General features: G+C 62.2%; 240 protein-coding genes, 1 tRNA gene, 1 other RNA gene, 3 pseudogenes and 1 riboswitch (1 of these 246 only partly in view). Of the genes and pseudogenes, 130 read left to right on the forward strand and 115 right to left on the reverse strand.

What is annotated here, in order from left to right:
• Positions 1–42 precede the first annotated feature (42 nt).
• The 13 genes and pseudogenes from NKH83_RS00810 to NKH83_RS00870 all read left to right on the forward strand — a co-directional run bounded on the left by NKH83_RS00810 (position 43) and on the right by NKH83_RS00870 (position 14,877).
• Positions 43–936: a dihydrodipicolinate synthase family protein gene (locus tag NKH83_RS00810; protein ID WP_352801634.1), complete on the forward strand. Its 894-nt coding sequence runs from the start codon at positions 43–45 to the stop codon at positions 934–936.
• Between the two features lie 48 nt (positions 937–984).
• On the forward strand, positions 985–2,235 hold the full coding sequence (locus tag NKH83_RS00815) for an NAD(P)/FAD-dependent oxidoreductase (protein ID WP_352801636.1): 1,251 nt from the start codon (positions 985–987) through the stop codon (positions 2,233–2,235).
• 28 nt (positions 2,236–2,263) lie between these two features.
• Entirely contained in the window at positions 2,264–3,265 is a 1,002-nt protein-coding gene (locus NKH83_RS00820; RefSeq protein WP_352801638.1) for a 4-hydroxyproline epimerase, read from the forward strand.
• A gap of 334 nt (positions 3,266–3,599) precedes the next feature.
• Positions 3,600–4,502 carry a branched-chain amino acid ABC transporter permease gene (locus NKH83_RS00825; RefSeq protein WP_254816418.1) on the forward strand — a complete coding sequence of 301 codons (903 nt, stop codon included), beginning with the start codon at positions 3,600–3,602 and terminating at the stop codon, positions 4,500–4,502.
• Positions 4,503–4,506: 4 nt separating this feature from the next.
• Positions 4,507–6,135 carry a high-affinity branched-chain amino acid ABC transporter permease LivM gene (gene livM, locus NKH83_RS00830; RefSeq protein WP_254816419.1) on the forward strand — a complete coding sequence of 543 codons (1,629 nt, stop codon included), beginning with the start codon at positions 4,507–4,509 and terminating at the stop codon, positions 6,133–6,135.
• Positions 6,135–7,277, forward strand: a pseudogene (locus NKH83_RS00835) (ABC transporter ATP-binding protein); the annotation flags it as partial. The gene livM and the pseudogene NKH83_RS00835, both read left to right, overlap by 1 nt.
• Positions 7,278–7,285: 8 nt before the next feature.
• On the forward strand, positions 7,286–8,014 hold the full coding sequence (locus NKH83_RS00840; protein ID WP_254816420.1) for an ABC transporter ATP-binding protein: 729 nt from the start codon (positions 7,286–7,288) through the stop codon (positions 8,012–8,014).
• Positions 8,015–8,032: 18 nt separating this feature from the next.
• Positions 8,033–8,380, forward strand: a complete 348-nt coding sequence (locus tag NKH83_RS00845) for a DUF6867 family protein (RefSeq protein WP_254816421.1) — start codon at positions 8,033–8,035, stop codon at positions 8,378–8,380.
• A 138-nt stretch (positions 8,381–8,518) separates the two neighbouring features.
• Positions 8,519–9,649, forward strand: coding sequence for a branched-chain amino acid ABC transporter substrate-binding protein (locus NKH83_RS00850; RefSeq protein ID WP_254816422.1), 1,131 nt, complete (start codon positions 8,519–8,521; stop codon positions 9,647–9,649).
• A gap of 231 nt (positions 9,650–9,880) precedes the next feature.
• Positions 9,881–13,339, forward strand: a complete 3,459-nt coding sequence (gene pyc, locus NKH83_RS00855; RefSeq protein WP_352801641.1) for a pyruvate carboxylase — start codon at positions 9,881–9,883, stop codon at positions 13,337–13,339.
• Positions 13,340–13,612: 273 nt separating this feature from the next.
• Positions 13,613–13,873: a DUF2312 domain-containing protein gene (locus NKH83_RS00860; protein ID WP_023719653.1), complete on the forward strand. Its 261-nt coding sequence runs from the start codon at positions 13,613–13,615 to the stop codon at positions 13,871–13,873.
• Between the two features lie 182 nt (positions 13,874–14,055).
• Positions 14,056–14,496 (forward strand): DUF4268 domain-containing protein, encoded by a 441-nt coding sequence (locus tag NKH83_RS00865; protein ID WP_254816424.1) that lies wholly within the window; start codon positions 14,056–14,058, stop codon positions 14,494–14,496.
• A gap of 66 nt (positions 14,497–14,562) precedes the next feature.
• Positions 14,563–14,877 (forward strand): hypothetical protein, encoded by a 315-nt coding sequence (locus tag NKH83_RS00870; RefSeq protein WP_254816425.1) that lies wholly within the window; start codon positions 14,563–14,565, stop codon positions 14,875–14,877.
• A 3-nt stretch (positions 14,878–14,880) separates the two neighbouring features.
• Here NKH83_RS00870 and msrB read toward each other — a convergent pair whose 3' ends face one another.
• The 7 genes from msrB to NKH83_RS00905 form a co-directional block, all read right to left on the reverse strand.
• Positions 14,881–15,285, reverse strand: coding sequence for a peptide-methionine (R)-S-oxide reductase MsrB (gene msrB, locus NKH83_RS00875; RefSeq protein ID WP_352489224.1), 405 nt, complete (start codon positions 15,283–15,285; stop codon positions 14,881–14,883).
• 109 nt (positions 15,286–15,394) lie between these two features.
• Positions 15,395–16,216, reverse strand: a complete 822-nt coding sequence (locus tag NKH83_RS00880) for an MBL fold metallo-hydrolase (protein WP_352801644.1) — start codon at positions 16,214–16,216, stop codon at positions 15,395–15,397.
• Positions 16,217–17,407, reverse strand: a complete 1,191-nt coding sequence (locus tag NKH83_RS00885) for a vWA domain-containing protein (RefSeq protein ID WP_352801646.1) — start codon at positions 17,405–17,407, stop codon at positions 16,217–16,219.
• 9 nt (positions 17,408–17,416) lie between these two features.
• Positions 17,417–17,821, reverse strand: a complete 405-nt coding sequence (locus tag NKH83_RS00890) for a type II toxin-antitoxin system HicB family antitoxin (protein ID WP_352801648.1) — start codon at positions 17,819–17,821, stop codon at positions 17,417–17,419.
• A gap of 9 nt (positions 17,822–17,830) precedes the next feature.
• Entirely contained in the window at positions 17,831–18,025 is a 195-nt protein-coding gene (locus tag NKH83_RS00895) for a type II toxin-antitoxin system HicA family toxin (protein WP_352479623.1), read from the reverse strand.
• Between the two features lie 61 nt (positions 18,026–18,086).
• Complete coding sequence (locus NKH83_RS00900) at positions 18,087–18,533, reverse strand: GNAT family N-acetyltransferase (RefSeq protein WP_352479624.1); 447 nt, start codon at positions 18,531–18,533, stop codon at positions 18,087–18,089.
• Between the two features lie 106 nt (positions 18,534–18,639).
• Positions 18,640–19,479 (reverse strand): AAA family ATPase, encoded by an 840-nt coding sequence (locus NKH83_RS00905; RefSeq protein WP_352801650.1) that lies wholly within the window; start codon positions 19,477–19,479, stop codon positions 18,640–18,642.
• 175 nt (positions 19,480–19,654) lie between these two features.
• Between NKH83_RS00905 and ssrS the strand changes: the two genes are divergently transcribed.
• The 4 genes from ssrS to NKH83_RS00925 all read left to right on the forward strand — a co-directional run bounded on the left by ssrS (position 19,655) and on the right by NKH83_RS00925 (position 22,275).
• A non-coding RNA gene (gene ssrS / locus NKH83_RS00910) (6S RNA) lies at positions 19,655–19,810 on the forward strand.
• Between the two features lie 137 nt (positions 19,811–19,947).
• A complete protein-coding gene (locus NKH83_RS00915; protein WP_254816432.1) occupies positions 19,948–20,535 on the forward strand; it encodes a 5-formyltetrahydrofolate cyclo-ligase in 588 nt (195 codons plus the stop codon).
• An 80-nt stretch (positions 20,536–20,615) separates the two neighbouring features.
• Complete coding sequence (locus NKH83_RS00920) at positions 20,616–21,440, forward strand: TIGR00282 family metallophosphoesterase (RefSeq protein WP_023678036.1); 825 nt, start codon at positions 20,616–20,618, stop codon at positions 21,438–21,440.
• Between the two features lie 70 nt (positions 21,441–21,510).
• Entirely contained in the window at positions 21,511–22,275 is a 765-nt protein-coding gene (locus NKH83_RS00925) for a TerC family protein (RefSeq protein ID WP_254816433.1), read from the forward strand.
• Between the two features lie 21 nt (positions 22,276–22,296).
• Here NKH83_RS00925 and NKH83_RS00930 read toward each other — a convergent pair whose 3' ends face one another.
• The 3 genes from NKH83_RS00930 to NKH83_RS00940 are packed head-to-tail and all read right to left on the reverse strand — an operon-like array spanning position 22,297 to position 23,656.
• On the reverse strand, positions 22,297–22,764 hold the full coding sequence (locus tag NKH83_RS00930; RefSeq protein WP_352479625.1) for an SRPBCC family protein: 468 nt from the start codon (positions 22,762–22,764) through the stop codon (positions 22,297–22,299).
• 29 nt (positions 22,765–22,793) lie between these two features.
• Complete coding sequence (locus NKH83_RS00935; RefSeq protein WP_352801653.1) at positions 22,794–23,156, reverse strand: VOC family protein; 363 nt, start codon at positions 23,154–23,156, stop codon at positions 22,794–22,796.
• 17 nt (positions 23,157–23,173) lie between these two features.
• Complete coding sequence (locus tag NKH83_RS00940) at positions 23,174–23,656, reverse strand: SRPBCC domain-containing protein (protein ID WP_254816435.1); 483 nt, start codon at positions 23,654–23,656, stop codon at positions 23,174–23,176.
• A 51-nt stretch (positions 23,657–23,707) separates the two neighbouring features.
• Here NKH83_RS00940 and NKH83_RS00945 point away from each other — a divergent pair, with 51 nt between their 5' ends.
• From NKH83_RS00945 to NKH83_RS00955, 3 genes are all read left to right on the forward strand, one after another.
• Positions 23,708–24,031, forward strand: coding sequence for an ArsR/SmtB family transcription factor (locus tag NKH83_RS00945; protein WP_352479627.1), 324 nt, complete (start codon positions 23,708–23,710; stop codon positions 24,029–24,031).
• Between the two features lie 233 nt (positions 24,032–24,264).
• Positions 24,265–25,014 carry a YebC/PmpR family DNA-binding transcriptional regulator gene (locus tag NKH83_RS00950; protein WP_023678028.1) on the forward strand — a complete coding sequence of 250 codons (750 nt, stop codon included), beginning with the start codon at positions 24,265–24,267 and terminating at the stop codon, positions 25,012–25,014.
• Positions 25,011–25,322, forward strand: a complete 312-nt coding sequence (locus tag NKH83_RS00955; RefSeq protein WP_352801655.1) for an Rdx family protein — start codon at positions 25,011–25,013, stop codon at positions 25,320–25,322. Before NKH83_RS00950 ends, NKH83_RS00955 begins: the two co-directional genes overlap by 4 nt.
• Positions 25,323–25,348: 26 nt before the next feature.
• On the opposite strand, the gene NKH83_RS00960 is transcribed toward NKH83_RS00955, so the two are convergent.
• A complete protein-coding gene (locus tag NKH83_RS00960) occupies positions 25,349–25,828 on the reverse strand; it encodes an anthrone oxygenase family protein (RefSeq protein ID WP_352465680.1) in 480 nt (159 codons plus the stop codon).
• Position 25,829: 1 nt separating this feature from the next.
• Positions 25,830–25,994: a hypothetical protein gene (locus NKH83_RS00965; protein WP_352801657.1), complete on the reverse strand. Its 165-nt coding sequence runs from the start codon at positions 25,992–25,994 to the stop codon at positions 25,830–25,832.
• A gap of 244 nt (positions 25,995–26,238) precedes the next feature.
• Between NKH83_RS00965 and NKH83_RS00970 the strand changes: the two genes are divergently transcribed.
• Positions 26,239–26,880 carry a TetR/AcrR family transcriptional regulator gene (locus NKH83_RS00970; protein WP_352649000.1) on the forward strand — a complete coding sequence of 214 codons (642 nt, stop codon included), beginning with the start codon at positions 26,239–26,241 and terminating at the stop codon, positions 26,878–26,880.
• 266 nt (positions 26,881–27,146) lie between these two features.
• Here the strand turns inward: NKH83_RS00970 and rpmE are convergent, their stop codons facing one another.
• Positions 27,147–27,368: a 50S ribosomal protein L31 gene (gene rpmE, locus NKH83_RS00975; protein ID WP_006327661.1), complete on the reverse strand. Its 222-nt coding sequence runs from the start codon at positions 27,366–27,368 to the stop codon at positions 27,147–27,149.
• A gap of 204 nt (positions 27,369–27,572) precedes the next feature.
• Between rpmE and NKH83_RS00980 the strand changes: the two genes are divergently transcribed.
• Entirely contained in the window at positions 27,573–29,375 is a 1,803-nt protein-coding gene (locus NKH83_RS00980) for an ABC transporter transmembrane domain-containing protein (protein WP_352801660.1), read from the forward strand.
• A 25-nt stretch (positions 29,376–29,400) separates the two neighbouring features.
• Here the strand turns inward: NKH83_RS00980 and NKH83_RS00985 are convergent, their stop codons facing one another.
• On the reverse strand, positions 29,401–31,428 hold the full coding sequence (locus tag NKH83_RS00985; protein ID WP_352801662.1) for a DUF3857 domain-containing protein: 2,028 nt from the start codon (positions 31,426–31,428) through the stop codon (positions 29,401–29,403).
• Between the two features lie 206 nt (positions 31,429–31,634).
• Entirely contained in the window at positions 31,635–33,119 is a 1,485-nt protein-coding gene (locus NKH83_RS00990) for a carboxypeptidase M32 (RefSeq protein ID WP_352801664.1), read from the reverse strand.
• 102 nt (positions 33,120–33,221) lie between these two features.
• On the opposite strand from NKH83_RS00990, the pseudogene NKH83_RS00995 reads away from it, so the two are divergent.
• Positions 33,222–33,362: pseudogene (locus NKH83_RS00995) on the forward strand (DUF1304 family protein); the annotation flags it as partial.
• 81 nt (positions 33,363–33,443) lie between these two features.
• Here the strand turns inward: NKH83_RS00995 and NKH83_RS01000 are convergent.
• The 7 genes from NKH83_RS01000 to NKH83_RS01030 form a co-directional block, all read right to left on the reverse strand.
• A complete protein-coding gene (locus NKH83_RS01000; RefSeq protein WP_352801666.1) occupies positions 33,444–33,839 on the reverse strand; it encodes a hypothetical protein in 396 nt (131 codons plus the stop codon).
• A 264-nt stretch (positions 33,840–34,103) separates the two neighbouring features.
• A complete protein-coding gene (locus NKH83_RS01005; RefSeq protein WP_352465687.1) occupies positions 34,104–35,135 on the reverse strand; it encodes a peptidoglycan -binding protein in 1,032 nt (343 codons plus the stop codon).
• A gap of 1 nt (position 35,136) precedes the next feature.
• A complete protein-coding gene (locus tag NKH83_RS01010; RefSeq protein ID WP_352476085.1) occupies positions 35,137–36,162 on the reverse strand; it encodes a MotA/TolQ/ExbB proton channel family protein in 1,026 nt (341 codons plus the stop codon).
• A gap of 115 nt (positions 36,163–36,277) precedes the next feature.
• Positions 36,278–36,985, reverse strand: a complete 708-nt coding sequence (gene trhA, locus NKH83_RS01015; protein WP_352476086.1) for a PAQR family membrane homeostasis protein TrhA — start codon at positions 36,983–36,985, stop codon at positions 36,278–36,280.
• 99 nt (positions 36,986–37,084) lie between these two features.
• Positions 37,085–37,885: an inositol monophosphatase family protein gene (locus NKH83_RS01020; RefSeq protein ID WP_352476087.1), complete on the reverse strand. Its 801-nt coding sequence runs from the start codon at positions 37,883–37,885 to the stop codon at positions 37,085–37,087.
• Positions 37,886–37,910: 25 nt separating this feature from the next.
• Positions 37,911–38,477: an elongation factor P gene (gene efp / locus NKH83_RS01025; protein WP_352476088.1), complete on the reverse strand. Its 567-nt coding sequence runs from the start codon at positions 38,475–38,477 to the stop codon at positions 37,911–37,913.
• Between the two features lie 135 nt (positions 38,478–38,612).
• Positions 38,613–39,470 carry a LysR family transcriptional regulator gene (locus tag NKH83_RS01030; protein ID WP_352476089.1) on the reverse strand — a complete coding sequence of 286 codons (858 nt, stop codon included), beginning with the start codon at positions 39,468–39,470 and terminating at the stop codon, positions 38,613–38,615.
• Between the two features lie 112 nt (positions 39,471–39,582).
• Here NKH83_RS01030 and NKH83_RS01035 point away from each other — a divergent pair, with 112 nt between their 5' ends.
• Positions 39,583–40,599, forward strand: coding sequence for a zinc-dependent alcohol dehydrogenase family protein (locus NKH83_RS01035; protein ID WP_352476090.1), 1,017 nt, complete (start codon positions 39,583–39,585; stop codon positions 40,597–40,599).
• Between the two features lie 43 nt (positions 40,600–40,642).
• Here the strand turns inward: NKH83_RS01035 and NKH83_RS01040 are convergent, their stop codons facing one another.
• The 3 genes from NKH83_RS01040 to NKH83_RS01050 form a co-directional block, all read right to left on the reverse strand.
• Positions 40,643–41,674, reverse strand: a complete 1,032-nt coding sequence (locus NKH83_RS01040) for a tetratricopeptide repeat protein (protein WP_352476091.1) — start codon at positions 41,672–41,674, stop codon at positions 40,643–40,645.
• 1 nt (position 41,675) lies between these two features.
• On the reverse strand, positions 41,676–42,323 hold the full coding sequence (locus tag NKH83_RS01045; protein WP_254816453.1) for a thiamine phosphate synthase: 648 nt from the start codon (positions 42,321–42,323) through the stop codon (positions 41,676–41,678).
• A gap of 105 nt (positions 42,324–42,428) precedes the next feature.
• A complete protein-coding gene (locus NKH83_RS01050; RefSeq protein WP_352476092.1) occupies positions 42,429–43,313 on the reverse strand; it encodes a DMT family transporter in 885 nt (294 codons plus the stop codon).
• A 132-nt stretch (positions 43,314–43,445) separates the two neighbouring features.
• Here NKH83_RS01050 and NKH83_RS01055 point away from each other — a divergent pair, with 132 nt between their 5' ends.
• Together NKH83_RS01055 and NKH83_RS01060 are read left to right on the forward strand one after the other, a co-directional pair.
• The gene (locus NKH83_RS01055; RefSeq protein ID WP_352801670.1) at positions 43,446–43,895 is read left to right on the forward strand and encodes an Lrp/AsnC family transcriptional regulator; all 450 of its coding nucleotides are present in this window, start codon (positions 43,446–43,448) and stop codon (positions 43,893–43,895) included.
• A gap of 94 nt (positions 43,896–43,989) precedes the next feature.
• The gene (locus tag NKH83_RS01060; protein ID WP_352476094.1) at positions 43,990–44,760 is read left to right on the forward strand and encodes a sulfite exporter TauE/SafE family protein; all 771 of its coding nucleotides are present in this window, start codon (positions 43,990–43,992) and stop codon (positions 44,758–44,760) included.
• A gap of 40 nt (positions 44,761–44,800) precedes the next feature.
• Here NKH83_RS01060 and NKH83_RS01065 read toward each other — a convergent pair whose 3' ends face one another.
• A complete protein-coding gene (locus tag NKH83_RS01065; RefSeq protein ID WP_352476095.1) occupies positions 44,801–45,352 on the reverse strand; it encodes a DUF2269 family protein in 552 nt (183 codons plus the stop codon).
• A 580-nt stretch (positions 45,353–45,932) separates the two neighbouring features.
• On the opposite strand from NKH83_RS01065, the gene rcdA reads away from it, so the two are divergent.
• The 17 genes from rcdA (at position 45,933) to ftsH (ending at position 60,705) form a co-directional block, all read left to right on the forward strand.
• Positions 45,933–46,460, forward strand: coding sequence for a protease adaptor protein RcdA (gene rcdA, locus NKH83_RS01070; RefSeq protein ID WP_352476096.1), 528 nt, complete (start codon positions 45,933–45,935; stop codon positions 46,458–46,460).
• A 308-nt stretch (positions 46,461–46,768) separates the two neighbouring features.
• Complete coding sequence (gene ruvC / locus NKH83_RS01075; RefSeq protein WP_254816459.1) at positions 46,769–47,281, forward strand: crossover junction endodeoxyribonuclease RuvC; 513 nt, start codon at positions 46,769–46,771, stop codon at positions 47,279–47,281.
• 56 nt (positions 47,282–47,337) lie between these two features.
• Complete coding sequence (locus tag NKH83_RS01080; RefSeq protein ID WP_352476097.1) at positions 47,338–47,607, forward strand: AbrB/MazE/SpoVT family DNA-binding domain-containing protein; 270 nt, start codon at positions 47,338–47,340, stop codon at positions 47,605–47,607.
• Entirely contained in the window at positions 47,585–48,007 is a 423-nt protein-coding gene (locus NKH83_RS01085; RefSeq protein WP_352476098.1) for a type II toxin-antitoxin system VapC family toxin, read from the forward strand. Before NKH83_RS01080 ends, NKH83_RS01085 begins: the two co-directional genes overlap by 23 nt.
• Before the next feature lie 13 nt (positions 48,008–48,020).
• Positions 48,021–48,641: a Holliday junction branch migration protein RuvA gene (gene ruvA, locus NKH83_RS01090; protein ID WP_352801673.1), complete on the forward strand. Its 621-nt coding sequence runs from the start codon at positions 48,021–48,023 to the stop codon at positions 48,639–48,641.
• Positions 48,642–48,708: 67 nt separating this feature from the next.
• The gene (locus NKH83_RS01095) at positions 48,709–48,993 is read left to right on the forward strand and encodes an AbrB/MazE/SpoVT family DNA-binding domain-containing protein (RefSeq protein ID WP_352476100.1); all 285 of its coding nucleotides are present in this window, start codon (positions 48,709–48,711) and stop codon (positions 48,991–48,993) included.
• Complete coding sequence (locus NKH83_RS01100; RefSeq protein WP_352476101.1) at positions 48,990–49,394, forward strand: type II toxin-antitoxin system VapC family toxin; 405 nt, start codon at positions 48,990–48,992, stop codon at positions 49,392–49,394. Before NKH83_RS01095 ends, NKH83_RS01100 begins: the two co-directional genes overlap by 4 nt.
• Complete coding sequence (gene ruvB / locus NKH83_RS01105) at positions 49,391–50,431, forward strand: Holliday junction branch migration DNA helicase RuvB (RefSeq protein ID WP_352801675.1); 1,041 nt, start codon at positions 49,391–49,393, stop codon at positions 50,429–50,431. The genes NKH83_RS01100 and ruvB overlap by 4 nt, the downstream gene beginning before the upstream one ends.
• A 129-nt stretch (positions 50,432–50,560) precedes the next feature.
• The gene (ybgC, locus tag NKH83_RS01110; protein ID WP_352476102.1) at positions 50,561–51,031 is read left to right on the forward strand and encodes a tol-pal system-associated acyl-CoA thioesterase; all 471 of its coding nucleotides are present in this window, start codon (positions 50,561–50,563) and stop codon (positions 51,029–51,031) included.
• Positions 51,032–51,325: 294 nt separating this feature from the next.
• Positions 51,326–52,036 carry a protein TolQ gene (gene tolQ / locus NKH83_RS01115; RefSeq protein ID WP_254816465.1) on the forward strand — a complete coding sequence of 237 codons (711 nt, stop codon included), beginning with the start codon at positions 51,326–51,328 and terminating at the stop codon, positions 52,034–52,036.
• Between the two features lie 9 nt (positions 52,037–52,045).
• Positions 52,046–52,504 (forward strand): protein TolR, encoded by a 459-nt coding sequence (tolR, locus tag NKH83_RS01120; RefSeq protein WP_352476103.1) that lies wholly within the window; start codon positions 52,046–52,048, stop codon positions 52,502–52,504.
• Positions 52,505–52,511: 7 nt separating this feature from the next.
• Complete coding sequence (gene tolA / locus NKH83_RS01125) at positions 52,512–53,678, forward strand: cell envelope integrity protein TolA (RefSeq protein ID WP_352801677.1); 1,167 nt, start codon at positions 52,512–52,514, stop codon at positions 53,676–53,678.
• Positions 53,679–53,706: 28 nt separating this feature from the next.
• Positions 53,707–55,017, forward strand: a complete 1,311-nt coding sequence (tolB, locus tag NKH83_RS01130; protein ID WP_352476105.1) for a Tol-Pal system beta propeller repeat protein TolB — start codon at positions 53,707–53,709, stop codon at positions 55,015–55,017.
• A 284-nt stretch (positions 55,018–55,301) separates the two neighbouring features.
• Positions 55,302–55,808: a peptidoglycan-associated lipoprotein Pal gene (gene pal / locus NKH83_RS01135; RefSeq protein WP_352476106.1), complete on the forward strand. Its 507-nt coding sequence runs from the start codon at positions 55,302–55,304 to the stop codon at positions 55,806–55,808.
• Positions 55,809–55,996: 188 nt separating this feature from the next.
• On the forward strand, positions 55,997–57,112 hold the full coding sequence (gene ybgF / locus NKH83_RS01140; RefSeq protein WP_352476107.1) for a tol-pal system protein YbgF: 1,116 nt from the start codon (positions 55,997–55,999) through the stop codon (positions 57,110–57,112).
• A gap of 54 nt (positions 57,113–57,166) precedes the next feature.
• Positions 57,167–58,675: a tRNA lysidine(34) synthetase TilS gene (gene tilS / locus NKH83_RS01145; RefSeq protein WP_352801680.1), complete on the forward strand. Its 1,509-nt coding sequence runs from the start codon at positions 57,167–57,169 to the stop codon at positions 58,673–58,675.
• 104 nt (positions 58,676–58,779) lie between these two features.
• Positions 58,780–60,705, forward strand: coding sequence for an ATP-dependent zinc metalloprotease FtsH (gene ftsH / locus NKH83_RS01150; RefSeq protein WP_352476109.1), 1,926 nt, complete (start codon positions 58,780–58,782; stop codon positions 60,703–60,705).
• Positions 60,706–61,112: 407 nt separating this feature from the next.
• Here ftsH and NKH83_RS01155 read toward each other — a convergent pair whose 3' ends face one another.
• Complete coding sequence (locus tag NKH83_RS01155) at positions 61,113–62,102, reverse strand: hypothetical protein (RefSeq protein WP_352737787.1); 990 nt, start codon at positions 62,100–62,102, stop codon at positions 61,113–61,115.
• A 534-nt stretch (positions 62,103–62,636) separates the two neighbouring features.
• Here NKH83_RS01155 and glmM point away from each other — a divergent pair.
• From glmM to serA, 5 genes are all read left to right on the forward strand, one after another.
• A complete protein-coding gene (gene glmM, locus NKH83_RS01160) occupies positions 62,637–63,989 on the forward strand; it encodes a phosphoglucosamine mutase (RefSeq protein WP_254816475.1) in 1,353 nt (450 codons plus the stop codon).
• A gap of 222 nt (positions 63,990–64,211) precedes the next feature.
• Positions 64,212–65,045, forward strand: coding sequence for an outer membrane protein (locus tag NKH83_RS01165; RefSeq protein WP_352801683.1), 834 nt, complete (start codon positions 64,212–64,214; stop codon positions 65,043–65,045).
• Positions 65,046–65,279: 234 nt separating this feature from the next.
• Positions 65,280–66,026 (forward strand): outer membrane protein, encoded by a 747-nt coding sequence (locus NKH83_RS01170; RefSeq protein ID WP_352801685.1) that lies wholly within the window; start codon positions 65,280–65,282, stop codon positions 66,024–66,026.
• 197 nt (positions 66,027–66,223) lie between these two features.
• A complete protein-coding gene (locus NKH83_RS01175) occupies positions 66,224–67,399 on the forward strand; it encodes a phosphoserine transaminase (protein WP_352801687.1) in 1,176 nt (391 codons plus the stop codon).
• Positions 67,400–67,466: 67 nt separating this feature from the next.
• Entirely contained in the window at positions 67,467–69,068 is a 1,602-nt protein-coding gene (serA, locus tag NKH83_RS01180; RefSeq protein ID WP_352801689.1) for a phosphoglycerate dehydrogenase, read from the forward strand.
• An 84-nt stretch (positions 69,069–69,152) separates the two neighbouring features.
• On the opposite strand, the gene NKH83_RS01185 is transcribed toward serA, so the two are convergent.
• Positions 69,153–70,055, reverse strand: a complete 903-nt coding sequence (locus NKH83_RS01185; RefSeq protein WP_352801691.1) for a DMT family transporter — start codon at positions 70,053–70,055, stop codon at positions 69,153–69,155.
• Between the two features lie 321 nt (positions 70,056–70,376).
• On the opposite strand from NKH83_RS01185, the gene NKH83_RS01190 reads away from it, so the two are divergent.
• A complete protein-coding gene (locus NKH83_RS01190) occupies positions 70,377–71,675 on the forward strand; it encodes an adenylosuccinate synthase (RefSeq protein ID WP_352801693.1) in 1,299 nt (432 codons plus the stop codon).
• Positions 71,676–71,749: 74 nt separating this feature from the next.
• A complete protein-coding gene (locus NKH83_RS01195) occupies positions 71,750–73,432 on the forward strand; it encodes a hypothetical protein (RefSeq protein WP_352801694.1) in 1,683 nt (560 codons plus the stop codon).
• A 31-nt stretch (positions 73,433–73,463) separates the two neighbouring features.
• Here the strand turns inward: NKH83_RS01195 and NKH83_RS01200 are convergent, their stop codons facing one another.
• From NKH83_RS01200 to NKH83_RS01215, 4 genes are all read right to left on the reverse strand, one after another.
• Positions 73,464–73,763 (reverse strand): CcdB family protein, encoded by a 300-nt coding sequence (locus NKH83_RS01200; protein ID WP_352801696.1) that lies wholly within the window; start codon positions 73,761–73,763, stop codon positions 73,464–73,466.
• Entirely contained in the window at positions 73,763–74,005 is a 243-nt protein-coding gene (locus tag NKH83_RS01205; RefSeq protein WP_254816484.1) for a type II toxin-antitoxin system CcdA family antitoxin, read from the reverse strand. Before NKH83_RS01205 ends, NKH83_RS01200 begins: the two co-directional genes overlap by 1 nt.
• Before the next feature lie 76 nt (positions 74,006–74,081).
• A complete protein-coding gene (locus NKH83_RS01210) occupies positions 74,082–75,902 on the reverse strand; it encodes an ABC-F family ATP-binding cassette domain-containing protein (protein ID WP_352801698.1) in 1,821 nt (606 codons plus the stop codon).
• Position 75,903: 1 nt separating this feature from the next.
• Positions 75,904–76,548 carry a thiamine diphosphokinase gene (locus NKH83_RS01215; RefSeq protein ID WP_352801700.1) on the reverse strand — a complete coding sequence of 215 codons (645 nt, stop codon included), beginning with the start codon at positions 76,546–76,548 and terminating at the stop codon, positions 75,904–75,906.
• A gap of 140 nt (positions 76,549–76,688) precedes the next feature.
• Positions 76,689–76,803, forward strand: a riboswitch (TPP riboswitch).
• Positions 76,804–76,846: 43 nt separating this feature from the next.
• Here NKH83_RS01215 and thiB point away from each other — a divergent pair.
• From thiB to NKH83_RS01235, 4 genes are all read left to right on the forward strand, one after another.
• The gene (gene thiB, locus NKH83_RS01220) at positions 76,847–77,860 is read left to right on the forward strand and encodes a thiamine ABC transporter substrate binding subunit (RefSeq protein ID WP_352801702.1); all 1,014 of its coding nucleotides are present in this window, start codon (positions 76,847–76,849) and stop codon (positions 77,858–77,860) included.
• Positions 77,861–77,985: 125 nt separating this feature from the next.
• On the forward strand, positions 77,986–79,605 hold the full coding sequence (gene thiP, locus NKH83_RS01225) for a thiamine/thiamine pyrophosphate ABC transporter permease (protein WP_352801704.1): 1,620 nt from the start codon (positions 77,986–77,988) through the stop codon (positions 79,603–79,605).
• A complete protein-coding gene (gene thiQ / locus NKH83_RS01230; protein ID WP_352476124.1) occupies positions 79,602–80,393 on the forward strand; it encodes a thiamine ABC transporter ATP-binding protein in 792 nt (263 codons plus the stop codon). The genes thiP and thiQ overlap by 4 nt, the downstream gene beginning before the upstream one ends.
• A gap of 254 nt (positions 80,394–80,647) precedes the next feature.
• A complete protein-coding gene (locus tag NKH83_RS01235; protein WP_352476125.1) occupies positions 80,648–82,117 on the forward strand; it encodes a M48 family metalloprotease in 1,470 nt (489 codons plus the stop codon).
• A gap of 13 nt (positions 82,118–82,130) precedes the next feature.
• Here NKH83_RS01235 and NKH83_RS01240 read toward each other — a convergent pair whose 3' ends face one another.
• Positions 82,131–82,988: an RNA polymerase factor sigma-32 gene (locus NKH83_RS01240; RefSeq protein WP_352476126.1), complete on the reverse strand. Its 858-nt coding sequence runs from the start codon at positions 82,986–82,988 to the stop codon at positions 82,131–82,133.
• A 325-nt stretch (positions 82,989–83,313) separates the two neighbouring features.
• On the opposite strand from NKH83_RS01240, the gene NKH83_RS01245 reads away from it, so the two are divergent.
• The 3 genes from NKH83_RS01245 (at position 83,314) to NKH83_RS01255 (ending at position 85,660) form a co-directional block, all read left to right on the forward strand.
• Positions 83,314–84,087, forward strand: a complete 774-nt coding sequence (locus NKH83_RS01245) for an amino acid ABC transporter substrate-binding protein (RefSeq protein ID WP_352454874.1) — start codon at positions 83,314–83,316, stop codon at positions 84,085–84,087.
• 122 nt (positions 84,088–84,209) lie between these two features.
• Entirely contained in the window at positions 84,210–84,890 is a 681-nt protein-coding gene (locus NKH83_RS01250) for an ABC transporter permease subunit (RefSeq protein ID WP_023721020.1), read from the forward strand.
• Complete coding sequence (locus NKH83_RS01255) at positions 84,887–85,660, forward strand: amino acid ABC transporter ATP-binding protein (RefSeq protein ID WP_352801706.1); 774 nt, start codon at positions 84,887–84,889, stop codon at positions 85,658–85,660. Before NKH83_RS01250 ends, NKH83_RS01255 begins: the two co-directional genes overlap by 4 nt.
• Before the next feature lie 76 nt (positions 85,661–85,736).
• Here the strand turns inward: NKH83_RS01255 and NKH83_RS01260 are convergent, their stop codons facing one another.
• The 5 genes from NKH83_RS01260 to NKH83_RS01280 all read right to left on the reverse strand — a co-directional run bounded on the left by NKH83_RS01260 (position 85,737) and on the right by NKH83_RS01280 (position 92,402).
• Positions 85,737–86,318 (reverse strand): CarD family transcriptional regulator, encoded by a 582-nt coding sequence (locus NKH83_RS01260; protein ID WP_006327799.1) that lies wholly within the window; start codon positions 86,316–86,318, stop codon positions 85,737–85,739.
• 368 nt (positions 86,319–86,686) lie between these two features.
• Positions 86,687–87,025, reverse strand: a complete 339-nt coding sequence (fdxA, locus tag NKH83_RS01265) for a ferredoxin FdxA (protein ID WP_352801708.1) — start codon at positions 87,023–87,025, stop codon at positions 86,687–86,689.
• 148 nt (positions 87,026–87,173) lie between these two features.
• Positions 87,174–87,560: an RNA-binding S4 domain-containing protein gene (locus NKH83_RS01270; RefSeq protein ID WP_352801710.1), complete on the reverse strand. Its 387-nt coding sequence runs from the start codon at positions 87,558–87,560 to the stop codon at positions 87,174–87,176.
• Between the two features lie 12 nt (positions 87,561–87,572).
• Positions 87,573–90,971, reverse strand: a complete 3,399-nt coding sequence (locus NKH83_RS01275) for a helicase-related protein (RefSeq protein WP_352801712.1) — start codon at positions 90,969–90,971, stop codon at positions 87,573–87,575.
• Positions 90,972–91,670: 699 nt separating this feature from the next.
• Positions 91,671–92,402 carry a TetR/AcrR family transcriptional regulator gene (locus tag NKH83_RS01280; RefSeq protein ID WP_352801714.1) on the reverse strand — a complete coding sequence of 244 codons (732 nt, stop codon included), beginning with the start codon at positions 92,400–92,402 and terminating at the stop codon, positions 91,671–91,673.
• Between NKH83_RS01280 and NKH83_RS01285 the strand changes: the two genes are divergently transcribed.
• Entirely contained in the window at positions 92,389–93,588 is a 1,200-nt protein-coding gene (locus tag NKH83_RS01285) for an FAD-dependent monooxygenase (RefSeq protein WP_352801716.1), read from the forward strand. The genes NKH83_RS01280 and NKH83_RS01285 overlap by 14 nt on opposite strands.
• Before the next feature lie 65 nt (positions 93,589–93,653).
• Here NKH83_RS01285 and phbB read toward each other — a convergent pair whose 3' ends face one another.
• Both phbB and NKH83_RS01295 read right to left on the reverse strand, forming a co-directional pair.
• Positions 93,654–94,379 (reverse strand): acetoacetyl-CoA reductase, encoded by a 726-nt coding sequence (gene phbB, locus NKH83_RS01290; RefSeq protein ID WP_352666211.1) that lies wholly within the window; start codon positions 94,377–94,379, stop codon positions 93,654–93,656.
• A 104-nt stretch (positions 94,380–94,483) separates the two neighbouring features.
• Positions 94,484–95,668: an acetyl-CoA C-acetyltransferase gene (locus NKH83_RS01295; RefSeq protein ID WP_254816500.1), complete on the reverse strand. Its 1,185-nt coding sequence runs from the start codon at positions 95,666–95,668 to the stop codon at positions 94,484–94,486.
• A 278-nt stretch (positions 95,669–95,946) separates the two neighbouring features.
• Between NKH83_RS01295 and phaR the strand changes: the two genes are divergently transcribed.
• Positions 95,947–96,555, forward strand: coding sequence for a polyhydroxyalkanoate synthesis repressor PhaR (phaR, locus tag NKH83_RS01300; protein ID WP_254816501.1), 609 nt, complete (start codon positions 95,947–95,949; stop codon positions 96,553–96,555).
• A gap of 109 nt (positions 96,556–96,664) precedes the next feature.
• Here phaR and NKH83_RS01305 read toward each other — a convergent pair whose 3' ends face one another.
• Positions 96,665–97,111, reverse strand: coding sequence for a hypothetical protein (locus NKH83_RS01305; RefSeq protein ID WP_352801718.1), 447 nt, complete (start codon positions 97,109–97,111; stop codon positions 96,665–96,667).
• Positions 97,112–97,212: 101 nt separating this feature from the next.
• Here NKH83_RS01305 and NKH83_RS01310 point away from each other — a divergent pair, with 101 nt between their 5' ends.
• Positions 97,213–97,866, forward strand: a complete 654-nt coding sequence (locus NKH83_RS01310) for a TetR/AcrR family transcriptional regulator (protein ID WP_352801720.1) — start codon at positions 97,213–97,215, stop codon at positions 97,864–97,866.
• A 42-nt stretch (positions 97,867–97,908) separates the two neighbouring features.
• On the opposite strand, the gene NKH83_RS01315 is transcribed toward NKH83_RS01310, so the two are convergent.
• Positions 97,909–99,057 carry a citrate/2-methylcitrate synthase gene (locus NKH83_RS01315; protein ID WP_352801722.1) on the reverse strand — a complete coding sequence of 383 codons (1,149 nt, stop codon included), beginning with the start codon at positions 99,055–99,057 and terminating at the stop codon, positions 97,909–97,911.
• A gap of 92 nt (positions 99,058–99,149) precedes the next feature.
• On the opposite strand from NKH83_RS01315, the gene NKH83_RS01320 reads away from it, so the two are divergent.
• The 6 genes from NKH83_RS01320 to NKH83_RS01345 all read left to right on the forward strand — a co-directional run bounded on the left by NKH83_RS01320 (position 99,150) and on the right by NKH83_RS01345 (position 107,409).
• Positions 99,150–100,238: a citrate synthase/methylcitrate synthase gene (locus NKH83_RS01320; protein ID WP_352801724.1), complete on the forward strand. Its 1,089-nt coding sequence runs from the start codon at positions 99,150–99,152 to the stop codon at positions 100,236–100,238.
• 199 nt (positions 100,239–100,437) lie between these two features.
• The gene (locus NKH83_RS01325; RefSeq protein ID WP_352801726.1) at positions 100,438–101,220 is read left to right on the forward strand and encodes a 3-hydroxybutyrate dehydrogenase; all 783 of its coding nucleotides are present in this window, start codon (positions 100,438–100,440) and stop codon (positions 101,218–101,220) included.
• Between the two features lie 26 nt (positions 101,221–101,246).
• Positions 101,247–102,377 (forward strand): patatin-like phospholipase family protein, encoded by a 1,131-nt coding sequence (locus NKH83_RS01330; protein ID WP_352476433.1) that lies wholly within the window; start codon positions 101,247–101,249, stop codon positions 102,375–102,377.
• 384 nt (positions 102,378–102,761) lie between these two features.
• On the forward strand, positions 102,762–103,973 hold the full coding sequence (locus NKH83_RS01335) for an efflux RND transporter periplasmic adaptor subunit (protein ID WP_352476139.1): 1,212 nt from the start codon (positions 102,762–102,764) through the stop codon (positions 103,971–103,973).
• Between the two features lie 2 nt (positions 103,974–103,975).
• The gene (locus NKH83_RS01340; RefSeq protein ID WP_352476140.1) at positions 103,976–107,152 is read left to right on the forward strand and encodes an efflux RND transporter permease subunit; all 3,177 of its coding nucleotides are present in this window, start codon (positions 103,976–103,978) and stop codon (positions 107,150–107,152) included.
• A gap of 98 nt (positions 107,153–107,250) precedes the next feature.
• Complete coding sequence (locus tag NKH83_RS01345) at positions 107,251–107,409, forward strand: DUF3309 family protein (protein ID WP_023678456.1); 159 nt, start codon at positions 107,251–107,253, stop codon at positions 107,407–107,409.
• 63 nt (positions 107,410–107,472) lie between these two features.
• Here the strand turns inward: NKH83_RS01345 and NKH83_RS01350 are convergent, their stop codons facing one another.
• Positions 107,473–108,435: an SDR family oxidoreductase gene (locus tag NKH83_RS01350; protein ID WP_352476141.1), complete on the reverse strand. Its 963-nt coding sequence runs from the start codon at positions 108,433–108,435 to the stop codon at positions 107,473–107,475.
• A 94-nt stretch (positions 108,436–108,529) separates the two neighbouring features.
• Between NKH83_RS01350 and NKH83_RS01355 the strand changes: the two genes are divergently transcribed.
• Positions 108,530–109,441, forward strand: a complete 912-nt coding sequence (locus NKH83_RS01355) for a LysR family transcriptional regulator (RefSeq protein WP_352476142.1) — start codon at positions 108,530–108,532, stop codon at positions 109,439–109,441.
• On the opposite strand, the gene NKH83_RS01360 is transcribed toward NKH83_RS01355, so the two are convergent.
• From NKH83_RS01360 to NKH83_RS01375, 4 genes are all read right to left on the reverse strand, one after another.
• Positions 109,399–110,580 carry an MFS transporter gene (locus NKH83_RS01360; RefSeq protein ID WP_352476143.1) on the reverse strand — a complete coding sequence of 394 codons (1,182 nt, stop codon included), beginning with the start codon at positions 110,578–110,580 and terminating at the stop codon, positions 109,399–109,401. The genes NKH83_RS01355 and NKH83_RS01360 overlap by 43 nt on opposite strands.
• Before the next feature lie 146 nt (positions 110,581–110,726).
• On the reverse strand, positions 110,727–111,188 hold the full coding sequence (locus tag NKH83_RS01365) for a cupin domain-containing protein (RefSeq protein WP_352476144.1): 462 nt from the start codon (positions 111,186–111,188) through the stop codon (positions 110,727–110,729).
• A 13-nt stretch (positions 111,189–111,201) separates the two neighbouring features.
• The gene (locus NKH83_RS01370; RefSeq protein WP_352476145.1) at positions 111,202–111,510 is read right to left on the reverse strand and encodes a DUF1244 domain-containing protein; all 309 of its coding nucleotides are present in this window, start codon (positions 111,508–111,510) and stop codon (positions 111,202–111,204) included.
• A 26-nt stretch (positions 111,511–111,536) separates the two neighbouring features.
• A complete protein-coding gene (locus tag NKH83_RS01375; RefSeq protein WP_352801729.1) occupies positions 111,537–112,334 on the reverse strand; it encodes an N-formylglutamate amidohydrolase in 798 nt (265 codons plus the stop codon).
• A gap of 268 nt (positions 112,335–112,602) precedes the next feature.
• On the opposite strand from NKH83_RS01375, the gene NKH83_RS01380 reads away from it, so the two are divergent.
• The 3 genes from NKH83_RS01380 to NKH83_RS01390 all read left to right on the forward strand — a co-directional run bounded on the left by NKH83_RS01380 (position 112,603) and on the right by NKH83_RS01390 (position 115,784).
• Positions 112,603–113,067 (forward strand): DUF1036 domain-containing protein, encoded by a 465-nt coding sequence (locus tag NKH83_RS01380; RefSeq protein ID WP_502894192.1) that lies wholly within the window; start codon positions 112,603–112,605, stop codon positions 113,065–113,067.
• Complete coding sequence (pyk, locus tag NKH83_RS01385; protein WP_254816515.1) at positions 113,064–114,494, forward strand: pyruvate kinase; 1,431 nt, start codon at positions 113,064–113,066, stop codon at positions 114,492–114,494. Before NKH83_RS01380 ends, pyk begins: the two co-directional genes overlap by 4 nt.
• A gap of 207 nt (positions 114,495–114,701) precedes the next feature.
• On the forward strand, positions 114,702–115,784 hold the full coding sequence (locus tag NKH83_RS01390) for an NAD(P)H-dependent flavin oxidoreductase (RefSeq protein ID WP_352650933.1): 1,083 nt from the start codon (positions 114,702–114,704) through the stop codon (positions 115,782–115,784).
• A gap of 102 nt (positions 115,785–115,886) precedes the next feature.
• Here the strand turns inward: NKH83_RS01390 and NKH83_RS01395 are convergent, their stop codons facing one another.
• Complete coding sequence (locus tag NKH83_RS01395) at positions 115,887–116,486, reverse strand: tetratricopeptide repeat protein (RefSeq protein WP_352801732.1); 600 nt, start codon at positions 116,484–116,486, stop codon at positions 115,887–115,889.
• 94 nt (positions 116,487–116,580) lie between these two features.
• Positions 116,581–116,706, reverse strand: coding sequence for a type B 50S ribosomal protein L36 (gene ykgO, locus NKH83_RS01400; RefSeq protein ID WP_006327841.1), 126 nt, complete (start codon positions 116,704–116,706; stop codon positions 116,581–116,583).
• Between the two features lie 235 nt (positions 116,707–116,941).
• Here ykgO and NKH83_RS01405 point away from each other — a divergent pair, with 235 nt between their 5' ends.
• The gene (locus tag NKH83_RS01405; protein WP_352801734.1) at positions 116,942–117,364 is read left to right on the forward strand and encodes a lysozyme inhibitor LprI family protein; all 423 of its coding nucleotides are present in this window, start codon (positions 116,942–116,944) and stop codon (positions 117,362–117,364) included.
• Between the two features lie 91 nt (positions 117,365–117,455).
• Here NKH83_RS01405 and NKH83_RS01410 read toward each other — a convergent pair whose 3' ends face one another.
• From NKH83_RS01410 to NKH83_RS01465, 12 genes are all read right to left on the reverse strand, one after another.
• Entirely contained in the window at positions 117,456–118,532 is a 1,077-nt protein-coding gene (locus tag NKH83_RS01410) for a 5-(carboxyamino)imidazole ribonucleotide synthase (RefSeq protein WP_352801736.1), read from the reverse strand.
• Positions 118,529–119,026 (reverse strand): 5-(carboxyamino)imidazole ribonucleotide mutase, encoded by a 498-nt coding sequence (purE, locus tag NKH83_RS01415; protein ID WP_352504988.1) that lies wholly within the window; start codon positions 119,024–119,026, stop codon positions 118,529–118,531. The genes NKH83_RS01410 and purE overlap by 4 nt, the downstream gene beginning before the upstream one ends.
• 124 nt (positions 119,027–119,150) lie before the next feature.
• Positions 119,151–119,984 (reverse strand): anti-sigma factor family protein, encoded by an 834-nt coding sequence (locus NKH83_RS01420; RefSeq protein ID WP_352801738.1) that lies wholly within the window; start codon positions 119,982–119,984, stop codon positions 119,151–119,153.
• Entirely contained in the window at positions 119,981–120,541 is a 561-nt protein-coding gene (locus NKH83_RS01425) for a sigma-70 family RNA polymerase sigma factor (protein ID WP_352801740.1), read from the reverse strand. The genes NKH83_RS01420 and NKH83_RS01425 overlap by 4 nt, the downstream gene beginning before the upstream one ends.
• Before the next feature lie 25 nt (positions 120,542–120,566).
• On the reverse strand, positions 120,567–120,914 hold the full coding sequence (locus NKH83_RS01430; protein WP_302893660.1) for a cupredoxin domain-containing protein: 348 nt from the start codon (positions 120,912–120,914) through the stop codon (positions 120,567–120,569).
• A gap of 11 nt (positions 120,915–120,925) precedes the next feature.
• Positions 120,926–121,873, reverse strand: coding sequence for a metallophosphoesterase family protein (locus NKH83_RS01435; RefSeq protein ID WP_352801742.1), 948 nt, complete (start codon positions 121,871–121,873; stop codon positions 120,926–120,928).
• 166 nt (positions 121,874–122,039) lie between these two features.
• Entirely contained in the window at positions 122,040–123,245 is a 1,206-nt protein-coding gene (locus tag NKH83_RS01440) for an aminotransferase class V-fold PLP-dependent enzyme (RefSeq protein ID WP_352801744.1), read from the reverse strand.
• Positions 123,246–123,271: 26 nt separating this feature from the next.
• Positions 123,272–123,730 (reverse strand): RidA family protein, encoded by a 459-nt coding sequence (locus NKH83_RS01445; protein WP_352504994.1) that lies wholly within the window; start codon positions 123,728–123,730, stop codon positions 123,272–123,274.
• 34 nt (positions 123,731–123,764) lie between these two features.
• Positions 123,765–124,559 carry an amino acid ABC transporter ATP-binding protein gene (locus tag NKH83_RS01450; RefSeq protein WP_254816525.1) on the reverse strand — a complete coding sequence of 265 codons (795 nt, stop codon included), beginning with the start codon at positions 124,557–124,559 and terminating at the stop codon, positions 123,765–123,767.
• 4 nt (positions 124,560–124,563) lie between these two features.
• Positions 124,564–125,214: an amino acid ABC transporter permease gene (locus NKH83_RS01455; protein ID WP_254816526.1), complete on the reverse strand. Its 651-nt coding sequence runs from the start codon at positions 125,212–125,214 to the stop codon at positions 124,564–124,566.
• 1 nt (position 125,215) lies between these two features.
• A complete protein-coding gene (locus NKH83_RS01460; protein WP_352714346.1) occupies positions 125,216–125,881 on the reverse strand; it encodes an amino acid ABC transporter permease in 666 nt (221 codons plus the stop codon).
• 68 nt (positions 125,882–125,949) lie between these two features.
• Positions 125,950–126,831, reverse strand: coding sequence for a transporter substrate-binding protein (locus NKH83_RS01465; protein WP_254816528.1), 882 nt, complete (start codon positions 126,829–126,831; stop codon positions 125,950–125,952).
• A gap of 128 nt (positions 126,832–126,959) precedes the next feature.
• Between NKH83_RS01465 and NKH83_RS01470 the strand changes: the two genes are divergently transcribed.
• Positions 126,960–127,763 (forward strand): IclR family transcriptional regulator, encoded by an 804-nt coding sequence (locus NKH83_RS01470; protein WP_352801748.1) that lies wholly within the window; start codon positions 126,960–126,962, stop codon positions 127,761–127,763.
• 32 nt (positions 127,764–127,795) lie between these two features.
• On the opposite strand, the gene NKH83_RS01475 is transcribed toward NKH83_RS01470, so the two are convergent.
• Positions 127,796–127,999 (reverse strand): YdcH family protein, encoded by a 204-nt coding sequence (locus NKH83_RS01475; protein ID WP_023678480.1) that lies wholly within the window; start codon positions 127,997–127,999, stop codon positions 127,796–127,798.
• A 239-nt stretch (positions 128,000–128,238) separates the two neighbouring features.
• Between NKH83_RS01475 and NKH83_RS01480 the strand changes: the two genes are divergently transcribed.
• From NKH83_RS01480 to NKH83_RS01510, 7 genes are all read left to right on the forward strand, one after another.
• Positions 128,239–128,418, forward strand: a complete 180-nt coding sequence (locus NKH83_RS01480) for a YdcH family protein (RefSeq protein WP_254816530.1) — start codon at positions 128,239–128,241, stop codon at positions 128,416–128,418.
• Between the two features lie 207 nt (positions 128,419–128,625).
• Positions 128,626–129,879: a flavodoxin-dependent (E)-4-hydroxy-3-methylbut-2-enyl-diphosphate synthase gene (ispG, locus tag NKH83_RS01485; protein WP_352801750.1), complete on the forward strand. Its 1,254-nt coding sequence runs from the start codon at positions 128,626–128,628 to the stop codon at positions 129,877–129,879.
• 4 nt (positions 129,880–129,883) lie between these two features.
• Complete coding sequence (locus NKH83_RS01490; protein ID WP_352476162.1) at positions 129,884–130,738, forward strand: lytic transglycosylase domain-containing protein; 855 nt, start codon at positions 129,884–129,886, stop codon at positions 130,736–130,738.
• 161 nt (positions 130,739–130,899) lie between these two features.
• Positions 130,900–132,096 carry a phosphoglycerate kinase gene (locus NKH83_RS01495; RefSeq protein WP_352476163.1) on the forward strand — a complete coding sequence of 399 codons (1,197 nt, stop codon included), beginning with the start codon at positions 130,900–130,902 and terminating at the stop codon, positions 132,094–132,096.
• 140 nt (positions 132,097–132,236) lie between these two features.
• Positions 132,237–133,262: a class I fructose-bisphosphate aldolase gene (locus NKH83_RS01500; protein WP_352476164.1), complete on the forward strand. Its 1,026-nt coding sequence runs from the start codon at positions 132,237–132,239 to the stop codon at positions 133,260–133,262.
• A gap of 151 nt (positions 133,263–133,413) precedes the next feature.
• Positions 133,414–134,151 (forward strand): DUF899 domain-containing protein, encoded by a 738-nt coding sequence (locus tag NKH83_RS01505; RefSeq protein WP_352476165.1) that lies wholly within the window; start codon positions 133,414–133,416, stop codon positions 134,149–134,151.
• 86 nt (positions 134,152–134,237) lie between these two features.
• Positions 134,238–134,969 (forward strand): SGNH/GDSL hydrolase family protein, encoded by a 732-nt coding sequence (locus NKH83_RS01510; RefSeq protein WP_352476166.1) that lies wholly within the window; start codon positions 134,238–134,240, stop codon positions 134,967–134,969.
• Positions 134,970–135,083: 114 nt separating this feature from the next.
• Here NKH83_RS01510 and NKH83_RS01515 read toward each other — a convergent pair whose 3' ends face one another.
• The gene (locus NKH83_RS01515) at positions 135,084–135,245 is read right to left on the reverse strand and encodes a hypothetical protein (protein ID WP_008873884.1); all 162 of its coding nucleotides are present in this window, start codon (positions 135,243–135,245) and stop codon (positions 135,084–135,086) included.
• A gap of 203 nt (positions 135,246–135,448) precedes the next feature.
• Between NKH83_RS01515 and NKH83_RS01520 the strand changes: the two genes are divergently transcribed.
• The 3 genes from NKH83_RS01520 (at position 135,449) to NKH83_RS01530 (ending at position 136,897) form a co-directional block, all read left to right on the forward strand.
• Positions 135,449–135,616 carry a hypothetical protein gene (locus NKH83_RS01520; protein ID WP_254816537.1) on the forward strand — a complete coding sequence of 56 codons (168 nt, stop codon included), beginning with the start codon at positions 135,449–135,451 and terminating at the stop codon, positions 135,614–135,616.
• A gap of 141 nt (positions 135,617–135,757) precedes the next feature.
• On the forward strand, positions 135,758–136,159 hold the full coding sequence (locus tag NKH83_RS01525) for a hypothetical protein (RefSeq protein ID WP_352476167.1): 402 nt from the start codon (positions 135,758–135,760) through the stop codon (positions 136,157–136,159).
• Positions 136,160–136,177: 18 nt separating this feature from the next.
• A complete protein-coding gene (locus NKH83_RS01530) occupies positions 136,178–136,897 on the forward strand; it encodes a helix-turn-helix transcriptional regulator (protein WP_254816539.1) in 720 nt (239 codons plus the stop codon).
• Between the two features lie 107 nt (positions 136,898–137,004).
• On the opposite strand, the gene NKH83_RS01535 is transcribed toward NKH83_RS01530, so the two are convergent.
• From NKH83_RS01535 to NKH83_RS01545, 3 genes are all read right to left on the reverse strand, one after another.
• Positions 137,005–137,700 (reverse strand): DUF1013 domain-containing protein, encoded by a 696-nt coding sequence (locus NKH83_RS01535; protein WP_254816540.1) that lies wholly within the window; start codon positions 137,698–137,700, stop codon positions 137,005–137,007.
• A 342-nt stretch (positions 137,701–138,042) separates the two neighbouring features.
• Entirely contained in the window at positions 138,043–138,183 is a 141-nt protein-coding gene (locus NKH83_RS01540; protein ID WP_023720976.1) for a DUF1127 domain-containing protein, read from the reverse strand.
• A 128-nt stretch (positions 138,184–138,311) separates the two neighbouring features.
• Entirely contained in the window at positions 138,312–139,322 is a 1,011-nt protein-coding gene (locus NKH83_RS01545) for an NAD(P)H-quinone oxidoreductase (RefSeq protein ID WP_352650790.1), read from the reverse strand.
• A 124-nt stretch (positions 139,323–139,446) separates the two neighbouring features.
• Here NKH83_RS01545 and NKH83_RS01550 point away from each other — a divergent pair, with 124 nt between their 5' ends.
• From NKH83_RS01550 to NKH83_RS01560, 3 genes are all read left to right on the forward strand, one after another.
• Positions 139,447–139,641: a DUF1192 domain-containing protein gene (locus tag NKH83_RS01550; RefSeq protein WP_352801755.1), complete on the forward strand. Its 195-nt coding sequence runs from the start codon at positions 139,447–139,449 to the stop codon at positions 139,639–139,641.
• Between the two features lie 95 nt (positions 139,642–139,736).
• Positions 139,737–140,984: an MFS transporter gene (locus NKH83_RS01555; protein ID WP_254816543.1), complete on the forward strand. Its 1,248-nt coding sequence runs from the start codon at positions 139,737–139,739 to the stop codon at positions 140,982–140,984.
• A gap of 31 nt (positions 140,985–141,015) precedes the next feature.
• Complete coding sequence (locus tag NKH83_RS01560) at positions 141,016–141,303, forward strand: ArsR/SmtB family transcription factor (protein WP_254816544.1); 288 nt, start codon at positions 141,016–141,018, stop codon at positions 141,301–141,303.
• A gap of 143 nt (positions 141,304–141,446) precedes the next feature.
• Here NKH83_RS01560 and NKH83_RS01565 read toward each other — a convergent pair whose 3' ends face one another.
• A complete protein-coding gene (locus NKH83_RS01565; RefSeq protein ID WP_352801758.1) occupies positions 141,447–142,103 on the reverse strand; it encodes a glutathione S-transferase family protein in 657 nt (218 codons plus the stop codon).
• Between the two features lie 49 nt (positions 142,104–142,152).
• Positions 142,153–143,004 (reverse strand): alpha/beta fold hydrolase, encoded by an 852-nt coding sequence (locus tag NKH83_RS01570; protein ID WP_352801760.1) that lies wholly within the window; start codon positions 143,002–143,004, stop codon positions 142,153–142,155.
• A 97-nt stretch (positions 143,005–143,101) separates the two neighbouring features.
• On the opposite strand from NKH83_RS01570, the gene NKH83_RS01575 reads away from it, so the two are divergent.
• The 3 genes from NKH83_RS01575 to NKH83_RS01585 all read left to right on the forward strand — a co-directional run bounded on the left by NKH83_RS01575 (position 143,102) and on the right by NKH83_RS01585 (position 144,462).
• Positions 143,102–143,626 carry a winged helix-turn-helix transcriptional regulator gene (locus tag NKH83_RS01575; protein WP_352801762.1) on the forward strand — a complete coding sequence of 175 codons (525 nt, stop codon included), beginning with the start codon at positions 143,102–143,104 and terminating at the stop codon, positions 143,624–143,626.
• 76 nt (positions 143,627–143,702) lie between these two features.
• On the forward strand, positions 143,703–143,933 hold the full coding sequence (locus NKH83_RS01580; RefSeq protein WP_023678501.1) for a hypothetical protein: 231 nt from the start codon (positions 143,703–143,705) through the stop codon (positions 143,931–143,933).
• Positions 143,934–144,030: 97 nt separating this feature from the next.
• Complete coding sequence (locus NKH83_RS01585) at positions 144,031–144,462, forward strand: GlcG/HbpS family heme-binding protein (protein ID WP_254816549.1); 432 nt, start codon at positions 144,031–144,033, stop codon at positions 144,460–144,462.
• 10 nt (positions 144,463–144,472) lie between these two features.
• Here NKH83_RS01585 and NKH83_RS01590 read toward each other — a convergent pair whose 3' ends face one another.
• The 3 genes from NKH83_RS01590 to NKH83_RS01600 form a co-directional block, all read right to left on the reverse strand.
• A complete protein-coding gene (locus NKH83_RS01590) occupies positions 144,473–144,874 on the reverse strand; it encodes a hypothetical protein (RefSeq protein ID WP_352801765.1) in 402 nt (133 codons plus the stop codon).
• Positions 144,875–145,074: 200 nt separating this feature from the next.
• The gene (gene rpmF, locus NKH83_RS01595) at positions 145,075–145,257 is read right to left on the reverse strand and encodes a 50S ribosomal protein L32 (protein WP_006203806.1); all 183 of its coding nucleotides are present in this window, start codon (positions 145,255–145,257) and stop codon (positions 145,075–145,077) included.
• Between the two features lie 139 nt (positions 145,258–145,396).
• The gene (locus NKH83_RS01600; RefSeq protein ID WP_352801983.1) at positions 145,397–146,155 is read right to left on the reverse strand and encodes a biosynthetic peptidoglycan transglycosylase; all 759 of its coding nucleotides are present in this window, start codon (positions 146,153–146,155) and stop codon (positions 145,397–145,399) included.
• Positions 146,156–146,234: 79 nt separating this feature from the next.
• Between NKH83_RS01600 and NKH83_RS01605 the strand changes: the two genes are divergently transcribed.
• Positions 146,235–147,152, forward strand: a complete 918-nt coding sequence (locus NKH83_RS01605) for a polyprenyl synthetase family protein (protein ID WP_352476173.1) — start codon at positions 146,235–146,237, stop codon at positions 147,150–147,152.
• Positions 147,153–147,325: 173 nt separating this feature from the next.
• Here NKH83_RS01605 and NKH83_RS01610 read toward each other — a convergent pair whose 3' ends face one another.
• The 3 genes from NKH83_RS01610 to tkt form a co-directional block, all read right to left on the reverse strand.
• Complete coding sequence (locus tag NKH83_RS01610) at positions 147,326–149,215, reverse strand: potassium/proton antiporter (RefSeq protein WP_352801767.1); 1,890 nt, start codon at positions 149,213–149,215, stop codon at positions 147,326–147,328.
• Between the two features lie 218 nt (positions 149,216–149,433).
• Entirely contained in the window at positions 149,434–150,444 is a 1,011-nt protein-coding gene (gene gap / locus NKH83_RS01615; RefSeq protein ID WP_023678507.1) for a type I glyceraldehyde-3-phosphate dehydrogenase, read from the reverse strand.
• Between the two features lie 157 nt (positions 150,445–150,601).
• On the reverse strand, positions 150,602–152,593 hold the full coding sequence (gene tkt, locus NKH83_RS01620; RefSeq protein WP_352801769.1) for a transketolase: 1,992 nt from the start codon (positions 152,591–152,593) through the stop codon (positions 150,602–150,604).
• Between the two features lie 260 nt (positions 152,594–152,853).
• Here tkt and NKH83_RS01625 point away from each other — a divergent pair, with 260 nt between their 5' ends.
• The 4 genes from NKH83_RS01625 to NKH83_RS01640 all read left to right on the forward strand — a co-directional run bounded on the left by NKH83_RS01625 (position 152,854) and on the right by NKH83_RS01640 (position 155,468).
• On the forward strand, positions 152,854–153,126 hold the full coding sequence (locus tag NKH83_RS01625) for a DUF4164 domain-containing protein (protein ID WP_006200774.1): 273 nt from the start codon (positions 152,854–152,856) through the stop codon (positions 153,124–153,126).
• A gap of 4 nt (positions 153,127–153,130) precedes the next feature.
• Complete coding sequence (locus NKH83_RS01630; RefSeq protein WP_254816554.1) at positions 153,131–153,496, forward strand: cell division protein ZapA; 366 nt, start codon at positions 153,131–153,133, stop codon at positions 153,494–153,496.
• A 287-nt stretch (positions 153,497–153,783) separates the two neighbouring features.
• Positions 153,784–154,443, forward strand: a complete 660-nt coding sequence (locus tag NKH83_RS01635) for a peroxiredoxin (RefSeq protein WP_352476179.1) — start codon at positions 153,784–153,786, stop codon at positions 154,441–154,443.
• Positions 154,444–154,595: 152 nt separating this feature from the next.
• Positions 154,596–155,468, forward strand: coding sequence for an MBL fold metallo-hydrolase (locus tag NKH83_RS01640; RefSeq protein ID WP_352801771.1), 873 nt, complete (start codon positions 154,596–154,598; stop codon positions 155,466–155,468).
• Positions 155,469–155,644: 176 nt separating this feature from the next.
• Here the strand turns inward: NKH83_RS01640 and NKH83_RS01645 are convergent, their stop codons facing one another.
• The 3 genes from NKH83_RS01645 to NKH83_RS01655 all read right to left on the reverse strand — a co-directional run bounded on the left by NKH83_RS01645 (position 155,645) and on the right by NKH83_RS01655 (position 158,710).
• Entirely contained in the window at positions 155,645–156,169 is a 525-nt protein-coding gene (locus NKH83_RS01645; RefSeq protein ID WP_352801773.1) for a hypothetical protein, read from the reverse strand.
• 401 nt (positions 156,170–156,570) lie between these two features.
• Positions 156,571–157,482, reverse strand: a complete 912-nt coding sequence (gene rpoH, locus NKH83_RS01650; RefSeq protein WP_023678514.1) for an RNA polymerase sigma factor RpoH — start codon at positions 157,480–157,482, stop codon at positions 156,571–156,573.
• A 187-nt stretch (positions 157,483–157,669) separates the two neighbouring features.
• The gene (locus NKH83_RS01655; protein WP_352801775.1) at positions 157,670–158,710 is read right to left on the reverse strand and encodes an RluA family pseudouridine synthase; all 1,041 of its coding nucleotides are present in this window, start codon (positions 158,708–158,710) and stop codon (positions 157,670–157,672) included.
• A 26-nt stretch (positions 158,711–158,736) separates the two neighbouring features.
• On the opposite strand from NKH83_RS01655, the gene NKH83_RS01660 reads away from it, so the two are divergent.
• The 6 genes from NKH83_RS01660 to NKH83_RS01685 all read left to right on the forward strand — a co-directional run bounded on the left by NKH83_RS01660 (position 158,737) and on the right by NKH83_RS01685 (position 161,123).
• Complete coding sequence (locus NKH83_RS01660; protein WP_254816559.1) at positions 158,737–159,120, forward strand: fimbrial protein; 384 nt, start codon at positions 158,737–158,739, stop codon at positions 159,118–159,120.
• Positions 159,117–159,524: a VOC family protein gene (locus NKH83_RS01665; protein WP_352801777.1), complete on the forward strand. Its 408-nt coding sequence runs from the start codon at positions 159,117–159,119 to the stop codon at positions 159,522–159,524. Before NKH83_RS01660 ends, NKH83_RS01665 begins: the two co-directional genes overlap by 4 nt.
• A 90-nt stretch (positions 159,525–159,614) precedes the next feature.
• Positions 159,615–159,689, forward strand: a tRNA-Glu gene (locus NKH83_RS01670).
• Between the two features lie 707 nt (positions 159,690–160,396).
• Complete coding sequence (locus NKH83_RS01675; RefSeq protein ID WP_352801779.1) at positions 160,397–160,555, forward strand: hypothetical protein; 159 nt, start codon at positions 160,397–160,399, stop codon at positions 160,553–160,555.
• A gap of 52 nt (positions 160,556–160,607) precedes the next feature.
• Positions 160,608–160,748, forward strand: a complete 141-nt coding sequence (locus tag NKH83_RS01680; protein WP_352801781.1) for a hypothetical protein — start codon at positions 160,608–160,610, stop codon at positions 160,746–160,748.
• A 150-nt stretch (positions 160,749–160,898) separates the two neighbouring features.
• A complete protein-coding gene (locus tag NKH83_RS01685) occupies positions 160,899–161,123 on the forward strand; it encodes a hypothetical protein (RefSeq protein ID WP_352801783.1) in 225 nt (74 codons plus the stop codon).
• A gap of 83 nt (positions 161,124–161,206) precedes the next feature.
• Here the strand turns inward: NKH83_RS01685 and NKH83_RS01690 are convergent, their stop codons facing one another.
• The 4 genes from NKH83_RS01690 to NKH83_RS01705 all read right to left on the reverse strand — a co-directional run bounded on the left by NKH83_RS01690 (position 161,207) and on the right by NKH83_RS01705 (position 163,742).
• On the reverse strand, positions 161,207–161,455 hold the full coding sequence (locus tag NKH83_RS01690; RefSeq protein ID WP_352801785.1) for a hypothetical protein: 249 nt from the start codon (positions 161,453–161,455) through the stop codon (positions 161,207–161,209).
• The gene (locus NKH83_RS01695) at positions 161,452–162,216 is read right to left on the reverse strand and encodes a hypothetical protein (protein ID WP_352801786.1); all 765 of its coding nucleotides are present in this window, start codon (positions 162,214–162,216) and stop codon (positions 161,452–161,454) included. The genes NKH83_RS01690 and NKH83_RS01695 overlap by 4 nt, the downstream gene beginning before the upstream one ends.
• 36 nt (positions 162,217–162,252) lie before the next feature.
• Positions 162,253–162,531 carry a hypothetical protein gene (locus NKH83_RS01700; RefSeq protein WP_352801788.1) on the reverse strand — a complete coding sequence of 93 codons (279 nt, stop codon included), beginning with the start codon at positions 162,529–162,531 and terminating at the stop codon, positions 162,253–162,255.
• 323 nt (positions 162,532–162,854) lie between these two features.
• Entirely contained in the window at positions 162,855–163,742 is an 888-nt protein-coding gene (locus NKH83_RS01705) for a hypothetical protein (RefSeq protein WP_352801790.1), read from the reverse strand.
• Positions 163,743–164,256: 514 nt separating this feature from the next.
• Between NKH83_RS01705 and NKH83_RS01710 the strand changes: the two genes are divergently transcribed.
• Positions 164,257–164,589: a hypothetical protein gene (locus tag NKH83_RS01710; RefSeq protein WP_352801792.1), complete on the forward strand. Its 333-nt coding sequence runs from the start codon at positions 164,257–164,259 to the stop codon at positions 164,587–164,589.
• A 298-nt stretch (positions 164,590–164,887) separates the two neighbouring features.
• Here NKH83_RS01710 and NKH83_RS01715 read toward each other — a convergent pair whose 3' ends face one another.
• The 4 genes from NKH83_RS01715 to NKH83_RS01730 form a co-directional block, all read right to left on the reverse strand.
• A complete protein-coding gene (locus NKH83_RS01715) occupies positions 164,888–165,649 on the reverse strand; it encodes a type I phosphoribosyltransferase (protein ID WP_352801794.1) in 762 nt (253 codons plus the stop codon).
• Positions 165,650–166,126: 477 nt separating this feature from the next.
• Entirely contained in the window at positions 166,127–167,035 is a 909-nt protein-coding gene (locus NKH83_RS01720) for a hypothetical protein (protein WP_352801795.1), read from the reverse strand.
• A gap of 1,662 nt (positions 167,036–168,697) precedes the next feature.
• The gene (locus NKH83_RS01725; protein ID WP_352801797.1) at positions 168,698–169,354 is read right to left on the reverse strand and encodes a hypothetical protein; all 657 of its coding nucleotides are present in this window, start codon (positions 169,352–169,354) and stop codon (positions 168,698–168,700) included.
• Complete coding sequence (locus NKH83_RS01730) at positions 169,354–169,674, reverse strand: hypothetical protein (RefSeq protein WP_352801799.1); 321 nt, start codon at positions 169,672–169,674, stop codon at positions 169,354–169,356. The genes NKH83_RS01725 and NKH83_RS01730 overlap by 1 nt, the downstream gene beginning before the upstream one ends.
• A gap of 65 nt (positions 169,675–169,739) precedes the next feature.
• Here NKH83_RS01730 and NKH83_RS01735 point away from each other — a divergent pair, with 65 nt between their 5' ends.
• Positions 169,740–169,925, forward strand: a complete 186-nt coding sequence (locus NKH83_RS01735; RefSeq protein WP_352801801.1) for a hypothetical protein — start codon at positions 169,740–169,742, stop codon at positions 169,923–169,925.
• Here the strand turns inward: NKH83_RS01735 and NKH83_RS01740 are convergent.
• The 13 genes from NKH83_RS01740 to NKH83_RS01800 all read right to left on the reverse strand — a co-directional run bounded on the left by NKH83_RS01740 (position 169,922) and on the right by NKH83_RS01800 (position 181,611).
• Positions 169,922–171,838: a hypothetical protein gene (locus NKH83_RS01740; protein WP_352801803.1), complete on the reverse strand. Its 1,917-nt coding sequence runs from the start codon at positions 171,836–171,838 to the stop codon at positions 169,922–169,924. The two genes, NKH83_RS01735 and NKH83_RS01740, sit on opposite strands and share 4 nt — an antisense overlap.
• Positions 171,839–171,939: 101 nt before the next feature.
• Positions 171,940–173,286, reverse strand: a complete 1,347-nt coding sequence (locus tag NKH83_RS01745) for a hypothetical protein (RefSeq protein ID WP_352801804.1) — start codon at positions 173,284–173,286, stop codon at positions 171,940–171,942.
• 195 nt (positions 173,287–173,481) lie between these two features.
• Positions 173,482–174,648 carry a hypothetical protein gene (locus NKH83_RS01750; protein ID WP_352801805.1) on the reverse strand — a complete coding sequence of 389 codons (1,167 nt, stop codon included), beginning with the start codon at positions 174,646–174,648 and terminating at the stop codon, positions 173,482–173,484.
• Positions 174,648–174,782 carry a plasmid mobilization protein gene (locus tag NKH83_RS01755; protein WP_352801807.1) on the reverse strand — a complete coding sequence of 45 codons (135 nt, stop codon included), beginning with the start codon at positions 174,780–174,782 and terminating at the stop codon, positions 174,648–174,650. The genes NKH83_RS01750 and NKH83_RS01755 overlap by 1 nt, the downstream gene beginning before the upstream one ends.
• 318 nt (positions 174,783–175,100) lie before the next feature.
• A complete protein-coding gene (locus NKH83_RS01760) occupies positions 175,101–175,316 on the reverse strand; it encodes a hypothetical protein (RefSeq protein ID WP_352801809.1) in 216 nt (71 codons plus the stop codon).
• A gap of 563 nt (positions 175,317–175,879) precedes the next feature.
• Positions 175,880–176,368: a hypothetical protein gene (locus NKH83_RS01765; protein ID WP_352801811.1), complete on the reverse strand. Its 489-nt coding sequence runs from the start codon at positions 176,366–176,368 to the stop codon at positions 175,880–175,882.
• 1 nt (position 176,369) lies between these two features.
• Positions 176,370–176,630 (reverse strand): hypothetical protein, encoded by a 261-nt coding sequence (locus NKH83_RS01770; RefSeq protein ID WP_352801813.1) that lies wholly within the window; start codon positions 176,628–176,630, stop codon positions 176,370–176,372.
• Positions 176,627–176,941, reverse strand: coding sequence for a winged helix domain-containing protein (locus NKH83_RS01775; RefSeq protein WP_352801815.1), 315 nt, complete (start codon positions 176,939–176,941; stop codon positions 176,627–176,629). The genes NKH83_RS01770 and NKH83_RS01775 overlap by 4 nt, the downstream gene beginning before the upstream one ends.
• Complete coding sequence (locus NKH83_RS01780) at positions 176,938–177,144, reverse strand: hypothetical protein (RefSeq protein ID WP_352801817.1); 207 nt, start codon at positions 177,142–177,144, stop codon at positions 176,938–176,940. The genes NKH83_RS01775 and NKH83_RS01780 overlap by 4 nt, the downstream gene beginning before the upstream one ends.
• A gap of 4 nt (positions 177,145–177,148) precedes the next feature.
• Positions 177,149–177,430, reverse strand: a complete 282-nt coding sequence (locus NKH83_RS01785) for a helix-turn-helix domain-containing protein (protein ID WP_352801819.1) — start codon at positions 177,428–177,430, stop codon at positions 177,149–177,151.
• A 35-nt stretch (positions 177,431–177,465) separates the two neighbouring features.
• On the reverse strand, positions 177,466–178,380 hold the full coding sequence (locus NKH83_RS01790; RefSeq protein ID WP_352801821.1) for a hypothetical protein: 915 nt from the start codon (positions 178,378–178,380) through the stop codon (positions 177,466–177,468).
• A gap of 98 nt (positions 178,381–178,478) precedes the next feature.
• On the reverse strand, positions 178,479–179,819 hold the full coding sequence (locus tag NKH83_RS01795) for a site-specific integrase (protein WP_352801823.1): 1,341 nt from the start codon (positions 179,817–179,819) through the stop codon (positions 178,479–178,481).
• A 724-nt stretch (positions 179,820–180,543) separates the two neighbouring features.
• Positions 180,544–181,611, reverse strand: a complete 1,068-nt coding sequence (locus tag NKH83_RS01800; RefSeq protein WP_352801824.1) for an adenylate/guanylate cyclase domain-containing protein — start codon at positions 181,609–181,611, stop codon at positions 180,544–180,546.
• Positions 181,612–181,720: 109 nt separating this feature from the next.
• On the opposite strand from NKH83_RS01800, the gene NKH83_RS01805 reads away from it, so the two are divergent.
• From NKH83_RS01805 to tolA (NKH83_RS01820), 4 genes are all read left to right on the forward strand, one after another.
• Positions 181,721–182,161, forward strand: coding sequence for an SRPBCC family protein (locus NKH83_RS01805; RefSeq protein WP_023678521.1), 441 nt, complete (start codon positions 181,721–181,723; stop codon positions 182,159–182,161).
• Between the two features lie 405 nt (positions 182,162–182,566).
• Positions 182,567–183,148, forward strand: a complete 582-nt coding sequence (locus NKH83_RS01810; protein WP_352801826.1) for a VOC family protein — start codon at positions 182,567–182,569, stop codon at positions 183,146–183,148.
• 27 nt (positions 183,149–183,175) lie between these two features.
• The gene (locus NKH83_RS01815; RefSeq protein ID WP_352801828.1) at positions 183,176–184,039 is read left to right on the forward strand and encodes a glutathione S-transferase family protein; all 864 of its coding nucleotides are present in this window, start codon (positions 183,176–183,178) and stop codon (positions 184,037–184,039) included.
• Positions 184,040–184,395: 356 nt separating this feature from the next.
• Positions 184,396–184,800 (forward strand): cell envelope integrity protein TolA, encoded by a 405-nt coding sequence (gene tolA / locus NKH83_RS01820; RefSeq protein WP_352801830.1) that lies wholly within the window; start codon positions 184,396–184,398, stop codon positions 184,798–184,800.
• Positions 184,801–184,834: 34 nt separating this feature from the next.
• Here the strand turns inward: tolA (NKH83_RS01820) and NKH83_RS01825 are convergent, their stop codons facing one another.
• Positions 184,835–185,050 (reverse strand): hypothetical protein, encoded by a 216-nt coding sequence (locus NKH83_RS01825; protein ID WP_352649246.1) that lies wholly within the window; start codon positions 185,048–185,050, stop codon positions 184,835–184,837.
• Between the two features lie 327 nt (positions 185,051–185,377).
• Here NKH83_RS01825 and NKH83_RS01830 point away from each other — a divergent pair, with 327 nt between their 5' ends.
• The gene (locus tag NKH83_RS01830) at positions 185,378–186,349 is read left to right on the forward strand and encodes a DUF2865 domain-containing protein (RefSeq protein WP_352801832.1); all 972 of its coding nucleotides are present in this window, start codon (positions 185,378–185,380) and stop codon (positions 186,347–186,349) included.
• Positions 186,350–186,433: 84 nt separating this feature from the next.
• On the opposite strand, the gene NKH83_RS01835 is transcribed toward NKH83_RS01830, so the two are convergent.
• On the reverse strand, positions 186,434–186,787 hold the full coding sequence (locus tag NKH83_RS01835; RefSeq protein WP_254816568.1) for a hypothetical protein: 354 nt from the start codon (positions 186,785–186,787) through the stop codon (positions 186,434–186,436).
• A gap of 653 nt (positions 186,788–187,440) precedes the next feature.
• On the opposite strand from NKH83_RS01835, the gene pstS reads away from it, so the two are divergent.
• The 6 genes from pstS to phoB are packed head-to-tail and all read left to right on the forward strand — an operon-like array spanning position 187,441 to position 192,649.
• Positions 187,441–188,499, forward strand: a complete 1,059-nt coding sequence (pstS, locus tag NKH83_RS01840) for a phosphate ABC transporter substrate-binding protein PstS (protein WP_352476192.1) — start codon at positions 187,441–187,443, stop codon at positions 188,497–188,499.
• Positions 188,500–188,558: 59 nt separating this feature from the next.
• Positions 188,559–189,548, forward strand: a complete 990-nt coding sequence (gene pstC, locus NKH83_RS01845) for a phosphate ABC transporter permease subunit PstC (RefSeq protein WP_352801833.1) — start codon at positions 188,559–188,561, stop codon at positions 189,546–189,548.
• A gap of 3 nt (positions 189,549–189,551) precedes the next feature.
• Positions 189,552–190,403 (forward strand): phosphate ABC transporter permease PstA, encoded by an 852-nt coding sequence (gene pstA, locus NKH83_RS01850; protein ID WP_023720929.1) that lies wholly within the window; start codon positions 189,552–189,554, stop codon positions 190,401–190,403.
• Entirely contained in the window at positions 190,400–191,203 is an 804-nt protein-coding gene (pstB, locus tag NKH83_RS01855) for a phosphate ABC transporter ATP-binding protein PstB (RefSeq protein WP_254816571.1), read from the forward strand. Before pstA ends, pstB begins: the two co-directional genes overlap by 4 nt.
• A gap of 32 nt (positions 191,204–191,235) precedes the next feature.
• Complete coding sequence (phoU, locus tag NKH83_RS01860) at positions 191,236–191,943, forward strand: phosphate signaling complex protein PhoU (protein ID WP_352476194.1); 708 nt, start codon at positions 191,236–191,238, stop codon at positions 191,941–191,943.
• Between the two features lie 16 nt (positions 191,944–191,959).
• The gene (gene phoB / locus NKH83_RS01865; RefSeq protein WP_031212149.1) at positions 191,960–192,649 is read left to right on the forward strand and encodes a phosphate regulon transcriptional regulator PhoB; all 690 of its coding nucleotides are present in this window, start codon (positions 191,960–191,962) and stop codon (positions 192,647–192,649) included.
• A gap of 9 nt (positions 192,650–192,658) precedes the next feature.
• Here the strand turns inward: phoB and NKH83_RS01870 are convergent, their stop codons facing one another.
• Positions 192,659–193,903, reverse strand: coding sequence for an ROK family protein (locus NKH83_RS01870; RefSeq protein WP_352476196.1), 1,245 nt, complete (start codon positions 193,901–193,903; stop codon positions 192,659–192,661).
• 284 nt (positions 193,904–194,187) lie between these two features.
• Here NKH83_RS01870 and xylF point away from each other — a divergent pair, with 284 nt between their 5' ends.
• From xylF to NKH83_RS01890, 4 genes are all read left to right on the forward strand, one after another.
• Entirely contained in the window at positions 194,188–195,228 is a 1,041-nt protein-coding gene (xylF, locus tag NKH83_RS01875; protein WP_352476197.1) for a D-xylose ABC transporter substrate-binding protein, read from the forward strand.
• Between the two features lie 142 nt (positions 195,229–195,370).
• Positions 195,371–196,735 (forward strand): sugar ABC transporter permease, encoded by a 1,365-nt coding sequence (locus NKH83_RS01880; protein WP_352476199.1) that lies wholly within the window; start codon positions 195,371–195,373, stop codon positions 196,733–196,735.
• Between the two features lie 15 nt (positions 196,736–196,750).
• Positions 196,751–197,551 carry an ATP-binding cassette domain-containing protein gene (locus NKH83_RS01885; RefSeq protein ID WP_352476200.1) on the forward strand — a complete coding sequence of 267 codons (801 nt, stop codon included), beginning with the start codon at positions 196,751–196,753 and terminating at the stop codon, positions 197,549–197,551.
• Positions 197,552–197,681: 130 nt separating this feature from the next.
• Positions 197,682–199,304, forward strand: coding sequence for a CHASE domain-containing protein (locus tag NKH83_RS01890; protein ID WP_352476201.1), 1,623 nt, complete (start codon positions 197,682–197,684; stop codon positions 199,302–199,304).
• A gap of 97 nt (positions 199,305–199,401) precedes the next feature.
• Here the strand turns inward: NKH83_RS01890 and NKH83_RS01895 are convergent, their stop codons facing one another.
• The 5 genes from NKH83_RS01895 to NKH83_RS01920 all read right to left on the reverse strand — a co-directional run bounded on the left by NKH83_RS01895 (position 199,402) and on the right by NKH83_RS01920 (position 202,719).
• Entirely contained in the window at positions 199,402–199,647 is a 246-nt protein-coding gene (locus tag NKH83_RS01895) for a YMGG-like glycine zipper-containing protein (RefSeq protein WP_006328050.1), read from the reverse strand.
• Positions 199,648–199,992: 345 nt separating this feature from the next.
• Positions 199,993–200,163 (reverse strand): hypothetical protein, encoded by a 171-nt coding sequence (locus NKH83_RS01905; RefSeq protein ID WP_352476202.1) that lies wholly within the window; start codon positions 200,161–200,163, stop codon positions 199,993–199,995.
• Between the two features lie 130 nt (positions 200,164–200,293).
• A complete protein-coding gene (locus NKH83_RS01910) occupies positions 200,294–201,328 on the reverse strand; it encodes a sensor histidine kinase (RefSeq protein WP_352476203.1) in 1,035 nt (344 codons plus the stop codon).
• Positions 201,329–201,520: 192 nt separating this feature from the next.
• Positions 201,521–201,685: a DUF1328 domain-containing protein gene (locus NKH83_RS01915; protein WP_023678541.1), complete on the reverse strand. Its 165-nt coding sequence runs from the start codon at positions 201,683–201,685 to the stop codon at positions 201,521–201,523.
• Between the two features lie 239 nt (positions 201,686–201,924).
• Positions 201,925–202,719, reverse strand: coding sequence for a response regulator (locus NKH83_RS01920; protein WP_352476204.1), 795 nt, complete (start codon positions 202,717–202,719; stop codon positions 201,925–201,927).
• Positions 202,720–202,933: 214 nt separating this feature from the next.
• On the opposite strand from NKH83_RS01920, the gene NKH83_RS01925 reads away from it, so the two are divergent.
• Both NKH83_RS01925 and NKH83_RS01930 read left to right on the forward strand, forming a co-directional pair.
• Positions 202,934–203,137: a NepR family anti-sigma factor gene (locus tag NKH83_RS01925; protein WP_023678543.1), complete on the forward strand. Its 204-nt coding sequence runs from the start codon at positions 202,934–202,936 to the stop codon at positions 203,135–203,137.
• Positions 203,138–203,140: 3 nt separating this feature from the next.
• Entirely contained in the window at positions 203,141–203,692 is a 552-nt protein-coding gene (locus tag NKH83_RS01930) for a sigma-70 family RNA polymerase sigma factor (protein ID WP_023678544.1), read from the forward strand.
• A 29-nt stretch (positions 203,693–203,721) separates the two neighbouring features.
• Here NKH83_RS01930 and NKH83_RS01935 read toward each other — a convergent pair whose 3' ends face one another.
• Positions 203,722–204,042, reverse strand: a complete 321-nt coding sequence (locus NKH83_RS01935; RefSeq protein ID WP_502895520.1) for a response regulator — start codon at positions 204,040–204,042, stop codon at positions 203,722–203,724.
• A 283-nt stretch (positions 204,043–204,325) separates the two neighbouring features.
• On the opposite strand from NKH83_RS01935, the gene NKH83_RS01940 reads away from it, so the two are divergent.
• Both NKH83_RS01940 and NKH83_RS01945 read left to right on the forward strand, forming a co-directional pair.
• Positions 204,326–204,652 carry an ElaB/YgaM/YqjD family protein gene (locus tag NKH83_RS01940; protein ID WP_254816582.1) on the forward strand — a complete coding sequence of 109 codons (327 nt, stop codon included), beginning with the start codon at positions 204,326–204,328 and terminating at the stop codon, positions 204,650–204,652.
• Between the two features lie 10 nt (positions 204,653–204,662).
• Entirely contained in the window at positions 204,663–205,142 is a 480-nt protein-coding gene (locus tag NKH83_RS01945) for a hypothetical protein (protein WP_352476207.1), read from the forward strand.
• 56 nt (positions 205,143–205,198) lie between these two features.
• Here NKH83_RS01945 and NKH83_RS01950 read toward each other — a convergent pair whose 3' ends face one another.
• Entirely contained in the window at positions 205,199–206,725 is a 1,527-nt protein-coding gene (locus NKH83_RS01950; protein WP_352476208.1) for a sensor histidine kinase, read from the reverse strand.
• A 143-nt stretch (positions 206,726–206,868) separates the two neighbouring features.
• On the opposite strand from NKH83_RS01950, the gene NKH83_RS01955 reads away from it, so the two are divergent.
• On the forward strand, positions 206,869–207,042 hold the full coding sequence (locus tag NKH83_RS01955; RefSeq protein WP_352476209.1) for a hypothetical protein: 174 nt from the start codon (positions 206,869–206,871) through the stop codon (positions 207,040–207,042).
• Positions 207,043–207,100: 58 nt separating this feature from the next.
• Here the strand turns inward: NKH83_RS01955 and NKH83_RS01960 are convergent, their stop codons facing one another.
• Positions 207,101–208,021: a diacylglycerol/lipid kinase family protein gene (locus NKH83_RS01960; RefSeq protein WP_352704336.1), complete on the reverse strand. Its 921-nt coding sequence runs from the start codon at positions 208,019–208,021 to the stop codon at positions 207,101–207,103.
• Between the two features lie 254 nt (positions 208,022–208,275).
• Here NKH83_RS01960 and NKH83_RS01965 point away from each other — a divergent pair, with 254 nt between their 5' ends.
• The gene (locus tag NKH83_RS01965) at positions 208,276–209,634 is read left to right on the forward strand and encodes a PRC-barrel domain-containing protein (protein ID WP_352476211.1); all 1,359 of its coding nucleotides are present in this window, start codon (positions 208,276–208,278) and stop codon (positions 209,632–209,634) included.
• Positions 209,635–209,685: 51 nt separating this feature from the next.
• Here the strand turns inward: NKH83_RS01965 and NKH83_RS01970 are convergent, their stop codons facing one another.
• Positions 209,686–211,278, reverse strand: coding sequence for an alkaline phosphatase family protein (locus NKH83_RS01970; protein WP_352649262.1), 1,593 nt, complete (start codon positions 211,276–211,278; stop codon positions 209,686–209,688).
• Between the two features lie 209 nt (positions 211,279–211,487).
• Between NKH83_RS01970 and NKH83_RS01975 the strand changes: the two genes are divergently transcribed.
• The 4 genes from NKH83_RS01975 (at position 211,488) to NKH83_RS01990 (ending at position 214,602) form a co-directional block, all read left to right on the forward strand.
• On the forward strand, positions 211,488–212,420 hold the full coding sequence (locus NKH83_RS01975) for a VOC family protein (RefSeq protein ID WP_352801840.1): 933 nt from the start codon (positions 211,488–211,490) through the stop codon (positions 212,418–212,420).
• 10 nt (positions 212,421–212,430) lie between these two features.
• A complete protein-coding gene (locus tag NKH83_RS01980; protein WP_352505036.1) occupies positions 212,431–213,066 on the forward strand; it encodes an alpha/beta hydrolase in 636 nt (211 codons plus the stop codon).
• Positions 213,059–213,358: a GNAT family N-acetyltransferase gene (locus NKH83_RS01985; protein WP_352476216.1), complete on the forward strand. Its 300-nt coding sequence runs from the start codon at positions 213,059–213,061 to the stop codon at positions 213,356–213,358. The genes NKH83_RS01980 and NKH83_RS01985 overlap by 8 nt, the downstream gene beginning before the upstream one ends.
• Positions 213,359–213,543: 185 nt before the next feature.
• On the forward strand, positions 213,544–214,602 hold the full coding sequence (locus tag NKH83_RS01990; RefSeq protein WP_352476217.1) for a dipeptidase: 1,059 nt from the start codon (positions 213,544–213,546) through the stop codon (positions 214,600–214,602).
• A gap of 42 nt (positions 214,603–214,644) precedes the next feature.
• On the opposite strand, the gene NKH83_RS01995 is transcribed toward NKH83_RS01990, so the two are convergent.
• Entirely contained in the window at positions 214,645–214,905 is a 261-nt protein-coding gene (locus NKH83_RS01995; protein ID WP_352801843.1) for a hypothetical protein, read from the reverse strand.
• 353 nt (positions 214,906–215,258) lie between these two features.
• Here NKH83_RS01995 and betI point away from each other — a divergent pair, with 353 nt between their 5' ends.
• The 3 genes and pseudogenes from betI to NKH83_RS02010 all read left to right on the forward strand — a co-directional run.
• Entirely contained in the window at positions 215,259–215,954 is a 696-nt protein-coding gene (gene betI, locus NKH83_RS02000) for a transcriptional regulator BetI (RefSeq protein WP_352801985.1), read from the forward strand.
• Between the two features lie 76 nt (positions 215,955–216,030).
• The gene (locus NKH83_RS02005; RefSeq protein ID WP_352801845.1) at positions 216,031–217,332 is read left to right on the forward strand and encodes a flavin monoamine oxidase family protein; all 1,302 of its coding nucleotides are present in this window, start codon (positions 216,031–216,033) and stop codon (positions 217,330–217,332) included.
• Positions 217,333–217,359: 27 nt separating this feature from the next.
• Positions 217,360–217,535 (forward strand): annotated as a pseudogene (locus NKH83_RS02010) (aspartate aminotransferase family protein); the annotation flags it as partial.
• 73 nt (positions 217,536–217,608) lie between these two features.
• Here the strand turns inward: NKH83_RS02010 and NKH83_RS02015 are convergent.
• The 3 genes from NKH83_RS02015 to NKH83_RS02025 all read right to left on the reverse strand — a co-directional run bounded on the left by NKH83_RS02015 (position 217,609) and on the right by NKH83_RS02025 (position 219,655).
• Positions 217,609–218,109, reverse strand: a complete 501-nt coding sequence (locus NKH83_RS02015) for a DUF6496 domain-containing protein (RefSeq protein ID WP_352476220.1) — start codon at positions 218,107–218,109, stop codon at positions 217,609–217,611.
• Between the two features lie 122 nt (positions 218,110–218,231).
• Positions 218,232–218,909: a dienelactone hydrolase family protein gene (locus tag NKH83_RS02020; protein ID WP_352476221.1), complete on the reverse strand. Its 678-nt coding sequence runs from the start codon at positions 218,907–218,909 to the stop codon at positions 218,232–218,234.
• A gap of 11 nt (positions 218,910–218,920) precedes the next feature.
• Positions 218,921–219,655 (reverse strand): phosphoribosyltransferase, encoded by a 735-nt coding sequence (locus tag NKH83_RS02025; RefSeq protein WP_352801848.1) that lies wholly within the window; start codon positions 219,653–219,655, stop codon positions 218,921–218,923.
• Between the two features lie 286 nt (positions 219,656–219,941).
• Here NKH83_RS02025 and NKH83_RS02030 point away from each other — a divergent pair, with 286 nt between their 5' ends.
• Positions 219,942–220,370, forward strand: coding sequence for a CBS domain-containing protein (locus tag NKH83_RS02030; protein WP_502895512.1), 429 nt, complete (start codon positions 219,942–219,944; stop codon positions 220,368–220,370).
• 76 nt (positions 220,371–220,446) lie between these two features.
• Here the strand turns inward: NKH83_RS02030 and NKH83_RS02035 are convergent, their stop codons facing one another.
• Positions 220,447–220,572 carry the final stretch of an Hsp20/alpha crystallin family protein gene (locus NKH83_RS02035; RefSeq protein ID WP_352801851.1) on the reverse strand. The gene runs 432 nt beyond the window's last position, so the window shows 126 of its 558 coding nt (coding positions 433–558); its start codon lies beyond the right edge, outside the window; its stop codon occupies positions 220,447–220,449.

Below are 220,572 nucleotides of genomic sequence, written 5' to 3' on the forward strand. Positions count from 1 at the left end.
CTTAAGAAATATACGACTGATATATCAGATGGAGCGATCGATATGTGGGCCGGAGTCTTCCCCGCCGTTACGACCAAATTCACCGAGGACGACGGCCTCGACCATGCCGAGATGGAGCGCTGCTTTGCGCTGCAGATGGAGGCCGGCTGTGACGGCATCATCGTCTGCGGGTCGCTCGGCGAAGGCCCGATGCTGTCGCATGACGAGAAGATCGCGGTGCTGAAGACCGCCCAGAAGATCGCCGGCAAAAAACCGGTGCTGTTGACGGTCAACGAGGCCGGTACACGCGAGGCGGCGGCGATCGCACGCCGCGCCGCCAAGGAAGGCGCCAACGGTTTGATGGTGGTGCCGAGCCCGATCTACCATACCAATGCCGAGGAGACGGTCGCGGCACTCAGCGCCGTCGCCGCGGCCGGCGACCTGCCGGTGATGATCTACTCCAACCGGCTTGCCTATCGCGTCGACGTCACCGTCGACCAGATGGAGGAGTTGGCCAAGGACCAGCGCTTCGTCGCCATAAAAGAGTCCTCGGACGACATCCGCCGCTCGACCGAGATCATCAACCGCCTCGGCGACCGCTACGACCTGTTCACCGGCGTCGACAATCTCGCCTTTGAGGCGCTGTCGGTCGGCGCCATCGGCTGGGTGGCGGGCTTGGTCACCGCGTTCCCGCGCGAGACCGTCGCCATCTATCAGTTGATGAGACAGGGCCGCCGCGAGGAGGCGTTGAAGATCTACCGCTGGTTCCGGCCGCTGCTCGACCTCGACGTCTCGACCTATCTGGTGCAGAACATCAAGCTCGCCGAAGTTTTGGCGATCAACACCAACGACCGCGTGCGCATGCCGCGCCAGCCATTGTCGGGCGAGCGGCGCAAGGCAGTCGAAAAGGTCGTCAGGGATGCGCTGGCCAAGCGGCCGCAACTGCCGGCATTCTGATCCAGTGCCTTCGAGGGTATTTACAGATGTGCAGCGCGGCGCATGGCAATGAATGATAATGCTACGCTCGATGTCGCCATCATTGGTGGCGGCATTATCGGCATTTGCGCTGCCGCATTTCTGGCCGAGGCGGGGCGAAACGTCACGATCTTCGATCGGACGGGGATCTGCGAGGAGACCAGTTCCGGCAATGCCGCCGCCTTTGCCTTCTCCGACGTGCTGCCGCTCGCCCACAAGGGCATGATCAGGCAACTGCCGAAATGGCTCGCCGACCCGCTCGGCCCGCTCAGCATCCCACCCGCCTATCTGCTGAAGCTGCTGCCCTGGCTGGTCCGCTTCTGGCGCGCCGGCCGAAGCGACCGCTATGAAGCCGGCCTTGCCGCACAGGCCGGGATGATGAAGCTCGCCGAGGCGGAATGGATGGGTTTGCTCGACCGTTCCGGCACACGGCCGATGCTGCACGAGGACGGCTCGCTCGAACTCTACGAAAGCGAAGCCGAGTTCAAGGCCTCACTGCCCGGCTGGGCGGCAAGGCACCGCTTCGGCATCGGCTTCAGCCATGTCGAGGGGAGCGCTCTCGCCGCCTTGCAGCCCGGTCTGTCGCCGCGCTTCGTCAAGGGAACGTTCGTGCCGGGGTGGAAAACCGTCGCCGACCCCAAGCGGCTTGGAAAGGCGTTATGGGCCTATGCCGAGAGGTTGGGCGCCGGGTTCGAAAGGGCCCGGATCGAGCGTGTCGAGGCGGGACAGGACGGCGCGATCCTGACCATGGCCGACGGCACGAGGCGACGGGCGAAGCATCTCGTCATCGCTGCCGGAGCCTGGTCGCATCTGTTGGCGAGACATCTCGGCGACGGAATCCCGCTGGAGACCGAGCGTGGCTACAACACGACGCTGCCGAAGACTGCCTTCGACGTAAGGCGGCAATTGATCTTTTCCGGGCATGGCTTCGTCATCACGCCGCTCGAGACGGGCCTGCGCGTCGGTGGTGCGGTCGAACTTGGCGGGCTTGAAAGGCCGCCCAATTATGCGCGCTCGAAAGCGCTGCTCGAAAAGGCGCAGAAATTCCTGCCGGGACTGGATCCGGCCAATGGGCGCGAATGGATGGGGTTCCGGCCGTCGCTGCCGGATTCGCTGCCGGTGATCGGGCAGTCGCAAAAAACGCCGTCGGTGGTGTACGGTTTCGGCCATGGTCACCTCGGCCTGACCCAGGCCGCGGCGACCGGACGCTTGATCCGCGAGCTCGTTCTCGGGCAGAGTCCATCGCTCGATCTCGGTCCGTTCAGCCCGCAACGATTTTGAGATCGAAGACATTCAGTTGGGAGCCGGCATGGCCAAGCATTCCTTCTTCTGCATAGACGGCCACACCTGCGGCAATCCGGTGCGGCTGGTCGCCGGCGGCGGACCGCTGCTCAACGGCTCGACGATGATGGAGCGGCGAGCGCATTTCCTGGCCGAATACGACTGGATCCGCACCGGCCTGATGTTCGAGCCGCGCGGCCATGACGTGATGTCCGGCTCGATCCTCTATCCGCCGACGCGCGAGGATTGCGACATCGCCATCCTGTTCATCGAAACCTCGGGCTGCCTGCCGATGTGCGGCCACGGCACCATCGGCACGGTGACCTTTGCCGTCGAAAATGGATTGATCAAGCCGAAGAGGCCGGGCGTGCTCAGGCTGGATACGCCGGCGGGCGTGGTCGTCGCCGAGTACAGCCAAGTCGGCGATTATGTCGAGGAGGTGCGCATCACCAATGTGCCGTCCTTCCTCTATGCCGAGGGACTGACGGTCGAATGCCCCGGGCTCGGCGAGGTCAGCGTCGATGTCGCCTACGGCGGCAATTTCTACGCCATCGTCGAACCGCAAAAGAACTATTGCGACATGGCCGACCATTCGGCCGGCGAGCTGATCGCCTGGAGCCCGGTGGTGCGGCAGCGGCTCAACGAGAAATATTCCTTCGTCCACCCGGAGAATCCCGGCATTGACAAGCTGTCGCACATATTGTGGACCGGGGCGCCGACCAACCCGCAAGCCGATGCCCGCAACGCCGTCTTCTACGGCGACAAGGCAATCGACCGCTCGCCCTGCGGCACCGGCACCTCGGCGCGGATGGCGCAGCTTCACGCCAAGGGCAAGCTTGGGGTCGGCAACGACTTCGTCCATGAATCGATCATCGGGTCGCTGTTCAAGGGCAGGGTGGAGAAAGAGGTCACCGTCGCCGGCAAGCCGGCAATCATTCCGTCGATCGGCGGGTGGGCGCGGATGACTGGATTGAACACGATCTTCATCGACGACCGCGACCCGTTTGCACACGGCTTCGTCGTCAAATAGAGAAAACGCTTACGCGAGGGAAGGAAGAGAGCGCAAACGGATTGCCTTCGACGGCGCAACGATCTCGCTCATCAACTTATTTTGACGGCGATTTCTTCGACATGGGGCGCATGCTGCGATTGAATCGTCAAAGACATTGCGTTAGGCCAATGGTAGGGTCCGCGATGGTCCAGGGGGCGGACGGGAACAAAACGGGCAATCGGACGACGTGCGGCGAAAACACGCGTAATGATCGAAAAATCACGTTGCAATCCGGGCTCGAAACTTTACGACTAGGGAAAATACGAAAAGGAATGCGTCTGCATGGGCGACATTCCAGGGGAGCCACGACAGCATGCAGTATTTTGTCCAGCAGCTTATCAACGGGCTGACGCTGGGATCGATCTATGGGCTGATAGCGATCGGCTATACGATGGTCTACGGCATCATCGGCATGATCAATTTCGCCCATGGCGACATTTTCATGATCGGCGCTTTCACCGCGCTCATCGTTTTCCTTATCCTCGGTGCGTTGTTCTATTCGCTGCCGATCGTCGTTGCGCTGCTGATCATGATGATCGTCGCGATGCTGCTGACCAGCCTGTATAATTGGACGATCGAGAAGGTGGCCTACCGGCCTTTGCGTGGTTCATTCCGGCTGGCGCCGCTGATCACTGCGATCGGCATGTCGATTGCGCTGTCCAATTTCGTCCAGGTGACGCAAGGGCCGCGCAACAAGCCGGTCCCGCCAATGGTGTCCACGGTCTACAACATCGAAGGCATCAGCGTCTCGCTGAAGCAGATCATCATCGTCCTGGTCACCATAGTCCTGCTCGCGGTGTTCTGGTACCTGGTCAACAAGACCTCGCTCGGCCGGGCGCAGCGCGCCTGCGAGCAGGATCGCAAGATGGCGGCACTGCTCGGCGTCGACGTCGATCGCACCATCTCGATCACCTTCATCATGGGCGCCGCCCTCGCCGCCGTCGCCGGCACGTTGTTCCTGATGTATTACGGCGTGGTGGTGTTTTCCGACGGTTTTACGCCCGGTGTGAAGGCGTTTACTGCCGCGGTGCTCGGCGGCATCGGCTCACTGCCCGGCGCCGTGCTCGGCGGCCTGATGATTGGCTTCATCGAAAGCATGTGGTCGGCTTACTTCTCGATCGACTACAAGGACGTCGCCGCCTTCTCCATCCTGGCGATCGTGCTGATCTTCCTGCCTTCCGGCATTCTCGGCCGGCCAGAAGTCGAAAAGGTCTGAGATCATGGCGGTTACCGTGTCTCCGGAAAGCACCGTCGTCGCCACCCCGGTCCAGCGCGCTTTTCGCGAAGCGCTCTATGCCGGCGCCATCTCGCTTGGCCTGTTCGTGCTCTTCATCGGCCTGAAGACCGACCAGAACATCTCCAACGAACTGATCCTGGTGCAGCGCTGGGGCTTGCTCGCCGGCGTCGTGATCGCCACCATGGCCGGACGCTTCCTTTATGTCGCCTATGGCCAGCCCTTCCTGGCGAACCAGAAGATCGTCGACGTCGCTACCGGCCTGCTGCCGGTCAGCCTGGCTTCGCGATTCTTCCGCCTTCCCGCGTTCATCGTGGCGCTCGCCGTCGCCGTTATTCTGCTCGCGCTCAGCGGCTTCCTGACCGAGGCTTTAGGGCCGGAACTTTCCGATTTTGTGCGGTTCCTGCGGGCACTTGCAATCATCTATGCGCTAGCCTGGCTGATATATCGGTTCCGGGCCTTCATTCATTCTCATTTCTCGGCATTGGGCATAACCGCACTGGCGCTCTACCCGATTATCGTGGTGTTGGTGCTGGCGCTATATGCCGGGTCCATGGCGGCCGGTTTCCAGGGTTCGCTGAAGTATGTCGACAATTTCGGCATCCAGATCCTGATCTACGTGATGCTGGCCTGGGGGTTGAATATTGTTATTGGCTTGGCCGGCCTGCTGGACCTAGGCTATGTCGCCTTCTACGCCGTCGGTGCCTATGCCTATGCGCTGCTCGGCACGCATTACGGCCTTTCCTTCTGGATCCTGCTGCCCGCCGCCGGCCTGATGGCTGCATTCTGGGGCGTGATGCTGGGCTTCCCTGTGTTGCGCCTGCGCGGTGACTATCTGGCGATCGTGACGCTCGCTTTCGGCGAGATCATAAGGCTGGTGATCATCAACTGGCGCGAAGTGACCAACGGCTCGGCCGGGATTTCCGGCATCCCGAAGGTCTCGTTCTTCGGCCTGATGTCGTTCAACGTCTCCGACCCGAACTACATCTCCAAGGTGCTCGGCATCGCGCAGTCCGGTGCCTACTACAAGATCTTCCTCTACTACCTGATCCTTGGACTCTGCCTGCTGACCGCCTTCGTCACGGTGAGGCTCAGGCGCCTGCCGGTCGGCCGCGCCTGGGAAGCGCTGCGCGAGGACGAGATCGCCTGCCGCTCGCTCGGCATCAACACCACCACCACCAAGCTCACGGCCTTTGCCACGGGTGCGATGTTCGGCGGCTTCGCCGGCTCGTTCTTCGCGGCGCGGCAAGGCTTCGTCAGCCCGGAATCCTTCGTCTTCCTGGAATCGGCGATCATCCTTGCCATCGTCGTGCTTGGTGGCATGGGCTCGCTGGTCGGCATTGCCGTCGCCGCCATGGTGATGATCGGCGGCACCGAAATCCTGCGCGAACTGGATTTCCTCAAGACCGGCCTGAGTTGGGGCAACATCAAGGTCATACCCGGGTTCGGCCCCGACTTCACGCCGGAGCTTTATCGCATGCTGTTGTTCGGCATGGCCATGGTCATCGTCATGCTGTGGAAGCCGCGTGGCTTCGTCGGCAGCCGCGAGCCGACAGCCTTCCTCAAGGTGCGCAGGGCGGTGTCCGGGTCCTTCACCAAGGAGGGACACGGCTGATGAACGCGAGCCCCTCCGTGAACGATGCCATCCTGCAGGTCGAGCATCTGTCGATGAAGTTCGGCGGTCTCATCGCCATCGGCGATTTGTCATTCCAGGCCAAACGTGGCGAGATCACCGCGCTGATCGGCCCCAACGGCGCCGGCAAGACCACCGTGTTCAATTGCATCACCGGTTTCTACAAGCCGTCGGAAGGCATGATCACGCTCAACCGGCGCGACGGCTCGACCTTCCTGCTCGAACGCCTGCCGAACCATGAGATCCCGGCGCGGGCCAAAGTGGCGCGCACCTTCCAGAACATCCGCCTGTTCTCGGGCATGACGCTGCTGGAGAACCTGCTGGTGGCCCAGCACAACAAACTGATGAAGGCGTCCGGCTATACCGTTCTCGGCCTGTTCGGTTATAGCGGATACAGACAGGCTTCGGCGGAATCGGTTGAACTCGCCGAGCACTGGCTGGAGAAGGCCGATCTCGTCGACCGCGCCGACGATCCTGCCGGCGATCTGCCATATGGCGCGCAGCGACGGCTCGAAATTGCTCGCGCCATGTGCACCGGCCCTGAGCTTCTGTGCCTAGACGAGCCGGCCGCCGGCCTTAATCCGAAGGAATCGGCGGCGCTCAATGCGCTGCTGATGGACATCAAGGACAACACCGGCACCTCGATCCTTTTGATCGAGCACGACATGGCGGTGGTCATGCAGATTTCAGACCATGTCGTCGTCCTCGAATACGGGCGCAAGATCTCCGACGGCAACCCGCAATCGGTACGAACCGACCCGCGCGTCATTGCCGCCTATCTCGGCGTCGAAGACGAGGACGTCGAGACGGTACTGACCGAAGTCGGCGACGAGGACGTCATCGAGCAACTGGATACGGGTCCGGATGCCGCGCATGGACCGGGCACATCGTCTTCCTATCTCGCCGGACCGGTGGCCGATACCGTCGGCCATAGCGAGGGCGAACGCGTCACAGTGTCAAAGGGCGCTTCGAAGGCCGGGCAGATCGATGCAAGGTCGAGCGCTGCTGCTGCAAAGTCCGGATCGCCGGCCAAAACCAAATCGGCCGCGAAATCTTCCACGGCAAAGCCGGGCAAGGCTCCGGCGAAGTCGAAAACTCCCGGCACCTCTAATCGGCGTGGGGGGCGGAAATAATGGCCGGCACAACGCTGCTCGATATCAAGGGCGTCCAGACCTACTACGGCAACATCAGGGCGCTGAACGGCGTCGACGTCACCGTCAAACAGGGCGAGATCGTGGCGCTGATCGGCGCCAACGGCGCCGGCAAATCGACACTGATGATGACCATCTTCGGTGCTCCGCGCGCTCGTGCCGGCACCATCACCTTCGCCGGCACCGATATCACCCAGATGCCAACCCACGAGATCGCGCGCATGCGTATCGCGCAGTCGCCGGAGGGCCGGCGCATCTTTCCGCGCATGACGGTGATGGAAAACCTGCAGATGGGCGCCAGCCTCGACGGTCTCAAGCATTACGACGAGGACGTCGAAAGGGTCTTCACGCTGTTCCCGCGGCTCAAGGAACGCGTCGGCCAACGTGGCGGCACGCTTTCGGGCGGCGAGCAGCAGATGCTGTCGATCGGCCGCGCGCTGATGGCAAGGCCGAAGCTGCTCTTGCTGGATGAGCCGTCGCTAGGCCTGGCGCCGCTGATCGTCAAGCAGATATTCGACGCCATTCGCGAGCTGAACCGCACGCAGGGACTGACCGTGTTCCTGGTCGAGCAGAACGCCTTCGGCGCACTGAAGCTCGCCACGCGCGGCTATGTCATGGTCAACGGCAATGTGACGATGAGCGGCACCGGCAAGGAACTGCTCGCCAATCCGGAAGTGCGCGCCGCCTATCTCGAGGGCGGCCATCACTGAGTTTCAGGAGTCTTCATCATGCAGGGCATTCTTTATGAGGAACCCTCGATTTGGCAGTTCTTTTTCGTCACCTGCCTGCTCGGCGGCTGGGCGGCCTGGATGACGGGCAAGGCGTGTGCCCAGACATGGCGCAGCTTCGCCCAGCTATTCGCCTATATGCTGGGGCTCGGCATCGGCGTAAGATTCATCCATCATGCGCTGTTCGGCGGAACGATGTTTTCGCTGCATTACTATGTGGTCGATACCATCGTGCTGATGATATTGGGCTTCATTGGCTACCAATACACGCGCACGAACCAGATGGTAACGCAGTATAATTGGCTTTACGAAAGAGCCTCTCTTTTGAGCTGGAAACCGAAAGGTTGACATTTATCATTAACGGCGTTTCAGGGATGAATCGGCGTGACAAGTGCCTGAAAATCGGCAAAGTACTCTTTCTGCGAGCAAGAGTGGGCATCGCATGAAAGCAACATCCACGCCCACTCGGTAAATGGGAGCGTTTCAATGAAAAAGTCACTTTTGTCCGCCGTCGCACTGACCGCGCTTGTCGCGTTCAGCGGCAACGCGTGGGCTGACATCCTGATCGGCGTTGCCGGTCCGATCACCGGTCCGAACGCAGCGTTCGGTGCCCAGCTTCAGAAGGGTGCCGAACAGGCGGTCGCCGATATCAATGCGGCGGGCGGCGTTCTTGGCCAGCAGCTCAAGCTTGAAGTCGGCGACGACGTCTCCGATCCCAAGCAAGGCATCTCGGTCGCCAACAAGTTCGTCGCCGACGGCGTCAAGTACGTCGATGGCCACTTCAACTCCGGCGTCTCCATCCCGGCATCGGAAGTCTACGCCGAGAACGGCATCCTCGAGATCACGCCGGCCGCGACCAATCCGAAGTTCACCGAACGTGGCATGTGGAACACCTTCCGCACCTGCGGACGCGACGATCAGCAGGGCAAGGTCGCTGGCGACTATCTCGCCGCGAACTTCAAGGATGCCAAGATCGCTGTCATCCATGACAAGACGCCTTATGGCCAGGGCCTCGCCGACGAAACCAAGAAGGCGCTCGCAGCCAACGGCGTGACTGAGGCCATGTATGAAGGCATCAATGTCGGCGACAAGGATTTCTCGGCCCTCATCGCCAAGATGAAGGATGCGGGCGTCTCGGTCGTCTACTATGGTGGCCTGCACACCGAAGCCGGCCTGATCATACGCCAGCTCGCCGACCAGGGCCTCAAGGCAACCTTCATGTCCGGCGACGGCATCGTCTCGAACGAATTGGCCTCGATCGCCGGCGACGCCGTCGAGGGCACGCTGATGACGTTCGCTCCGGATCCGCGCAAGAATCCGAACGCCAAGGAACTCGTCGAGAAGTTCCGTGCGGCCGGCTTCGAGCCTGAGGCTTATACGCTCTACTCCTACGCAGCGATGGAAATCATCGCGGCCGCCATCACCAAGACCGGCTCAGCCGATGACGCTCAGAAGGTAGCCGAGACCATCAAGTCGGCCGGCCCCTGGAAGACTGCGATCGGCGAGATCGGCTACGACGCAAAGGGCGATATCACCCGTCCGGACTACGTCATGTACACCTGGAAGAAGGGTGACGACGGCAAGTACACCTATGTCGAGAACGAACCCGGCAAATAACCGGACGTTGCTACATGAGAATGCCCGGCGCCTCGCGCCGGGCATTTTTTATGAGAGTTCCCGAAAGCCTGGATCGGAACTGCCCAGGCGTTGTCCGGATCGACACGCAATGCGTCAACGCGATAGATCAAACTAAATCGGTTTAATGCTCTTTTCGATTTTGTTTGCACTGCAGCATTTTCGCGCTAATCATGTCCGGCAGTTCCCTTCCCGGCGTCCGGAGCCCTGTCCTTGGCAATCTCGAAGATCCTTGTCGCCAACCGCTCCGAAATAGCCATCCGCGTCTTCCGCGCGGCCAATGAGCTCGGCCTTAAAACCGTGGCGATCTGGGCAGAGGAGGACAAATACTCCCTGCATCGCTTCAAGGCCGACGAAAGTTACCAGGTCGGGCGCGGGCCGCATCTGGCCAGGGATATGGGGCCGATCGAAAGCTATCTGTCGATCGAGGAGGTTATCCGCGTCGCCAGGCTTTCGGGCGCCGACGCCATCCATCCGGGTTACGGGCTGCTCTCGGAGAGCCCGGAATTCGCCGAGGCCTGCGCCAAGGCCGGCATCATCTTCATCGGGCCAAAGCCCGACACGATGCGCAGGCTGGGCAACAAGGTCGCCGCGCGCAATCTCGCGATCGAAGTCGGCGTGCCGGTAATTCCCGCTACCGATCCCTTGCCGGACGACATGGCGGCGGTAAGGGAACTCGCCAGGACGATCGGCTACCCGGTGATGCTCAAGGCATCCTGGGGCGGCGGCGGCCGCGGCATGCGCGCCATCCGCTCCGAGGCCGATCTCGCCCGCGAGGTCATGGAGGGCAAGCGTGAGGCGAAGGCGGCTTTCGGCAAGGACGAGGTCTATCTCGAGAAGCTGATCGAGCGCGCCCGCCATGTCGAGGTGCAGGTGCTGGGCGACCGCCAAGGCAACGCCGTGCACCTGTTCGAGCGCGATTGTTCGATCCAGCGCCGCAACCAGAAGGTCGTCGAGCGGGCGCCGGCGCCGTATCTCGAAATGTCACAACGCGAAGAGCTTTGCGGCTACGCGCTGAGAATTGCGCGCCAAACCGGCTATATCGGCGCCGGCACGGTCGAGTTCCTGCAGGATGCCGACACCGGAAAATTCTATTTCATCGAGGTCAATCCGCGCATCCAGGTCGAGCACACCGTCACCGAACAGGTGACCGGCATCGACATCGTCAAGGCGCAGATCCATATTCTCGACGGCTTTGCCATCGGCACGGCGGAATCGGGCGTGCCGGCGCAAAAGGACATCAGGCTCAACGGTCACGCCCTGCAGTGCCGCATCACCACGGAAGATCCCGAACATAATTTCATCCCCGATTATGGCCGCATCACCGCCTATCGCGGTGCCACCGGCTTCGGCATCCGCCTTGATGGGGGCACCGCCTATTCGGGCGCGGTGATCACCCGCTTCTACGATCCGCTGCTGGAAAAGGTAACGGCGTGGGCACCGACGCCGGCCGAGACCATCGCCCGCATGAACCGGGCCCTGCGCGAATTCCGCATCCGCGGCGTGGCGACCAATCTCACCTTCCTCGAGGCGATCATCAATCACCCGAGCTTCGCCGACAATTCCTACACCACCAAGTTCATCGACACGACGCCGGAACTGTTCGCCAGCGTGAAACGGCAGGACCGCGCGACCAAGCTGCTCAACTATCTTGCCGATGTTTCGGTCAATGGCCATCCCGAGACGCGCGGCCGGCCGCAGCCAAAGGCCGATGCGGCGCCGCCGGTGGTGCCATATCTCAACGGCAATGTGCCTCAAGGCAGCAAGCAGAAGTTCGACGTGCTCGGGCCGGAGAAATTCGCTGCGTGGATGCGCGAGCAAAAAGAGGTGCTGGTCACCGACACGACAATGCGCGACGGGCACCAATCCTTGCTCGCGACGCGTGTGCGCACCTATGACATCGCCGGAATTGCCGGCACCTATGCGCGTGCTCTGCCGCAGCTTTTGTCGCTCGAATGCTGGGGCGGCGCCACATTCGACGTCGCCATGCGCTTTCTCACCGAGGACCCATGGGAGCGGCTGAGCAAAGTGCGCGAGGCGGCACCCAACCTTCTTCTGCAGATGCTTCTGCGCGGCGCCAATGGCGTTGGCTATACCAACTATCCCGACAACGTCGTCCAGCATTTCGTCCGCCAGGCCGCTGCCGGCGGCATCGACCTGTTTCGCGTCTTCGACTGCCTGAACTGGGTCGAGAACATGCGCGTCGCCATGGATGCGGTCGGCGCCGAGGGCAAGCTGATCGAAGCGGCGATCTGTTATACCGGCGACATACTCGATCCGGCGCGGGCCAAATACGATCTGAAATACTATGTCGGCCTGGCCAGGGAATTGCACGCGGCGGGCGCCCATATCATCGCCGTCAAGGATATGGCCGGGCTTTTGAAACCGGCGGCGGCCCGCGTGCTGTTCAAGGCGCTGCGCGAGGCGACGGACCTGCCGATCCACTTCCACACCCACGATACATCCGGCCTGTCGGCGGCAACCGTGCTGGCGGCGGTGGAGAGCGGCGTCGACGCCATCGACGCGGCGATGGATTCGCTATCGGGCAACACCTCGCAGCCATGCCTGGGTTCGATCGTCGAGGCGCTGAAAGGCACCGAGCGCGACCCGGGTCTCGACCCGCAATGGATCAGGCACATCTCGTTCTACTGGGAGGCGGTGCGCAACCAATATGCAGCCTTCGAAAGCGACCTGAAGGGGCCGGCATCGGAGGTCTATCTGCACGAAATGCCGGGCGGTCAGTTCACCAACCTCAAGGAACAGGCGCGCTCGCTCGGGCTGGAGACACGCTGGCATGAAGTGGCGCAGACCTATCACGACGTCAATCTGATGTTCGGCGACATCGTCAAGGTGACGCCGTCGTCCAAGGTCGTCGGCGACATGGCGCTGATGATGGTCAGCCAGGACCTGACCGTCGCCGATGTCGAGAATCCGGCGCGGGACATCGCCTTCCCGGATTCGGTGGTGTCGATGTTGCGCGGCGATCTCGGCCAGTCACCGGGCGGCTGGCCAAAGTCATTGCAGAAGAAGGTGCTGAAGAGCGAAAAGCCGATCACGGTGCGGCCAGGTTCGCTGCTCAAACCGGCGGACCTCAAGGCCAGTCGCACGGAGGTCGAGGAAAAACTCGAGCGCAAGCTCAGTGAGTTCGAGTTCGCGTCGTGGCTGATGTATCCGAAGGTGTTTTCCGATTTTGCCGCCGCGCAGGAGACCTACGGGCCGGTCAGCGTGCTGCCAACGCCGACCTATTTCTACGGCATGAAGCCGGAAGACGAGATTTTCGTCGATATCGAAAAAGGCAAAACGCTGGTGGTGCGCTGCCTTGCCATGGGCGATGTCGACGAAAAGGGCATGGTCACCGTGTTCTTCGAACTCAACGGGCAGCCGCGCCGGGTGAAGGTGCCGGACCGGGCGCATGGCGCCTCCGCTGCCAAGGTACGGCGCAAGGCGGAGCCGGGCAATGAGGCGCATGTCGGCGCGCCGATGCCGGGCGTCGTCTCGGCGCTTGCGGTCGCTGCCGGCCAGGCGGTAAAGGCCGGTGACGTGCTGCTGTCGATCGAAGCGATGAAAATGGAAACGGCGTTGCATGCCGAACGCGACGGCACCATAGCCGAGGTGCTGGTCAAGGCCGGCGACCAGATCGATGCAAAGGATCTGCTGATCGCATTCGGGTAAGGTGTGTTGAGTTTCAGGTGATGCCGGCCTGTAAACGCCGGCTTCCTGCGCTTCCGGTGCTCACGCACTCAGGTACGCTCCGCTCCGGTTCTCGGCAGCCATCGTTTTCGGCTCGGCCTGACCTGAATCTCAACACACCTTAAGGCGTGCCCAACCCCTTCATGCCGCATCGATAGCACCTTGACCCGCCGCGCCCGGTCGGGCATCGAACCGCTGCAATTCGCCGCTCGGGTTACCCCGAGTCGCGGCGAGAAACGACGCGGAGAGAAGAATATGGCCGACGACATCACCGAGACCAGCCAGACTGTTGCCGCCGGCCAGCTGCGCGCCTTCATCGAACGCATCGAGCGGCTCGAGGAAGAGAAGAAGACGATTGCCGACGACATCAAGGAAGTGTTTGCAGAGGCCAAGGGCACCGGCTTCGACACCAAGGCGATGCGGTCGATCATCCGGCTGCGCAAGAAGGACCAGGCCGAGCGGCAGGAAGAGGAATCCATTCTCGACCTCTACAAGGCCGCGCTTGGAATGGTGTAGAGACTGTCTGGAAATTCTACTCCGGCGGCAATCCGATGGTGTTTTCGGCGCTTCCGATGTTCACGGACCTAAAAGTCCGCTGCGCTCCGGTTCTCGAAACCACCACCATACGACTCGCCAGAGCGAATTTCGAAACAGTCTCGGCAACAGTCTCGGCCTGATGCTGGAGCGAGCATCGAACGATGAGCGAATTCGATTTTGGCGCCCGCCGCGCCTCTGAATTCCGCCAACGCAGCTTCTGGACGCTGTTCGCGGAACGGCATCCGGATGAAAGGGCTCTGCTGGCGAGGCGCGGACCGTGGTTCTGGCAGCGTGGGCTGCCCGACTTCGCATTGGTCATTTCCATGTATGTCGCGCCTGCGCACAATCATGTCGGCGTCTTCTTCGGCCGCAACGAGAAGCTCGGTGCCACGCAAGCCTGGTCGCGGTTGAAGCCGTTTCAGCCGGCCATCGAAGACAGGCTGAAGCTCAGGCCAGAACAAAGTTGCGACGGCCTCGGCATCAATTCGATGTGGCGGGTGAATTGTTTTGCCGAAGACAATTGGCCGGCGATGACCGACTGGCTGGTGACGGAAGCCTCACGTTTCGAGCGCGCGATTGCCGAAGTTCTGGGTCAGGAATAAAGCAGGATTTCCAGACGCAATCCTTAGAACCGCTCTGGTGAGCAGAGCGAGGGAGCCGGTCGATCGATGACGATCATGTCGCGCGTTGCCGCCTTCTTCCGCTCACGCTGGCTGGGCGGCGTGCCGCTCGATCGGCTGTTCTGGCGCGACATGGTCGTTGTCGGCACAGCGATCAACGTCGCGTTGTCGGTGGCGGCGCTCATTCTGCTAGGGCTGAAGCTGCCGCTTGCGCTAGTCCTGGCGGTGCATTTCGCGCCGGTGCCCTATAATATCTTCCTGACCTTTGCCGTTTGGCGAACTGCCGGAAAATCGAGTGGTGCCAAGGCCTCGCTGATGACGCTTGGCGCCACGTTGTGGCTGATCCTGGTGGTTGTGGCCTGACGGTCAGGCGGCCGGCTCGAATTTGAGCGCCACGCCGTTGATGCAATAGCGCAGGCCGGTCGGCGGCGGGCCGTCGTCGAAGACATGGCCGAGATGGCTGCCGCAGCGGGCGCAATGGCACTCGGTACGGACCATGCCGTAGCTGCGGTCGACGGTGGTCTCGACCGAGCCCGGCACGGGATCATTGAAGCTCGGCCAGCCGGTGCCGCTCTCGAATTTCAGCTTGGATTCAAACAAGGGCTGGTCGCAGCCGACGCAGGAGAAGGTGCCGGCGCGCTTCTCGTGCAGCAGGGCGCAGCTTCCCGGCCGCTCGGTGCCGTGGTTGCGCATCACCGCATATTGCTCGGGCGTCAGCCGGGCGCGCCATTCGGCATCGGTGCGGGTAACGGGGTAGGTGTGGCTGTCCATTTTTTCCTCTTAGCTTATGTCGCTATTTGGGTTGCCTTCCCAACTTCGCCTGAAATAGGCATTTGTTACGGCGTTTGCTCGTACTTCCTATCCTGCTGCGACGAATTCCTCAGGCGATGGCCGCGAGATAGCGCGCAACCGATGCTGAAAATGCCGCCTTTGCGTCTCCGATGACATTCTGGTTCCACCATGCGCCGTAGATATGGTCGAACGTGAAAAGCTCCAGCGCGGCCTTGATGCCGAGCACTTTCGTCGCGTTGAGCGGGATATAGTTCGGATAGCTGTACATAAAGCTGACATGACGGCGCGTAGGCGTCACCTGCAGGATGTCGCCGGCCAGCATGGCATTGCCGCCGTCGCGCTTCCAGTGCAGCACCTGGCCACCGGCAAAGTGGCCGCCGCAGCGGATGAGCGTCAGCGACGGGTTGATGGCGCGCGTTTCGCCTTCCCAACTGATGATTGCCGGATGCGGCCGCATGATCCACTGACGATCATCGGCGTGCAGATAAATCGGCACGCCGCCAAACGCCTCGCTCCACTCGACCATTGCCGAATAATAATGGCAATGCGAAATGGCGATGGCGGCCAGGCCGCCCCGGCGGTTGATCTCGGCCACCGCCTCGTCGCTGACCATCGAGATGCAGTCCCACAGCACATTGCCGTGCGGCGTTTGCGCCAGCAACGCCCGCTGGCCGATGGCGAAGCGCGGCTCTATGCCGAAGGCGAGCACGCCGGCATCATCCTTGATCACGACCCGATGCCCGCCTGCGAGCTCTTCCGGCGTGATCCAGGCCTGGCCCTCCCAGCGCACATATTGCCGCTCGTCTTCGCAGATCGGGCAATGTTGCGGCGGCGTCGCCGTCGCCGCGAACTGGACACCGCATTGCAGGCAAAGGAAACAGGTCGACCGTCCTGTTTTGCGTGGATCCATTCAGTGCTTCCTTGAAAGTTGCTTCGTCGCGGCTTCGAGGCCGGCGAGCGTCAGCGGAAACATGCGGCCGCCAAAGATATCGCGGATCATGGCAATGGAATGGGTATAGCCCCAGTTCTTCGCGTCTTCCGGATTGAGCCAAATGGCGTTCGGCCATTGCTGCAGCAGCCTGCCGAGCCAGACGGCGCCGGCCTCCTTGTTCCAATGCTCGACCGAGCCGCCGGGATGGGCGATCTCATAGGGGCTCATCGAGGCGTCGCCGACGACGATCACCTTGTAGTCGGGGCCATATTTATGGAGGAGGTCGAAGGTCGGAATCACCTCGGCATGGCGGCGGCGATTATCCTTCCACACGCCTTCGTAGAGGCAGTTGTGGAAGTAGAAATATTCGAGCTGGCGGAATTCGGCGCGGGCGGCCGAAAACAGCTCCTCGACACTCCTGATATGGTCGTCCATCGAGCCGCCGACATCGAAGAACATCAGCAGCTTCACGGCATTGCGACGTTCGGGTTGTGTCTTGACGTCAAGATAACCGTGCTCGGCGGTGGCGTGGATGGTGCCAGGCAGGTCGAATTCCTCTTCGGCGCCTTCGCGCACCCAGCGGCGCAAGCGCTTCAGCGCGACCTTGATGTTGCGGGTGCCGAGTTCGACGGCGTCATCGAAATTCCTGAACTCGCGCCTGTCCCAGACTTTTGCCGCACGGCGGTTGCGACTTTCATGCTGGCCGATGCGCACGCCTTCGGGATTGTAGCCATAGGCGCCGAAGGGCGAGGTGCCGCCGGTGCCGATCCATTTCGAACCGCCCTGATGCCGGCCCTTTTGCTCCTCCAGTCGTTTCTTCAGCGTCTCCATCAGCTTTTCGAAGCCACCCAGCGCCACGACCAGTTTTTTCTCCTCGTCCGACAGGTGCTTTTCAGCGAGCCTCCGCAGCCATTCCTCCGGGATGTTTTCGACGTCGACCACGTTTTCGCCAGCCAGCGTCTCGACACCTTTGAAGATGTGCGAAAAGACCTGGTCGAAGCGGTCGATGTGGCGCTCGTCCTTCACCAGCGCGGCGCGGGCGAGGTAGTAAAAGCCCTCGACGTCATAGTCGACCAGCCCGGCTTCCAACCCCTCCAGCAGCGACAGATATTCGCGGAGCGAGACCGGAACCCGCGCTGCCTTCAGTTCGAGGAAGAAGGGGATGAACATGGTCCGATTTTATCTGTGTCCCTCGATCTTCTCCCGTGCGGCGCTGGCGATAAAGGCGGAACGCGTCAGACCACGCCGACGCGCTTCTTCGTCGATTGCCGCCAAAAGACCTGCGTCGAGCGACAGATTGGCCCGGACAGGCCGTCCGGAATCGATCAGCACAGGGATCATCACGGCGGATTCACCGGCAGCGCTGTCGACTTCGCCCAGTCGGAGCAGATCTGCCACAGTGCGCGCGGCGGGCAAGGGCAAGTTCTTCGCCATTCGTGTCTCTGCCCATTCGCGAACGGCAGAAGTCGCATCGGCTATCGCCTCTTCGGGACTTGCGCCACCGCCGTGACATCCGGGAAGATCAGGCACCCGCACTCCCCAGACTTCATCTGCGCCGTCAAGAATTCCGACATAGTGCGTCATGATTCGTCCTTAAATCCATCCAGCAAGCCGGGCGATCGACCGCGCAACACCCAGAGATTGTTCGCGATGCCGCGGCACGATAATCATGATCTCCGGCCTTTCCGGATGCTCGTACTTCTCGTGTTTGCCGCCGCCTACGTTCACCCAGCCGTCACGTAAAAGCCTCGTGACAATCTTGCGCGTGTTGGTCTCGATCCGCGGCACTGTCGCCCCTGATCGTGCGCAATATATTGCGCACAGGTGATTATTTCAATCGTTGGCTTCATCAGAGCAGATCATATTCGATAAAGCCGGTCCTGCGCGCCACGTGGTCGTAGAGCTTGCGTGCGGTGGTGTTGGTTTCGTGCGTCATCCAGTAGACGTTCTTGACGCCGATCTTGCCGGCTTCCTGCTTGACCGCTTCGATCAGGGCGGCGCCGACGCCCTTGCCGCGCACATCGGGGTCGGCGAACAGGTCCTGCAGATAACAGTTATTTATCTGCGACCAGCAGGAGCGATGGTAGAGATAGTGCGTCAGGCCGACGGCCTTGCCGTCGAGGGTGGCGACAAAACCCTTTGGCTCGAACTCGCCCGCCGTGAACAGCCGCTTCCAGGTGACGGCGTAAACGTCTTCCGGCAGCTTGGTTTCGTAGAAGGTGAGATAGGCGGTCCACAGACGCCGCCAGTCGGCATGGTCGGATTGCGCAAGCGGGCGGACGGTGATCTCGGTCATTTCATTTCCCTCTGAACTCGGCAACACGAAGCTGCCTTCACGCCTCGCTGGCGGCAACGGTCCAGCGACGGGAAAGCGCTGTCCGGCGGCTTTCGTCGACCGCCCCTCACCCTTGCCGTCTCGCCATGAAGGCCAGGCGCTCGAACAGATGCACGTCCTGTTCGTTCTTCAACAAGGCGCCGTGCAGCTTGGGCAGCGCGTTCTTCGCGTCGGCGCGCAGATCCTCGGGCGCGATGTCGTCGGCAACCAGCAGGCGGATCCAGTCGAGTGCCTCGGAGGTCGACGGCTTCTTCTTGAGGCCCGGCACATCGCGGATTTCATAGAATTGCGTGAGTGCGGCGCGCACCAGGTTCTGCTTGATGCCGGGATAGTGCACGTCGACAATTTTGTGCAGCGTCTCGACGTCGGGAAAGCGGATGTAGTGGAAGAAGCAGCGGCGCAGGAAGGCGTCCGGCAGCTCTTTTTCGTTGTTGGAGGTGATGATGACGATCGGCCGGACGGTGGCGCGGATGGTCTGGCCGGTCTCGTAGACAAAGAACTCCATCCTATCCAGTTCCTGCAACAGATCGTTGGGGAATTCGATATCGGCCTTGTCGATCTCGTCGATCAGAAGCACCACCTTCTTGCCGGCGGCGAAGGCGTCCCACAGCTTGCCGCGCTTGATGTAATTGCGGATGTCGTTGAAGCGCTCGTCGCCGAGCTGACTGTCGCGCAGCCGCGAGACGGCATCATATTCATAGAGGCCCTGCTGCGCCCGGGTGGTCGATTTGACGTGCCATTCGATCAAATCCAGGCCGAGCGCTGCCGCCACCTGACGGGCAAGTTCGGTCTTGCCGGTGCCGGGCTCGCCCTTGACCAGCAATGGCCGCTCAAGCGCGATCGCCGCGTTGACCGCCACCATCAGATCCTTGTCGGCAACATAGGCCGCCGTGCCTTCGAAACGCATTTTTGCTCCCGAGTTCATCGCGCGACCCTAAGGACGCGGCCTTCGCTGTGCAAGGCGTCGCTGGCGAAGCGGGGATCTACCGGCGCGGCCCTCGCCGAGGGGTTCTGCGTCGAATTACGCCTCGAAACATGTCGCCTCTCTGGCGCTTGGTCTGGCGTCAGCCTATATTGGGGATGACGGTCTGCGCTTCCCGGCAGGAGAACATTTTCCCCGGGGCCTTAATGATCCCTAGGGAGCTGTCCCTGGGAAGACCCGTGGGTTTTCTCATACGGCGCCCACCTACTTTGTAGGTTCCCGGGATCGCTCTCTCCACCGGTTGTGTGGATCGTCACCTATCGAAAAGGCCATCTGGCGGATCTTGTCGTCGCGCCGCTTTGTGCGGTGCTCACGAACGACAAGTTCGCCCCGCTCCTCCAAAACGTCGCTCGTAACACTCCATCCAAATCTGACCTTTTCTACCGTCGGCGCATGGCATCCCCAAAAGACCTGAAAAAAAATCTCCGCAACCAAGCCCTCGGGCGCCGCGATGCGCTCGATCCTTTCTGGCGTGTGGAGGCAGCACTCGAAATGGCCGAGACGGCGCGCGACCGGATCACGGTCGAGCCGGGCCAGATCGTCTCCGGTTTCTGGCCGATGCGCTCGGAAGTCGACGTCCGGCCGCTGATGTTTGCCCTGCGCGAGAAGGGCGCAAGGCTCTGCCTACCGGCCATCCTCGACAAGACCACCATCGTTTTTCGCGAACTGGTGCGCGGCGCGCCGATGATCGACATGGGTTTCGGCACAGTCGGGCCGCATGAGGAAGCCGAGGTGCTCGATCCGCAGCTTATGCTGGTGCCGCTTGCCGCCTTCGATGCGCGCGGGCACCGAATCGGGTACGGCGCAGGCTATTACGATCGGGCGATCGGGCGGCTGGCCGACAAGGGCCAGCAGCCGCGGCTGATCGGCATTGCCTTCGACTGCCAGGAGGTGGCCCTGGTGCCGGACGAGCCGCATGACGTGATCATTCCCGAAATACTCACCGAGAGCGGGTTGCGCCGGTTCGCGCCGAAATTGTAGATAAGTTCCTGGACGCATGGTCTTTTCCGAAAGTCATGCAGCTTTTGCTTCGCTGACCTTCGGTTCGGGATCGCGCTTATATGAGACTTCTCTTCCTCGGCGACATGGTCGGCAAGACAGGACGTACGGCGGTGTGGGAACAACTGCCCGGCCTGATCTCGGATTTCAAACTCGACTTCGTCATCGTCAATGGCGAGAACGCCGCCGGAGGCTTCGGCATCACCGAGGAGATTTTTCGCGAGACGATCTCGGCCGGCGCCGATGTCGTCACCACCGGCAACCATGTCTGGGACCAGCGCGATGCGCTGATTTTCGCGCCGCGCGAAGAACGCTTCCTGCGTCCGTCCAATTTCCCCAAGGGTACGCCGGGGCGCGGCTCAGGCGTCTATATCGCCAGGAACGGCGCGCGCGTGCTGGTCGCCAACATCATGGGTCGGGTGTTCATGCATCCCGAGCTAGACGATCCGTTCCAGGCCGGCGAGCGCGAACTTGCCGCTTGTCCGCTTGGCGAGCAGGCCGATGCAATCGTCATCGATTTCCATGCCGAGGCGACCTCGGAAAAAATGTGCTTCGCTCATTTCGTCGACGGCCGTGCCAGTCTTGTTGTCGGCACCCACACCCATCAGCCGACCGGCGATCACCAGATTCTCAATGGCGGCACCGGTTATATTTCCGATGCCGGCATGTGCGGCGATTACGATTCCTCGCTCGGCATGGACAAGGAGGAGCCGCTCAACCGGTTCTTGTCCAAAGTGCCGAAGGGACGCTTCGAGGCGTCGACGGGACCTGCGACATTGTGCGGTGTCGGCGTCGACATTTCCGACCGTAGCGGCCTGACCGAACGGATCGCGCCGTTTCGCCGCGGCCCGCGGCTCGAGGAAACGGCTCCATCCTTCTGGTCGTGACATTGATATAGACGCTTGCAATACCCAATTGCCGGCGAAACTGCTCTAGATCGTAGAGGGGACGACCTCCATGCAGCTAGTCGAATTCCTGGCGCCGCATTTCGCCTTTGTCTCCGACCCGACTGCGTGGGTCGCGCTGCTGACGCTGATCGTGCTGGAGGTCGTGCTCGGCATCGACAATCTGATCTTCATCTCGATCCTGACCAACAAATTGCCGGTAGCGCAGCGAGCCCGCGCCCGGCGGCTCGGCATCTCCGCCGCGCTGGTGATGCGGCTGATCCTGCTGGCCACCATCTCGATCATCGTCCAACTGACGACGCCTATATTCACCGCCTTCGGCCACGGGTTTTCATGGCGCGACCTGATCCTGATCGCCGGCGGCCTGTTTCTCGTCTGGAAGGCGACCAAGGAGATCCACCACACGGTCGATCTCGATGATCACCAGGACACCATGATGGGCGAGACGCTGCAGCTTTCGCTGGCCGGCGCGATTTTCCAGATATTGCTGCTCGACCTCGTCTTTTCGATCGACTCGATCATCACCGCCGTCGGCATGACCGACGAAATCGCGATCATGTACATCGCGGTGATCGTGGCGGTGAGCGTGATGATGCTGGCGGCCGGGCCGCTGGCCGATTTCATCGCCAAGAACCCCAGCATCGTCATGCTAGCGCTGGGCTTCCTGCTGATGATCGGCATGACCCTGATCGCCGACGGCATGGGTTATCATGTGCCGAAAGGCTATATCTACGCCGCCATGGGTTTTTCGGCCCTGGTCGAAGGGCTCAACATGCTGGCGCGGCGGCGGAAGAAGGCAAAGGGCGGCGGGCACTGAGGATGACCCACCGCGGCTGACCTAATGCCCCGGCACGCCTTTCGGATGGCGGTCGCCGATCAGGCCTAGCATCACGCCTTGCTCCAGCCACGCCTTGGCGCCGGCGAGCACCAGCGCAAAACCGCCGGTCGAATCGATCGCCTGCTTGACCTGCTCATCGAGGCTGCCGGCAAAGCCGAAATTGCGGACCTCGACAAAGGTCGTGGCGCCCGGCATCTCGGTAAAGGTCCACACCACCGTGGTCGGCGGATCGCTCCATTGCATCAAGATCTTCTTGTTTTCGACGATTTCACGGACATTGACCGTCGTCGAGACGCCATACATGCGCCATTCCCAATGGATTTCCTTGCCGCTGTCCAACCTGTCGCTGCCATGGGTGAACCAGAACTTCGTCGTGATCGCCGGATCGACGAAGGCTTCGAATACGTCGGCGACCGGCCGCCTTATCAGCATGCCGGCTTCGGCGGTCGGTGTTTCGCGGATTTCCATATCGTCCTCCTTTCCACGGTGCCGCCTGTTCACCAGGCATCGGGTTCGCGCACCAGGTGAATGATGTCGGCCGGGTTGGTGATCCAGCCGCCGCGAAAGCCTTCACCCAGTGCCTCGATGGCGTCGCAGCGCACGACACCGGCCTTGGCGAGATGCTCCGCTGCGGCCGGAAAATCATCGGTGAACAGTTCCAGCCAGATCTCGGCCTGGCTCATCATCGGCGCCTCGTCGATCCACAGTCGATTGGGACCGAGTTCGAAGCCGACGGCCGGCGGTTTGGCCGTGAATGGCTTCAGGCCGATGGCGTCGCGATAGAAGGCGATCGTTGCCTGGTATTGATGCGGCGGGACTTTCATCGCGATGTTGATGCCGCCGGTGATCTTCGCGGTCATTCTTACTCCATTTGCTCTCAGATGTTGTTCTCGTTGGCCGGCTCGCCCTTCATCTCGCTGCGGTAATAGCCGTCGCGCAGATTGATGCCGTATTCGACATAGGCCTTCATGCAGGCCAGCATCTGCGACCAGCCCTCGCAATTGAGGTAGGATTTCTTCAGGCCGACCGCGTCCTCGTGCCAGCCGGTTTCGGCGATGGTGACGAAGGTACCGCCGTCGTCGAGCGGCTCGAAATTCATCTCGATGCGGGTCTTGTAGGCGGGCTCGCCGTCGGCGTCGGTCGCATCCCAGCGCAGCACGATGCGGCTGTCTTTCTCCACCTTGTCGACCTCCACGGGAACCTTGCCCCACCAGATGACGGTGGCGCCCGCCAGCAGCGGTGCGCTGGCGCCGCCGATCGTGGTGAAGTAGCCGCTGAGCTTCTTCGGATTGACGACCGCATCGAAGACTTCTGCGACGGGTTTGCCGATGCGGCCAGAAACCCTGAATCCAAGAGACATATCCACAGCTCCTTCCTTGAATGCAACGGCATTATGTTATAAAAACATAACATGTCAAGCACGGCGCAGGACGACAATGTTTTCAAGGCGCTGGCGCATCCGCGCCGGCGTGCGTTGCTGGACCGGCTGAAGGATGCGCCGCAGACCACCGGCATGCTGTGCGATGCCTTCCCAGACATGGACCGCTGCACGGTCATGCTGCATCTGAAGGTGCTGGAGGAGGCCGACCTGGTCGTGGTGCGCCGCGAGGGGCGCGAACGCTGGAACCATCTCAACGCGCTGCCGATCAAGCACATCCACGACCGCTGGATCAGTCAATATGCCACGCAGGCGATCAGCATCCTCGACCGGCTGAAATCCGATCTTGAGGGATGAAAGGTTGCCGAAGCCTGCCACTTTCGGGCCTTGAGCCCCTTGCGTGTCCGACGCAATGGCGCGGCTGGACGAATTGAGCCGATTTATCTATAAGCCGGCCATTCCGACAGAGAGCGCCGTACGTCCGCCCGGACGCAGCAGGACGTTCTGAAGTTTTGAATTCGAGCATTTTGCAAGGCGCCGGGTGGTTCACCAGGCCGCAGATGCTCTAGCCGAGAAACGACAGGGGTGCCATGGCTGGCCATTCACAGTTCAAGAACATCATGCATCGCAAGGGCCGCCAGGATGCGGTGCGATCGAAAATGTTTTCCAAGCTGGCGCGCGAAATCACCGTCGCCGCCAAGAGCGGCACGCCCGATCCATCGATGAACCCGCGCCTGCGCCTTGCGGTGCAGAACGCCAAGGCGGTGTCGATGCCGAAGGACAACATCCAGCGCGCCATCAACAAGGCGTCGATGGGCGACGCCGAGACCTACGAAGCCGTTCGCTACGAGGGTTACGGGCCAGGCGGCGTCGCGCTGATCGTCGAGGCGCTGACCGACAACCGCAACCGCTCGGCGTCGAATGTGCGCGCTGCCTTCACCAAAGCCGGCGGGGCGATGGGCGAGACCGGCTCGGTTTCGTTCATGTGGGACCGCGTCGGCGAGATCTACTATCCGGCATCGGCCGGCAGCGCCGAGAAGGTGATGGACGCAGCGATCGAGGCCGGCGCCGACGATGTCCAGTCGGACGAGGAAGGCCACACGATCTATTGCGCCTTCGAGAATCTCGGCGAAGTGTCGAAGGCGCTGGAAGGCGCACTCGGCGAGGCTGAATCAGTGAAGCCGATCTGGAAGCCGCAGACCAATATCGCGGTCGACGAGGAGCGTGCACAATCGCTGATGAAGCTGGTCGCGACGCTCGAAGACGACGACGACGTGCAGAGCGTCTACGCCAATTTCGAGGTCGACGAGGAGACCTTGGCGAAGCTCAGCGCGGCATGATCCAACACGCGCTGCCCACAGTCCGCATCACCTATTGCACCCAGTGCCAATGGCTGCTCAGGGCCGGCTGGATGGCGCAGGAGCTGCTGTCGACCTTCGGCACCGATCTGGGCGAAGTGACGCTGGTGCCCGGCACCGGCGGCATCTTCACCATTTCCTGCAATGACACGCTGGTCTGGGACCGCAAGCGGGACGGCGGTTTCCCCGACGCCGCAAAGCTCAAGCAACTGGTTCGCGACGTCATCGATCCGGATCGCGATCTGGGCCATGCCGACCGCAAGGGCGATAAGTCAAAAGACCCTGCCTGAAGGCCTTTTACACTTCCGTCCTGCATTCACCGCCATGCGAAGATGAAGCAGCCCAGCGCCACGATGGCGGTGATGGTTCGGACATGGTTCCACATCACCCAGTCCCGGAGATAAGTGGCCCATACCGCGGCGCCGTTGGCGCTTGCCGGATCCACGGCGGCCAGGGCGTTGTTGAGCGGCACGTTGAACATCATCGTCACGATCGGGTTGCCGACGAGGTAGATCAGGGCGCCGGCGAGGAGCCAGAATGCACCCGGTTGGCTCCAGCCGATAAGAGCGCCGGCGGCAAGGACAAGACAGACCAGCCCGGTGCCGAAAAGCGCGGTCATGAATGCCGGCGTAATCACGGTGATGTTGATCGAATTCATGGCGGCGATGCCGCCTCCGGCAGGCAAGCGGGCGAGCGCCGGCATGATAAAGTTGGAGAAGGCGAAGAAAACGCCGCCGACAACGCCTGAGCCAATGGCAGCGACGAAGGTGAGGGTGGGAAGCAGTTTCATGATCATGTCAGTTGCTCCAGATGCCGGTTGAGGCGGTTTCGGTTGCGTAGGCGGAAAAGTCCTTTGGGGCGCGGCCGAGCACGCGCTCGATGCCGTCTGTCAGCGACTCGTTGCAGCCGTCGAGGACTTCGGTGAACAGTTCTTTGAGCAGCCACGCGAACTCGGCCGGCAACTCATGGGTGGCGTGCCCGAGCGCGAGCCTATCCGTACCGGCAGGCCCCGCGCCGTCAACCGCTCGGCAAGGCGACGGCCGGTCTTGCCGGTGCCGCCGAGGATCAAAGTTGGCTTCGCTACAATAGGGTTCATGTCGATTTTCCTCAATTGAAATGTGAGTAATCCTCACATTTGCGAAACGTGATAAATCCTCGTATTTTGCGAGTCAAGCCAATTTGTTGATTGTTCGTCGGGAGACAGTGATGGAAGGCTCTGCCGTATCGGATTCACAGGACGGCCAGATCGCATCGCCGCGCCGGGCACCGAGCCAGCAGCGCAGCCGCGAGCGGGTCGAGCGGATGCTGGCCGCCGCCTCGGCGCTGATCGCCGAGCAAGGCAGCGACGCCATGCGCATGGGAGAGGTAGCCGAGAGGGCAGGCGTGTCGATCGGCTCGCTCTACCAGTTCTTCCCGGACAAGCGGGCGATCATCTGGGCGCTGGCCGAGCGCTACACCGCGGAAAGCCAGGCCTGCATTGCCACGGCACTGGCGGAGGTCAATGACGCCGAAGGCCTGTGCAAGGCGTTTTCGGAACTGGTGGATACCTACTACGGAATGTTCCTGGCGGAGCCGGTGATGCGCGATATCTGGTCGGGCACGCAGGCCGACAAGGCGCTGCGCGACCTCGAGCTCGCCGACAGCCGGGCCAACGCCGAATTCCTCACCGCAGTGCTGAAGCGGCTGCGGCCTGACGCCGATCCGGCGGCGCTGGACGCGACGGCGTTTCTCATCTGGCAGATGGGCGAAGCGGCCATGCGGCTGGCGATCTCGGTCGGGCGAGAAGAAGGCGACAGGCTGGTTGCCGCTTACAAGCGAATGGCGCTCCGCGAGCTGGTGGACGGGTAGGCCGCCGTGCTCGTAGGGACAGGCCGTTAGGTGGTGGCGCTTCAACTGCGGAAGCGGGGCGCTGCCCCTCATCTGCTTGCCGGCACCTTCTCCCCGTTAGTGACGGGAGAGGGGAAACTCCAGCGCCGGCGACGCCGCTTCCCGTTCTTCACGGGGAGAGGGTAAGGGTGAGGGGCAACACCAAACCTGAGATGATTGCCGCTGAGGCCCAATCAACAAAAAACCCGCCACGAAGGCGGGTTTCTCGATCAGCGAAACGCTAGTGCCTAGAGGCCGAAACCTTCGAAACGCTTCTTGAACTTCGACAGGCGGCCACCGCGGTCGAGCAGGGTCTGCTGGCCGCCGGTCCAGGCCGGATGAGTGGTCGGGTCGATATCGAGGTTCATCGTATCGCCTTCCTTGCCCCAGGTCGAACGGGTCATGTATTCGGTGCCGTCGGTCATGACGACCTTGATGGTGTGATAGTCGGGATGAATGTCGGTCTTCATGGTTCTGTTCCTGGCTGCCGGATGCTGCCGACGGGCTGAAGCCTGCGTCGATGCGCCCCTTTTTAAAACTCGAAGCCGCAGCTATTGAGGAGCCACGGCTTCTAAAACGGTCGGCGAGCCTATACATCAGCCGGAATTGAATCACAAGGCCGCGGCAAGCGCATATTGATGGCGCGAACCTCAAAGGGCCAAAGGAAACGGGTCATGGCGAACATCAGCGGCGATGCAGACGAGCGCAGGCGCTCGCTGAGGCCGCTGCAGCGCCTGTTTCCCTATATCATGCATTACCGCAAAATGGTCATCGGCGCGATCGTCTCGCTGGCCGTGGCGGCGGCGACGACGCTGGCGCTGCCGTTGGCCGTGCGGCGGATGATAGATCACGGCTTTTCCGCTTCCGATTCCAGCTTCATTGCCGAATATTTCGCGATGCTGGTGGTGATGGCCGCCGTGCTGGCGGCGGCGTCTGCCAGCCGCTACTATTTCGTAATCACGCTCGGCGAGCGCGTCGTTGCCGATATCCGCCGCGATGTCTTTGCCCATGTCACCACGTTGTCTCCATCCTTCTTCGATAACGCCCAGTCGGGCGAGATCGTCTCGCGGCTCGCCGCCGACACGACGCAGGTCAAATCGGCCGTCGGTGCTACCGCCTCGGTGGCTTTGCGCAACGTCATCCTTGGCCTCGGCGCCGTGGCGATGATGGTCTTCACCAGCCCAAAACTGTCCGGCCTGGTTATCGCGGCCATTCCGCTAATCGTGCTGCCGCTGGTCGCCTTCGGCCGCTCGGTGCGGCGCAAGTCACGGCTGGCGCAGGATACTCTGGCCAATGCCACCGCCTACGCCAGCGAGCAGATCGGCGCGGTGCGCACCCTGCAGGCCTTCACCAACGAGAAGCTTGTAACCGGGTATTTTTCATCCGCCGTGGAAGCAGCGTTCGAAGCGGCGCGGGCGTCGATCTTTGCGCGCTCCTTTCTCACCTTCTTCGCCATCTTCATGATCTTTTCGTCGGTCGTGGCGGTGCTATGGTTCGGTTCGCGCGACGTGCTCGACGGGACGCTGTCGCCGGGCACGCTTGGCCAATTCCTGCTCTATTCGGTGTTCGCCGCCGGCGCGCTCGGCGCCCTGTCGGAAGTCTGGGGCGAACTGTCCCAGGCAGCGGGCGCCGCCGAACGGCTGACCGAGATACTGGCCGAGAAACCCGCGATCCAGGCGCCCGCCGATCCGAAGCCGCTGCCGGCAAAGGCGAGAGGCGCGGTCAGCTTCGACGATGTCTCCTTCTCCTATCCGGCCCGGCCCGACCGCGCCGCCGTCCATGGTCTGAGCTTTCAGGTCAAACCCGGTGAGACGGTGGCGATCGTCGGGCCATCCGGTGCCGGCAAGAGCACGGTGTTTTCGCTGCTTCTGCGTTTCTACGATCCGGAGGCCGGCAGGATCGTCATCGACGGGATCGATCTGCGCGAGGCCGATCCGGCCGCGATCCGCGCGCGCATCGCCATCGTGCCGCAGGACGTCACCATTTTTGCGGCGAGCGCGCGCGACAATATCGGCTTTGGCCGGCCCGGTGCCAGCCAGGCCGAGATCGAGGCAGCGGCGAAGGACGCGCTTGCCGACGAGTTCATCCTGAAGCTCGAAAAAGGCTATAACAGCCAGGTCGGCGAGCGCGGCGTGACGCTGTCGGGCGGCCAGCGCCAGCGCGTGGCGATCGCCCGCGCCATTCTGCGCGATGCGCCGATCCTTCTGCTCGACGAGGCGACCTCGGCACTCGATGCCGAAAGCGAGACGCTGGTGCAGACGGCGCTGGACCGGCTGATGCAGGGCCGCACCACGATCGTCATCGCCCATCGGCTGGCAACCGTGCTGAAGGCCGATCGCATCCTGGTCATGGATGGCGGCCGCATCGTCGAGGAAGGCACGCATCAGAGCCTGGTCGCCAAGGGCGGCATCTATGCGCGGCTGGCCAAGCTGCAGTTCGATACCGGTGCGAATGCTTTCAGGGGCGCGGCCGAGTAGGTCTGCCCGCGACGGCCGGGATTCTTCAGCTACCGAAAGCTCGGCGTTTGCCGCGTCGATAGGCGATGAACAGGGGAACGCCGACAAGCAACGACAACAAAAGCATGCTGGCGACGGTCTGTCGCTGCTCCTTTGCCGGATCGCTGAGCTGCACATCGGCCGGCGGCTCTTCATAGGTAAAATCGTACTGCCAGCGAATTTGGTCTGCGACGTCATCGAAGGTTTTCAGATAGTCGGCAATGGCCTTGGCCGGCACTTCGCTTGCCAGCGTCTGAAAGTTCCATTCAACTTGAAACTCAGTGGGCGTGTTGGACCAGGACGCCTTGAGAGACAGATAGGGCGTCACGACGTTTTTCATCGATTCGCCGGAAAATCTCGCCTTGAGGTTGCGCACGGTCACCTTGTGGCGGCGGTAGAACTGGGAGCCGAGGGAGACGGGCCCGGTTCGGTCGACGATTGTCGGGGTTGGAAGAGAGTTGTTGCCGAGATCGGCCGCGCGGATCGGGAAATTCTTTGCCAGATCGTTGGCCGCCAGCGCCTCCGCCGGCAAGCGATAACTTTCCTTCACGCTCACTATGTTGCCGTCGCGGCGATCCACGATTTCCGGCTTGGCGATGGTTTGGATGCCTGGATATTGCTTGTTGTAGTATTTCAGGTAGGCGTCCGACACCTCGCTCAGCGACCGGCTGGCGAAATTGCCGCGCATCCAATCGGCATCGGCGTCCTCATATGTCGAGAAGACCGTCAGCACGAGGGGATCGCCCGGTTTGCGCGGAAAGTCGAATTCCTCGGCGATCTGGATCGATGGGCTGGTGAGCACAGGACTCGGCATCTTCTCCAACCCGCCGGTGCTGGAAAGCGGCAGCGCGAAGCCGTAGTCCGGCTGTGCGAGATTGTGCGCCGTGCCGCCCTGAAGATAGTTCGTGGCGTCCAGCCAATATGTCTTTGCTCCGATCCTTGCCTTGACTATGGCATGGTCGAAATCGCGGAGCGCCGGCAGATGCTGGTCCAGGGCCCTTCCCTCGTCGAGATCGGCCAAGGCGACCTCGGCAGCAATGCCAAGCCGCACAAGCGACGAAACCAGCAGCAGGGCCTTGTCCTTGCAGTCACCGAACCCGCTCAGGATAACCGTCGCGGGATCACGCGGAACGTAGGAACCGGCACCCATCGACAGGCTTACATAGCGGATCTGGTCCTGCACCAACCGCATTGCCTCGACCATTCGGTCCTCCGGCACCGGATGCCGCAGAGCGATGTCGTCGAGCTTTGCGGCAAAAGCCGGGGGAAAAGTGGTCGCTGGCTTGTAATAGGGCGCAACGGCATCGACCACGCTTTGCCAATTCGCGGTAGACGCGACATCGACGGAGCCCCAGCCTTGATAGGTCACGGGCAGGTTATCCTCGACATTGACCGGTTTCGGGTTTGGAATTTCCCATAGATAAGTGCTGTCCGGCCCAGTCGGGGAGATTGAGGGCCTAAGTCGGGTTCCCCTTGTCTTGATCTGGAGCGGCTGGCCCGAAGGCCAAATGATGCTTGTGCGGAGAAGCGCTACCGGCTCTTCCCATTCGGTGGAGAAATTCTTGAAGAAAAGGTCCTTGCCGACCAGCGGTGTTACTTCGTAGGTCGACCCGTAATCGACGATGTCGCCGGCACGCACGTCATCGATGTTGACATGTGCTGTCAGCCAGCCGTCGAAGACGCCTTTCTCGGCGTCTCTTTCCCTGCGGAAGATGTCGAATTCGACGCCTTCCAGCCGGTCCAGAACGGCACCATCGCGGATGATGTGAAGATGGTTGAGCGTGACCTTGTGCCGGGACGGATCGAACTGCAGATCGATACTCGCGCCACGATCCAGGCCGGGACGGTCGACGATTTTATAGACGGTGCGCGAGTATTCGACATAGCCGCCGGCGCGATGCTTGATCTGGTCGTCCGAGAGCAGCCATGAAACGCCATTCTTGATTTGATCCGATCGGGCGGGATCGGCAGCCGGAATATCAAGCTGCTTTACCCAGCTTTCTGCCGGACCCTTGAAAACCATGTCGTCGGACATGGCCGGAGAACTCAGACCGATCAATAAGATGAAAAATACCAAGCGGGGCCAGAAAGACTTCACCCTATGAAAACTGTAACAGGCAGACATCTACGCTCGCCCAACTTGGAAGAACTCCTTTTTCAGAGGCTTTCCCACCAAAGTAAAGGCCAGTTTCGCGGATTTCTGCGGTCACCGCGGCAAGAGCCGGGAATAGACGGAGCGGCTCACTTCCCGTACCGCTTCTTCAGGTGATCGGTGAAATGCGCGGCATTGAGCTTTTCGCCGGTGGCGCGTTCGAGCAGTTCCGGCGTCGACCAGCGCGAGCCTTGCGACCAGATCCTTTTGCGGCGCCAGTCGTTGATCGCGGCGAAATCGCCCTTGGCGAGGTCTTCGTCGGCTGAAGGATGATCTCTGGTCAGCGCCGCCCATTGCTGCGCCGCCATCATGGCGCCGAGCGTGTAGGAGGGGAAATAGCCGAAGGCGGCACCCGGCCAGTGGACGTCCTGCATCGGACCATCAGCCGGATTGTCTGATGTCGACAGCCCGAGATAATCGCGCATCTTGGCATCCCAGGCCTCGGGCAGGTCGGCTGATTCCAGCCGTCCCGAGACAAGCTCCTGCTCCAGCTCGTAGCGCAGGATGACGTGCAGCGGATAGGTGACCTCGTCGGCATCGACGCGGATCAGGCCGCGCTCGACCCGGTGCACATGCGGCAGGATGTCGTCGATCGTCCACCTCTCGCCAAGGTGTCTTTCGACCACCGGCAGCGCCCAGCGCCAGAATTCTGGATTGCGGCCGATCTGCTTTTCGACGAACAGGCTCTGGCTTTCATGCACCGCCATGCCGCGCGCTTTGCCGAGCGGCCAGTGCGCCCATGCCTTCGGCAGGTTCTGCTCATACAGCGCATGGCCGGTCTCGTGCAGCACGCCCATCAGCGCCGACAGGAAATCCGAGGTCTTGTAGCGGGTGGTGATGCGCACGTCGCTCGGCACGCCGCCGCAGAACGGATGGTGCGAAACCGACAGCGAGCCGTGGGTGAGGTCGAAGCCGACTGCCGCCATCATGGCGAGGCCGAGCTCGCGCTGCTTGTCCAAGGGGTAGCTGCCGGAAAGCGGCTTCAGCGGATGTTTCACCAGCCGCTCTTCCTGCACGGCCAGTGCCTCCGGTACGAAGCCTTTCAGGAAGGCCTTCAACTCGGCAAACACAGGCGTGATGTCGGCGGTGCGATTGCCTGGATCATATTGCTCCATCAGCGCGTCGTAAGGCTCGAGCCCGAGTACCTCGGCGCGAAGTGCCGCCTCCTCGCGGACCAGCGCCACGACGCCTTCCAGCGCCGGCAGGAAGCCGGCCCAGTCGTTCTTGGCGCGCAGGTCGCGCCAGAGCTGCTCGGAGCGCATGCGCGCGGTCGTCTGGCGCTCGACGAACTCGACCGGCAGGCAGGTCAGGTTGGTGTATTGCCGGCGGAATTCCCTGACCGCGGCCTGCTGCTCTTCGTTCAGTGCTTCCTGCTCGGCCGCCGCGATCCAATCGGCAATCTCCGGTGCAGTCGCCCGGGCATGGTGCATGCCGGCAAGCGCCGACATTGCCTCCGCGCGCTTCTCGCCGCCGCCGACCGCCATATGGGTCGCTTCATCGGCGCCGAGGATGGCGAGGGCGTGTTCCAGTGCTTCGAGCTTGTGGCCGAGGTCGTCGAGTTTTTGAAAGGACATTGTGGGTTCCGCTGATTTGACGGCGAGAAAAGATATTAATGCAAAACTGTTGGCAACCCCGAAAGCCGCCCGCGACCGACGCATTGAATGCCGGCCGCAACGGCCGGTTTTCAGTTCAAAGCCTTCGTCCTGGTCTGCGTCGCCGTCGCCGGCCTTTACGGCGCGGCAACGGCGGGCCGTAAAATCCTGTTCATCCGAACAGTGCCGGCAGTGCTGGCGCTGATTGCGCAGGCGTTGGGCTAGCGCATGATCCCTGAACCGAAAGCTGGACAAGGATCATGCGCAAAAAATCAATTGCCACAGCGCCGGGCATTGCGGCCGGTTTCAGCCGCCTGGATAGATTGGGCCATAGCCGTTCGGATAGTATCCGCCATCGGCGCCGTTGCCGATGAGGAAGGCACTGCCGGTATCAGCGCGCAGCTTTTGGCTGACATCGTCGAGCTGCGCCAGCAACTGCTGATCTTGCGTGCTCGGCATCGTTCCCTCGCGTGCGGCCCTCTCGGCGGCCCGGTCGAGTTGAGCGACCTGCGTGCGCAAGTCACGCGCCTCGCCCGGCTCGAGCTTGTTCGCCTGGATGGCGCCCTGGATACCTGTCTCCACGCTCTGGATCTGATTGATCAAGGCCGTCTCGCGTGGGCCGGCGTAAGCGCCGGCAAACGGAACGAGGAGAAGTGTGGCGAGCGCAGCGGTCCTAAGATTCCTGGGAGCGAAGAAGCGCATGGTTGCGTCTCCTTTACTGGGGAAGGCGGTGGTTGGGAGGGCCCTGCCTTCCGGCCGCGGGCCGTCAGGTTCCGTCGCGTCGCGATCAGCGGTTCCACGCCGGCGGCTCTAGGCCCATGACCAAGGCCAAAAAGGCCACGGCGGCAAAATGTAATTAAAAAAAGGTAATTTTTTCAGCTCTTGCCGCTGCCGCACCAGTGCACTAAATGCCGCCGACTTGAGCCGGGTCGCCCTGGCGCATGATATAAGCCAAAGGCTTGCAGATCACCGCTCGGTCAGCTTCAGCTCGATACGGCGGTTCTTGTTGCGCGCCTCTTCGGTATCGGCGGGGTCGAGCGGCTGGAATTCGCCGAAGCCGGCCGCGACCAGCCGGTTGGCCGGCACGCCGTTCTCGATCAGGAACTTGACCACCGAGGTCGAGCGCGCCGTCGACAATTCCCAATTGTCGCGGTAGCGGCCGGTGCCGGAGAGCGGCTTGTTGTCGGTGTGGCCATCGACGCGCAGCACCCAGTTGATCTCCGGCGGGATTTCCTTTTGCAATTCGATGATGGCATCGGCAAGCTTCTTCATCTCGACCTTGCCTGCGTCGTTGATCACTTCGGAGCCGGTCGGGAAAAGCACTTCCGACTGGAAGACGAAGCGGTCGCCGACGATACGGATGTTCTCGCGATCGGCGAGAATTTCACGCAAGCGGCCGAAGAAATCGGACCGGTAGCGGTTCAGCTCCTGCACGCGTTGCGCCAGTGCGACGTTGAGGCGGCGGCCGAGATCGGCGATCTTGGTGTTGGATTCGCGGTCGCGCGTTTCGGACACGTCGAGCGCTTGTTCGAGCGCTGCGATCTGCTTGCGCAGCGCCGAAATCTGCTGGTTGAGGATCTCGACCTGGCTTAGCGCCTGCTGGCTGATCTGGCGCTGGCTGTCGAGTTCGCCGGAAAGGGCCGTTGCGCGCTGGTTGGCGGCATCGCCGGCACCGGCGCCTTGCGCCAGCAATTGCTCGAGCCGGCTTTTTTCGGCCTCCGATGCGGATAGCGATGCCTGCAAATTGGCAAGGGTGTCTTCCTTGTCCTGCGTCGTCGAGCGCTCCAGCGCCAGAAGTTGGGTCAGCTCGTTGATCTGCGAGTTGAGGCGGTTGAGCACCGTGTCCTTGCCAGAGATCTCGCGGCCGAGCAGGAATTGCGCCAGCACGAAAACCGTGAGCAGGAACATGATCGCCAACAGCAGCGTCGACAGCGCATCGACGAAGCCCGGCCAGTAATCGATGCGGCGGTCGGAGCGCCGGCCTCGCGCTAACGCCACGTCAATGCACTCCGGGCTTCTTCAAGGCGTCGGCGATCTTCTCCAGGGTGTTGCGCATCGCCTTCTGCTCGTCGGACTGGGCCTCGACCCAGTCGCGCATGATCTGCTGTTCCGAGCGCATGTTCTTGACCAGGCCGGAAATGCCGTCGGCGAGATTGGCCATGGCAGTGGCCACGCGCGGATTGGAGCCGCCGCCATTTTCCTGCAGAGTGCGCAGCTTTTCCGACAACAGCCGGATTTCCTCGGAGGGTTCGGTCCTCGCCGCGTCGGCAACGACGATGTCGGAGGACAGGTCGGTGACCGAGGACAGCCAGTTTTCGAGTTCGGTATAGAAGCGCGTCTGGGCGCGGCCGGCCTGCAGGTCGAGGAAGCCGAGCACCAGCGAGCCGGAGAGGCCAAACAGCGAGGACGAGAAGGCGGTGCCCATGCCGGCCAACGGCGCGGAAAGCCCCTGCTTCAGGGATTCGAGCACGGCGGCGGCATCGCCGGTGCCGGGATCGAGCGACTCGATGGTTTCGCGGATCGAGCCGATCGTGTTGAGCAGGCCCCAGAAGGTGCCGAGCAGGCCGAGGAACACCAGCAGTCCGACAAGGTAGCGCGACGTGTCGCGGCTTTCGTCGAGGCGGGTGGCGATCGAATCCAGCATGGTGCGCATCGAACTGGTCGAGAAGGCAATCGTCGAGGAGCGGCCGATCATCGCCTTCATCGGCGCCAGCAGCACCGGTTCGGTGGTTTCGGAACCGGCGCGGAACGAGTTGACCCAGCGCACCTCGCGGAACAGCCGGCCGACCTGGACGAAGGCCAGCAGGATGCCGACCGCCAGCACGCCGATGATCAGGCCGTTGAGGCCGGGATTGGTGACGAAGGCGGTCGAGATCTGGCGCGTCAGGATGGCGGCGATAAAGGCCACGATGAACAGAAAGATCACCATGGTCAGCAGAAACACCTGCGGGCTCGACAATTTGTGCGGATCGTAGATCAGAACGTCGGAGCGCCTGCCCATGCCGAAGGATCTGAGAAGAGTCATCCGTGCCCCGTTTCCGATGCCGTCGCCGCCGATCAATTTGTGTTTGCGACTCTAAACGGAATTGTGACGAAATTGAATGGCGCTTGGCAATATTGCCACTGTCCGCGACCGGAGGTCAAAGCCGGTTGATGACCAGGCAGTCGACCATGGCGGCCAGATGCAGGCCGGCGCCGGTGACGACAAAGCCATGCCACAGCGCATTGTGGAAGCGCAGGCCCTTCCAGGCGAAGAAGATCACGCCGCAGGAGTAGACGATGCCGCCGGCAACGATGAGCGCGATCGATGTCGCCGGTAGCGTCCGCACGAGCGGCTCCACCAGAACGAGACCGCTCCAGCCGATGGCTAGATAGAAGACGATCGCCAGCCGGTCGAAACGGCCGGGAAGAAAGACCTTGATGGCGATGCCGACCGCCGCGGCGGTCCAGACCAGGACGATCATCGAAACGGCCAGCGGCGAGCCGCCGAGCTGGGCCAGGAAAGGCGTGTAGGTGGCAGCGATCAGCAGGTAGATCGCGGCATGGTCGAAGCGCCGCAATATCCATTTTGCCGGCGACGACACCGGCCAGACATTGTAGGCCAGCGAAATCGACAGCACGGTGAGCAGCGAGACCACATAGAATGCGGCGGCGACATATTCGCCGGGGCCGGTTCGATAGGCGGCCAGTGCCAGCAGCGTCGAGCCGGCAGCGATCGCCAGCACGATGCCCACGGCGTGGACAATGCCGTCGGCGATGATCTCGGCGCGCGAGTAATGCCAGCGCCCCATAAAAGGAATGTCGAGCTGGGAGAATTCGCTCTCGGATTTGGGCCGGCTGTTCGTCATCGATGATCCTGCGTCGCCTTATCTGGGCGGCCGCGGGCGAGTATTTCAAGCTTTGGTTGCGGTTTTGCGACTGCGGCGCTTCAGCGCGGCGCGCCTCTATCAGCTGGCTGAGAGTGGCCTTTTTATGGTCTTCAACAACGCGCGCTGGATGAGTTCGTTGCCGGCAACCAGCGAACCGGCGTTCAGCGCGTCCTGTCCCCCGGCGAAATCGGAGACGAAACCGCCCGCCTCGCGGATCAGCAAGATGCCGGCGGCGACATCCCAGGCCGACAGGCCGGTTTCCCAGAACCCGTCCATGCGGCCGGCGGCGACGTAGGCGAGATCGAGCGAGGCGGAGCCGAGACGGCGGACGCCAGAAACCTCGGCCATGACATTGCGCAACTCGATGAGGAAATTGCCGTGCTGGCCACGCCCGAGATGCGGCATGCCGCAGCCGATCACCGCATCGACCAGCTTGGTACGGCCGGCGACGCGCAGCCGGCGGTCGTTCATGAAAGCGCCGCCGCCGCGCTCGGCGGTATAGAGCTCATCCATCGCCGGATTGTAGACGACGCCGGCGACGATCTGGCCCTGGCGCTCCAGCGCGATCGAAACGGCAAAGAGCGGAATGCCGTGCAGGAAATTGGTGGTGCCGTCGAGCGGGTCGACGATCCAGCGGTGCTGGCCGTCGTCGCCCTCGATCACGCCGCGTTCCTCCATCAGGAAGGCGTAGCCGGGCCGCGCCTTCGACAGTTCGGCAAAGACGATGTCTTCGGCCTTGCGGTCGGCCTGGCTGACATAGTCGCCTGGCCCCTTCATCGAGACCTGCAGGTTCTGCACTTCGCCGAAGTCACGCGACAGGGAGCGGCCGGCCTTCATTGCGGCCTGGACCATGACATTGAGGATCGCGGAACGCGGCATTGTGTTTCTTCCTGCTGCCCGCGCTTTAGTCGGCGCGGCGCACGTAAGTGATTTCGTTGGTATCGACGATGATGCGCTCGCCCGAGCCGATGAACGGCGGCACCAGCACGCGGATGCCGTTTTCGAGTATCGCCGGCTTGTAGGACGAGGCTGCCGTCTGGCCCTTCACCACCGGGTCGGCCTCGGAGATGGTCAAGGTGACATAGTCGGGCAGCGAAATGCCGATCGGCCTTTCGTCATAGAGCTGGACCGTCACCATCATGCCGTCCTGCAGGAAGGCGGCGCGATCGCCGACGAACTCCTTTTGCAGTTCGAGCTGCTCATAGCTTTCGGTGTCCATGAACACCAGCGCGTCGCCCTGCTCGTAGAGGAAAGAAAAATCCTTCAGATCGAGCCGGATCTGCTCGACCGTTTCGGCCGAACGGAAGCGCTCGTTGAGCTTGGTGCCGTTGATCAGGTTCTTGAGCTCGACCTGGTTGTAGGCGCCGCCCTTGCCGGGCTTGACGGTGTTGGTCCTGACCGCCACCCAAAGGCCGCCATCGTGCTCGATGACGTTGCCGGGACGGATTTCGTTGCCATTGATCTTGGCCATGGTGAGGTGATCCGGAAATGAGATGATCGCCGCAAACGGCAATTTGGCGCCTCCAAGACCACAAATCGCCAGCAGAGGCAAGGAGCGCCTTTCAGGTGAAGCGGGAAGCTGGCCCGGCAGCGCGGCGCGGCAGCCTCAGTCCGTCCCGACGGTTGCGGTGACCGCCCCGGTCACCGCGTCGGCAACCTTTCTCAAAAGATGCAGGTGCGGCGAACGCAGCACGACAATTCGCAGCGACAGCTCGAGGCCGGGAGCGTCGACCAGGGCAATACCCTGCGGCAGCTTTTCCCGCAGCAGCCGCTTGGGCAGCAGGCCAAGGCCTTGGCCTCGACGAACCCAGTCGATCTGCAGCGCGCTGTCCTGAATCTCGGCGCCGACGATCAATCTGTGGCCGCCCTCGGCAAGGGCAGCCGCCAGCCGCCGGCGCGCGTCGCAAGGTTCAGGGCTGAGGACCCAGGGCATGGTCTTGACGTCAACTTGCCGGCCGGTGTTTTCGGCAGCGATGATGCCGAGGGGCTCGGTTCCGACAACACCGTCGCCGGCTTTGGAATTGCTGCCGTCCAGGATGAAGGCGAGGTCGAGCTGTCCGCGCTTGTGCTGGTCGGCCAGCTCAAGACTCCAGCCGCTCTTCAGACGCAGCGAGACCTTCGGAAACCGCGCCACGGCATCAGCAATAGCGGCGGCCACAGCTTTGTCGCAAAGTCCATGCGCGAGGCCGAGCCGCAGCAGGCCCTCCGGTTCGTCGCCCTTGGCGAATGATCTCAGCGCGTCGACCGCAGCGAGAATGTGCTTGCCGCGTGCCAGCACTTCTACGCCGGCCGGGGTCAGTCGTGACGGTTTCAGCCGGCGGTCGAGCAATTCCGTGCCGAGCATTTCCTCCAGCCGCTGGATCTGACGGGTGACGGCCGGCTGCGTCAATGGCAGGCGTCGAGCCACCTTCTGAATCGAACCCTCCTCGGCAAAGAGGGCCAGTGTTTTCAGTTCTTCAAGCACGATACACCCGAACATGTCATAGAAGCATAATTATTCTGAACATTATGAATTTGAAATCGGATGGATGGCAAGCGATTTTCCTCCGGCAGGACCCAGCTGGAAAGGAACGACGATGAAAGCGATCGAATTGCGGAGCCCGGGCGGCCTGGAGAACCTCAAAATGGTCGAGCGGCCGATGCCTGAACCAGGGCGCCAGGAGATGATTGTGAAGGTCAAGGCCACGGCGCTGAACTACCGCGATGCCGAGATCGTCCGCGGCAGCTATCACACGAAGTTTGCATTGCCGCTGGTGCCGCTGTCGGACGGCGTCGGCGAAGTCGTTGCCATCGGCGCCGAGGTCAGCCGGTTCAAGATCGGCGACCGGGTCTGCGGCACGTTCTGGCAACGCTGGGTCGGGGGCAGTTTCGCGATGGCTGAGCCCTCCTATCAACGCGGCGGCCCAATCGACGGGCTGCTCAGCGAATTTGCCCGGCTCGACGAACAGGCGGCGGTGCTGGCGCCGGCCAATCTGAGCGACCTCGAAGCAGCGACGCTGCCATGCGCCGGCGTGACGGCATGGCACGCGCTGTTTACGGAGGGCAGCGTCAAACCCGGCGACACCGTGCTTTGCCTCGGCACCGGCGGCGTTTCGCTGTTTGCGGTGCAGTTCGCCGCCGCTGCCGGGGCGCGCGTCATCGTGACGTCGAGCAGCGACGAGAAGCTTGCGCGGGCAAAGCAACTTGGCGCGCAGGATGGCGTGAACTATCGCAGCGTCCCCGACTGGGCATCGGCCGTGCTGGGATTGACGGATGGCCGCGGCGCCGACCATATCATCGAGGTTGGCGGACCGCAGAGTTTTGCACAATCCCTGAGGGCAGCGGCGCGCGGCGCCCAGATCAACGTCATCGGCTATCTCGGTGGCAATGACGGCGCCATCAACCCGCTCGACATCTTCCGCCGGCAGGTCCGGGCGCGAGGCATACCGGTGGGCTCACGCGAATCCTTCGAGGCGATGAACCGCGCCATTGTCGTCAACCGGTTGAGACCGGTGATCGACCGGGTTATGCCGTGGAACCAGGCCGCCGAAGCCTTTCGGTACCTTGAACACGGCTCGCCCTTCGGCAAGGTCGTGCTCGATCATACGCAGTGAGCCCGCCTGACGAGCCCGGGTGCGATGAGTCGCGAGATCGCGATCAGGGCAGGCGGTTGGCCCGTTGCAGCGCCTGCTGTGTCTGCTCGTCGGTCAGGCCCTGCAGGAAATCGTCCATTTCTTGGTCGATGAGCCCGGCGCGGCGGGCGACAACATACCAGGCGCCGGCTAGGATCAGATCCGGATCGGTGCCGATGCCGTTCATGTAGAGCTTGGCGAGACGGTTCTGGGCAGCGACATTGCCGCCTTCTGCGGCCTGCTTCATCCAGTTGAAGCCGGATTTCAGGTCGCGTGCGCCGCCGCGCCCCTCGATCATCCAGGTGGCGAGATCGATCTGTGCGGTGTCGTAGTTCTGCCGCGCGGCCTGTGCCAGCAGGCCGCGGGCGCGGACATCGTCGCGCGGCTTGCCACCGGCGCCGTTGGCGTAGACCTGTGCCATCGCATATTGTGCGTCGGCAAGCCCGGTCGCGGCAGCGCGCTCGTAATAGGATACGGCTTTGGCAATACCGGCATCGCCGGGCTCCTGCTCGACCATCAGCTGCGCAAAATTGAACTGCGCCAGGCGATTGCCGGCCTCGGCGGCGGCCTGCATCAGCGCATAGGCTTCCTTTTCGTCCTTTTTGACGTAGCGGCCGTCGAGCAGCATCAGCGCATACTGGAATTGCGATTCCGGCACGCCCTGCTCGGCGGCAAGCGCATACCACTTCGCCGCCCCAGCCGCGTCGACCGGCACGCCGAGGCCGCGCGACAGTATCTCGGCCACCAACGTCTGTGCCGCCGGATCGCCGTTTTGAGCACGGGAAAGCGCAAGATTGTAGGCCGTCTTGTAGAGCCCGCGCTGAAAGGCGCCGTAGGCGGCGTCGGACGGCTTTGCGCCGAAGCGGTCGGGGTTGATGGTATCGGCCGACGGCAACGGGGCGGTGGTGGCGGGCTGCGGCAATTGTGCGGCGATCGGCTTATCGGCAGGTTCGCTGGAATCCGGCCTGGGCTGCGGTAGCGGAACGGGTTCCGCCGCTATCGCCTGCGTCACGGCCGTTGCAAGAAAGGCGCTGAAAAGGATTTTCCGCGAGAACACGTCAGTCCTCGAAGCGCGGCGCGGTTTCGTCGAGCAGCGCGTTGGCGGCGGCAACCGCCGTCTTCGGATCGGCGCCGTCGGCGAAGACGGCGCTGGACAGCGCAACGAATTCGGCACCAGTGGCGGCGACCGCTTCCACCGAGGCAAGATCGGATCCGGCCATGACGATGCAAGGGATCTGGATCACGTCCGCCCACCATTGCCCCAGCGACAGGTTGCGCGGGTGCGGCTCCGGCTTGTTGTCGTAACCGAAGCGGCCGAAGAAGATGTAATCAGGCCTGAGCTCGCCGAGTTCCAGCGCATCATCGCGGGTCTTGGCGCCGCCGGTGCCGACCATCATCCTGGCCTGGAAATGTTCGATCGTTTCGGCGAGCTCGTCCTTGCCGACCTCGACATGAATGCCGTCGGCCTGGACGCGGCCGGCGATGCGGGTGTCGCCGGCAATGATGACGGCAATGCCGGCCGCTTGCGCCACCGGCACGATCTGCTCGGCAAAGGCCTGGAAGGCGGCCTCGTCCATACCGTTTTCCGGCAGGATAAGCGAGGCGACGTCACCGCCGGCGAAGGCCGCGGCGATGCGCTCGGCGGGCACGTTCGGCGGCGCGATCAGCACGATACGGCAGCGGTTGGGCGGCGTTGCGTCATTCATTGGTGTTCGGTCCCGGTTATCGCCTATGCCGGGCGAAGATGGTTGCATTGCGGCATAGAGCAAAGTGCGGGAGTTGAACAGGCGGCAGGGGGTCGCTTGCGAGCTCTAGGCTGGCACTTTCGATTTCCACAGCGACCAGCCGAGGTTCATGCCGGCGGCGGCGACCAGGATGGCGGCGGCGCCGACGATCTGCGCCGGCTGCAGACGATGGCCGAAAGCGACCACGTCGACGAGGATGGCGACGACGGGATAGATGAAGGACAGCGATCCCTGCAGATGCGTCGGCAGCTTCTGGATGGCGCCGTACATGAGGATGTACATCAGGCCGGTATGGACGATGCCGAGTGTCGCCAGCATGACCCAACTCCGCGCATCGGCGGGAAGGTGGGTGAGATCGGCGAAGGGTGCCAGCATGAGAACGCCGACGCAGACCTGGATCAGGGCGATCAGGTGCGGCGGCGTGCCTTTGAGCTTCTTGGTGACGATAGCCGCAACGGCCCAGAAGAAAGCCGCGGCCAGCGCCATCGCAATGCCGGTAAAGTAATCGGTACCATGATCGCCTGCATCGGGCGCGGCCTGCACGATCAGCAGCATGCCGGCAAAGGCGATGCCGAGCCAGGTCAGCTTGGTCACCGTCAGCCGTTCGGAGAAGAAGAGCGCGCCAAAACCCACCAGCATGAAGGGCTGCGTGTTGTAGACAGCCGTGGCGATCGAGATCGAGGCACGCGAAAACGCGCTGAACAGCAGCAGCCAGTTGATAACGATGGCAGCACCGCCGAGAGCCGCGATCGCGACAATGCGAAGCGACAGCCTGCCGCGCAGCAGTCCCAGCGCCGCGCAGATGATCAGCAGCGTTACCGCCCCGAAAGCACAGCGCCAGAACACCACGTCCATGATAGGCTGGCCGGAAAGGACGACGAACCAGCCGATCGTGCCGAGGATCGCCATCGCCGCCGTCATTTCGATCGTGCCGCGTACCGTGTTGTCCATGGATGCTCCTGAAACCCGTTGCGATTTGATGATCCCACGGCGGATCGGGTCTTTCTATGACTTGTAGCTGGTGATATGCAGGGCAAACCTCATTAAATTAGGTAAACATCGCTCTTAGCCTGGAATTGTAAAATGCTGGACGATCTCGACAGAAAGCTCCTCGATATCCTGGTCAAGGATTCACGGACCTCGCTGAAGGAACTGGCGCTGCAGGTCGGGTTGTCGTCGCCAAGCGTTTCGGAGCGGCTTCGGCGGCTTGACGATCGCGGCGTTATCCGCGCGTTCACCATCGACGTCGATCCGCAGGCGCTCGGCTACGCCTTGCAGGCGATCGTTCGCATCCGGCCATTGCCGGGCAAGCTGCACATCGTCCAGAAGCTGATCGAGGAAATCCCGGAATTCGGCGAATGCGACAAGGTGACGGGCGATGACTGCTTCGTTGCCCGGCTGTTCGTCCGCTCGATCGTCGAGCTCGACGGGATTCTCGACCGCATCGCCGACAAGGCCGAAACCAGCACCGCCATCATCAAGGCGCAGCCGATCCGGAGACGCCCGCCGCCGCTCGACATGCCAAACATGTGACGGGTTTCGGTGCCGTGGTCCACATATTTGCGGTCGCGGTCCGATCATTTCTGGTCTATTCAGAGGTCACTTTCCCTCCAGCCTCCTTTCCCTCATGTCAGGCCTGCTCGTCGATCCCTGGTTCTATGCTGCGGCCATTCCGGCCGTCATCCTCGTCGGCCTGTCGAAAGGCGGCTTCGGCGGCGCCGTCGGTTTTGTCGGCGTGCCGTTAATGGCGCTGACCATGCCGCCGGTTCAGGCTGCCGCAATCCTTCTGCCAATTCTGTGCCTGATGGACATTGTCTCGGTGTGGACATGGTGGGGCATCTTCGACCGCAAGATGCTGGCCGACATGATGCCGGGCGCCGTGATCGGCATCGCCCTCGGCTGGCTGACGGCGGCACTTGTAACCGAAGAGATGGTGCGGCTGATCGTCGGCGCGGTTGCCTTTATCTTCGTGCTGCGCTGGCTCTATTTGCAACTCCGCCACGGTGCCGGCCACGCAGCGGAGCCCAACCGCGTCGCCGCCGGCTTCTGGGGTACCGTTGCCGGGTTCACCAGCTTCGTCGCCCATGTCGGCGGCCCGCCTTTTCAGGTCTATGCGCTGCCGATCAGGCTCGATCCGAAGGTGCTGTCGGGCACCGCGGCGATCTTCTTCGCCGTCACCAATGCGCTGAAGCTCATCCCCTATTTCGCGCTCGGCCAGTTCGACACCACCAATTTGACCGCGTCGGCGGTGCTGATGCCGCTGGCGCCGCTGTCGACAATCGCCGGCGCCTGGCTGGTGCGGCGGATGCAGCCGGAACTGTTCTATCCCTTTACCTATGCGACCGTAGCGGTCGTCGCGGTCAAGCTTCTGTGGGACGGCATCGCCGGCCTTCTGTAAGACGGCGGCCCCAGTCGGCCGCCGCCGGATTCCTTAAACCTCAGGCGGCACTCGGCAGCAGCGGCCGCGTCCTGCCAAGCGCCAGGGCAACGCCAGTTGCCAGCACGAACGCCATGCAGCCCAAAATGGTGATGTCGTGCAGCGTCGGCTTCAGCACCATGTCTGCGATGATCACCAGCATCACCGAATAGTCGAAGCGCGCGGCATTGAGGACGCGCTGGCCCTGGGCAAGCACTGCCGGCGTCACGCCATCCTTGGCGATCATGCCTGCCATGCGGTCGGCAGTCGGCTTGAAGACGAACATGCCGATGCAGAAGGTCGTCGCATAACCGGCAAGGCCGATCAGCACCCACAGATCGGAAAAGCCGACCCAGAAGCCGCACATGATGAGGCCGAAGAGCAATGTCAGCATCGACATCGGCGCGAAGAACCGGTTGCCGAGCTCGCCGGTGGCGCGCATCGCCTGCAGCATGCCTTCGACGTTTCCGGCACGGTCGGCGCGTACCGCAAGCAGCATCAGCGTGAAGCCGCCGCCGACCCAGAGGATCGCCGAGACGATGTGCAGAAATTTAACGACCGAGTACCAGTCCATTGTTTGCTCCTTGAGAGATTTTCATGATTGCCGGAGCGCAAGGTTTGCTCCGCCTCGTTGCGAGGAGCGCGGCGTTTAGCGCGCCGCCTGTTTCGGAACGATGTCGTGCGCAGTGCCGCTTTGTTTCGGTATGTCGGTCACGATCTGGAGGAACCATGGCGCAAGCGGGTCGCCCCCGCTTCCAGCCAGTGGTGTGAACGCCGCCCTGGCCGGTCAGCTGTGCTGTTACGGCACAGATGCCGGGCCCTTGATCGAAAAATATGCGCTGCGTTAAGGCTTCGTTAAGCTTTACAGGCGTTTACTATGTCCATCCAGTGATCTGGATTCTTACCGAGTGGTTGGAGCCACTTTGTTTGACGCCTCCCTGTTAAACTCCTGAGAGCCGCCTTATCCGCGGCTCTTTTTTTGTTCGCAGGCATGGACGTCTAGCGGCTAAATGCGGCCGTTAACCGTTTGTTAAACATGTGCTTGCCTTCACCGGCAGCGAAGCGCATTTTCAAGCTTCAGTCGTTTAGGCTGCCGGATGTGGCAGACCAAGAGCCGAATCGGCCGGCTTTGAGGCAAGTGCAGGGGCGTAGCAATGAACGAGCCTTCGAAGGCTGGCGCGAAAACCATCAAACTGGCGGAGCGCCGGGTTTTCTCCCAATCCTTCAAGCCGCTCTATCAGGAAGGCATGGGCCTGGTCGAGCAGGCGGCCGAGTATCTCGACGGCAAGGGCCGCGCCGAGGCCAAGAAGCTGTCGAGGCCGGCGGCGACGCTTTATGCCGCCGAATCGATGCGGCTGACCACCAGGCTGATGCAGGTCGCCTCTTGGCTGCTTTTGCAGCGGGCGGCGAATTCCGGCGAGATGACCCGCGATCAGGTGGCCTCAGAAAAATCCAAGGTGCGTCTCGACACCGCCTCGGCGCATGAGGAGGCGCCCGGCTGGGCCGAACTGCCGAACGATTTCATCGACCTCGTCAACCGCTCGCTGCGCCTGCAGGCGCTGGTGCGCCGCATGGACGAGGAGATCTATGGCGGCCTCGCCGAGGCGCCGCCGTCGGGCCGTCGCCTCAATCCGGTGTCCGACCAAATCACGCTGCTCAACACGGCTTTCGCCCGCGGCTGAGAGACCGTTTGGAAACTCTACCAGCGGTCATCTGGCGGCGTTTTCTCCGCTTACCTGCAGCGCCGCGCGTCCTTTTGGACGCGCAAAGGACGCTGCAGCAGTTCAATTGCGCATGATCCCCTCGGGATCACGCGTGGGCTCACGGACCCAAATGTCCGCTGCGCTCCGGTTCTCGAAACCACCACCATATGACTCGCCGGGGCGACTTTCGAAAACGATCTCAGAGGCTCTCTGGACATGACGAGCCCTCGTTTCTGGTTTGTTCACATTTCGCTGGCATCGCTGTTCCCCGAAGGTAGACTTGACGGATGGGGGAAGCGATTCGCATCATCGGCATCGATCCAGGGCTGAGGCGCACCGGCTGGGGCATAGTCGAAAGCCTAGGCAATTCGCTGCGCTTCGTCGCTTCCGGCACGGTGCGGTCCGACGACAAGGCCGCCCTGGCGATGCGTCTTTGCCAATTGCACGACGGGCTCGCCGAGGTCCTGCATGCCGCGATGCCGCACGAGGCGGCGGTCGAGCAAACTTTCGTCAACAAGGACGCCGCAGCGACGCTCAAACTCGGCCAGGCACGCGGCATCGCCATGCTGGTGCCGGCGCGTGCCGGCCTTGTAGTTGCCGAATACGCGCCAAACGCCGTCAAGAAGGCGGTGATCGGAGTCGGCCATGGCGACAAGAAGCAGATCCACATGATGGTCAAGGTGCTGATGCCGAAGGCGACTTTCGACAGCGACGACGCCGCCGATGCGCTGGCCATCGCCATCTGTCACGCACACCACCGGCAGAGCATCGCCTACAGGCTGGCGGCGCTGGTCGGATAAGTTTGTTCTTGACTTGTTCTCAGGTCGGCAATAAGTAATACCGACGAGGTATTACCATGCGCGTTACCACCAAGGGTCAAGTGACCATCCCGAAGGAGATACGGGATCATCTGGGTATCGGCCCAGGTTCGGAGGTGGAGTTCGTTCCCACCGAGGACGGCGCTCGTGTCATTGCGGTCAACGAAAACATGTCGCAGGAGGAAGCCTCGCGCAGATTCAGCCAGACGCTCGATCGTATGGCCGGTACGCTGGACCTAGGGGGCATGACGACGGACGAATATATGGAATGGCTGAGGGGCCCGCGTGAAGACCTCGACATTGATTGACACAAATGTCTTGGTCGACGTTTGGGGTCCTGCCGGACGGGAGAGGAAGTGGTCGGCGTCGGCAATTACCGCATGCCGGCGCGACGGCGCGCTTGTCATCAACACAATCGTCTGGTCCGAACTCGCGCCGCTGATTGCAACGGAGAAGGCCCTTCGCCAGGCAGCCGACATGCTCAAGATCGAGCGTGAATTCCTGCCGTGGGAAGCAGCCTTCCTGGCCGGTGTTACGCATTCCCGCTATCGCAGCGCCGGCGGCCTCCGCGAACGAACGCTGCCGGATTTCTTTATTGGAGCCCATGCAGTTGTTGCCGGGCATCGCCTGCTGACGCGCGATGCCGCGCGCTATCGCAGCTACTTCCCGGACCTCGATATCATCTCTCCGGAAACCCACCCGGCATGATCGGCAAGCTCAAATGATCGGCAAGCTAAAAGGCACGCTGGACGAAATCGACGAGGATTTCTGCATCGTCGACGTGCATGGCGTCGGCTACGTCGCCTATTGCTCGGCGCGTACGCTGGCGGCATTACCGCAGCCGGGCGAGGCGGTGGTGCTGTTCATCGAGACCTACGTACGCGAGGACATGCTGCGGCTCTATGGGTTCCAGTCGGTGCTGGAGCGCGAGTGGTTCCGGCTGTTGATGAACAATGTGCAAGGCGTCGGCGCCAAGGTGGCGCTGGCCATCCTGTCGACGCTGGCGCCGGCCGATCTCGCCAATGCGATTGCGCTGCGCGATATCGCCATGGTCAGCCGCGCGCCCGGCGTCGGCAAGAAGGTCGCCGAGCGCATCGTCACCGAGTTGAAGAACAAAGCGCCGGCCTATGCGGGCACCGCCTCCGGCACCATCGGCTTGAAGCACGAGCTCGGTGAGGGCGTTGCCTCGGCGCCGATCACCGACGCCGTCTCGGCGCTGGTCAATCTCGGCTATTCGCGCGACACCGCCGCCAATGCAGTCGCAGCGGCGCTGAAGACGGCAGGTGAGGAGGCGGACGCATCGAAGCTGATCCGCTTCGGGCTGAAGGAGCTCGCACGGTGAGACGTTGCTGGAAAGTGAAATTCCAACTACTATGTGATCGGTAAGAATTTTCTCCAGGAGTAAGAATATGGGCGCATATGCCAGTCTGACCTCCAAGGGACAGCTCACGATTCCAAAGGACGTCCGCGACGCCTTGTCGCTCAAGACGGGCGATACGATCGCCTGGACGGTCATGGATGGTTACCTGATCGGAACGCCGCGCAACCTCGGATTTGCCGATCTCGCCGGATTCTTGGGTGATCCGCCTGGCGGTCCCGCTACGCTGGAGGAAATCGACGCCGCTGTGCGGGATGCCGTCGGCCGGCATGTTGTCGGGGATAGATCAAATGACGGACAAGAGGGTCCCGCTTGACGTCGATCGGCATCGATACCAACGTTCTGCTTCGCATGGTGCTCAATGATGATCCGGAGCAGCGGGCAAAGGCGCTTGCGTTCGGCAGCGGCCTTAGTGTGGAAATGCCCGGCTTCGTGAGTTTGATCGTGCTGGTCGAATTCAGCTGGTCGTTGGCTTCGCGCTACAGGCAGCCAAAGGAACAAGTATTGGCCGCAATCCAGAGGCTGCTCAAGATCAAGACGCTGGAGTTCGAAGACTTCGATGCCATCGTCATCGCGCTCGAGCGATCGAATTCAGTGCAGGTCGACTTTGCCGACGCGTTGATTGCGGAACACAATCGAAAATTAGGTTGCTCGCACACGGTCACCTTCGATCAGCGCGCTGCCAAGGCCATTCCCGGTATGGAACTGCTCGCATGAGCCTTTCGCCACGCCTCATTGCTCCCGACAGACGCGGCGAGGACGCCGAGCAGACCTTGCGGCCGCAGACGCTCGGCGACTTCGTCGGCCAGGCGGCGGTGCGGGCCAATCTCAAAGTCTTCATCGAGGCCGCCAAGGGCCGCAGCGAAGCGCTCGACCATGTGCTGTTCGTCGGCCCGCCCGGCCTCGGCAAGACGACGCTGGCGCAGATCATGGCGCGCGAGCTCGGCGTCAATTTCCGCTCGACCTCGGGTCCGGTCATCGCCAAGGCCGGCGATCTGGCGGCGTTGCTCACCAATCTCGAAGACCGCGACGTGCTGTTCATCGACGAGATCCACCGGCTCAACCCGGCGGTCGAGGAAATCCTCTATCCGGCGATGGAGGATTTCCAGCTCGACCTGATCATCGGCGAGGGGCCAGCGGCGCGTTCGGTCAAGATCGACCTGGCCCGCTTCACGCTAGTCGCCGCCACCACCCGGCTCGGCCTGTTGACCAACCCGCTGCGCGACCGTTTCGGCATTCCGGTGCGGCTCAATTTCTACTCGGTCGAGGAACTCGAGCAGATCGTGCAGCGCGGCGCCCGCATCCTTGCCATGCCGCTCGGCGACGACGGTGCCTTGGAGATCGCCCGGCGGGCGCGCGGCACGCCGCGCATCGCCGGCCGGCTGTTGCGCCGGGTGCGCGACTTCGCCAGCGTTGCCGGCGACGGTCATGTCGACCGCAAGGTCGCCGACGAGGCGCTGACGCGGCTGGAGGTCGACGGGCTCGGCCTCGACGCGCTCGACCGCCGTTATCTGTCGATGATCGCCCGGAATTTCGGCGGTGGGCCGGTCGGCATCGAAACCATCGCGGCCGGGCTTTCCGAACCACGCGATGCCATCGAGGACATCATCGAACCCTTTCTGATCCAGCAGGGCTTCATCATGCGCACGCCGCGCGGCCGCGTGCTGGCGGCCAATGCCTGGCGGCATCTCGGCCTCGACGCGCCGAAGGACCTGGCGCAGCAGCAGATCAGCCTGTTCCAGGAAGAGCCCTAAGTTCCGCTACTTATGGCTTTGCTGCTGGCAGTTCCCCGGCCCAGCCCTCCAGGTCTTGATCATCGCCGGTCTATGCGCAAAACAGGTGGTGCCAAAACAGATGCTCGTCGGGAACAAAAGGACAGCGCAATGGACGATCAAGGTGAATCGGCATTGTCCGCCGGGCTCTCCGGCGCGCTGACGGAATTCGGCCATCGATTGATGGCGCGGGTCTATTATGCAGACACCGATTTTTCCGGCGTCGTCTACCACGCGCGCTATCTCGAATTCTTCGAGCGCGGCCGTTCCGACTATCTGCGGCTGGCCGGCGTCCACCACACCGAGCTTGCCGACGGCAAGCATGGCGAGAGAATAGTCTGGGTGGTGCGGCGCATGGAGATCGACTTCCGCGGTTCGGCTCGCATGGACGACATCCTGACCATCGATACGCGCACCGACGGGATTTCCGGCGCCCGCATCGTCATGGCGCAACAGTTGAAGCGCGGCAGCGAAGTGCTGGTCGAGGCGCGTGTCGAAGCGGCGATTGTCGGCGAGAACGGGCGGCCGCGGCGCTTTCCCAAGGACTGGATCGCAGCCTTCATGCCCAGAACGCGCAAATAAGGGCTCAGAGGCGGACGATCCGGAACTCCTGATCGGGCGAGGATCGCCGGGCGGCTCGTCGGGGCGCGGCAATGCGCCGCGCTGTACGTCATAACCCATCCTTAACCATAACGGTCCATTAAGGGATTGGTTAAGATTGGGAGAATCCAAGCGCCTTCCTTTCACCAATATTTGCCCCGAAAAGGCCGCCAACGGTGCATTTGGGGTTATTCCGCAAGCTTAACGCGAACGGACCACAAGGGATGCCCATGGGCCAGCCGCCAGCCACGCCCGGAAAATCTTTAAGGACGTAACATGGAAAACATCGCTCTCGCCGAACCGGGCGCGCATTTATCGATTTGGGCCTTGTTCATGCAGGCCGGTTGGGTGGTCAAGCTGGTCATGATCGGCTTGCTCTGCGCCTCGATCTGGACCTGGGCAATCATCGTCGACAAGCTCGTCGCCTATGCCCGCATGCGGCTGGCGCTCAACCGCTTCGAGCAGGTGTTCTGGTCGGGACAGTCGCTGGAAGAGCTTTACCGCACGCTCGCCGACCGCAAGACGACCGGCATGAGCGCGATCTTCGTCGCCGCCATGCGCGAATGGAAGAAAAGCTTCGAGAAGGGCGCGAAATCGCCGCTCGGCCTGCAGACCCGCATCGACAAGGCAATGGATCTGGCGTTGACCCGCGAAATGGAAAAGCTGGAAGGGCGGCTCGGGTTTCTCGCCACCACCGGCTCGGCGGCGCCCTTCATCGGCCTGTTCGGCACGGTTATCGGCATCATGACCTCGTTCCAGGCGATCGCAGCCTCGAAGAACACCAGCCTGTCGGTGGTCGCGCCCGGCATCGCCGAAGCGCTGCTGGCGACGGCCATCGGCCTGCTCGCCGCCATTCCCGCCGTCATCGCCTATAACAAGCTGTCGTCGGACGCGAGCAAGATCGCGGTGCGCATGGAAGGCTTCGCGGATGAGTTCTCCGCCATACTCTCGCGCCAAATCGATGAAAAAGTCGCGCAGAAGGCCTGAGGAACGATCATGGGAATGTCCGTAAGCGCAGGTGGCGGAGGACGCGGCGGGCGCGGCCACAGGCGGCGCGGCCGCCATCACGCCTTGATATCGGAGATCAACGTCACGCCGATGGTCGACGTGATGCTGGTGCTGCTGATCATCTTCATGGTCGCGGCGCCGCTGCTGACGGTCGGCGTGCCAGTCGACCTGCCGGAGACGAAGGCCAAGGCGATGAACGCCGATACCCAGCCAATCACGATCACGATCGACGGCATGGGAAAGATTTTCCTGCAGGAGACCGAAATTCCGCAGGAGGACTTGATCGCCAAGCTGCAGGCGATTTCCAAGACCGGCTACGAGGAGCGCATCTTCATCCGCGGCGACAAGGCTACCAACTATGGCGCCGCGATGGAAGTGATGGGTCTCATCCAGGACGCCGGCTACAAGAATTTAGGCCTGCTTTCGCTGCCGAAACAGGATCAATAGACGCAAGATGAAGACCGGCCTCACCACATCGGTGATCTTGCATACGGTGGCAATCGCCTTCGGCCTGTTCACGCTGTCGGCGCCGGCTGCGCTTCCGTCGTCCGATGTCGAGTCGGTCGCAGTGGACATTGTGCCGATGGAGGCCGTCTCGCAGGTTTTGCAGGGCGACAAGAAAGCCGTGATGCACGAAAAACCGGCGCCGCTGCCGACACAGCGTCCCGACATCGTACCCGATGCCCAGAAAGTCGGAGAAAACAGCGTCGATACCGACAAGCCGCCGACGCCTGAGGCCAAGCCCAAGCCGGTCGATATGACGGCGGCTCCGCCACCCGCGCCGACCCCGGTCGAGAAGCCGAAGACCGAAGACGTGCCGAAGCCGCCGGAAAAGCCGAAGCCTATTCCCGCAACGGAGGTAGCGCCGGTGCCGCAGCCGAAGGAAGAGGTCAAACCCGAACCGGTCAAGCAGACCGATCCCAAGCCGACGCCGGCCAAGGAGCCGACGCCCACGCCGCCGCAGGACAAGACCGCCGCGATCGATCCGCAGCCTGAGGTCAAGCCGGATGCCGTCGCCGAGGCGATTGCCAAGCAACCGCCGACCGAGGAGGCGCAGCTTCCGGACTCGGCGCCGGCGCCTGAGGCCCGGCCGAAGCCGCAGCCGGCCCAGGCCGAAAGCGCGAAGGCGCCGGAGCGCAAGGACACCAACAAGCCGGTCAAGGAAGCCTCCTCCAGGCCGAAATCGGACGACAAGCAATTCAATGCAGATGAGATTTCGGCGCTGCTCGACAAACAGAAACCGTCCGGCGGCGGCGCCAAGCGCTCGACCCAGCAGGCTTCGCTCGGCGGCGAGAAGAACCAAGGCACCAAACTCTCGCAGAGCGAGCTTGATGGCCTGAAGGCCCAGATCAAACGCTGCTGGAGTGTGACACCCGGCACATTCGATGGCGACAGCCAAAAAGTCACCATCAGGATGAAGCTCACGCAAAATGGCGAGATCGACGGCGCTCCGGAAGTCGGATCCGCGGGCGATGGCTCAATGGGCTCCCGAGTCGCCTCGGAAGCAGCCCGGCGCGCAGTGCTGCGATGTGCGCCCTACAATCTGCCCGTCGCAAAATATGACGGCGAGGTGGGATGGAACGAGGTCGAGGTCAATTTCATCCCCAGCGACATGTATTGATTGCCGAGAGAACAACGAGGCTGAACGAATGAAGAAGTTGCTTACGACGCTGATACTGATCGGCACGATTGCGACCGCCATGAGCGGGCTCGCCACGCTGCCGGCAAAGGCGTTGGTCCAGCTCGACTTGACTCAACCCAATATCGAGCCTCTGCCGATCGCCATCACCGACTTTCAATCGGGCGACGCATTGGGCGCGGAGATATCGGGGATCGTCATCGACGATCTGAAGCGCTCGGGCCTGTTTGCTCCGATCGACAAGAGCGCTTTCATTGAAAAAATCTCCAACCCGGATGCCACGCCCCGCTTCGAGGACTGGAAGGTAATCAACGCCCAGGCTTTGGTCACCGGCAGCGTCGGCAAGGAAGCCGACGGCCGCATCCGCGCCCAGTACCGGCTGTGGGACGCCTTTGCCGGCCAGCAGCTCTCGGGCGAACAGTTCTTCGCCAACGACGCCAATACCAGGCGCGTCGGCCATATCATCGCCGATGCGATCTACGAGCGGCTGACCGGCGAGAAGGGCTATTTCGACACGCGCGTCGTCTTCATCGACGAGTCCGGTGCCAAGAATGCGCGCAAGAAGCGGCTTGCCATCATGGACCAGGACGGCGCCAACGTCCGCTATCTCTCGAACGGCAAATCGATCGTGCTGACGCCGCGCTTTTCGCCGAACCGGCAGGAAATCACCTACATGTCCTATGAAAGCGGTCAGCCGCGGGTGTACCTGCTGCAGATCGAGACGGGGCAGCGCGAGCTGGTCGGCAATTTCCCCGGCATGACGTTTGCGCCGCGCTTTTCGCCGGATGGCCAGAAGGTAATAATGAGCCTTCTGCGCGACGACGGAAATTCCAACATCTTCGCCATGGACCTGAGAAGCCGCTCGACGACCAGGCTCACCAATTCGACCGCCATCGATACCTCGCCATCCTACTCGCCTGACGGCAGCAAGGTGGTGTTCACGTCGGACCGCGGCGGCCGCGCGCAGATCTATGTGATGGGCGCCGACGGCTCGGGCCAGACCCGCATCTCGTTCGGCGACGGCGTCTATTCGACGCCGGTGTGGTCGCCGCGCGGCGATCTCATCGCCTTCACCAAGCAGACCGGCGGCGAATTCCAGATCGGCGTCATGCGCACCGACGGTTCGGGTGAGCGCATCCTGTCCACCGGCTTTCAGCAGGAGGGGCCGACCTGGGCACCCAACGGCCGGGTGCTGATGTTCTTCCGTGATTCCAATGGCGGACCAAAACTTGTTTCGGTCGATCTCACCGGCCGCAACGAACAGCCGATCCCGACGGCGAACTTCGCCTCGGATCCGGCCTGGTCGCCGCTGCTGGAATAGTCCCGGGCAAGGATGTTCTACTTGAGCATCCTTTGTTCCCAGTTGCACGCCGGCAACGGTGCCCGAAAAGCGCCGTTTCCGGCCTTGTTTTCACCCCTTGGTCGCGTTTTGGCCGCATTTCCGCCTACGGTCCGCGCTCATTGTCGCCCTTGAGTAGCCCTCGGCAGAACGGTTGCGGACGGCAGCCGAAACCAAATTTTAACCGTGTTTCTTGAGCGTCGGTTAACCCAAACGTGGTTACTGGACGATCAATGAAATCACTCGAATTGCGAAGGAGAGGCGGCATGGGCCGTATCGCAGCACTTACCACAAACCCGGTCATGATCGCGCTGGTCGCGATACTCGCGATCACCGGTTGCGCCTCGAAGAAGACGCCGAACAGCGCCGCCGATCTCGGCCTCAACGGCGCCGGCGCGGCAACGCCCGGGTCGGCCCAGGACTTTACCGTCAATATCGGCGACCGCATCTTCTTCGACACCGATTCGTCCTCGATCCGCGCCGACGCGCAGACGACGCTGTCGCGCCAGGCGCAGTGGCTGAACCAGTACAAGCAGTATGCCATCGTCATCGAAGGCCATGCCGACGAGCGCGGCACGCGCGAATACAATCTGGCGCTCGGCGCCCGCCGTGCTGCCGCCACCCGCGACTTCCTGGTCGCCAAGGGTGTTTCGGCGCAGCGCCTGAAGACTATTTCCTACGGCAAGGAGCGTCCGGTCGCGGTTTGCGACGACATCTCCTGCTGGTCGCAGAACCGCCGCGCCGTGACCACACTGAGCGGCGCCGGCTCCTGATCGGCAAAAATGCAACACTTGATGCGAAAGGCGGCCGCAGGGCCGCCTTTTTCGTATCTGCTCGCTCCAAACAAAATTTGGCCGAAGTCTCACGTCCTGTTAAGAGCCGAGAGCGTCTGGCCAGTCCCCAGTTGGCTGGTCTACTTCGAGTGAGAGGCGCGCAACAATGGTTTCACGGCGAGAGGCACATGCATTTCAGATCGGTCTTGAGCGGCACGCTTGCGCTGCTGCTCGTATCAAGTATCGCGGCACTTGCTGACGGTATCGGGGCAAACGGCACCGAGCAGTCATCGCAAAGCGGTTTTTCCTTCCATCTGCCGACGATCAAACTGCCCGGCATTTTCGGCGAAAGGAAAAAGCCGGATCAGGTTCAATTCGCGCAACAGGATGGCACCGGCACTCCGGCGCTGGAGGAACAGCTCCGGCAGATGAACGGCAAGATCGAGGAACTCAATTTCCAGGTCCTGCAGATGCAGGAGCAGATCCGCAAGCAGCAGGAAGACAACGAATTCCGTTTCCAGCAGTTGGAAGGCGGTCCGCAAGGCGCGCAGCAGCCGGCCGGGCAGAAGAAGTCCGAGGCCGCGCCTAGCAGCGACAGCCCCAACGGCGACGGTAACATGGCGGAGGCGCCGGCAACGCAGGCTCCGGCCGACGCGGGCAAGGCAGCAGACGGCGGCAAAAGCGTCGAGGACGTCATCATCGAATCGCCCAACGGCGATCCCGGCAAGCTGATCCCTGGCGCGCCGCCCAAGACGTTCGGCACCATCACCGTCGACAAAAACGGCAATGTCGTCGAAGCCGATGGCAATGCGCAGGCGAACGCGCCGTCGCAGAATACGGCCCCAGCCAACGGCGCCAGCGCGGCTGGCAACAAGGCCGGTAAATCCGACGACACGGTGGTCGCGGCACTCCCATCGACCAACGACCCGGAGGAGCTTTACCGCAACTCTTACCAGTTCATCCTGTCGGGCGACTACAGCACCGCCGAACAGGGTTTCCGCGATCACATCGCCCGTTTTCCCCGGGACGCCAAAGCGGCGGATGCGCATTACTGGCTTGGTGAATCGCTGCTCGGCCAGCAGAAATACCGCGATGCGGCCGAGATTTTCCTCGCTGCCAGCAAGGACTATCCGAAGGCCAAGAAGGCGCCCGACATGCTGCTGAAGCTCGGCGTTTCACTGGTCGGGCTGAAACAGCGCGACGTGGCCTGTGCCACTTTCAGCGAGATCGGCAAGCGCTACCCTGATATTTCCGGCGCGCTCAAGGAGCGGGTCAAGCAGGAAAGGGCACTCGCGGCGTGCTAGTTTTTCCGTTGCGTGTCGTTGCCGCAAAACCGGGCCCACGCTTGGGCGACATGCATGACGCTCGACACCGAGCCTGACCTTTCGGATTTTTCGCGGATCGACTTTTCCAACGGCGCTGTTGCGGCCGTATCCGGCGGCAGCGACTCGACCGCCCTTCTCCTCCTCCTCAAAGCCCATCTCGACCGTAACGCCCCGGCAACGAAATTGCTGGCGGTAACGATCGATCATCGATTGCGGCCGCAAGCGGCAGCGGAAGCGCAAGCCGTGGCCAGGCTGTGCGCGGCGCGCGGTATTGCCCATCGCGTCCTCGCCTGGTCGGGGCGCAAACCATCGACCGGCCTGCCCGCCGCCGCGCGCGAAGCCCGATACCGGCTGCTCGCCGAGGCCGCCGAAGCGGCAGGCATCGGCCTGATCCTGACTGGCCACACCGCCGACGACCAGGCCGAGACCGTGCTGATGCGGCAAGCGCGGGACGAGCGGGCGCGGGACGAGTGGGCACGTGACGAGTGGGCACGTGACGAGCGGCCAAGTGACAAGCGGCCAAGTGATGGAGGGCAAAGCGACGACGGGCGGCGCGAGGAAGGGCGGGGTCTTGCCGGCATGGCGCCGGCAACCCTCTACGACTGGCGGCACTGGATCGTGCGGCCACTGCTCGGCGTAAGGCGTGAGGCACTGCGCGAATTCCTGCGGCGTGAACAGGTTGCCTGGATCGAAGATCCGACCAATGCCGACACCGCTTTCGAGCGGCCGCGCGTCCGCGCAGCACTTGCCGAAGGCGATGGTGCGCCTCGTGTGGCTGAAGCGATAGCGCTGGCCAGAAAGGTGGCGGCCGAGCGTGAGCAACTGGGACGCCGCGCGGCCATGCTGATCCGCAGCTTGGCCTCCAGGCCAGCCGCCGGCCTCGTCCGCCTCGACCGGGATTTTGCGACTGAAAGCGACAGCGGGGCGGCCATTTATGCGCTGCGCATTCTGCTGGCGGCGACCGGCGGCACAGCCTTCCTTCCCGACCAGGCCCGCAGCGAAGCCCTTTTCGGCCGGCTCCGCACCGGGCCGCTTTGTGCCACATTGTCGCGGACCGTGATCGATGCCCGGCGTACCGGTATCTTTCTGCATCGCGAATTGCGCGATCTGCCGCCCGCTGTCGAGGTTTCCGACAATGCGCTTTGGGACGGCCGCAGACGGATCACATTGGGCGACAGTTCAGGTGCATTGTTGATCGCGCCGCTGTTGGTAGCACCGCTCGGGGCGGCTCTTGCCGCAAAGCGGGCAATTGCCGGGCATGGCACGCCGGCAAGCCTTGTACGCGCGGCCCTGGCCGCCGAGCCGGCGCTATGGCGGGATGGCGAATGCCTTGGTCTGCCTGGGGAAGGCCCGGGTTTGCCCGGGGAAGGCCCGATGCCGGCTGCTGTCGCCGAATATCCGGCAGTCGCGCCCTTCGCCCGTTTCCTGCCGTCCTTCGATCTGGCGCCGGCCGATGCCGTCGCCGCCTTGCTTGGCGCGGCGCCGGTTCCAGCCTCGCCATTCGGCGGCCACAGTGCCGGCCTACCACGGGCGAAAGCTTAACCGAGACCTGCTGTTATGCTTGGCAAGGGGAGACGCTCTCCCTATGTTAGGCCAAGTTTCCTCTCACGACGCGTGTCCGCCCAGCGGCGCCAACGGGACAATTGATGAATCCGAATTATCGCAACCTCGCGCTCTGGGCGATCATAGCGGTCCTGCTCATCGCTCTCTTCAATCTTTTCCAGACGCCGCAGACGCGTGGGGCCTCGAGCGATGTCCCCTATTCGCAGTTCCTGCAGGAAGTCGCCGCCGGACGGATCAAGTCGGTGACCATCGCCGGCGCCCGTATCTCCGGCAATTACACGGACAGCTCCAACGGTTTCCAGACCTATTCGCCTGGGGACCCGTCACTGGTTTCGCGTCTGCAGGACAAGAACGTCACCATCAATGCGCGTCCTGAATCCGACGGCTCCAATTCGCTGTTCGGCACCCTGATCTCCTGGCTGCCGATGATCCTCATCCTCGGCGTCTGGATATTCTTCATGCGCCAGATGCAGTCCGGTTCCGGCCGTGCCATGGGCTTCGGCAAGTCGAAGGCCAAGCTGTTGACCGAAGCGCATGGCCGCGTCACCTTTCAGGACGTCGCCGGCGTGGATGAAGCCAAGCAAGATCTGGAAGAGATCGTCGAGTTCCTGCGCGACCCGCAGAAATTCCAGCGGCTCGGCGGCAAGATCCCGCGCGGCGTGCTGCTCGTCGGTCCTCCCGGAACCGGCAAGACGCTGCTCGCCCGCTCGGTCGCCGGTGAAGCCAACGTGCCGTTCTTCACCATTTCGGGCTCGGACTTTGTCGAGATGTTCGTCGGCGTCGGCGCAAGCCGCGTCCGCGACATGTTCGACCAGGCCAAGAAGAATGCGCCTTGCATCATCTTCATCGACGAAATCGACGCGGTCGGCCGCCATCGCGGTGCCGGCCTCGGCGGCGGCAATGACGAACGCGAGCAGACGCTGAACCAGCTGCTGGTCGAGATGGATGGCTTCGAATCCAACGAAAGCATCATCCTGATCGCCGCCACCAACCGGCCCGACGTGCTCGATCCGGCGCTGCTCAGGCCGGGCCGCTTCGATCGCCAGGTGGTGGTCCCGAACCCCGACATCGTCGGCCGCGAGAAGATCCTGAAGGTGCATGTGCGCAACGTGCCGCTGGCGCCCAACGTCGACCTCAAGGTGATCGCGCGCGGCACGCCGGGCTTTTCCGGCGCCGACCTGATGAACCTGGTCAACGAGTCCGCCCTGATGGCGGCGCGGCGCAACAAACGCCTCGTCACCATGGCCGAATTCGAGGACGCCAAGGACAAGATCATGATGGGCGCCGAGCGCCGCTCGTCGGCGATGACGCAAGCCGAGAAGGAGCTGACCGCCTATCACGAGGCCGGCCACGCCATCCTGGCGCTCAACGTGCCGTCAGCCGATCCGCTGCACAAGGCGACCATCATTCCGCGCGGCCGGGCACTCGGCATGGTCATGCAGCTGCCGGAAGGCGACCGCTATTCGATGAGCTACAAATACATGATCTCGCGCCTCGCCATCATGATGGGCGGCCGTGTCGCCGAGGAGTTCAAGTTCGGCAAGGAGAACATCACCTCGGGCGCCTCCTCCGATATCGAGCAGGCGACCAAGCTGGCGCGCGCCATGGTGACGCGCTGGGGCTTCTCCGACAAGCTCGGCCATGTCGCCTATGGCGACAACCAGGAGGAGGTGTTCCTCGGCCATTCGGTGGCGCGCACGCAGAACATCTCGGAAGAGACGGCGCAGATCATCGACGCCGAAGTGCGCCGGCTGATCGACGAGGCTTATTCGACGGCAAGGTCAATCCTGACCAAGAAAAAGAAGGAATGGATCGCGCTGGCGCAAGGCCTGCTCGAATACGAGACGCTGTCGGGCGAGGAGATCAAGCAACTGATCGCCGGCAATAAGCCCGCACGCGACCTCGGCGATGACACGCCGCCGAGCCGTGGCTCGGCCGTACCAAAGTCTGGCCGCCGCAAGAAGGGTCCCGAGCCCGAAGGCGGCATGGAACCCCAGCCGTCAAGCTAGGGACAGGACAGATCGACTTCGAAACGCCGCGGGCTCTAGCCGCGGCGTTTCCTTTTGATGTTCGCGAGGCGCAAAAGCTGCCGATCTCCCTACTTGTGGGCAGGGCTATCGCAGGTGGAAAGCCGAGGCTTTCGCCCTACGATGACCCCTAACTCCTCCTCACAAAGAGAGGGAGACTTGGCGCCGACCCTGGGCAAATTGCCTGCCGTTCGGCGCAAGGGCTCAACGGCGCCGACGACCCGCCCTCCGAGGCGGGTTTTTTGCTTCCGGCGGCGGACAGAGGGAGCGAAGGAACGCGATCTGACAGTTGGTCCTACCTCGGAAGGCCCTCTCACTTGTTCGGTAATAACAAAAAAGCCCGCGAACCTTGCGGCTCGCGGGCCCCTATCGTCAGATGATGGCGCCGGTCAGCTCTTCAGCTTGGCGTTGCAGAGGCTGTAGAAGCCGCCGCCCTTCTGGATCCACCTGAGGCCGCCCAGCGTGTTGGCGTCCTTGTTCGCGTAATAGAGGTCGAGGCAGGTGTGCATGCGGCCCTTGGCCGGGGTCTCGGTTGCATACTTCTTGGAGATCGCCGTCGGGAATTTCACGCCCTGGGGGGCGGTGATGGTCGGCGGCTGCGGATCGCCGGTATACTTGGCATCGGGAGCCGGCAGGGTGTCGTCGTCGGCTGCGCCGGCGCCGCATTGGCTCTTGCGGAAGTCGTTCCACTTCATGCCGTTCAGCGTGTTGCCGGCCTTGGCAGCCTGATATTTGGCGCTGCAATCCGCCATGCTGAGGCCTTTGCCGGAATCGGTCGCCGCGGCCGTCGCCGCCTCGGCAGGTGCCGCGGCAGGCTGTGCCGCTGCAGTTGCGCCGGCGGCGCATTCACTCTTGCGGAAGTCGTTCCATTTCATGCCGTTGAGGGTGCCGGCAGCCTTGGCGGCCTGGTATTTGGTGCTGCATTCCTTGGCCGTCAGGCCCGGCGCAGCGTCATCGTCGGCGGCTGCCGCAGCCTTGGTCGTGGCGGCGGGTTGTGCGGCTGCCGTCGCGTCGGCGGCGCACTGGGTCTTGCGGAAATCGTTCCACTTCATGCCGTTCAGCGTGCCGGCGGCTTTTGCCGCCTGGTACTTGGTGCTGCACTCCTTCGCCGTCAGGCCCGGGGCCGCATCGTCGCCGGCGGCTGCCTTGGTGGTGTCAGTGGCCTTGGCCGGGGCGGTGTCGGTCGTAGCGGCGGTGGCATCGGTGCCGCATTGCGCCTTGCGGAACTGGTTCCAGTTCTGCCCGCCAAGCGTTCCCGCATCCTTCGCCGCGTTATACTTGGTGCTGCACTCGGCCATGGTCAGCGCATTGGCAGGCGCCGCCAGGAACAAGGTCGCGACGGCAAGACCCGTCAAAGTGGCAAGTCGGTGGATGAGCATGCGTTTTCTCCCTGTGGCAGTTCATGATATGTCCCAGTGCAGCAATAGCGCTCAACGGCTGGTTGCGCCAGATGCTAAGTAGCGTAGAGACAAATTTAGAAGTGCATTCTTTTCTTTAAGGTGATGAATTCGTTGCCGGGACCGTCTCCCAGCCAAGTTCGTCCGGGTGCATTGCACGGAAAGCGCGCATATGGCTGGTTCCCAGCGAGGCCACTGCGTCACATGAGGGACGGTCAAATCGGCAGGTGCGGCGGACCTGAGCCTACCGCTGTCTGGAGCCGCACGATGCGGACGCGGGTTCAAGGCCACACTGTCACAGACCAAAGGATCCAGATGAGTTTGAGTTGACGTTTCTGATGCTGCTGCCGCAACAAGGGCTCGGAACTTGAAAATCAACATACTAGCGTGGCGCAAAACACACAAAACAACAATTTTCTAAGGATTGGTCGTCCATAATCATACAATGTGATGACGGGGCTTGGGCCATTTTATGGCATGAGATGCTCGGAAAGAACCATCGGGAAGCTGGCGAACATGGCAGGACATTATTTCGGTACGGACGGCATTCGTGGGCGAGCCAACAAGTTTCCAATGACCGCGGAGGTCGCCATGCGGGTCGGCATGGCCGCCGGCCTCTCGTTCCAGCGCGGCAGCCACCGCCACCGCGTCGTGCTCGGCAAGGATACCAGGCTTTCCGGCTACATGATCGAGAACGCGATGGTATCCGGCCTGTGCGCCGCCGGCATGGATGTCTTCCTGCTCGGCCCGATCCCGACGCCCGCTGTTGCCATGCTGGTGCGCTCGCTGCGCGCCGATATCGGGGTGATGATCTCTGCCTCGCACAACCCCTATTACGACAACGGCATCAAGCTGTTCGGCCCCGATGGCTACAAGCTGTCCGATGAGATCGAGGAGCGTATCGAGGGGATGCTCGACAAGGATATCGAATTGGCGCTCGCTGATTCCGATGGGCTCGGCCGCGCCAAACGCGTCGACGGCGTGCATGACCGCTATATCGAATTCGCCAAGCGCACACTGCCGCGCTCGATGTCGCTGTCGGGCCTGCGCATCGTCGTCGATTGCGCCAACGGCGCCGCCTACAAAGTGGCGCCCGACGCGCTGTGGGAACTCGGCGCCGAGGTCGTCGCCATCAATGTCGAGCCGAACGGCTTCAACATTAACAAGGAATGCGGCTCGACTCATCCGGCCGGCCTGCAAAAGAAGGTGCACGAGGTGCGCGCCGATATCGGCATCGCGCTCGACGGCGATGCCGACCGCGTCGTCATCGTCGATGAAAACGGCGCGATCGTCGATGGCGACCAGATCATGGCGCTGATTGCCGAGTCCTGGCACCAGAGCGGACGGCTGGCCGGCGGCGGCGTCGTCTCGACGGTAATGTCCAATCTCGGCCTCGAACGCTTCCTCGGCGACATGAACCTGCAGTTGCATCGCACCAAGGTCGGCGACCGCTATGTCGTCGAGCACATGCGTGCCCATGGGCTCAATATCGGCGGCGAACAGTCGGGTCACATCGTGCTGTCCGACTTTTCGACCACCGGCGACGGCCTTGTTTCGGCGCTGCAGGTGCTCGCCTGCATCAAGCGGCAGAACCGGCCGGTGAGCGAACTGTCGAAGAAGTTCGAGCCGGTGCCGCAGTTGTTGAAGAATGTGCATATTTCCGGCGGCAAGCCGCTCGAGGAGGCGCCGGTCAAGGCAGCGATCGAAGATGCGCGCAATCGCCTCGGCAAGGCCGGGCGTCTGGTCATCCGGCCATCCGGCACGGAGCCGCTCATCCGCGTCATGGCGGAAGGCGACGACCCACAACTTGTCGAATCCGTCGTCAACGACATCGTCGAGGTCATTTCGGAAACGCGCAGCGCCGCCTGATCCCTTTTGCCAGCTTGAAAAGCCCGCCTTCCGGCGGGCTTTTTCGTGTGTCCGCACGCCAAATCATTGGCGGAAATGAGGTGAAAATCCTGAAAGATTTGGAGATTCATGGTTAAGCGATAGGGTTAAACGCGTTTTAACTTTTCCAAATCATTATCCACGACTGAAGCCAATCAGATTCGGACGCGTTCGCTGTGCCGAGGGTTCTCAGGGGTGACAAGCATGTTCAATACAACAAGAATGGCCGTCTTTGCCGCGCTACTCGCGGGCGTGGCCGGACCAGTGTTCGCCGCCGACTTCGTCGAGCCGCCCGTGGTCGAGCCGGCCCCGCCGCCGGCCGTCTACGAGCAGCCGGTCGAATATGGCGGCTGGTACATTCGCGGCGACATCGACTACCACTGGTCGAAGTTTCGAGGCGGCGACTACATCACCTACGGGGCGGATCCAGGCACCGGCCGCTTTGACAGCGGCGAGCTGGATGGCGCCTTCTCGGCCGGCGCCGGCGTCGGTTACCAGATCAACCGGCACTTCCGCACCGACCTGACCGCGGACTGGATGAGCAAATCCGATTTCCGCGGCTCGACGACCGGCATCTGCCTCGATGGGGATCCCTGTACTTCGACCGATAGGTCGTCTTATACGGCGCTGCTGCTGCTCGCCAATGCCTATGTCGATATCGGCACCTGGCACGGCATCACGCCCTATGTCGGCGCCGGCATCGGCGGCGCCTGGGTCAGGTGGGATAAGCTCCACAACACTATTGAAGACGGCGAATTCTCCCACAATGGCGGCAAGGGCTGGCGCTTTGCCTATGCGGCGATGGCGGGCGCCTCCTACTGCCTGACCGATCGCGTCAAGCTCGATCTCGGCTACCGCTTCAGCCATATCGAGGGCGGCAAGATGTTCGACTTCGCCAGCAATGTCGGTCCCGGCCGTGACGAGGGCTTCAATGTGCACGAAGTGCGCGGCGGCCTGCGCTACCAGTTCGGCAGGTCAGATTGCGCTCCGCCCCCGGAGCCGTATGTTCCGGAACCGGAGCCTGTTTACACCAAGTAGTTGTTTCTGAAATCCAGGAATTCGTCGACCGCCCGGCTGATGCCGGGCGGTTCCGTTTTGGCTGCCTACAGATCCTGCGGCGCTCTGGAACACCGCCCAACTCGAGAAGCGAAAGCGGATCAAATCAATTGCTAACGCCTTGTTATCCTTAACCCGCACTTAACCACTATGGTTAACAATGCTCTCTGAAACGGCGCGCGATTGCGAATGCGCCAAGTTCGGGAGCCGAGGACCATGACATCCAAATCGCCTGTAGCACTGGCGCTAGCAGCAGTCGTCCTGATGCCGCTGACGCCGGCGCTTGGTGCCGATTACGAACCGCCGGTCTATGTCGACCAGGCGCCCGACTATGTACCGGTCGAGGTTGGCTCGGGATGGTATCTGCGCGGCGATGTCTCCTATCTGGTGCAGAAGAGCTTCAGGGATGAGGATTTCGCCTTCACGCCCGCGAGCTTCGACGAAAAGGAAGATCCCATCTTCGCCAGCATTGGCTTCGGCTACCATTTCAACGACTATCTGCGCGCCGATCTCAATGCCGGCTATCTGCCCGGCAACAAGATCGAGGTCGGCTATAACGGAACGACCGTGGCATCGGCGACCCTGAAGAACTATGCCTTCTCAGGCATACTCAATGGCTATGTCGACCTTGGCACCTATGTCGGAATCACGCCTTATCTCGGCGCTGGTGTCGGTATCCTCCAGAGCAAGCGCCGCCTGTCGGCGAGCTACTTCACCGCCAACGCCGACCCCACCGACGATTTCGTCCTGCGTGACAACAAGACCCAATACTCCTTCGCCTACACGCTGAATGCCGGCCTTGCCTACCAAGTGTCCAAGAATGTCTCAGTCGATGTGGGCTATCAGTATTTCTCCGCACCCGACGCCGAATATGTGACGGCCGAAAGCCTGACTTCTTATCCGATCCGCAAAGGGATCAATAATCACCAGGTCAAAGTCGGACTGCGATACGACCTCTGGTAGGCTCGATCGAAGCTGAGGCGTGAACAATGGCGGGTCTTTGGCCCGCCGTTTGCGTTGTGGCACTTTTTTGCCAAAGGCAGCCGGTATCCCGACAGCGACAAAAACTTTCCCCTTGACGCCGAAAGCCTGAACGCATATCGCCGTCCGTGGGCCACCCCTCCCCAACGAGGGGCCACTATCTGGAAGGATAGACCACGATGCCGACGCATACTAAGCCCGGACTCCGTCCGGCAAATCCCAATTTTTCCTCAGGTCCCTGTGCAAAACGCCCCGGCTGGTCGGTCGAGGCGCTCAAAAATGCCGCGCTCGGGCGCTCGCACCGTGCCAAGATCGGCAAGACCAAGCTCGAACAAGCGATCGAGCTGACGCGGGAAATCCTCCAGGTTCCGGCGGATTACCGCATCGGCATCGTGCCGGCCTCGGATACCGGCGCGGTCGAAATGGCGCTGTGGTCGCTGCTCGGCGAACGCGGCGTCGACATGGTCGCCTGGGAGAGCTTCGGCTCCGGCTGGGTCACCGATGTGGTCAAGCAGCTGAGGCTCGCCGATGTTCGCAGGTTAGAGGCGGACTACGGCGTGCTGCCCGACCTGACCAAAATCGATTTCGACCGCGACGTGGTCTTCACCTGGAACGGCACGACGTCGGGCGTGCGCGTGCCGAACGGCGATTTCATCCCGGCCACCCGCAAGGGCCTGACCATCTGCGACGCCACTTCGGCGGCCTTTGCGCAAAAGCTCGATTTTCAGAAACTCGACGTCGTCACCTTCTCCTGGCAGAAGGTCCTGGGCGGTGAAGGCGCGCACGGTATGCTGATCCTCAGCCCGCGCGCCGTCGAACGGCTGGAAAGCTACAAGCCGGCCTGGCCACTGCCGAAGATCTTCCGTCTCACCTCGGGCGGCAAGCTGATCGAAGGCATCTTCAAGGGCGAGACCATCAACACGCCGTCTATGCTGTGCGTCGAGGACTATCTCGACGCGCTGCGTTGGGCGCAGTCGATCGGTGGCCTCGACGCGCTGGTCACCAGAGCGGATGCCAACGCCGCTGTTCTCGATCGCTTTGTCCGGAAATCTTCCTGGCTCGGCCATCTTGCCGTCGACCCGGCGACGCGTTCGAACACATCGGTCTGCCTTTCATTCACCGATCCGGATGTCGCTGCACTCAACGCCGATGGACAGGCTGCGTTCGCCAAGACAATCGTCTCGGCGCTCGACAAGGAAGGCGTCGCCTACGACATCGGCGCCTACCGCGATGCACCGCCCGGCCTGCGCATCTGGTGCGGCGCGACAGTCGAGACCTCCGATCTCGAAGCGCTGCTGCCCTGGCTCGACTGGGCCTTTGCCGCGCAAAAGGCGTCGCTGAAGGCAGCCGCCTGAGTTTTCCTGTGGCGGCTCTCGGGCCGCCATCCCCAAGCGGATCAAATCATAATTGAAGGAGGCCGCCATGGCGCCCCGCGTTCTCGTCTCAGACAAGCTTTCCACCACCGCCGTGCAGATCTTCAGGGATCGCGGCATCGAGGTCGACTATTTGCCGGATCTCGGCAAGGACAAGGAAAAACTGCTCGAAGTGATCGGCCAGTATGATGGGCTGGCCATCCGCTCGGCGACAAAGGTGACGGAGAAGCTGATCAACGCCGCGACCAGGCTGAAGGTCGTGGGCCGCGCCGGCATCGGCGTCGACAATGTCGACATCCCGGCGGCGAGCCGCAAGGGCATCATCGTGATGAACACGCCTTTCGGCAATTCGATCACCACCGCCGAGCATGCCGTCGCCATGATCTTCGCGCTGGCCCGCCAGATACCGGAGGCCAACGCCTCGACCCATGCCGGCAAATGGGAAAAGAACCGCTTCATGGGCGTCGAGATCACCGGCAAGACGCTCGGCATCATCGGTTGCGGCAATATCGGCTCGATCGTCGCTACGCGCGGCGTCGGTCTGAAGATGCACGTCGTCGCCTTCGATCCGTTCCTGTCGGACAGCCGCGCCGAGGAACTCGGTGTCGAAAAGGTCGAGCTCGACGAGCTGTTCGCCCGTGCCGACTTCATCACGCTGCACACACCGCTTACCGACAAGACACGCAACATCATCGACGCCGCGGCGATCGCAAAGATGAAGACCGGCGTGCGTATCATCAACTGCGCCCGTGGCGGACTGATCGTCGAGGCCGACCTGATCGCGGCCTTGAAGAGCGGCAAGGTGGCCGGCGCCGGCATCGACGTGTTCGAGGTCGAACCGGCGGAGAACAACGCGCTGTTCGGCATGGAGAATGTGGTGGCGACGCCGCATCTCGGTGCCTCGACGATGGAGGCACAGGAGAACGTCGCGCTGCAGGTCGCCGAGCAGATGTCGGACTATCTGATCAAGGGGGCCGTTTCCAATGCCATCAACATGCCGTCGATCACCGCCGAGGAAGCACCGCGGCTGAAACCTTTCGTCAAGCTCGCCGAAGTGCTCGGCGCCTTTGTCGGACAGGTCACCGAGGATCCGATCAAGGAGGTCGAGATCCTGTTCGATGGCTCGACCGCGACGATGAATACGCGGGCGCTGATCAGCGCCACTCTTGCCGGGCTGATCCGGCCGCAGGTCGCCGACGTCAACATGGTGTCGGCGCCGATCATGGTGAAGGAGCGCGGCATCATCGTCGCCGAGGTCAAGCGCGACAAGTCGGGCGTGTTCGACGGCTATATCAAGCTAACGGTCAAGACCGAGCACAGGACGCGCTCGATCGCCGGCACCTGTTTTTCGGACGGCAAGCCGCGCTTCATCCAGATCAAGGGCATCAATCTCGACGCCGAGGTCGGTCAGCACATGCTCTACACGACCAATGCCGACGCGCCCGGCATCATCGGCCTGCTCGGCACGGTGTGCGGCGAGAACGGCGTCAACATCGCCAATTTCCAGCTCGGCCGCAACCGGCCGGGCGGCGATGCCATTGCGTTGCTCTATCTCGATGCGCCGTTCCCGGAAGACGTGTTGGCGCAGGTGCGCTCGCACAAGTCGATCGACTCGGCCAAGCGGCTGCATTTCGACGTCGGCGCGGCCTGAAATTCGATCGCCCCGTGTGCAGCAGCACGCAGGGCGCTTCCATGGTCGTTGACGGACCGCAGTGAACCGTCGCGGCAAGCGACTTCATTCAGCAGCGGATACCGCCATCTTCCGTCCGCTGTATTCGGCGAGGCTGATGCCGCCCAGCACCAGTGCGAGAGCCAGCGCCTGATAAAGCTGGAATGTCTCACCGACAATCAGCACCGACAGCAGCGTACCGAAGATCGGCACCAGATTGATGAACAGGCCGGCCCGGTTGGCGCCGATCAGCTCGTTGCCCCTGATATAGAAGATCTGCGAGATGACCGAAGCACCGATGGCGGTATAGAACGCGACAGCCCAGCCGCGGGCGTCGGGGACGATGACCTTGCCGGCGGCAATCTCCCACAGGAAGAAAGGCAGCGATGTGATGAGTGCGGCAACCGACAGCGCCAGCATCAGGCTCTGCCAGCGGATGACCGGCTTCAGCCGCAACCCCACCGAATAGAAGGAGTAGCAAAGCACGGCCACCAGCATGATAGCGTCGCCGAAGTTGAGATCCAGCTTGAGAAGCTGGCGCAGGTCGCCATGGCTCGCCGTCACCGCGACGCCGATGATGGTCAGCACGACGCCAGCGATCTGCACCCGGTTCACCCGCAGACGAAACAGCACGAAATTGGCGATGATGATCACGATCGGTATCGCCGCCTGCTCGATCGAGACGTTGATCGCCGTCGTGTAGTTGAGCGCCGTGTAGAAGATCGCATTGAAAAAGGCGAAGCCGCAAGCGCCGAGCCCGCCAAGCAGCAACCAGTGCCGACGCACCACTGGCCAGTCCTCGTGCAGCGTTCGCCAGCCGATCGGCAGCAGGATCAGAACGGCTAGAATCCAGCGCAGGAAGACCAGCGTCATCGGTGAAATGTGGTCGACCGCCAGCTTGCCGGCCACGGAGTTGCCGCCCCACAGCAAGGTGGTGAACAGCAGGAACAGGTAGGCGGCTCGATGCATCGTGACATTCCGGCCAGGCAGAGGGAATTTGACGTCGGTGTGGGACTATTGCGACCGCTAGCCCAAGTAAATGATGTCAAAGGCGAAAATTGTTGTGCCTCGGAGCGTTTTGGGCGGCAAAGAGTGGTCGCGCTCGCCGGGTCTTGACGCTATAGAGCGACGTGCGTGCAATTGGACGCTACAAGTACGCGTCGGAAGGCTCTAATCCTCGCGTCGTGCTTTTCCGAAAATCGATTTCGATTTTGGGGGCCGATGCGATAGAGGCCTGTCGTTTCGAACTGTTTTCAAGCTGCTCGTGCGGCGTCTCAAGGGAAAAGAAATATGGCCAATGTGGTGGTCGTCGGCTCGCAATGGGGCGATGAGGGCAAAGGCAAGATCGTAGACTGGCTGTCGGAGCGCGCCGACGTTGTCGTGCGCTTCCAAGGCGGCCACAATGCCGGCCACACGCTGGTCGTCGACGGCAAGGTCTACAAGCTGTCGCTGCTGCCGTCCGGCGTGGTGCGGCAAGGCAAGCTGTCCATCATCGGCAATGGCGTCGTCTTCGATCCGCACGCTTTCGTCGCGGAGGTTGCGAAATTGAAGGCGCAGGGCGTCGAGGTGACGCCAGACCGCCTGAAAATAGCCGAAAACACCGCGCTTATCCTGTCCTTGCACCGGGAGCTGGACGGATTCCGCGAGGACGCCGCGTCCAATTCCGGAACGAAGATCGGCACGACCCGCCGCGGTATCGGTCCCGCCTACGAAGACAAGGTGGGCCGGCGCGCGGTCAGGGTGATGGATTTGGCGGATTTGGAAACGCTACCCTTGAAGGTCGACAGGCTGCTGACGCACCACAATGGGCTGCGGCGCGGGCTTGGCCATGCCGAAGTCACGCATGAGGCGATCATGAGCGAGCTGATTTCCGTCGCTGACGAGATCCTGCCCTATATGGACCGCGTCTGGAAAATCCTCGACGACAAGCGCCGCGCCGGCGAGCGCATCCTGTTCGAGGGCGCGCAAGGCACGTTGCTCGACATCGATCATGGCACCTATCCGTTCGTCACCTCGTCAAATACCGTTGCCGGCCAGGCCGCTGCCGGGTCCGGTGTCGGCCCGGGCGCCATCGGCTATGTGCTCGGCATCACCAAGGCCTATACCACGCGTGTTGGCGAAGGCCCGTTTCCGACCGAGCAGAAGAACGAGATCGGCGAGTTCCTGGGCACGCGTGGCCATGAATTCGGCGTCGTCACCGGCCGCAAGCGCCGCTGCGGCTGGTTCGATGCCGTGCTGGTCCGCCAGGCCGTCGCCGTCAACGGCATCAAGGGCATTGCGCTGACCAAGCTCGATGTGCTCGATGGGCTGGACGAGATCAAGGTCTGTACCGGCTACCGACTCGACGGCGAGGCGATAGATTACCTGCCGGCCAGCCAGGGTGCGCAGGCCCGCGTCGAACCGGTCTACGAAACGTTGGAGGGGTGGAAAGGTACCACCGCCGGCGCGCGCAGCTGGAACGATCTGCCGGCCCAGGCGGTGAAGTACGTCCGCCACATCGAAGAGCTGATCGGCGCGCCGGTCGCACTCCTTTCCACCAGCCCTGAACGGGACGACACGATACTTGTGACCGATCCGTTTCAAGACTAGTTTCTCAGCCTTTCCGGGCATTGCGGCTGATTTGCGGGGGCCGGCCCAGAAACAAACTGCAGGTCGACTGAAGCATGGTAGATTTTGTTGGTGCCCTGAAAAAGACGCTAGACAAGCTTGATAAGCCGTCGGCGGAAGTGCGCGCCAAAGTGTATGACATGGCGCGTTCGACGATCGCGAAGAAAATTGCCGAACGCGATCCGCCGTTTGCGCCGTCGGATGTCGCCAGGCAGAAGCGCGCACTCGAAGACGCCATCGCAAGCGTTGAGCGAGAATATGCTAAACCGGCACCCGCATCCGATCCGCTGGCGGAACTGGAGGACATCTTCTCCTCCATCGACCGCAACAAGAACCAGCCCAGCCATGTCCGGCAGCCGGCAAAGACCGAGCCAGCAACGACCGGGCCAGCAAAGACCGGGCCGGCCCAGACTGGGCCGGCATGGCAGTCCACGCCCGCCAAGGCGGTGCCGAACTGGCAAAAGCCGCAGCCCGTCGCTCTTCCTCAAGAGCGCGCTGGTCCGCCGCCGTCCGATATGGATCTTCCGACGGCCGATGACCAAGACAGCGTTTTTCGGGGCGACGACTTTTCCAACGACGGCGGCCCCGCGGAGGACAGGTTCCAGCGACTCCATCCTGCCGAGCGCAGGCGCAGCTATGGCGGCGTGATCGCCGCCGCCATTGCCCTGCTGGTCATTGCCGGTGGCGGTTATGGCATCTGGCTGAACAAGGATGCGTTCGGCAGCATGCTCGGCCTCGACGAGACCAAAGCCGTCGCCACCGAACCGCTGGTAAAACCAGCCCCGGCCAAGCCGGTGGCCGATGCGGCCGTACCGGCCGCCGCGCCTCCGACGGAGGCCGGCGAGGGCGCGAAGTTCACGCAGCGCCTTACGCCCGAGGGCCACGAAGTCGATCCCGGCCCCGCGGCCGGGCAGGCGGGCATCGGCGAAGGCGAATCCGTCGCCGCACTGACCACGCCGCCGTCGGCCGCTCAAGCGCCGGCCACCTCGGCACCCGCCGCACCGGCACCGGCCGCACCCGCCGACACGCAAGGCACGGCCAATGCTCCAGCAGTCGATGGGTCGGCTGCGCCAACGCCCGCAACGCCGCCCGATGCTGCAGCTACTCCGCCAGCCCCTGCAACGGCCGCCCCACCGCCCGCGACGGCAGCGGCACCGACGGCAGTTCCGCCGCAAGCCGCGTTGGCCGTCGGCCAGAAGGCGATCTTCTACGAGGAGCGCACCAGCACCGCTCAAGGCTCGGCCGAGCCCGGCAACATCGTCTGGTCGCTGGTGCAGGAATCGCCCGGCGGCGACCTGCCGCCAGAGCCGGCGATCCGTGCCGAGGCAACCATTCCAGGCAAGGATATCCAGTTGCGCATGACGATCCGTCGCAACACCGACCAGACGCTGCCGGCCAGTCACATCATCGAGATGATCTTCCTGACGCCTAATGGCTTCGAGGGCGGCGGTGTCGACAACATCTTGCGTGTCGCCATGAAGGGCTCCGAGCAGGATGCCGGCAGCCCGCTGATCGGCATCCCGGCCAAGATCGCCGACGGTTTCTTCCTGGTTGCGCTCAACGACACCAAGGCGGATGAAGACGCCAATCTGACCTTGCTCAGAGGTCAGGACTGGATTGACGTGCCGGTCGTCTACAAGACCGGGCGGCGGGCGCTGCTCACCATGGAAAAGGGAATTCCCGGCGAGAAGGTGTTCGACGAGGCGCTGAAGGCCTGGCAGACAAAGACGGCGGGGTGAGGCCGGCTCACCAGCCCAACGCCTCCTTGGCTCAGAAGCCTTGGAACAGCATGTCGAGCGCGCTCACGATGTCTTCGTGATGCCTGGTCAGATTCAGTCGGCTCTCGCCCAATTCCGTCGCCGCAACCGTGGCGATCAAATGGGTGGCCATGACCAATTTCCGACCATTGATCTCGAAAACGGGATGGAGCCTTCGCATTGGTGATGGCGCCATCGCAACCGGCAGCAGCGGGACGACCACCCGGGTCTTGAAGTGGTCGAGCAGATCGGCCTGGACGTCGAGGAGATAGCCGCCTTCGATGCTACTCGCGAAGACGTCGTAGCGCGCCATCAGAATTGCCGATGTTCTGCCAGCGGAATACCGTGTTTTTCGACATATTCGTTCCACGCATCTATCGTCGCGCGGTTCTCAAGCTTCCACAGCCGCGTCTTCTCGGCGGCCACTGCCTCTGCGATGCCGGCTTCAGCGGCGCGCGAGACATTCACATCGAGCCCCTTGGCTTCCTTCATGAGCTTTGAGTCGATCGACAGATTTGCCGGCTGACGAACCGCATTCACAGCTATCTTGCGCATGATCACCTCCGCAGCATGCGCATAATATATGCGCACTCCTGTCTAGCCGCAACGACAAGGTGCTTGAACTCGCGAATTACCCCTCCATCTCCTCGCGCAGCATCTCGAGTTCCAGCCATTCCTCCTCGAGCGCTGCCAGTGTGACGCGCTCCTTGTCGAGCGCGGCAATCGTCTTCTGGAACGAGGCCGGGTCGCGCTCGTAATAGGCCGGATCGGCGATATTGTTCTCCAGCCGCGAGATCGAGGCCGACACCGCCTCGATCTTCCTGGGTAAGGTTTCCAGCGCGAATTTCTGCTTGAACGACAGTTTCCTGGCCGGGCCCTTGGGAGCGACCGCGTCGCTCCTGCTTGCACCCGTCGCCTCGCTGGTCTCTGCCTTCGGCCGCGCCTTGCGGTCGTCCAGCCTGGTGCCGCCGCGCTGCGCCAGCATGTCGGAATAGCCGCCGGCATATTCGATCCAGCGGCCGTCACCATCCGGCGCGATGATGCTGGTCACGGTGCGGTCGAGGAAATCGCGATCGTGGCTGACCAGGATCACCGTGCCGGCAAAGCCGGCGACCAATTCCTGCAGCAACTCCAGTGTCTCCATGTCGAGGTCGTTGGTCGGCTCGTCGAGCACAAGCAGGTTTGCCGGCCGCGCCAAAACGCGGGCGAGAATCAGCCGTGCCCGCTCGCCGCCCGAAAGCTCGCGCACCGGCGTGCGCGCCTGTTCCGGCTTGAACAGGAAGTCTTTCATGTAAGAGACGACGTGGCGCTGTTCGCCATTGATGACGAGGTTCTCGCCGCGACCGTCGGTGAGATACTGCGCCAGTGTCTCCTGCGGGTCGACGGCCTCGCGCTTCTGGTCGAGTGTGGCGATCTCCAGATTGGTGCCGAGCCGCACCGTGCCTGCGTCCGGCTTCAATTCGCCGGTCAGCATCTTCAACAGCGTCGTCTTGCCAGCGCCGTTCGGCCCGACCAAGCCAACGCGATCGCCGCGCTGGATGCGGGTCGAAAATCCCTTGACCACGATCAGATCGCCAAAGCTCTTCTCGATGTTCCTGGCCTCTATCACCAGCTTGCCGGATTCGGCGGCGTCGCTGGCTGTCATCGTCGCCGCACCCTCGGCGCCGCGATGACCGCGAAAGCGCTGGCGCATGGTCTGCAACTCACCGAGCCGGCGCATGTTGCGCTTGCGCCGCGCTGTCACGCCATAGCGCAGCCAGTGCTCCTCGCGCACGATCTGGCGACCGAGCTTGTGCTGCTCGCGCTCTTCCTCCTCCAGCACCGTGTCGCGCCATTCCTCGAAATAGCCAAAGCCCTTGTCGAGACGGCGGGTCTGGCCGCGGTCGAGCCAGATTGTGGCGCGTGACACGCGCTCGAGAAAACGGCGGTCATGCGAGATGACGACCAGTGCCGAGGAGGTGCGGGCAAGCTCCTCCTCCAGCCATTCGATGACCGACAGGTCAAGATGGTTTGTCGGCTCATCGAGGAGGAGAATGTCGGGCTCCGGCGCCATGACGCGGGCGAGTGCCGCACGCCTCGCCTCGCCGCCGGAGAGGTCGTTCGGCCGTTCTTCGCCGGTCAGGCCGAGATGCTCCATCAGATAGGTGGCGCGATAGGGATCGTCGGCGGGCCCGAGCCCCGCCTCGACATAGGCGCGGACGGTCGCAAAACCGTCCATGTCGGGCATTTGCGGCAAGTAGCGCACGGTTGCCGAAGGCTGGCGGAAGACTTCGCCGTCCTGCGGCTCGATCAGCCCGGCGGCGATCTTGAGCAGCGTCGACTTGCCCGAACCGTTGCGGCCGACCAGGGCGATCTTGTCGCCAACTGAGGCCGTCAGGGCGGCACCGTCGAGCAGCGGCGTGCCGCCAAAGGTCAGCTTTATCCCGTCGAGATTGAGAAGCGGCGGTGCCATGTCAGCTTTCAGGTAAGGGAAAAGGATGCGCGAGCAGCAGCGCGCGGCCGCTGGCCAGCGCGATTTCCAACCGGCCCCTGACCTCGTTGGAAATGGTCAGCGACGAGCCGAACGCAACCTCGACGTGGTCGAGCGGCCATTTGGCACCGGTGACGCTCAGGCCGGCGAGATCGGAGAAGCCGAGCACCGAAAACAGCGTGCCGTCGGCATAGTCGAAGCCAGCCTTTCCGGGCAGCAAGGGAATGCCTTCCTGTGCGCCGCTGGTCAAAAGCACTTCCGTCCCGCCTTCCGCCAGCCGGACGCTCAGCGCCATATGCAGGAAGATGTGGTCGGTGCGTTTGCCGCCGAAAGCGCCTGCGATCACAAGGCTGGTCGCACCGCGTTCGAGCGCGGCAGCGATAGCGAGTTCACCGTCGGTCTTGTCCTTTTCGGCGGGAAACACCTGCCGTGGTACGGCGGCCAGATCCTCCGGCAACTCGGCAGGCACGGAATCGAAATCGCCGACCCAGAGTTCCGGCCTCAGGCCCAGCATACGGGCATGGCCGATGCCGGCATCGGCAGCGATGACGCGCGAGCCTTCGACCTGGCGGTCGAGCAGCGGCGTGCGGATGAGATCGCCGCCAAGCAGGATGGTGAATTTGCTCATATCTCGTGGCCCTTACCAGCCCTGCCCCAGAAACGGAAGAATGAAACGGAAGATGAAACGGCAGACGAAACGGAAGGCTGGGCTTTGGATGCCCGGCAAACTTCCGCTTGCGCAGCACTTCGGCCGGGCCTATGTGTCGAAACGCTCTAACGGGGTGCCGGACGCGATCTTCGCGGACCGGCTGAGAGGCAAGACTGCCAACCCGCTGAACCTGATCCGGTTTGTACCGGCGGAGGGATTAGACGTTTCGGACAGCCCGACGCCTCAATTCCTTTCAACGCGAACGAAGGAGGCGCCGATGCGCAGTTTTTTCCACTCTCTTGTCCCGATTGTCCTGCTTGCGGCATCCGCGCTCGCCCTGCCAGGGCAGGCATCGGCACAGGATAGACTGACCGTCTATACCTATGAAAGCTTCACCGCCGATTGGGGTCCGGGACCGGCGGTGAAGAAGGCCTTCGAGGCCGAGTGCAGTTGCGTCATCGAATTCGTCTCGGTCGCTGACGGCGTGGCGCTGCTCAACCGTGTGAAGCTGGAAGGGGCCGCCACCAAGGCCGATATCGTGCTTGGCCTCGATACCAATTTGACGGCGGACGCCAAGGCAACCGGCCTGTTTTCGCCGCATGGCGCCATATCGGATGTCAGCGTGCCGGGCGGCTGGCGCGACGATATTTTCGTGCCGTTCGACTATGGCTATTTCGCCGTCGTCTACAATACCGAAAAACTGAAGAACCCGCCGAAGAGCCTCAGGGAACTGGTCGAGGGCGATGCCGGAGAGAAGATCGTCATCCAGGACCCGCGCACCTCGACGCCGGGTCTTGGCCTGCTGTTGTGGGTCAAGTCGGTCTATGGCGACAAGGCGCCCGAAGCCTGGGCCAAGCTCAAAGCAAAGGTGCTGACGGTGACGCCAGGCTGGAGCGAGGCTTACGGCCTGTTCACCAAGGGCGAGGCGCCGATGGTGCTGTCGTATACCACGTCGCCGGCCTACCACATGGTCGCCGAAAACACCGAGCGCTACCAGGCGGCGTCCTTCGAGGAAGGCGAATACCTGCAGATCGAAGTTGCGGGGATCACCACCAAGGGCGCGAAGAACCCCCTGGCGGAAAAGTTCATCGCCTTCATGACCGGACCGAAATTCCAGGATGTCATTCCCGAAACCAACTGGATGTTCCCGGCCGGCAAGACCGACAAGCCGCTCAATCCGGCGTTCGACAAGCTGGTCAAACCGACCAAGACCTTGCTGTTCAGCCCGGAGGAAGTCGCGGCCCACCGCAAGGCCTGGGTCGATGAGTGGCTTGCGGTGATGAGCAAGTAGCTTTGGCCGATTGATCGAAGATGATCGCTCTACGGCGCCCCCCTCTGTCCTGCCGGACATCTCCCCCACAAGGGGGGAGATCGGACGGCACGGCGGCTTTCGCCAGTCGCCGATGGTGGTCTAGCGTGCAACGCGCACCATCATCTGACTCCCGCATCACCGCCGGCATCCTCGCGCTTGCGGCAATAGCACTTCTGCTCGGCGGAGCATTTGCAGGGCTGATCATCGAAGCCACACGCGACCCGTCCGGTGTCGCCTCCGCCTTCGATTCGTATCTCTTGCGTATCGTCCGTTTCACGCTCTGGCAGGCTCTGCTGTCGACCCTGCTCTCCGTCGCGCCAGCGCTGTTCGCCGCGCGTGCCCTGTCGCGGCATCCACAGTTTTTCGGGCGAGGCTTTATCCTGCAGCTTTTCGCCGTGCCACTGGCGCTGCCGGCCATTGTTGCTGCACTCGGTGTCTTGGCGCTCTATGGCCGCGCCGGCTATTTTGCCGGCACGCTGGGCGCGCTAGGCGGCCAGAGCTGGCCCGGCATCTATGGCCTGTCGGGCATACTCGTCGCCCATGTCTTCTTCAACCTGCCGCTGGCGACGCGGCTGTTCCTGGAGGCGTTGCAGACCGTGCCGGCCGACCAATGGCGGCTGGCGAGCCAGCTTGGCATGGGTGCTGCGCCGGCCTTCCGGCTGATCGAATGGCCGCCGCTGCGTGCGGCCTTGCCGGGCGTTGCCGGGCTCGTTTTCATGCTGTGCATCACCTCCTTCACCATCGTGCTTACGCTCGGCGGCGGACCCAGCGCGACGACGCTGGAGGTTGCCATCTACCAGGCGCTGCGTTTCGACTTCGACCCGGCGCGGGCTGTGACGCTGACCCTGCTGCAGATTGCCCTAACCTTCGTGGTCGTGCTGGCCTTGACGCGGCTTGGCGCCAATATGACCGGCGACGCCAATCTGCCGGTGGCGCCGCGCCGGTATTTTTCAGCCGGTGCGGCCGAGACCGTCCTGAACGCGCTGGTGATCGGGCTGGCACTGCTATTTGTCGCCGGGCCGATGGCGGCCACGCTGGCGGCCGGGCTTGGCGCCGATCTCGGCCGCCTGGCCGGCGAGAGCGCGGTGCGGCAAGCGACGGCGACCAGTGCCGTGCTGTCCGTCTTATCGGCGCTGCTCTCCCTGGCGCTGTCGCTGTCGCTGGTCATGGCACGCCGGGCGCTGGCGCTCACCCGGCGGACAGGCCGACGGACGGTGCTCGAACATCTGGCCGACACCGGTGCGGGGTTCGTCCTGGTGGTGCCGCCCATCGTCATCGGCGCCGGCTGGTTCCTCCTCCTGCGCACTGTCAGCGATGTCTTTGCGATCGCCCCTGTCATGGTCGTTGCGGTCATTGCGGTGATGGCGATGCCGTTCGCCATCCGCGCCATCCGCCCTGCCTATGACGCAGCGAGCGAACGCCACGAACGGCTTTGCGCACAGCTTGGCATCTCGGGCTGGAACCGGTTGCGGCTGATCGACTGGCCGTCGCTGCGGCGGCCGCTCGCCACCGGCTTCGCTTTCGCCATGGCGCTGTCGCTCGGCGATCTTGGCGTCATTGCGCTGTTCGGCAGCGATTCCGTGCAAACCTTGCCCTACCTGCTGCTGGCCCGCATGGGCAGTTACCGCACCGAGGATGCGGCCGGGCTGGCGCTGCTGCTCGGCCTTGTCTGCCTGGCGCTGGTGCTGACCGCGGACTGGATGGGAAGGAGGGAGAAATCATGATGCCGATCGGCCCGGAACGCTCCATTTCGGTGGAAAAAGGCGCGGCCGTGCGGCTCGATAATGTCTCGTTCAGCTATGGTGAAACGCCGCTTATGTTCGATGTCGATTTCCCGGCATCGGAAATCACCGCCATCATGGGGCCGAGCGGTTCGGGAAAGTCGACACTGCTTAATCTGGTGGCCGGTTTCGAGGCGCCACGGTCAGGCCGCGTGCTCATCGGCGGCGCCGACGTCAGCACTGCGCCGCCATCAGCGCGGCCGGTATCGATGGTGTTCCAGGAAAACAACCTGTTTGCCCATCTGTCCCTCGAGCAGAATGTCGGGCTCGGCCGCTCGCCTTCGCTCAGGCTGGGCGAGGCTGACCGCGCCGCAATCGCCGCAGCGCTGAAGCGCGTCGGCCTTGCCGGCAAGGAAAGCCGACTGCCGCGCGAACTCTCCGGCGGCGAGCGGCAGCGCGTCGCGCTCGCCCGGGTTTTAGTGCGCGACCGGCCGGTGCTGTTGCTCGACGAGCCGTTCGCTTCGCTCGGACCGGCACTGCGCGACGACATGCTCGACCTGGTGGCCGACGTCCATTCGGAGCAGCGCATGACGGTGCTATTCGTCACGCACCAGCCGGACGATGCGCGCCGTATCGGCCAAAACATGGTTTTCCTGGACGGTGGCACGGTTGCCGCGACCGGCACCGCCGCCGATTTTTTCGTTGGGGCTGGACCGGAGGCATTCCGACGCTATATCGGCTCGGGTCCGTTTGCGGCTGGATCACGAGATGTTGCCCGGAAGCGGACATAATTTATGGTCAAACCGGCGGAAGGCGAAGCGGCGCTTGCTTGCCATGGTCGAGGTAGTGTGGCTAGGTCCGCCAGGAACTGGTCCGGCTTAGACCGTGATTTGCCCTTGCTGCCTCGTATCTGTCGGACGCACGAAGGACGCCGTAGAACTTGATTTTGCGCGTGATGCTTTCCGGAAATCGCGCCCGATTTTCGCGGTCACGTCCCAGGACTTGAAAGGAAGCCGACCTGCCGACCGGCATCGACAATCGGAGGGTGAAACCGCTGGCGCGCTTTCTGGCGCTGGCCGGTCTTGCCGTGGCGCTGGCAAGCTGCCAGATGTTCACGCCTCCCGACGTGCAGGAATCGGGCTTCCAGCCCTCCGACAAGCCGATTACGGTCGACAATGTCGCCGCTAACAGCAGGCTCGCCGAACTGGCGAAGGCGCAGCACCCGCGCATCCTCGCCACCTATGGCGGCGAGTATTCCGACCCCAAGCTCGAGCGCATGGTGGCCAAGGTCGTCGGCAGACTGACCGTGGTGTCGGCCAACCCGACCCAGACCTACCGCATCACCATCCTCAACTCGCCCAACGTCAATGCCTTCGCGCTGCCGGGCGGCTATCTCTACATCACCCGCGGCCTGCTGGCGCTGGCCAACGATTCGGCCGAGCTTGCCGCCGTCATTGCGCATGAGATGGGCCACGTTACGGCCAATCATGGTCTGCAGCGCCAGCAGCTGGAAGCCGAAGAGGGGTTGGCGACCAAGGTCGTTTCGGACGTGCTCGGCGACAACCCGACGGCCAAGGCGGCGCTGATCCGCGGCAAGCTGAGGCTGGCCCAGTTCTCGCGCAATCAGGAGCTGGAGGCCGATGCCATCGGCATCAAGTCGATCGGCGAAGCCGGTTTCGACCCCTACGCCGCCGGCCGCTTCCTGCAGTCGATGTCGGCCTATACCGATTTCCGCTCGATCAGCGGCGCCACCGACGCCAGCCTCGACTTCCTGGCGACGCACCCCAACACGCCGCAGCGTATCGATCTCGCGCAGCGCCACGCCCGCCAGTTCGGCGCGCCCGGTGTCGGGTCGCGCGACCGCGATTCATTCCTTGCCGGCATAGACGGGCTGCTCTACGGCGACACGCCGGAGGAAGGCTATGTGCGCGGCGAAACCTTCCTGCATCCTGGCCTCGGCGTGTCGTTCTCGGTGCCCAACGGCTTCATCATCGACAATTCGGCGGCGGCGGTGACGGCCACAGGCCCGGGCGACATGGCAATCCGCTTCGACGGCGTTTCGATCGACAAGGACCGCTCGCTGACCGACTACATCCGCAGCGGCTGGGTTGCCGGGCTCGACGACAGCAGCGTGCGCCAGGAAACGATCAACGGCAACGAAGCGGCAACCGCGCATGCCGGCGCCGATGGCTGGCAATTCGATATTGCGGTGATCCGCGCCGGCGGCCAGGTCTACCGCTTGCTGACTGCTGCACCGTCTGCCAGCACCTCGCTGGGCACGGTCGCGCGCTCGGTCAGCGGCTCATTCCGCATCCTGAGTGCTGCCGAGAAGGCAGCACTGAAGCCACTGCGTATCCGCATCGTCACGGTGCGGCCCGGCCAGACAATGGGCTCCCTGGCCGCACAGATGGTCGGCGTCGACCGCAAGCTGGATTTGTTCAGGGTGCTCAACGCGCTCTCGCCGGGTGCTGCGGTTTCGGCCGGCGACAAGGTTAAGATCGTCACCGACAAATAGCAGCCGACGCGATTCAGGCCGCGAGAAATTCCGGATTCTGCTTTACCAGCGCCGCCTTGAGCTTTTCCATGGCGCGCGCCTCGATCTGCCGGACACGTTCCTTGGAGATGCCGAGCGTTTCGCCAAGCGCTTCGAGCGTCGCGCCCTCGTCGCTCAGCCGGCGTTCCTCGATAATCCTGAGTTCTCGCGCATTGAGAGCGCCGAGCGCCGTCTTCAGCCACACCGAGCGGCGTTCGACGTCGATCGTGTCGCCGACCACCTCATCGGGCAGCGGGTCATCCGAAACCAGGAACTCCACCCGCTCGGTTGCGCCCGCATCGTCGGCAAGCGGCGTGTTGAGCGAGCTGTCCGGCGCCGAAAGGCGGGAATCCATCATCGCCACATCGGCCTCCGATACCCCGAGAGCCGCCGACACTTCGCGGTAGAGCGTGGCATTCGACGTCTGCTCGGCGCCGTTTGCCAGGCGGGCGCGCAGACGCCGCAGGTTGAAGAACAGCGCCTTTTGCGCGGAGCTGGTGCCGCCGCGCACGATCGACCAGTTGCGCAGGATATAGTCCTGCATCGAGGCGCGGATCCACCATGTCGCATAGGTCGAGAACCGCACCTCTCGCTCGGGCTCGAAACGGGCCGCGGCCTCCAGCAGCCCGACATGGCCTTCCTGGATCAGGTCGCCCAGCGGAAGGCCGTAGTGGCGAAACCGCGACGCCATGGAAATGACCAGCCGCATATGCGCGACGGTGATGCGGTGCAGCGCGTGCTGGTCATTGTTTTCCTTCCAGCGCAGCGCCAGGAGATGCTCTTCGTCACGTTCCAGATAAGGGGCTTTCATCGCCGCGCGAACCATGGTCCGTCCTGCACTGTCTTCCATCATGCCGCGCTCCTGCTTCAGGCGTTGCGGTGCGATCGAATCGTGAGTTGGCGCCGATGGTTGAAATGGCGGCGCCGCGCCCTACAACAGCGAAGAACGTGCCATGCGGGGGAATGTTCCCCCGGACTGTCATGTCGATTGCGCTGTTCCAGGCGATTCGCCACCGGCCTTGACTCAGCCGGATGGCCCCGGGAACTGCTGGTTGAGAATTGGATTTCAAGGGCGCGAGATTTTTGAAATTTAGTTTCTTATTCCGGCATCGCGCATCTGTCATTTTCCGGCACTCGCAATGACGCCGGACATCGGCCAAGGACGGGATCACAGAAAAATGAAATGGCTCAAATCGCTCATCATCGCCGGAACGCTGCAGGTTCTGGCCATCGCTGCCGGTCATGCCGGCGCCAATCTCGACCAGATCAAGCAGTCCGGCGTCTTCAAGGTCGGCACGGAAGGAACCTATGCGCCCTTCACCTATCATGATGCTTCCGGCGCGCTCGTCGGCTTCGACGTCGAGATCGCGCGGGCCATCGCCGAGCGCCTCGGCGTCAAAGCCCAGTTCCTCGAAGGCAAATGGGACGGGCTGATCGCCGGTCTCGACGCCAACCGCTACGATGCCGTCATCAACGAGGTCGGCATCACCGAGGCGCGCAAGGCCAAATATGACTTTTCTGATCCCTACATCGCCTCCAAGGCGGTGCTGATCGTGCGTGGCGACAACACCGATATCAAGAGCTTCGCCGATCTCAAGGGCAAGAAGGCGGCGCAGTCGCTGACTTCGAACTTCGGCAAGCTGGCTGAAACCAACGGCGCCGAACTCGTCGGCACCGACGGCTTCGACCAGTCGATCCAGCTTCTTCTTACCGGCCGCGCCGACGCCACCATCAATGACAGTCTGTCCTTCCTCGACTTCAAGAAGCACAAGCCCGACGCCAATGTGAAGATTGCTGCGCAGGAGGAAAACGCCGACTATTCCGGCGTCATCGTGCGCAAGGGCGATCCGGAACTGGTGGCCGCCATCAATAAGGCGCTGGCCGACATCAAGGCCGACGGCACCTACAAGAAAATCGCCGACACCTATTTCGGCCAGGACGTTTCGAAGTAAAACGGCTTTCTCGTGTGGGCCGAACGCCGGCCCGCGTCGTTCATACCGCGGCGAGCTGTCTTTTGACGGCCCGCCGCTTTCGCGTGATGTGAGCGACGGCAATCTGGCAAGGAGGAGCCTTCGTGCCGCACTGGCTGCAACTGATGCTGGAATCCCTGCCTACGCTGCTGTGGGCCGCACTGATCTTCACCGTGCCGTTGACGCTGCTGTCGTTTGCATTCGGTCTTGTCCTAGGCCTGGTTGTGGCGCTTGTCCGGCTGTTCGGTCCCAAACCGCTGGTCGCCGTGGTCCGCTTCTACGTCTGGATATTCCGCGGCACGCCGCTTCTCGTGCAACTGTTCCTGATCTTCTACGGCCTGCCATCGGTCGGCATCCTGCTCGACGCCTTTCCGGCAGCACTGATCGGCTTTACCTTGAACATCGGCGCATATTCGTCGGAAATCATCCGCGCCGTCATCGGTTCGGTGCCCAAGGGTCAGTGGGAAGCGGCCTATTCGATCGGCATGACCTGGGCCCAGGCAATGCGGCGCACCATTCTTCCACAGGCGGGGCGCGTCGCCGTGCCGCCGCTGTCCAACACCTTCATCTCGCTGGTCAAGGACACTTCGCTCGCCGCCGCCATCACCGTGCCGGAGATGTTCCAGGCGGCCCAGCGCATCGTCGCCACCACCTATGAGCCGCTGATCCTCTATGTCGAGGCAGCGGCTCTCTATCTGGTCATGAGCTCCGTGCTGTCGGCCTTGCAGGCGCGGCTGGAAACGCGGCTCAACCGTTATGGCGGCTTCCTGGAGGCGCGCGCATGATCGGCCTCACCAACATCGAAAAGCGTTTCGGCGACAATTTGGTGCTGAAGGGCGTGACCGTCACCATCGAGGAAGGCAGCGTTACGGCGCTTGTCGGGCCCTCGGGCGGAGGGAAGAGCACGCTTTTGCGCTGCATCAACCTGCTCGAGCTGCCGACTTCAGGCACGGTGCGGATCGGCGACGATGCACTCGAGTTCCACCCCGGCGGCAGGGTCTCGACCAGGGATATCCAGCGGCTGCGGCTGCAGACCGGCATGGTGTTCCAGAATTTCCAGCTGTTTCCGCATCGTACTGCGATCGAGAACATCATGGAGGGGCTGGTGACGGTGCTGAAATGGCCCAAGGAGAGGGCGCGCGAACGGGCGCTGGCCCTGCTCGAAAAGGTCGGCATGGCGCACAAGGCCGATGCCTGGCCGGCGACGCTGTCAGGCGGCCAGCAGCAGCGCGTAGCGATTGCCCGGGCTCTGGCGCCTTCGCCGAAAGTCCTGCTCTGCGACGAGCCGACCTCTGCACTTGATCCGGAACTGGCGCAGGAGGTGGTCGACGTGCTCGGCAAGCTCGCCAGCGAGGGCACGACCATGGTGATGGCGACGCATGATCTGCGGCTCGCCTCGAAGATCGCGCGGGAAGTGGTGTTCCTCGATGCCGGCAACATCGTCGAACAAGGGCCGGCCGCGGTGTTGTTCAGCAACCCCGAGCGCCAGCGGACCAAGCGGTTCATCGCCACGCTGAAGCAGGAGGCGGAAAGGGAAGGCGGCGGCAAGAGCTAGAATGGCCATTACCGGTCCGCCAAAACAAAAAACCCGGCGCGAGGCCGGGTTTTTCTGAATTCGAAGGCGAAAAGGCTCAGGCAGCTTCTTCCTGCTCGGCTTCCTCATTGTCGGCCTTGGCGCCGCGCTTGGGGCCTTTGTTGAGGTTCACCTCGATGAGGCGAACCGCTTCGGTCTCCGACATGCGGTTGACGGCCGCGATCTCCCGGGCCATGCGGTCGAGGGCCGCCTCGTAGAGCTGGCGCTCGGAATAGGACTGCTCCGGCTGGTTGTCGGCGCGATAGAGGTCGCGCACCACTTCCGAGATCGAGATCAGATCGCCGGAGTTGATCTTGGCGTCATATTCCTGGGCGCGGCGCGACCACATGGTGCGCTTGACGCGGGCGCGGCCCTGCACGACCTTCAGCGCGCGCTCGACATAATCCTCTTCCGACAGCTTGCGCATGCCGATCGAGGTCGCCTTGGCGACCGGCACCTTGAGGCGCATCTTGTCCTTCTGGAAGTCGATGACGAACAGCTCCAGCTTGTGGCCCGCGACTTCCTGCTCATCGATCGAGACGATCTGGCCGACACCATGCGCCGGATAGACGATGTACTCGCCGGTCTTGAAACCGTGGCGCGCTGCGGTGGACTTCTTCTGCGGGGTGATCGTTGCCATTACGCCCTGAACTCCTTGTTGTGGTACCGGCATCGTGCCGGCCCGAACTCGTGCGACCGGGGTGACCGGTCCTTAGCCACACAACGATGAACTCACCGGAAAGGCCAGGACCGGCAAATCGCAACATTGCGACCGCCTGCCCCAGATCGCTCTGGTCCGGATTGAGAAATTCACCTTTCAGTGATTTGGGGCGTTTGCGCCATAAATCGACGTTGTGTCACCGGCATGTTTGGCTGATATAACACAAAAAGTCGGAAGAATCAAGGTTTTGCTGCACGCGCGAAGGCCACGCGCCGTCGCCGCCTGTCAAGGCAGTTAATGTATCACGTCTGTTAAGCGGCGTCAGGCCGCCGCAGCTGGCCGGCTCGTCAGTCGCCTTCGCCGGGCTCGGGGGAGAAATATTTCTCGAACTTGCCAGTTTCGCCATCGAAAGTTTTAGCGTCGGCCGGCGGCTCCTTCTTGGCGGTGATGTTGGGCCATTTCTCGGCATATTCGGTGTTGATCTGCAGCCATTTGTCGAGGCCCGATTCGGTATCGGGCTTGATCGCGTCGGCCGGGCATTCCGGTTCGCAGACGCCGCAATCGATGCACTCGTCCGGGTGGATGACGAGCATGTTCTCACCTTCGTAGAAGCAGTCGACCGGACAGACCTCGATGCAGTCCATGTATTTGCATTTTATGCAATTGTCGGTCACGACATAGGTCATTGGTCGGCTCCGGGACGTCCCATTTTGTTGGGCTTTTTTGGTGAGGTAACGCCTTTGTCCGCTGGTGGCAAGGGCGGCCCCTGCCAGCGGTGCCGCGGTTTCCGGAATGAAATTCCGGAAGGCCGGCAAAGCGGGCGTTCGACCTTGCTCAATCGTCGCCGAGCAGGTGGTCGGTCCGGCGGCGCTCCTTCTTCGTCGGGCGACCGCTGCCGGCCTCGCGCAACGGCGGCACCGCATCCGGAAGCCCCTCGCCCTTGGGCGCGGCGGGCGGCGACATGTCCTCGTAGAGCAGGCGGGCCTCTTCTGCCGGGCCACGCCGTACGCCGGTGCCAAGGACTTTCCAGACGAAGATCCGCCGCTCCAGCGTGATGGTCAAAACGTCGCCCGGCCGGACCGTATCGGAGGCCTGCGCTGCTTTGTCGCGATTGATGCGGACGCGTCCGGCGAGGACCAGCCTGGCTGCCAGCGTGCGCGATTTTACCGCGCGCGAGAAGAACAGCCACTTGTCGATGCGCTGGCGGGCATCAGTGACCATTGGACGAGCAGCTTACTTCTTCAGCTGGTCGCGCAACGCGGCGAGCTTGGCGAAGGGCGAGTCCGGGTCGAAGCGGACCGGGCGTTCCTCACGCGGTTTCGGCTGGAAGGCGGGCTTTGCGCCTTGGGCGCTGCCTTTGCCGTCCTGCCGGCCAGCCTTCCAGTCGGGCCGGTTTTCGCGCCGGTCGGGGCGTTCACCTTGCGGCTTGCCGGCGTGCTGCTCTCCAGCCTCGCCTTGCGGTTTAGGCTTGAACTTGCTACGGTCGAAGCGCGGTTTGCCGGCGCCGACACGCGGGTCGTGGCGCCCCTGACGGGCGGGCCGGTCGCCTGGCGTCGGTTGCCCGCCGGCATCTACCGGCGCATCGCTGCGGCTGTCCGGCGCAGCTTGACCATTGCGCGCGCGATTGCCCCGTTGATTGTCCCGTGGGCGGTTGTCATGCTGGCGATGACGCGGGCGCTGGTCGAAACGACCCTGCCGCCACAATAGGATAGGTTTTGGCTCCTCCGCCTCCGGGGCAGCGTCGTCGGCGACTGCTTCCGCCGTCGCTGCAGGTTCGGCCGGCGATGCTTCCGTCGTTTCGAAGATCGGCGGCTCTGCCGGTGCCGTAGCCTCAGTTTCCGCCCCAAGTTCCGCCGCCCTTGGCTCAGCCGCTGGTTCTGCAGCCGCTTCGGCGGCGGGCAGGGTCTCTTGCGTGACTTCTGCCGCAGCTTCAGGGGCTGGAGCTTCCGCGACAGGCTGTGCCGCCGCTTCGGTCACAGCTTCAGCCGCCGCCTCCGCAACGGGAGCCGCATTCGACACGGGTTCCGAAGCCTCCGCCGGCGGCTCTGCCGCGGCAGATGCTTCCGCCATCCTCGCCTGCTCGACTCGCGCAGCCTCTTCCGCCGCCAGCTTTGCAGCAGCCGCTTCACGCGCGGCACTGTCCTGTGCTTCGAGCCGCGCCTTGACCTCGGCTGCCGGTTTGGCATCGGCGCGATAGCCGAGCCCCTTCAGGATTTCTTCCATGTCGTCGGCGGTGGCGCCGAGGATCGACATCATCGGCGGCGTCACCATGAAGGACTGGCCGTCATAGGCGCCGTCGGGGCGAGGCCCGAGGCCCGGCTTCCAGTTGGTCGCCGGCCGGATCAGGTCGGCCAGCCGCTCGAGAATATCGACGCGTACAGCACGCCGGCCAAGATTGCGGTAGCCGGCAAGCTTGTAGAAGGTCTTGTCGAACGTCGGATCGATGACCACCGAGGTGCGGCCGGAGGCCAGTGCGTGAACGACATCGCCGAAGCCGGGCTTGTCCTTGCCGTCGTTTCTCAGCGCCCACAGCAGCGTGATCAACCCGGCCGGCGCCGGCTTGATCAGCGCCGGCACAAAGACATGGTAGGCGCCGAAGCGCACGCCGAGGCGGCGAAGCGCCGCGCGGCCTTCCTGGTCGAGCGACTTCATCTCGTCGGCGATGTCGCGACGGTTGATGAGGCCGAAATGCTCGACAAGCTGGAAAGCGATGCCGCGGCCGATGCCGGTGATCTGCTCGGCATTCTTGAGGTCGACCAGCGGCTTCAGCAGGGATTCGATCTGGAAATTGACGAAGCGCTCGGCGCGCGCCGCAACCTTGTCGCGGGCCGGACCGGTGAGCTGCTCGTCGGCCAGCAGGACAAGACGCGGCTTCAAAGCGTCTTCGCCGGCGACCAGCGTGCCGATCGGCGCGCCGATCCAGCGCAGCGTGCCATCCGAACCCAGGGCGATGTCGCCATTGGCAGAGGCGCCGAAGCGCTCGGCCCGCGCCTCGAACTCGGCGGCAAGCGCCTTCTGCGCCGCCGCCCGCACCGCCTTGGCGTCCTCGCCGCCGGCGCTCTGGTCGGCGGTAAAGCGGAAACCCTGCAGCTCGCCGACATGATGGCCTTCGACGAGGACGGTTCCGGTTGGGCTGATTTCGGCTTCAGGCATCGTGTTTTCTCTAAGGCGCCGCATGAGGACGGAAGTCCTGCGGTCTACAAAACGTTTCGTCAACCGCTCATGCAGCGCATCCGACAATCTGTCTTCGATTTCGCGCGTCTTTTCCTGCCAGTGTGCCCGATCGGCCAGCCAGCCGGGCCGGTTGGAAACGAAGGTCCATGTGCGGATCTGGGCAATCCTGTGCGACAGCGTGTCGATGTCGCCTTCGGTGGTGTCGGCACGGCGCACCTGCTCGGCCATGTAGTTCTCGTCGACATGGCCATGCCTGGCAAGGTCCATGTAGATGGAGGCGATCAAGTCGGCGTGCTGGGCCGGCGCGATCTTCCTGTAGTCGGGCAGCGCGCAGGCTTCCCACAGCAGCGCCACGCGTCTGGCATCGGTGGTGAGTGCCCGGACGTCCTCGTCGCGCGACAGATGCTCGAGCGCCTGCGCGTCCACGGCCGGCAGTGCGCGCGTCAGGCCTTCGACCGGGGCGTTGGTCTCGATCGAGCGTTTCAGCGCATCGAGGTTGGCGAAATCGAAATGCGCGGTGCGCCACTGCAGCACTTTCACCGGGTCGAAATCATGCGCCTCGATTTTCTGGATCAGTTCCTCATCCAGCGGATCGACCTGGCCGGTGACGCCAAAGGTGCCGTCGCGCAGGTGCCGGCCGGCGCGGCCGGCAATCTGGCCGAGTTCGGCCGCCGTCAGGTTGCGGTACTGGTAGCCGTCGAATTTGCGGTTCTGGGCGAAGGCGACGTGGTCGAGGTCGAGGTTGAGGCCCATGCCGATGGCGTCGGTTGCGACGAGGTAGTCGACGTCGCCCGACTGGAACAGCGCCACCTGGGCGTTGCGGGTGCGCGGGCTGAGTGCGCCGAGCACGACGGCGGCACCGCCTTGCTGGCGGCGGATCAGCTCGGCAATGGCATAGACCTCGTCGGCCGAGAAGGCGACGATCGCGGTGCGCCGTGGCAGGCGGGTCAGCTTCTTCGAGCCGGCATAAGCAAGATGCGATAGCCGTGGCCGGGTCACCACCGACACGCCCCGCAGCAGGCGCTGCAGGATGCCGTGCATGGTGGCCGCGCCAAGCAGCAGCGTCTCCTGGCGGCCGCGCAGATGCAGGATGCGATCGGTAAAGATGTGGCCGCGTTCGAGATCGCCGGCGAGCTGGACCTCGTCGATGGCAACGAAGGCGGCGTCGGTCTCGCGCGGCATCGCTTCCACGGTGCAGACCGAGTATTTCGCGCCAGCCGGCTGGATCTTTTCCTCGCCGGTGATGAGCGCAACCTTATGGGCGCCGACCTTCTCGCAGACGCGCGCATAGACCTCGCGGGCAAGCAGCCTGAGCGGCAGGCCGATGACGCCGCTTTCATGCGCCACCATGCGTTCGATAGCGAGATGGGTCTTGCCGGTGTTGGTCGGGCCGAGCACGGCCGTCACGTCTCGGCCGGTCAGGATCAGCGGTTCAGTGTGTTTCGGATGGATGTTCATCGGCCTGGAAATAAGGCTCTCCGCCTCGCATTGTCGGGAGCGCGCCCATATTGGCCGCGTATGACAGGCGACACATAGGGATTTCGGGCGCGAAGCGAAAGCGGAATGTGCCGAGGGCAGGCCGATTGGTCGCTTCAAAGCCAGAAAATCTGTTTCCGATTAACAGTTGGAACGAGTCTGGAACGAATCAGCGACGAATCACTGACTCGCGCTGATTCAGGGTTTGTTCACGGCTACATCTGGGTTTTCTGCCGGCGTACCTCACCACATGCTGAATCACGGAAACTGGCCCGATTCATGCAGGCGGCATCCAGGCGAGCACCACGGTTAACCTTTGCCGGTGAATGGTCGTGGCTGGCCAATCTGCTTCGCACAACATTATGAAATTATTGATGTTTCCTAACGCGCTTTAATCATTCTGAGGTGTTTTCAGCTGTCGTCGTTAACGTTCCGCTCAAAGCCGGAACGAATCGGCGACGAATCAGAGATAGCCGAAGTTTCTTGGTTTGTTCACCGCAACATGTTGTGTTGTGAACATCTTTTCCACCGAGAATCCACAGGCTGCCGGGCGGTTTTTGCACAGGCTGCGCAGCGGCCATTAACCTTTGCGTGCTGGTTCGGCACACACCGCCGTCATGGCCATCGGTCGGCGCACTTGCCGCATGAGGCTCAGACTCGGCCCCACGCTGAACGGCTTGTTCAAGGCACATCCTCTCCGACGGCATAGCGCTGCAATGTAGGGCCGACGGTCTGGATGATTTCGTCGTGAGACAGGGCGACGACCGGTGGTAGGCGCAGCAGGTAACGGCACATCGCCAAACCCAGCAGCTGGCTGGAAATGAGCCCGGCCCGCCGGCCCGCATCGGCGGGATCAGCGACCGCCGCAACCAGTGTCCTTACCTGGTTGGCAAATACATCGCGCAACTTTTCGGCGGCGAATTCGTTCGACGTCGCCGACCGCAGCAGAATTGCCATGCCGGTACCGTTGGCCGGATCTTCCCAGATTTCGAGAAATCGCCTGATCAGTGTCTTGCCGATGGCGGTTCGATCGATCACGCGCAGTGCCGGCAATTTCAGGTCGACGACCGCCGCTCTGGCGAATAGCTCGTCCTTGCTGCGGAAATAGCGGATCACCATGGCCGGATCGATCGAGGCATGGGCGGCGACGTTGCGGATGGAGGCGCCGTCATAGCCGTGCTTGGCGAACAGCAGCCTCGCGGCTTCGAGGATCTGGGCGCGGGTGCGGTCCGACTTGCTGGTTTTCTTCTGCTGATTCTCGCTCATGAAATCCATATGCCAACGGCTGTTGACAAATGCAATGGCTTCGGCTAGAAAGTCAACATGTGTTGATAAATGGAGAGAGAAAATGTTGCCAGATAAAACGGAAGTCCTGATTATTGGCGCAGGCCCGACCGGCTTGGCGCTGTCCATCGTGCTGCACCAGGCCGGGATCGACCATGTTCTGATCGACAGGCTTGGGGAGGGCCTTCAAACCTCGCGGGCCGGCGTCATCCACGCTCAGACGCTGGAAGCGTTGGAGCCGCTGGGCGTCAGGCAGCGGCTGAGCGAACTTGCCCTGAAGCTGCAGAATTTCGCCATCCGAGATCGCAGCCGGGCACTGCTCAAGCTCGATTTCGGAAAGCTTCCGTCGAGGCATCCATATCTGATGATGCTGCCTCAGAATCTCACCGAGCAGGTGTTTGCCGAGCGGATTACGGCCCTGGGCGGCGTGATCCACCGCATGGTCGAGGCCAAAGCGGTGGTTCAGGACACTGACGGTGCGCGCGTGACGGTGGTCGAAAACGGCCGCGAGAAGATCATATCGACACGTTACGTCGTTGGCGGCGACGGCATGCACAGCCTAGTGCGCAACTCGGCCAGCATAGAGTTCGACGGCGCGGCCTATGAGGCGTCGTTCGTTCTCGCCGACGTTCGTCTCGACTGGCCGGTTGGGCCAACCGAAGTGTCGCTGTTCTTTGCGCCAGCCGGACTGGTGGTGGTGGCGCCGCTCCCAGACGGATCGTACCGCGTCGTCGCGACAATGGACGATGCACCGGAAAAACCCGCAGTCGCAGACATACAGGTGCTGCTCGACAGCCGTGGGCCGACCAAAGAAAGAACCCGCGTGCTCGACCTGTCGTGGAGCTCGCGGTTTCGCGTGCATCACCGCTTGGTCCGGTCATACCGCAAGGGCCGGTTGTTCCTGATGGGCGATGCCGCGCACGTGCACAGTCCGGCGGGAGGGCAAGGCATGAATACCGGCATCGTCGACGCGGTCGTGCTTGGCCAATTGCTTGGCGACGTGGTGAACGGCGTGCGCCCCGAAGCGGAGCTCGAACTCTATGAAACGCTGCGACGCCCGGCAGCCCAAGAGGTGCTTGACCTGGCTGGCATGATGACCGGCATGGCACTTACCCGCAGTCCGGTGAAGCGGTTCGTTCGCAACCTCGTACTATCGGTGCTGAACCTCACACCATTCCTGAAGCGCCGCATCGCCTTGAAGCTGTCGGGCCTCAGTCGGGCGCCGCTTGCCCGTCTGCCGGCACCCGCGTGCGAGGCAGGTTCAATTACCCGAACCCAGCCTGAAGCCAGCCCAGCGCTGAAGCTTGCCGCGTGACAGCCCGGTTATCTGCCCGTACCTGCCGTCGGGCCGGTACGGGGGCATCCGCGACATCCCAAGCCTCAGCTAATGTACTGGCCGCCATTGGCTGAAATGGTCGAGCCGGTGATGAAACCGGCATCGTCGGAAGCGAGGAAGACGACGCAGCGCGCGATCTCCTCCGGCTCGCCGAGACGGCCGACCGGGATGTGCGGGATGACACGCTCGTTGAGCACCTTCTCGTCCATCGCCTTGACCATCTCGGTGGCGATATAGCCGGGGCAGATGACGTTGACGGTGATGCCGGCGCGCGCGCCTTCCTGGGCCAGTGCCTTGGTGAAGCCGATGTCGCCGGCCTTCGAAGCCGAGTAATTGACCTGGCCGACCTGGCCTTTCTGGCCGTTGATCGAGGAGATGGTGATGATGCGGCCGAACTTGCGGTCGCGCATTCCACCCCACAACGGATGCGTCATGTTGAAGACGCCGGAAAGATTGGTGTCGAGGACCTCTTTCCATTGCTCGCGCGTCATCTTGTGGAACATCGCGTCGCGGGTGATGCCGGCATTGTTGACCAGCACCGAGACGGGACCGAGATCGGCCTCTATCTGTTTGATGCCGGCGGCGCAGGCCTCGTAGTCGGCGACCGACCATTTGTACACCGGGATACCGGTCGCGGCCTTGAACTTTGCCGCCGCTTCCTCATTGCCGGCGTAGTTTGCGGCCACCGAATAGCCGGCGCTCTTCAAAGCGACCGATATCGCCGCGCCGATGCCGCGCGACCCGCCTGTGACGATTGCAACCTTTGTCATGTGTCCTCCCGGGAAATGCAGATGACTGAGCGTTGAAGCGGTCGGGTTTGCCCTCCATTCCCTACTCGCTTTGCGCCAGTATCCTACTCGTATCGCTTATCTCATCACAATGCTTCCACGCACATGGCAACGCCCATACCGCCGCCGATGCACAGCGTGGCAAGACCTTTCTTGGCACTTCTGCGGCGCATCTCGTAGACCAGCGTGTTGAAGATGCGGGCACCCGAGGCGCCGACCGGATGGCCGATGGCGATGGCGCCGCCATTGACGTTGACGATCGCCGGGTCCCAGCCCATATCCTTGTTGACGGCGCAGGCCTGCGCGGCGAAGGCCTCGTTGGCTTCGACCAGATCGAGGTCGCCGACCGACCAGCCGGCCTTGGCCAGCGCCTTGCGCGAGGAGGGGATCGGTCCCGTCCCCATGATTTGCGGGTCGACGCCGGCGGTCGCCCAGGAAACGATACGCACCAGAGGTGTGATGCCGCGCCTTGCGGCTTCCGCTTCGGTCATCAGCACCACGGCTGCGGCGCCGTCGTTGATGCCGGAGGCATTGGCTGCTGTCACCGTGCCTTCCTTGTCGAACGCCGGCTTGAGTTTGGTCATGGCATCGATTGTCGCGCCGTGGCGGATGTATTCATCCTGGTCGACGACGGTGTCGCCCTTCCTGCCCTTGACTGTGAAGGCAACGATCTCGTCCTTGAATTTTCCGGCTTTCTGCGCGGCCTCGGCCTTGTTCTGGGAAGCCAGTGCGAACTGGTCCTGGTCGTCGCGGGTGATCTGGAACTGGCGAGCGACGTTCTCCGCGGTGTTGCCCATATGATAGCCGTAGAAGGCATCGGTCAGGCCGTCCTTGATCATGGTGTCGATCAGCTTGAAGTCGCCCATCTTGACGCCACCGCGCAGATGTTGCGCATGCGGAGCCATCGACATCGATTCCTGGCCGCCGGCAACGATGATCCTCGCGTCGCCCTGGGCGATCTGCTGCATGCCGAGCGCGATGGCGCGCAAGCCCGAGCCGCAGAGCTGGTTCAGGCCCCAGGAGGTAGCCTCCTGCGGCACGCCGGCGGCCATAGCCGCCTGCCGCGCCGGGTTCTGCCCTTGGGCCGCGGTCAGGATCTGGCCGAGAATGACCTCGTCCACCTCCTTGCCCTCGACGCCGGCACGGACAAGCGCTTCCCTGACGGCGACCGCACCCAATTCATGGGCTGGCGTGTTGGCGAAGGCGCCGTTGAAGGAGCCGACAGGCGTGCGCGCTGCACTGGCGACAACGATGGCGTTGGAAGCGGACATGTTCTTCTCCAGGCTTTCGGGGAACGATTTCGGGTGCCGTCGGGGACTTTTCTTGCCCTTTCCACAACCCGAGTCAAACCCGAAATAGGCATGGCGTCCCACTGCCGCAAGCATGCCGCCCGTCGCTGCAACGGCGGCCCGTCCGTGCTGCGCAGCATAAAATATTCCCGCACTGCACAAACTGCTTGGATTCATGACGCTTTTGCGCATATCCTTTAAAAAGGCGCAATCGTTACCGGCGGCTTACTTAAGCTGCCCGGTGTCCGGGGAGGATGCAGATGGCCGCAAAAGACGAACCTATTGTTATCAAGAAATATGCTAATCGCCGTCTCTACAATACGGGCACCAGCACCTATGTGACGCTCGAGGATCTCGCTGAAATGGTCAAAAAAGGCGAGGACTTTACTGTCCAGGACGCCAAGACCGGTGACGACATCACGCATCCGGTGCTGACCCAGATCATCTTCGAGCTGGAGAACAAGGACGGGCAGAACATGCTGCCGATCCCGTTTCTGCGTCAGCTCATCGCCTATTACGGCGACCAGATGCAGATGATCGTGCCGAGCTTTCTCGAGCAGTCGATGCTGGCCTTCTCTAAGGAGCAGGAACGCTTTCGCGAACAGATGAAAGATGCGCTCGGCAAGTCGCCGATGGACATGATGAAGATCGCCACGCCGATCAAGGTGCTGGAGGAGCAGACGCGGCGCAACATGGAAATGTTCCAGAACGCCATGCGGCTGTTCACACCGTTCCCGCCTGCGGGCTCTGCGCCGGCAGCAGCGCCGGCCGAACCGGCCAGGAAGGAAACACCGGAAAAACCCGACGACCTTCAGGAACTGAAGGAGCAGATCGCCGCGATGCAGCGCAAGCTCGACACGATGTCCTGACTGCCGGCTAGCGAAGTGCCGGCCGAAACTTCCTTCAGCAGACCGTGTGATAAAACATCTTCGTCTCGAAAGGCGGAGATGTCATCCATGCTATGCTTCGTGGCATGCTCTATTTCGTGGTCACCGTCACCAGAGCGGTAACAGGTTTGCCGTCTACTAGAATGGGCCGGTGATGATCATCGGCAAGAAGCACGCCGATTACGTGTCTGCCGGCGGCATTCTGGCAATGGCCGAAACGGGCCTTGATAAGGTCACCGCCAAAGTCGCTGTTCATGCTGTTGTACGGCTTGCCGGGGATGTTGCAGGTGTCTCCGTCGGGATCGATCTTCATATGCACGTGGCCGCATTGGCTGATTTCCCCACACTCACCCGCAGGGAGCAGCCTGAAGTTGCTCCTGACGACGACGCCTATCGCCTTCTCAGGAGCATTGCCCAGTTCGACAACTGAACCTGCGGTCGGCCAGGCGATTTCCAGGGTGGGCCGATCCTCGGCCTCGGCAGACACGAGCGACAATAAGGAGAAAGCGAGGGCAGTCGTTGCGGTGATGCGAAACATGGTAACCTCCGTTGCGATGTAAACATTGATTACATACGCAGCGCTCGAACGCAAGGGAAATAATCAGTGTTTACATTCCGCTCTCGTGCTATTTGGCTGAGATGACCAAGACTACTGATTCCGACGAAGCCGGACATGCCAAGCGATACCATCATGGCAATCTTGTCGAGGCCTTGATCACGGCAACCGTGGAGATCATCGAGGAACGGGGAGCCGAGCATGTCTCCGTACGCGAAGCCGCAAAACGTGCCGGCGTTTCACCCGGCGCACCATTCCGGCATTTTCGATCGAAAACAGCGTTGCTAACCGCGGTCGCCGAACAGGCCATGGATCGGCTGACAGAGGCTGTTGCCAAGGCGCAGTCGAAAATCGGCAGCGCAGATCCCATTGAGGCTTTCGAAGCAATCGGACAAGGCTATCTGGAATGGGCAATTACCAACCCCACGCATTTCCAGATCATCAGTTCCAGAACCCTAATTGATTTTGAAGCGTCGGACAGCCTTCGTCATCAGAATGAGGCTATTCGGCGGAGGATGATCGACTTGCTGACGCAAGCGCAACAACACGGTCGGCTTGCTCCCGACACCGACTTTGATCATCTTGTGCTTGCCGCGCGTGCACTCGTGTATGGGTTGGCACGCATGGCGCTCGATGGTCATTTCCGGGAATGGCATCCGTCCGAGCCGCCAGCCCTGGCCGCGCAGCGGGCTCTCCGACTTTTCATGAGCCGTATGACCATTCCATCTAAAGCTTAAATCCGCCAGCACCCAAAAAAGGGCCCGGGATTGCGCCGCCAGCTAATGGAACTCCGGCAGCGGTCCCTGGTAGCGGGCGCGTGGCCGGATCAGGCCGTTGCTTGTCACCTGTTCCACCGCGTGCGCGGCCCAGCCGACGCTGCGGCCGAGCGCAAACAGACGGAACGGCGCATCGGACGGCAAGCGGAGGCTGCGCGTCAGCGCAGCCAAGGCGAAATCGACGTTCGGGCGCATGCCCGTTGCCGCAAAGGCCGCATCGCAAAGCCGCAGCAGCCCATCATCGACATCGATAGCGGCCAGCAAAGGTTCGGCGCGCGGATCGCCTTCGGGATAAAGCGGATGGCCAAATCCGGGCAGTGGCATGTCGTGACCGAGCCAGCGTCCGACGGCCGCCTCCGGCCCCAATCTCTGCGCATCCTCACCCAATATCATGACGGCCTCCGCGGCGGCGCCATGGCGCGGACCGGAGAGCGTGGCGAGGCCGGCAAGCAGGCAGGCCGAAACAGGTGCGCCGGTGGACGCGGCGACCCGTGCGGCGAAGGTCGATGCGTTCAATTCGTGATCGGCCAACAGTACGAGCGAGCGGCGGATCAAGTCTGCGCCGGCCGCATCGAGCGACCATCCCCGCGCCAGCCTTTCGTGCACGGCACCGGTTCCGGGAATCGCGCCGAGCGCCTGGGCCAGGGCGGCGATGGCGCCGGCCGCATCGTGGTTGAGCGAAGCTGATCGGCGGCCGAGCGAAGGCCGGCCGTTGGCCGCCAACGCGGCCAATTCCACGAAGGCGGCCGGCCGGCCAGTTGCGCCGTTGCCGTCGCGGCTCGCCGAGACAAACGACACTGGTGCGTCAGATGCCCAAAGCAGGTTTGCGGTCTGCTCCAGCGTGGCAGCCTCGCAGAGAGCAACCGCATCCTGGCCGCGATAGATGAGGCGGCCGTGCAAAACGGTCGAGATCGTGGTGGCTATCGCCGGCTCACCCCAGGCAATTGCACTTTCGGCGATGGCCTGGGGATTTCGGCCGCGCGCCCGGCGGCTCGCCAGCGCCGCGATGTCATCGGCGCGATACTGGCTACGGCGTGGATCCGCCCCATCCGGCCGCATGCCGATGCGTCCGCGGCTGACATAGGCATAGAGCGTCTGGGCCCGCACCTTGAGACGCTCCAGGGCCTCGTCCCGCGTCAGCCACTCCGTCATGTGAGTCCTGTCATGTTGATTCTGTTGATCAAGATTGATGATCCAGCCGCCAACCCTTATCTACCGCGCGGAAAGGGTCAAGGAGAAAACCAATGGCGAATGGGCTCGATGATGTGGTGGCGGCGGAAACGGTGCTCTCCGATGTTGACGGTCTTGGCGGCCGCCTGACCATCCGGGGCCATTCGTTGCCCGAACTGGCAGGCCGCTGGAAATACGCCGAGGTGGTCCATCTGCTGTTCGACGGCTTTTTCGACGATTTTCCCGACGACAAGGAGCTGGCGAACGCGATCGGTCGGGCGCGCAGCGAAGTGTTCGGGCAGATCGAACCCTTGCTGCCGTTTCTCGCATCCCTCGATATCTACAGCGCGATGCGCGCCGGCATTGCGCTGCTGCCGGACGGCGGCAAATTGCCGGACGCGCTGCGGCTGGTTGCAGCACCTGCCGTGCTGACGCCGGCCTTGCTGCGCTTGCAGCGCGGCGAAAGCCCGATTGCGCCCGATAGCAAGGCCGATCATGCCGCCGACATGCTGCGGATGCTGACCGGCATTGCGGCCTCGCCCAAATTGGCGAAGGCGCTCGATGCCTATCTCGTGACGGTTTGCGACCATGGCCTCAACGCATCGACCTTCGCCGCGCGCGTGGTCGCTTCGACGCAGGCCGGGCTTACTTCGGCGGTGCTGGCCGGGCTCGGAGCGCTCAAGGGGCCGCTGCATGGCGGCGCCCCAGGTCCGGTGATCGAGATGCTGGATGCGATCGAGGCGCATGGCGACGCCGCCGGCTGGCTGCGTGACGAGATCGGGCGCGGCCGGCGCATCATGGGCTTCGGGCATCGCATCTACCGCGTGCGCGATCCGCGTGCCGACGTGCTGAAAGCGGTGGTGCGGCAACTCGGCGCCAAGGGCGAAGCCGGCCACCGGCTGGCGTTTGCCGAGAGCGTGGAGCAAGCGGCGCTCGAAGTGCTTCGCATCGCCAAGCCGTCGCGCTCGCTCCAGACCAATGTCGAGTTCTTCACAGCACTTCTGCTGGAAGCGGCGGGCTTTCCGAAAGAGGCGTTCACCAACGTCTTTGCTGCCGGGCGCGTCGCCGGCTGGATTGCCCATGCGCGCGAGCAGCAGACGAGCGGACGGCTGATCCGGCCGCAGTCGCGCTATATCGGGCCGGTCCCAGACCTCGTCGCCTGAGGATTTTTCCCTCGCATACTTGCGGAAACCGGTCGCAATAGTCGGTGCCGGACACCTCTCTCCTCGAGAGAAGAGAGGTCCTCATGACAAAAATTTCATGTCATTGCTCCACACATCCGCTGTTCTTGGATGGCAGAGAACCTATATGCTGCAGTGCAACATGGTTCCGCGGGAACCCACTTCAAAGGAATAGCCAGCCTTGACTACCAGAAAAACCGCCATAGTCACGGGTTCTACCTCGGGCATCGGCCTGGCCATTGCCCACGCGCTCGCGGCCGAAGGCTGCAACCTCGTCGTCAATTCCTTTTCCGATACCGCAGACGACCACGCCATCGCAGACGCGATCGCGAAGCACCACAAGGTGAAGACCGCCTATGTCAAAGCCGACATGTCGAAGGCGGCCGAGTGCCGGGCTTTGGTGGCGAAGACCGCCGAGGCATTCGGCTCGGTCGACATCCTGATCAACAATGCCGGCATCCAGCATGTCGCGCCGGTGGAAAGCTTCCCGATCGAGAAGTGGGATGCGATCATCGCCATCAACCTGTCATCGGCCTTCCACACCATCGCAGCCGCCATCCCCTTGATGAAACAGGCCGGTGGCGGCCGGATCGTCAACGTCGCCTCGGCCCACGGCTTAGTCGCCTCGCCGTTCAAGTCGGCCTATGTCTCGGCCAAGCATGGCATTATGGGCTTGACCAAGACCGTCGCTCTGGAGCTGGCGCGCGACAAGATCACCTGCAATGCCATTTGTCCGGGCTATGTGCTGACGCCGTTGGTCGAGGCGCAGATCCCCGACCAGATGAAGGCCAACAAGATGGACCGCGAGACGGTGGTCCGCGAGGTCATGCTCGAAAAGCAGCCGACCAAGGAGTTCGTTACCGTCGAGCAGGTTGCGGCGGCGGCAGTGTTCCTATGCTCGGATGCGGCGGCGCAGATCAACGGCACGCACATCTCTGTCGATGGCGGCTGGACCGCTCAGTGAGCCATCCAGCGGTGAAGGGCCACGCCATGCCGAAGAACGGCAAGGTGGAAGAGCCAAAGAAGATCAACATCGCGCTGCAAGGCGGCGGCTCGCACGGGGCGTTTTCCTGGGGCGTGCTCGATCGGCTGCTGGAGGACGGGCGCCTTGACATAACGGCGGTTTCGGGCACCAGCGCCGGCGCCATGAATGCCGTGGCGCTGGCCGACGGCTTTGTCCGCGGCGGCGTCGAGGGTGCGCGGCGCAAGCTCGACGATTTCTGGCGTGCGGTGGCGGCAAAGGGCCGCTTCAGCCCGGTGCAGCGCATGCCTTGGGACGTCGCCTGGGGCAATTGGTCGATCGAGAACACGCCCGGCTATTTCCTGTTCGATACGATGTCTCGGGTATTTTCGCCCTATGTCGCCAATCCGCTCGCCATCAATCCGCTGCGCGATGTGGTCGAACGTGAGATCGATTTCGACAATGTGCGCGCCTGCAAGTCGATTGAACTGTTCATTTCCGCTACCAATGTCGAGACCGGCCAGTTGCGGGTCTTCTCGGACGGCGAGATCGACCTCGACACGGTGATGGCGTCGGCCTGCTTGCCGCAATTGTTCCGTGCCGTCGAGATCAAGGGCGTGCCCTATTGGGATGGCGGTTATGGCGGCAACCCGGCACTGTTCCCGTTCTTCAAGACGGCGGCCACCGAGGACGTGCTTTTGGTTCAGATCAATCCGGTGGTCCGCGAGGGGACGCCGAAGAGCGCCAATGAGATTCAAAACCGCATCGACGAGATCACCTTCAATGCCGGGCTGTTGCGCGAATTCCGCTCGATCGCCTTCGTCAAGGAATTGATCGCCGCCGGCCGACTGCCGCACGGCGAATATCGCGACATACGCATGCACCGCATCGATGCCGACGAAGCGTTCAAGGATTTGTCGGCATCGTCCAAGGTCAATGCCGAATGGGCGTTCCTTGCTTATCTGCGCGACCTCGGCCGCACCGCGGCCAGTGACTGGCTGGAAGAAAACTACGACGCCGTCGGCAAGCGGCCGACGATCGATCTGTCCGGCGAGCTCGATGACGGCCTGAAGCCGGTACGCGGGCCCGCGCCGGGCCGGCGGGTCAAGGAGTTTCTTGCTGCGCGCAAGCAGCCCGAGGCCGCCCGCCGTCCGGCCTAGAACGGTCAATCCTTTCGGAAACGCCGAACCGCTCTATCTTTTTTCTTTTTGTTTGACGCAATTCCGGACGGAAACCGTTTCACACTTTCCTGGAATTGCTCTCGCTCCTCCGCAAAGCAGATGACATCGCAATCTGTCCGATCATCCTGACAATTGCTGCCATACCGCTGTTTTGGCGATCAACAGCCGATGCTGCAGCCGCATCTTTGCGGACAAAGCAACAATCCATCAACTTTTCTGACTATATTGCGCCGCAACTTTGAGGTAGAAGCGCGCTTCGCCGATCACGGCAATTTGAATACGGCCTCGCGCGCACCCATATCGGCGACGCGCCCCAAGTAGAAGATGCGGCTTGGCCGAACCCCGCGCACTGGAAAAATAACGATGCCGAAATTCAGGTTTCACAAGCTTGCAGCCATTGTTGTGCTCATCGGTTTCGCCGGCTGGATGGCGACAGGCGAGTTCTCGTCCGTCGGCAGCGCGTCCGCCGACAACAAGCCCAAGGCAGGAGAGGTCGAGCAGCCCAAGACAGCCGACGCAGGCAAGCCCCAAACTGGCGAACAGGGGGCTGCCAAGCCGGGGACTGCCGAGGCGGAACAGCCCAAGGCGCCGTTACGCACGGTCGCGGTCATAACCCCGCCGCGGCGCACCTATGCACGCGCTATCCGCATTTCCGGACTGACCGAAGCCGACAAGCGCGCCGTCCTGGCGACACGCGTCGCCGGCGTTATCGACAAGCTGCCGGTCAAGCAGGGTCAGCACGTCAAGACCGGCGACCTGATCCTGATGCTTGCCGCCGAGGAAAAAATCTCGGCGGTCGACAATGCCAAGCAGCTTGTCGTGCAGCGGGAGGCAGAGCTGGCTGCTGCCCTGCGGCTGATGAAAACCGGCAATCTGCCCAAGTTGCAGCTCGATACAGCCCGCTCCAACCTGACGCTGGCCAAGTCGCAACTGGACGCAGCGCAAGCCGAACTCGACCGCAACGAGGTGAAGGCGCCCTTCGACGGCGTTATCGACCGGGTGCCGGTGGAGCTTGGCAGTTCCGTGATGCAGGGCGGCGAGGTGGCTACTATTCTCAGCCTCGACCCGGTGATTGCGCGCGGCGAGGTCAGCGAACGCGATCTCGGCTATCTGAAGATCGGTGACAAGGCGAATGTGCGTCTGGTCAGCGGCCAGAACGTCGAGGGCATCGTGCGCTACATCAGCCGGGATGCATCTTCGGCAACCCGTACCTTCCGGGTCGAAGTCGCCATCCCGAATGCAGATGGTTCCGTACCGGCCGGCATGACGGCCGAAATCGCGCTCAGCGCCCAGCCGACCGACGCCGTCATGCTGCCGCGCTCGGTGGTGACGCTCGGCGACAAGGGCGACCTCGGCATCCGCGCCGTCGACAAGGACGACAAGGTCGTGTTCTTCCCGATCGACCTGGTCGACGACACGCCGACCGGCCTGGTGCTCGGCGGCATTCCGGCCGACGCCCGCATCATCGTCGCCGGCCAGGAGCTGGTGAAGGAAGGCGAAGTGGTCAAGCCGGTCGAAGCGGACCAGGCGACCATCCAAAAGCTGTTGGGCGAAGCGACGACCGGGACGCAGTAATCATGGACATCGTCAAACTTGCAATCAGCAATGCCCGGCTGACCATTTCGGTCCTGGTCTTTCTCATCCTTGCCGGTGCGGTTGCTTACCAGTCGACGCCGAAGGAAGCGGAACCGGACGTTCCGATTCCGATGATGTATGTCAGCCTGATCTACCAGGGCATCTCGCCGGAAGATTCCGAGCGCCTCTTGCTGCGGCCGATGGAAGCCAAGCTGAAGAGCCTGAAGGGCCTCAAGGAGATGCGCTCGGCCGCCTTCCAGGGCGGCGGTTATGTGCTGGTCGAATTCCAGCCACAGACGGATCTCGCCACCGCGCTGCAGGACACGCGCAGCAAGGTGCAGGACGGCAAGGCCGACCTGCCGCAAGCGGCCGAGGAGCCCGTGGTCTCAGAGGTCAACATCTCCGAGTTCCCCGTCCTGGTCGTGACGCTGTCGGGCGAGGTGCCCGAGCGCGTGCTGACGGCGGCGGCGCGCGAGTTGCGCGACCGCATCGAGGAAGTGCCTGGCGTGCTCGAGGGCTCGCTGCAGGGTGCGCGCGACGACCTCGTCGAAGTGGTCATCGATCCGATGAAGCTGTCTTCCTACGGGCTGCAGCTCGACCAGTTGATCGGTGCGGTCGGCGCTTCCAACAGTCTTGTCGCCGCCGGCAATATCGAAGGGTCCGAGGGCAAATACGCAGTCAAGGTGCCGTCGCTTATCGAGACGCCAGAGGATGTGGCGGCGCTTCCGGTCGTCGCCGGACCCAATGCCGTGGTGCAGGCCAAGGATATCGCCACCATCCGCTCGACCTTCAAGGACGCCGAGACGGTTACCCGCCTCGACGGCAAGCCGGCGATTGCCATCGAGGTGAAGAAGCGCATCGGCTCCAACCTGATCGATACGATTGGCAAGGTCAGGGAGGTGTCCGACGCCTTCATCAAGACGATGCCGGAGGGCATGCACGTCACCTACACGCAAGACAAGTCCGTTTTCGTGAACCAGTTGCTCGGCGACCTGCAGAACCACGTGATGATCGCCGTCATCCTGGTGTTCATCGTTATCCTCTACGCGCTGTCCGGCCGTGCCTCGCTGCTGATCGGATTGGCCATCCCCTCGTCCTTCCTGATCGGCATCCTGTTGTTGGCGATGATGGGCTACACGATCAACATGATCGTGCTGTTCAGCCTCATCCTGGCGGTCGGCATGCTGGTCGACGACGCCATTATCGTCACAGAATTCGCCGAGCGTCGCATGAGCGAGGGCATGCCGAAGCAAGAGGCGTTCGCGCTTGCCGCCAAGCGCATGGCCGGCCCGGTCATCGCGGCGACGATGACGCGCATTGCCGCCTTCTCGCCGCTGTTGTTCTGGCCGGGCATCATCGGCGACTTCATGAAATATATGCCGATCACGCTGATCGTGACGCTCTCGGCCTCGATGCTCTATGCGCTGGTCTTCGCGCCGACGCTGGGCGCGATATTTGCCAAGGCGCCGGCCCATCACCCCGACGACAATCGCGACGGCTGGTACATGGCCGTGGTCAAGCAGGCGGTGCACTATCCCATCACCGTGCTTGTCCTCACTGTGGCGCTGTTGTTCGGCGTCGGCTACGCCTATTCGAAATTCGGCGCCGGCGTCGAATTCTTCCCGAATGTCGAGCCTGACTACGGCCTGCTCTATGTCCACGCCCGTGGCAATCTTTCGCTTGCCGAAATGGACGCGGCCACCAAGACGGCGGAAAATCGGCTGCTCGGTTGGCCGGGCGTGAAGTCCGTCTATACGCGTGTAGGCAAGACGCAGGGCGGCGGCCAGGACGTTCCGGAAGATGTGGTCGGCGTGATCCAGTACGAATTCGTCGACTGGCGCGAGCGCAAATCGGCGAACTCAATCCTGGACGAACTGCGCGGCGTGATGGCCGGCATTCCCGGTGTCGACGTCGAGGTTCGCGTGCCGGAAGCCGGCCCGCCCACCGGCAAGCCGATCCAGATCAGGCTTTCGGCCGTCGATCCGAAGGGCCTTGACGACAAGGCCCGCGCGGTCGCCGCGCGCATTGCCAAGGTGCCCGGCGTCATCGATATTTCCGACGGTCTGGCGCCGCCCGGCGTCGACTGGGCGCTTGAAGTCGATCGCGCAAAGGCGGCGCAGTACGGCATCAGTCCGACCGCGGTCGGGACGGTCGTGCAATTGGTGACCAACGGGCTGAAGCTCAGCGAGTACCGGCCCGCCGGCGCCGACGATGCGGTGGACATCAGGCTGCGCCTGCCCGAAGATCGGCGCACGCTGTCGACGCTCGACGAACTCAGGGTGCAGACCGCGCAAGGCTCGGTGCCGATCTCGAACTTCGTCGTGCGCAAGCCGGAGCCGACGGTCGGTATCCTCAACCGCATCGACGGCGCGCGAACGGTGGTCGTCCAGGCCAACGTCGCTGCCGGCGCCCAGGTGGCTGCCGTCCAGCAGGAGGTCACCAAAGCTGTCGCCGACATGAACCTCGGCAGCGGCATTCGCTGGAAGCTTGCCGGTTCGAATGAGGACAGTGCGGAGGCCGGGGCCTTCCTCAGCAAAGCCTTCGGTGCGGCGATCTTCCTGATCTTCATCGTGCTTCTGGCGCAGTTCAACAAGTTCACCAGCGTCTGGCTGGTACTGTCCTGCGTGGTCATGGCGACGATCGGCGTGTTCCTCGGGCTGCTGCTGACGGGAGAGGCATTCGGCATCGTCATGTCGGGCATCGGTGTCATCGCGCTGGCCGGCGTGGTGGTGAACAACAACATCGTGCTGATCGACACCTATGACCGGTTGCGCGAAGAGGGCTGGGACAAATACGAAGCCGTTCTGCAGACCTGCCGCGAACGTGCCCGCCCGGTGGTGCTGACGGCAGTGTCGGCGATTCTTGGCGTGCTGCCGATCGCTTTCGGCCTCGGCCTCGAAATCTTCCACCACGAGACGACGATCAACGCGCCGTCGACGCAATGGTGGATTTCGCTGTCTTCGGCGATCGTCTTCGGGCTGTCCTTCGCCACCGTGCTGACGCTGGTGGTAACGCCGTCGATGCTGATGGTGTTCACGCGCGCCAAGGTCAAACCCGGTGCGCGCCGTGGCTGGTTCAGTAGCCTGTTGGGGCGTCGCAAGGCCGATATCCCGTCGAAAGGCCTGGACGCCGATCTGGGCGCCGAGCCGGCGATCGCCTTCCCGAAGGCCGCCGAATAGAGTCCGATTGCTGCCCTGATCAAGCAAAGGCCGCCCGGGAACAATGGGCGGCCTTCTGCATTGTTTCGTCATTGCAACCTCAAAGCGAGGATTTTCTGATGACGATCAGCACCATTCTCATCATTATTCTTATTCTTATCCTGATCGGCGCGGTTCCGGCGTGGCCGCATTCTCGGTCCTGGGGTTACGGCCCATCGGGCATCGTCGGCGTCATCCTGATCGTTGTCTTGGTGCTGCTGTTGATGGGCCGGATCTGAGCGCAATCATTGGTCCGGACAAGCGGCGGATGACCGTCAGACCATCCGTCTTTTTCAACTTCCTTATTGGGCAGCTTGCTGCACCGGCTTGGTTGTGGCGACGCCGATATCCTCAAGCGCTTCCGATACTGCATCTTCCAGCGGCGTGTGCGGGATCGTACCGATAATGCCTTCCAGCCGGGCTGAAGCCAGCCGGTGCGGCTCGAAGCGGAGATAGGACATCGAAACGATCTCGCGCCACATCGCCACGAACGGGCTGCCGGCGCGCAGCACCCACCACGGCATCTTCGTCAGCTTCAGCGCGCGCCCGAGCGCTTTCTCCGCGGCCGCCTTGATGTCCAGATCGGTCACCGCATGGCCAGGAAAATTCAGCGCCTCGTATGAGCCGAGCTTGTCGAGATTGTCAGCCAGCCCGACGAAGGCCTTGGCCAGGTCGGGCAGATAGGCCCATTCATGCACGAGATCGACCGGTCCCGGTGCCGTATAGATACCCTTGGTCATCTTGGCGGCGACAACCAGATCGAACCACGATCCGCTGCCGGTGCCGCCGAAGAAATCACCGGCGCGCAGCAGGATCGTGCGCACCCGACCCGCGTCGGCCTCGCGGCGAAACAGATCTTCCATGGCGACGCGGATGCGGCCCTTTTCCGTCGTCGGGCGAAACGGCGTGTCTTCGGCGATCACCGCCGGCATCGGCGAGCCGTAATTGTAGACGGTGCCCGGGAAGAGATGCAGTGCGCCGTTCGCCCGGCAGGCAGCCATGACGTTCTCCGCCATCGGCAGACACTTGCCCCAGTCGGTGTAGAGCGGGTTGAGGCCGTTGAAGATGATGTCGACGCCTTCGGTGGCGCGGATCAGCGCGTTGCGGTCGAGCGCGTCGCCGGCGATTGCCGTGGCGCCTTTGAGCTCGGCCGGCACCTTGCCGCCGCGGGTGACGGCGCGGACATCGTAGCCGGCATCGAGGAAGGCCTTGGCCACCGCACGGCCGAGCCGGCCGTTGGCGCCGAGAATTGCGATCTTGGTCATTGTTCGTCTCCGTGTTTGTGTTGCGACCCTGTTGTGGTCTCTTCGCAAGCGAATGAAAATTGACTAAAGCTGGCGATCTGATATTCAATTTTGAATGGATATCGATTGGAACCTGATCAAGAGTTTCGTCACGGTGGCGGAGACCGGCAGCCTGTCTGCCGCCGCGCGAAAACTTGCCGCAAGCCAGCCGACGCTCGGCCGCCACATCGCCGAGCTGGAACAGGCGCTCGGCGTCACCCTGTTCCGGCGTGGGCGGCGTGGCTATGCGCTCACGGAAGCAGGCAGCACGCTCTTTGAACAGGGTCGCGCGGTGAGCGAGCAGGCAAGCGCCTTTTCGCTGCTGGCGCTGGGATCGGTCGAGGCGATAGAGGGTACGGTGCGCATTGCCGCCAGCGAAGTGGTGGCCGCCTATGTACTGCCGGAAATGATGGCGAGGCTTGGTTTCGAGGAGCCGGGTATCGAGGTCGAGATCGTCGCCTCGAACCAGGTCGAGAATCTGCTGCGTCGCGATGCCGATATCGCCATTCGCATGGTCAAGCCGGCGCAGAATGAACTGGTCGCGCGCAAGGTGACCGACATTCCGCTCCGCGCCTGCGCGGCAAAATCCTATCTCGACCGGCGTGGCCGTCCGCGCGAGGCCCGCGATCTCGCCGGCCATGATCTGGTCGGCTTCGACCGCAGCGATGAGATCATTCGCGGCTTTGCCCAGTTCGGCGTCCCGCTTGCCCGCAATGCCTTCCGCTTCAGGACCGATAATCAGATCGTGCTGTGGGAAGCGGTGCGGGCGGGAAACGGCATCGGCTTTGGCCAGGAGCCGCTCGCCGACCGTGATCCGCTGGTCGAGACAGTGCTGCCGGGTCTTCCGCTGCCGACGCTGCCGGTGTGGCTCGCCATGCACCGCGACGTGCGTACAAGCGTCCGCATCCGCCGCGTCGCGGATTTCCTCTACGAAGAGTTCAAGCGCTATTCAGCCGGTGCTGCCTCGGCTGCGAATTCAGCGCGGTGAGCGAGGCCGGCCATCAACAGCACGACGATCAGCAGCCCGGACAGAGCGACGAAGATCGGGCCGAAGCTCGAGTGTTCGGCGATGAAGCCGATCGCCGACGGCGCCACCAGAATGCCTGAGTAACCCATTGTGGTGACGACGCTCATGCCGGTGCCGGACGCCATGCCCTCCTGGTTGCCGCCGGCCGAAAAGATGATCGGCACCATGTTGGCAATGCCGAGGCCGCAAAAGGCGAAGGCGGCAATGGCGAGCCACGGCGAGGGAGCCAGCCCGGCCACCAGCATGCCGGCAGCAGCGGCAAGAGCCGAGGCGCGCAACGTCGTAACGGCCCCGAAACGGTTGCGGACGCCATCACCAAGGAAGCGCATGACGGCCATGACACCGGAAAAGGCGGCGTAGGCCAGGCCTGCGATGGCAAGATCGGCGCCGAGCTCCTGCCTGAGATACAGCGCCGCCCAGTCGAGCACCGCACCTTCGGAGATCATCGTCAGCAGTGCCATCAGCCCAACCAGATAGACCAGCGGGTTTGCCGGTAGCGCGAATTTGTGGTGCTCGGCGACTGGGTGCTTGTCCTCGGCGATCAGGTAGCGGATCGCTACGGCGATGACGGCAAAGGCAAGAGCCGTCACCACCGTCGCATGGGCGAGGTGACCGTAGTTCTGGATGGCGAAACCGCCCAAAGCGCCGCCAGCGAAACCGCCAAGGCTCCAGAAGCCGTGCGAGGACGACATGATGGCACGGGACAGCCGCCGTTCGACTGCCACTGCATTGGCATTCATGGCGACGTCCATGCCGCCGATCGAACCGCCGAAGATGAACATGGCGATTGCCGCCAAGGGCACGTTGGGGGCCAGAGCCACGACCAACAGGCCGAAGCTGCCGGCAAGTCCGAACCAGCGCAGCACAGTGCGCGAGCCATGCTTCGAGATCAGATGGCCGCACCAGGTCATGGCGGTTACGGCCCCTGCCCCGAACAACAGAATCAACAGGCCGAGCGTGAATTTGCTGATGTCCAGCCGGGTGAGGAACACCGGGATCTGCGGCGCCCAGCTCCCGGTCAGGAATCCATTGGCGAGGAAGATGCCGGCCACTGCCCAGCGTCCACGAATCGCGGTCTGCGTCATTTTCTGCGCGTCCATCGGGTAGAATCCGGTCCGGAAATGGCTTCGCGCGGCAAATTAGATCGATTCAATTCACAGTCAAGCGCTCTTTGCCGAAAGTGCTTGGACCAGACGCGACGTCCTCTCGCGTCGGCCAACCATCTCGGCGGTCCACTCCGAAATCCTTACGGCTCGGGATAAGGCGCGCCATCCTTGTGCACAAACCGGCCATCAGCGTTGGCGCTCATCATGTCGATGTCGGAGCAGGTGGCGACGTCGTCGGGCCAGCGCGAACCGACTTCGAGATAGATCGCCATCGCGCCCGATTTATTAATCATGTGATGGCCGTTGCCGGATCCTTTCGGAAAGGCCGCGCAGTCACCGGCGCGCAGCACCGTCTCGCCGGCATCTTCGACGAGCATCAGCTCGCCTTCAAGCACGTAGACGAATTCGTCTTCGTGCGAATGCCAGTGGCGCTGGCTCGACCAGTTGCCCGGCGGCAGGCGCATGAGATTGATGCCGAAGTCGGTGAGCCCGCCCGCGTTGCCCAGCCGCTGCCGCACGCGTTCGGCACAGGGTGCATCGAACGGCGGTGGATAGGATGAGCCCTTGCGTCCGGGCACGTCGGCAACGTCAATCTTAGGCACGGCGTCCTCCCCCCTAGTGATTCCTGGGGCGCCTTGCCTCGAACTCGGCCTTCTTGGCATCGGAGGCTTCGATCTGGTTCAGTGCCTGCCACTCGGCATAGGGCATGCCGTAGATGATCTCGCGCGACTGTTCCTTGCTGAGTTCGACACCCTCGGCTTGCGCCGCATCGCGGTACCAGTTGGACAGGCAGTTGCGGCAGAAGCCGGCGAGGTTCATCAGGTCGATGTTCTGCACGTCGGAACGCTCGCGCAGATGCGCGACCAGCCGGCGGAAGGCAGCGGCTTCGAAATCGCGCTTTTGTTCGTCGCTGAGTTCGGTCATGTCTTTGGCGTCCCTTGGGCCTTTCGTCACACCGGTCCGGTGCGCGAGCCGAATATTTTCACCGCATGTATATCGGCACGTCGATCGATCGCGTCAACGATCGGCGCCAGCCGCTCGGCCCAGTCGAGGGCACCCTTAAGGTCGGCGATCAGGTCCTGGCGGATCTCGAGCAGCGCATGGGCAAATCCGTTGACGATGGCGTGCCTGAACATGGTGTCGCCGCGTAGTGCGCCGTCATAGGGTTCGTTGTCGCCGACGATGAGGCTCTTGTCCTTGGTGAGCATGTCGATCAGCGGCCGCGCAACGCGATCGTCGAGATCCCATAATATGCCGACGTGCCACGGCCGCACGAAGCCCTGCATGGTCGGCGTGAAGGAATGCACCGAAAAGATGAAAGGTGCCTGCGCGGACGCTTGCGCCACCGAGGCGATCATGGCGCCGACGGCATCATGATAGGGGCGGTAAAAGCGGTCCAGACGTCTTTCGCGTTCCTCCGGCGCCATGGGATAATTTCCCGGGATGATGGTGCCGTCATAGAGCTGGCGAATCAGCGTTGGATCGTCCTCGCCGCGATTGGGATCGATCAGCAGCCGTGAAAAATTGGCAAGCACCGCCGGAACGCCGAGCAGACTTGCGAGTTCGCGGGTTACAGTCTCGACGCCGATGTCGTAGGCGATGTGGCGATCGAACTCCGCCGCTGGCAGGCCAAGGCTGCCATATTCCTCCGGCAGGTCGCGGCGAGCATGATCGGCCAAAAGCACCATGCCGCGCTTGCGGTCGCCTTCGACGATGTCGAAAGGCGCGAAAACTGTGGATCGGGTCATCGGCGGGAAAGGTCTGTTCGCGGGCTTCCTGGGAGGGTGGTATCGTCATTCCACGAAGAGAACGCTTGCGCAATGCCGTTGTTTGGCCACGGTTTCTGCCAAAAAACTGAGCAGGGGCGATCGCAAGCGCGCCGGAGCCTTCTAAATCGATTGGAATTGGACAGATCGGCGCGTTGACATGCGTACGGACTTTTCCGAAAAGGGGCGTTGAGAGATGCAAATGTGGTTCTTGAGGGGTTTCAGGATGGGTTTCGCCGGCAGGCTGCGTGTGCGCCATGCCTTGGCCATGCCGCTCCTGATACCGGCAATGGGCCTTTTCGCGGTGATCACGGCCTCGCCGGCACGGGCCGATTTCCGGGTCTGCAACGCCACGCAGAACCTGGTCGGCGTCGGCATCGGCTATCGCGCCAAGGCCGGCTGGATCACCGAAGGCTGGTGGCACATCGAAGGATCGAGCTGCAAGACGCTCATCGAGGGACCGTTGTCATCAAGGTTTTACTATCTTTATGCAGAAGACGCCGAGCGCGGCGGACGCTGGGATGGCCCGATCAACATGTGCGTGGCCGAAAAAGAGTTCAAGATCGCCGGCGTTACCGACTGCGTCGCCCGGGGCTTTCAGCGCGCCGGATTTCAGGAATATGACACGGGCGAGCAGGCAAGCTGGATGGTCCAGCTGACTGACGAGCCCGCAACGGATGGCGCTGCAGCCGCCCCGGGAACAAACAGTCAATGAGACGTAGCCGCAAGGTCAAGATCCTCGCCACCATCGGTCCGGCCTCCTCGTCCGAGGAGATGCTGAAGAAGCTGTTCGAAGCCGGCGCTGACGTGTTCCGGATCAATATGAGCCACACCGACCATGAATTGATGCGGACGCTTGTCGGCCGCATTCGTGCTGTCGAGGAGGCGGTCGGCCGGCCGATCGGCGTTCTCGCCGACCTGCAAGGGCCAAAGCTGCGCGTCGGTAAGTTCGCCAACGGCAAAGAAGTGCTGACCGTCGGCCAGACCTTCACGCTCGACGACAATCCCGAGCCCGGCAATTCGAAGAGGGTCTACCTGCCGCATCCCGAAATCCTGCGTTCGGTCGAGGCCGGTCATCGCCTGCTGATCGACGACGGCAAGCTCGAGCTCAAGGCGGTCAGCAGCAACGGCAAGGCGATCGTCTGCACCGTCGTCGCCGGCACCACCATTTCCGACAAGAAGGGCGTCAGCCTGCCCGACACCGACCTGCCGGTCGGCGCGCTGACGGAAAAGGACCGCCGGGATCTTGACGCGGTTCTGGCAACCGGCGTCGACTGGGTGGCGCTGTCCTTCGTGCAGCGGCCCGAGGACCTGGCCGAAGCGCGCAAGATCGCGCGCGGCCGGGCGCTGATCATGGCCAAGATCGAAAAGCCGCAGGCCGTCGCCCGGCTGGCCGAGATCATCGAGCTTTCGGATGCGCTGATGGTCGCCCGCGGCGATCTCGGCGTCGAGATGCCGCTCGAAGCCGTGCCCGGCATTCAGAAGCAGATCACCCGCGCCGCCCGCCGCGCCGGCAAGCCTGTGGTGGTTGCCACGCAGATGCTGGAATCGATGATCACCGCGCCGGTGCCGACCCGCGCCGAAGTCTCGGACGTCTCGATCGCCGTGTTTGAAGGCGCCGACGCGATCATGCTTTCGGCGGAGTCCGCCGCCGGCGCCTACCCGGTCGAAGCGGTGGCGATGATGAACCGGATCGCCACCAAGGTCGAAACCGACCCGACCTATGCCGGCATCATCAACGCGCAGCGCTCGGAACCGGAAGCGACCGGCGCCGACGCCATTTCGCTTGCTGCCCGCGAGATCGCCGAGACGCTGAAGCTGTCGGCCATCATCACCTACACGGCCTCGGGTACAACGGGCCTGCGCGCCGCGCGTGAGCGGCCGCAAGTGCCGATCGTCGCATTGTCGCCGATCCTCAACACGGCGCGGCGGCTGTCGCTGTTGTGGGGCACGCATTGCGTCGTTTCTCCCGATGCCATCGACCTCGACGACATGGTCGATCGCGCCTGCCGCATCGCCTTCGACGAAGGTTTCGGCAAGCCCGGCGACCGCGTCATCATCACGGCCGGCGTTCCGCTCAGGACGCCCGGTTCGACCAACATGCTGCGCATCGCCTATGTCGGATCGGAAGTCGGACGCTAATGTCGGCGGCGGCTGCCGGATGGGCCGGCTGCATGGCGCGTCGTAAACACGGCGCCAGCCCGGTGCATCGACGGCAGTTGGGTTAGGATCGACGCCGAACTCCGCCAACTTGCATCGGTCTGCAGCCGGCGGTTCGAAGGTCCTGTCCGACTTGAGCTGGAAGTCAGTTAAGCTAATCTCTCCTGGGAGAAAGAGGAGGGTGATCCAATGTGGATGCGCACTGATCTTCTGGAACTCCTCGGCATTGAGCACCCGATAATCCAGGCGCCGATGAGCGGCGTCACCACACCGGAACTCGCGGCGGCGGTCAGCAATGCCGGGGCACTAGGCTCGCTCGGATGCGGTATTCTGCCTGCTGCGGCTATCCGCGAGCAGCTCACGGCGACACAGCACGCCACCAATCGTCCGGTCAACGTCAACTTCTTTGCGCACCCGGCGCCGGCACGCGATGATGCGGCTGCCCAAACTATGCGCGACCGCCTTCGCGGCTGCTATGAGGAGGTCGGCCTCGGACCGGTGCCCGAGCCGGGCGAGCCCTTCCCCACCTTCGATCGTGAGCGTCTCGAAATTGTGCTCGAGCTGCGCCCGAAGGTGGTCAGCTTCCACTTCGGCCTACCCGACACCGCAATTGTGCAGCAGTTGAAAGCGGCCGGCTGTACTGTCTTGTGTTCGGCTACCACCGTCTCGGAAGCGCGCCAGCTTGAGGCAGGAGGGGTGGACGCCATTATCGCCCAGGGATACGAGGCCGGTGGGCATCGCGGCACATTCACTGGCGACCCTGCGATCGGCACAGCCGGCACCATGGCCCTCGTACCGCAGATTGTCGATGCCGTGCGGGTGCCTGTAATTGCCGCCGGCGGTATCTTCGACGGTCGCGGCATTGCTGCCAGCTTTGCACTTGGTGCATCTGGTGTGCAGATCGGCACGGCTTTCCTGGCCTGTCCTGAAGCCAATGTGCAGCCAGTCTATCGCGCAGCATTGCGCTCGGCCAACGACGAGAGCACGTCGGTGACTCGCTGCTTCACTGGCCGCCCGGCGCGCGTGGTGCGCAACCGGTTTGTGATGGAAATGGCTGGTGAGGAAGATGCTGCGCTGGCGTTTCCGCTACAGGCGAGTCTGGTCATGCCGCTTTCGATGGCAAAGGATGAAAGCAAGCGGGCTGACTTCTTGCCCATTTGGGCCGGGCAGGGCGTTGCGAAGCTGCGGCAGATGCCAGCCGCCGCGCTTGTGGAGAAACTCGTCACGGAAGCAAGCGGCGTAGATCGGGCCTATAGGGGAGTAGGGGAGTAGGGGAGTAGGGGAGTAGGGGGGTAGGGGAGTAGGGGGCATGCGTTCCGCAGTGCAATCTACACCACTTACATACTGCCTTACTCCCCTATTGCCCTACTGGCTTCAAATGCCTTCGCCGGCAAGCTCCTCGGAAAGTGCGGCGACCTGGTCCTGGGCGCTGCGCATCATCGGGTAGATGCCGAGAACGCGCTGCCAGGCCTCGAGTGCCGACTGCTTGTGGCCGGTTTCGGCCATGATCTGAGCAAGGCCCGAAAGCGCGCCGAAATGGCGTGGTTCGAGCTGCAGGGTGCGGTCGATGTCCGCCATCGATTTTCCGTAGTTCTTCATCATGAAATGAACGGTGGCGCGCCGGTTCCAGCCTTCGGCATAGGTCGGCCGCAAAGTCACCACCTGATCGAGGAAATCGAGCGCGACATCGAATTTCTGGTTTTCGATTGCCTTCTGCGACCATTGCATCATCAGGTCGATAGAGGCACTGCCCGACTGGGACCACTCGCTGCTGATGCGTCCGGCAATGCGCTCGGCCGCCTTTTCATTGCGTTCGCGCTTGAGATCGGCAAACAGCTGATCGAGCCGCGCCTGTTTCGTCTTGACGACCGGAGGTGCTGTCGGCGGAGTTGTGGTCGGATCTTCAGCCCACGCCGGCAGCGAGACAGCGCCGGAAACGAGGAAAGCCGTGAAAAATGCAAAAAGAATCCGCATCGCGGGAATCTAGCCCCCGACGCCGGATCGTCAAACTGAATTTAGCGTGAGAGTCGTATCATGCGAACGGAGGCGCGCAGCCTCCGTCGAAAACTCAACCCTGGCGCGCCTTGTAGCGCGGCGCGGTCTTGTTGATGATGTAGACGCGGCCCTTGCGACGAACCAGCTGGTTGTCGCGGTGACGCGCCTTCAACGCCTTGAGCGAATTCTTGATTTTCATGGTCTTGCCCATCGGTCTGGGCCCGGTCACGGGCCGAACTATTAAGGCGCGCCCACAGACGCGCCTTTGAACTGTGCGTGGCTCATAGACGAGGAGCGTTGCCCGTGTCAACCGCAAGCGCGTTGCCTAAACGATACGGACCGTTTCGTATCATCAAATATCCGCCACTGGCGCCTTGCGGCATTGCGCAGGCTTGCGACGGCTGGAATGATGCGGTTGCGAATTGGAGATCGTCATGCGCCGAATTCTTGTGTCCGCCTGTCTTGTCGTCCTCGCGGCAGGCTCTGTTGCCCATGCGCAGGAATGCGACCGCAACGACGACAGCCAGCAGATGATGAACATCTGCGCCGAAGCGGACTACAAATCCGCCGACGCCAAGCTCAACAAGGCCTACCAGGATCTCATCGGCGGAAGTGACGCAAAAGCCAGGAAGCTGTTGCAGACGGCGCAGCGCGCCTGGATCGCTTTTCGCGACGCGGAATGCCGCTATTCCGCCGCGGACAGCGAAGGCGGCTCGATCTATCCGATGCTGATATCGGAATGCCTGACGCGGCTGACCGACGATCGCACCAAGCAGCTCACCGCCGATTCGACCTGCGCAGAAGGCGATGTGAGCTGCGCCAGCCCCGACGAGGACGAGAGCGGCGACATCCAGTAAGCTTAGGTTCTAACTTTATGTTTGAGCATGATCTTTTCCGAAACCGGATTCCAATTTTCGCTAGCGCGGACCTTCGGTTCGGGATCATGCTCTAGCTGCGGCGGCTCACGCGCGTAAAATGGCCCATCTTGCGGCCGGGCCGCGCCTCGGCCTTGCCATAGAGGTGCAGCATCAGATCGGGCTCGGCGAGCAGCTCAGGAACGCGCCGGATGTCGTCGCCGATCAGGTTTTCCATGACGCAGTCGAACTGCCGGGCGGGATTTCCCAGCGGCAGGCCGCCGACGGCGCGGATGTGCTGCTCGAATTGCGAGATGGTGCAGGCGGCCTCCGTCCAGTGACCGGAATTGTGGACGCGCGGCGCTATCTCGTTGACCAACAGCGAACCGTCGGCAAGGACAAAGAATTCGACGCCGATGACGCCGACATAGTCGAGCGCTGCAAGGATCTCTGCCGCCGCCGTTTGAGCCGCAGCAGCCGTCTCGGATTTTACTCCGGCCGGCAGCGTCGAGCTGTGCAGAATACCGTTGCGATGGACATTCCACGCTGGATCGTAGGCGGCGAGCGAGCCGTCGCTGCCGCGCGCGGCGATCACCGAAATCTCGCGCTCGAAGGTGACGAAGGATTCCAGGATCAACGGCACGTTGCCCATCGCCTCGCAAGTGCCGGCAAAGCCGCCTGTTTCCATGTTGCGGAAGACACGCTGGCCCTTGCCGTCATAGCCCATGCGGCGCGTCTTCAATATGCCGCTGCCGTTGAACTGTTTCAGCGCAGCCGTCAGTTCCTCGTCATTGTCGACGGGACTGAAATCCGCGGTCGGTATGCCGATACCGTTGAGGAATTTCTTTTCCGCCAGCCGGTCCTGCGCCACTTCCAGTGCGCGTGCCGGCGGATAGACCGGCACCGTAGAGGCAAGTGCCGCGGCAGCCGCGACCGGAACGTTCTCGAATTCATAAGTAACGACGGCACTGGCCGCAGCCAGCTCGCCAAGCGCGGCCGCGTCGTCGTAGGCGGCGACGATCTGCCGGTTGGCGACCTGTGCCGCCGGGCAATCCGGCTGCGGCTCCAGCACGACGATGCGATAGCCGAGGCGGGCCGCGGCCATCGCCAGCATGCGGCCGAGCTGGCCGCCGCCGATGATGCCGATGCTCGATCCCGCCGGCAGGCTCACGGCGCGTCCGTGGGCTCGGCGGCCACCTTGGCGGTCTGCGCGGCGCGCCAGCTATCCAGCCGGGCGGCGAGCTTTTCGTCGCTCAGCGCCAGCACCGCGGCGGCGAGAAGGGCAGCGTTGGCAGCGCCGGCCTTGCCGATGGCCAAAGTGCCGACCGGAATGCCGGCCGGCATCTGCACGATTGACAGCAGCGAATCCTGGCCCGACAGCGTCTTTGATTCCACCGGCACGCCGAGCACCGGCAGCGGCGTCATCGCCGCCGTCATGCCGGGCAGATGCGCCGCACCCCCGGCACCGGCGATGATCACCTTGTAGCCGGCCGCCTTGGCGCCCTTGGCGAACTCATAGAGCCGATCGGGCGTGCGGTGGGCCGAGACAATCAGCCGCTTGTGCGAAATGCCAAGCGCCTCAAGCGTTTCGGCGGCGTGGCGCATCGTCGCCCAGTCGGACTGGCTGCCCATGATGATGGCGACGTCGGCGCGGTGATCGTCCAAGCTTCTGCTCTCCGGCGGCAAAGGCGCGCATTAGCGGAAATCGAGGGGAGCCGCAAGGATGGCCGGAAACGGCAAAGCCGCTTGTGCCGTCTGCGTGGCTACGCACATGGACTTGGGCGGTCTGTCATCGGGCGGCCGCTGCTCGGAAGCGGTTGACGAAGTCGTCAAGTTCAGGCCGTTCGGTATCGGAAATCGCCCAGTAGGAAAAGGCGCTGTCGCTCCAGTGGACCAGCGAGAAGCCACCAGCAGAAAGATCGACCGGTCCGGCTGTCGAGCCGGTTTCCTCGGGCGCGGCGACGAGAGTGATCAGGTGCTCGCGGTGCCTGTAGACCAGTGCCGGCACTGGCTGGTCGGCGATCACCTCGACCCGGCCGCCGAGCAACGCGAAGCCGTCACTGGCAAGGTCAGGTGCCGGCGGCGACAGGCCGACCCTGCCATCCAGCCAGGGTTTGACCGTGTGCCGGTCCGACGAGACGACGTCCACCGGGCTGGCTGCCAGCAGGCTGCGACGGTGGCCGCTGGCGACCGCGGCAGCAAAGCTGTCGGGCGCCCTGCTCAGCATCATCCATTGCGTCGCGCCGCTGGCCAGCACGGCCGTAACGACGATCGACGCCGCCAGCGCGCGCCAGTCGAACGCGCCAAATCGGTGCATCGCCCTGTGCGCTGGCAGCACTCGAGCGGCGGGCGCCGGCGCCGGCAGCACTTTCTCCATACCGGCTGTCCCGATTGCAGCGATGCGAGCCTTGAAATCCTCACGGACATCGAGCCTCGTCAGCCCGCTGACGACCGTCTGCAGCGCAACGATGCGGGCATGCTCGGCGGCGAGCGCCGGGTCGGCCGCGATGCGTCGCTCGACAGCCAATGCTGCCGCTGCGTCGAGCTCGCCATCGACCAAGGCATGGATCATCAGCGCCACGCCCGCCGGGTCATCGGGCAGTCCATCGTTGTGCGCGCTCATAGCGCCCTCCCAAGTTGGGATATAAGCAGACCGCGCGCCCTCGCCAGCCGCGACATCACCGTGCCTAGCGGCACGCCAAGCAGCGTCGCGATCTCGCGATAGCTGAGGCCGTTGACGTCGCGCAGCACCACAGTCTCGCGAAATTGGTGCGGCAGCGCGGCGATCGCCGCCTCGAGTGCGGCCGTGTCGGCCTTGGCGATCAGGCTTGCCTCAGGATTATCCGTATCCGGCAGGCCGGCGACATATGCAGCCGTCACGTCATCGAGGTCGCTCAGGTCGCCGACGGCGACGACACTGCGCGGCCGGTTGCGCGCCAGCCAGGAGTAAGAGGCGTTGCGCACGATCGCCAGCAGCCAGGCGCGCGCATTGCCGCCGGCATAGCCGGCGATGCCCGCATGCGCCTTCAAACAGGCCTCCTGCACCACATCCTCCGCATCGGCGGCGTTGCCCGTCAGCCAGCGGGCAAGCGCAAGCGCATCCGCGAGATGGGGCAGAACCACCTCGCGAAAGCGCTCGGTCGCGGCCTCGTGGTTCAACACCGTCGCATCGCCCGGCATCCCGGGCAGAACCTTCCGAAAATCCTCACGGAGCGACGGTGATCCTGCCCTGCATGTGCGGGTGAAGCCCGCAGAAATAGGCATAGTCGCCCACTTTGGTGAAGGTGAAGGCATATGTGTCACCGGTGTCAAGCGCCTTGGAGCGAAACGAGGCATCGTTGGCGACCACCAGATGCGGGATGTCGTCGTCATTCTCGAAGGTCACGGTAGTGCCCTGCTTTATCGTCAGCACCGCCGGTGTGAAGGCAAAGTTCTCGATCTTGACCATTGGCTGGTCTGCTGCGTTCAGTGGCATGGCAACCATTATCAGGATCGCCGCCAAACCGAACGGGACAGGGGATACGACCAAGACGCGGGATGGGAAGCGGATCATCGCATTTCTCCTCAAGCCAGCGTGCTGTCGATGATGGCGAGGTCCTGCCCGCCTTGCTTGAGCGTCACGCTGCTCGTGCCGAGCAGGCTGCGCAACTGGCCGGCAGGTACCGTCATAGGCCCGGGTGAGGCTGCGGTGCCCGGCGCCGGTTGCGGGAAAGCGGTCGAGCGCGCGGTATGGAAGGTAACGTTGCCTTCGACCTTCTGCATGATCTGGTGGATATGGCCGTTGAGTACGGTGACAGAGCCGAAGCGCTTGAGCAGGGCCAAGGCCTGCGCCGCGTCGTCGGTGCCCCAGCCCCATTCGGGATAAACAGCCCATAGCGGGATGTGGGCAAAGACGACGATTGGCGTCGAGGCGGTGACCGCCTTCAGATCATCGGCCAACCATGCCAACTGGTCGGCGCCGAGATTGCCCAGCCCTCCAGCCTTCAGGTTGACGACGTTGACCAGCCCGATGAAATGGACGCCGTTCTGGTCGAACGAATACCAGCCGGCGCCCTTGGTGCCTTTGCCGTAGCGGTCGAGATAGGCCTGGCCATTGCCGTCATCGATCAGGTCGTGCTCACCGGGCACATAATGTACGTCGAAGCCTGCGCCGCCGATGATCTGGGCAGCGTTGTCGAACTGCGCGACTTTCGACAAATGGGTGATGTCGCCGGTGTGGATCATGAAAGCGGGCTTTTGCGGCAACGCCTGGATCTTGCCGATGGCCTCCTTCAGCGTGTCGATGGCGTGCGGGTTGGCAGCCTTGTCGAAGCCGATGTGGCTGTCGGAGATCTGGAGGAAAGTGAAGCCGGTGGCCAAGGCTTCTGCGGCTTGCGCCGCGCCGAGCAGGCTGAGCGAAACCGGCACGCCGGCCGAAATCGTCCACAGCACTCCCGTGCCGGCCCAGATCATGCATTCCAGTGCATGACGGCGGCTGATGCCGTCAGCTTCATTGTCGTGGTGGTGGGTCATACCGGTCTCCTGCAACGCCGGAAATGGCGTCTGCTTGGGAGACCAATGGGCGGGGTGGTTTATTCCGCCCGACGACCAAAAAGTCATTCACAGTGCCGTGATGGCGTAATGGCCCGATGCCAAGCCGGCGCTGGAAGGCACTGGCTCGACCACGTTCTGGCGATGTCTAGTCCGGCCAGCGCAAGGCCCCGGCGGACTGCTTGCGAGCGGGTTTCATCGCATCCGCGGGCCGATCGGCAGCACTCAGCACCGCCCGCAGGCTTTCGGCGACGATCTCCGCCTCGCCGGGATGAAGATTGCATGGGTCGAGGAAGAAGTGACCGCGCTCGACCTCGTGGTTGCGCACGATGATAGGGGGCGAGCCCGCGGCCAGCGCCGAGGCAAGGCCGGCGGCGGTGAACCTGCTTTCAGGCGTAACAAACACCTGCAGGCGGTCGAGCGGATTGGCAGTCGGATCGGGAATGATATGCGAGGCGATACCGGGCAGTCCATCCAATGCGTCTTTCCACAGACGCAAAGCCGCTTCCTCCCGCTTGCGAATGCCGGCATGGTCGCGCCGCTCCCAGGCTTCCAGGGCCGCCATGGTGCCGGCAATGCTTTCCTTGCCGACCTTCATCGCCCGCGCAACGCCACGATTCTGGAGATAGGCGGCCCGCACCAGATCCTTGCGCCCCGTCACGATGCCGCTTGTCGGTCCGCTGAGGAACTTGTGCCCGCTATAGACGACGATGTCGGCGCCGCGTGCGAGAAAGCCGCGCAGGTCGTATTCGGAGGCGGCGTCGACGATCACCGGCACGCCCTTGGCGTGGCAGATCTCGCAGAACTCCTCGAGCGAAAGCATGCCGTATTGCACCGTGTGATGCGCAACCACGTAGAGGCCGGCCGCGGTGCGGTCGCGGATCGCGTCGCGCACATGATAATCCTGCGTCACGCTGACCGTGCCGGCGGGTATTGTCTTCGCCCCGGCCAACCGGATCGACTGGTCGATCGGCGCGCCGTAATTGACGATGTGACCGAGCTGGACGATGACCTCCGACTTGACGCCCTCAATGTCGTCCGGCAGCCGCTCGATCGCAAGAAGGCTGGTTCCGGTCATCGCGCCGGCAATCGCCATGGTTATGCCGCTGGCGCAGCACGCGGTGATGAAGCCGGCCTCGCCGCCGGTCAGGCGTGCAATCACAGTACTTGCGGCGCGCTGCAGATCGTCCATCTCGACCCATTGCGAGGCGATTTCCGACATTGCGGCAATCGCTTCTGGCACGATAATCGAAGCGCCGAGCGCCGTCATCGTACCGGAAACGTTGATGATCGGGCGAAGGCCAAGCCGTTCGCGGATTGTCGTGTTGGAACGGTCAGCGGCATAGGTCGTCATCTCTGCAGATCCTGTTTCGAACGATTTCAGGCGATCTCGACGACCGCCTCGATTTCAACTGTGATGTTGCCCGGCAGCGAGCCGACACCGATTGCCGAGCGGGCATGTCCGCCGATCTTATCAAAGACGGCGGCGAAAAGATCGGAACAGCCATTCACCACCTTGGGGTGCTCGCTGAATGTCGGCGTCGCATTGACAAAGCCAAGCAGCTTGACGACGCGCACGATGCGGCCGAGGTCGCCGGCCGCCGCATGCATGACCGCGAGCAGGTTTAGGCCGGTCAGACGCGCATGCCCATAGGCCTCTTCAACGCTGACGTCGTCGCCGACCTTGCCGGTGCAGAGCGCGCCGTCGGCGCGCAACGGCCCCTGGCCGGAGAGGAAGATCAGCCGTCCGCTCTCGGCATAGGTGACGAAGTTGGCGATGGGCTTCGGCGGCTCGGGCAGTGTCAGGCCCAATTCCGCGAGCCGGATGTAAGGCGTCATAAAAGCTCCTTGCGACAGCTTTCGCCGTCCGATGTCAAAAATGCGAGGCGCGAAATCGCGCCAGGAAGCTGCGAAGGCGTTCATTGTCGAACCCCGCCGCCAGAATCTCGGCGGGTGGTCCGACGGCGCTGACGCCGCCGTCCGCCATGAAAACGATGCGGCTCGATGCATCGCGTGCAAAAGCCATTTCATGCGTGACCATCAGCATCGTCATGCCGTCTTCGGCAAGGCTGCGAACGACCTCGAGCACCTCGCCAACCAGTTCGGGGTCGAGCGCCGAAGTTATCTCGTCGAGAAGCAGTATCTTCGGCTCCATCGCCACGGCGCGGGCGATGCCGACGCGCTGCTGCTGGCCGCCGGACAACTCGGCCGGCAGGCTATCGGCCTTGTGGGCGAGGCCGACCCGGCCGAGCCAGTGCTCGGCAATGGTGCGGGCCTCGGCATTGCTCTTGCCGCGCACCTTGCGCAGGCCAAGCATGATGTTGCCGGCGGCAGTCAAATGCGGAAACAGATTGAAGCTCTGGAACACCATTCCGGTCTCGGCTCGCATCGCCGCCAGGTCGCGCTCGCTGCGTCGCTGGCGTGTTCCCGTCTCGCGATAGCCGACCTCCTTGCCATCGATACGGATCGAGCCGCTGTCGTAGCTCTCTAGGAAGTTGACGCAGCGCAGCAGCGTTGTCTTGCCGCTGCCGGAAGGGCCGATGACAGTCACCACCTCGCCGCGTGTCACCTTGAGACTGACGGAGCGCAGGACCTCGACGGATCCAAAGGCTTTGGAAACCTCGGAGACATCGAGAAGTGCCGGATTCTGGTGCGGGGCATTGGACATCTTGCTATTCCCGGATGAATGAGAAACGCTGCTCCAGCCGCCGGCTGGCCAAGGAGAGGGCGTAGTTGACGGCGAAGTAGACGAGCGCACCGAGAATGTAGAGCGGCATCGCCTCATAGGTGCGGCCGATGACCTGGTTGATTGCCTGCATCAGGTCGGTGATGCCGAGCAGCGAGACCAGCGCGCTGCCCTTCACCGCGTCGGTCACGCCATTTATCCAGGGTGGCAGGAAGCGTCTGAACGCCTGCGGAAAAATGACGTAGGCCAGCCGCTGGCGAAAGGTCAGTCCGATCGCCATCGCCGCCTCGGACTGACCCTTGGGAATCGAGCCGACGGCGCCCCTCAGATATTCGACCACCTGTGCGGTCTTGAACAGGGTGAGGGCGAGTACGGCCGCCCAAAAGGATTCCAGATGCAGCCCCACCGCGGGCAGGCCGTAATAGACGAAGAAGATCAGCACCAGGATCGGAATGCCGCGTATGGTGTCGCTGAAGATGCGCACTGCCCAGCGCAGCGGAGCCGGACCGTAGACAAGGCCGACGCCCATCAGCACGCCGGCGATGAGCGATAGCACCACGACCAGCAGCGACACCCACAAGGTCACGGCAAAGCCTTCGGCGAGGAACGGCAAGGCGTAAATGATCTGGCTCAGCATCTCAGCGCGCCGCCTTGAACCGGCGCTCGACCAGCCGCAACGCGAAAAGCAGTGCATAGCCGGTCAACAGGTACATCGCCGTCACCACCAGATAGACCTCGACAATGCGGAACGTGTTGAAGTTGATCCACTGGGCGCCGTAGGTGAGCTCGGGTACCGAGATGACCGATGCCACGGACGTGTCCTTGAAGAGCGATATGAATGTGTTGGAAAGCGCCGGCAGGGTTATGCGCAGCATCGTCGGCAGGCGCACGTGGAGCAGCCTTTGCCATGGCGTCAGGCCGATTGCCTTGCCGGCGTCGAGCTGTCCGCGCGGCACCGCCTCGAGCCCCGAGCGAAACACCTCGACCAGGTAGGCGCCGCTGTAGAGCGATAGCGTGGCAATAAATGAGGTTTGCGCACTGTAGGCAATGTCGACCACCGTCGGCAGGCCGTAGAAGACCAGATAGACGAGCAGGATCAGCGGCACGTTGCGGATGAACTCGACATAGCCCGCGATGATGGTCCGCACCGCACGTCCGGCCGATACGTACCAGACCGCCAGAACGAGCCCGATGACGATGCCGATCGCGATCGAGATGACGGCCAGTTCGAGGCTTAACAGCAGTCCGCCCCAGAGCTTGTCGAAATGCCGCCAGATCAGGTTGAAGTTGAGGGTATAACCCATGCATCCCCGTCATAGAGGGCTGTGATGAGAGGGGGGCGGAAGCACGTTTGTCCTTCCGCCTGCTTGCATCAGATGACCGGGAAACCGGGATGGCGGGCCGGCGGCTCCTGTCCGAAATAATCCTTGAACGCAGCGTCGTAGAGTGCCGTTTCATGGCCGAACATGGCGATGGTGAAGGTCTGGTTGACGAAGGTCAGCCAGTCGAGGTCGCCCTGCCGCAGTGCGGCGCCATAAAGCATCGAGAACCAGCTCTTGCCGGCATCGAAGTATTTGTCCGGATTGCGCGAGGCGAGCCAGCGGACCGTTGACAGATCGACCGCGGCAGCGTCGACGCGCTTCGATTCCAGGGCCTGCAGCACGTTGGCCTGCGTGTCTATCTGCATCACCTGCGACTCCGGCAGGACGATATGCACATTTGCCTCGGCATCGACGTTTTGCAGGATGGAAATCCGGGTCGCCGAACCGGCGGCAAGCAGCTTGTCGAAGGTCTTGTTTTCGGCGTTCGGAAGGGTCAGCAAGGCGATGCCTTCGACGTAGTAGGGTCTGGAGAAGTGGATCAGCTGCGAGCGCTGGGCGGTCATGGTCATGAACTGGATGGTGATGTCGACCTTGTTGGTGGTCACGTTCGGAATGCGCTGAGCCGGATCCTGCATGACGAATTCGACTTTGGTCGGGTCGTCGAAAAGCCCCTTGGCGAGAATGCGACCCATGGTGATGTCCATGCCCACCAGTTCGCCGGCGTCGTTCTCGAAATGCCAGGGCGCATTGGTACTGCCGGTGCCGACGATCACCTTGCCGCGCTCGAGGACGGTGCGCAGCAGGCTGTCCGGCGCTGCCTGGGCCGCCGCTTTCTGAACGTCGACCGCGGTAGCGGCGCTCATAACTCCGGCTGTTGCAAGCCCGGCCATTCCCAGTTTCAGAAATTCACGCCTTTTGGATGTGTCGTTCACGGCGACCTCCTTTCGTGTTGTGTTCCCCTTTGGACCAGCGATACAGGCATCGGTTGCAACTGATGTAATTGTCTCTTACAAGAGACGCCTGTACTCTGTACAAGACAGATTAACATCAGGGATCGATAATGCAAGATGGCAATGCATTGGCCGCTCGACCGGACGTCGGACTGGACGAAGACAAGACCTCAGGCTCTCGGGAGAAGGGTCTCAACCGGGTTCTCCAGATTTTGGAGTTTCTCCACACTAACCAGCGCGCGATCGGCGTTGGCGATCTTGCCAAAGGAGTGAACGCGCCGCGTTCGACGACTTATACGCTGGTGCGCTCGCTGGTCGACGCAGGCCTGCTTGAGATGGCTGGAGACGGCAATCGGGTCTATTTCGGAAAGAAGCTTTATCTCTACGGAATGGACTATGTGCGGGGCAACGACCTGCTCAGGCGAGGGCGCCAGGAAGTCGACCATCTGTCGCGCGAGACCGGCGAGACCTCGGAGCTGTGCACGCTGCAAAGCGGCCGCTACACCATCGTCCATTCAAGTCCGGGAACGAGGCCATTCAGGATCAGTTCGGCGACGGGTCTGCAAATACCGCTTCCCTGGACAGCTTCCGGGCGGCTGCTCCTCGCCGGGTTCGACAGGGCGGCGATCGAGGATATGGTCTCGGAAGACGATCTCGTGCTGCCGGACGGCCGCAGGTTGCGGCTCGACGATTTCATAGCCGACATCGCCGTCGCCAAGTCGGCCGGCTACTGCGTCACCTCCGGCCTTGTCGATGCCTACACGAAATGCCTGGCCGCGCCGGTCTTTTCCGCGCCGGGCAGGGTCGAGGCGACGATGTGCCTGGTGGTTCCCATCGATACCTCGACCGAAAAGACCGATGACCTGATAGCGCTGTTGCGCGAGCGCGCCGCACGGCTTTCGATCGCGGCATAGCGCTTTTCCAGCAGGCCGGCGCCGGCGTTCGTTCAAGCAATAATGTCTGGAATGATCTTGTCTTCCAGCGCCATCAGCCTGTCCTTCAGGAAAAGCTTCTTTTTCTTCATGCGCTGGATCTGCAGCGGGTCGCAATTCATGGCGATCATCGCATTGATGGCCGCGTCGAAATCGGCGTGTTCCTGCTTCAGCCGGGAATATTCGAGGCGGATATCCGCCTGTTCCTGATCGGACATTTTTACCGTCTGCACGTCTGCGGCGCCCAAACACTGGGCCTGATTGGGCGGGACCGGGGCCTTCTTGCACCGGCGCGCAGCCCATACCACATTTCACATTGTCGTGGAATGCTACCACGCAGCATTCGACATCGGTGCTCGATGGTGGCACACTGTCATTATGCCGTCACAGAAGCGAGCCTGCGGTGGACGTGCCTTGGCGGCTGCAATCGAGGAAACCATGAAAGGGAGAACCAATCATGTCTCTTGCATCCCATCTTGATGAGCTGCAGCGGAAACACGGCGACATCGAACGGGAAATCGACGATGCGATGGCGCATCCATCGGTAGACGACCTCGAAATCGTGAATCTCAAGCGGCGCAAGCTGGCGCTCAAGGACGAGATTGAAAAACTGAAGGCGAAACCGACGACGCACTGAAGCCCTTCCAGGACTAGAAGCGCGCGCCGCCCGGCGCGCGTCTCTTTCCGGTGGCATATCGCTATGCTGCCGGAAATGCATGTGGATTTGCGGCAAGCTGCCGTCTTGTCATTTCCGATTTGCTAGGCCTGCGCGCCAGTCGCCATTGACAAGCCATCTTTGCTCCTCCACCTCATGCCCGGACCTTCAAGATTAAAGGCAGCCGGCATGACCGGGTATTTTTCCTCACCCTTCCCACGCCGCAGGTCGATCGGTGTCGATGTCGGCGGCGTGATTGTCGGCGGCGGCGCGCCGGTCGTCGTCCAGTCAATGACCAACACCGACACGGCCGATGTCGATCAGACGGTCGCACAGGTGGCGGCGCTGCATCGCGCCGGCTCCGAGATCGTGCGCATAACCGTCGATCGCGACGAAAGCGCTGCCGCCGTGCCGGCCATCCGCGAGCGGCTGGAACGACTCGGCATCGACGTGCCGCTGGTCGGCGATTTCCACTATATCGGCCACAAGCTCCTGGCCGACCACCCGGCCTGCGCCGAGGCACTGGCCAAATACCGCATCAATCCCGGCAATGTCGGCTTCAAGGACAAGAAAGACCGGCAGTTCGCCGCGATCGTCGAGATGGCGATCCGATACGACAAACCGGTACGCATCGGCGTCAATTGGGGTTCGCTCGACCAGGAGCTGCTGACCCGGCTGATGGACGACAACCAGGCCCAGGGCTTTCCGCTGACCGCCCAGGAAGTGACGCGCGAGGCAATCGTGCGGTCGGCAATCCTGTCGGCCGAAATGGCTGAAGAGATCGGCCTTGCCCGCGAGAAAATCATCCTGTCGGCCAAGGTCAGCGGCGTGCAGGATCTGATCGCCGTCTACACCGAGCTTGCCACCCGTTCCGACCATGCGCTGCACCTCGGCCTGACGGAGGCGGGCATGGGCTCGAAAGGCATCGTCGCCTCGTCCGCGGCCATGGGCATCCTGCTTCAGCAGGGCATTGGCGACACCATCCGCATCTCGCTGACGCCGGAGCCAAACGGCGACCGCACGCGCGAGGTGCAGGTGTCGCAGGAGCTGTTGCAGACCATGGGCTTCCGGCAGTTCGTGCCGATCGTTGCCGCCTGCCCGGGCTGCGGGCGCACAACCTCGACCGTGTTCCAGGAGCTTGCCCAGAACATCCAGGCCGACCTGCGCAAGAACATGCCGGTGTGGCGCGAACAATATCCCGGCGTCGAGAACCTCAAGGTCGCGGTGATGGGTTGCATCGTCAACGGTCCGGGCGAATCCAAACACGCCGATATCGGCATTTCGCTGCCCGGCACCGGTGAGACGCCGACCGCCCCGGTGTTCGTCGACGGCAAGAAGGCGGCGACCCTGCGCGGCCCGTCGATCGCCGCGGATTTCGAGAAAATGGTTTCCGACTACATCGAACGGCGGTTTGGGCAACACGGCAAAGCCGCGGCGGAGTAGTTCGATGCGGCGTTTGCTTGGGGCGACGCTGGTTGTCATTTCCGGGCTGGGCTGGGCGGCGGCCGTCCAGGCCGATCCGCCGCGGCCCGCCAAGCAGAAGCTGATCGATCGAGTTTGCGATCTTATCGAGACGCATGCCGACCAGAACGGCCTGCCCCGGGATTTCTTTGCCCGGCTGATCTGGAAGGAGAGTCGTTTCGATCCCAACGCGGTCAGCCCCGTCGGCGCGGAGGGTATCGCCCAATTCATGCCGGGTACCGCCAAGATGCGCGGGCTCGCCAATTCGTTCGATATCGAGCAGGCTATCCCGGCCTCGGCAAAATATCTCGCCGAAATGAAGACCGGCTTTGGCAATCTGGGCCTCGCCGCAGCTGCATACAATGCCGGCGAGAGCCGGGTGACGCGCTGGCTGAATTCCGGCGGATTCCTCCCGATGGAGACCGAAAGCTACGTCCTGGACGTCATGGGCGAGCCGGCCGACAGGTTCACCGATGCCGCCTACGCCGGCGTCATCCGGCCGCTCGACAAGAAGGCGACTTTCGCTGCCGCTTGCCGCGAGCTGCCGGTGATCATGTCCAGAACCGTGCCGATGTCGTCGATCAACATCAAGCCGTGGGGCGTGCAGGTGGCCGGCAATTTCCGTCGCGCCGCGGCGCTCAATCAGTGGAGCAACGTCAAGCGCAGGTTTCCAGCCTTGCTCAGCGGTCGCGATCCGGTGGTCAGCCGGGTGCGCACACCGATCGGCAGGCGCGGCATCTATGCGGTGCGGATCGGCGCCGACACCAAAGCCAAGGCCGACGATATTTGCCAGAAACTGCACAGCGTGGGCGGCGCATGCATCGTGGTGCGCAATCGGTAAGCCATATGTCGGTGCGTTTTCGCGCCATTGCTGCCATCTTGCTCCCCGTGGGCACTTCGTCCTCGACACGTGAATCATATTTTTGGTGAACCGTTAACCAGGTCTTGCATCGTCGTCGATGCGGGGTAAGGTCCCCGCGATTTTTCGCGAAAGGGATCAGCATGGCCGGCTTCAAGACACTGGACGACATCGGCAATATCAGCGGCAAGCGTGTGCTGGTGCGTGTCGACCTCAACGTCCCCGTCACCCAGGGCAAGGTCACCGACACCACCCGTATCGAGCGCATTGCACCGACCATCGCCGAGCTTTCCGGCAAGGGCGCCAAGGTCATCCTGCTTGCCCATTTCGGCCGGCCCAAGGATGGACCGGTGCCCGAATTCTCGCTCGAGCCGATTGCCAGGGCGACGGCGGACGTGCTCAGCCGCCCCGTCGGCTTTGCCGCCGACTGCATCGGCGACAAGGCCGCAAATGCCGTTGCTGCCATGAACGGCGGCGACGTGCTGCTGCTCGAGAACACCCGCTTCCACAAGGGCGAGGAGAAGAACGACCCGGCCTTCACCGAAAAGCTCGCCGCTAACGGCGACATCTTCGTGAACGACGCCTTCTCTGCTGCGCACCGTGCCCATTCGTCGACAGAAGGGTTGGCGCATGTGCTGCCGGCCTTCGCTGGGCGCACCATGCAGGCCGAACTCGATGCGCTGGAAAAGGGGCTTGGCAATCCAGTCCGTCCGGTTGTCGCCATCGTCGGCGGCGCCAAAGTCTCGACCAAGATCGACCTGTTGATGAACCTGGTGAAGAAGGTCGACGCGCTGGTCATCGGCGGCGGCATGGCCAATACGTTTCTAGCGGCGCGCGGCACCGACGTCGGGAAATCCTTGTGCGAGCATGATCTCGCGACCACCGCCAAGCAGATCATGATCGAGGCGGCCGAGGCCGGCTGCGCCATCATCCTGCCCGCCGACGGCGTCGTCGCCAGGGAGTTCAGGGCCGGCGCCGCCAACGAGACCGTCGCCATAGCAGACGTGCCGGCCGACGGCATGATCCTCGATGTCGGCGCGAAAACCGTGAAGACCATTGCCGAATGGATCGACCGCGCCGCGACGCTGGTCTGGAACGGGCCGCTCGGCGCTTTCGAAATCGAGCCATTCGACCACGCAACGGTGGCGACGGCCAAGCACGCGGCAGCGCGCACCAAGGCCGGCAGACTGGTCTCGGTCGCTGGCGGCGGCGACACGGTGGCGGCGCTCAACCATGCCGGCGTCAGCGATGATTTTACTTATGTATCGACGGCCGGCGGCGCTTTCCTCGAATGGATGGAAGGCAAGCCGTTGCCCGGCGTCGACGTCTTGAAGCGCTGAGCGCGACCGCAAGAGCAGCGCGAAGGAGTGCGCCCGCGACTTTCAATCGATTCGCGCTCGTTTGACGAAATGGTTCGACTTGAACCTGCGTTGCTCTGGTGGTCTGCTGGGCACGGATCAATTCTTTCAGGAGAAGCACGATGAGCGAACGTCTCGAGGACATTGCCGCCGCGATGGTGGCCGATGGCAAAGGCTTGCTGGCGGCCGACGAAAGCTCCGGCACCATCAAGAAACGCTTCGACGTCATCGGCGTCGAGTCGACCGCCGACAGCCGGCGCGACTATCGCGAGATGATGTTCCGCGCCAGCGAGGCAATGACCAAATACATTTCCGGCGTCATCCTCTATGACGAGACCATCCACCAGAAGGCGGCCGACGGCACGCCGCTGGTCGACATCATCAAGGCATCAGGCGCCATCCCCGGCATCAAGGTCGACGCCGGTGCCAAGCCCCTGGCCGGCTTTCCCGGCGATACCATCACCGAAGGCCTGGACGGCCTGCGCGAACGCCTCGCCGACTATTACAAGCTCGGCGCCCGCTTTGCCAAATGGCGCGCGGTGATCGACATCGATGTCTCCAAGGGCGTGCCTTCCGCCACCTCGATCGGCTCGAACGCCCATGCGCTCGCCCGTTACGCCGCGCTTTGCCAGGAAGCCGGCATCGTGCCAATCGTCGAGCCGGAGGTGCTGATGGACGGCGCCCACGACATCGACACGTGCTACGAGATCAGCAAGGCGACACTGACAAAGTTGTACACCGAGCTCTATGCGGCCCGCGTCGCGCTCGAAGGCACCATCCTGAAACCGAACATGGTCCTTGCCGGCAAGAAATCGGGCAAGGTCAGCAGCCCCGAGGAAGTTGCCGAAAGGACCATAAAACTGTTCCGCGAGACGGTGCCGGCGGCGATTGGAGGCATCGCCTTCCTTTCGGGCGGACAATCGGACGAGGAGGCGACCGCCAACCTCAATGCCATCAACGCCGTCGGCCCGCATCCGTGGAAGCTGACCTTCTCCTATGGCCGCGCCTTGCAGGCCGCTCCGCAGAAGGCCTGGGGCGGCAAGGCAGCGAACGTCGCCGCCGCGCAGGCCGCCTTCGCCCATCGCGCCCACATGAACCATCTGGCGGCGCTTGGACAATGGCAGCCGAAGCTTGAGCAAGCCGCCTGACCGAAGACATCTTGCGTTTCTCCCGACCCGGGCCACGTGCCCGGGTTTTTGTTTGAAAGCAGCAAGGGCTGCAATTTCTTGCAACTGAAATGCAGCCGGGTGTCGGTATTGCTCGCTGCCGAACGTCCTCCGTGAAAAGAGGAGCAGACCTATGCCAAACAACAAGATCGTTTCGCAGGAAGACTGGTTTCAGGCGCACAAGGCGCATCTGGCGCGCGAAAAGGAATTGACGCGCTTTCGCGATCGTGTCGCCGCCGAACGCCGCGAATTGCCGTGGCTGAAGAGCCGCAAGGACTACGTCTTCGAGACCGAGCAAGGGCCAAAGAAACTGCCCGACCTGTTTGGCGGCAACAGCCAGCTGATCGTCTACCATTTCATGTTCGGGCCGGGCGCCGATTATCGCTGCGAAGGCTGCTCATTCCTTGCCGATCATATCGACGGCGCCAACCAGCATCTCAGGCACCACGATGTCTCACTTGTCGTGGTAGCGCGGGCGCCATTGGCCGAATTGCTGCCCTACAAGCAGCGTATGGGCTGGAAATTCGACTGGGTGTCGTCCTACGCCTCGGACTTCAACTTCGATATGCAGGTGTCATTCACGGACAAGCAGATCGCGGCCGGCGATACGACCTACAATTTCGAGCGGCGTGCGCGAAACTCGAAAGACCTTCCCGGCGCCAGCGTGTTCTATCGCGACGAGAAGGGCGACATCTTCCTGACCTTCGTCTTGCGCTCCCGAGGCGGCGATCCGCTGATCGGCGCCTATCATTATCTCGACCTGACGCCGAAGGGTCGCAACGAAACCGGCCCGCATCATAGCCTCGTCGACTGGGTGCGGCTGCATGACGAGTACGAAGATCAATCCGGGACACATGACTGCTGCCATTGAGGCGACAAGGGTGTCACTGTAAGGTCGTTCACCTCCAATGCAACATGCGCTAAGTGCTGTTCGCTATGCCCTAAAAGGGACTTGCCATGCGGCGCTTTCCGACCCTTCTCACCTGGTTCGCCTTTCCGGTCTATGTCTGGCAAGGACTTGGCGTGCGTCGCCGCACCACCCGCATGCTGCCGGCACAAGGTCCGGTCATGCACGAGATATCTGGCCTGACGCCAGCAATCTCGGTTCTGGTGCTTGGCGATTCCTCCGCCGCCTCGGTAGGCATCGGCAATTCCGAAAACGGATTGGCCGCGCAACTGGCCGTTCTGATTGCGCAACGCACCGGCCGCATCGTGCGCTGGCGGGCAGCCGGCTTCAACTCGGCAACCTCCGGCCAGATCCGCGATCATGTGCTGCCCAACCTATCGGCCGATCCGTGGACGCATATCGTGCTGGCGATCGGCACCAACGACACCAAGAATTTTCATTCGGTACCGCGGTTCAAGCGCGAGTTTGGCGGCCTGCTTTACGCGCTGCGCGCCAAATGGCCGGAGGCGCGCGTCGTGTGGTCGCCGGTGCTTGAGTTCACCCGGGCGCCGGCAATGCCGCCGCTGCTCGGCAAGATTCTCGAAATCCGTGCCGTCGAAATGAACCGGATGGGCGCGCGCCTTTGCCTCGAGCGTGGCGCCATACCGGCGCCCCGCCTGCCGATCACCGATGCTGATGCCGGCTTCGCATCGGATGGCTTTCATGCTTCGGAAGCCGGCTATCGAGCCTGGGCGGAACATCTGGTCAGCCTGGTGCTCGGCAACGAACCGGGCGTCGCGTAGCGGCCGCCGGCACCAAAGCGCGTCGCGTTCGACTGGCCTCATCCGACGTGCTTCAGGTCCTGTTTCTATGCATGTCGTTGTCGCAAAACCGCTGCACACTTTGCGCGACATGCATCACGTCCAGTGCCCGAGCACCGCCGTAATCGAAATCGCCGCCATCGCCAGCAGCGCCAGCTTCCAGAAATCGCTGCGCCGCTTCAGCCCGGGCCAGCCGAGCGGCTTGATGAGCTGGATGACCATCATGGCGATGATGACGAGCGCGAGAAGTTTCGACATGCCGCCTTTGATCAGCATCGCGGCTGGCTGTCAAAGCGGCTCCGCGATCGCCGTCTTTCCAGTGTGGCAGGCCTCTTTTCAGCACTGCCTGATCACTTCGGTCGACAAATCAAAACGCCGGTCAGGAGAGACGCACCCTCCTGACAGACTGCTGTCAGCAGGGGTGTGCGATAGTGCCTGCATCGAAAGAGAGGAGACCAGCCATGAACGGTTTTACCATTCTGCGTAGCGTGCAGCACTATGTCGGCAAGATCCGGACGATGCGCAATGAGATCCGCACCCAGCGGTTCATGAATACCCTGCCGGCGGACATCCGCAAGGATATTGGTTGGCCGGACATGTATGGCGACCGCCGCAATGGCGGCAATTAAGGCAAGCTTTCTGGGTGGCGTTTGGATGCAACCTGGCGACGAGCTGAAATGAGCATGCTGAAGCCTCCTGACAGTATGGTGTCAGGAGGCTCGTGCCATAGTGCGATGGCCGCCGGAGACGGATGGCTGAGAGGACGATCGATGAAAAGCTGGAGCGACAGGCTGAACATGCCTGGCATCAACGGCATAAAACCGTCGCCACGCACCATCGGCGACGTCGTCGAAGGGCAGCCGATGCTGGTTCCTACAGCTCGCCAGGTCGATGCATTCATCCGCTCCATCCCCGGAGGCATGGATATCCGCGCTTTGCGCACCGTTCTCGCCATCGAGCACGGTGCCGAGGTGACATGTCCGGTCACCATCGGCTATCATCTGCGCACTGTCGCCGAGGCCGCCAACGAGGATCTTGAGCGTGGCATGGCGCTGAGCGACATTGCGCCGTTCTGGCGGGTGCTCGACGCAAGCATGCCGACAACGAGGAAACTGTCCTTCGGCGCGGCCTTCGTCGCCGCGCAGCGCAAGCGCGAAGGGCTGGAACGATAGACGCCGAGGGTCCATACGATGCGCCGCGCCGACAGGCTCTTCCAGATCGTGCAGCATCTGCGTGGTGGCCGTCTGGTCACTGCCCAGAAGCTGGGCACGTGGCTCGAGGTTTCCGAGCGGACGATCTATCGCGACATCGCCGACCTGCAGTCGACCGGCGTGCCGATCGACGGCGAGGCCGGTGTCGGCTACATGATGAGGGAGGGTTTCGACCTTCCGCCGCTGATGTTCACGCGTGACGAGATCGTCGCGCTGGTCGCCGGCGCCCGCATGGTGCGCGCTTTTGGCGGCGCGGCCATGGCACGAGCCGCCGACGAGGCGCTGGTCAAGATAGGCGCCGTGTTGCCCGACGCCGAAAAGGACCGCATCGCCCGTACCGAGATCCACACGCCGATGTGGGTGGTAAGCGATGCCGCCCGCGAAGCCATCGACCTGATCGAGCGGTCCATCGAGAAACGTCAGGTGCTGACCATCGACTATTCGGATGAGGCCGGCCGCAGCACCGCGCGCGACATCCGCCCGCTCGGCCTGTGGTTCTGGGGCAAGGTGTGGACCTTGGTCGCCTGGTGCGAGATGCGCAGCGATTTCCGCGCTTTCCGCATTGACCGCATCGCCTCGGTGGTCATCGCCGGCCGCACCTTCAAGCCGGAGCGCGGCAAGCAGCTCGCCGATTTCTATCGCGCGGTGGAGCGCAGCGAGGATTACGGCATGGCGCCGGACCGGGCGGCGCGGAGCTGACACGGAAGATCACAAAAAAGCCCGCTTGAAAGCGGTCTCAGACCGCTGACAAACCCCGCCGATTCGGCCGGCTTGAAAGCGGGCGTTTTGTTTTGGATGCGAGATGCCTACTCCTCTTCGTCGGCATCCTTGTCCTTCGACTTTAGCGCCGAAAGCTTGGCGAAGACGGCGTTGGCGTCGAGTTCCTGGTCCTCGTCTTTCGGCTTTTCCGGCGCCGGCACCAGTCGTTCGGTCAAGGCGGCCGGCAGCAGCGTATCGCCGACCGGCTGCGCCTGCTCACGGCCGCGCGAGGCGCGGTTGATTTCCATATCGAGGTCGATCTGCGACGTCAGGCCGAGCGTCACTGGATCCATCGGCTGGAGATTGGCGGAGTTCCAGTGCTTTCTGTCGCGGATCTGGTCGATCGTCGACTTCGTCGTGCCGACAAGGCGGGCAATCTGCGCATCCTTGAGCTCGGGATGGTTGCGCACCAGCCAGAGGATGGCGTTGGGCCGGTCCTGGCGCTTCGACAGCGGCGTGTAGCGCGGACCCTTGCGCTTGGATTCCGGCACACGCACCTTGGGATCGGAGAGCTTCAGTCGGTGGTTCGGGTCCTTCTCGGCGCGCGCAATCTCGTCGCGAGTTAGCTGGCCGGTCATGATCGGGTCCATGCCCTTGATGCCTTGCGCCGACTCGCCGTCGGCGATCGCCTTGACCTCAAGCGGATGCAGTCCGCAGAACTGCGCGATCTGCTCGAAGGAGAGCGCTGTGTTGTCAACCAGCCAGACGGCGGTCGCCTTTGGCATCAGCAGCGTATTGGCCATCACAAAAATCCTTCTCGTTCGCCCGCGTTCCCGCGCGGGCGGTGGTTTAGAGCCACCAAAATGGGAAAATCGCGGTCTATATAACCGCTCGCTCGCCGTTTCGCAATGTTTTTGGGAGGCGCGTGTCAAGGACGGCCGGCAGACCGCGACGGGATCGGCAGATGACGCCATGCAGTCGAAAGCTTCAAAAAGACAAAGCCCGCCAGACCAAGGTCGGGCGGGCTCGGAACCGGCGACGGAAATCCGTCTGCTGCGGCTCTGGCTTCTAAGGCTTGATCCCGAACCGCGGGTCGGCGTTACGGAAAAGCAACGCCCGGTCTTCGGGCGGGATCGTGCTCGAGATCAAAGCCCTTGGCGGGCGATTCTCTCGATGTCGCCGCGGTTGATGCCGAGGTCGTTGAGCTGACGAGCGTTCAGCCGGTTCAGTTCGCGCACGGTTTCGTTGTACATGCGCCAGTTACGGAAAGCGCGGATCGGGTTCATGGTAGTCCTCCATCGTTTCGATGCCGCGTAAGTAGGCATCGGCGATGAAAAATTGAACAGACGCTTTTGCATGGCCGCAATGCGTTTGTTGCATTGCACCATTAAGCTTTCGTTCAGCCTGTTTGCCGTCAGGCGACATCGAGCACAATCTTGCCGATGTGCTCACCCTCCTCCATCCGCTCATGCGCCCGCCAGGCTTCCTTGAGCGGGAAGATCGTGTCCATCACCGGCGCAACCTTGCGCGTGCCGAGCAGCGGCCAAACCTGCGCCTCCAGTGCCGCCGCCACTGCCGCCTTGAACTCCACGGTGCGTGGCCTGAGCAGCGATCCCGTATGCACGAGCCGCTTTGCCATGATCTTGAAGAAATCGGCGCTCGCCACCGCTCCGCCCTGCGTCGCGATCTGGACGATGCGGCCTTCCATGGCTGCAGCCTCATAGTTCCGCGCCACATAGTCGCCGCCGACCATGTCGAGGATGACATTGGCGCCCTTGCCGCCGGTTGCCTCCTTGACTGCGGCGACGAAGTCCTCCTCGCGGTAGTTGATCGCCCGGTCGGCACCGAGCTTGAGGCAGGCGTCGCATTTCTCCTTGCTCCCGGCGGTGGTGATGACATAGGCGCCGAAAGCGGCAGCAAGCTGGATCGCCGTCGTGCCGATACCCGACGAGCCTCCATGCACGAGCAGCGTCTCGCCGCTCTTCAGGCCGCCGCGCTCGAAGACATTGTGCCAAACGGTGAAGTAGTTTTCCGGCAGCGCCGCCGCTTCGGTGTAGGTAAAGCCGGCGGGCAGCGGCAGCACGCTGCCGGCGTGCACTCTGACATATTCGGCATAGCTGCCGCCCGCGGTCAGCGCACAGACCCGGTCGCCGACGCGCCAGCGTGATATCTCGTCGCCGAGGGCGGCGACTTCGCCCGCCGCTTCCAGGCCCGGCAGATCCGATGCTCCCGGCGGTGGCGGATAGGCGCCCTTGCGCTGCTGCACGTCCGGCCGGTTGACGCCGGCGGCACGCACCCGGATCAGGATCTCGCCGGGACCGGGAACCGGCACGTCGCGGGTTTCCGGTTTCAGCACCCGCGGCCCGCCCGGTTCCGATATGGCGATCGCCATCATCTTGGCCGGAATTTTCTGTGCGTTCGCCATGAGTTTTCCCGTCGTGTTTCGCCGGTTTCTCGCGCCAGCTGTTGCCGGCCATTTGCATCCATACCCCTGCCCTATGTATGCTCATTGGCAAATCAGGCAAATGGGCAATCACGGAGCAGCGACGATGGCGGTCTTCGACGACGAACCCAAGAAGAAAGCGCGCCCGCACGAGATCGGGCAGGATCTGTCGCTGCTTTCCGTCGATGAATTGTCCGAGCGGATCGGCATCCTGCGCGACGAGATCGCCCGGCTGGAGGCCGAGCTCAAGACCAAGGGCTCCACCAAGTCGGCGGCAGAGGCGCTGTTTCGCCGCAGATAGTGCGGCGGGTAATTCCAAAAGCTCGGGCACGCCGCCGAAAAGCCCGAATGCCGCTGTCTCCAGACTTGTGCCTTAAACCCCAGCCGGATTGAAAAATGTTCGCAAGCTACAGACCGATTCTCTCGCTGCTGCGCGGCACCGCGTTCCTGCTGGCGGCATCCGGGCTGCACGGGCTGCTGTTGCCGCTGCGCGGCCAGGTGGAGGGCTTCTCGACAGCATCGCTCGGCCTGATGGGCACGGCTTGGGCCGGCGGCTTCGTCACCGGCTGCTTCTTTGCGCCACGCATCGTGCGCCGCGCCGGTCATGTCAGGGCTTTCGGCGCCTTTGCCGCATCTGGGGCGATCGTCGCACTCCTCACCGGCCTGATCATCGACGAATATACCTGGATCCTGCTGCGCGCCTTCACCGGCTTCACCATGGCCGGCGCCTTCATGGTCATCGAAAGCTGGCTGAACGAGAAGGCCACCAACGAAAACCGCGGCACCGTCTTCGGCCTCTACATGATGGTCACCTATGCCTCGATCATGGGCGGTCAAATGATCGTGGCCGGCGGCGATGTGAAATCGGCGTCGCTGTTCATGATCACCGGCATTCTGTTTTGCCTGTCGCTGATCCCGACGGCGGTCTCGACGGCGTCGCACCCCAAGCCGCTGCAGGACGTGTCGCTTGACGTCAAAGGTCTCTATGTCAATTCGCCGGTCTCGGCGATCGCCTGCGTGCTGATCGGCATCGCCAACGGCGCCTGGGGCACGCTTGGTGCCGTTTATGGAGCGCGCATCGGCATCTCGACGGCCGAGATCGCGCTGATGATGAGCCTGGTGGTCATCGCTGGCGCCGCCATGCAGCTTCCGGCCGGGCGGCTCTCCGACACGACGGACCGTCGTTTCGTGCTGGCGGGCGCGGCTTTCGGCGCTGCGCTGTTCGCCATCGCCATCTTCCTGTTCGAACCGCGCTCAGGCGTCTTCGTCATCGTCTGCACCGCCGCCTACGGCGCCTTCGCCTACACGCTCTATTCGATCGCGGTGGCGCATGCCAATGACCATGCGCGATCGGAGGACTTCGTCAAAGTGTCGGGCGGCCTGCTGCTGCTTTATGGCTTCGGAACGATGATCGGTCCGCTGCTGGCCGCCGGCCTGATGGGCTGGATGCGCCCCGAGGGGCTGTTCCTGGCCACTGCGCTCGCGCATCTCTGCCTGGCCGGCTACACGCTGCTGCGCATCAGCCGTCGCGCGCCGGTGCCGATCGAAGGCCGCGATGCCTTCAAGACCCAGCCGGCCGATCGCTCGGTAACGCCGGAAGCGTTGCGGCTCGACCCGCGCAGAAAAGCTGAAACCGACGGTTGAGATTCGAGGCGCTTTGCCCCACAAATAAGGCATGATGCTTTCCGACGCCTTCATGGCGATTGCCGATCCCAACCGGCGCCATCTCTTGGAAGAGCTCCGGCGCGGACCGAAGACCGTCAACGAATTGGCATCCGGCTTGCCGGTGTCCCGCCCGGCCGTTTCGCAGCACCTGAAGGTGCTGCTTGATGCCGGGCTGGTCAACGCCAAGCCGGAAGGCACCAGACGCGTCTATACGGTCAGCAACGCCGGCTTCCTGAAGCTCAACATCTGGCTCGACCAGTTCTGGGATGCGGAGCAGCTCGGTTCATCCGGAAGCTGAGGGGCGTCGTCAGCACGTCGGCAACTATGCAGCTTCAGGCCTAAAGCAATTCCAGGAAAAGTGTGAAACGGTTTTCCGTCCGGAATTGCGCAAAAAACAAAGAGATAGAGCGGTCCGGCGTTTCCGTGAAACGATGAACCACTCTAGCCATTGTTGTAGGGGAAGAGCTTGAAATAAGGCTGCGCTTCCTCGATCACACGGGCAACCGAGGGGCGTTGCAGCAACCGGTCGTGATAGCGCCTGACCGCAGGATATTCGTCTCCGAACGGCTCGACCTTGTTGGCGTAGAACAGCGCGGGGGCGGCAGCGCAGTCGGCCATGGTGAAGCTCGCGCCCACCGCCCATGTCCTCGACTGCATGTCCTGTTCAATGATGGCGTAGGAGCTGCGCAGCTGGGCGCGGGCCTGCTCGACGCCGAACGGATCGGTCTTGCCCTCCGGCCGCAGCCGGTCGCCAACGATCTTCTGCATCGGTTCCTGGACGTAGAAGTCATAGAAGCGGTCGGCGAGCCGGGTCTGGCGAGCGAGATCGAGATCGGCGGGGATCAGTTCGACCGGCCCAGGATAATACGCGTTGAGATATTCGATGACGATCGTCGATTCCGGCACGGTCCGGTCCAGCGCTTCATCGCGCAGCACCGGCATCTTGCCGAGCGGCCACAATTTCAGAAACGCGGCGCGCGACTGTGCATTGCCGAGATCGACAACGACGGATGTGAATGGCGTGCCGTTCTCATAGAGCGCGATCAGCGGTTTCCAGCAGAAGGAGGCCAGTGGATGAAGGTGCATAATTAGGGACATTGTTTGTCGTTCCTTGGGTGGTCTGTCTCGCGGTGTCGGGGTCGGGTAACTATCTGGCCTGGCTGTGGGCGACGATGGCATCGATGATCGCGGCCCAGTCGTCGGGATGCAGCTCGTGGCCGCTCCCCTCGATCCGGAGCAGCCTTGCACCGGCGACCGCGTCGGCAAGAGCGGCGCCATGCTCGACTGGAAAGATGGGATCGTCCGTGCCGTGGATAACAAGGAGCGGGATTTTCATGTCGCGCAGCCGACCCGTCCAGTCCTCGCCGCTCCCATCTTCGCCACTCTTGAGCATGAAATGATTGGTCGCACTTAGAAAACCGCCGGACCGGTCATAATCTTCTTCGACGAAAGCCCGTGTTCGCCGCTCGTCGAAAGAGTGCGCCGCACCGGTGAGCGCATGCGCGTCCTTAACGATGAAATCGACCACTTGGCCCCGGTCCGCCCAGTCGACCTTCGCGCCTTCGGCCGAATGTCTCCTATAGGCCTCGGTGGTTCCGGGCAGATGCGACGTATCGATGCCCAAGGGCGAGCTGCTGATCACCGTCAGCGAAGTGACACACGACGGGTATTTCAACGCAACGAGCTGCGCGATCATGCCGCCCATCGACATGCCGACCATATGCGCCTTTCGCATTCCATGGTCGTCAAGGACGCGGATAGCATCGTCCGCCATGTCGTCGAATGTATAAGGCGGCTCGCCCGGCGCGTATTTGGTCGAACGGCCGGTATCGCGATTGTCATAGCGGATCACGAAGCGACCCTCGCCGGCCAGCTTCCGGCAAAACGCTTCGGGCCACCAAAGCATGGAAGCCATCGCGCCCATGATCAACAACACCGCCGGATGGGCCGGGTCGCCGAAGGTCTGGGATACGATTTCGGGGTGTCCGGCGCTTTTCATGGCTCTCCTCCGTGGGCTTCCAATCTGATTGCAATTTGCAATCAGTTGCACGATATTAAAACCGATACAATAATGCAACCGGTTTTTGGAGATTCGCATGAACATCGATCGTCGGTCCGGATGCCCCATCAACCTGTCGCTCGAAGTGTTCGGCGACCGGTGGAGCCTGATCATCCTTCGCGACATCATCTTCGGCGGCAGACGCCACTTTCGCGAACTGCTCAACGGCTCGATGGAGGGCATCGCATCCAACATCCTCGCCGACCGGCTGAAGCGGCTGATGGAGCTCGGCATGCTGACCAAGACGGGCGATCCCTCCCACAAGCAAAAAGCGATCTACAGCCTGACCGAAATGGCGATTACGCTGGTGCCGATCCTGGCCCATCTCGGCGCCTGGGGCCGCGTCTGGCTGCCGGTCAGCGACGAGCTCTCGATCCGTGCCGAGCTTCTGGAAAAAGGCGGCCCGCCGATGTGGGAGCAGTTCATGAACGAGTTGCGCTACGAGCATCTGGGCACATCTCCCGCGCCAGCTGGACCCACTGTCCGCGCGATCTTGCAGGCGGGATACGATGCGGTGGTCGCCCGCAACGCGGAGCGAGTCGGCTGCGATCCGGCGCCATGACCAACTTATTTTCCCAATTGCGGGCTGGCTCTGCTATCAAGGGACTGAAGATAATTTACGGGATTGGATAACGCTCTTGGTCGAGAACTCTAAGGACACTGCCCGTGCGCGGGCCGATTTGCGTTTCAAGAAACAGGAAGAGGCAGCCACGGTGCGCCAGAAGGCGATGGCGGAATATGTCGCCGAGAGCGACGCCCGCCAAGCCAAAACCAACAAGCTGCGGGCGCTGCGCCTTGCCAAGGAAGCGGAAGACCTGGCCAATGCGCCTCCGGCGCCGGTGAAGAAGCCTCGCGCCAAGAAGAAATAAGCCGACGCTCCCTGGATCCCACTGCTTTCCTTTCGTACGCGAACAGTTTTACCGCGATCAGTTCTGCCGGTTGATAACTGGCGTTTAGGAGACGGCCATGACCGCACTGACGCTCGACAAAGCCCTTGAAATCATCGCCGCCGCCTTTGCCAAGGGTGCCGAGCTCAAGCTCAGGCCGCTTGGCGTCTCGGTGCTCGATGCCGGCGCCCATCTGGTCGCGTTCCAGCGTCAGGACGGCGCGTCGTTCCTGCGTCCGCAAATGTCGGCCGGCAAGGCCTATGGCGCGCTCGCTATCGGCATGGGCTCGCGCCGGGTGGAAGCCTTCGCCAAGGAGCGCCCGCATCTGATCGCCGGCGTCTCCGACGTGTCGGGCGGGCGCGTCCTGCCGGTCGTCGGCGGCGTGCTGATCCGCAACGAGGCCGGGACGATCATCGGCGCCGTCGGCATTTCCGGCGACACGTCCGATAATGACGAAACGGCAGCCATCGCCGGCATCGAGGCGGCTGGCTTTAGCGCCGACCCGGGCTGAGCCGGGATCCTTAATTCATATTGATGTCGCGGCTGGCCGACCGCATCGACACCGAAAAGCCGGCCAGTACGTCGATCAGCGCTATGACCATCAGTGTGAAGAAAACAGAATGGGCGGCTCCCTTCACCAGCAGGAACTCGACCAGATAGGCCACAAAGACGAAGGTCGACAAAAGGTGGTCCATGATCGAGGCGTTTGTCGTACGCGTCGACTTTACTACTTCGACGAACAAGAAGATCAGTGCGATCAGCACGATGAGATCGCCCAGGGTCATCGAGAACACGCCACCCGACATCATCCGGACCGAAAAGATTTCGGTCGCCCACGGATCGTCGCCGCTGCCGAATATTCCTAGAAGCCCGAGATTGTAGAGGATGAAAGGCACGATCAGCAGCGGGATGGCACCGAACATGTGGCGGCTCCGGTTGGACTGATCTTTGTAGAGTGCGCCCCGCGTTCGCCGTCAAGAATTTTCGTGCGACCGATAAACACGGACAAAGACGGCGTGAAACAACAATGTCAGGCCCGGCTGAATACGATCAGTTGTCGCAAACGCAAAAAGACCGGCCAATGGCCGGTCGTTTCGCAACCTGTAAGCCGTCGAAAGCTCTCTCAGCTTTCCTTCGGCTCCAGAACCTGGCGACCGCGATACATGCCGGTCTTCAGGTCGATATGGTGCGGACGGCGCATCTCGCCGGAGTTCTTGTCCTCGACATAGGTCGGGGCCTTCAGTGCGTCGGCGGAACGGCGCATGCCGCGCTTCGACGGAGAGGTTTTTCGTTTCGGAACGGCCATGGATATGCTCCACTACATGGTCAAAACGCCCCGGCGGCCCTCGTGAAAGGGCCACATCAGGGGCCGGAATCTGAGAAAGTCGGCTGCCTATACACGCCCGATGGCGTTTTGGCCAGCGTCGCCGTGTTTTTTTTTGACACTATCGCAGGCAACCGACATAGGCGCCGGCGCGGCCCGCACGCCGCTCGATCAACGCGGCAAGCCGCCTCAGTCCCGGCCCGGGCTTCGCTGGATTGCGCACGATCGGGTTCGGCAAGGTGACGGCAAGCAGCGCTGCCTGCCGGCGCGACAGCTGTTTTGCCGAGACGCCGAAATGATGCTGGGCGGCGGCCTCGATGCCGTAGACGCCCGGTCCCCATTCGGCGATGTTGAGGTAGATCTCCATGATCCGCCGTTTCGACTGCACCGCATCGAAATAGACGGCCAGCGGCAGTTCGACGACCTTACGGACCGAGCCCAACGGCCGCGACCATAGATAAAGGTTCTTTACCGTCTGCATGGTGATGGTCGAGGCGCCACGTGTCATCTCGCCGGCGAGCGCATCGTCGACAACGCCGCGCAACTCGCCCAGATCGACGCCGCGATGGAAACAGAACTGCCCGTCCTCCGACATGATGACCGAATATGCCAGCACCGGCGCGACATCGTCGATGGAAACCCAGCGCCGATCGTAGCCGGAAAACGTCGCCAGGTCCTTCAGCATCAATGTCGACACCGGATGCACGAATGACGGCAGGTACAGGAAGGTCAGCAGCACCGGCACCAGCGCCAGCACGACAGCGACGGCGATGCCGCGCCGGACCCAGCGTTGAAGACCGATGCGGCTGCCGCGTCTCGGTCTTGCCATGTCCAACCCTTCGGTTTCGTGATCGACGATCGGTTCCGCCAAGCCATCCAGTCCGCGCTACTCCCTGCCCCCGGCATAATGGCGCTTGGCTTCTTGCGCAACGTCTGAGTGTCGGCTACCGCTCCCGACCATGACGAAAGACGACCAAATGGCGTTCGAAGCCGCACTTATTGCCCGGGCAGTTCCACTCGAGGCGCTGCTGAGACGGTTGCTCGACGGACGCACGCTTTCAGGCGAGGTCGCGCGGCCCGAACGCCTGATGGCGGCAATGCGACATGGCGTGCTGAACGGCGGCAAACGACTGCGTCCCTTCCTGGTTATGGAAAGTGCTGCACTGTTTTCAGCCGACGGCGAGGCGGCGCTGCGCGTGGCGGCGGCGCTCGAATGCGTGCACTGCTATTCGCTCATCCATGACGATCTGCCGGCCATGGACGACGACGATTTGCGCCGCGGCCAGCCGACTGTGCACAGGGCTTTCGATGAGGCGACCGCCATTCTTGCCGGCGACGCCTTGCTGACACTTGCCTTCGACATCCTTGCCGACGAGGCGACAATGCTGCCGGCCGAGCGCAGGGCAGCGCTGGTGCTGGCACTGGCCCGTGCCGCCGGGGCGGGAAGCATGGTCGGCGGCCAGATGCTCGATCTCGAGGCCGAACAAAGCCGGCCGGACGAGGCGGGCATCATCCGGCTTCAGGCGATGAAAACCGGTGCGCTGATCCGCTTTGCCTGCGAAGCGGGAGCCATCCTTGCCGGCGCGCCGTCGGGCGACCGCGAAAGGCTGGCCGAATTTGGTTCGGCGATTGGGCTTGCCTTTCAACTTGCCGACGATCTGCTCGACCTGACCGCCGACGCGCATCAGATGGGCAAGGCCACGGGCAAGGATGCCGCGGCCGGCAAGGCGACGCTGGTCGCGCTGCACGGACCGGGCTGGGCGCGGGACCAGCTCCAGGGCCTCGTCGACCAGGCTCATGCGCTGCTCGAGCCTTTTGGCGCACAAGCCGCGCTTCTGAAACAAGCGGCGCAGTTCGTAGCGGCCCGCAACAATTAAAAGCGCCCCCATGGCGCCGTACAGTCACGGAGAATTGCCGACTGTTCGGCCAGATGCCTTGGAGCAGTCGATCGGGAACTCCGGCGATGTCGGACCATATGGCTCGCCACGCCAGTTGCCGGGCCATTCTTCAACCCTCGGCGGCAGGGTTCCGCGGCTAGCGTCGACAGCGGTCAGCCTTCGCCAGTTGCCTTTTCCGCCACGGGCTGCGGAACCGGTTCCAGCTCGGCCTCCGCCTCGACCGCCTGCGCTTCGGCCGGCTTGCGCCGGTTGCGGATGAAGGCGGCGATGCGGTCGCGGATTTCGCCGGCGCTGAGGAACACCGGAACGCGCGCCACCGGCGCGGTCGGCTCGAAGGACAGGCCAAGGCCGGTGATCCTGCCCTTGTCGTCGACGTCGCGAACGATCAGCTCGATCGGACCGAGCAGCACGCGGTCGGCGTATTCGGCGTGGCCGCCGAGCCGCGTAGTGACCAGGTCGCCGATGCTGAGCTTGCGTTCCGCTTCGGTCAGGCCCGGCGCATAGGCGGTCTCCAGTTCCTCGGCGGAGCGTGACGGATCGACAGCGAAGGCGCCGAAGAAATCCGCATCCTCGGGATCGACGACGGCGCGGCTGGCGAACAGCTTGTCGAGCAGGCGCGGATAGCGGTCCGGCACAAAGATGTAGACGTGGTCGCCGGCCGCCAGCCGGCCCATATCCTGGAAGCGCATCGAGCGTCCGTCGCGCAACACAAGCGATGGCCGCGCCCAGCGCGGAATGCGTTCGCCGCGCGCCACCGGGCTGCCGGGTGCCACGCGGTAGGCGAGAAGCTCATGATGGGCGGAGCCCGGCAGTTCCAATTCGACCTTGTCGAGCGGTCCCAGGCGGGCCGGCACGATAAGGCCGAGGCGGCGCGCCAGCGGCCCGACGGTCCATCCCTGGATGATCAGCGAGACCAGCACGATGATGAAGGCGGTGTTGAAGATGAGGCGGCCGTTGTCCAGGCCGCCGAGCAGCGGCGTGATGGCAAGCAGTATCGACACGGCGCCACGCAGGCCAACCCATGAGACAAAGGCGACTTCCGGGCGTGGCAGGCGGAACGGCACCAGGCACAGCCAGACCGCGATTGGCCGTGCCACAAATATCAGGAACAGGCCGAGCAGCACTGCCGGCACCAGGATCGCCGGAAATTGCGAAGGCGTCGCGAACAGGCCGAGGATCAGGAACATGATGATCTGCGCCAGCCACGACATGCCGTCCTGGAAGCGCTTGAGGATGGTGACGGCCCGGATATCGGAATTGCCGGCAATCAGGCCTGCGAGATAGACCGCCAGGAAGCCGGAGCCGCCGACGGCGCCGGCGGCAGCAAACACCATCAGCGACAGCGTCAGCACGAAGATCGGCAGCAGGCCGTGATCGAGATTGAGGCGATCGACAAGACGCACAATGGCCATGCCGCCGAGAATGCCGATGACCGCACCGAGGCCCATGTTGACCAGGAAACCGACGGCAAGATCGGTAACCAACACCTTTGCCTCGGGGTGGATGTTGGCGGCGATGACCTCGACCAGCGTGATGGTCAGGAAGATGGCGATCGGGTCATTGGTGCCGGATTCCACCTCGAGCGTGGACCGCACGCGCTCGCGCAAATTGATCTCGCCGGCGCGCAGCAGGAAGAACACCGCCGCGGCGTCGGTCGAGGCGACGGCGGCACCGAGCAGGAAGGATTCCAGCCAGGTCAGGTCGAGCAGATAATAGGCGGCGGCGCCGAACAGGCCGGTGGTCAAAAGGACGCCGAATGTCGCCAGCGACAGCGCCGGCCCGGCCGCCTGCCGCAAGGCGTTGAGCGGCGTACCGAAGCCGGAGTCGAAAAGGATGACCGCCAGCGCCAATGAGCCGGCAAAATAAGCAACTCGGGCGTTGTCGAAGTGGATGCCGAGACCGTCGGTTCCGGTAGCGAGGCCGATGCAGAGAAACAGCAGCAGGAGAGGGGCGCCGAAACGGAAGGCGATCAAGCTCGAAAACGCGGCGGCAACGACAAGTGCTGCTCCAACAAGCGTCACCAGATAGATACCATGCTCCATTCGTTGGTCGCCCCTAGTCGATATGCTCCGGCATCACGGGAGAGTGGGGCGAAGACATGGCCGCTGCAAGGCAGCAGCGTGGCTTTTTGCCCCACGCTGCCGATCGTCGAACGTTTTGGCATTCCCAAGCAGCAGAGCGTGCGTCAGCGGTTCGTGCTGCAACGAAAAACGCCCGGACTGAGCCGGGCGTTTTCCAGGTCGAGAAGATGATTCTGCGATCAGGCGATGGTCTTGCCGAAGGCGACGGCGGTATCGCCCATGCGGTTCGAGAAGCCCCACTCATTGTCGTACCACGACAGCACCGAAACGAAGTTGCCGTCCATGACCTTGGTCTGGTCGAGCGCCACGATCGAAGAATGCGGATCGTGGTTGAAGTCGATCGAAACATTGGGGTGACGGGTAACGGCGAGGATGCCCTTCAGCTTGCCGTTTGAAGCGGCGATCACCGCGTCATTGATCTCCTGGACGGTGGTCGGCCGCTTGGCGATAAACTTGAAATCGACGAGCGAAACGTTCGGCGTGGGCACGCGGATGGAGATGCCGTCGAGCTTGCCCTTGAGCTCGGGCAGTACCAAGCCGATGGCCTTGGCGGCACCGGTCGAGGTCGGAATCTGCGACAGCGCGGCGGCACGGGCGCGGTAGAGGTCCTTGTGCATGGTATCCAGCGTCGGCTGGTCGCCGGTGTAGGAATGGATCGTCGTCATCATGCCCTTTTCGATGCCGACCGCCTCATTCAGCACGGCCGCCAGCGGCGCCAGGCAGTTGGTGGTGCAGGAGGCGTTCGAGATGACGATGTGGTCCTTGGTCAGCTTGTCATGGTTGATGCCATAGACGACGGTGAGGTCGGCGCCCTCTGCCGGAGCGGAGACGAGAACGCGCTTGGCACCGGCGGTCAGATGGGCGACGGCCTTGTCGCGGGCGGTGAAGATGCCGGTGCATTCGAGCGCGATGTCGATGCCGAGCTCCTTCCAGGGCAGTTGCGTCGGATCCTTGATCGCGGTGACCTTGAATTTTTCCTTGCCGACGATGATCTGGTCGCCGTCAACCGTCACCTCATGCGGAAAGCGGCCATGCACGCTGTCGAAGCGCAGCAGATGCGCGTTGGTCTCGACCGGGCCGAGATCGTTGACCGCGACGACATCGATATCCTTGCGGCCGGATTCATGGATGGCGCGCAGAATGTTTCGGCCGATGCGGCCGAATCCGTTGATGGCAACTCTGACGGTCATTGTTCTCTCCCTGGGAGTTGGAGGCCGAAGATCAAGTCCGCAGCTTCATAACGGCGGACGGGCAAAGAATCCAGCCGCCGAGGCTTGGATTTAAATCGATTAATGCTCCACCGCCCGGCAAAACCGCTATGCCAGCCCTTGCCGGGCGGGCTCACCTTCATTTGCCGTGCAGACGGGCTTCCGCCGCCTTTACCGTTGCTTCGGCGGTAATGCCGAAATGCGGGTAGAGCTGTTCGATGGTGCCGGAAGCGCCGAAGCCGGTCATGCCGATGAAGATGCCGTCGGTGCCGATGAAGTGATCCCAGCCCTGACGGATGCCGGCTTCGATGGCAATCTTGAGCGGCGCATTGCCGATCGTCCTGCTGCGATAGTCGGCGCTCTGCTTGTCGAACAATTCGAAGCACGGCACCGAGACGACGCGGGTCGCATGGCCGTGCTTTTCCAACGCCTGGCGGGCGGCCAGCGCGATCTCGACCTCGGAGCCCGAAGCGAAGATCGTCACCGCGGCTTCACCGCTCGCGGCGGCAAGTTCATAGGCGCCGCGGCTGCTGAGGTTTTCCGCAACGAAGTCGTTGCGTACCGTCGGCAGGTTCTGCCGGGTCAGCGCCAATGTCGAAGGCGTCTTTTCCGACTCAATGGCCAACTGCCAGCATTCGGCGGTTTCGACCGCGTCGGCCGGGCGGAAGACATTGTGGTTCGGGATGGCGCGAAGTGCTGCCAGATGCTCGACCGGCTGATGGGTCGGGCCGTCTTCGCCAAGGCCGATCGAATCATGGGTCATGACGAAGATCGAGCGGATGCCCATCAGCGAAGCAAGCCGCATCGCCGGACGGGCATAATCGGAAAAGCACATGAACGTGCCGCCATAGGCGATAATGCCGCCATGCAATGTCAGGCCGTTGAGCGCGGCCGCCATGCCGTGCTCACGAATGCCGTAGTGGACATAGCGCTGGCCATAATCGTCGGCGGTGATGTTCTTGGTCTGGCTGGTCTTGGTGTTGTTGGAGCCGGTCAAATCAGCCGAGCCGCCGATGGTTTCGGGCACGGCGCCGTTGATGACCTCCAGCGCCATTTCCGATGACTTACGGGTGGCGACCTTCGGCTTGTCGGCGGCGAGCTTCTTCTTGTAATCGCCAATGACGGCGTCGAAGTTGGCCGGCAGCGTGCCACTGATGCGGCGTTCGAACTCTGCGCGCAATTTGGCGTCGGCCTTGGCAAGTCGGCTTTCCCAGTCGGTGCGCGCCTTGACGCCGGTCCGCCCGGCGGTACGCCATGCGTCGAGGATATCGGCCGGAACCTCGAAGGGCGGATAATCCCAGCCGAAGAATTTTCGGGCGCCAGCGATTTCCTCGGCGCCGAGCGGCGAGCCATGCGCCTTGTTGGTGCCGGCCTTGGTCGGCGCGCCGAAGCCGATCGTCGTCTTGCAGGCGATCATCGTCGGCTTGTCGGAGTGGCGGGCCGCTTCGATGGCATAGGCGATCGCTTCCGGGTCCTGGCCGTCGATATGGCTGGCATTCCAGCCAGACGCCTGGAAGCGGGCGACCTGATCGGTGTTATCGGCGAGCGACACCGGGCCATCGATCGAGATGTTGTTGTTGTCCCAGAAGACGATCAGTTTGTTCAGCTTCAGATGCCCGGCAAGCGCGATGGCTTCCTGGGATACGCCTTCCATCAGGCAGCCGTCGCCGGCCAGCACATAGGTGTAGTGGTCGACGAGATCTTTGCCGAAAGCGGCATTCATGATGCGCTCGCCGAGCGCGAAGCCGACCGAATTGGCAAGGCCCTGGCCGAGTGGGCCGGTCGTCGTCTCGATGCCGGCGGCATGGCCGTATTCCGGGTGGCCCGCCGTCCTCGATCCCAATTGGCGGAACTGCTTGATCTGGTCGATGGTGATGTCTTCGTAGCCGGTCAGATAGAGCAGCGAGTAAAGCAGCATCGAGCCGTGGCCGGCCGACAGGATAAAGCGGTCGCGGTCCGGCCAATGCGGGTTTTTCGGATCGTATTTGAGAAAGCGGGTGAACAGCACCGTGGCGATGTCGGCGCAGCCCATGGGCAGTCCGGGGTGGCCGGAATTTGCCTTCTCGACGGCGTCCATGGCGAGAAAACGAATCGCATTGGCCATCCGGTCATGTTGTTCGCGCGAGGTCATACTTCCTCCAAAATGGGGGTTTGGGCCTTGGGAAAGCCCTTGAAAAGGGTGCGCGACACATAGCAGGCGCGGCCTTTTAGTCAACAAATCGGTGTGCTTTTGCCGGTCTTGTGATGGCCATGCGCGACCTACATTAGCGTTAGCAGGGGACAGTCGCGACAGCTTTATTGACGTGCGGTTCACACGACGCGTAATGTTTCAGGGATAACGCGTTCTGAACGTGGATGATTCGGTGATGGGCAGGGCGCAGGACGAAAGCCATGACCGGGGAAACGACCCTCAAGGAAGTCATTGCCAGGCTGGGTAAGGCCATCGAAGGGCTGGAAAACGCCGTCGCGGCCAAGCTCGAGCATGAGCGGGACTATTCGGAAGCCGAGGCCGAAGTGCAGCGGATGAACGCCGACCGCTCGCGGCTGGCGCAGGAGCTCGACAATTCCGAAGCTCGCGCCGAACGGCTGGAAGATGCCAACAAAGAAGTGTCGCGAAGGCTGGTGACAGCCATGGAGACCATCCGCGCGGTACTGGACAGGTAGGCTAATGGCACAAGTCACGGTTTCCATCGACGGCAAGCAATATCGGATGGCCTGCGACGAGGGCCAGGAAGAGCATCTGATCGATCTTGCCGAGCGCTTCGACCGCTATGTCTCGCATCTGAAGGATTCTTTTGGCGAGATCGGCGACCAGCGGCTGACCGTGATGGCCGGCATCATGGTCATGGACGAGCTTTCGGAACTGCAAAAGCGCGTCAAGGGCATGGAAAGCGAAGTGCTGACGCTGCGCAAGACGCGCGACGATGCACTGACCAAGGCCGATAAGAACGATTCCGTGCTGACCGGGGCGCTCGGCGCGCTGGCCCAGCGCATGGAAGACCTGGCGACGACGCTGGCAGTGAACAAGGCGTAGCGCGTCGCGTCGCCTCATCGACCCGACGCCACTTAACGGCGGAATGGGCAGCATCTGAGCCGAACAATCGGCGGAAATGCCTGCGCGTTTAACCAACCTCCGGTGCTTTTTCGCCAGCGCGGAAATCACTGCTGTATTTCCCGCCTAAGTGACAAAAATTTTTTTGAGGCCGGCCACTATCCTAGCGTCAACAGCCACTTGAAGGATGACGCCGCAGTGTTAGAAATGCAAGCAACGCCGGTGGGGCGTTCAATGCCAGCGGCAAGCCAAACAGGTAGGGACACGCCATGAGCCTTCGCATCAACGACATCGCACCGGACTTCACCGCTGAGACCACGCAAGGACCGATCAGCTTCCATGAATGGATCGGCGACGGCTGGGCGGTATTGTTCAGTCATCCGAAGAACTTTACGCCGGTTTGCACGACCGAACTCGGCACGATGGCCGGGCTCGAAGGCGAGTTCAGGAAGCGCAACGTCAAGATCATCGGCATCTCGGTCGATCCCGTCGAAAGCCACGAAAAGTGGCAGAACGATATCAAGACCGCGACCGGCCATTCGCTGAACTACCCGCTGATCGGCGACAAGGATCTCAAGGTCGCCAAGCTTTATGAGATGCTGCCGGCGGGTGCCGGCGAGAGCTCGGAAGGCCGCACGCCGGCGGACAATGCCACGGTGCGTTCGGTCTACGTCATCGGGCCCGACAAGAAGATCAAGCTGGTTCTCACCTATCCGATGACGACGGGCCGCAACTTCGACGAAATCCTGCGCGCCATCGATTCCATGCAGCTTACCGCCAAGCACCAGGTGGCGACGCCGGCGAACTGGAAGCAGGGCGAGGACGTCATCATCACCGCTGCCGTCTCGAATGAGGATGCCATCAAGCGCTTCGGTGCCTACGAGACGATCCTGCCATATCTCAGGAAGACCAAGCAGCCTTCCGCCTGAGCAGGCAGGGGCGGCACGGAGAATTTTCGGTTTTCCCGGGCGCTATGAGCATGGGGTGCTTGACGGTGCCTGGTTGACGGACAACCATGCCTTTCATTTGCCGTGGCAGAGAAAATCCTTCCTGCCGTGGTGAGGGGCGAAGGAGGCTGGGATTGGACGCATTATCGGCCAGGTCGCAGGTCACCGGCTTCTATGACGAGCCGAGCGGGTCCGTCCAGTATGTGGTCGCCGACATGGCGACCCGCAAATGCGCCATCATCGATCCGGTGCTCGACTTCGACGAAAGGTCCGGTGCAACGGCAACGAAGAACGCCGACGCCCTGCTCGACTTCGTCAGGGAAAGCGGGCTGGAGGTCGAGTGGATCCTCGACACGCATCCACATGCCGATCATTTCTCCGCCGCCCATTATTTGAGGGGGAGAACCGGAGCGCCGACGGCAATCGGCGAAAAGGTCATCGACGTCCAGAAATTGTGGAAGGTGATCTACAACTGGCCGGAATTCTCCGCCGACGGTTCGCAATGGGATAGGCTATTCGCGGACGGCGCAACTTTTTCGGTCGGCGGCCTTCCGGCGAGAGTGCTGTTCTCGCCGGGCCACACACTGGCCTCGATCACTTACGTCATTGGCGACGCCGCCTTCATCCACGACACGTTGTTCATGCCGGACAGCGGCACCGCCAGGACAGACTTTCCGGGCGGCAGTGCCGAGCGGCTCTGGCGTTCGATCGAGGACATTCTGGCGCTGCCGGACGAGACACGTCTGTTCGTCGGTCACGACTACCAGCCGGGCGGTCGTGAAGCGCGGTGGGAAAGCACGGTCGCGGAGCAGAAAGCCGGCAACATCCATGTTGCCGGCGGCAAGACGGAAGCCGACTTCGTCGCGCTCCGCCAAGCCCGCGACAGGACGTTGCCGATGCCGCGGCTGATCCTGCACGCGCTGCAGGTGAACATGAACGGCGGACGCCTGCCGGAGCCGGAATCCAACGGGCGGCGCTATCTGAAGTTTCCGCTCGATTGCCTGTGAGGAGATGGGGCGCTGGCACTACAATGCCGTTCAGACTCGGCGCTGCGCTCATCGTCCCGCGATGGTCATCCAAGTTATTGATCCCGAGTCGATTTTTGCCATGTTTGAATCCGATGATCCATACGGGGACCGCGTCGGCAGCCGGATGAGGAGCGGCGCAGACGCCAGCTAGTCGCTTAGTCCAGCGTCAAGGTTTTTCGGCGGGCTAAATGTTCATACGTGATTTGCCAAGGGCCGCTCTCGGAAGATCTTTCCTCGCCGATCCAATGGAAGCTGCTGGCAGTGATCTCCGTGAAACGCCATCGAGTTTTCATCCCCCGTGAGTCATTGCCGAGCTGGACAATGTCCTTACCCTCGGCCCGGCCGATCTGGCACGAGTGATCCCGGTTGAGCGGGTCGTTCCATATGATATGCCAGCCCTCGATCCCAGGGTCGAAGATGCGCAAGGTCGTGCCATACATCGTCGACGGCGCAGGGCGCTTGGGCCTGATCCAAACGTCCTGAATCGCGCGGCCTTCGAGCACCCAGCCAAAATGGCATTCGCCATCCCATTTCTGGATTGTGCCGTCGTCGAGATAGCGGACCGAGTCCATTTCCCAGCTTCCAATTAGCCATCCATAGAGGGCCATGTCTTTCGCCCGATCGGCTGGGGGACCTTCGGATCCAAGAGCGGTCAGAAACGGGGAAATCGTCATCGTCATACTGCCTTTCGTTTCCAACAGACGAGCTCCAACTGCCTGAGGCAGCCCCAGCGGCCCGTTATCGGCGGCCCGTTATCGCGCCGCTTGCTGCGAGCGCCGGGTTGTGGAATGCGCCGGTCGGCGCCGGAATATCGACGCCACAGCTTGCAGCGTTACGGTCTTCAGGGCTTGGGGAAAATTGCTGTAATGCGTTATCAATGCGACCGTCTGCGGACGCCATAGCGGGGCTACGGCAGTTACGGCGGCGGATCGGACATCCACGTGCAGCGGTGTTGCGATAACGACATTCATAAACAAGGATCTAAGCGCATCGCACAAGGCCGGTCGAACGCGACGCGCTTTGGAAAAAACGGCGGCGCCAGTTACCTGACGCCGCCGTTTTTTTGGTTCTCTTGGAGGCCTTACGCCGCCGGCTGCGCCTCGATGGTGCGCAACGCCTGCGTCTGGCGCTTGGCCGCGGCCTTGACCGCGTCCTGCACCTTCTCGAAGGCGCGCACCTCGATCTGCCGCACGCGCTCGCGGCTGATATCGAACTCGGCCGACAGCTCTTCCAGCGTCAACGGCTCATCGGCGAGGCGGCGCGCCTCGAAGATGCGGCGTTCACGGTCGTTGAGCACGGCAAGAGCGCCCGACAGCATGCCGCGCCGGTTTTCCAGCTCGTCCTGCTCGATCAGCATCTCTTCCTGGCTTTCGTGGTCGTCGACCAGCCAGTCCTGCCATTCGCCGGACTCGCCTTCACTGGCCCGGATGGGCGCATTGAGCGAGGCGTCGCCCGACAGACGGCGGTTCATCGACACGACTTCCGCTTCCGAGACGTTCAGCCGGGTGGCAATCTCGGTGATCTGGTCGGGCTTCAAATCGCCTTCATCAAGCGCCTGGATCTTGCCCTTCACCTTGCGCAGGTTGAAGAACAGGCGCTTCTGGTTGGCGGTGGTGCCCATCTTGACCAGGCTCCACGAGCGCAGGATGTATTCCTGGATCGAGGCCTTGATCCACCACATCGCATAGGTGGCGAGACGGAAGCCGCGCTCCGGTTCGAATTTCTTGACGGCCTGCATCAGACCGACATTGCCTTCCGAGATCACCTCGCCGATCGGCAGGCCGTAGCCGCGATAGCCCATGGCGATCTTGGCGACGAGCCGAAGGTGGCTGGTGACGAGCTTGTGCGCAGCCGTGGTGTCCTCATGCTCGGCGTAGCGCTTGGCGAGCATGTACTCTTCCTGCGGCTGAAGCATCGGAAAGCGGCGGATTTCTTCCAGGTAGCGGCTGAGACCGCCTTCGCCGGAAACGATACTGGGTAATGACTGGGCCATGATAGCGCCCCCTCTCTATTGGAGTGATGCCCCCGAAACGCGGCGGGCATGTGGCGCGAATGCCAAAGGCACATTCGCGCCAACCGACATATATAGGAACAAAACCAGAAAGACAGGCATTTGTTCAGCACGAAACAGTGTGTCACGCTGAAGTGAACAACGCCGGTCAGGTTTTCAGATGGTTGGTTCAGAGCTTGCGGAAGCCGTCGACGAGTTCCTCCATGTCCCACGGTATCGCTGCTTCGAACCTCATCGTTAGATGGGTATCGGGATGGCGAAATGCAAGGAGGCGGGCGTGCAAAGCTTGTCGCGGAAACGCCTTTACCTTGCTCCTTAGCGGCTCGGGCAACCGGTTGGCCTTGGTTCGGAAAGCCTGGCCGTATTCGGGATCGCCGATCACTGGATGGCCGATATGGGCCATGTGGACGCGTATCTGGTGGGTGCGACCGGTTTCCAGCCGGCATTCGACCAGGCTCGCCGTGGCGAATTCCTGCTGCTGCTCGCCAAAGCGCTCGACGACGGTGAAATGCGTTATGGCATGGCGCGCATCGTCGCGGCCTTGCGGCACCACGGCACGGCGTACCCGGTCGGCGGCGCGGCCGAGCGGCGCGTCGACCGTCCCGGTCGGCCTTGCCGGTATGCCCCAGACCAACGCCAGATAGGCCCGCTCGAGATCGCCGGTCAGGCCGTGGTCGGCAAAGGCCTCCGACAACGCCTTGTGGGCGCGGTCGGTCTTGGCGACGACCATGACGCCGCTGGTCTCCTTGTCGAGGCGGTGGACGATGCCCGGCCGTCTCACGCCGCCGATGCCGGACAGGCTGTCGCCGCAATGATGGATCAGCGCGTTGACCAGCGTACCGGTCCAGTTGCCGGCGCCGGGATGTACGACCAGCCCGGCCGGCTTGTTGATGACGATCAGCGCGTTGTCCTCGTAGAGGACGTCCAGCGCAATATCTTCGCCTTGCGGCGCCGCCGGTTCAGGCTCCGGCATGTCGACCGACACGCTGTCACCTTGTGCCATCTTGCGCTTCGTCTCTTCGACCTGCCTGCCGCCGATCCTGACCGCGCCTTGCTTTATCAGCATCTGCACCCGGCTGCGCGACATGTCGGGGCCGAGCCTGGCCGCCAACCATTGGTCGAGCCGCTGGCCGGCGGCATCGGCGCCCGCCTCCAGCACGATCGATCCGGCCCCTATTAATTGTCTGACCTCTTCGTTATGAGCGCTCATCGAAAACAGTTCCGGAATCTGCTGCCATGGCCCGGCCGCTTGCCGACGAAGACGAGGAAAAGCCACTCGACCCCGAGGTCGAAAAGGTGCGGAGGAAGCTCGTCCGCTTCGTCGCCATCAATCTCGGCCTGCTGTTCCTCGCCCTTATGGTGGTGATAGCAGCACTTGTCTACAAAGCGCGCAACGCGCCGCCTGCCGCCCCGCCGTTGACCAGTGACTTCCAGGTGCCGATCGGCGAACCGGTCAACGGCGACATCGTGCTGCCGGTCGGCGCCAGGGTGATTAGCCAATCGCTCTCCGGCAATCACCTTTCGATCGACGCCGAGCTGCCCGACGGCAGCCGCGCCATCTTCGTCTATGACATTACCGAGCGCCGCATCGTCGGCCGTTTTGCGATCAGGAACAAATGACCGGTTTTGCCGAACACCGCAGCATTGCCACGGTCGCGCTTGTCGTCGCAAATTATGACGAGGCGATTTCCTGGTATGTCGACCGGCTGGGTTTTGTGCTCACCGAAGATATCGATCTCGGCGGCGGCAAACGCTGGGTCACGATCACGCCGGGCAAAGGGCAGGGCGCGCGGCTGCTTCTCGCCGAAGCATCCGGCGATGCGCAAAGGCACGCCGTCGGCAACCAGACCGGCGGGCGGGTCTTTTTGTTCCTCGAAACCGACGATTTTGCACGCGACCATGCGCTGATGCTCGAAAAAGGCGTCAAGTTCCGCGAAGCGCCACGCCATGAGGCTTATGGCACGGTCGCGGTCTTCGCCGACCTTTATGGAAATCTCTGGGACCTGATCGAGCCAAAACGATAGGCTTGCAGCGGATTTTTCGTCTGTGCGAGCAGTGGCCCTGAGCCTAGTTGCTTTTTCCCAGCCGTCAGCCTATATCGCCGGTTCTTGAACGCGCCCATCGTCTAGCGGTCAGGACACCGCCCTCTCACGGCGGGAACAGGGGTTCGATTCCCCTTGGGCGTACCAGCAATTTCAACTACTTAGCGGACCGGCACGTAAAACCGTCAAATAACGGTCAAATAAGCCATTCGTAGGAACCATTTTGAGGTGCCCAGAGCGCCGCGAGCCGCGCCGCTTTGGCAAGCAGTTGAGACAAGACCTTTGAGCAAGGATGGGGACCATCACTATGTGCCGCAGTTTCACCTCCGGCGGTGGGCCGACACTGCTGGCTATGTGACGCAATGGGGTAGGATCAAGCACAATGCAAAACTAACTAGAAAGGCGGTAGCTCCTGCTGCCACCGGATACGTCCCAGGTCTTTACGAGCTTCACAAGAGCATTGTCCGGCCGCTGCTATCGCCTACCTGCGACCACTATCGAGCGCTTCGCGCGGTCCATGAAACCCTGTTGAAATCGGTGAAGGACATTACCGGCAAGGATGCGGCTTTCATCCGATGGCACGGGACAGGGGCAGCGAACTAGCGGATAGCGGGGAGCGCTGCATTCAGGCCCGCTTCGCGCCGCCGTTGTGTCATACATTAGCAATCTCTTGACTAAGGCCGTGCCCGCCCCAGACTCAATCCATGGCGCGGGGAATAGGCATTGGAGACGAGGTAGCAATAACCGCAACTGTTCGGCGTAGGGTCACAGAAGGTATCGTAAGCGTCTCTCTCCCAAGCTACAATTTCCCGCATTCGATCCGGGATTCTTCCAAGGTCAAGCGAGGCCAGCAGATGGAGCTTCGAGGCGAGATCACGCGCATAGACGAGGAAGGTGGCAAGGTGACAATCGACCTTGGAACGCTTGTGACGGTCGATATGGACAAGGTCAGGCTAATCGAGAAGTACAGGCCGCCGAAGCGCAAGAGACCCCTGCGTGACATGGTGGACTAGCATGCAAGACCAAGAGACTGTCCGCGCCTGGGCTGCGCTAAAGTTGGTTCGAATGGCTATTGAAGAGACATGCCCGGCCGGCGTACTGCCGAGCGAGGAGGCGGTTTTGCTGCTCTATGGCCCCGAGCCGATCCATGAGGCAGAAGCCCTTGCCAAGGCCATCATTGAAACTGTCGAACGGCTGTCTCGATGATTCTGGCAGTTCCTCGCGAAATTCCGGAAGCGAGATTTTTTCATATAAGCCCCCACAGCGAACACTCAAAAGGTTCAAAAGGGTAGGCAGCCGTCGCTGTTCTCCGGCTGTTTTCAGCGGCGAGACCTTAGCCGGAAGGGAGAAAGGCATATGGGTCTGGTTTTTACTGGCGAAGAGGGAACCACTGAGCGGTTCGAGTTGGTGCTTGAAGCCTTTGACGGAACAGAGCGCGTCCTCGTCGTGACGTCGACTGAAGCGATCGAAGACTTCGGCTTGGATGCCGTCCGTGAAATGGCATCTAAAAAGTACGAGGCAGGGCAGTTGGACGAGGCCGGCCGCGTTAGAGTTCTGACTGGCGACCTGCAAGGTAAATAGCCCGCCACCGTGAGGCAGCGGGCTTTGGCATTCTTCAGTCGCGAAGGGCTATTGCAGGTCGTTGAGGTCGTCCGAAGGCGCGGTCATGACGCGTCCCACCCGAGCGCTTCATAGTAGGCTTTCCTGGCCGTTTTGGACATCGACATTGCGATGCTGGCAACGAAGAAAAGCTGATCGGCCTCGCCTTGGGTCAGCACATGATTGGAACCGGCCGGCTTTGCGGTTAGCCCCATACTGTCCATCATGTTTACGAGGACGCCGACCATGTTGACAGAGTCGCAGAGCAGCGGCTCAAGACCGAAGAAGGCTGCCTTTTCCTTGTCGGGGCTCATGATGATGCTCGCTCCCCCGAAGCCAACTGGAGAACCGATGCCGCCAACTGTGCAGCCCAAATCTCGCCATCCAAGGGGTATTTGCGCGCAATCGCCTTGTTGAAGGTGGTGACCGCCTGCGCCTTGATCAGCATCCCCTCCATGGTCGTTCCCGGCTGCTCCATGATAGCGGTCACCAGATCTGAAAGTGACTTCTTCGCAGCAGCCGCCCTCGCCTTCGCCAGGTCCATGCCTGAAATGTCCCGAAGGCGGGCGGTTTGAGCCTGATAGGCCTTGCCAATCTTGAGCTCTCTCTTGGCTCTAGCGAGCCAGTGCGCACGCCTAGCTCGCATGGCCTCACTCGCGTTGTGTCGCAGCGGGCGGTCGGTGGCCACTATGGCCGCGAGGTTTCTTACATCACGGACACAACGGACGCGCTCTTCTCCTGGACGTTTAAGGAGCCGCCCGGCGATATCGCGCTCGCCGTCTGTGTAGTCCCCTCGCGGCCAAGTGATTTCGTCGGGCGCAAGCGGCCAGCGGTGTTTCCATTCCGCAGCGATCCACTCGATTTCTTCGAGCGCGGCAAGGTATTCGGCGGAGGCGTCCGGCAGTTGGTTGCCGAGGCGGACCAGTTCTGGGTTTTCGACAGGTGCGCAGCCGGCAACCGAAGTCGCTGTGACAGCGGCGGCAGCGGTTGAGGCAGCCGCGAGCCCGAGCAGCATGCGGCGGCGGTTGATCGCGGGCAAACCTTCGGCGGCTGCCCAAACAGAGGTGTTCGGCATTGTCATTCTCCCTTGTTGATGAACGGTTGTGCCGGCCTATCCGGCGAGGGCTGCAAGCTCGGTTTCGAGTTGACGCCGACGGGGTTCGATGTTGACGCGCAACGACTGATATTTGAGGCGGTCAATCTCAACCACGATGCGATCAGCACGGCGTTCTGGCGCGGTCATTTGGGCCGCCTTCGCCTCACGCCAAGCGGCGGCGAGATAGAAACCGAAGTCGTCGCGGTTCAGCTTGCGCGTTAGGTAAGGGCGGGCATCGAAGTGGGCTCTCCACTTCGCCCAGGCTGTCTTCATGATTTCCGAAAGGTTGAACATAGGCGACTATCCCTTGCGCCAAACTCACTACACGTGTATTTAGTGGAAACAGATCAACTAGTCAATACGTACGTAGTGAGAAAGTGCATGGCCAAGTTAACGCCGGAAGCATGCCGGGCGGCGCGCGGAATCCTGAAATGGTCAGTTCGCGACCTAGCACAGCATGCCGGAATCGCGTTCTCGACTGTTCACCTATTCGAGAAGGGCGAGACGGTGAGAGAGGAGTCGAAAACGAAAATAGTGGCGGCTTTTGCTGCAAAGCACGTCGAGATTACCAATGGGGACGGGACCGGGGCGCGTCTAATGAGAGTTGGCATCACACGCTAGTCGAAATCACGGCGACGGTCCTGCCACTCCAAATCGGTCAGCAGCTCCGCTTCGACCGTGATGTCTTCGGCGAACTTGTCCGCGTGCGCAGCTAGAAGTCGTCGCGCAGCCGCCACCGCAGCGGCCTTTCCTTCGCACCGCTCATGATAATTGGAGATGCTTGTGCCGACGCCATCATCCCATCTGGTCACGTCCACTAAGGCGTACCAGGCGCCCTTTCCGACACGTCGGCGCCGCAGGATTTCCAAGCGGCGTTCGGCCATTTCTGCGATGGCGCGGAACAGGGACCCTTCCTCAGGATCCGCTTCCGAGCGTTGCCTGGCCTCGACTGCGAATCCCTTTAAGCTCGGCTCTTTCAGGCGCTCTATCGCGTGTCCGATTTTCCAGAAGCCTTCCGAGGCTTCATCTAGCGCTCGGCTCGCATCATAAGTCAGTGGCGCCTTTCGTTTCGCGACACCTTCTGCGGCTTTCAAACGATCCGCCTTGCGTTTTGGCCAGATGTCGGAAATTACGCGGTCGATTTCAGCCTTTCCCGGCTCCCAGCGAAATTCCTTCTCCAACTTCTGCTTTTTTGTGCGGGGCCGCAGCTCAACAACAGTACCGTCGCGCGGGCGGGTTGGTAACAGATCCATCGCGAGAGCTAACGCTTCATGCAAACCTTGCCGGATGCCACCATCTTGATCAAACACCCAAACTGAAGCTTCGGTTCTCAGAATGCGAACTGGCTTTTTAGCCTCGTTCAGTTCCAGAGTTGCGGAGAGAACCCGCTGCTTGGTGCCGGCAAATTGGGGCAGAGAGTCCTTGCCGAATATCAGACCTTGGACTAGCCGAAGCGACATGCGCAGAGGCTCCCCTTCATCGGGAAAAAGATAGTGTCGGGACATCAACGGCTCTCCATTCGAAGCGTCTCATCGAAACGTTAGAGCACGTGTTAGAGGAAATGAAGCCGCGCGATCGGTCCCGGTTGTCAACAATCTCACAGCAATGGTGCAGGCCATGGAGCGTCTTGGCGGAGTGCTTAGTTTGATTTGACTCGCGCAGTGCACCGGCAGTTAATCTCCCGTCAGGGCAAAGAGGGGCCACGAACTGGGAGCAAACGATGACTGTGCAAAAGGAAGACTATCGAACGAACAGAGCCGACTTTGCCATTGCTGCTATGCATAGCCGAGCGACCGCTGGAGACGATCCTGACGAGCTAGTGGCAAGAAGAAAGTCCCTATGGCTCAGAGATCGGCGATCTGCAAAATTGGCAGCAAACCCATCGGAAACCTCTCCTCAACCGAAGACCAAACCGCGCGGTTAGCGGAGTCCGGTCCCAGGCATTTCCTCCTGCTATCGTCAATTGCGCCCTTGCGAGGGCGAAGCTTTTGAAGTTCAGTGTGGCGGGGGGAAATCACATTGCGCAAACATCACACCTTCGCGGCGGCGGGGGCCGCGATTATCCTTTTGAGCGGCTGCTCCGGTTCGGGGCTTGGGATGCCTGGCTCACCGGCTTGGTTTGCCACCACACCGCAGGCGGAACAGGCCACCTATTTCCGGAACCGATGCGTCTCCTACGGCTTCGAGCCAGGAACGCCAGCCATGGCCCAATGCATCCAAAACGAATCCATTTCGTCTCGCGGCAGGGCATCTGCCAGAGCGAATGCGGCTTTTACCAACATGCAAAACAGTCAGCCGAAAACCACGACTTGCAACCGCTTCGGCAACACCGTGAACTGCACGACATTTTGAGTTGGTAGCGAGAGGCGGAGTGAGCACCCGCCTCTCTTATTGCAAACGCTCGACGGCAAATGTTGGCGCGTCATCACCTTCCGGCCTAGAGAATGGTGGTGGCGCCGGGGTGAGGCTAAGCAAGCAAGGTGGGAGCGGTTGAATGCTAGGAACGCTCGTTGTTGCGCTGGTGTCTGGATTGAACGTGAGGTCGATCAAGTCGCCCTCGCACGTGCTTCCGCCAATCGGCAGTTGGAGCGCGCTAGCGGTTTCCTAAAGCTCGTTCCGCTTAACGAGTTTCGGGCGGCCGTGAAGAATCCTACGCGCTTCTGCGTGCATGTCGCGCGTCACGCGCTCGTAGGATTTTCTTTCCGAGATCGACATAACCTGAACATCCTCTGACCGCATAGGCCTCACCATCCGTGAAACACTCGTGCGAAAATCCGAGATGGTCGTGGCAAAACCTTCCAAGGTCGTTCCCATAGAAACGCTCCAAGTCTGCCCGAATATCATCGCCCAACCTTATCTTTTGCGGACGGCCCTCGCGGGATGCGATAGCGCTGACAGCTATAACTGTTCCACCTTTACGGTGAATGAACGAACGCAGGTCTGCTAAAGTTCCACCAGTCGTAATGACGTCGTCCACTATGACATAAGAGGCCCCCTTGTCAATTTGGCCGTAAAACTCACAGCGATTGGCTATTCGCCTCCAAGTGGGGGACTTGTCTCTCGAAATGGTTTTCTGCTGAAATATCTCTGTTTCAACATCCCAATCGAATTCGTGAGAAAGCCATTCGGCGTAACCAATTGCCAACGCATTGTTCGAATCACCCGGTTGGCATGAGGGGCTGACGATTTTTGGCCTCCCGCCCAGACCTTCAACATAATCAACGAGGGACAGCACGCATTCTCGGCTGTAAAGATCGTCGACTATAGCGATAGCCGCCTCCAAATTCCGCTCACCCTTTGCGGACTGATAGAGTGCATGCGAGCTTAGAGTAGCGACCCGTTTGTCACCACTCGCCCACGGCGCATTTACAAATGCATCTGGAAAATCTTTTGTCCAAGGAACGCGTGTCATGAAACCGACTCTTGCAAACCGGCCCATATAGCCGATTCGTTTAGCCGATTGCTACGATTTGTCGCGTTCGCTTGCGGCAAATGCAACGCACTTGCCTGGGGCTTTGCCATCGCCTAAGGCGGAGGTGCAATGACAGGCGCACTGGCTACGCTACTCAACTGCGCTCGCGCTTCGACGTGCATCTGATATGAGCTCGGACAAGACCCGGCGATCGGCGATGGCCTCGCATGTGTAGCGACCATGTTTGTACAGTCCGTGAGCCGACCCGCTCGGAGCTCCACCGCCGGCCCCATGCATTCGGCAGACGCTCTTTCCTCGAACGGCCGGGGCACGACATCCAACGCCTGACCGGCGGCTGGGCGACCAGCTTGGGCTCCTGGAATGAACTTCACGCGGCCGCCGCTGCCGCGAACGTCCTGGCCAGTTTCCTGAATGATTTTGATGGCATTCTGCTGCGGTATAGTGGAAAAGCAACCTTCACTTGTTCTGAGGCATTGACTGAAATATAAGGCATGCAGTGTCGGTCTTTGTCTCGAATACTCTAAAAACCCCAAGAGCTGGCCGGAAAGCTCCCTTCCACGCCATCCGGAAGAAGCGAGTGCTTCTAGGTTTAAATGGAAGTTCGTCTTCGGGGGCGGGTAGGTCAAGCGCCTCAAGTTCACTTAACAGCTCCGGCAATACCTTTTCTATCGCCTCGGTAACAAACCCTTCAACAAAGTTAGTTAGTTGAGTCCCCCACGCTGGCCCGCCTATGATCGAAGCAAGAAACTGAGTTTCAGGCGAAACGTTCACCGACACCGAGCGAGCCGCCGTCACCTTTGGTTTGCCGTCTACAATCTGCGATGAGAGCGAAATCGCAATGTCGACGTGACCACTACCTGCTTTCGTTTTTACTTGTTCTCGACAATGCCTCAACGGCTGAGAAACTGTTGGGCATGGGTGTCCGGGCCAAGGCTCTAAGACACACGCCCACTGAGTGGCATCGACACCTAAACTGACGGCATAACGCCCGTTCACTACGTCCTGAGTAAAGCTGCTTACATTCACAAATCGACCGCACCCTTCTCTTGGAAACGATTGTTGAAGTTGGGTGACCCTTGCATTGATTGCAGGCACCAAGTCCAAGAAAATTACTCGGATGTCCTGTAATATCGCGGCAAGCTCTGGCGACGTTGATGTTATACGGTGATCAACGCTAACATCATAATTAACCGTCTTTCCAGCGACCTGGGTGGTCCCAGAAAATTCAACCGAAGCCGGATTATCTTTGAAAGCCGACTCGTCCTCGTTTTCATCTAGTTCTTGGGGTTGGCATGGCCAATCCGCCCGAACGGGAAATGCTCCCAAGGCTATGAATATCGCTACCAGTCCGTGAATTGCCTTCATGGCGACACCGTGTTACTATATTACCACGACGACTGTGAATGTCTACACCCGGGGGGCTCAATATGGGCGCTCATGCTAACTTCGCAGTCGCAGGGTGCATGCTCGTTCTGATCTCCTGCGGAAACTATGGCCCGTTCTTCAACTGCAGGACCCCCTGCGCTGATAGTCAAGAAGAACGAGATGCATTTTGCGTATGCCAGCACTTCGATCAGGGGGCGCCGCCACAAGGGAATACGGCCCCGCCCCTTCCAAATGTCGCCATTGAAACGAGTACATCCGGCGATGAAGCCTCATGTCAATGTCTGTCCACCCCACAGGCATACTACCTGAAGAGCTACTCGAACCATGATGTCACGTCCGTTATCCGCCGATCCGTAACGAAGAGTGATGGGTCACGTGCGATGCCGGACACGAGCGAGTCTAGAACGGTCGGGCCAAGCCAAAGTATTTTTCTTGGTTGCTCAACGATTTCCAGTGGCGTCTTTAACGATTGCAGCCTCACAGCCAGGTACTCCGTTGTCAATCTAGAGTTTGCGGGTATTTTTGATACTCTGAAGATATTGTACCGCGCAACGCTTGCTCCCATTAAACGACTGGTCAATGTCCAGACGATCCAAAGTTGCGAAGCGCATTGTAGCAGCGGGTCTCCGTTTTGCTTTATTCCGTCGAATGTTGGTGAGGTACCTGATCTTTTGGAGAAGTTTGACCAGCTAAGAATGCTTGCGCTAGATAGTAGCAGTAAAATCCGAACTGCCGACGTGATGAGTATTTTTGGCCTAAAAAGCGACCCTTGTGACCGAACTGACACTGCGTTGAGCAACAACCAAGTGGTGAATGAAGGAGCCCGGTGCTTGCTTCACGCCCGCCTCTCTGGAGCAGGGTCTTTGACGGTCGATGCATTAATGGAGATGCCTGGGAAGGTGTCCGCTCATATGACGAAAACAGGCAGCTCTATAAGGCTTTCTTTTAATTTACCGGAAGAGTCTCCAGTATTGTACCTTCAACCTGAGGCGCTTCAGGGCAACTGGGGCGGTAGAATTCGGGGGCTCTCTGGAATGCCGGGGCGGCTTGTAGTGAGTACAGACAACGGTTGTCTCGCGCTGAGCACAAATTGACTGGTCAAGTGGCGCAGTTTGCCGATCTCGTGATACTGATCAGCGAGTTGCTTGAAACGAAGGGGCTGGGGCGGACGGGATCGAACAAACCGTCGAAAAATCTTCTTTGAAACCGTTGCGGCAGCGCGCCAATTTTCGGGTTTGAAGTTCGAGCAAGCCGCGCCGCACCAACTCCGCAAATCGGTCGTAGTTCTCGCTCGAAACCAAATTTGGGTCTTTCTCCCGCCTTGGTCAGCAGCAACCAAGCCCAATCCACTCATCGGCGCGAAGATCGTCCGGATCGCGTAGGATCGAGATATCCATTTTTCATACCACCGCGGCCGCTGTTCGCCGCGCCTTGGCGATCAACGCGGCAATTTCTCTCCGCTGCTCGACGGCCTCGCAAGTGAACTGACCGTGCCTATAATGCCCATGCTTTGCACCTCTGGGTGCTCCACCGCCCGCACCATGAAAGCGACAGACGCGATGTCCACGTACAGCCGGCGCTTTGCAGCCAACCCCGCTGCGCTTGCTACGAGCCTGGCACCGTGGCGCGCGGTTCATGGGGTTATCGATCATTTTCTTCAGCTACCCCGCCCCCATGAGCGACGTTGCCGACGATAGCCTGGCCGCCCTTTTCAACGTTCACGCGCTCGACAATCACGCGCTGCTCTCCCTTGCTGCGATAACGCTTCAGGGCCTCGATCTGGGCCACGTATGTACGGGAGAGGCGGTTCAATGCCCGTTCGTGCGCCTCCCTCAGCTCCCACGTCTTGGCTTCTCCCATGCACATAGCAGAATTCATCGTGGCAATGTGGATGGCGGCCATCTGGACACCGAGAGTCGCTTCGATCTGGTCCTTCGGCCGGAGCCCGCACACCATGGAGAGGGCATAGTTCATGTCGCCCTCCCGCACCACGTTGCCGACCTGAGCAACCTTGGCCAGTGAATCGAGAGTGCCGGCAAGGAAAGTGCCGTTGTCGGCTCCTACCGCTTCGGCCAATAGCTCATAGCCTAGTGCCGGGTCGGGGTGGTCCACCGCGAGCGATGCGATGCGCTTGCCGCCATCTTCGCTCATCGAGACTTTCATCTGCGGAACCGGCCGCGTGCTCTCACGCCGCTTTTTGTAGGCGGCCTGGGAGGCAGTTTCCCGCGCGGTGGGTTCGTGCGGGTTTGCAACGGGGTTTGCTGTCTTGGCCCTTTTGGGCATGGGAACGACCGTCATCAGTGCCTCACCATACCTGCTTGCTGAATGCCGATCGCCATCAGATCCCCAAGCGCGTCCGCAGCCTTGCTGAGCAAGTCCTGGCCCATGGCATGATATAGGCCGGCGCTGGTGTGGTCGCCCCGCTGTCTGCATGCCTCCGCCAGAGCGTGACAACCCTGGCCGTAGGCGATGAAATTGAAGAGGTCGATTTCGGTTGCTGCGGTGCACGTGAAGACATCGGAAAGGCTCTGTGCGAGCTCGGCATCCATATCGCCGCATGCGGCTTCCATGCGGCCCTCTACGAATTGCATGTAGTCTGCCAGTGTTGGAATGGTCATCTCGCTTCTGCTCTCATTGGTTCGGTTATCTGGACAGCACGACTCGCCGGGCTTATGTTTTCTCGATGAGCAAGAGTTTTCGCGGTTTCCTCATTGCCACCGCCTTCATTCTGATGTCGGTCACGATGTTCGGGCTGCATTGGCTCATGACCGGCATCGACAAGAACTTCGGTCTCGGCGTGGCCGTTGGAGTTCTCCTTGGGGCCGGCGTCATCGGTTTTGCCTCCAAGGGCGTTCGCGAAGCGGACTAGCGAGACGTTAAGGCCTGGCGCTGCTGTGTAGCTGCCACAGCCGTCGACTGAATGAGTTCACGCGCCCTTTGCGCAGAGATATCCCCCCGGCGCTGCGCTGCCTGGATAAGCTGCACCTTGCGCGACATCATCGCCGGATCGTTCGATGTAAGCAGGCGCGCCAGCTCCGAGTTTGATGCGCGCTGAGACGCCGACTTGGCGCCCCCAATGACCTTATCCACCGCGTCGGCCGCAGTGTCGCCAAATCGAAGATTGAGCGCCGAGCGCACAATGCCCGGGCCGGTTTTGCCCGGAGCAATGTCCTGCATGGCAGCCGACCTTGCCGCCGTCTCGGAATTGCGCGTTACGATGTTACTGGTATCGGCAAACGTGCGCTCCCGGTCGAGAATGCCAATGATGCGGTCTGCCCGATTCTGACCAAACAGCGAAACCAGACGCTCCCGGTTCCAATCGCCTTCGCCTTTCACAAGCCGCTGGAGCGCAACCCTGTCATTCGCATTCGTGCCCACGATGCGGTCGATCTCAGCCCGAGCGCCCTGACGAAGACGGAGGGGAACAGCGGACGGCCCGAGCATGTCGCCTTGTGGCAAAGCACCGTTCGTAATATCGGCCTGAAGCTCTGCGGGCCTCGGGGCAGTGCGACCGCTATCGAGAGCCTGTTGGCCGCGTTGCAAAGCTTCATTCTGCCGAGCGAGTTCCGCGAAACGCGCATCAATCCTTTTGATGCCAGGAACAGAGGCCGCAAGACGGTTGTCGATGGCCTTGCGGGCTTCGGCGAGAACGGCGATGGCCTTCGGATTGGTCTCCGTCGCCAACATGCCGTCAATGGCCTGGCGCGTCTGAAATAGCGTCCCCGGATGCGGATCGAGCACATCGGTTCCGTTGACGTTCAGCATCTTGCGAACAGTCTGGGCCGCCTTCTGGGCATCGCCGCGAAGATTGACGATCTGGCTTTCGAGATTGTCGGCTATGGGGGCGGTGTCGACGGCGCGGGCTTTCTGGAATGCCTTGGTGTATTCGGGGCCAAGCGCTTCCATGTTGGCCTTGTTCTGAGCCTGGATAGCCGTCAGGTCTGGAGCTTTGCCGATAGTGCTGTCGACGCCCTGCCTGATACGGGCATTGGCTGCGGCGTCGCGCGCGGCGATTGCGTCGCGGACGATTGCCTGCCCTTCACCGGGCGTCGCAGCAAGGGCGCCAGCCTGCCTTTGAAGGTTTGGCCCCAGATCCATCGGCATGGCACTGTCGCCAAGAGCCTTGAGGCGAGGCGCCATGTCCAGAGCCGCATCCGACGCTGCTGCGCGACCGAACATGCGTTCAGCAGCAGATACTGCCGGGCCAGCATAGCGTTGAGCAACTGTGCCCACCCCCTTGCCGATCAATTGGCCGATGCCGGGGAACAGCGCACCAAGACCGGCACCCCACGCCGCGCCCTCGGGAACGGCTTCGAGCCCATTGCGAACGCCAGCATCAGCGCCACCGATTCCGGCGCCAGTCAGGGCGGAATAGAGCGAGCGGATGTAAAGCGGCGCCTGGCCTGCCCCGAAGGCCTCTGGAGCGGCCAGGACTGCTGGCATGGTGCCTGCCACAGCACCGGTCACGCCACCGGCAGTTGCTGTATGAGGGTTCTCGCGAATGACAGCGTCTCCGTAGCGATTGTTTTCATCATACAACTCGCCGAACGATCTATCAGAGAAGGGCATTTGCATCGCAGCAGCGAGGGCGCTAGACGCCTTGTCGACAGATGGGCCGAGGATGGGAATGCCACGCAATGCAGCTATGGAAAACGCCCCAAGCCGATCGTTTGGCTCACTGACGTTGCCAGTTTGGACGTTGTAGCCGGCAACACCAGGGTCATAGGCAGGGACGCCTGGCGGCTGATTTGTCGTCGGATCGACCGCTGTTGCGGGAACCATCTCAAAGCCTGGGGGCGGAGCGGGCATCGCATTAGCTGCCGGCTGCCGGCGAGGGTCATCCAAGACGACAAAGCCGGGCGGCGGGGGCGGTACTTGGCCGTTCATTGCACTGGCACCCAGTTGCTGCCGTCCCACTCTATGGTCTCGCCGGTCTGCCGGTTCACGGCTCGATTCCGGTATTTGCCGCCACCTGGAATGGCAGAGGGCGGATTCGGATTGTTCACCCGAGACGGCCCGGCATCGGAGCGTTGGCGCGTTGCATCGAAAATCTGATCGCCAGCGCTCTTGCCGTGAACGACACGGAGCAGGGTCCGCTCATAATCGTCTAGCTGGTCCTGGAAATACGGCGACTTCGGATCGAGCGCGCCGGACTTCGCGGCAAGCATTGCGCCTTCTTTTTCTGTCACACTGCCGAGCGCGCCGCCGGTCTTGGATTGCGCCCGCATAGCGTTGAGGTTTTCGACAGTGGCATTCGACTTCAGGACATCGACCTGGCGATAGACCTCCGCCGCCGGGGTGTTCGGGATATAAGAGGCGCCAGCGCCAACCAAGCCGGTTGCGCCTGGCTCCTTGGCAAGCGTCCTGATCTTATGGGCCGCGCCCGTGATGACATCGGTCGCAGTGGCGGCGTTCTCGCCCTTGGCGGCATTGGCCGATGATTCATCAGCAGGACCACCCGGAATAGGCTGCATGGTCCAAGCGCCTGTCGTCGGATCTTGCTTCGCCGCATAGCCGGGAGGAATGGTGCCGATATTCGGGGCGCCCGGCAGATTGACGTTAATGCCGCCCTTGTTGTCTTTCGTCCATTGCTCAAACGAGCCCCGATAGCCGTTTTGCTTGGCGAACTGGAAATTCTGAATGTCGCTGGTCGGCTTGTTTTCATCGCCACCAAGCTTCCCGGTCAGGATGTAATTCCTGCCCTCTGGCGTGGTGGGGTCGAGATTGTATTGCGCGGCCACCGCAGCCCGCTGGTCGTATTCATTCGGCTCCTGGCTTTTCGACCTCTGAACGATGTAGGAGCGCAATGCGCTCTTATCCGAGGCTAGAACTGTGGCCGTACCGGGATCGAGGCCCTGGCTTTGCAGCCACTTTGCCGTGACATTCTGGGCGGCACGATTGGGCGCGATGATGTTCTGCAGGAAATCACCAAGGCCGCCAAAGCCACCAGACGCGGGGGCTGTGGCGGGACGTGGCGAATTTTCCGGGGCCGGTGCGCCCTGCCTGAGCTGCGGAGGCGTTGCTGGCCGCATCTGGGCCTGCGGAGGCATCGCCTGCTGCTGAGGCGCTTGCTGTGGCATCTGAGGGGCAAACCCCTGCTGTGCCTGCCTAAGCAAAGCAGGGTTGTTGTGGTCGCTGACACCCTGTGAGGGAAAGCCTACGCTTTGCGCTGCCGCGCCCTGCATCCCGCCGGGGTTCAGGATAGCGGAAAGAATCTCGGTAAGGTCCATCTCAGCGTCCTTTCGCAGACTGCATGGCCGCAAGCGCTGCCGATGGATTGACGACGGCAAATCCGAAGCCGCTTTCGAGCGGTTCCACCCCGGCAAGTTTCCCGGCGCGAGCGTCAGCGACTATTGAGCCGATTGGGCGGCACTCGTCGCGGTGAAGCCGCCAGAATTGCATGAGGGTTGGCAGAGCCGCGGGGGTCATGCCCATGCCCTCACGACAAGTCTCCAGTTGGCATTCGTAAAGGCACCGTTGCCACCGCCTGTGGTCTTGTTCAGAATTGACATGGTGGTGCTGCCGAAGCGAACGTTTATATTTGTCGCGTCAGCTACCAGAGAAACACCCTTATTAGATGAGTTCTCGCTAGTGAGCGGAATTTCATCACCGATAGTGTATCCAAGTTCAGCTGTCGCGCATTGCAGGAACGCCATATACAGCTTTGGCTGCACACCAAGGCCATGAGCAAGGGTCAATGCCCCAGCATTCGTGATGGTCTGCTGTGCGCTTTCGAAGGACGCTGTAAAGGGCAGCGTCGTCCAAGCCGGGGCCGTCGCGCCCGCATTCATCAGAAGAGCCTGGCTCGCAGTTCCCTTAGCAAGACGAGCCTTGACCTTTGCGCCTGTGAAATACTCGATATCGCCGGCCGCCGTGCTTGCCGGGATCGGCAGGAACAGTTTCGTCGCCGCGCCGTCGCCGATCGCCAGAACGTTGTCGTCGGTATCCCACTGGATATCGCCTTCAGCCGTAGGAGTTGGTGTTGCGCTCTGCTTCAGGGTCAGTGTCGGCGTTGTGAGGATAGCTGTGGTCAGCGTCATGCCGCTGCCGGAGCCACCTGTGATGGTCGGCGTATTGATTGCCGGGCTGGTCAGGGTCTTATTGGTGAGCGTCTCGGCTCCGGCCTTGGTGGCAAGGCTGCTGAAATCCATTGTCGGATTAAGCAACTGCCACCCGCCAGCGGAGGCGTTGAGCACGCTCGAATACGCCAGCAGATAGATGCCGTCCGCTTGGATCTCTGCGCCTGAAAGAGCAGAGTCACCGCTCGCCGTCACTTTGCGGATCGACTTTGCTCCGATGCTATTCACATTGAGCGTTGCGGCTGCCGTGTTATCCGTAGCGCCTCGAAGACCTAGGATCAGCCCGTCTGTATAGGCAGTAAACGCCGAATTTGCAGCCACGGTCAGGACATTCGCGCTGCCTCCAGCCGTTAACGCACCGCCGATGTCGCCGAGGAACTCGGCTTGCCGTGCCATCATTTGTCGGGCGCTGCCATTGATCGTGCTTGGCGCCTGGCCTTCTGCCCAGTTGACAGCGCTATCGGCCGTCGCGTTGCTTGCAGCAACCTTGTTCCAGTCCCAGATAGACGACATTAGGCAGCAATCCCCGTTTCCTGGGCCGCAACCTGGCGGATGAAATCCGACAGGCTGAGCCCTCGTTGCATCGCAGCCGCGCGAAGGGCGCGCTTTTCCTCGGGCGAAACCCGGAGCTTGATGTTTTCAGCCATTGCTACCCGCAAGCGCATAAGGGTCGATCCTCGTTTGAAACGTGGATTGTTTTTACCAAAACCGGTGCCGGATAGCGTCACATATCATCGGCATTATCGGGCATCATCGGCAGCTAACTCGCTGTTCTTGCGAGACTTTCCTTACGCCACTGTTCTCAGTGCCTAACCCGCTGATTTCGGGACTGTTCGCAGCGCGGTGCAGTTCTTCCCTGTCTGTGCGCAAGAATGCTGCGTAAAAAGGCCAGTCTCACGCAATATTATTTCGTGCTTTTAAAATGGGACAACCCATTGAAAACGTAGGTTTGTGGAACAGTCTCGTTATTCCCGGCCGATCTTGGCTGCCTGATATGCTCGCAGGCCCTCCGCATCGCCTACCGACACGAAGCCGAGCGCGACAGGATCGACGCGCCAAGGGGCTTTGGAATGCATCTGCTTAGCTATGCCGTAGCGCTTTGCCCATCTGGCGATTGTTTCGGGGCTCACCTTGGCGAGGCCGGCGGCTTCCTTGAGGCTGATGAGCTTGGGGCTATCCATGAACGCCTCCGTTCTGCCCGTCCGCCTTTTCCGCAAGGTAGTCGGCCACGCTGATCGATCGAACCGGTGAAGCCGGCCCAAATGTTCCTGGCACCGCCTTTGCTGCTGTAGGGGCTGTCCGCTCGCCAGTCGGTACGGGGCAGAGGGTGCGCTGGATCTTCAGCAGAGCGGGGAACAGGGGAGCCAGTCTATGGGGCATCTGCTTACCCTGGCGGCCAAGCCTCTTCGCCAACCATAGCGCCTGCCGTTCGCTCTTGAGGGCGCCAACATCAACCCCGTGCCTTTGCAGCCAGCTACGGAGCCCGTGTAGAGCCTCGGGCCATTCGTAGCATCTGGAATCTCCCTTGGAGGCCTTGAGCCCGTAGGGCGATGGCTTGGGCGCTCTAGCCCCTTTCTTCCCTCCAAAGCCTCTTGCTGCCGGTGAGGGTACGCCATCGTTCGAGAAAATGACGGTGTGTGTTTCAGTCTTGTTTCGGTCTCGGTTTTTGTCTCCGTCTCGGTCTCTGTCTAGTTTCAGTCTCTGTCTCTGTATATCGGAGTGCTTCGAAAGGGCTTTCATAGCACTATCCCCTCCCGTTGCCAGAGAGGTAGTTTGATCCGGTTAAACGGTCATTCCCTGGGAGCTTCTCCCTTACGGAAACTACATTGTGCGAGGTCTGCGCCTTACTCTCCAAACTTTCTTCAAGTTCGGCCTCTGCGGCCTCTCGAACTGGGTCACTGTCCAGTTCGGAAATGAGCCGCATCACGCCTTGCAGATGCTTGGGATTTGTCGTCGGGTTATGGCGAAACCACCGCAGAATGAAGTACTCGAATGTTTCCGGGTCATGTACGACCAACTCGCAAGCCACTAGGGGCATCCGGGCCGCCTGCACTCGTTCGATCGGCCAATTAAGGTTCTCTGCGGCGTAGGCGTCGGGGAGCCTGAAGCACCCCGCGCTGGATTGATGCTCGCATGTGAGCAGATAGATGTAGAGCAGCCTGGAATCGTCTGCCTGGCTCCGAAACCTTGGAGAGCGCCACACCTTGGGGCTGATTTTGGAGTAATCGCGCACCTTAGTCTCCTCCAATCCGGTAAGATATGGATTTGAGGAATTGCAGCCGCTGCTGATAGCCCGCGCGGGCAGCCTGCCGCAGATCCGCAGCGGTTTCGATGGAGAAAACAGCACCACCGCCCATAATGGAGACGATGGTTGCAGCTACTTCCTCGATACCTTCCGGGGTCTGGATGATACCGGCGTGAGTATCGGAATCGGCTACAAGCTTGGCGAATGCGCGGGCTGCATCTTTCATGAAAGGGTCATCGGGAATCATCATGCCGCTGCCCTCGCCATGTCGCTGTCTTCGAGAATGACAACCGTCGAGCGGAGCACATAGCGGGCGTGCGAGCCTGCATATGGCCCTGTGTGGGCCTCATGAACGGTGTCGATCACCAACCCGAACTTATGCTTCAAGTCGTGTACGTACGCCGACCAGCGCGGGGCCGGCTGCTCTATTGGCGTACAGCCCCTTTCACCGGCCTCGATCAGTCGCCGAAGGCACCAAGCCTCACGGCCATAGATGGTCATCGGCTCGCCATCGGGCAGCACCTTGGCGCGAACCCAGACCTTATCCCTGGAGCGGCTCATGATGCAGCCCTCATGAAGAACGCCAGCTCACAGACGAGCCGGGCAATGTGCAAGGGCAAGCGGTGTTTGGCCGCGATGTGACGGGCCGCTATTTCATTTGATGCAACGGGCGGAATGCGATATTCAGAAGGGGTCCAGCCTTTACCGAATACCGATCCGCCGTTCCTGCCAATCAGGAGCGGCGTTTCGTTATGTAGATGCATGGCCTCATCCCTCCGCTTTCGGTAGGGATTCGACGTAGCTTTGGAGCTCGGAAACTAGTACGAGCGTTCGCTTGCCGTTTTTGCGGGGTGTAATTTTCCCGGCCTTGAACAGCTTATAGAGGCCGCTCCGGCTAATGCCGGACATGCTCACAGCGTCGGCGATATCGACTGAGATTGTGGTCATCTGCGCTTTGTCTCCATTTGGATGCACGGGGACGTTTGTGCATGGTATGAAGATGACAAAGAGCCGATTACATAAAAACGGGGGCGCGATTATTTCGCGCATCGATTAGGGAGGCGATTTTTCAAAGGTGGAATCGATTACCCCGCGTCGATTTCCTGAGCAGAGCGGCCCGCCCCCCTCCAAGCCCGCATTGTTTCCTCAGGATAGTCGTCCAAAACAAGTCCGCGGATACGGTCCACTTCCCTTTTCGATACCTGGTGGGCGAGCTTATAGAGAGCTTCCTTGGAATGAGTTCGGCGCGTGGGCGAGGCGTCCACAATGCGGCGAAACTCGCGTTCGAACGCTTTCGCTTTCGAGCCTGACACCTCGTTTGGCTGCTGCGCGGGGCGGGTCCCAGCCTTTGAGATGCTAGCCTTCAACCTATCAAGGCTCTCCCTGCCGAAATAGACGAACTGATAAGCGTCACCGCCAACACCAGAATCAAATGGCTTGTGTGGGTTCATCTGTCCCCAATCAAAGCGAACGGCGGCGCGTTCGGTATGCCACATGTGAGCGGGCAACGGATCGCTCATCTTGCCCCCTTCTTTGGGACGCAAAGCAGAAACCAGTTCTCCCTCTGCGCACGCTCTGACTATGTGCGCAACTGCGCCATCAAAGCGCGCCCGCAACGCAGTCAAGCTTTCGTCCGCTTGCTCTGCAAGATCTAAACCGGCGGACCATTCATCTTCTGAGAACACCAGGGGCTTTGGACCATAGGCTCTATACTCGACCGGCGTTCTTCCAAATTCGGGCCGGTGCTTTCGCAGGAGCGAGTTGATGCTTTCCTTTTGCCATGGTTTCGCGCTCGATTGGGTTAAGCGGCCAAGCTTGCCGCCGAGCAAGGGAATTCTTGGAAAGTTGAATGGATCGTTCGAAATTGGCTCGGCGCCAGTCCAAGCCTCGCCATAAACCGCTTTGCCCACTTCAGTAACGGCGCGCGCTGCAAACACGAAGCCGGGGACATTGACGGGCCACCGGCGTGGATCTCTCCAAAATTCAGCACGAGCACTCATCGCAGCACCTTCGCGACGCACCTTGAGGGCCGCAGGGAAACTGGTGGTGCGTATCCAGCTTGTCGGATGGCCGTCCTATCCCTGCGATCTATGAAGCTCTAGCCGACGCGCAAAGGGACCACCTTGCCGTCATCACTTTCGGGAGGCATCAGGGGCACCACCGCCCCGGCGGACAGTTCGTCCAGTGCGTCAATGATGGCCGATGAATAATGCGTCTCGATCATCCGCGCGCTTGTGTCGTGCAGCGCCGCCACAAGGCGAACCGGCAAACCATTTCGAAGATGGCGAACGATGGAAGAGTGCCGCAAAGCATAAGGGATGGTCCCGGCTGGAAGCTCTGCCAGCTTGACAATTTCAGCCCATGGCCGCGAGAGTTCCGAGGCGGTAACCCATGGTCCCCGACTGTCGCGGACCCAAACGGCTTTCTCCTGCCCCTTGTCCTGCTTATGCCGCCAGCGCTCTAGCAACGGCTCGCCGGGACGCCTACCGGCGACTACCGGCCGCAGCGCCGTCATGACATCGGCCCCCACTCGCACCGCGCTGTGAGACGCTTTCTTAACGCCGCGGCCCTTGTGGCTGGTCGGCACCATCAGCCGATTCTGCTGCACGTCGCCAACCGCTAGGCGCTTGACCTGGGAAAACCTCGCCCCTGTCGCGCTCAACACCAGGACGAGACGTAATAGATCCCCGTCCCATTCTTCGCGCTCGTCCACTGTCGCTGCGGCCAAAATGGCGCGGCGAATGTCCGAATCCGGCAAGGCCAACTTGTCGCGGGCGGTCGGGGTTTCCGCATGTGAAGCAGCGAGGCCATTCTTGATAATCAGCGGGATTTCAGCAGGGAGCCGCGCGCGATGCTTTGTCGCCGCTGCGTTTAGAGCGGCCTTCAAATCGTTGATGATGCGTTGAACGGTTGTTGCGGCCAAATCACTGGATAGGCCATCGCGCCATTTCGAAAGGTCACTCTCTTTCAGCAAATGAAGCATTTTGCTTGCTAGCGGAGACGAGAGAACATGGCGTGTCAATCTCAAGCGAGCGTCACCCCGGCTTGCCTTTTCCCCGTCCCTGGCTAGTTCGCGGGCTTCCTGTGCGACCAAATAGGCGTCGATTGCTAGCCCCACGGTGGGGGCGGGGCCATCAACTGCCGCCAGATCGTCAGCGCGTTTGGTCGAAACATGTTTTGCCGCCGCTGTCTTGGCTTGCTCGAACGTCAAGCACAACACGCCATCGGCTTCCAATTTGCCGTCATCCGCCGTGCCAAGCGTTTCCTGCTTGTACTTCTGATCGCCCTGATACCAACGCACCAGCCAGCGCCCGCCGCGTTTTTGCTTCCGGTATCCAAGATGAACGTCGGGGCTCAGCCCGCGCCAGTGCACACCCTGCGGAAGTCCGGCGCGCGCATTGCGGGTTGTTAGCGCCGCCTCCGTCAATGTCTTGGCCATGGGGGAATCACTAAACCGTCAAATATTCGTCAAATATACGCCCGTGCACGCCCTGACACAATGGGAGACGCTAGCTAATGTGTGCGTGAATCTTTAGCGAACAGAGACGAAACAGGCGTGGACAATTGAGAACAGACGGGGACGGGCCGTATAATATGCAATTGCCCTCTCACGGCGGGAACAGGGGTTCGATTCCCCTTGGGCGTACCAAGTCTCTCCAAGCTCTCGGCAAACCATCAATCCGATCCATCGCCTTAGGTCGCGGCGGGTTTGGCTCATTGCCGCTTCTGGCGCAGCGGAGCTGATTGCATTAGCATTGCATCATGGGTCTTGAGGCACCGCTTAGCGGCGCGCAGAACGTCGCGCTGACCAGGGCAGTCGATGCCACGCGGGGGGACCCAGATACAGAAACTACAATCGCAAGGCGTCCATCACGCTGGTCGGCACTGCCTGGAGCCGACCTGAGCTACAGCTGCCGGCGGCGGATCGTTTTGGCGAGCTCGGCGAAGGCGCCTCTCCCTTGAAGGGTGGATGCCGGGAATACTCGGCCCTTAGCACCGGCCAGCGAAGCTGCGCGCGACGCGCATGGCTGGGCTCTAAACCCGCCATACTCCAGTTGCAGTATCGTAGCTTCTTTGCCGTTCGAATTTCTCTCAGTCATGGCTTCGCACGATACTAAGATATGCTGCGAACGGCACATCCACGGCGCGCTCAACCATTCGATCTATTCCGGCAAGCCGAAAAGCGTTTGCGCGCCTGCTATTCCTCCGAGCGGATGACTGCCCATGGCGATCATCGGCTCGGTAGTTTCTGCCTCGAACACTGTCGACGCGAGCACCGTCCGTCCCAACGGCTTGCACAGCCCTTCGATGCGGCTGACAAGATTTACAGCCTTGCCGATCGCGGTGAAGTCCAACCTGCCGGCAGTGCCGATATTCCCCCAGAGTATCTCGCCGACATGCAGGCCAATGCCATATCCGAGCTCGGGGCCGCCATTGCGGCGCCGAGTTTGGTTGAGATGATCTATCCCGGCGCGCGTAGCCTTCACGGCTCGGACCGCAGCGTCACATGCGGCATTTGCATCGCGCTCGCCAATCGGGAAAATCGCGAGGACGCCATCACCTATAAACTTGAGAACCTCACCACCAAATGCGTGCACCGCGCCGGCGACGCAATCGAACCAGGCATCAAGTACCAATACGATCTCGTCTGCATCATAAACCTCGGATAGATCAGTGAAACCTCGAAGGTCCGCGCACAGAAGCGCAGCCCGTATCGTCTCTCCCCTTACTCGACGAGAATGACCGTTGAGCACATGTGCTGCACTGCGCTTTCCCAAATATGCTTCGAGCAATGCGCGTTTCGCGGACCGTTCTGCGAGTGCGGTCATCGGAGCCGCAGCAAACCGGGAGATTTGCCGCAGCAGCTCTGACTGCGCATCATCCGGAGTATGGTCGAACGCCCACACCAAAGTCGGTGCGACACCGCCCGCTCGCTCGTCGAACACGATCGCCCGCGTCGTGCCAAGCCACTCCCGCAGCACGAGCCGGGGATCGGCATTCTGGCGGTCGGCGCCTATCCCCAAAGCCTCGACCACTTCACCCCCAGGCGCTCGCCAGAGCCAGATGCGGCGTGAGATAATCGGGTCGGGAGCATCCTGCGCCAGTGCGCCGGCGATGATCGGCAAGCCGTCTTCCATCAAATGCGTTGAGAGCTGCAATAGAAGTCGGCCACCGTCGCCAATATGCGCGGCGTCGTCCAGAAGGAATGAAAGCGAGTTTGCGAGAAGCATCGGTAGAAGATCACTCGGCACCGGCTTATGCTTACGCCTCGAACATCTTCTTGCAACTCCCCATATTCGCTTGCACGGCATTCGATGCGGATGTGACCTGGAGTGAGCGATGGCGGAATCGGTTTACACAGAGATTGAGGTCGCGGCGCCACAAGCGACCGTGTTCGCGCTTTTGACGGATCCGGACCAGATCGTGCGATGGATCGGGACCGAAGCGAATTTGGATGCATCGCCGGGCGGTCTGTTCCTCGTCAATGTCGGTGGTCGCCACATGGCGCGCGGTGAGTTCACCGAGGTGATCCCGGTCCACCGTCTCGCCTACAGTTTTGGCTGGGAAGACAACGAGACCGTGCCGCCCGGCTCCAGCCATGTCGAGATCGACCTGATCGCGAGGGATGCGGGGACACTGATCCGCTTCACGCATAGCGGACTGCCGAACGCAAAGGAGCGTGACAGCCACCGAAGGGGATGGGAGCACTACCTCTCAAGGCTGAAGATCACTGCCGATGGGGGACATGTCGATCCCGATGTGCCGATGAAGAATATGTGATTTTCATCTAGGGCCACGGATGCCCGTAATCCGAACCAGGCGCGGCATGCGTCAACGAGGCCCCTTTGACCTGCCGTCGCCAAACCGGCCGCTCGGGAAACCCAGCGACCTGCGGGCAGCCGCACCATTACAGCTGCCGGCCACGGATCGTTTCGGCGAGCTCGGCGAAGGCGTCCGCGCTCTTGGCGCCTGCGTGGAGTTCTTGAAACTCAGCGCTTCTGGCGCAACGCCTCGGATTGAACTAGCATCCGTTCATCAAAGCTCCGGCCGCACTCCTGCAGGATGCGGAATGCGGAGCGAAGGCGAGCGAGGCCGGGCGCGATCACATGCCGGGCGCTGATCCAAGCGCGACTGGGCATCCGAACTTCCGTTCGGCTGCAAGACGGCGTGGCCGGGAGGAGTCAGATGCAGAAGCTGCAGTCACAAGGCGTTCATCACATCACGCTGGTCGGCGCCGGGCGTCAGACCTCGATCGATTTCTGGGAGGGCGTGCTCGGCATGCCTTTCATCTTCGAGCAGCCCAACCTCGACAAAGCCACCGAAAGCCATCTCTATTTCGATCCGGGCGATGGCCGGCTGATCACCGTCTTCACCGACGAGAGCCGCACGCCGGAGAAACGGCGCACGCCGACCGATACGGGCTGCGTGCATCACATCGCGTTTGCGGTGTCGCGCGTCACCTTCCTGCAGGCGGTCGCCCGGCTCGACGAGCGCGGCATCAAGCACAGCGGCGTCAAGGATCGCGGCTTCATGGACTCGATCTATTTCGAGGATCCGCTCGGCCTGCTGATCGAACTCGCCTCCTACCGCTTCGAGCCGCCGGCCGGCTTCAGCCATGCCGACGTGCTGATGGAGGCGCACAAGCTGCGTGTCGCGCGTGGCGACTACAACATCGCCGAGGTGCACCTTGCCGATGCGATCCAGGCGCTTGTCGAGCGTTCGCGCACGACCTTGTCGGAGGATCGCGCACCGAAAAATCCGTACTGACGGCACGCCGAACAAAGGGAGGATATAATGGCAAAGACAGCAACCATGAGTGCAAAGAAGCCCGCGGCCAAGGCAGCCAAGCCAGGAGCGAAGCCGGCGGCCGAAGCCGCCGCCAAGTCAGCGGCGAAAGTGGCAAAGCCGGCGACGAAGGTCTCCGCCAAAAAGGTCGCGAAGACCAAGGCGAAACCGGCGAAAAAGCCGGCGCTCACGCTCAGCATGCTGAAGCCGAGCGTCAACAATATGAGCGTTCGGGTGTTCGCGCGCGCGGCCGGGCTCGACCATTCCGAGACCGACGTATGGGGCCTCACGCGCTCGCCCGAATATATGGCGCGAAACCCGGCCCATTTGACGCCGATGATCGAGGACAAGGGCCTGCCGAGAGGTGTCTTGTGGGAAAGCTGCGCCATTATGCAGTACCTCGCCAACAAGCACGGCCTGGAGAAACTATATCCCAAGGCGCCGGCCAAGCGGGCAATGATCGACAGCGCCATGTTCTACGTGATCGGGACGCTCTACCCCTATGTGGCGCGCGCCACCTATCCTGCACTGAATTTCCCGCAATATGCCGGCGAGGTCGGCCACAGCGACGCTCATCCCGACAAGAAGTCGGAAGCCCAGAAGGCCGCTATGGAAGCGATAGCCGAGCCGCTGGAGGTGTTTCACTCCTTCTTCAGGAACGGCAAGCCGTTCATCGGCGGCAAGGACCCGTCGATCGCCGACATCCGTCTGGCGGCGACGCTCGAGTTCCTCGCCGTCATCGACTACGCGTTGCCCCAATGGGCAAAAGACTATATGGCGGCGATCGAGAAGAAGCTCGGCAAGGCCTATGCCGAGCCGGCCGGCGACGTGCGCGGCTATATCGCCTATGTGAGGTCGCAGGCCAACGCCTGAGGCACATGCCAATAGCGGTCGTCCGCACGTCTGCAGGAGCCGGTAATGAACTGGGGATTTTAATCTCCCCTGTTTGCACGATGTGGGGAGCTTAAGGTTTCGTTAACCTAAACCCTTTCTACTGAATCCACCTCCAGCCCGCGACCACGGATGTACTGGCGCGGAAGGGAAGCAAAGGTCGGCTGCGCGCCGGCCTTTTGCTTATTTCAGCCCCTGCCGAAGTTGCGCCAGACGGCGTTTCACGACGCCTGCATGGCTGATGAAACGCGTCGCCGCCATCTTGTCATCGCCGTTGTCGGCCCTACCATCGAAGTTCGTCCCGTCCTCGAGGGCGGTTCAAGGACAGAGGCCCTGCCATGAAAAGCATTGCTGGAATGATCGTGATCGCAGGCGCCATGCTGGTGGGCGCAACCGGTCAATCGAATGCAGCGACGCTCAACACCATGCCCGAGGTCGGGGCTGCCATCCAGGCGTGCTGGACCCCTCCGGCGAATGCCGGGAATTCCACCGTCACCCTGAGCTTCAGCTTCAGGCGCGATGGCACGCTGATCGGCCGGCCCAAGCCGACCGCCATCCGCGTCGCCGGCGAGGAGAAGGCGCGCCAAGCTTTTGTCGACGCGGCGGTCGCGGCCGTGGACCATTGCCTGCCGTTGAGCTTTTCACCGGCGCTGGCCGAAGGCATCCCGGGCAAGGTGTTCACTCTGCAATTCAACTCGCCCAAACAAGAACAGGCTGCACCGCGAGTGAAGGCTTCGCCTTGATCTTTTCCAAAAACCGGATTCCACTTTTCGGGATCTAGTGGCGGCTTCGTCTGGCCTCGACATGTCGCGCCAGTTCCGGCATCTCGAAGACATAGTCGCTCCAGGCCGATTCCGGAATCTGGCCGGCGAGATAGCACTCCAGCAAAAGCCTCTGCTCGTGGTCGAGTGGCCTTGGTACGCGTTCATGGTCCAACCCAAGTGAATGGAACAGATTCCTGGTCAGCCCCGCGACAGTGAAGTGGATCGACATTTGCGGTCTCCTCCGTTGGACGCTCAACGCCGAACCTGGGGCTAAGGTTTCAGCAACGGCCGGCCGGTAACGCCGGATTGATCGCGGTGCGGAACCAGCCGCGCGCTTCAAAGTTTCGCCGTGGCGGGCGTCGTTGCTGCCGGTTCGTCTCAATCTTGAAATAAAAATGTAATATTGAATTCACGCGAGTGGATGTACTACACTAGAACTTAAGTCTCCGATGGTCGTGTGGTCTACTTCAATTAGATAAAACTGATTTAGCCAGAACTTATCCATAGTCGACAAAGAAATCCTGTTCTCGGTGCAACAAGGACAATGGTCGTTCCAATGACACGCTTCTGGCTCCTCACGATTCTGATGCTGGTGTCGGCAATAGCCATTGCGCTCGGCACATCCTTCTCCTACGCGGATAGCTGCGGTGCTGTCAGGAGCCAATTGCTTTCGGCGGGGCGCAGCGGCGGGACCAGCCCCGAGCTTGCGCAACTGCGCCGGCAACTCGCCGCGATTCAAAGGCTGGAGAGACAGCGCCGATGCACGGCGAAAACGGCCGGCTTCTTCTTCAACCCCTGCGCCGACCTGGTCGCCAGCAAGGCGGAGGTGCAACGCCAGATCGCCAGACTGTCGAATTCGGGCAGGGACACGTCCGGATTGAAGGCCAGGTTTGTCGCGCTGGGCTGCGCCGCCCCCGCTGCCAAGAAACAGCCGGCGCAGCAGCGCACAGTAGCCAAACCCCAGTTCGCAGGCGCAACAATGGGCGGCAATCGGATGCTGTTTTGCGTTCGCTTGTCGGACGGATATTTCTTCCCCGCGCCAAAATCGCAGTTCGCCAAGAGCGACGATCTGAAGGAAACGGTCGATCAGTGCCGCTATATCTGCGACGATGCCGGCGTCGACCTCTACACGCTGAGCGACGCTACTCGCGAGACTGAAGAGATGGTCGCGCTCCAGTCGGGAAAACCCTATGTGGAGCTACCTGCCGCGTTCCGGTACCGCGACGACGCGAACTTCAAGGCCTGCGACGTCAAGCGCTATTATCGGCGCGTCGCCGAACTCAGGGCACGAACCGTGACACCGGCCAACATGACCAACGCCATCATTCCTTTGCCGACGGCAAAACCGGATTTTGGCATCGTCGCGGAAATTCCTGAATCCGGGATCGAAACCGCCGGTGCCGTTCCTGCAGAGGCAAAAACGCCGGTTGCCGAGGTGCAAGGCGCTGCCCAGCATCAGTCGATCGAAAGGGCGATCGGCGCGCGGCCGGTGAGAGTGGTCGGGCCGGCCTTTTTCCCGGCGAACTGACCTAGGCGGGCGATGTTCCGAGACGGCGAACTTTTGACCGGATAGCCGCTTCGAGGCGTAGGGCCGTCGACCGACGTCGGCTGGTTATTCGCAGACCATGCGGGCACGTTTGCCGGGCTCGCTGACGTTCCTGCAAGTTAGCGCCTTCGTCGGCTCCGGCGACAGCACGGGTGGGTTGTTGGTGGCCCTCCTCCGTGGCGCTGCAACGGAAGCTGCATTCCTGCGCATCGCCGGCCTTTTCGTCGTTTGCGGCGCCACTGGAAAGACGTCGGTCTCCAGTTGCGACTGTTCGGCTTGCGCCTGCGGCGAAGGCCGGTCCCAGAACCGGCGAACATCGAGCGGCTTGGGAATGATCACGGTGCCGTCATAGCTGCGAGCGCAGCCGCTTCCCAGAGGCAGCGCCAGGCACAGAAAGACAGGCAGAATCCGTCGAGACATCAGCAATACCCCTGCAAGCTTATAACGCCGCTTCGGCCTAACCGACAACCGGCGGAATAGGGCGAAGGGAGTAGATACCGTGAAGTAGAAGTCGTCGCGCTTCCCGTCGAAGGCCTTGCTCGAAGATCGAGCGCCGAGTCGGGCGCGAATGGGGATCCAGCGCGAGTTAGAAACTTGCGATTCGTCAACGCTTCCAGCGTAAGGCCATGGTGCGATCGCACCATACCAAAGCCGCGCTCAGTGGCGACAATGGGATGTTCGAAGTTCCGCTCCTCCAGTTACGGGCGGGAGCAGCGACCGCCGGCAAGAAACAGGGTCAGATTTACCCCAACGGACCTGTTTCGGCGATGGCGCGGCCATGACACGTTCTGGCTGCATGCAACGCGCTCCCGTCCGGTTTTTTTCTTTTAAAGCCGGTGGCTGCGATCGCCGAGCCGACGATGCCGGCCGGAAATCACGCAAGCTGCTGATTCCAGCGGCAAACCGCGGCCCATGCCGACAAAGCCCGCGGCCGCTCCTTCTTAACCCGGCTGGACGACGTTACCGGAGCGACATGAAACTGTCATGCGACTGTAATAATCGGGGGCTATTGGCCTCAGCGGGCGCCGGAGGAATGGCGCCGAGAGACCATATTCCGAACAGGAGCAGGCCACATGAGACATTTCATCCGCTCGGCGGCCGTTGCGATTGCAATGGCGGCGACGACCACCCTCACCCTGTCCTCCGCGCTCGCCGCGGACATCTCCGGCGCCGGCGCCACCTTCCCCTACCCGATCTATGCGAAGTGGGCCGACACCTACAAGAAAGACACCGGCGTTGGCCTCAACTACCAGTCGATCGGTTCCGGCGGCGGTATCAAGCAGATCAAGGCCAAGACCGTTACCTTCGGCGCTTCGGATGCGCCGCTCAAGGGCGACGAGCTTGAAGCGTCCGGACTGGCTCAGTTCCCGATGGTGATGGGCGGCATCGTTCCGGTCGTCAATCTCGAAGGCATCAAGCCGGGCGAGTTGGTTCTCGACGGCCCGACGCTGGCCGACATCTTCCTCGGCAAGATCACGAGCTGGGATGACGAGGCGATCAAGAAGCTCAATCCCGACGTCAAGCTGCCTTCGCAAGCGATCGCGGTCGTTCACCGTTCCGATGGTTCGGGCACGACGTTCAACTTCACCTATTACCTCGGCGACGTCAGCGCGGACTGGAAAGAAAAGGTTGGCGTCGACAAGGCCGTGGAATGGCCGGTCGGCATCGGCGCCAAAGGCAATGAGGGCGTTGCCAACAACGTCTCCCAGACCGGCGGCGCGATCGGTTATGTCGAATACGCCTACGCCAAGCAGAACAAGCTCACCCACACCGACATGATCAACAAGGACGGCAAGAAGGTCGAGCCCACCGCAGCCGCGTTCTCGGCGGCAGCGGCCAATGCCGACTGGAGCTCGCAGCCGGGCTATGGGGTGATCCTCGCCAATGAGCCGGGCGCCGAGTCCTGGCCGATGACGGCGGCGACGTGGATCCTCCTGTATAAGAAGCCGGACGACGCCGCGACCACCGGCGAAGCGCTCAAATTCTTCGCCTGGGCGTATGACAAGGGCGACGAGATGGCCGGCGAGCTGGACTACGTTCCGATGCCCGACAAGGTGGTTGAGAGCGTCAAGGCCATGTGGGCCAAGGAAGTCGTCGGCGACGATGGCAAGCCGCTCTACTCGGCTATGTAATCTCCTCCAGGGAGGGCGTCGACGGCGCCCTCCCTGTTGCCTTTAATCGCGAGGACCCAATGACCATCGCTTCCGATGCCATGCCATCATCTGCAGCAGCCCGGGCCAGGGACGCTACGGTGCGGCGCTTCGCGCTCACAGATGCCATATTTCGCGGACTCACCCGCGCTTCCGCAATCCTTGTGCTGGTCATCCTCGGCGGTGTCGCGATCTCGCTGTTTGCCGGCTCATGGCAGGCGCTGTCGTCCTTCGGCTTTTCTTTCCTGACGACTGAGAGCTGGAATCCGGTCACGGAAAAATTTGGCGCACTGGCGCCGATCTACGGCACCCTGGTAACGGCGGCCATCGCCATCCTGATCGCGGTTCCGATCGGCATCGGCATTGCTATCTTTCTCACCGAGCTCTGCCCGCGCCCGCTCAGGCGCCCGATCGGCATAGCGGTTGAGCTATTGGCCGGCATTCCCTCGATCATCTATGGTATCTGGGGCCTGTTCGTGTTCGCGCCATTCCTGCAGACGACGATACAGCCCTTCATCATCAACATCTTCCACGGCGTGCCGGGACTATCCAGCCTTTTCGCCGGCCCTCCTTACGGCATCGGCCTTCTGACCTCGGCGCTGATCCTCGCCATAATGGTGTTGCCCTTCATCACCTCGATCACCAAGGATGTCTTCGATACGGTGCCGGCGGTGCTGAAGGAGTCGGCCTACGGCATCGGTTGCACGACCTGGGAGGTGACCCGGCGCGTGGTCATTCCCTATACCCGCATCGGCATCATGGGCGGCGTCATGCTTGGCCTCGGCCGGGCACTCGGCGAAACCATGACGGTGACTTTCGTCATCGGCAACGCGCATCGCATCAGTGCCTCCCTGTTCGCACCGGGCACGACGATCTCGGCGACCATCGCCAATGAATTTACTGAGGCCGACGGCGACCTCTACACCTCCTCGCTGGTCGCGCTCGGCCTGATCCTGTTCGTCATCACCTTCCTGATCCTTGCCGCCGCCCGCTATATGCTGATGCGGATCGACGCCCGTACGGGAGCCTGACCGATGTCGACATCCTCATCGCTCCACAGCCGCCGCAAAGCCAGGAATTCGGTGATGATGGCGCTTTGCGTCGTCGCCGCCGGCATCGGGCTTGCCTGGCTGGCGCTCATCCTCGGTGCGTTGGTCTACAAGGGCACAGCCGGGCTTTCGTTCGCGGTCTTCACCGAGATGACGCCACCACCGGGCGAGGCCGGCGGCCTGCTCAATGCCATCGCGGGCAGCCTGCTGATGACGATCATCGCCGTTGTCGTCGGCACGCCGATCGGCGTGCTGGCGGGAACCTACATGGCCGAGTATGGACGCTTTTCGCGCATCACTACCGTCGTCCGCTTCATCAACGACATCCTGTTGTCGGCGCCGTCGATCATCATCGGCTTGTTCGTCTATGAATTGATGGTGCGGCCAATGGGACATTTCTCGGCCATTGCCGGCGCCGTGGCGCTTGCCATCCTGGTCATTCCGGTGGTCGTGCGCACCACTGAAGACATGCTCAACCTGGTGCCGAACGCGTTGCGTGAAGCCGGTGCCGCGATCGGCGCACCACGCTGGGTGGTGATCCGTTCGGTCGCCTACCGCGCCGCATTGTCCGGCATCGTCACCGGCATATTGCTGGCGATAGCACGCATTTCCGGCGAGACGGCGCCGCTGCTCTTCACCGCGCTCAACAACCAGTTCTGGAGCAGCAATATCAACGCGCCGATGGCCAGCCTGCCGGTGACCATCTTCCAGTTCGCTCTCAGCCCTTACGAGGAATGGCAGCAACTGGCGTGGACCGGCGCACTCATAATCACCCTGACGGTTCTGGGCTTGAGCATCCTCGCCCGCAGCCTTACCGGACGCAGAGAGGACAGATGACACAGATGTTGTCCCCAGACATGACGATGACCGAAACGGTCACCGAGAAGACGAAGATCGAGGTCAAGAACCTCAACTTCTACTACGGCCAGAGCAAGGCGCTGAAGGACATCAGCCTGTCGCTGCCCGAGCGCAGCGTCACGGCCTTCATCGGCCCTTCGGGTTGCGGGAAATCGACGCTGCTGCGCGTCTTCAACCGCATCTACGAGCTCTACCCGAAACAGACCGCCGAGGGCCAGGTGCTGCTTGACGGCAAGAACATTCTCGACCGGTCGCAGGATCTCAACCTCCTCAGGACAAAGATCGGCATGGTATTCCAGAAGCCGACGCCGTTCCCGATGTCGATCTATGAGAACATCGCCTTCGGCGTCAGGCTCTACGAGAATCTCGGCAAGTCCGAGATGGACGGCCGCGTCGAGCAAGCGTTGAAGCGGGCCGCGCTGTGGAGCGAGGTCAAGGACAAGCTAAACGCCAGCGGCTTGAGCCTGTCCGGCGGCCAGCAGCAGCGGCTCTGCATTGCCCGCACCGTGGCAGTGAAGCCGGAAGTCATTCTGCTCGACGAACCGGCTTCGGCCCTCGACCCGCTGTCGACGGCCAAGATCGAGGAACTGATCGACGAGCTGCAAGCCGACTACACGATCGTCATCGTCACCCACAACATGCAGCAAGCGGCGCGCGTGTCGCGCCAGACCGCCTTCATGTATCTGGGTGAACTGGTCGAGTTCGACCGGACCGAGAAGATATTCACGTCGCCCCGCGAGAAGCGCACGCAGGACTACATCACCGGCCGCTTCGGCTGAGCCGTTCCGATCATGCATATGAGGACAGGACCATGGGCGAACACACAGTCGCTTCTTTCGACGAGGATCTCGAGCAGATCAGCAAGCTGATCCGCGACATGGCCGACCTCGCCGGTTCGATGGTCGGCGGGGCGACCAAGGCCCTGTTGAATTCCGACAACGTGCTGGCGCAACGCGTCGTCTCCGACGACGCCATCATGGATGCGCGTCAACGCGAACTGGACGATCGCGCCATCACCCTGATCGCCAAGCGCCAGCCAATGGCTCACGATCTGCGCCATGTCGTCGGAGCGATCCGCATGGCCGGCGACCTCGAACGCATCGGCGACCTTGCCAAGAACATCGCCAAGCGTGTGAGCGCGGTCGGCCTCAGCGTCACGCCGCGCGACCTATCGCATTCCATCGATGCGATGGCGCAGCTAGTGCTCATCCAGGTGCAGGGCGTCATCGAGGAATATGCTGCAGGCGATGCGGCCGCGTTGGCCAAGCTGCGCGCCGCCGACGAGCGCATCGACGTCAAATACACGTCGGTGTTCCGCGAGCTGTTGACCTACATGATGGAAGATCCGCGCAACATCACCGCTTGCACGCATCTGCTGTTCTGCGCCAAGAATCTCGAGCGGATCGGCGACCATGTCACCAACATCGCCGAAAATGCGTATTATGTGCTGACCGGCGAGCAATTGCCGGTCAATCGTCCGAAGCAGGACGAAACGACAATGCCTGCACCGGTGACATGATGGGGGTGCCCAGCCGATGATCGCACCACGCATAATGGTGGTGGAGGACGAGGAGCCGTTGGGCGTGCTGCTCCGCTACAATCTCGAATCCGAAGGCTACCAGGTCGAGGTGGTGACACGCGGCGACGAAGCCGAGATCCGTTTGCAGGAAAATGTGCCCGACCTTCTGGTGCTCGACTGGATGATACCGGCGGTTTCCGGCATCGAGCTCTGCCGCAGGTTGCGCGTGCGCCCCGAAACCGAGCGGCTGCCGATCATCATGCTGACCGCGCGCGGCGAGGAGAGCGACCGGGTGCGCGGTCTTTCGACCGGCGCCGACGACTATCTGGTCAAACCGTTTTCGACACCGGAATTCATGGCCAGGGTCAAGGCGCTGCTGCGGCGCGCCAAGCCGGAAGTGCTGTCCAGCGTGCTGAAGGTCGGCGACATCGTGCTCGATCGCGAATCGCACCGGGTTTATCGCAAGAAGAGCGAGATCCGGCTCGGGCCGACCGAATTCCGGCTGCTCGAGTTCATGATGCGGCATCCGGGCCGCGTCTTCTCGCGTAGCCAGTTGCTCGATAATGTCTGGGGCGAGACGATCTATATCGACGAACGCACCGTCGACGTGCATGTCGGGCGGCTGCGCAAAGCCGTCAATAACGGCCGCATGCCGGATGTCATCCGCACCATCCGCGGCGCCGGCTATGCGATCAGGGAAGATTGACCCGCCTGGTCAGGCGACGTTCCTTCTGACGCCGGGCCTCATTTGCGCGCCCGGCGCGAAAATCTCCTGGTCGACGAAGCTTAACGCCCGCATCGCGCAGCCTTCGCGGATCAGCGGCAATTCGTTTGGCTCGGTGTCGAAGGAGATCGAGCCCGAATGCTGGCCACCGGCGGTCTGGGCGATGGCCTTGCGCAAGGCCGGCTCGATCAGATCGAAGGCAGCGGCACTGGCGCCGACCATCGCGACCGGTGCTGGATCGATCAGCGCGAACAGCGAGCCGAGACCGAAACCCAGCGCTTCGCCGGCCTTGCGGTAGGCCTCGCGTTCCGGCCCATCCTTCTCGCGCGCGCGGGCCGCCAGAGCGCGCATGTCGGCGTCGCTGACGTCGGCGATAGGTTCGCTGTCTTCGCTCATCTGCCTGGCGTTGCGCCAGATGGCATAGTTGCCGGCATAGGCTTCGACGCAGCCGCGCCGCCCGCAACGGCAGAGCGCTCCGCCCGGACGATGGATCATGTGGCCAAATTCGCCGCCCGAGGAATGCGTCCCGGTGAACAGTTCGCCCTTCAGCACAAGCCCCATACCGATGCCATGCGAAAGCAGGATGGCGATGAAGTCGTCGCGATAGCGATCCGGATCGCGCCAGCGCAAAGCCACCGCCATCATATTGCAGTCGTTCTCCACCGTGGCCGGGATACCGAATTCGTCCTCCAGCATGTCGGCAAAGGCGATGTCGGTCTGCGGCGTGATCGGCGACCACAGCATGGCGCGTGCAGGGGAGTCGGTAATGCCCTGAATCGCCAGGGCGATGCGGGCGACACTGCGGACGTCAAGGTCTGGGTCCTCAAGCCGGCGCCGGACGATGGCCCTGCATTCGCGGATCAGTTCGTCGCGCGGCATGGTCAGCGTGTCCAGCCGGCGCTGTTCCTCGGCGACCACCTGTCCCGCATAGTCGATAATGGCGGCCGACAGGAAATTCAGCGACAACACCACGGTCAGCACCGCCGCCGCTTCCGGGTTGAGGGCGAGGCCGACCTGCGGACGACCGCGTTTCAACGAAACGGGCTCACTTGCCTTGCTCTCGGCGAGGATGCCTTCCCGTATCAGGTCGGAGGAGATCGCCGATATGGTTGAATGACTGAGGCCGGTGGTGGCTGCGATCTCCGTACGCGATGGCTGGCCGGCCCGGCGCACCGCCGAGATCACCATCGCCCGGTTGCGCCGGCGCAAATCGTCGTGGCGGATTCCGACCGACATCGTTTTGCTTTCCTCCCGGTTGCCGCGGCCGCTCATGAACCGGAAGCCGTCGGTAATGTCCGACAAATAGTGTCAGATGCGGCAAATAGTGTCAGATGCAGGTGGCGCTGTCATCGTTTATTCCGACGCTCGAAAAAACTCGCAGAGTCATCAAAATCCATCACAATCGATGTTGACAGCAGCCGGAGATCGGGCCAGTATTTTTTCGAGGCTCGAAAAAATTAGAGCTTCCAAGCTGGTCGTTGAGCAATTGGTCACGCCGTACGCGGCGCAGGGAGGATATGATGAAGAGATTCACGACCGCCATTCTGGCGGGTGTCGCCATGACGCTGGCGCTGGCGTCGGTGGCGCAGGCGAAAGACAAGGTCATCGGCGTTTCCTGGTCGAACTTCCAGGAAGAGCGCTGGAAGACCGACGAGGCCGCAATGAAGGCGGCCATCGAGGCCGCCGGCGACAAGTATATTTCCGCCGACGCACAGTCCAACCCCGGCAAGCAGCTCACCGACGTCGAGAGCCTGATCTCGCAGGGTGCCAATGCGCTGATCATCCTCGCACAGGATGCCTCGGCCATCGGGCCGGCCGTGCAGAAGGCACTGGACGAAGGCATCCCGGTCGTCGGCTATGACCGGCTGATCGAGAACAAGGACGTGTTCTATCTGACCTTCGACAACAAGGAAGTCGGCCGCATGCAGGCCCGCGAAGTCTTCAAGGTGAAGCCGGAAGGCAATTACGTCTTCATCAAGGGTTCGGGTTCCGATCCGAATGCCGATTTCCTGTTTGCCGGTTCGATGGAGGTGCTGAAGGAGGCCATCGACAGCGGCAAGATCAAGAATGTCGGCGAGGCCTATACGGACGGCTGGCTGCCGGCCAACGCTCAGAAGAACATGGAACAGTTCCTGACCGCCAACGACAACAAGGTCGATGCCGTGGTCGCGGCCAATGACGGCACCGCCGGTGGCGTCGTCGCCGCGCTGACGGCGCAAGGGCTGGCCGGATCGGTTCCGGTCTCGGGCCAGGACGGCGACCACGCCGCACTGAACCGCATCGCGCTTGGCACACAGACCGTGTCGGTGTGGAAGGACGCGCGCGAGCTCGGTAAGAACGCCGCCGAGATCGCCTCGCAGCTTGCCGACGGCAAGCAGATGACCGACATTGCCGGCGTGAAGGATTTCACCACGCCCGGCGGCAACACGGTCAAGTCGCTGTTCCTGACTCCGGTGGCAATCACCAAGGATAACCTCAACGTCGTCATCGACGCCGGTTGGATCAAGAAAGAAGAGGTCTGCGCCGGCGTGGCGGCTGGCACTGTTGCGGTCTGCAACTGAGCCGACGTTTCCGAGAAGTCCGAACGCCGCGGCCGCTCGCCGCGGCGTTTTTTCAAAAAGAATTGTTTTTCCGCTTCCGGCGGATAACTTCTAGGCTGCTTCCGGCATCCGCGGCAGACGGCAACCCGGCGGGAGAAACATGATGACCGACACGACTTCCAACACGCCGGTCGACAGCACGGCAGACCGGGCGCGGGAATCCGAGCTCGGCATCGTTGCCCGGTTTCTCAAGGCAACCGAGATCGACACCCGCATGCTCGGCATGGTCGGCGCGCTGTTGGTCATCTGGATCGGCCTGCATGTCGTTTCCAGCGTACGGCTCGGCGTCAATCCGTTCGACTTCGACAGCCGGACCTTCCTGACGCCACGCAATCTCTGGAACCTCTCGGTGCAGACTTCCGCCGTGGCCATAATGGCCGCCGGAATGGTGCTGGTTATCGTCATGCGCAATATCGACCTGTCGGTCGGTTCCGCCGAAGGCCTGATTGGCGTGGTCATGGGCTTTGCGCAGGTGCATTTCCTGGTGCGAATGATCGGTCTGCAACTCGGCAACCCCTGGATCTGGATCCTGGCGCTGGCCATTGGCCTGGCGCTCGGCCTTCTTATCGGAGCGTTCCAGGGATACATCATCGCTTATCTCGAGGTGCCGGCCTTCATCGTGACGCTGGGCGGCCTTCTGGTCTGGCGGGGTGCCGCATGGTGGGTCGCCAGCGGTCAGACGATTGCGCCGCTTGATGCCACGTTCCAGCTGATGGGCGGTGGGCCGGCGGGTTCGATCGGCGCGCGATGGAGCTGGATCGTCGGAATTATCGCGTGCCTGGCGGTTGTGTTCATGCTGCTCAACGGGCGGGTGCAGCGCAAGCGGTTCCGCTTTCCGTTGCGCCCGATCTGGGCCGAGACGTTCCTCGGTGTCCTCACCTGCGCTGTGATCATGGGGGCCATATGGCTCGCCAATTCCTATCCTTGGCCGGTCGGCATCGTGAACAGATACGCGGCGGCCAACAATATAACGGTTCCCGAAGGCGGGCTGTTCATCGCCCATGGCATCGCCATACCCGTGCTGATGGCTGTGGCGGTCGGGCTGATCATGACCTTCATCACCAAGCGTACCCGTTTTGGCCGCTATGTCTTCGCTATCGGCGGCAATCCGGAAGCCGCCAACCTTGCCGGTATCAACACGCGGTGGGTGACCATGAAGGTGTTCATGATCATGGGCGTGCTGGCGACGATCGCCGCGGCGATCTCGTCAGCCAGGCAGAACTCGTCGACCAATGCGCTGGGCACGCTAGACGAACTGCTGGTCATCGCCGCCGCGGTCATCGGCGGCACGTCACTTGCAGGCGGCTCCGGCACGGTGCTCGGCGCCATGCTCGGCGCCCTTTTGATGCAGTCGCTGCAATCCGGCATGGTGCTGCTCGGCATCGATTCACCGCTGCAGAGCATCGTCGTCGGTGCCGTGCTGGTGCTCGCGGTCTGGCTCGATACCGTCTATCGCAAACGCGTTTAGGGAGGAGGAACGATCATGGCCGACAAGACCGCTCCCACGGGCACGCCGCTGATCGACATGCGCAACATCTCGATCGCCTTCGGCGGCATTCGCGCTGTCGACGATGCCTCGGTCGATCTTTTCCCGGGCGAGGTGATGGCTTTGCTCGGCCACAACGGTGCCGGCAAATCGACGTTGATAAAAATCCTGTCCGGCGCCTACAGGCGCGATGCGGGCCAGATTTTCGTCAACGGCGAGGAGGCTTCGATCTCCAACCCTCGCGACGCCAAGAAGTACGGCATCGAGACGATCTATCAGACGCTGGCGCTGGCCGACAATGTCGATGCGGCCGCCAACCTTTTTCTCGGCCGCGAGCTGATGACCGGCTGGGGTACGCTCGACGACGTCGCCATGGAGGCCGAGGCGCGCAAGGTGATGGGCAGGCTCAATCCGCGTTTCCAACGCTTCAAGGAGCCGGTGGTAAAGCTTTCGGGCGGGCAGCGGCAGTCGGTGGCGATCGCCCGCGCCATCCTGTTCAATGCTCGCATTCTGATCATGGACGAGCCGACGGCGGCACTCGGGCCGCAAGAGACGGCGCAGGTCGGCGAACTGGTCAAGCAGCTCAAGGCCGACGGCATCGGCATCTTCCTGATCAGCCATGATATTCACGACGTGTTCGAGCTTGCCGACCGTGTCTGCGTCATGAAGAACGGTCGGGTTGTCGGCACGGCGCGCACAACCGACGTCACCCAGGACGAAGTGCTCGGCATGATCATCCTCGGCAAGTGCCCACCCGGCGCCATTCCGGGGCCGGGCGCGCTGAAGATCGCCGCATGAACGAGAATTAGCCGGCTAATCACAAGCCGCCAAAATATGCCAGCCGTCACCATGCTTTGGCCTGGGCATTGTGTTGGCGTCGGGACTTGCCCATAAAAGATGCCGAACCGTCCACGGGACGTATCAGCAATTGAAGAAGCTGTTTCCGACCGTCGCTTTTATCGCCGTCGCGCTGATCAGCCTGACGATGGCGGGCTTTGCCTATTTTGCCACCCAGGAGGCGGCCCGCATAAAATTCGAGGCGACGGCGGACGACGCGCTTAACCGGATCGAAAGCCGCATCGACCTGGACCTGTCGCTGCTGCGCTCAACGCGAGCGCTGTTCGACGCTCGCAATGGCGGTATCTCGCAAGGCGAGTTCAAGGCTTTCTTCAACGCGCTCGACATCGACAATAATTTCGCCGGCCTGCGCGGCATCGGTTTCCTCCGCCTGGCGAAAACTGGCAACGAGGCGGCGGTCGAGCGCGACATCCTGCACGATCACGGCGCAAGCCATCCGATCTACCCCGACACGAACTTACCGTGGCGTACGCCCATCGTGCTGTTCGAACCGCTGGATCCGTCCAACCAATCCAGCATCGGCTACGACATGTTCACCGGGCCGGCGCGGCGCGAGGCGATCGAAAAGGCGATGGCCGACGATCAGCAGCACGCCAGCGGGCTCGTGCAGCTCGGCAAGGATACGGGTGCCGCGCAGACCTTTACCGGGTTCCTCGTCTTCGTCCGGCTCAATGTCGAAACCGCGCCGGACGCCGTGAACGCGACGAGATCCTCGACTGCCGGCTTCCTTTATGCGGCCTTCCGCGCCCGTGACCTGTTCCAGGCTGCGCTCAGTCGGGCACCATTGCTGCCGGTCAACACCGAGATCTATGACGGCACAGTTGACAGCGACAACCTGCTGTTCCAATCGGAAACGCCGCCTGTTTCGAGCCTCGGCGACAGGCTGCTGGTCACCCGCAAGATCACCGTCGCCGGCCGGCCGTGGGTCGTCCTGTTCAGGCCGACAAGTGCTTTCTCGCAACCTTCCTCGCGCGCCATCCCGGTGATGCTCGGATTGTTCGGACTGCTGCTTGCGGGCGCCATCGCGCTGGTGGCCCGCTATCAGGAGCGGGCCTATGAGGCGATCTCGCTGCTTCACGAAACGACCGAAAAGAGCCTGCTGGAAAAAGACCTGATGCTGCAGGAGATGAAGCATCGCATCAAGAACTCGATCACGCGGGTGCTGGCAATCGCGCGCCAGACAGCATCGCACACTACCGACGTCCAGGAATTCTCGGCTTCTTTCTCGGCCCGGCTGCAGGCGATGGCGGCTTCCCAGGACATGCTGACGCGCTCACGCTGGCAGAAAGCCGATCTCGGCGACCTGCTGCGCATCGAGCTAGGCCAGGTGTTCGGCAGTGAGCTTCCTGAAGGGCTGCTGTCGGGACCGCAGGTTCTTCTCGATGAAAAGACGACGCAGGCACTCGGCCTCGTCTTTCACGAACTGGCGACTAACGCGCTGAAGCATGGCGAAGCCGGCAATTCAGTCGGTGCGCTGAAGGTCGACTGGTCGCTCGAAGGAGGTAGCGGCGCCCGGACACTGGCCCTCAACTGGCGCGAGGCCGGTCAGAAGAAGCTCGCGACACCGGCAAAGAGCGGTTTTGGCACCAGACTGATCGATCTCAACATCACACGCGAATTGCGTGGCACAATCAGGCGCGATTTTCGCGAAGATGGCTTGAACGTGGAAATCAGGGTTCCGCTGCCGGCCTGAAACGCCTCTCGCGGGCCGCGTCGCAACAGCGCTTCAAAGGGCAAACGCGAAGACAGGTGGCCTGCCTCCGCGTTTGCTATTCGCCTGGAGCTCGAAACTAGTTGCAGCGAGCTGTGTAAATCCGGCCGTGACGATCTCTGTATTGGCAGTAGCCATTTTGCAGACGGCGAACCAGCAGACCGCCAATCGCACCAGCGCCAGCGCCGATCAAAGCGCCCTTGCCGCCGCCGACAGCGCCACCAATGAGCGCGCCGCCCACAGTGCCGATACCCACGTTCTCTTCCGTGGTGGTGCAGCCGCTGACCGCAACCACGGCAACCATGGCAATAATCATCTTCCGCATGAAGTCATCCTCACTTTTGTCCTCACTTTAATAAGCTCCAGCCGCCATTTAGCATGAAAGTTCGGCCTTTGCCCGCACGATTTCATTGTTGATTAAGATAGTCTTTTTCGGGGCGTGCGCCGTTCGATGCTACCACGAACCCGGAAATCTCCAAGGACGCATCGAGCGTGCCGTCGGGACGCACGTTGCAGACGATCCTGTCACAGTCGTCCTCGAGCGCCGGATCGACGGCAAGGCATCTGGCGACGAGATGCTGGGCCTGGCCTTGCAGGTCGGTGACCGCGAACGGGCGCGGCCGAGTACTCGGGCAGTGGTTTCAAAGCGATCAAGCAGAGGCGAACTCGATCAGATCAACTGGGACGCTGCGGTCAGGACGATCGCGGCCATAAGCGCGACGGCGGCGAAGCGGAGGGGCGAAGCACGAGGCGCGGGCGCTGCGGACGCTTCGGGATCCTGAAAACCGCCCATCGAGACACGAGCGGCCTGTTCCAGTCTGTTCAAGTCGGCAGCCGTCAAGGCCCATTCCTTTCATTTTGTGCCAAACTCAATCGATGGATTGACACGTCGGACAGGATCGGACTTTATGGTGAACAGTCGGTTAAAGTTGGCGATGCGCAGAAGCCTTCTCGCGGCGGCTGCCGTTCGTTCAATCCGTCTCGAAATTGCCGTGAGGAACAAGAAGGCGGTATTCGAGGCGGTTCCCGGTGATCTCAAGTGTCGCCGTTCCATTCAACGATGTGGGTACGACGCGTTCAAGCGCGACGCTGCCAAAACGCTTCTCGCTACGCTGATTGTCATTGGCTCCGATCACTTCGGCCCATGTCAGCGACAGCGCAGGCTCGCCAGCGGAAGCTGCCGTCAGATCGGCCGTCACCTCGACGAAACCGTCGCTGCGCGACAGCGCGCCATAGCTGACCGAATTGAGGGCGAGCTCATGCATGGCCAAGCCGATGTGCAAGGCGGCATTGGGGTTGAGATATGGATTTGCGCCGCGGAAACGCAGGCTGTGTAAGGGGTCCGCGCCGTACCTGCCGACCTGACCGGAAACCAGCTCGCGCAGCGCTGCGCCCCGCCAGTTGGATGACGTGACCAGGTCCTGCGAGGAGGCCAGCGACTGCAATCGGCCCCGGAAACGCGTCAGGAAATCGTCAATGCTGCCGGAGTAACGGCCCGTCTGGGTGGCGATGCTCTGGATGATGGCCAAAAGGTTCTTGGAGCGATGACTGACTTCACGCAGCAGCGCCTTCAGCGTCTGCTCCCGGCGTTTCTGCTCGGTTGTTTCGACCATCGTGGTCACGATGCCCTGCACCGCGCCGGTGTCGCTGCGGTCGGCGTCGATCCACACCTGAAACCAGCGGGCGCCATCATCGGCCGGCACGCTGAGTTCGAGATGTTGAGGATTGCCGGAGACGATGACGTCGTGCTTGGCAGCGCCGATACGCTCTGCCTGCGCCGGCGGCAAGATGCCGTTGTTGTCGGAGGCATCGGAAGTCCATGGTGCGCGCATGTTGCGCGCCCACACGGTTTTCATCTCGCGATCTTGGTATAGAACGGAAACCCCGGCATTGTGCAAAGCGTGAAGAAGGGCTCGGCCAAGCTGCATTCCGCTTTCGGCGGGATGCGGAGCGATGATCTCATCACTCTGGCCGCGGTCTTTCATTTTTCCGACTCTGGAACGCATCGGTCAATTTTGCTCAACCCACGTCGGGCTGAACGGCTCAGGGAAAAATGGGTTCCAAAAGGAGGAGCTGCGGATCAAGCCCTAAAAAGCGGTCCGCCGAGCGGCATCCCGTTGGAGGACACTGCCCGGCGGTGGCTGGAAACCGTTTGAGGGGTGCGGCTTCCAGTGTTCGCTTGAATGGCCGCTTCGCATTCACGCCCGTCTGATCAGGCCGGCAATTAGCGATATGATCAGGAAGGCGAGAAAGATGAAGAACAATATCTGCGCTATGCCGGCCGAGGTGCCAGCGATGCCGCCGAAACCAAGCGCACCGGCGATAATCGCCACGACTAGAAATACGAGCGCCCAGTAAAGCATGATCCATCTCCTTCCAATGCTGCGGTGAAAACGTGATTCGCCTCCGTTTGTTCCACCATTTCCCGAAAAAGACGATGCTGAAAATCGTTGCGGCCCGAATTGCTGCGATGTGTGCGAAAAGGTCCTCGTCAGGTTCGGCAGCAGTTGGCTGTCGTGTGTTAAGCCGGCGTCACGCCCCATCTGGTCCAAGAGGAGTGGCTATCCCACACCCTGGCGGCGGCAACTCGGCCGCCCGATGTTCATGCCGCGGCTTTCGCGTGCCGGTCAAAGAACAGGGCCTGGCTGATAAGAGCCTTGACCATATCCGGGTTGAACGGCTTGGTGACGAGGAAAGCCGGTTCCGGCCGCTCGCCGGTGAGCAGGCGCTCGGGAAAGGCGGTGATGAAGATCACTGGCACCGAGGTGGACGACAGGATCTCATTGACGGCCGCGATGCCCGAACTGCCGTCGGCAAGCTGAATATCGGCAAGCACCATCTTTGGCCGCGTCTTGCCGAACATCGCCACCGCCTCGGCGTGGGTGCGCGCCGTTCCGACGACGCGGTGGCCGAGGCTTTCGACCATTTCCTCGATATCCATGGCGATCAGCGGCTCATCCTCGATGATCAGCACATCGGTTGCCACCTGGCGGGAGATCTCGTTGCTCGCCTGCGCGAGAAGTTCGGAGAATTCCTGTTCGTCGACGTCGAGAATCTCCGCCGCCTCGTCTTCGCTGAAGCCTTCGACCGCGACCAGCAGAAAGGCTTGGCGGGGACGAGGCGCAATTGCATTCAGATTGGCCGCGGCACGCTGTTCCCATGCCGACTGGGCATGCTCCTGCGGAACGCGAATGGCCACTGAGGTGAAGAGCTTGGCAAAGACCTTGTAGAGCGCGATGCGGTCGTTCGATGCGTTCGGAAAGATGTCGACATCGGCAATGATGGCCTCGAGCATTGCGGCGACCAGCGCGTCGCCGCTCTCCTGCGATCCGGATACAGCGCGCGAGAAGCGGCGCAGGAACGGCAGGTGCGGAGCGATGGTTGCTGATAGGCTCATATTGGACGTCTCCCTCATATGACGTGATGCATGTTACAGCTAAAAACGGTTCGCAGGGCCCAGGGTGAAAACGCAGGTTCTGCGAAAAAGTTCCGATCATGCGGAACTAAGTATATGGGCTGGCGTTTAAGGGCGGGTTGGGCAACCAGACGAGGCTGCCGCTTGCCTTGCGTTATGTGTTGAAGGGCGGCTTAAGGCTGGGACAAAAGGGCGAATGAAGAACATGACGAAAGCTACCATGGGTGGCGTTGGCAACGGGCGCCGGGCTGCTTCCCGCGACCCGCTTGGGCCGAACTCGGAAATCGGCCGCAAACTCAAACAATACTACGACGAGCTGGTCTCCGACAATGTGCCGGATCGCTTCGCCCAACTGCTCAGCCAGTTGGAAAAGGCCGAACCTGTACAAAAGAAGGACTGAGGCATGGCGGCCGTCTCCCAGGGCTTCAAGACCGACTTGCTCGGCTCGATCCCGAGCCTGCGGGCTTTTGCCGTGTCGCTGACGCAAAACGCCGACAAGGCCGACGACCTGGTGCAGGAAACATTGGTCAAGGCCTGGGACAAGCATGAAAGCTTCCAGCCCGGCACCAATCTGAAGGCATGGCTGTTCACGATCTTGCGCAACGAATTCTATTCGCAGATGCGCAAGCGCGGCCGCGAGGTGCAGGACAGCGATGGCGTCATGACGGCCAGGCTTGCCGTTCACCCGGCCCAGCACGGCCAGCTTGACCTCGAGGACTTTCGCGGCGCGCTCGAATTGCTGCCAGAAGACCAGCGCGAAGCCATTATCCTCATCGGCGCGTCCGGCTTCTCCTACGAGGAAGCGGCCGAGATCTGCGGCTGCGCCGTCGGAACGATCAAGAGCCGCGTCAGCCGCGCCCGCACACGGCTGCAGGAAATCCTGAAGATCTCCGGTGAAGACGAGTATGGCCCGGACGCAATTTCGGCTCAGGTAACCGGGTCGACGGCTGCGTGAAGCGCGGCGTGTTCGAACCGCTCCGCGCCTCAGCGGAGAGTCGTTCGCCTGCAGGCCGCCGCCACTGCCTCGACGAGATCGTCTCCCGAATAGGGCTTGGTGACCAGTCTGACGCCGGGAAAGGATTTCTTGATCTCGTTCGTATCCGAATAGCCGGAGGCGAAGACGAACGGGATGCCCGCTTCACGCAGCCGCGAAGCAAATTGGAGCGTCGAAACGCCGCTCAGCATGAGGTCGACTATGGCGACATCGAACTGCGCGGCAACGTCTTGCTGTTCGATCTCAGTCAGATCACGGGCGATGACCACATTGAGCGCGCCGTAGTCGCGGCAAAGCTGCTCGATATCCATGGCAATCAGGAACTCATCTTCCAGGATAAGAATCCGCAAACCGTCAAGTGATGCGCGCACGCAGCAATATCTCCTTAAATGCGTATCGTGAAACGAGGGAAGTCATGATCGTTATTTGGCATGCTGTCATTTAAAAAAGACGTGCCGGCGCGGATGCGTCGGCCTCGGCCCATGCAAGGCATTTGCAACGCGCGCTGCCGGAGATAGGGTTAGAAGAGGTTCGCGCCGGAACCTTGGGGTCTGTCGGGCGTTTCGACCGAGCAAAATCATGGAGAGTGAAGCAATGGCGACTGCCGCAGGTAAGGCCGGGAACGAAGCCCGCACGAATTCCGATATTGAGGCCGACATCGCACAATTGAAGGCCGACATCGATCAACTTACCAAGCTGTTGGCCAAAACTGGCGAACATGGCTACGGGGCGGCGCGGCGAGTCGCCGCCGAAAGCGTCGAGCAGTTGCGAACCCAGGGCGAGGCAGCCTTCGATAGCTTGCGCACCAACGCCAGGGACATCGAGGCGCAGATGATAGCGCATATGCGCGAAAAACCGGTGACTTCGCTGGCGATCGCCGCAGGCGTCGGATTCCTCTTCGCGCTTCTCGCGCGCCGCTAGTTCTGCACGCATGGGAATGCTTGCATCGCTGATCTCGGGCCTTGCCTCGGGCGAAACCATTGCGGCGGTGCAGCGCGTGCGCGTCGCTGCGATTGTCTATTCGGTCGCAGCGCTCGCGGCGCTGTGCGGCCTCGGCTTCCTCGTCGGGGCGGCCTATATCTGGGTGGCGGCACGCTATGGGCCGATGGCAGCTTGCCTGAGCTTCGGGATCGGATTTCTGGCAATCGCCGGTCTCATCCTGCTCGTCTACCGCATGTCGGCCGGCTCGCGCGCCAGGCGCCGGGCGAAGCGACGCAACGCCGACATTAAGGCTATCGGCATCACTGCGGCACTCGCCGTGCTGCCGGCGCTGCTCAAGGGCAAAGGTGGCCTGGCGAAGGGCGGGTTGGGCGCCATTCTCGGCCCGGCGATAGCACTCGCTGCCTACGCCATCTACCGCGAGAACGTGAAGCGCGGCTCGGATGATCCGGATACCGGCAAACGCGAATAGTTCGGAGGGGATAGTTCGGGGCAAACGATTCTGGCGCCGGTCGCAAAATGCCGGCGTCACAAATCTTCGAGCGGAATCGATATTTCGGCGACAACGCCATCCGGCCGGAATTCATGGGTCACCTCGCTGGAAATGACCTTGGCCAGGCTGCGGCGGATCAGGATCGAGCCGAAGCCATGGCGTTCGGGCGGCGCAACCCGCGGTCCGCCGCTTTCGCGCCAGGCCAGCAACAGACGCCGTGCACCCTTCCTCCCTTGTACCTTCCAATCGAGATCGACCTTTCCGGAAGAAACCGAGAGCGACCCGTATTGCAGTGCGTTGCTTGCCAGTTCATGCAGGATCAGCCCGAGCCCGACTGCCTGGTCGGGTGAGAGCAAGACATCGGCGCCGGAGATCGCCATCCGCGATTGTCCGGCGGCTTGGAACGGCTTTACCTCGATCTGCACCAGCTCGCGGATGCCGATGCCCCGCCACTCGCGGTCCGACAGCAGGCTGTGCGCAACGCCCAGTGCCTGCAGCCTGGCACTGAAGGCGCCGAGGAATTCGCTTGGCTGGCGGGCATGGCGAACGGTCTGCGTGGCCAGCGCCTGTACAGTTGCCAACGTGTTCTTGACGCGATGATTGAGCTCGCGCAGCAACAGCCGTTGGCGTTCGTCGCCTAGCTTGCGTTCAGTGATGTCGTAATTGACGCCGAAGATCAGCGTCGGCTTGCCCTCGCCGTCGCGCTCTATGACGCGGCCGCGCGTTGCGATCCATCGTGGCGGATCGAGGCCTCTGACACGGTATTCGCCAAAATAGTCATCGCTGCCGGTCAGCGCGTCGCGAAAGCGTGTTTCGGTCTGGTGAACGTCGCGCGGGTCGATGGCGGTCAGGATGTCGCGCGCCCTCAGTCTGTTCGACTTCGGCAGGTTGAACAATTCGGGCAGCAGGACGTCGCAGTCGATCATGTCGCTGCGGATATCCCATGCCCAGCTGGCAAGCGAAGCCGCATCGAGCGCGATAGCGCGCCGCTTTTCCTCTCGAACCAATGCGGCCTTGGCGATCGCCGCGCTGCGGGTTGCATCCTTCAGCGTGAACAGGCTGGCGGCGAGCCCAGCGAGCGCCGACAACTGGTCGAGCTGGACAGAGGAGGGATGTGCGTGCGGCTTCCGGTCGAGCACGCACAGCGTGCCGATCAGCGCGCCGTCGATCATGATCGGCACGCCTGCGTAAAAGCGGATATGATGCTCGCCGGTGACCAGCGGATTGGCTTTGAACCGCGGATCGGCCGCCGCGTCGGCCACCACCATCGGCACGTTGCCGGCTGCGATGGCATAGGCACAGAACGATGTCTCGGTTGCGGTTTCGGTCTGGTCGAGGCCGATACAGGACTTGAACCACTGCCGCTCGGCGTCGACCAGCGTGATCAGTGCGACAGGCGTTTGCATCGCCGAAGCGGCAAGACCACCGATACGATCGAAGTCAGGGTCGGCAGCCCTGTCCAGCGCGTCGAGGCCGTGCAGCACGGCAAGACGGTCCGCGGCGCCCACCACACGGCGAATATCGGCCGGCAGGCCCGGCGTGTTCTGGCTATTGTCGTCCACTATGCCCCCAGTGGCCGGCTCTGATTGATCAGGCCAACCGGCCCGTTTGCCGCCTTGCAGAGCCGGAACTTTCGCTGCGGGGGACCGTTACCAGCCAACGCCCCGCCAGTTACGCCTGCCGGCGCCAAATATGGAGCCAGACAATGCCAAAAACCATTCCTGAAAACAAAGCCCGTCAAGGACGGCAGGGTCGGCATGTCCTTCGTATCCTGATCGCCGCGCTGTTGCTGGCTTTTATCGCCTGGGGCGTCGCCGAAATCTACGGCTGGATGATCGAGACGCCGAAGACCGAACAGAGCAACACGCCCAGCGGCTAGGTTCTCCCCATCGCTCGTGCCAGATCGCATCACGCAACCCCACATCAGGCATCCCACGTCAGGCAACCTTTGCCTCGGCGGCGCGCGCCGGGACGAGAACATTCAACGCGCGCGGATGGATTTCGACGGTCGTCTCGCGATCGAGCTTTACCAGTTCACCGTCCATGACGGCCTGAACTTTCCTGTTCGTCGAATGGATTTTCAAAACGGCGCGGTTTGCCTGATGGATTTCGACATGCTCGTTGCCGCGCCATTTCCCACGGGCGACGTCAAAGAGGAACCTGATCAATTCGCCGCGCCGCCGTGCCACGGTGACATAGATGCCCAGCACGCCGCCTGCCGGATCATCGGCATAGGGCAGGTGTCCCTCGCCAAACAGATTGTTGGTGATGCCGATACCGGTGATCCGGGTTTTGATCTCGGCCTCGCCGATCGTCAGCGTTACGTTCATCGCCGGCGGGTTGTTGATCGTTGCCCAAGCGGCTCGCACCGAGGCACGCATCTTCCCCAGCCGCGAGCCGAATTCCATCTTCTGGCGCAGTTGCACCATCCTGGCATGCATGCCGATCGAGAATTGATGCACGAAAGGCCGGCCGTTGGCTGTTGCAATGTCAATCGCCATCACCTCGCCGTCGGCAAACGATTTCAGCGCCGCATCGAGGGTCTGCGGAATACCGAGGCCGCGCGCAAAAAGGTTCATTGTGCCAGCCGGCAGAATTGCCAGTGCCTTCTCCCCATTCATCAAACGGGCTGCCGCGGCCGAAATGGTGCCGTCGCCGCCGCCGGCCAGCACGGCGTCGATGCCGCGCCTGGAAGCTACGCCGTCCAGTGTGGCGACGATATCCTTGCCGGCAACGATTTCGATATCGATCGAGTGGCCGGCAGTCTCAAGCGTGCTGCGCATCCGACTGGCGAAGGCCTCAAGATCGATGGTGCGCAGGGTGCCGCCGTCCTTGTTCAGCACCGCTGCAAACCGCATGGCCGTTCCATTTTTTCCAGCACCTATCCGGCCGGGACGGGGTCCCAGCCGGGAGTGGAACGGCGCGGCCGAGAAAATGTTCCTTTCGACCAGCGCGGTGAATCCGAGAACCATTGACATCGTACCGGGTGCACCACGGCTTTTTTCGGAACAACAGTGTGGTCACAACGTTGTGAACATGCAGAAGACGCTGCGCCCGCAGTGACGCCAGGCGGGCAGGGCGTGCACGAAATCACCGACGAGGAGACACTAAGATGATCCGCACCCTTTTAACCACGACAGCAGTCGCAACATTGATTGCGACGGGTGCCTTTGCGCAGTCGGCGACGACCCCGGCGCCGGCGCAACCACCCGCAGTAGAGAACCCCGCCCCAGCCGCTCCGGTGCAACGGGCCGAGGGCAGCCTTGCTACCAACATCATCGGCGAATCCGTCTATAACGGCACCGGGGCCGATGCCCAGAATATCGGCAACGTCAGCGACATCGTCTTCGACGAGCGCGGCGAGGTAAAATCCGTCGTCATCGGCGTCGGCGGATTCCTGGGCATCGGAACCAAGAATGTCGCCTTCGACTACGGCAAGATGCAATGGGCAGAAAAAAACGGCGACCGCTGGCTGATAGCTCAGACGACGAAGGATGAGTTGACGGCTCAGCCGGATTTCGACCGGAAGCCTTACGATCCGCCTCCGCCGCCAGCTTCGGCCGATAATGCGGCACCCGCCGCCCCTTCGGCTTCCACCAGCGCGCAAAATACAACGCCAGCGCCTGCCGCGCCGGCTGAGCCAGTGAAGCGCGCCGAAGGCAATCTCGCCACCAATATCATCGGCGAGACCGTCTATAACGGCACCGGCGACGACGCCCAAAACATCGGCGACGTAAACGACATCGTCATCAACAAGGAAGCCAAAGCGCAATCGCTGATCATCGGCGTCGGCGGCTTCCTCGGCATCGGCGAAAAGAACGTCGCCTATGATTTCGACAAGGCGCAGTGGGCCGAGAGGAACGGCGATCGCTGGCTGGTCGCGCAAACCACCAAGGAAGAGCTGCAGGCGCAGCCGGACTTCAACCGCAAGGCCTATGATCCGGCGCCGGCATCCACTGCTTCGAACGATGCCAATGCGCCTGCCACCGTCACGCCTACCGTGATGGCCAGCAACACCGCGTCGACCAACAACACTGCGACGACCAATAACGCCGACCAGGCCGGCAAGACGGCTCAAAACGCCCCAGCGCCCGCAACGGCCGACCAGACCAAGACCGGGTCGATCGACAAGTCGACGTTGACTGAAATGCCGATCGGCCAGATCCGGGCCGAGGATCTGGTTGGAACGACCGTTTACGGCGCCAACGATGTCAACGTCGGCGAGATCGGCGATATCGTGCTGGGCGCCGATAAAAAGGTCGATGCAGTCATTATCGATGTCGGCGGGTTCCTCGGTGTCGGCGAGAAGGAGGTGGCGGTCGGCATGGACAACCTGAAATTCATGACCGACAAGAACGGCAAGCGCTATCTCTACACGAACTTCACCAAGGAGCAGCTCGAAGCGCAGGCCCCCTATGACAAGGCCAGCTATGCGCAAAACCGCGACAAACAGCGCATGATCATGCGCTAGCAGCACACAGGTCGACAGAGAAGCCCGCGCCGGCAACGGCGCGGGCTTTGTTTATGTCGAGGGAAAGCCGGCGACATGGCCGGCAACGCCATTGTCCGTCAATTCGGCGAGCGCCAGAGATTGGTCGAGATGCTCGGCCCGCCAGGCAAGCAGCCTTTCGGCAAGTTCCAACCGCACCGGCAGATAGGCTGGGTCGTCAGCGACGTTGGTCAGCTCGCCGGCATCTTTTTCCAGGTCGAAGAGCAAGGGCGGCAGGCCGCCCCCGAAATTCACATATTTGAACTTTTGGGTGCGGATGACGGCGAGATTGCACTGACGCGGACCGATACTGAAATAGCGTTCTGCATCACCATCGGCGATCGAGCGGAAATCGAACTCCCAATGCGCCGCATCGCGCCAATCGTCCGGCTCCGTTGCGTCCAGGAAAGGCGCCAGCGAGCGGCCGTCGAGATGCGGCAGCACTTCGCCGCCGGTGAGCTCGAGCCCAGTGAGCTCGAGCAAGGTCGGTGCCAAATCGACTGCCTCGGTGAAGCGGTCGACACTGCTGCCGGCAGCCTTGCGGCGGCGCGGATCGCGAATGATCAGCGGAATATGGAAGCTGCCGTCGAAGAAGCCGCCCTTGCCCAGCATGAAATGATCGCCCATCATCTCGGCGTGGTCTGAGGTCAGCACGATGACGGTGTCGTCCCATGCATCGGCCGCCTTGACCGCTTGCCAGACACGGCCAAGCTGCGCGTCGACCTCCGAGATCATGCCGTAATAGAGCGCCCGGATGCGGCGAAAACTATCGTCGCTCCAGTCGCGCACCTTACCCTCCGAGCCGGGGCGGAATTTCGACCGTTCCTGCCGGTCTAATTCATAGGCGAGATAGGGGTGGCTTGCTGCTTCGGCCTGCCAGCTTTCGGCGCGGTCAAAAGCTGGGCCCACGGCCGGATCGTACATGGTGTTGTAAGGCGCCGGCACGATGAAGGGCGGATGGGGGCTGATGAAGGAAAGGTGCGCGAACCACGGCGCATCGTGCTCCTGCTCGCCGACCCAGCGGATGAATTCGCCAGCCAGGAAGGCCGACGGCGTCTCATCCTTCGAATAGGCTGGCGGGGCGTTGCTGATCTCGCCGTCGTTTTCCAGGATTTCGCCCGCCGGGCGGTGGATGTCGGGGGAGCCGGCGCCGGCATCGACGCCGCGCGCCTTGAGCCATGACAGCCAGGGCCTCTGGTGCTCGGGCAGAAGCTGGCGCACGGTAAAGCCCGGCAGCACGCCTTCATAACTCTTCAGCTGCGGGTCGCCAGGCGCCAGCGTGCGCGGGTCGCGCGCGGTGTCGGTATAACCGAACAGCGTCGGATCATAGCCGAGGGCGCGCGCCCAGAGCGCTATGTTGCCGTGGCGGGCGTCGAGCGGTGTGCCGTTGCGGCAGACACGATTGTTCATCTGGTAAAGGCCGGTGTAGAGGCAGGCGCGCGCCGGCGAGCAAGGTGCGGCGCCGCCATAGTGCTTCCGGAACAAAACGCCCTCGGCAGCCAGCGCGTCGGCATTCGGCGTCCTTACCACCTTGTGCCCAGCAGCTGACAGACAGCCGCCGCGCCATTGGTCGCAGGTGATCAGGAGAATGTTGGGGCGTTTTCCACTCAACCGCTGTATCCTCATGCTGGCTACATGCGTCGCTCATGGAGCGCAATTTCGGCGCGTATGCAAGCCGGTCCAGTTTGCCGAATGGTGAACAGAACCTGCTTCATCGTTCACTTTAACAGCACAGTCCATTCTGTGTTTGCCGCCTTTGCGGCCAGGAGGCGGATGCTCATATTCGCGTGGACAGCGGCAAGGGCCGCACCGACACAAGGAAAGGAGCAACAGACATGCTCGACCAGGTCAAGGGCCTGCATCACGTCACCTCGATGGCCAGCGATGCGCGCCAGAATAATGAATTCTTCACCGGGACGCTCGGCCTGCGGCGGGTCAAGAAAACCGTCAATTTCGACGCACCCGACGTCTACCACCTCTATTACGGCGACGAGGTCGGCACGCCCGGCTCGGTGATGACCTACTTCCCGTTCCCGAACATCGGCAAAGGCCGCCATGGAGTCGGCGAAGTCGGCACCACCGCTTATTCGGTGCCCGAGGGCACGCTCGGCTATTGGGAGAAACGGTTTGCCGAGCAAGGTGTCACCGGGCTGTCCCGCGAGGAGACGTTCGGCGAGAAGCGCCTTGCGTTCGCCGGTCCCGACGGCGACGGGTTTGCGCTGGTCGAGGACAGAGCGGACAGCCGTGCGCCATGGCCCAGGGGTGGCATCCCCACCGACGAGGCGATCCGCGGCTTCCACTCGGTGTCGCTCAGGCTGAAAGATGGCGGCGCCACCGAAGAGCTGCTGAAATTCATGGGTTATGAGGAGGTCGACAAATCCGGCAACGTCAGGCGGCTGGCGGTGAAGAACGGCAACGGCGCCGATGTGGTCGATATCGAATCGCTGCCAGGGGCCGGCTTCGCCAATCTCGGCGCCGGCTCTGTCCACCATGTCGCTTTCGCCGTCGAGAACCGCGCCAAGCAGCTCGAAGTGCGCAAGGCGCTGCTCGATACAGGTTATCAGGTGACGCCAGTGATCGACCGCGATTATTTCTGGGCGATCTACTTCCGCACACCGGGCGGCGTGCTGTTCGAAGTCGCCACCAACGAGCCGGGCTTCGACCGCGACGAGGATACCGCCCATCTCGGCGAGGCGCTGAAACTGCCGTCGCAACACCAGCATTTGCGGCCCTATCTCGAGCAGCATCTGCAGAAACTGGAAGACTGAGGGCAAGGTTATGAGCAAGGATTCGTATATTCACAAGGTGCTGCCCGGTTCGCCGGGCGGACCGTTGCTCTTCGTCTTCCATGGCACTGGCGGCGACGAGGATCAGCTTCTGTCGCTTGGGCGCGATCTTGCGCCGCAAGCGACGATCGTTGCCCCGCGCGGCGATGTCTCGGAACAAGGCGCCGCACGCTTTTTTCGTCGTACCGGCGAGGGCGTTTACGACATGGGCGACCTAACGCGAGCGACGGACAAGATGGCCGGCTTCGTCAAAGCGCATGTCGAGGCGGCAAAGCCATCTTCGGTGCTAGGCCTCGGTTATTCCAACGGCGCCAACATCCTGGCCTCGGTGCTGTTTGCCGAGCCGTCGCTGTTCGACGCAACGGTGCTGATGCATCCGCTGATCCCGTTCGAGCCGGAGGTCAAGGGCAGCCTTGGCGGCAGCCGCATCCTGGTCACCGCCGGCAGGCGAGACCCGATCTGTCCGCCTAATTTGACGGCGCGGCTCGAAGCCTATTTGCGCGCCGATGGCGCCGATGTCACAGTCGAGTGGCATGACGGCGGCCATGAGGTGCGGCCGGGCGAGATCGAGGCGGCGCGGCAGTTGTTCGCCGTGGCGTCGGATGAAAGGACCGCAAGCCATGTCTGACCTATTGCCGGAGATTGAACTGGAGGACCGCGGCTCGAAGGGCCGCTACTTGCTGCGTGGGCCGGGCGGCGCCGAGGCGGAGATGACCTTCACCAAGATCGGCGAGCACCAGATCATCATCGACCATACAGAAGTGCCGGATGCGTTTCGCGGCCAGGGCGCGGGACTTCGCCTGGTCACCCGTGCCGTCGAGGATGCGCGTGCGGCGGGCAAGACGATCATCCCGCTTTGCCCGTTCGCCAATGCTCAGTTCCGCCGCCATCCGGAATGGGCGGACGTGCTGAAGCGGTAAGAGGCAGCCCCTCGGTGAATGACAGGAGAAAGGGTGCGCGGCTTTACCGCGTGCCCCTTCAACCATTGGCGGCGTACAAACACAAGGCAAACACGCGGGATTTGCGCAGAGCGCCCGTCTTGCCTAAGTATTGGCAACAACCGGCTCGCCTTCTGCGGACCGACCACTTCAACCGAATGGCCCCCATGACCGAATCCGATCTCGTTCCCGTCTTCGACGGCCACAACGACACGCTGCTCAGGCTCTACCAGTCGAAGGATGCGGACGTCGAAAAGCTGTTCGTCGAGGGGACGCCGGGTGGCCATATCGACCTGCCGCGCGCGAAGAAAGGCGGATTTGCCGGCGGCATGTTCGCGATCTTCCCGCCGCCTGCCGAGAAATCCAAACGCGGTGCGGTGCCGCTGGCGCCGAGCGACAGCGAGCCCTTGCCGCCCGAGGTTCCGCGCGCCGATGCGCTCAACTCCACCGTAGCGATGGCCTCGATCCTGTTCAGGCTGGAGCGGGCTTCGGCGCTTACCGTCTGCCGCAGCGCCGGCGATGTGAGGAAGGCGATGGCGCAAGGCTCGATTGCGGCGGTGTTTCATATCGAAGGGGTCGAGGCGATCGACCCTGAGCTCACCCTGCTCGACGTTCTCCACGCGGCCGGCCTGCGCTCGCTAGGCATCGTCTGGAGCCGTCCCAATGCCTTCGGCCACGGCGTGCCGTTCCGCTTCCCCTCGTCGCCCGATACAGGGCCGGGGCTGACCGATGCCGGCAAGGCGCTGGTGAAAGCCTGCAACCAGCTGAAGATCATGATCGATCTTTCGCATCTCAACGAAAAAGGTTTCCGCGACGTCGTCGAGATCAGTGACGCACCGCTGGTCGCGACCCATTCAAACGTGCACGCGATCTGCGGCCATTCGCGCAACCTCACCGAATGGCAGCTCGGCGCGATCCGCGACTCCGGCGGCATGGTCGGGCTGAACTTCGCCACCGGGTTCCTGCGTGAGGACGGCAGGATGAACGCCGACACCAGCCTCGACATCATGGTGCGCCATGTCGATTCACTGCTGCAGGCGCTGGGCGAAGACGGCGTCGGCCTGGGCTCGGATTTCGACGGCGCCATGATCCCGGCCGTGATAGGCGACGTTGCCGGCCTGCCAAGATTGCTCGACGCTTTCGCGGCGCGCGGCTTCGGGCGCGCGCTGATCGAGAAGATCGCCTATCGCAACTGGCTCGGCATCTTGGAGAAGACCATCGGCTAAGCGGGTGATGCCGGCTTGTCCGGAACACAGTTTGGAGGCGGACTATTCGAAACCCATGCGTTTAAGCCAGTCCTGGCCGACGCCGCGGTCGCGGATGATCGGCAGCGGATCGGTCGAATCCAGCCTCGCACAAATGCGGTAGACCTCCAGCGTTTCAGCGCTCATCTCGCCGCGCTTGTAGAAGAACATGGCCGCGGCATAGCGGGTGCGGCCCGACCATTTTTCGCCGAGCGGCGTGTTGACCAGCTGCCACTGTTCGGCGGCTTCAGCGTCGATTTCGTGACTGTCGATGTCGTCGGCCATATTCAGAAATCCGCAGGCGGATTGGCAGTGCGGCGGCCGAGCTTGATGACCAGCCGCGGCACCAGTTTGGCACGCTTCAGCAGCTTTTGATATTGCAGCTCGCGCCTGGCGTAGATCTCGACCCAAGGTCCGCTGCAGGCGGACTCGGCGGCGCTGATCTGGTCCGCGTGCCGGGATCGTTGCCTTTCGCCGATGGCGCCTTCGACGTCGTTTTCTCCAAGGATGCAATCTCGACGAGAACATTCGAATATGGGCAGCCATGCAGAAGGTGCTTGACAGTGCCAAACACCGTCCCACTGATCTTCGCGGCCGAAGCCGGTCGGCTAGCCGGCGATGCTGGAGACCGTTACCCGATGAAGACAACAGAGGCGCGCGAAGCCCTCCTCGAACCGGCGCGAAAAAGCGATTCCGATAAGCGCGGCCGCAAAGCGTCGAAAGAGACGAGGCAGGTTCAACTGATCGAAGCGACTATCGATTCATTGGCCAAGCGCGGCTATTCGGAAACGACTATGGCCGACGTCGCCGACGGCGCCGGCCTGTCGCGCGGCATCGTCAATTTCCATTTCGAGAGCAAGGAGAAGCTGCTCGTCGCCACTTTGCAGTACATGCATGACGAGTATTCGGCGCATTGGCGCAGCGCCTTGCAAAGGGCCGGCGATGATCCCGCCCGCCAGCTGCAGGCATTGGTGGCGGCCGATTTCGACCGCTCGATCTGCAACAAGCGGAAGCTGGCTGCCTGGTGTGCCTTCTGGGGCGAGGCCAAATCGCGACCGAAATATCAGGCGCTGAGCAGCGCACGCGATGCCGTCTACCAGAACATCTTCATCGATCTTTGCGCGGCGCTCAAGCAGAGCGGCTTCTATGCCTATGAGCCGCAAGTCATGGCGCTGGCGCTCAGCGCCATGCTGGATGGTCTGTGGCTGCATTTGATGATGGGCACCGAGGACGCCACACGCGAGACGGCGCTGCAGGCCGCGAATGAGTTCCTGTCTGCGGCATTCCCCAAGCACTATCCGAACTTCGCAGCCCGCGGTGCCAGGCCGGCGTGAACCATCAAAAAGAGGGTGGACCAGCAATGAAGACAATGATCCGGCCCCTGACATTCGAGAAGATCAAGGCCGGCTAATGAAGTTCAAGATCGAACGAGCCGATGTGGCGATCGTCGGCGCCGGCTTCACCGGCCTGTCGGCCGCGCGTGAATTGGACCACGCCGGCATCGATGTCGTGCTGCTCGAAGCCCGCGACCGTGTCGGCGGCCGCGTCGAAGCTGTGCAGAACGGGCTCGGCGAGCGGATCGACAGCGGCGGCCAGTTCTTGTGCGAAGACATGCCGGAATTAATGGCGCTGGTACGAGCGCGCGGCAAGACATTGGTCGAGACCCATGTCGCAGGCGAATTCGTCACGCAGCCGCGAATGGGCGAGGCGCAAGCCGGGCGCACTTACGGCACCGCGATGCGAATGCGCGAGCGGATGAACGCGATCGCACCGAACGACCCGACCATTGCCGGCTTGACGGTCGCGGCATGGCTCGATCGCCAGGCCGATCCCGACGATGCGAAGGCCGCCTTTCGGTCGATGATCGAGGGCCTGTGGTGCCTGGCAATGGAAAGGCTGCCGCTGTGGTACTTGATCGACAATGATCGCCGCATCACCAACGAGGTGTCGGAGCTGCAGTATTTCGTGGGCGAAACCATGCATTCGCTGGCGGATGATCTTGCGCGGGATCTCGGCGATCGACTGCGGCTGAGTACAGCTGTCGAGGCCATTGAGCACGGCCCGGGAGGGGTTCGCGTCGTTTCGCCTGCCGGCGCGATCGAGGCACGAGCGGTACTGGTCGCCGTACCGCCGATGATGGCCTCGAGAGTGGATTTCGTGCCGCCGCTGCCGGCTGTGCTGAAGAGGGCCCTCAGCGTCTGGCAAAGCGGCGCGGTGATCAAGATGCTGGTGCGCTACCCCAAGGCTTTCTGGCGCGACAGGGGCTTGAGCGGCATGGTGATGTGGCGCGACCCGCACGGGCTTTTTGCCTGCGATGCCAGCAGGGACGAGGATCATGCAGCACTTGTCGTCTTCATCGGCGGGCCGCTGGCGCAGCGCTGGCGGGATATGGACGACGCGGCGTTACGCGCAAAGGTGACGTCAAAGCTGGAAGAGGCGCTCGGTATCGAGGCGGCCGGCATTATCGATCTCAGTTATCGCGACTGGACCGGGGATCGCTGGAGCGGCGGCGGTTACAGCGATCTGATCGTCGATGCGACGGCAACGGATGCCGAACGCATTATCCGTGCGGGCGCTCCGCTGGTCCATTTTGCCTCGTCGGAGCTGTCGCCGTCATTTCCGGGCTATGTCGAGGGCGCCATCGTCGCCGGCCGCATTGCTGCCCGAAAAATTATTCAGTCGGCCATCGACAGCAGAGCCTCGGGGCCATAAGCGAGGCAGATCAAGCTGCGGAGCGGGATCGACACGCATTGCCGCGAGCTCGGCCTGCTGGTCAGGCCGCTGATCAATATGTGCGTCATGTCCCGGCGCTGATCATCACGCGCGAGCAGATCGACGACATGGTGTCGATCCTGCGCCAAGGTATTTCGCGCACGATGGACGATCTGCGCCGGGAAGGGGTGTGGCGGGGATAAGCGTTTATGACTGGCGATCTCGCCGGTCGTTTGGGCCATATCGGGTTTCCAGGAGGCGAACTGCCGTCCTGAACTATGCGTGCTGTGCCCGCGTTCTGGCGGCCTTCTGCGCCGCCGCCTTCCTTCCGCTGGCGCCTTTCGTCTCGGCGGCCTTCTTCGCGGCGGCCGAGCGCTCCTCAGCCGTCCGGCGCGAGGCCGCACGCTTGGCCTGCTGCGAGAGCGCCTCGTGCGACGCCGTGCTCTTCGGCTCGTGCTCGAGCACCTTGGAGACGGCCTTCGAGACCCGCGGGCGGCGTTTCGGCGTGCGTTCGCCCTGGCCGGCCTCATAGGCGTATTCGGCGCTCTTGCGCGTGCTCTCCTTCACCTTGCCCTTTTTGGGCGGGGGCAGGTCTACGCCTGCGCGCCTGGCCTCGGAAAGCCCGATGGCGATAGCCTGCTGGGTCGACCGCGCGCCGTGCTCGCCGCGGCGGATTTTATCGATCTCCTCGTGCACGAACTCGCCGGCCTGGGTGCTCGGCGATTTGCCCTCGCGCTTGTCCTTTCGGGCCTTCTCGATGGTTTTCTTGTCCGGCATTGTCTTTCTCCCACATACGGGTTGCGACAGCCTTTCGGGTTGCCGCTTCGCGCGGTCTTATGAGGATCATAACGCGTTGAGGACGCAAATGATCCCGGGACTGGTGATCCAAGCCCCGGCTGTCAGGACGTCGACGCCGATCTGTCCGAAACCAGATGGCGCAAGAACCATTGGGTAGCGAGATCCGCGACTTCGTCCAGGGCGCCGGGCTCCTCGAACAGATGTGTCGCGCCAGGGACGATGGCGAGCTCCTTCTCGCCGCGGAGCGCCACCAAAGCCGAGCGGTTGAGTGCGATCACTTGCGTGTCCGCGCCTCCGACGACGAGCAAGGTCGGCGCCCGGACGCGCGGCAGGGCGAGCGCTGCGAGATCGGGCCGGCCACCACGCGAAACCACCGCCGCGGCCTGGTCGGGCCGCTCGGCCGCCGCCACCAGGGCGGCACCGGCGCCCGTGCTCGCGCCGAAATAGCCAAGACGCAACCCCGACGTGTCCGGGGAGGCGGCGAGCCAATCCGTGACGCCGACCAGCCGATCGGCGAGCAGTCCGATATTGAAGCGCAACTCGGCCGTGACCTGGTCGATCCGCTCCTCTTCGGCCGTCAACAGGTCGACGAGGAAGGTGGCGAGGTTCGCCTCGTTCAGCCTTGCGGCCACGTAGCGGTTGCGCGGGCTGTGGCGGCTGCTTCCGCTGCCATGGGCGAAGAGCACGAGGCCGCGAGCATCCGGGGGCAACGAAAGATTGCCCTCAAGCGTGACAGGCCCCGCGGGAACATGAACGACGTGCTCGCTATGCCGGTCCATATCCACCTCCGCTATGGCGATCTGGTGCCGCGCGCCGGACCCGCGCCCGCGTGCCCAGCCAACTCCTCTTCGGAAGCGGCAGTCTTGTCGGAAGCTGCAGGCTTGGGCACGGACCTGGCGAGGAGCGCGCGGACCTCTTCATCGCTCGTCTGCGAGAAATCCACGTACCAGCGCCCGACACCGAGCAACGGCTCTGGTGTCGTCGCGCAAACGACCTCGTCGGCGTCCGCCCGCATCGCGTCGCAAGTGTCGGGGCTACCGACGGGAACGGCCGCGACAATACGGGCGGCGTGGTTTTTTCGCAGCGCCTTGATTCCGGCCCGCATGGTCGATCCGGTCGCAAGCCCGTCATCCACGAGGATAATGGTCCGTCCATTCAACTGCGGTGGAGGTCGCCCGGCCCTATAGAGGTGCTCGCGGCGCAGAAGCTCTTTTTCCTCCTTTGCAGCGACCGCGTCGACGACATGTGGCGGGATCGCGAGACCGCTGACGATTTCGTCGTTTAGGACACGTACGCCGGAGGGCGCGATCGCCCCCATGGCCAGTTCCTCGTGGCCGGGGACGCCGAGCTTGCGCACGACGAAGACGTCGAGTGGTGCCTTGAGTGCCTGCGCGACCTCGTAGCCGACCGGCACGCCGCCTCGGGGCAGCGCCAATACGATCACGTCGTCGCGGCCGGCAAAGCGAACGAGCTCCCCGGCGAGCCGCCGCCCGGCCTCGCGGCGATCTGAAAAGAGGACAGCCATGACCTTCAATCCGCGTGCATCTGTTTTCCCGGTGGATGTTCTTTCACCAACCTGCGGCCACATCCCGTGGGATGGCTGCGGCACCGGTATCATTTTGGAACTCGCTCGCTGCCGGGACGTTCCAAGAATAGTTTCGATCGCGAGGTGCCGGGAGGCGCGTTCGCGCGCGGATCGAGAAGATCGTGATCCGTACATGCCTCGTCAGGATAGCTGGCGATCTCGCGATGCGCAGCAGCAGGCGCGGTTGGCGGCTTGTTGCCTCAGCAGTCAGAGAGAGGAATATCCCATGCAAGTTCAGGAGATCATGAGCCGTCGGACCGAACTGGTCGGCCCGAACACGACAATTAGGGATGCCGCCCGGAAAATGCGGGCCGACAATCTCGGCGCCCTTCCGGTCGGCGAGAATGACAGGCTGGTCGGCATGGTGACAGACCGCGACATCGTGATGCGCGGCGTCGCCGAGGAGCGCTCAGCCGGCAACACGACCGTCCGCGAGGTCATGTCCGAGCATGTCTATTGGTGCTTCGACGACGCCGATATCACCGATGCGGCGAAGATCATGGCCAAGCATCAGGTGCGTCGTCTTCCGGTGATCAACCACGACAAGCGCCTCGTCGGCGTCATCGCCCTGGCCGACCTCGGGCGGACCGATGAGGAAGCCGCCAAAATCGCTCTCGAAGGCGTTTCCGAGGCGACGGACAATCCCCGGCGCTAGGGCGCTTGCCCGCAGGTTGTACCGCGCTCGCCGTTTAGCTGAGCACCGCCTGCTCAGGCAGCCTTCAGCTTGGCAACTATCGCGCTTTCACTTCAATGCGGCGTGTCTTGTCCTTTGCTGCGGGGTTCTTCGGAAGCTCGACAGCCAAAACGCCGTTCTTGAAAGTGGCCTGCACCTTGTCGGCATCGACCTCCGCATCCAG

Source organism: Mesorhizobium sp. M0909 (genome assembly GCF_040319515.1).
Lineage (GTDB): Bacteria > Pseudomonadota > Alphaproteobacteria > Rhizobiales > Rhizobiaceae > Mesorhizobium.

Coding starts and splice junctions, on each gene's coding strand:
- NKH83_RS00810 (WP_352801634.1), top strand. CDS start 43: ATGTGGGCCGGAGTCTTCCCCGCCGTTACGACCAAATTCACCGAGGAC.
- NKH83_RS00815 (WP_352801636.1), top strand. CDS start 985: ATGAATGATAATGCTACGCTCGATGTCGCCATCATTGGTGGCGGCATT.
- NKH83_RS00820 (WP_352801638.1), top strand. CDS start 2,264: ATGGCCAAGCATTCCTTCTTCTGCATAGACGGCCACACCTGCGGCAAT.
- NKH83_RS00825 (WP_254816418.1), top strand. CDS start 3,600: ATGCAGTATTTTGTCCAGCAGCTTATCAACGGGCTGACGCTGGGATCG.
- livM (WP_254816419.1), top strand. CDS start 4,507: ATGGCGGTTACCGTGTCTCCGGAAAGCACCGTCGTCGCCACCCCGGTC.
- NKH83_RS00840 (WP_254816420.1), top strand. CDS start 7,286: ATGGCCGGCACAACGCTGCTCGATATCAAGGGCGTCCAGACCTACTAC.
- NKH83_RS00845 (WP_254816421.1), top strand. CDS start 8,033: ATGCAGGGCATTCTTTATGAGGAACCCTCGATTTGGCAGTTCTTTTTC.
- NKH83_RS00850 (WP_254816422.1), top strand. CDS start 8,519: ATGAAAAAGTCACTTTTGTCCGCCGTCGCACTGACCGCGCTTGTCGCG.
- NKH83_RS00860 (WP_023719653.1), top strand. CDS start 13,613: ATGGCCGACGACATCACCGAGACCAGCCAGACTGTTGCCGCCGGCCAG.
- NKH83_RS00865 (WP_254816424.1), top strand. CDS start 14,056: ATGAGCGAATTCGATTTTGGCGCCCGCCGCGCCTCTGAATTCCGCCAA.
- NKH83_RS00870 (WP_254816425.1), top strand. CDS start 14,563: ATGACGATCATGTCGCGCGTTGCCGCCTTCTTCCGCTCACGCTGGCTG.
- msrB (WP_352489224.1), bottom strand. CDS start 15,285: ATGGACAGCCACACCTACCCCGTTACCCGCACCGATGCCGAATGGCGC.
- NKH83_RS00880 (WP_352801644.1), bottom strand. CDS start 16,216: ATGGATCCACGCAAAACAGGACGGTCGACCTGTTTCCTTTGCCTGCAA.
- NKH83_RS00885 (WP_352801646.1), bottom strand. CDS start 17,407: ATGTTCATCCCCTTCTTCCTCGAACTGAAGGCAGCGCGGGTTCCGGTC.
- NKH83_RS00890 (WP_352801648.1), bottom strand. CDS start 17,821: ATGACGCACTATGTCGGAATTCTTGACGGCGCAGATGAAGTCTGGGGA.
- NKH83_RS00900 (WP_352479624.1), bottom strand. CDS start 18,533: ATGACCGAGATCACCGTCCGCCCGCTTGCGCAATCCGACCATGCCGAC.
- NKH83_RS00905 (WP_352801650.1), bottom strand. CDS start 19,479: ATGCGTTTCGAAGGCACGGCGGCCTATGTTGCCGACAAGGATCTGATG.
- NKH83_RS00915 (WP_254816432.1), top strand. CDS start 19,948: ATGGCATCCCCAAAAGACCTGAAAAAAAATCTCCGCAACCAAGCCCTC.
- NKH83_RS00920 (WP_023678036.1), top strand. CDS start 20,616: ATGAGACTTCTCTTCCTCGGCGACATGGTCGGCAAGACAGGACGTACG.
- NKH83_RS00925 (WP_254816433.1), top strand. CDS start 21,511: ATGCAGCTAGTCGAATTCCTGGCGCCGCATTTCGCCTTTGTCTCCGAC.
- NKH83_RS00930 (WP_352479625.1), bottom strand. CDS start 22,764: ATGGAAATCCGCGAAACACCGACCGCCGAAGCCGGCATGCTGATAAGG.
- NKH83_RS00935 (WP_352801653.1), bottom strand. CDS start 23,156: ATGACCGCGAAGATCACCGGCGGCATCAACATCGCGATGAAAGTCCCG.
- NKH83_RS00940 (WP_254816435.1), bottom strand. CDS start 23,656: ATGTCTCTTGGATTCAGGGTTTCTGGCCGCATCGGCAAACCCGTCGCA.
- NKH83_RS00945 (WP_352479627.1), top strand. CDS start 23,708: ATGTCAAGCACGGCGCAGGACGACAATGTTTTCAAGGCGCTGGCGCAT.
- NKH83_RS00950 (WP_023678028.1), top strand. CDS start 24,265: ATGGCTGGCCATTCACAGTTCAAGAACATCATGCATCGCAAGGGCCGC.
- NKH83_RS00955 (WP_352801655.1), top strand. CDS start 25,011: ATGATCCAACACGCGCTGCCCACAGTCCGCATCACCTATTGCACCCAG.
- NKH83_RS00960 (WP_352465680.1), bottom strand. CDS start 25,828: ATGATCATGAAACTGCTTCCCACCCTCACCTTCGTCGCTGCCATTGGC.
- NKH83_RS00970 (WP_352649000.1), top strand. CDS start 26,239: ATGGAAGGCTCTGCCGTATCGGATTCACAGGACGGCCAGATCGCATCG.
- rpmE (WP_006327661.1), bottom strand. CDS start 27,368: ATGAAGACCGACATTCATCCCGACTATCACACCATCAAGGTCGTCATG.
- NKH83_RS00980 (WP_352801660.1), top strand. CDS start 27,573: ATGGCGAACATCAGCGGCGATGCAGACGAGCGCAGGCGCTCGCTGAGG.
- NKH83_RS00985 (WP_352801662.1), bottom strand. CDS start 31,428: ATGTCCGACGACATGGTTTTCAAGGGTCCGGCAGAAAGCTGGGTAAAG.
- NKH83_RS00990 (WP_352801664.1), bottom strand. CDS start 33,119: ATGTCCTTTCAAAAACTCGACGACCTCGGCCACAAGCTCGAAGCACTG.
- NKH83_RS01000 (WP_352801666.1), bottom strand. CDS start 33,839: ATGCGCTTCTTCGCTCCCAGGAATCTTAGGACCGCTGCGCTCGCCACA.
- NKH83_RS01010 (WP_352476085.1), bottom strand. CDS start 36,162: ATGACTCTTCTCAGATCCTTCGGCATGGGCAGGCGCTCCGACGTTCTG.
- trhA (WP_352476086.1), bottom strand. CDS start 36,985: ATGACGAACAGCCGGCCCAAATCCGAGAGCGAATTCTCCCAGCTCGAC.
- NKH83_RS01020 (WP_352476087.1), bottom strand. CDS start 37,885: ATGCCGCGTTCCGCGATCCTCAATGTCATGGTCCAGGCCGCAATGAAG.
- efp (WP_352476088.1), bottom strand. CDS start 38,477: ATGGCCAAGATCAATGGCAACGAAATCCGTCCCGGCAACGTCATCGAG.
- NKH83_RS01035 (WP_352476090.1), top strand. CDS start 39,583: ATGAAAGCGATCGAATTGCGGAGCCCGGGCGGCCTGGAGAACCTCAAA.
- NKH83_RS01045 (WP_254816453.1), bottom strand. CDS start 42,323: ATGAATGACGCAACGCCGCCCAACCGCTGCCGTATCGTGCTGATCGCG.
- NKH83_RS01050 (WP_352476092.1), bottom strand. CDS start 43,313: ATGGACAACACGGTACGCGGCACGATCGAAATGACGGCGGCGATGGCG.
- NKH83_RS01055 (WP_352801670.1), top strand. CDS start 43,446: ATGCTGGACGATCTCGACAGAAAGCTCCTCGATATCCTGGTCAAGGAT.
- NKH83_RS01060 (WP_352476094.1), top strand. CDS start 43,990: ATGTCAGGCCTGCTCGTCGATCCCTGGTTCTATGCTGCGGCCATTCCG.
- NKH83_RS01065 (WP_352476095.1), bottom strand. CDS start 45,352: ATGGACTGGTACTCGGTCGTTAAATTTCTGCACATCGTCTCGGCGATC.
- rcdA (WP_352476096.1), top strand. CDS start 45,933: ATGAACGAGCCTTCGAAGGCTGGCGCGAAAACCATCAAACTGGCGGAG.
- ruvC (WP_254816459.1), top strand. CDS start 46,769: ATGGGGGAAGCGATTCGCATCATCGGCATCGATCCAGGGCTGAGGCGC.
- NKH83_RS01080 (WP_352476097.1), top strand. CDS start 47,338: ATGCGCGTTACCACCAAGGGTCAAGTGACCATCCCGAAGGAGATACGG.
- ruvA (WP_352801673.1), top strand. CDS start 48,021: ATGATCGGCAAGCTAAAAGGCACGCTGGACGAAATCGACGAGGATTTC.
- NKH83_RS01095 (WP_352476100.1), top strand. CDS start 48,709: ATGGGCGCATATGCCAGTCTGACCTCCAAGGGACAGCTCACGATTCCA.
- ruvB (WP_352801675.1), top strand. CDS start 49,391: ATGAGCCTTTCGCCACGCCTCATTGCTCCCGACAGACGCGGCGAGGAC.
- ybgC (WP_352476102.1), top strand. CDS start 50,561: ATGGACGATCAAGGTGAATCGGCATTGTCCGCCGGGCTCTCCGGCGCG.
- tolQ (WP_254816465.1), top strand. CDS start 51,326: ATGGAAAACATCGCTCTCGCCGAACCGGGCGCGCATTTATCGATTTGG.
- tolR (WP_352476103.1), top strand. CDS start 52,046: ATGGGAATGTCCGTAAGCGCAGGTGGCGGAGGACGCGGCGGGCGCGGC.
- tolA (WP_352801677.1), top strand. CDS start 52,512: ATGAAGACCGGCCTCACCACATCGGTGATCTTGCATACGGTGGCAATC.
- tolB (WP_352476105.1), top strand. CDS start 53,707: ATGAAGAAGTTGCTTACGACGCTGATACTGATCGGCACGATTGCGACC.
- pal (WP_352476106.1), top strand. CDS start 55,302: ATGGGCCGTATCGCAGCACTTACCACAAACCCGGTCATGATCGCGCTG.
- ybgF (WP_352476107.1), top strand. CDS start 55,997: ATGCATTTCAGATCGGTCTTGAGCGGCACGCTTGCGCTGCTGCTCGTA.
- tilS (WP_352801680.1), top strand. CDS start 57,167: ATGACGCTCGACACCGAGCCTGACCTTTCGGATTTTTCGCGGATCGAC.
- ftsH (WP_352476109.1), top strand. CDS start 58,780: ATGAATCCGAATTATCGCAACCTCGCGCTCTGGGCGATCATAGCGGTC.
- NKH83_RS01155 (WP_352737787.1), bottom strand. CDS start 62,102: ATGCTCATCCACCGACTTGCCACTTTGACGGGTCTTGCCGTCGCGACC.
- glmM (WP_254816475.1), top strand. CDS start 62,637: ATGGCAGGACATTATTTCGGTACGGACGGCATTCGTGGGCGAGCCAAC.
- NKH83_RS01165 (WP_352801683.1), top strand. CDS start 64,212: ATGTTCAATACAACAAGAATGGCCGTCTTTGCCGCGCTACTCGCGGGC.
- NKH83_RS01170 (WP_352801685.1), top strand. CDS start 65,280: ATGACATCCAAATCGCCTGTAGCACTGGCGCTAGCAGCAGTCGTCCTG.
- NKH83_RS01175 (WP_352801687.1), top strand. CDS start 66,224: ATGCCGACGCATACTAAGCCCGGACTCCGTCCGGCAAATCCCAATTTT.
- serA (WP_352801689.1), top strand. CDS start 67,467: ATGGCGCCCCGCGTTCTCGTCTCAGACAAGCTTTCCACCACCGCCGTG.
- NKH83_RS01185 (WP_352801691.1), bottom strand. CDS start 70,055: ATGCATCGAGCCGCCTACCTGTTCCTGCTGTTCACCACCTTGCTGTGG.
- NKH83_RS01190 (WP_352801693.1), top strand. CDS start 70,377: ATGGCCAATGTGGTGGTCGTCGGCTCGCAATGGGGCGATGAGGGCAAA.
- NKH83_RS01195 (WP_352801694.1), top strand. CDS start 71,750: ATGGTAGATTTTGTTGGTGCCCTGAAAAAGACGCTAGACAAGCTTGAT.
- NKH83_RS01200 (WP_352801696.1), bottom strand. CDS start 73,763: ATGGCGCGCTACGACGTCTTCGCGAGTAGCATCGAAGGCGGCTATCTC.
- NKH83_RS01205 (WP_254816484.1), bottom strand. CDS start 74,005: ATGCGCAAGATAGCTGTGAATGCGGTTCGTCAGCCGGCAAATCTGTCG.
- NKH83_RS01210 (WP_352801698.1), bottom strand. CDS start 75,902: ATGGCACCGCCGCTTCTCAATCTCGACGGGATAAAGCTGACCTTTGGC.
- NKH83_RS01215 (WP_352801700.1), bottom strand. CDS start 76,548: ATGAGCAAATTCACCATCCTGCTTGGCGGCGATCTCATCCGCACGCCG.
- thiB (WP_352801702.1), top strand. CDS start 76,847: ATGCGCAGTTTTTTCCACTCTCTTGTCCCGATTGTCCTGCTTGCGGCA.
- thiQ (WP_352476124.1), top strand. CDS start 79,602: ATGATGCCGATCGGCCCGGAACGCTCCATTTCGGTGGAAAAAGGCGCG.
- NKH83_RS01240 (WP_352476126.1), bottom strand. CDS start 82,988: ATGATGGAAGACAGTGCAGGACGGACCATGGTTCGCGCGGCGATGAAA.
- NKH83_RS01245 (WP_352454874.1), top strand. CDS start 83,314: ATGAAATGGCTCAAATCGCTCATCATCGCCGGAACGCTGCAGGTTCTG.
- NKH83_RS01255 (WP_352801706.1), top strand. CDS start 84,887: ATGATCGGCCTCACCAACATCGAAAAGCGTTTCGGCGACAATTTGGTG.
- NKH83_RS01260 (WP_006327799.1), bottom strand. CDS start 86,318: ATGGCAACGATCACCCCGCAGAAGAAGTCCACCGCAGCGCGCCACGGT.
- fdxA (WP_352801708.1), bottom strand. CDS start 87,025: ATGACCTATGTCGTGACCGACAATTGCATAAAATGCAAATACATGGAC.
- NKH83_RS01270 (WP_352801710.1), bottom strand. CDS start 87,560: ATGGTCACTGATGCCCGCCAGCGCATCGACAAGTGGCTGTTCTTCTCG.
- NKH83_RS01275 (WP_352801712.1), bottom strand. CDS start 90,971: ATGAACATCCATCCGAAACACACTGAACCGCTGATCCTGACCGGCCGA.
- NKH83_RS01280 (WP_352801714.1), bottom strand. CDS start 92,402: ATGGACAGCGCCAAGCCGGTCGGGCCTGCGCCAATAATCAGGACTTCC.
- phbB (WP_352666211.1), bottom strand. CDS start 94,379: ATGACAAAGGTTGCAATCGTCACAGGCGGGTCGCGCGGCATCGGCGCG.
- NKH83_RS01295 (WP_254816500.1), bottom strand. CDS start 95,668: ATGTCCGCTTCCAACGCCATCGTTGTCGCCAGTGCAGCGCGCACGCCT.
- phaR (WP_254816501.1), top strand. CDS start 95,947: ATGGCCGCAAAAGACGAACCTATTGTTATCAAGAAATATGCTAATCGC.
- NKH83_RS01305 (WP_352801718.1), bottom strand. CDS start 97,111: ATGTTTCGCATCACCGCAACGACTGCCCTCGCTTTCTCCTTATTGTCG.
- NKH83_RS01310 (WP_352801720.1), top strand. CDS start 97,213: ATGACCAAGACTACTGATTCCGACGAAGCCGGACATGCCAAGCGATAC.
- NKH83_RS01315 (WP_352801722.1), bottom strand. CDS start 99,057: ATGACGGAGTGGCTGACGCGGGACGAGGCCCTGGAGCGTCTCAAGGTG.
- NKH83_RS01320 (WP_352801724.1), top strand. CDS start 99,150: ATGGCGAATGGGCTCGATGATGTGGTGGCGGCGGAAACGGTGCTCTCC.
- NKH83_RS01330 (WP_352476433.1), top strand. CDS start 101,247: ATGCCGAAGAACGGCAAGGTGGAAGAGCCAAAGAAGATCAACATCGCG.
- NKH83_RS01335 (WP_352476139.1), top strand. CDS start 102,762: ATGCCGAAATTCAGGTTTCACAAGCTTGCAGCCATTGTTGTGCTCATC.
- NKH83_RS01340 (WP_352476140.1), top strand. CDS start 103,976: ATGGACATCGTCAAACTTGCAATCAGCAATGCCCGGCTGACCATTTCG.
- NKH83_RS01345 (WP_023678456.1), top strand. CDS start 107,251: ATGACGATCAGCACCATTCTCATCATTATTCTTATTCTTATCCTGATC.
- NKH83_RS01350 (WP_352476141.1), bottom strand. CDS start 108,435: ATGACCAAGATCGCAATTCTCGGCGCCAACGGCCGGCTCGGCCGTGCG.
- NKH83_RS01355 (WP_352476142.1), top strand. CDS start 108,530: ATGGATATCGATTGGAACCTGATCAAGAGTTTCGTCACGGTGGCGGAG.
- NKH83_RS01360 (WP_352476143.1), bottom strand. CDS start 110,580: ATGGACGCGCAGAAAATGACGCAGACCGCGATTCGTGGACGCTGGGCA.
- NKH83_RS01370 (WP_352476145.1), bottom strand. CDS start 111,510: ATGACCGAACTCAGCGACGAACAAAAGCGCGATTTCGAAGCCGCTGCC.
- NKH83_RS01375 (WP_352801729.1), bottom strand. CDS start 112,334: ATGACCCGATCCACAGTTTTCGCGCCTTTCGACATCGTCGAAGGCGAC.
- pyk (WP_254816515.1), top strand. CDS start 113,064: ATGAGACGTAGCCGCAAGGTCAAGATCCTCGCCACCATCGGTCCGGCC.
- NKH83_RS01390 (WP_352650933.1), top strand. CDS start 114,702: ATGTGGATGCGCACTGATCTTCTGGAACTCCTCGGCATTGAGCACCCG.
- NKH83_RS01395 (WP_352801732.1), bottom strand. CDS start 116,486: ATGCGGATTCTTTTTGCATTTTTCACGGCTTTCCTCGTTTCCGGCGCT.
- ykgO (WP_006327841.1), bottom strand. CDS start 116,706: ATGAAAATCAAGAATTCGCTCAAGGCGTTGAAGGCGCGTCACCGCGAC.
- NKH83_RS01405 (WP_352801734.1), top strand. CDS start 116,942: ATGCGCCGAATTCTTGTGTCCGCCTGTCTTGTCGTCCTCGCGGCAGGC.
- NKH83_RS01420 (WP_352801738.1), bottom strand. CDS start 119,984: ATGAGCGCGCACAACGATGGACTGCCCGATGACCCGGCGGGCGTGGCG.
- NKH83_RS01425 (WP_352801740.1), bottom strand. CDS start 120,541: ATGCCGGGCGATGCGACGGTGTTGAACCACGAGGCCGCGACCGAGCGC.
- NKH83_RS01430 (WP_302893660.1), bottom strand. CDS start 120,914: ATGATCCGCTTCCCATCCCGCGTCTTGGTCGTATCCCCTGTCCCGTTC.
- NKH83_RS01435 (WP_352801742.1), bottom strand. CDS start 121,873: ATGACCCACCACCACGACAATGAAGCTGACGGCATCAGCCGCCGTCAT.
- NKH83_RS01440 (WP_352801744.1), bottom strand. CDS start 123,245: ATGACGACCTATGCCGCTGACCGTTCCAACACGACAATCCGCGAACGG.
- NKH83_RS01445 (WP_352504994.1), bottom strand. CDS start 123,730: ATGACGCCTTACATCCGGCTCGCGGAATTGGGCCTGACACTGCCCGAG.
- NKH83_RS01450 (WP_254816525.1), bottom strand. CDS start 124,559: ATGTCCAATGCCCCGCACCAGAATCCGGCACTTCTCGATGTCTCCGAG.
- NKH83_RS01455 (WP_254816526.1), bottom strand. CDS start 125,214: ATGCTGAGCCAGATCATTTACGCCTTGCCGTTCCTCGCCGAAGGCTTT.
- NKH83_RS01460 (WP_352714346.1), bottom strand. CDS start 125,881: ATGGGTTATACCCTCAACTTCAACCTGATCTGGCGGCATTTCGACAAG.
- NKH83_RS01470 (WP_352801748.1), top strand. CDS start 126,960: ATGCAAGATGGCAATGCATTGGCCGCTCGACCGGACGTCGGACTGGAC.
- NKH83_RS01475 (WP_023678480.1), bottom strand. CDS start 127,999: ATGTCCGATCAGGAACAGGCGGATATCCGCCTCGAATATTCCCGGCTG.
- NKH83_RS01480 (WP_254816530.1), top strand. CDS start 128,239: ATGTCTCTTGCATCCCATCTTGATGAGCTGCAGCGGAAACACGGCGAC.
- ispG (WP_352801750.1), top strand. CDS start 128,626: ATGACCGGGTATTTTTCCTCACCCTTCCCACGCCGCAGGTCGATCGGT.
- NKH83_RS01490 (WP_352476162.1), top strand. CDS start 129,884: ATGCGGCGTTTGCTTGGGGCGACGCTGGTTGTCATTTCCGGGCTGGGC.
- NKH83_RS01495 (WP_352476163.1), top strand. CDS start 130,900: ATGGCCGGCTTCAAGACACTGGACGACATCGGCAATATCAGCGGCAAG.
- NKH83_RS01500 (WP_352476164.1), top strand. CDS start 132,237: ATGAGCGAACGTCTCGAGGACATTGCCGCCGCGATGGTGGCCGATGGC.
- NKH83_RS01505 (WP_352476165.1), top strand. CDS start 133,414: ATGCCAAACAACAAGATCGTTTCGCAGGAAGACTGGTTTCAGGCGCAC.
- NKH83_RS01510 (WP_352476166.1), top strand. CDS start 134,238: ATGCGGCGCTTTCCGACCCTTCTCACCTGGTTCGCCTTTCCGGTCTAT.
- NKH83_RS01515 (WP_008873884.1), bottom strand. CDS start 135,245: ATGTCGAAACTTCTCGCGCTCGTCATCATCGCCATGATGGTCATCCAG.
- NKH83_RS01520 (WP_254816537.1), top strand. CDS start 135,449: ATGAACGGTTTTACCATTCTGCGTAGCGTGCAGCACTATGTCGGCAAG.
- NKH83_RS01525 (WP_352476167.1), top strand. CDS start 135,758: ATGAAAAGCTGGAGCGACAGGCTGAACATGCCTGGCATCAACGGCATA.
- NKH83_RS01530 (WP_254816539.1), top strand. CDS start 136,178: ATGCGCCGCGCCGACAGGCTCTTCCAGATCGTGCAGCATCTGCGTGGT.
- NKH83_RS01535 (WP_254816540.1), bottom strand. CDS start 137,700: ATGGCCAATACGCTGCTGATGCCAAAGGCGACCGCCGTCTGGCTGGTT.
- NKH83_RS01540 (WP_023720976.1), bottom strand. CDS start 138,183: ATGAACCCGATCCGCGCTTTCCGTAACTGGCGCATGTACAACGAAACC.
- NKH83_RS01545 (WP_352650790.1), bottom strand. CDS start 139,322: ATGGCGAACGCACAGAAAATTCCGGCCAAGATGATGGCGATCGCCATA.
- NKH83_RS01550 (WP_352801755.1), top strand. CDS start 139,447: ATGGCGGTCTTCGACGACGAACCCAAGAAGAAAGCGCGCCCGCACGAG.
- NKH83_RS01555 (WP_254816543.1), top strand. CDS start 139,737: ATGTTCGCAAGCTACAGACCGATTCTCTCGCTGCTGCGCGGCACCGCG.
- NKH83_RS01560 (WP_254816544.1), top strand. CDS start 141,016: ATGATGCTTTCCGACGCCTTCATGGCGATTGCCGATCCCAACCGGCGC.
- NKH83_RS01565 (WP_352801758.1), bottom strand. CDS start 142,103: ATGTCCCTAATTATGCACCTTCATCCACTGGCCTCCTTCTGCTGGAAA.
- NKH83_RS01570 (WP_352801760.1), bottom strand. CDS start 143,004: ATGAAAAGCGCCGGACACCCCGAAATCGTATCCCAGACCTTCGGCGAC.
- NKH83_RS01575 (WP_352801762.1), top strand. CDS start 143,102: ATGAACATCGATCGTCGGTCCGGATGCCCCATCAACCTGTCGCTCGAA.
- NKH83_RS01585 (WP_254816549.1), top strand. CDS start 144,031: ATGACCGCACTGACGCTCGACAAAGCCCTTGAAATCATCGCCGCCGCC.
- NKH83_RS01590 (WP_352801765.1), bottom strand. CDS start 144,874: ATGTTCGGTGCCATCCCGCTGCTGATCGTGCCTTTCATCCTCTACAAT.
- rpmF (WP_006203806.1), bottom strand. CDS start 145,257: ATGGCCGTTCCGAAACGAAAAACCTCTCCGTCGAAGCGCGGCATGCGC.
- NKH83_RS01605 (WP_352476173.1), top strand. CDS start 146,235: ATGACGAAAGACGACCAAATGGCGTTCGAAGCCGCACTTATTGCCCGG.
- NKH83_RS01610 (WP_352801767.1), bottom strand. CDS start 149,215: ATGGAGCATGGTATCTATCTGGTGACGCTTGTTGGAGCAGCACTTGTC.
- gap (WP_023678507.1), bottom strand. CDS start 150,444: ATGACCGTCAGAGTTGCCATCAACGGATTCGGCCGCATCGGCCGAAAC.
- tkt (WP_352801769.1), bottom strand. CDS start 152,593: ATGACCTCGCGCGAACAACATGACCGGATGGCCAATGCGATTCGTTTT.
- NKH83_RS01625 (WP_006200774.1), top strand. CDS start 152,854: ATGACCGGGGAAACGACCCTCAAGGAAGTCATTGCCAGGCTGGGTAAG.
- NKH83_RS01630 (WP_254816554.1), top strand. CDS start 153,131: ATGGCACAAGTCACGGTTTCCATCGACGGCAAGCAATATCGGATGGCC.
- NKH83_RS01635 (WP_352476179.1), top strand. CDS start 153,784: ATGAGCCTTCGCATCAACGACATCGCACCGGACTTCACCGCTGAGACC.
- NKH83_RS01645 (WP_352801773.1), bottom strand. CDS start 156,169: ATGACGATGACGATTTCCCCGTTTCTGACCGCTCTTGGATCCGAAGGT.
- rpoH (WP_023678514.1), bottom strand. CDS start 157,482: ATGGCCCAGTCATTACCCAGTATCGTTTCCGGCGAAGGCGGTCTCAGC.
- NKH83_RS01655 (WP_352801775.1), bottom strand. CDS start 158,710: ATGAGCGCTCATAACGAAGAGGTCAGACAATTAATAGGGGCCGGATCG.
- NKH83_RS01660 (WP_254816559.1), top strand. CDS start 158,737: ATGGCCCGGCCGCTTGCCGACGAAGACGAGGAAAAGCCACTCGACCCC.
- NKH83_RS01665 (WP_352801777.1), top strand. CDS start 159,117: ATGACCGGTTTTGCCGAACACCGCAGCATTGCCACGGTCGCGCTTGTC.
- NKH83_RS01675 (WP_352801779.1), top strand. CDS start 160,397: ATGGAGCTTCGAGGCGAGATCACGCGCATAGACGAGGAAGGTGGCAAG.
- NKH83_RS01680 (WP_352801781.1), top strand. CDS start 160,608: ATGGCTATTGAAGAGACATGCCCGGCCGGCGTACTGCCGAGCGAGGAG.
- NKH83_RS01685 (WP_352801783.1), top strand. CDS start 160,899: ATGGGTCTGGTTTTTACTGGCGAAGAGGGAACCACTGAGCGGTTCGAG.
- NKH83_RS01690 (WP_352801785.1), bottom strand. CDS start 161,455: ATGAGCCCCGACAAGGAAAAGGCAGCCTTCTTCGGTCTTGAGCCGCTG.
- NKH83_RS01695 (WP_352801786.1), bottom strand. CDS start 162,216: ATGCCGAACACCTCTGTTTGGGCAGCCGCCGAAGGTTTGCCCGCGATC.
- NKH83_RS01700 (WP_352801788.1), bottom strand. CDS start 162,531: ATGTTCAACCTTTCGGAAATCATGAAGACAGCCTGGGCGAAGTGGAGA.
- NKH83_RS01705 (WP_352801790.1), bottom strand. CDS start 163,742: ATGTCCCGACACTATCTTTTTCCCGATGAAGGGGAGCCTCTGCGCATG.
- NKH83_RS01715 (WP_352801794.1), bottom strand. CDS start 165,649: ATGACACGCGTTCCTTGGACAAAAGATTTTCCAGATGCATTTGTAAAT.
- NKH83_RS01720 (WP_352801795.1), bottom strand. CDS start 167,035: ATGAAGGCAATTCACGGACTGGTAGCGATATTCATAGCCTTGGGAGCA.
- NKH83_RS01725 (WP_352801797.1), bottom strand. CDS start 169,354: ATGACGGTCGTTCCCATGCCCAAAAGGGCCAAGACAGCAAACCCCGTT.
- NKH83_RS01730 (WP_352801799.1), bottom strand. CDS start 169,674: ATGACCATTCCAACACTGGCAGACTACATGCAATTCGTAGAGGGCCGC.
- NKH83_RS01735 (WP_352801801.1), top strand. CDS start 169,740: ATGAGCAAGAGTTTTCGCGGTTTCCTCATTGCCACCGCCTTCATTCTG.
- NKH83_RS01740 (WP_352801803.1), bottom strand. CDS start 171,838: ATGGTTCCCGCAACAGCGGTCGATCCGACGACAAATCAGCCGCCAGGC.
- NKH83_RS01745 (WP_352801804.1), bottom strand. CDS start 173,286: ATGGACCTTACCGAGATTCTTTCCGCTATCCTGAACCCCGGCGGGATG.
- NKH83_RS01750 (WP_352801805.1), bottom strand. CDS start 174,648: ATGTCGTCTATCTGGGACTGGAACAAGGTTGCTGCAAGCAACGCGACG.
- NKH83_RS01755 (WP_352801807.1), bottom strand. CDS start 174,782: ATGGCTGAAAACATCAAGCTCCGGGTTTCGCCCGAGGAAAAGCGCGCC.
- NKH83_RS01760 (WP_352801809.1), bottom strand. CDS start 175,316: ATGGATAGCCCCAAGCTCATCAGCCTCAAGGAAGCCGCCGGCCTCGCC.
- NKH83_RS01770 (WP_352801813.1), bottom strand. CDS start 176,630: ATGATGATTCCCGATGACCCTTTCATGAAAGATGCAGCCCGCGCATTC.
- NKH83_RS01775 (WP_352801815.1), bottom strand. CDS start 176,941: ATGAGCCGCTCCAGGGATAAGGTCTGGGTTCGCGCCAAGGTGCTGCCC.
- NKH83_RS01780 (WP_352801817.1), bottom strand. CDS start 177,144: ATGCATCTACATAACGAAACGCCGCTCCTGATTGGCAGGAACGGCGGA.
- NKH83_RS01785 (WP_352801819.1), bottom strand. CDS start 177,430: ATGCGCGAAATAATCGCGCCCCCGTTTTTATGTAATCGGCTCTTTGTC.
- NKH83_RS01790 (WP_352801821.1), bottom strand. CDS start 178,380: ATGAGTGCTCGTGCTGAATTTTGGAGAGATCCACGCCGGTGGCCCGTC.
- NKH83_RS01795 (WP_352801823.1), bottom strand. CDS start 179,819: ATGGCCAAGACATTGACGGAGGCGGCGCTAACAACCCGCAATGCGCGC.
- NKH83_RS01800 (WP_352801824.1), bottom strand. CDS start 181,611: ATGCTTCTCGCAAACTCGCTTTCATTCCTTCTGGACGACGCCGCGCAT.
- NKH83_RS01805 (WP_023678521.1), top strand. CDS start 181,721: ATGGCGGAATCGGTTTACACAGAGATTGAGGTCGCGGCGCCACAAGCG.
- NKH83_RS01810 (WP_352801826.1), top strand. CDS start 182,567: ATGCAGAAGCTGCAGTCACAAGGCGTTCATCACATCACGCTGGTCGGC.
- NKH83_RS01815 (WP_352801828.1), top strand. CDS start 183,176: ATGGCAAAGACAGCAACCATGAGTGCAAAGAAGCCCGCGGCCAAGGCA.
- tolA (WP_352801830.1), top strand. CDS start 184,396: ATGAAAAGCATTGCTGGAATGATCGTGATCGCAGGCGCCATGCTGGTG.
- NKH83_RS01825 (WP_352649246.1), bottom strand. CDS start 185,050: ATGTCGATCCACTTCACTGTCGCGGGGCTGACCAGGAATCTGTTCCAT.
- NKH83_RS01830 (WP_352801832.1), top strand. CDS start 185,378: ATGACACGCTTCTGGCTCCTCACGATTCTGATGCTGGTGTCGGCAATA.
- NKH83_RS01835 (WP_254816568.1), bottom strand. CDS start 186,787: ATGTCTCGACGGATTCTGCCTGTCTTTCTGTGCCTGGCGCTGCCTCTG.
- pstS (WP_352476192.1), top strand. CDS start 187,441: ATGAGACATTTCATCCGCTCGGCGGCCGTTGCGATTGCAATGGCGGCG.
- pstC (WP_352801833.1), top strand. CDS start 188,559: ATGACCATCGCTTCCGATGCCATGCCATCATCTGCAGCAGCCCGGGCC.
- pstA (WP_023720929.1), top strand. CDS start 189,552: ATGTCGACATCCTCATCGCTCCACAGCCGCCGCAAAGCCAGGAATTCG.
- pstB (WP_254816571.1), top strand. CDS start 190,400: ATGACACAGATGTTGTCCCCAGACATGACGATGACCGAAACGGTCACC.
- phoU (WP_352476194.1), top strand. CDS start 191,236: ATGGGCGAACACACAGTCGCTTCTTTCGACGAGGATCTCGAGCAGATC.
- phoB (WP_031212149.1), top strand. CDS start 191,960: ATGATCGCACCACGCATAATGGTGGTGGAGGACGAGGAGCCGTTGGGC.
- NKH83_RS01870 (WP_352476196.1), bottom strand. CDS start 193,903: ATGTCGGTCGGAATCCGCCACGACGATTTGCGCCGGCGCAACCGGGCG.
- xylF (WP_352476197.1), top strand. CDS start 194,188: ATGAAGAGATTCACGACCGCCATTCTGGCGGGTGTCGCCATGACGCTG.
- NKH83_RS01880 (WP_352476199.1), top strand. CDS start 195,371: ATGACCGACACGACTTCCAACACGCCGGTCGACAGCACGGCAGACCGG.
- NKH83_RS01885 (WP_352476200.1), top strand. CDS start 196,751: ATGGCCGACAAGACCGCTCCCACGGGCACGCCGCTGATCGACATGCGC.
- NKH83_RS01895 (WP_006328050.1), bottom strand. CDS start 199,647: ATGCGGAAGATGATTATTGCCATGGTTGCCGTGGTTGCGGTCAGCGGC.
- NKH83_RS01910 (WP_352476203.1), bottom strand. CDS start 201,328: ATGCGTTCCAGAGTCGGAAAAATGAAAGACCGCGGCCAGAGTGATGAG.
- NKH83_RS01915 (WP_023678541.1), bottom strand. CDS start 201,685: ATGCTTTACTGGGCGCTCGTATTTCTAGTCGTGGCGATTATCGCCGGT.
- NKH83_RS01920 (WP_352476204.1), bottom strand. CDS start 202,719: ATGAGCCTATCAGCAACCATCGCTCCGCACCTGCCGTTCCTGCGCCGC.
- NKH83_RS01925 (WP_023678543.1), top strand. CDS start 202,934: ATGAAGAACATGACGAAAGCTACCATGGGTGGCGTTGGCAACGGGCGC.
- NKH83_RS01930 (WP_023678544.1), top strand. CDS start 203,141: ATGGCGGCCGTCTCCCAGGGCTTCAAGACCGACTTGCTCGGCTCGATC.
- NKH83_RS01935 (WP_502895520.1), bottom strand. CDS start 204,042: ATGGATATCGAGCAGCTTTGCCGCGACTACGGCGCGCTCAATGTGGTC.
- NKH83_RS01940 (WP_254816582.1), top strand. CDS start 204,326: ATGGCGACTGCCGCAGGTAAGGCCGGGAACGAAGCCCGCACGAATTCC.
- NKH83_RS01945 (WP_352476207.1), top strand. CDS start 204,663: ATGGGAATGCTTGCATCGCTGATCTCGGGCCTTGCCTCGGGCGAAACC.
- NKH83_RS01955 (WP_352476209.1), top strand. CDS start 206,869: ATGCCAAAAACCATTCCTGAAAACAAAGCCCGTCAAGGACGGCAGGGT.
- NKH83_RS01960 (WP_352704336.1), bottom strand. CDS start 208,021: ATGCGGTTTGCAGCGGTGCTGAACAAGGACGGCGGCACCCTGCGCACC.
- NKH83_RS01965 (WP_352476211.1), top strand. CDS start 208,276: ATGATCCGCACCCTTTTAACCACGACAGCAGTCGCAACATTGATTGCG.
- NKH83_RS01970 (WP_352649262.1), bottom strand. CDS start 211,278: ATGAGGATACAGCGGTTGAGTGGAAAACGCCCCAACATTCTCCTGATC.
- NKH83_RS01975 (WP_352801840.1), top strand. CDS start 211,488: ATGCTCGACCAGGTCAAGGGCCTGCATCACGTCACCTCGATGGCCAGC.
- NKH83_RS01980 (WP_352505036.1), top strand. CDS start 212,431: ATGAGCAAGGATTCGTATATTCACAAGGTGCTGCCCGGTTCGCCGGGC.
- NKH83_RS01985 (WP_352476216.1), top strand. CDS start 213,059: ATGTCTGACCTATTGCCGGAGATTGAACTGGAGGACCGCGGCTCGAAG.
- NKH83_RS01990 (WP_352476217.1), top strand. CDS start 213,544: ATGACCGAATCCGATCTCGTTCCCGTCTTCGACGGCCACAACGACACG.
- NKH83_RS01995 (WP_352801843.1), bottom strand. CDS start 214,905: ATGGCCGACGACATCGACAGTCACGAAATCGACGCTGAAGCCGCCGAA.
- betI (WP_352801985.1), top strand. CDS start 215,259: ATGAAGACAACAGAGGCGCGCGAAGCCCTCCTCGAACCGGCGCGAAAA.
- NKH83_RS02005 (WP_352801845.1), top strand. CDS start 216,031: ATGAAGTTCAAGATCGAACGAGCCGATGTGGCGATCGTCGGCGCCGGC.
- NKH83_RS02015 (WP_352476220.1), bottom strand. CDS start 218,109: ATGCCGGACAAGAAAACCATCGAGAAGGCCCGAAAGGACAAGCGCGAG.
- NKH83_RS02020 (WP_352476221.1), bottom strand. CDS start 218,909: ATGGACCGGCATAGCGAGCACGTCGTTCATGTTCCCGCGGGGCCTGTC.
- NKH83_RS02025 (WP_352801848.1), bottom strand. CDS start 219,655: ATGGCTGTCCTCTTTTCAGATCGCCGCGAGGCCGGGCGGCGGCTCGCC.
- NKH83_RS02030 (WP_502895512.1), top strand. CDS start 219,942: ATGCAAGTTCAGGAGATCATGAGCCGTCGGACCGAACTGGTCGGCCCG.